This is a genomic window from Bacillus thuringiensis (assembly GCF_022095615.2).
GTDB lineage: Bacteria > Bacillota > Bacilli > Bacillales > Bacillaceae_G > Bacillus_A > Bacillus_A cereus_AG.
Map to the genome: position 1 here is coordinate 825730 of NZ_CP155559.1, position 230686 is coordinate 1056415.

Consider the following 230686-nt stretch of genomic DNA (forward strand, 5'->3'; position numbering starts at 1 on the left):
TTCCGTTAATTGCTGATAATAAATATTTATTATATTTCCTTGGATTAGTAGTGGCATATACGTTTGGATTTATCTTTACGTACTTCTTCGGATTCAAAGAAGAAATGGCAGAAAACATATAGAGAAAGGGATTCCTTTCTCTTTTTCTATTCATAGAAAGGGAGATTCGTATGATAGGAGTTTCAATTTATCTTTCAAAAGAACGAGTGAAAAAGCAAGAAGAGTGGCTAAAAGTAGCGAAAGAAAACAGATTTTTATCTATTTTTACATCATTGCATATTCCAGAGGATGACCCTGGTACGTATAAAGAATTAATACAAATACTTGGGAAGCAAGCTCTCAAATATGAAATGGAGTTAATGGTCGATGTTTCTCCAAAATCGTTACAACATTTAGGACTGACGTACGAAAATGTGGAGGAGTTAGTAGAGTGGGGCATTACTGGCTTACGAATGGACTATGGCATCATGCCGAAAGAAATCGCGCGCGTATCTCATAAAATGAAAGTAGCTTTAAATGCGAGTACGATTACAGAATCATTTTGGAAAGAGTTAATCACTGAAAAGATACAGGTAGAGAATGTAGAAGCATGGCATAATTTTTATCCGCGTCCAGAAACAGGACTAGCAAAGTCCTTTTTACAAAAACAAAATGAATACTTACATGAGTGCGGAATAAAAACGATGGCATTTATTCCGGGAGATGGGGAAAAACGTGGTCCGTTATATGAAGGCTTACCAACCTTAGAAAGGCACCGTAATATACGCCCGCTTGAAGCGTACTTAGAACTTGTACAAGATTGTGGTGTCGATAAGGTGTTAATCGGGGATATAAGTGGAAGTGTAGAAAGTGTACAAGAGATAGCGAGTGCGAGTAGAGGGGTTATTCCTCTACGCTACAAATCGTTTATAAATGATAAAAAAGCATTAAAAGTGGTGGAGCAAGTTCATACAAATAGGCTAGATCCAGCTCGTGATGTCATTCGCTCTGTAGAATCACGAGAAGAAAATAAAGTCGTGTTACAGCCGATGTCTACCATTTCAAGAAAGAAAGGCAGCATTACAATTGATAATGAATTGTACGGTAGATATGCTGGGGAGATGCAGGTTGTTGCACGGGAGTTGCCTCAAGATGAGAAAGTGAATGTTGTTGGAATGGTTGTAGAAGAGGACTTGTCTTTATTGCCGTATGTTGGTGCTGGAAAAATGTTTCAACTTTTTTGTGCAATAGAGTAAAAGCTTGAATTAGCGCTATTTTGTGAGAAAACATTATCCGTAAAAGGGATAATGTTTTTTGTTTTCTGTAAAAAAGTATTTGACGAATGAAATGAAATACCGTATTGTTTTGACTTGTAAATAAAAGTTCACCATAACAAAACAAAAAGGAGAGTTCAAAATGAACCAATATATTGGGAATTTAATTATTCGCATCGTGTTAGGAGTGACATTCTTTGCGCACGGTTTAGCGAAGTTTCAATCAGGTATCGATAACGTAGCAGGATGGTTTACAAGCATTGGCTTACCAGGTGGTCTTGCATACGGCGTAGCAACTGTAGAATTAGTTGGTGGTATATTATTAATTATCGGTTTAGGCGTACGATATGTAGGATTGTTATTTGCACTTATTTTAGCTGGAGCTATCGTAAAGGTAAATGGAGCAGCAGGTTTATTAGGAGATGGAAAGAATCCAGGTTATGAATTAGATCTTGCATTATTATCAATGGGTGCGTATTTATTTGTTGTAAAAGCAGAAGGATATGTAGATCGTTTTTTAAAAGAGAAAGTAATGAAAACGAAGTAAACTTATTTATAAACTGTTGACTTGAAGAATGATTGTAACTATAATGATTACAACTGGTAGATTAAGAATAAAACAATTTAAATATTTTTTTACACAAGATGTAACTATCGGTGTTACATCTTGTGTAAAAAATAAATAAAACGGGAGGAATTAATATGTCTAAATCAAATTTAGAAATTATTCGAAGTACATATGAAGGATCAGCTTCTTCGAATGCAAAACATTTAGTAGAAGCCCTCTCTGAAAAAGTAGAATGGACAGAGGCAGCAGGATTCCCGTACGGGGGAACTTATATAGGTGTAGAAGCAATAATGGAAAATGTATTTAGTCGTTTAGAATCAGAATGGGATGATTATAAAGCGAGCGTAAATATGTACCATGAAGTAAACGGAAAAGATGTAATTATTGCTGAAGGTATGTATTCAGGAGTTTATAAAGAAACGGGAAAATCATTTGAAGCAGAATTTGTTCATGTATGGCAACTTGAGAACGGAAAAATTGTGAAGTTTAAGCAATATGTAGATAGTCATCTTGTTAGAGAAGCGACGAAGAGCTAGTGCTTTTTAAATGGATCGTAGGTATATGCATTACAATTATCGTAATTATCTCGTCTATAGTTGGCGGAAAGAAATTGCTGGCATATGTAGAAAAAGAAAATAAAAATATTCAAATTGAGCGAGTGGCAAACGAAAAAGAGAAGAAAGTTGCAGAAGAAGCTCCACAAGTTAGCGAAGGTGAAATTATTTCTACTATGCATCAAATGGTGCACCAAAAGGTAAAATCCTCTGAAAAATGGGGGTTTATAGAAATGACGAAAAAGGAAATTTCTAATGTGAAAAGGGATATTGAAAATAGTACAGGTTTTCAATATAAAATGAAGTTATTTTCTATTATAAATAGATGGGAAAAAGGAGATTTTTCTCAAACTGTTGAGGAGCATAACTTCTTATGGAGCCTTCAAGGTGGAGATACTGGCAAGGCAACAGAACGTTTATCACCAGAAGAGGAAAAGCAGTATATAAGAGAAATGAAGAATAAATAAAAACATCGCCACTCGGATGACGATGTTTTTTCATTAAGAATGTTTGCGCATTAAAGCTCTAGTTGGCTGAACAGTAACAGTTTTGAAATGAGAAAATAAATAACATCCTGTTACAACGATCATTGTACCTAAAATTTGTATCCATGTTAGTTCTTCACCGAGGAAAAGGAAGGCTAAAATAGCTGTGAAAATTGGATTGAAGTTTAGAAAAATGCCAGATGTAGTTGCTCCTAATTTTTGTACGCCAACATTCCAAAATACCATACAAAGAACTGTGGAAATAAGCCCAGTATATAAAAGTGATGTTATAAACGAAGTGTTTATATTCGTAACAGTAAAGCTACCTATGTTAAATGGCAGTAATAAAATAACGCCGAAAATACCAGAGTATAACGTCGCCATAAGTGGCGTAGTTGTTTTTGTTGCCCATTTACTACAAACAGAATACATTCCCCAAATACAAACAGCTGCCATCATCCATAAGTCACCGCTATTAAAATGTAGTGAAAATAAAAGGGCAAAGTTACCTTTTAATAGAACAAGAATAACCCCAAAGAATGAAAGAATCATTGATAGAATTTGAAGTGTATTTACTTTTTCTTTTAGAAATAACACTGAAAATAGTGCAATTGAAATCGCATTTAATGTAGAAATAAGCCCTACATTTGTTGCAGATGTTTTTTCTAGTGCTAAAAATTGAAAAATGTTAAACAGAGCAACCCCTGAGATCCCCATTAGTAGTAACGGAAGTATTGCGGCACGAGGTGGAATGATTTTCTTTTCTTTAAACCATACCATTGGTAATAAACAAACGATCGCAATCATCCATCTTAAACTTGTAAGTGTCATTGGAGACGCATGATCAACGAGCGATTTTCCAACGACGAAATTTCCTCCCCATAATAAGCTCGTTAGTAATAGTAAAAAGACATAAAAATAAGGCATATTAAAATCCCCTTTGTTGTAATCAATGTGAATTGTAAATAATTTTAGCATTTTTCTTTATTGTGTAATATATTCTTTTGTATAATGGATAAAAGTTGATAAAATGTTTTGTTATGAATAACATTCAAGGAACAATATTCAGTTTTATATAAGTTGTAAGGTGTTTTTTCGAATAATCATCGGTAATAAAAAGGGGGAATTTTGATGGAGTCGTCGGTTATTAAAGTGTTAGATGATTTAGACGTACAAATTTTAGATATATTGCAGAAGGAATCACAAGTAAGTAATGCAGAGCTTGCAAGACGCGTTAATTTATCACCAGCTGCGATGCATGCGAGAATAAAAAGATTAGATGGAGAAGGGTTCATTGATAAGCAAGTAGCCATTTTAAATCAAGAAAAGCTTGGTTTTGATTTATTATGTTTTATTTTTATGAGTACAAATATTCATCAATCGGATAAACTTGAAGTGTTGGAAAAAGAATTAGAATCGATGCCGGAAGTGTTAGAATGCCACTGTTTAACAGGAGAGTATGATTATTTATTAAAGGTTGCAAATCGTGATCGTAAAGAGCTAGAGCAGTTTATTAGAAAGCTGAATAAGCTTGGTATTACAAGGATACAGACGAGTTTAGCACTTCGAGAAATTAAATATTCGACGGTGTTACCGATACGAAATGAAGAACCGAGCATCGATTAGATTGCTTGGTTTTTGTTTGTGTAAAGTGATTGACGGGAAGAAAGGAGAGATGTATTATTATATAAAATTATGTATTAAAATTCATTTTTGTTTATAAATATTAATATGAGGGACAAGGGGATAAATTATGAAAATCTGTAATGCGGTTACAAGTGATGTGAAAGAAATTTATAGTCTCATTGAAGCTTATGCAAAAGAGGGAGTAGTTTTACCGCGTTCGCTTTTATCTCTCTATCAATATTTACAATGTTTATATGTTATGAAAGAAGGGGAAGAAATCGTTGGAGTTGCTGGCTTACATGTGTTAGGGGAGGACCTTGCAGAAGTCCGATCATTAGTCGTTTCGCATACATATGCAGGGAAAGGAATCGGACGTATGTTGGTGAATCATGTAATAAATGAGGCAGTGAAAATAAAAGTGAGTAGAGTCATTTCTTTAACATATGAAACGGAATTTTTTCAAAAGTGCGGGTTTGTTTTTGTGAATAGAGAGGCGTTACCAGAGAAAGTATGGATTGATTGTAGACATTGTCCAAAGGTTGATTATTGTGATGAGGTGGCGATGGTTCGGTATGTTGGGTGAATGTTTCAGAGAGAAAAAAGGCCCACTATTATTTACATAATAGTGGGCATCTATATTTTAGGAGAAATTAAGAACTTGAATTCGTTTTTCTTACTGCAAAATTAAAAATGGGGTTTTTAAGCTCATAGTTATAAGTAGAACCATCGACAAGCCCTACAACTTTATCGCTATCGTACAGATCAAGCATAAATTGTGCCATTTGTTTTGCGGTGTGGAATTTCGGTACAACATTATCGTATTGGAATTCATCAATATCAAATGAACGTTTTGCAAATTCTGTTTCAGTTGCAGCAGGAGCTAAAACTTTTGCTTGCAGTTTCGCGCCTTGTTCTTTCAGTTCGTGAGATAAACCTTCTGTAAATGCACTTACATAGAATTTCGTAGCGCAATACGTAACAGCATCAGCAACAATTGTGTATCCACCGCCTGATGAAACGTTAATAAGTTGTGTGCCATCAACCATTGAATAATCTCGAACGAAAAGAGAAGAGAGTATCGTTAGTGCTTCTATATTTACATGTAACATCGTCTCTATTTTATTTAAATTTTGTTCAGCAATTGAGGCGAAATTACCAAAACCTGCGTTGTTAATCCACGTTTCAATCTGGAAACTTTGTAGACTTTCATAAAGTTTATAAACATTTTCCGTGACGGATAAATCAGTTTTTCGAATGACAACATCCAATTCCGGACATACTTCGTTAATTTTCAATTTTAATTCTTCTAATTCTGCTTGTCTTCGAGCTACAAGTATTAAGTTTTTTCCGCGAGATGCAAAGGCTAAAGCTGATTCATAGCCAATTCCAGAACTAGCGCCAGTAATAACAGTATATTTCATATAAAATCCCCCTAAGTTCAAATTCATTTATGGTTAGATTGTATTTGTTAGAGTATACTCTAAGTCAAATGTTTTTTATAAATTTGATAAGAGCGCAAAATATATGAGGGTAAATGGTATGCGGAGGGGGTTTTTAGTATGTACACAATTAGCGAGGTAGCTAAATTATTAGGAGTGAGCACACATACATTACGTTATTATGAAAAGGAGAATATCTTAATTGCAAATCGCGATGCAAATGGGAATAGATTGTATGAAGAGTCGCATATAAAGTGGTTGCAGTTTGTTATGAAATTAAAACAAACACAAATGCCGATAGCGAAAATAAGAGAATACGCTAGATTATATTTAGAAGGGGAGCATACAGCCGAAGCTCGTTTACAGCTCCTAGAAGACCATAGGAAATCTATTCAGATTCAAAGAGAAAACTTAGAAGTTACAGAGAAGATGCTTGAGCATAAAATTAGTGCATATAAAGGATTATTGGAAAATAAATAGATTAAAAAATCATCCGTTCCTTGTTATGTGATCAAAAATGGATTTGATCTATGAGTATTTCATCATAGTGTGCCGGTAAATAAAAAAGAGCAGCTAGCAAATGCTAACTGCTCTATTAAAGGGATCTCTCCAAGGGGGAGTGGAGAAAATATTATGTTACTAGCAGTATTAACAGATTATTAGGAAATATACAAACTGGAGGAAAGAAATTTTAAATAATCTTTCGGCATTGACAGTTCTTAAAATATTCATGTACAATATTTATGAATGACATTCAGTCATTTTATATAAAAGGGTGTAGTGAGTTTAGCGACTGAACAAATACAATGGTAAATGAGGATGATAGTTGTTTATATATAGTAGTGGTGAAAGACATATTTTTTTAAAACAAAATGACTGATAGTCAGTCATAAGAGGTGAGAGGTATGAAAAATAGAGCTTGGTTATATGTCATATTAACATGTATCTTTGAAATTTTTTGGGTGTTTGGTTTTAATACGGCCGATACTTGGTGGCATTGGATTATTATTTTAGGAGTTATCGCTGTTGATTTTCACTTTCTTTCTAAAGCGTGTGAACATCTTGCGACAGGAACTGTATATGCCATCTTTGCCGGAGCTGGTACGGTAGGTACTTTCTTAATGGATGTATTCCTTTTCGGCGGAAGTTTCAGTGTAGGGAAGTTATTCTTTATCGTGATGGTTGTAGCTGGCGTTATCGGTTTAAAGCTAGCTGATAATAAAGAAGAAACTGTGGAAGGAGCTGCTTAAAGATGGGTTGGTTTTTCGTATTTTGTGCTGCAATTAGTGAAATAGTCGGTGTGATCGGTCTGAAAATGTATAGTAAAGATAAAACGTTAGCAAATGGTGCGCTTTATATAGGCGGGTTTGCTACATCCTTTGCATTCTTGTATACATCTTTCTTATTTTTACAAGTAAGTGTCGCCTATGCGGTTTGGATTGGTATTGGAACAGCAGGTGCCGTTTTATTAAATATGTTCCTGTTTGGTGAATCGAAAAGTAAGGCACGTTTGATCAGTGTGGCTCTTATTGTATGTGGTGTGACAGGATTAAAGGCTCTTTCGTAAAGATACACTGTATCTCCTAACAAGTCGTTAGGAGATTTTTATTGTAAAAAGTGCATGATAATTGACAGTACAGCTAATTATTTTATAAAATGAGTGACAGTCATTCAATACGCGTGTGAAAGGATTTAGATGATGAATAAAAAAGAGAAAATTGTCTATGCAGCTATTGAAGTGTTTCAGGAAAAGGGCGTTGAAAAAACGAAGATTTCTGATATCGTGAAATTGGCTGGCATTGCACAAGGAACTTTCTATTTATATTTTCCTTCTAAGTTATCTGTTATGCCTGCAATAGCAGAAGTGATGGTTGAAAAGATGATACTTGCAGTGAAAGAAAAAGTGCAAAATGATGCGCCTTTCTCAAGTAAGGTTACGCAAGTGATAGATGCGGTGTTTAACTTCATAGCTGAATATCGTGAAATACAAGCTTTAATGTATGCAGGTCTTGCATCTACAGAACATATAAAGGAATGGGAAGCTGTGTATGAGCCTCTTTATATGTGGCTAAGTGAATTTTTAAATGAGGCGAAAGAAGCTGGTGAAATTCGTGATTCGGTTCATGCAGAGCGAACAGCGAAGTTATTTATCGCCCTTGTTGAATCAGCAGCGGAACAAGTTTATTTATATGATCATAAAGATGATGAGCAAGTCGAGCTACAAAAGGCAGAAGTACTAGATTTTTTAACACATGCACTACATATAAAGAAATAGTAAGATGAACCTGTCTGAAAAGGTAGGTTCATTTTTGAGGAAAACTGAATGATAGTCATTCACCTAATACTTATGTATGTGTGGAAGGATAGAGTGAAATTCTAATGAGTGGGGCAGCTCTACTCATGATTAGCCCGCAAATAGCAGGATAAAGAAAAAGCTTCTTGGGCATTATTTTTTTGAGGAACTTACGGGAAGAGGTGTTAAAAAGTGAAGAAACCGATAAAAGAACAAAAGATGGTATTGGTCATTCTTTTGAGTAATATATTTATCGCTTTTTTAGGGATTGGATTAATCATTCCGGTTATGCCGTCCTTTATGAATGATATGGGTTTAACAGGGAAGACGATGGGTTATCTCGTTGCAGTGTTTGCAATGGCTCAGCTTATTGCTTCACCTATTACAGGCCGGTGGGTTGACCTGTATGGTAGGAAGAAAATGATAATCATTGGATTATTTATTTTTGGTGTTTCAGAGCTTCTTTTTGGATTAGGGACAGATGTATGGATGCTCTATGCAGCGAGGGTGTTAGGCGGAATTAGTGCTGCGTTTATTATGCCAGGTGTTACGGCATATGTTGCTGATATTACATCTATGCAGGAACGTCCAAAGGCGATGGGATACTTGTCCGCGGCAATTAGTACCGGATTTATTATAGGACCTGGAATTGGCGGATTTATTGCAGAATACGGTATACGTGTGCCGTTTTTTGTTGCAGCAGTAATTGCCTTTATAGCATGTGTGATTTCGATCTTTATTTTAAAAGAACCGTTAACGAAAGAAGAGCTTGCGGAGATTTCTTCTAATACGAAAGAATCAAGTTTTATTGGAGATTTAAAGAAATCATTACATCCAATGTATGCAATCGCATTTATTATTGTATTTGTACTTGCATTCGGTTTATCGGCGTATGAAACTGTGTTTAGTCTGTTTTCTGATCATAAGTTTGGATTCACACCGAAAGATATTGCGGCAATTATTACAATTAGTTCAATCTTTGGGGTAGTTGTGCAAGTATTTATGTTTGGAAAATTAGTTGACATGTTTGGTGAAAAAGTATTAATTCAAATATGTTTAATTGTAGGTGCAGTATTAGCGTTCGTTTCAACTGTAGTCTTTAATTATTGGATTGTACTTCTCGTTACTTGCTTTATTTTCCTTGCATTTGATTTACTTCGTCCAGCTTTAACGACGTTTTTATCAAAAGCAGCTGGAAAAGAGCAAGGATTCGTTGCTGGTATGAACTCAACGTATACGAGTTTAGGAAATATAGCAGGACCAGCGATGGGCGGAATATTATTTGATATGAATATTCATTATCCATATGCATTTTCAGGAGTTGTTTTAATAGTTGGTCTCGGTATTACATTTATGTGGAGAGAGAAACAGCTAGCTGAAAGTTTTGCGAAGTAATAAAACCCCTTACGACGGTAAGGGGTTTTTGTTTTATAAGCTTAATCCAAACCGTTTTAATTCAATGAAAATCCCCTCTAATTGCTTTCCTTTATCCGTTAATGTGTACTCTACACGAGGCGGAACTTCCGGATATACTTTTCTCGTTATAATGCCTTGAGCCTCTAATTCTTTTAGTCGAAGCGATAATGTTTTCGGGCTAATCCCGTCCATTGATTTTTGTAAGTCACTAAAGCGTAATGTTCCTTCGATAAGAAGGTCACGGATGATTAAAAATGTCCATTTTGTACGAATTACATCAAGCGTTTTAGCGATAGGACAAGGTATGCCAGGTAACCCTTTCGTTAATTCAACTGGATTTATATTGTTCATGGAACTAGCCTCCATAAATTTTTTTTGAATGAATTTGCTTTATAGTATCACAAAACTATACTTTTGGTAACTATATGAAAAAAATATCACTACTTCCATAAAGGAAGTTAGTGCATATACAATAGCAATACGAAATACAAAGGGTTTAGATGAGGAGGAGGTGAATTTCATGGGGATAAAAAAGTTGTTTGGATTACTTAGTTTGTTTGTTGTTTGTATTGTACTTGTAGCATGCAGCGTGGAAGAAAAAACGGAAGTCCAGTTATTAAAAGAAATGCCAAAGCCAAAAGCAATGACAATTGACCCCTCACTAAGTAAGAGAGAAGCGACCGAAATGGTTCATGCAGCGCAGCGTTTTTATGCATTTTGGGATACAGGTAGGGAGGAACTTATTCCGCAGACTGTTACTGAAAATTTTTTCGATCATACATTGCCGAAAGGGCGACCACAAGGCATGGAAGGATTAAAGTTTGCGGCGCAAAACTTTCATAAAGTTGTTCCTAACATACATTGCGAGATTGAAGATTTATTAGTCGTCGGTGATAGAGTAACAGCTCGTCTTTCTTTTACAGGCACTCATAAGGATAAGAAAATCAGTTTTTTTGCAATTGATATTTTACATGTGAAAGACGGAAAGATAACGGAGGATTGGCATTTAGAAGATAATCTTACGCTGAAACAGCAACTTGGGTTAATAGCCGAGGAATAAAATAAGGGAGAGAAAAGCGATGAAAAATATATTCATTATAAATGGACATGAAAAATACGGTACAAAGGAAGGCAGATTAAATAAAACGCTAGTTGATTATATGGTAACGGTATTAAACGAGAATCATCATGTGAAAACGACAACGATTCAAGATGGCTATAGTATTAAGGAAGAACAGGAGAAATTTTTATGGGCTGATGTGATAATTTATCAAACACCAATTTACTGGTTTAGTGTTCCGGGTTTATTTAAAACGTATATGGATGAAGTATATGAATACGGTTTGTTCTTTAAAGGAGCTGATGAATATGGAACAGGTGGTTTATTAAAAGAGAAAGCGTATATGTTTTCTACAACTTGGAATGCACCTGAGAAAGCATTTGGGGATAAGACGAAGTTCTTTGAGGGAGAAAGTTTAGAGTCAGCGCTTAGTCATTTACATCGTGTACAGAAGTTTCTTGGCATGAGTCCGTTAAAGAGCTTTGCTTGTTATGATGTGGTGAAACATCCGAATATTGAGCAATATGTATTGAACTTGAAAGATCACTTAGATGGAGTAATTAAATAATAGTATGTGAAGAAGGTACTACTAAGGATGTAGTACCTTCTCTTTCATGAAATACGTTGAAAATCTTTACTTATACAGGACTGTTTTAGCTTTTTTGATTTGATTAAATGTTTAATATCAGAGATGTTATCGTATGAAAGTTGAGTATGATAATAGTTAATGTACTCAAGTAATGCAAAAATATAAATAAATAGAGTGAATGATAGTCCGCCTAAAGGTAAGTGGGGATACCAAATTACAAAACCAATAGTAAACGTAATAAATCCGGTGATAATCAATGCTATATTTATCTTTTTAAGTATTTTTAAATATTGAATCATCCTAATAGGTGTAGCAGATGTTTTTTCTTTTTTTAGTCGTTTCCACTTTACGTACCAGTAAATTGTTCCTTGTAATAAGATAAACTCTAAAAGAAGAAATGAGACCCAAAAAGAATATAGGGAATATAAATGTAACGTAGGATAAGCATAGTTAAGTAAGTAACTTGTGAAAATAAAAGTAATGACTGAAAATAACTCACCTGTGTATAGATAGGAAAGTCTTTTTTCTAGGGTCCGTTTCATGGTTCCTCTCCTTTTACCCCGCTATTTGCGGGCAGTAAGACCCACACCCAAAAATTCAGCGGTAGGTGGGGGGCGGGCTGTCCGTAAAAGCCCGATTGGTGAAGGCTAATAATCAGTGGGGATGAACAAAACCCCCACTGATTAAAGTTTCACTTTATAAAAACTCACATTTTAATACGTGGATGGCTGTATCCATAACTTCGCAAAATTTGCCCAGCCGAATGAATCAATTGTTACGTTTTTTAAAGAAGACGGATATGTTTTTCTTTTTAAAACGTGATAGTTAAATAAAATGATGTGTTCTGCTTGTAAAAATTCTTCGATCTCATACATAAGCTTATAGCGCTTCTCTTTATTTTCTTCTAATAAAAAGGTATCAAGTAAACAGTTAATTTGGTTTTCATAGTGCGGGGCCATAAACCGATTTACGAAGCAACTTTTATTTTTAAATACATTTAAGAATGCGAGTTCATGATCGGCAGCAAACACTTCTCCCATAAAAATAATATCGGCATGTTTATCGATAGAGCGATCCATATAATCTGAAACGAGAAATGGGTGAAGTTCTACGTGTATTCTTAATTGTTCGCAACGTTCTTTTAGGAAATGTGCGTCATTTGCACTATCTTTAAATGCGAAAAAATAAATATGTATTGTGTCTCCATTATAGGTGCTCTTTTTTAAATACTCTTTCGCTTTTTCTAAAGAGTAGGACCTTTTAGGAACTTGGCGGCTTCTTTCAGGGAAAAAGCTTGATGCGGCAATTGTTCGTCTACCCTCTATGTTACGAAGTATCATTTCAACATCATATATTTCTCTCCAAGCCTTTCGAAAGTAAATGTCGTGGTGGGGACCAGGTTTTGTAAAGTTAAAGCCGGCATAAATGCAGCCTATTTCTTCTATTTGTATATCATGTCTTTCATTCTCTTCTTCATTTGGTAGTTCATAATCAGCATCTATTTGCACATGATCAGGAATACCCCAAAATTCAATACGGTCTAATAACGCGCGTTCTTTAAAATAATAGGTGAACGCTTCGAGTACGATATTGTCTTCAGAGTAATGAGCAAGTTTGAAAGGTCCAGTACCTATATAATGATGATCTTGAATACTAGCATCACGCGGCAAAATTGCTAGTTGCATGGAACTTACGTAATGTAAGAAAAAAAAGTTGGGTTTTGCTAAATGAAATCGAATTTGCAGTGGCGATGGTGTTTCAATTTGGGTAATTTCTTCTGTTAACCATTCGAAAGGAGAATGCACTTGCTTTAATCGTTCAAATGAAAATTGTACATCTTTAGAAGTTAAAACTGTTTCGTTATGAAAATTGTACATCTTTAGAAGTTAAAACTGTTTCGTTATGAAAATGTATATCCTTTCGTAAATAAAAGGTCCACGTAAGCCCGTCTTCACTTAATTCCCACGTATGTGCAATGTGAGGCTCCATCTTTTCAGTAACATCGTTATAAACGACTAACGTGTCAAAAATTTGACTCGTAAGATGGCTCTCCGTAGTTACAGCTACAAAAGCCGGATCTAATGGGAATATCTTTCTCGATATAGGAATCTTTAATATGTCGTACATATCATTTGAAGGTTCGTATCCAAAATGATGATGTAGTTTATTTTCTATCTTTTTTTGAAGTGCAAGAGGTAGGGGTTCTTTTAAAAGAAGAAAGATATCCTTTAATTTTTCTTGCGCTAACAGTTCATCTGTGTAGGATTGAATCGCTTCTAGGAAACTATGTGCAAATAGAATTTCCGTTTTATTCCCGCGGCCTCTCCCTGGAGTCCAGCGAATTAATTGTTCCTCGCTCATTTTCTTTAATAAAATTTTTACGTTTTTCGTACTGCAATATAAAACATCCGCTAATTCTTGTAAGCTATTTCGGATATGTTGTTGATCTTGTGCATGTAGTCTTAGTCTAATGTAATAGTCCATAATTTTCATATATACACTTCCTCCTATCATAAAAGGGGAAACTCTTTAGAATATTCTAACCTTTTTCTTCCTCTTTTTCAAAGTAAAATAAGTAAGCATAAGGAGGGGGAAACAATGGGGTTTTGGAGTATGCATCGAAATATAAAAATTAGAATTATAACTTCGTTTTTAACACGTGCTGTGTCCACGATGATTTTTCCATTTATGGCGATTTATTTTTCAATAAAGTTAGGTAGTGCGATGGCTGGTGCTTTACTACTCATTAATGTCATAGCTTCATTAGTAATTGGCTTATACGGTGGATATGTCGGAGATCGGCTCGGTCGTAAAAAAGTAATGATTATCGGTCAAAGTATACAAGTCATTTCCATTGCTTGTATGGGAGTTGCGAATTCGGATTATGTAGATTCACCGTGGCTAACATTTGTGTTTATGTTAGTTAATAGTTTAGGGTCTGGACTTATGAATCCTGCGACAGAGGCGATGTTAATCGATGTGAGTACATCTGAGAATCGAAAGTTGATGTACAGCATTAACTACTGGGCAATTAATTTATCAATTGCAATTGGAGCGATATTTGGTGGATTACTATTTGAAAACTATAGATTGCAATTGTTTATCGGATTAACAGTTATTGCAGTTATTACTTTATATGTGATGGCTGTATATATGGAAGAAGTGTATGTAGCGAGAAAAACGGTAGAGAAGAAACATGTATTAAAAGATATGGCAGATAGTTATAAAGTCGTGATGAAAGATAGAGCGTTTTTAATTTTTTGTGCAGCAAGTATATGTACATTATCTTTAGAGTTTCAAATTAATAATTATTTAGGGGTACGTTTGCAAAAGGAATTTGAAACGGTACACTTTTTATTCGGGAATGGTTTTACATTTGATTTAACAGGCATTCGCATGCTGAGCTGGATTTCAGCAGAGAATACAATTTTAGTTGTATTATGTTCGGCCCTTCTTATTAAAATGCTGAAAAGCTTCAATGATTTGAAAATCTTATATGTAGGTTTATTCATTTATACGATTGGCTTTACAATACTCGGAACGAGCAATAGCTTATGGATCTTATTAATCGCAGGGCTTTTCCAAACGGTAGGTGAGATGATGTATGTGCCAGTACGTCAATCTATTATGGCAGATATGGTGCCAAATGAGGCAAGAGGTTCATACATGGCGATTAATGGAATGGTCTTTCAAGTGGCAAAAATGAACGGGGCATTAGGTGTTATGCTAGGCTCGTTTATTGCATCTTGGGGTATGAGTGCTCTGTACTTTATCGTTGGTATGAGCAGTATTTTATTATTTATGAAGGCGATTGGGAGAGAGAAGTATGAGGACGAGAGGGAGGTTTCTCAGATTGGATAAAACTATATGAAAAGCGAACCAGTTATACTGGGACTCGCTTTTTATATAATTTTTAGAACGGATCAACTTCAGCTAAATTTGGAGTAGTGCTAGGCTGTAGCAAAAGATTTTTTAACGTTCCTACTTCAGAAAGAGCGACTAATATGTAGCCACTAATCAGTACAATAAGTCCAATGACGCGTAACGTTTGTAAGCTCACTTCATTATTATTCGTTTCCGTTGGATTTGGGGGCGTTGAAGGTGGATTTTTATTCATAAATAAGGCTCCCATCTTTTGTATTTATATATGTGCGAAATCATTATTTAACTTATGGATAGGAATTGTATAGTCATTTTCACTATATGAGAACTGCCTATGAAGAGTGAATAGAAATTTTAGGACAAAAAAGAGGCTGTGATGTGCAGCCTCTTTTTTCGTTAAAATGAAGAAATCCGTTTCTTCGTTTTTGGTACAATAATAAATTTGATCCAAAGTAACCCGATACCCATAATGATAAGGCTATGTAAAAATTGTACTGTAGCAATGAGGATAAAAATTGAAAATATAATGAGTTGAATGCTTAGCAATATAAAGATTAAGCGAAGAAATTGATTCATTCGTTTTTCAGTATCAATTGGATATAATGCTACGATAATATTTCCCGAAAAATATTTCCACAGGGAACGGAGCTGCATAGAAATCATATATAGGACGATGTAAGCGATAGCACCTTTTACGTATATGTTTGGTATCAAATATAAGGCGAAGGCACCAATCAACCCTAAGCGAATATATATACCGAAATAATCATTCCCACGTAAAAATGCCAGTGTATGTAAATAGAAGAAAGTTGCTCGTTTTTTATGTAATAAAGGTTCAATCCAATTTGTAAGCCATTTTCTTTTATTTACTTGCTTATTCAGTTGCGGAACATCGGTGAAAATGCTAGCAAATTGATAAAAACGAACGTCCATTTTTTCTTCTTGTTCGATTATGTAATCCCACGGTATTCGTTTTGTAGGCTGTTTTTTCGTATATAGAAGCAGGAAAGCAAGCAGTAAGAGTAATCCGGCCAATATGAGAACATTTGCTGAGTAAAACAGCATGTAAATGATTAGGGCGTTACAGGTAATACGAATAATGAACCATATATTTTTTTCATGACTATCACGCCACATCCAATGTATGTACATGTTCCAAGCTTTCGTAATCATTAAAACGATAAAGATTGTACATAAGAAAGGTACCGTTACTTGTAATGATTGCATTGCAAGTGGAACGAGAATCAGGAACGTAAATAATAATGGGAAAAGCTGAATGATGTAATTATATAGAAGAGATTTTTTAAAATAAGATGTTAGTTTCTCTTCTAATGCAAGCAAATAGACAGCATCAGGTTTTTGAATAAATGTACGGATTGGGCATCTCGTTATAATGAATGTCAGTACAATGGTGATGAGTAGTAAAGATATTCCTTTAGAAGGAGATGTTTTTAGAAACTGAGCATAGTAGTATGCGCCAACGCATGAAATAAAGATAAAGCTATATAGTAAACCGTTAATCATACGTGCAAAGTATGTAATGATATTTTGCATATGTTGTTGGAATCGACTGCTCCATAGCGATTCAATTGACATGTTTTTCACCTCTTTGTTCTATTATATATGTTTTACAAAAGAAAAAACGAGCAAATTGCGTTATGCAACTTGCTCGTTTTTCTTTTCGTTATTTTTTTTCTGATCACGATTCATTAATGGATAGAAAGCAAATCCGATTACGAATAAACCAATTCCGAGAAGGAACGTTTTTATATCGGATGCGCCGGTTTTAATAACCCATAGTGCGTAGCAAAGTGCGATCACTGCGACTATACCATCTGTAATTCTTGCCCGCATTTCATTTTTATATGTTTCACCAGTTGCAACTAGTTTTAACTGGAAGATTGGTGAAACGAGATATGGAATGAGGTAGGCCAGTGTTGATACGGTAATAACGAATGTATAAGCTTCCGCAATTGTTCCTGATAGTGTTGAGAATAAGAACACTTGCGACATAATGTTTGTTAGTCGTAATGAATAAATTGGGCTTCCTTTTTTATTTGTTTTCGTAAAGAAGGAAGGGAAGAAACCTTCTTTTGCTGCTTGGTATGGTACTTCCGAGCTTAATAAAATCCAGCCTAAGATAGAACCGAATAGGGAAGTAAGAGCAAGTAATGCCATCAGTTTCCCGCCGCCATGACCCATTGCAGCGTTTAATGCGTCTGCTAATGGACGTTCAGAAGCTTGTAATTTATCAACGTGAAGTACACCCATTGTTAAAATTGTAATTCCTAAGTAAATCGCAACTGTAATAAGTAATCCCGCAACTGTTGCGCGTTTTACTGTTTTGGGAGAGGTAGCACGGTTTGATAAAAGTACTGCCGATTCAATACCGATAAATGCCCAAAGCGTTGTAAGAGCAGCTAAGTTTACTTGGGAAAGAAGGCCGTGTGATACACCTGATTTATCGATCATCGGTGTGTACCATTGTCCAAACTTAGAAGCTTCGAATGCAAATAACGTAACGACGATGAATAAAAGGAATCCAGTTACTTTCGTTGTTGTTGCTAAGAAGTTTAGCTTTCCAGCTCCGCTTACACCGTTTGTTAATATAATATGAGTTCCCCAAAGTAAGATGGAACAAATCGTAAATGTAATTAGTTTTCCGACTTCTATGTCAAAAGAACCGATTGAAAATAGTAGTCGTGTATCTTTCATAATTGGGAAGAAGAGTGATAAATATCCCGCGAAAGATGTAATGATGGCAACGTTACTTGCCCAGTTTGCAACCCAATATCCCCATACCATACTGAAACCAGCCATTTTTTTCTTTTTTGGTGATGAGAATAAAGCATATGCATGACTTTGTGGTCCTGTCGTTAAATCAGGACGACGAATTGCTAAATTACCGAAAACAAGAGCTAGCATTAAAACACCAAACCCTGTTGTTAACCAAGCTAAAGTGACACCGAGAGGGCTTGCTGTTTGTGCCAACGTACTTGGCACCATGAAAATCCCAGCGCCAACCATATTACCGACAACGAAAGCTGTTAGTACCCAAAAGCCCCATTTTTTTTGTTGCATAGAAAATACCTCCAAAGTTAGTATAACCAAGTCAAGCGAGGAGATATGTATGTCTTCTTAGTAGAGAAGAGAAGTCCCAAACAAAACAAAAAAAGCACGTAATTTGCCGCTACATGCTTTCTATCTTATAAGAAACCCACGACATACCTCTCGATAGCTCTCCACAAACGAAACGTTTGTGACAGTTCTGCACTTATTAAATGCAGACCCAGCAAGTGTGCATGGTGGACACGACTTACTTCGGCAACCATTCCTTTCTCATTTCTTCATCAATGCCACTACATCTCCTGAAATGATACTCTTAATGATTGCAACCTCTACCTCACCGAGATACGAATGAGGATTTAAATATTAAATTAACGTATTTAAGAGTAACAAATGAATTTTTATACGTCAATGGATATAGTAATAATCAGATTATAGAGAAGAGTTTGTCATTAGGAATGAATAATTATTTGATATAAAAAGAAGCTGATCCAAAATTAGATCAGCTTCTACATATAAGATTAAACTAAGTTTAATACAGTTACTTTTTCACGTGTCATAGACTCAAGGCTCTTACGAATACCTTGTGTGCCCATACCTGAACCTTTTACACCGATGAATGGGAAGTGGTCAGGGCCGCGCTCTGTGCGTCCATTAATTTGAACAGAACCAGTTTCGATTTTGTTAGCAATTGCAAATGCTTTGTTAATGTCTTTTGTGAAGACACTTGCTTGTAAGCCGAACTCTGATTTGTTAGCAATTTCAATTGCTTGCTCATCTGAAGAAACACGGATGATTGGAAGGATTGGGCCGAATGGCTCTTCCCAAGCAACTTTCATTTCTTCTGTTACGTGGTCGATTAATGTTGGGTAAATTAAGTTACGCTCACGTTTGTTACCGATAACAATTGTTGCACCTTTTTCAACAGCGTCATCAACTAAGCCTTGAACGAAGTCAGCAGACTTGTCGTCGATTAATGGAACGATTGTGCTGTCTTGTTCTGGAGATCCAACTGATAGCTCAGCTACTTGCGCTTTTAATAAGCTAACAAGTTCGTCCGCTACGTTTTCGTGTACCAGTACACGTTTAATAGCTGTACAACGTTGACCAGAGTAAGAGAATGCACCGCTTACGATATGGTTTGCAGCATCTTGTAAGTCAGCATCTTCACGAACGATACCAGGGTCTTTACCACCAAGTTCTAATACAAGTGGAATCATTGCAGCTTTTTTCGCTAAATGTTTACCTGTGTTTGTACCACCTGTGAACGATACCATATTGATGCCAGCATGCTCTACTAAGTAGTCACCAATTACAGAACCGCGTCCGGTTGCTACGTTTACAAGACCTTTTGGAAGGCCAGCTTTATGAAGTGCTTCAACCATTTTAATACCGCTAATTGCACCTTGAGTTGCTGGTTTGAAAATAACCGCGTTACCCATAATTAATGCTGGTGCAAGTTTTGCAGCAGATAAGTTTACTGGGTAGTTAAATGGTGCGATTGCTAATACAACACCAAGTGGTGCGCGTTGGATAATCGCAAGTTTAGATTTCGTTCCGCCAGGGAAGCTATCGCCCATCATGCTTTCTCCGTGCATATGTAAAGCTTCTTCAATTGTGTAACGAATGAAATCAGCTGTACGAACAACTTCTTTCTTCGCATCTTTATATCCTTTACCGACTTCTTTCATAATGATATCGGCAATTTCATCTTGCATATTTACGAGCTCATCAGCCCATTTATATAAGTATTTTGCGCGATCTTGTAGAGAAGCTTCTGCCCATGATTTTTGAGCTTCTTTTGCAGATGCAATTGCTTCATCTACTTCTCCGCGAGTAATTGCTTGTACTTGTCCAATTACTTCGTGTAAGTATGGAGATGGAATTTCAATTGTTTCTCCTGAAGAGCTTTCTCTCCATTCTCCGTTTAAATAAAATTTGTACGTATTGCTAGTTGTCATGATTAGTCCTCCTAAAATAGCAACTTGTAAGAGTGAGTATAAGGTGATTGTAGGGGGTTTGATAACATTTTTCAAATGAAATGTTTGTGAAAACGATTTCTTATTCTTTTTTTATTTTGTATGCCCTTTCTTACAGAACATTCTCTTATTTCAAAATGATGTAGCGTATATTTTTATTCGGTGGGTAAAAAAATAATTGACAGAATACTCAATATAGTTGTAAGATTATAAATGGAAAATAAATGAAGGGGGTGTGCGTAATGATTGTAATCGTAAATGTAATGGGCTTAGCTCTGTTAAATGGCAGAAAACATTCATATCATTACGCAACCCGTACGGATATATAGGGCATCTTTGTCTTATAAAAAGCGTACGTTGCGTATATCGTAACGTACGCTTTTATGCATTTCTGTGCATATCGTCAAGCGGCGGTATGCTTTTTTTTGTTTTCCATGTTACTATATAAAATTTTGGAAGGTGGAAAAATGTGATGAGATTGTATGGATTACGAAATGTAAATGTGATGGGTCTGGATAGCGGATAAAGAATGAGAGATAAGCGAGAACGAGAAGGGAGAGGTTACATTGTTATCAGTATTACTAAAGTTAAAATGGTTTTTTAAAGAGCATTGGAAGAGATATAGTATCGCCATTGGAGCTCTTTTAATTGTAAATATAGTTGAAGTCATTCCCCCGAAAGTGCTAGGGGTTACGATTGATAACATAAAAACAGGAACGTTAACGAATGAAGCGATTATGCAATTTATTCTTATTTTAGTAGGGGTTACGGTAATAGGATATGGTCTTACTTTCGTTTGGCAACATCAATTATTTGGTGGTGCATTCGTACTGGAGAAGACGATGCGCTCTAAATTTATGGGGCATTTACTTAAAATGACACCGACGTTTTATCATAAAAATCGTACTGGTGATTTAATGGCGAGAGCGACAAATGATTTAAAAGCAATCGCTATGACAGCTGGTTTCGGTATATTAACGCTCGTGGATTCGAGTTTATATATGCTTACGATTGTCTTTATGATGGGATTTACAATTAGTTGGGAGCTTACATTTGCGGCACTTATACCGCTTCCGATTATGGCGTATGCGATGAATATATATGGAAAGAAATTGCATGAAAGATTTACAGTTGCGCAAGATGCATTTGGTGATATGAACGATAAGGTACTAGAATCGATCGCCGGTGTGCGTGTTATTCGTGCATACGTACAAGAAAATGCAGATCAAGAAAGATTTCATCATTTAGGAGATGATGTCTACGAAAAAAATATGAAGGTAGCTAGAATTGATGCATTATTCCAGCCAACTGTGAAAATGCTTGTTGGTCTTAGTTATTTAATTGGTTTAGTGTATGGCGCGTATCTTGTATTTCAATCAAAGGTGACACTTGGTGAACTTGTTTCATTTAACGTGTATTTAGGGATGATGATTTGGCCGATGTTTGCAATTGGCGAATTAATTAATGTTATGCAAAGAGGAAATGCGTCACTCGACCGTGTGAATGAAACGTTAGCGTATGAACCGGATGTAAAGGATCCGAAAAATTCAAAGTTTGTACAAGAGCCGGATTATATTCAGTTTGATGACGTTACCTTTTCATATCCTTCATCAACTGAAACAAATTTAAAAAAGGTTTCATTTACATTAAAACAAGGGGAAACGCTTGGGGTTGTTGGAAAAACAGGAAGCGGAAAAACGACGCTCGTACGTCAGCTTCTTCGTCAATATCCGCTTGGAGATGGGGATATTGCAGTCTCTGATGTTACGTTAGATAACATAACGAATGAAAATGTACTCGGGTGGATTGGGTATGTACCTCAGGAACATATTTTGTTCTCAAAAACAGCGAGGGAAAATATTTTATTTGGAAACCGAGAAGCGACGGAAGAAGAACTCGAGAAAGCGATTGAAATCGCGGCGTTTACAAAGGATTTAGAGTTTTTACCAGAAGGGTTAGAAACGCTCGTTGGAGAGAAAGGTGTTTCTTTATCAGGAGGGCAAAAACAAAGGATTTCAATTGCACGAGCTGTTATTCAAAACCCAGAAATTTTAATTTTGGATGATTCTTTATCAGCTGTTGATGCTCGTACGGAAGCAGCGATCATTGACAATATAAGAACAGAAAGAAGCGGAAAGACGACGATTATTACGACGCACCGTTTATCTGCCGTACAACATGCGGATTGGATTCTCGTTATGGATGAAGGTGAAGTAATGGAAGAGGGTACGCATGATCAGCTTATTAAAAGCGGAGGCTGGTATGCTGAGCAGTTTGAAAGACAACAAGGGGAAAGTGAAAGTGCGGATAGTGGGGTGAAAATATGAGCGTATCAAAACGATTGTTCCAATATGCGATGAAAGTAAAAGGGACGATTTTTGCAGCGATGCTAATGTTATTTATTTTCGTCATCGCAGAGCTTGCTGGTCCTTTCGTCGCGAAAACGATGATTGACGATCATATCGTTGGAATAGAGAAACCTTGGTATGAAACAGAAAAGAGTGAAGAGGCTGTTTCGTATAATGGTACCTTTTATAAGCGAAGTGATCGCTTTGAACAAGGTGAGAAAAAAGGAAAAGAAGTACGCGTGATACAAGTCGGTTTTCAATATTACTTTGTGCCGAATAAAGTGAATGCTGAAGGCTCACGTACTGTAAAAGGTGATATGATTACCGTTCAAAATGGTAAGGCGGTGCAAGTGTATAAAGCGAAAGCATTAACGAAAGAAGAAGTGTTTGCTTTTTATAAACCAGAAATAAACCGTCTATTATTACTTGGCGGTGGCTATTTCGCTTTATTAGTAGTCGTTTCATTATTTGCATACGGAAAGCAATTTTTCTTACAGAAGGCAGCGAACAAAATTATTCAAATTATGAGGGAAGATGTCTTTTCTCATATTCAAACGTTGCCGATTCGGTATTTCGATCATTTACCAGCAGGGAAAATTGTATCGCGTGTCACGAATGATACGGAAGCCATTCGTGATTTATACGTAACGGTACTTGCGACATTCGTCTCTAGTATCATTTATATTATCGGGATATTCGCTGCGCTATTTTTACTCGATGTAAAATTGGCGACGTTATGTTTACTTATTATCCCGATTTTAATCGTTTGGGCAATTCTTTATAGAAAGTATGCGTCTGTATACAATCATAAAATGCGTTCACGTTTATCTGATATTAATGGAACAGTGAATGAATCCATTCAAGGGATGCCAATTATTCAAGCGTTTCGTCAAGAGCGTGAAACGAAAAAAGAGTTTGAAGAATTAAATGGCGATTATTTTAAGTATCAAAATAAAATTTTGAATTTAAATGCAGCAACTTCTCATAACTTAGTTTCTGTATTAAGGAATATCGCTTTCACAGGTGTGATTTGGTATTTCGGTGGTGCTTCATTAAGTGCTACAGGCGTCATTTCTCTAGGGATACTGTATGCGTTCGTTGATTATTTAACACGATTGTTCTCACCGATTACAAATATGGTAAATCAGCTTGCTAATTTAGAACAATCGCGTGTTGCATCAGAGCGTGTTTTTGAATTGCTAGAGGAAAAAGGGGAAGCGGTAGAAGAAGAACGTATGCCTCGCTTACAAGGAAATGTGAAGTTTGATAATGTATCGTTTTCTTATAATGGAAAAGATGAAGTGTTAAAAAATATTTCTTTTGAAGCAAAGCAAGGCGAGACAGTAGCGCTTGTCGGTCATACGGGATCAGGAAAAAGCTCCATTATGAATGTACTCTTTCAGTTTTATGAGTTTGAAAAAGGAAAGCTTACGATTGACGGTCACGACGTAAAAGAGATGCCGAAACAAGCAACGCGTGAACATATGGGAATCGTACTGCAAGATCCGTTTTTATTTAGCGGGACAGTGGCATCTAATGTTAGCTTAGAGAACGAAAAAATTTCAAAAGATCGCATCGTAAAAGCATTGCGTGATGTTGGTGCGGAACGGTTTGCGAACAATATAAATGAAGAAATTACAGAAAAGGGAAGTACGCTTTCCACTGGAGAACGTCAGCTTATTTCGTTTGCTAGGGCACTCGCTTTTGATCCAGCCATTTTAATTTTAGATGAAGCAACGTCTAGTATTGATACAGAGACAGAAGCGATGATTCAACAAGCGCTAGAAGTTGTGAAAAAAGGAAGAACGACATTTATTATCGCTCACCGACTTTCAACAATTAAAAGCGCAGATCAAATTATTGTGCTTGATAGAGGAACGATTTTAGAAAAAGGCTCTCATGATGAACTAATGAAAAAGCGCGGGCGTTATTACGATATGTACAAAACGCAAATGGAAGGAAACCAGAGTGCTTAAGAAGAGGAAGAACTTGCGAAAATCGCAAGTTCTTTTTTTATTGGTGAACATATCGATTCTTCAATAAATCGTGACAGTTAAATAAGAAGTATTGTTTTACCTTTTTCTTTATAAATGCTATATTAAAAAATGTTACTTATTTTTTGTATGTAGCGTTATTTTCCCCTTTTGTTTGATTATGAAGAAAAAGGATAAACTAAATAAGAACATTTTCATTGAAAAATTGTTCAAGATTGCATACAATCAATATAGTTTTTAAATTCCTATCAGAATACTTGGAGGATTACCATCATGAAAAAATTATTTTCAGTACTTGCAGTAACTACATTAGCGATCGGGATTGTAGCGGGCTGTGGTAAAGAAGAGAAAAAAGATACAGCTAATCAAGATGCGTTACAAAAGATAAAACAAAGTGGTGAACTTGTAATTGGAACAGAAGGTACATATCCACCGTTCACATTCCACGATTCAAGCAATAAATTAACTGGATTTGATGTTGAATTAGCAGAAGAAGTTTCAAAACGTTTAGGAGTAAAACCTGTATTTAAAGAAACACAATGGGATAGCTTACTTGCTGGTCTAGATGCAAAACGTTTCGATATGGTTGCAAACGAAGTTGGTATTCGTGAAGATCGTCAAAAGAAATATGACTTCTCTAGCCCATACGTATCATCTTCAGCGGTATTAGTTATTGCGAAAGATAAAGATAAACCGGCTACATTTGCTGATGTAAAAGGATTAAAAGCAGCACAATCTTTAACAAGTAACTATGCAGATATTGCTAAGAAAAATGGCGCAGAAATCACGAATGTAGAAGGCTTTAGCCAAGCTGCAGAATTATTAAACACTGGTCGTGTTGATTTCACAATTAATGATAAATTATCAGTGTTGAACTACTTAGAAACGAAAAAAGATGCAAAAATTAAAATTGTAGATACAGAAAAAGAAGCGTCACAAAGTGGATTCTTATTCCGTAAAGGTAGCGACAAGCTAGTACAAGAAGTAAATAAAGCGTTAGAAGATATGAAAAAAGATGGTACGTACGATAAAATAGCGAAAAAATGGTTCGGTGAAAATGTATCTAAGTAGTGCGTTGATTTCAGATCGATTGTCTACTTGGATAGATATTATGCAGTCTTCCTTCATGCCTATGCTGAAGGAAGCTGTGTTTACGACAATTCCATTAACGCTTATTACATTTATTATCGGGATTATACTTGCGACGTTAACGGCGCTCGCGCGTATTTCAGGTAGTCGTATTTTACAATGGATTGCTCGTATCTATGTATCTATCATTCGCGGAACGCCACTTCTTGTACAATTATTTATTATTTTCTATGGTCTTCCAACTCTTAATATTGAAGTTGAGCCGTATACAGCAGCAGTTATTGGATTTTCGTTAAATGTTGGTGCGTATGCATCTGAAATTATTCGTGCTTCTATCCTTTCAATCCCGAAAGGACAGTGGGAAGCAGCTTACACAATTGGGATGACATACCCGCAAGCATTAAAACGTGTTATTTTACCACAAGCAACGCGTGTATCTATCCCGCCGCTTTCGAATACATTTATTAGTTTAGTGAAGGATACTTCATTAGCATCGTTAATTTTAGTAACAGAAATGTTCCGAAAAGCGCAGGAAATTGCGGCAATGAACTATGAGTTTTTAATTGTTTATTTCGAAGCAGGTCTAATTTATTGGGCAATTTGCTTCTTATTATCTATTGTGCAACAAATATTAGAAAAACGTTCAGAACGTTACACTCTAAAATAACCCTTTCATAAAAGGAGTTTTTGTTTTTATGATTTCAATTCAACATTTACAAAAAAGTTTCGGAGACAATACCGTACTAAAACATATAGATCTATCCGTTGAGAAGGGGGAGGTTGTTGTTATTATCGGCCCATCTGGATCTGGTAAAACGACATTCCTGCGTTGTCTCAACGTGCTAGAAACGCCAAACGCTGGTAATATTCGCATCGGTAATAAAGAGCTCGACTTCTCTCAAAAAGTATCGAAGAAAGATATTGTCAATCTTCGTACGCAAACAGGTATGGTATTCCAGCACCATAATCTATTTCCGCATTTAACAGCACTTCAAAATGTAATGGAAGGGCTCGTTACAGTGAAAAAGATGGGGAAAGAAGAAGCGAAGAAAAAAGCAAACTATTTCCTTGAAAAAGTTGGTCTTGCGGATAAAGTAGACTTATATCCGTTCCAATTATCAGGCGGACAACAACAGCGCGTTGGAATTGCTCGCGCGCTTGCGATGGAGCCGGAAGTGTTACTATTTGATGAGCCAACGTCAGCACTTGATCCTGAACTCGTTCAAGAAGTTCTGAAAGTCATGAAAGAACTTGCTAAAGAAGGCATGACGATGGTTATTGTCACGCACGAAATGCGTTTTGCGCATCAAATTGCGAACCGCGTTATTTTCATGGATGGCGGTGTCGTTGTCGAACAAGGTACACCAGAAGATGTATTTACAAATCCAAAAGAAGAACGCACGAAAAAGTTTTTACAAATGTTGCAGTAAATGAAGGAAGGTCTCAGGGTATATACCCTGAGACCTTTTTGCCATATATATTTATTTTTGGAATCCGCCAAGGCTTTGTTCAGCCATTGCAACTAGACGTTTTGTAATTTCTCCACCAACTGAACCGTTAGCGCGAGCCGTAGAATCTGCTCCTAATTGTACACCAAATTCTTGAGCGATTTCGTACTTCATTTGATCGATTGCAGCTGTTGCTCCTGGTACTACTAATTGATTGTAAGAACTTTGGTTTGCCATAGGAATATATCCTCCTTAGAGTTATAAAAATTTTTTTGGTTGGACTAGCTGGATTTGAACCAGATTATCGCCCCGTTTGGCGCTAATCCATCGGTAATTAAGTTTGTACTCATAGTATGGATGTTACCTAGAAAGATATACGAAATAATAATTTGTAAATTTTGTAAAAAAGTCTTAGTGGTTTCGTAAATTATGAAATAAGAGTAATCGTTGTATTTTTTAGAAAGAAGGCTAAACTAAGAGCGATATGAAATATGTTTTTCTTTTTGTATCCCGCTATTGTGGGGCAAATCATTAACTGCTTATTTATGACTTACTAAAATTAAATCGGTAGCAACTTTATAGTTCTATTCTAAGTAGGGGTGGGACAGGACGCTCCTATGCACGGCTAGATGCTCTCTTCAATCTATCTGCTTGTAAATGATAACGTATGGAGGAATCGTGATGGGAATTTGCCCGCTTTGCAACGCATTAGAATCACAAACATATTCTTGTCAAAATTGCCAAGGTATACTCCAAGATTATGGGAAAACTGTAGATTACATAGACGATTATAGTGCGTATATGGATCAAGAATTATTGAGTGCAGTAGATGGTTTAACACATAGTAATTCACAAGAGTACTGCAATCATGTTTTTTATTGCGGGATGTGTAATGTGGAAACAGAAGTTGTAGTAAAACTTGTGTAAATAGAAAACTTCCACCTTATGAATGAGGTGGAAGTTTTTGTTTTCGTATTTGCGAGTGAATCATAGGAGACGGGATATGTTCGGTGTTTGATGGAGCTCCGGATTTTATTTGAGACATTTTTTCTTTTGCATCGCGCAAAGAATGTTCAGTTAAGTAGATGGCATATTCGTAAAATAATTGGCGCGTCAGTTCACTTTGTTCTTTTAACTTTTCATCTTGGAATACAGTTCGCCCAGGTTTAGAGTTTGCTTCAAAGAGCCACGGGTTTTCCCCTGTGTCTAAACCGATATCAAAACCAATCTCTCCGATATTTCCGGTTACTTGTTCATCGAGCGCGTAACTGATTTGTAAGGCTGTATGTTTTAATTTATTTTCAATCTGAACTTGTTTCGTTGAATCTGGAAAAAGTTCTTGCAGTAATTTTGTATCGCCACCGCTATTTACATGCGTTGTTAAGCTACCTTTCCCAGCAATTTTTGCAACGATTGCACTGACCATCCACTGGCCGAAATGATTTTTATTTGTATGAATGCGAAAATCAACAGGTTGCCCATCGAAGCGAAGTAAGGAAATACCTTGTTGTACGATAAACTTTTTTAAATCATGTCCTTTTAACACATGGTTCAGAAGCGTTTCTAATGATTGATACTTTCTTAGTTTATTTTCTTCATTTTCGCGATAACGACAGTAGTAGCAATTCTCTGTTTGAGAGTAAAATATTTGATGAATGTTTCTCCCAAAGCTACCGTGTATCGGTTTCATGTAAACAGATTTATACGTGCCAAGAAATCGTTCTACTTGTTCGAAATGTTGAAATGCTTCCGTGTTTGGTAATAAGGGAATAATGGATTCATCTTTCATAAGAAGTTGATGTACTTCCCATTTATTGAAAAATCCTGGATTAAACCATGGAATAGCATAGTCATGCTCTAATTTTCTTTTTGCTCTTACGATTGGTTTATAATTTTCGGCTTTACGATTTGGTAATCGATCGTAAATGACATTCGGTAACGGGACTTTTTTCTTAATCCATTGCCCTTCTTGAAAGAAATACCCTTCAATTGTTTCATCTTCCCAGTCTATATGTTGCACACCAAAAACGAATACAAATGGTCGCAAGGCGAATGGCGGCGTTAGTAACTCGCCAAGAGAAGTTGATCGGTTTCCTAAAGGGTTAGAAGAGTCATCGTTAAAACCAGTTGTGAAAATCCCGATTAATGGTCCGAAAATAATGGTTTCATTTTGCGTGAATGCATGGATAGTAGTGGAATGAGGAAGCAAAAGCTTCTCTGCAATTTGTTGTCCGATAATGATTTCGCGAGTAAAGGAATAATGAATTTTCACCTCTTCACTTGCAACATGGCGTACGCCGAAGGAAAGGGATGTAATGGGTGGTGTAATGGAAAAAATATAAGGTAAAGTAATACTATTTGGATGCTCATCTGAAATATTTAATGTATATATATGCTCTTTCAAAATGGGTTTACCCCCTTTCATTATGGTGTGAAGCGACTAAACTTTAGTGGTCCGTGATATATTTTTTCGGCTAATGCATCACTATGACGAATGTAATGTTCGTATGGGGGAATCGTGTTGACATACATAAGCCAAATTGCCCCTTTTTGATCCATAATGGTGGAAAGCTCTAGCTCGAATAACGAAGAATAAGATTGATCTAATGTTTGAAACACTTCATTTATAATGTCGTATAAAGCGTCCTGTAATAATTGTACACCGGTACTAGATAATACGTATTTAACTTTTGAAAATGAATGCAGCGAGGAATCATCCGTTGCCGAAAGTAAAAGTTGATTCGGAAATGAGCTTTTTTGTATAAATTGGCCAATAGCATTCCACTGTTGTTCTTTATTCTTTTGCAAAATGGTTCGAATATGGAGTGGGTATGTTAATTGATTTGGTGGCTGCAGCATGGTATGGGTGATGTAACGTGCTGATCGTATATTACGTTTGTACCAAGATATAAATTCATCTGTCCGCTTGATTGGAGTAGAAGTGTGATAGTCGTCATTTATTGTATCGACATGAAACGTTTTGTTTTTGTAAGCGACCCGGTACAGACTTTCATTGGAATGTGTGTTAGTAGGACGTATAATAATATCTTTTGTTTTTAATAACAGTTTAAAAATATTTTGTATCGTTGCTATTTCAAATTTTGGTATATAAGGAGATAATTTTTTATTCGTGAGAAATACATCATGTAGTTCGCTTAAGTCAATGAGTGTGTTATTTAAAAAGGTAGTGGTAGGACGGTTGTGTAATGATTGAATAATTGATTTTGCTTTTTCAAAGTCTGTTTCCTCGTTAAAAGAAGAACGATCGTATATATAAGAAGGAATAGGGAATGTTTGCTCTTTCCATTTTCCTGTATCAGTATCATAAATCAGACCAGAAATAAGATCTGTTTTAGGATCAATACCAAATGGCGTAAACTGGGCAACGACATTATGATAAAGCCGAGCGCGTTTAGCGATTTCGGTGTAATACATTTGCTCATAATGAGGGTGAGAAGTTAAAATACCGAGAACCAACGAAATCACTCCTTTACTAACAAAATGTTGGCACAATAGGCGAAGCTATATATTGCAAATACGTTTTTATACCATTATACTTTTGTCCGTATGATGATATGCTATAGTTTTGGAGAAGCGAAAGGTTGATTGTAATGAATATATGGTTAAGTATGTTAACGACGACAGGGCTCGGAGCAATTATCGGAGGATTCACAAATCATTTAGCGATAAAAATGTTATTTCGTCCTCATCGCCCTATTTATATTGGAAAGTTTCAAGTTCCATTTACACCAGGGTTAATTCCGAAACGCCGCGATGAGCTTGCTGTTCAATTAGGGAAAATGGTTGTAGAGCATTTGTTAACGCCAGAAGGAATCGGAAAGAAGCTAACAAATGAAGAGTTTCAAAAAAGCTTAATTCACTGGGCACAAGTAGAAGTGGATAAAGTAATTACGAATGAACAATCGTTACGACAAATGTTAGAAAAATGGAATGTAGCGCATGTAGAAAAAGAAGCAATCGAGAAAATCGAGCGTGTGATTATAGAAAAAATAGAGGCATTTTTAGCGGAGTACTATACATATACATGGGAACAGGCTTTACCTCATTCTGTTCATGAAAAAATCGAGAATGCGATCCCAAATGTCTCAGCGTTTATTTTAGATCGAGGAATCAGTTTTTTTGAAAGTGAAGAAGGGAAAGCTCGTCTTTCAAAAATGATTGATGATTTCTTTGCTTCTCGCGGGACGTTATTAAACTTAGTCGGAATGTTTTTAGGGAATGTAAGTGTAGTGGATCGTGTGCAGCCAGAAGTCATTAAGTTTTTAGGGCAAGATGGCACAAAGCAGCTTTTAACCGATGTACTACTAAAAGAGTGGGAAAAGTTAAAAGGAAGAGATGTAAAAGAAGTAGAAACGTTTGTAGAAAAAGAAATGATTGTAAACTCCATATTGTCTGCAGTTAAAGTTGAGGAAACAGTGAATAAGTTTTTAAACCAATCTGTGCAGCAAGTATGTGAACCGATTCGAGAAACAATTATGGGAAAAGTAGTCCCAAGCGCAGTAACGAAAGGCTTGAAGTGGGGAACAGAAAACGTAGAAAGTATACTAAATAATCTCCACTTGGCGGAAATTGTCCAGCAAGAAGTATCCACATTTTCAACAGAGAGACTAGAAGATTTAGTTCTATCCATTACAAAAAATGAACTAAAAATGATTACGTATTTAGGTGCCTTATTAGGCGGAATGATTGGAATCGTGCAAGGGTTATTACTGTTGTTTCTTAAATAATAAGATACGTACATACAAATAAAAGTGAAATTTCTTCACATCTCTTGCATAGTTTGATATGGTAAGAAGAGGTGCGTATGTAAATGCACGTAAAAGGCAGTGCGAGAGAAAAGCGCTAGCCTTCTAAAGGAGGAAAAATAAAATGACAAAAAACATTCATGATGTAGCATATGAATTACAAAAAGCAATCGCTGAAAACGAAGATTTCAAAACGTTAAAAGAGAGCTACGCAGCAGTTCAGGCTGATACAGCTTCAAAGAACTTATTCGATGAGTTCCGTACAATGCAACTTGGCCTACAACAAAAAATGATGCAAGGTCAAGAGATCACTGAAGAAGATAACCAACAAGCACAAGAAGTTGTAGTTCGCATTCAACAAGATGCTAAAATCACAAAGTTAATGGAAACTGAACAACGCCTAAACATCGTTATCACTGACGTTAACAAAATTATCATGAAGCCACTTGAAGATTTATATAACGCGCAACAACAAGCGTAATAGTAGAAGACGCCCCTGTATAGGGGCATCTTTTTTGTTTGTTATTTGTGGAAATACTCCGTCTTAATATTCTTTTCCTTCAAAAACTTTTCAATTTCTTTTTGCTTTCTCCCGTTAACTTTCTCAAGGCGCTTTGTAAAAGAAAAATCAGTTTTGAATAAGTTACCATCTTGAGCGAGTTTGTCTATTTCCTGATCTAGTTCTACTGAAAGTGCGGTAGACGCGGAAATATAATCATGAATTTCCTTTGAAGGCTGTTTGTAATCATCAGGGAGTGTATTGTTGCTAATAAAATCATGGAAGTTCGCATCGTTTTGTTGTGCTAAATCTACTAGTTTTTTTAATTTCTCTCGATCAGATTCAGTGACACTCTCGTCAGACATGGCTGACGAAAGTGGAACGATGTTTTCGTATAACTCTCCGCTATAATCTAAATAATTTTTTATATTTTGTTTCATTTCGTCTTCGTTAATAGTTTCATTCTTTTTTGAGGAAGTGAATATAGTTTCTGGAATTTTAATCGTCACATCTTTAATAGATTGCACATCGTTTTCTTCCTTAGGTTGTGCATTGTTTGAACAAGCTGGTAGAAATAAAAGAGTAAGCAGCATGAGTGAATATAAAGTATATTTCTTCATTTTAATCTCCTTTTACATTCATTAGTGTCTTTGTAAAATAGCTATATTCCATTTCAAATACTTTACTAAAAGTGCGTATAGATGTTTGACCATTTGATAACATATGACGGATATGAGTAAACCGCCGCAAAAAGCGATGAAAACATTATAAACATCGGAATAACTAATTTGATGAAATCCTTTAAAAAATCCTAATCCTGTTAATAAAATAGGTGAAATGATTAATAATGGAGTGGCAATGATCAGCGCTAGAAGAATCGGTAATAAAAAGAGTAGTACGAAAAAGGCGATAATGATAAAGGCAAAGTTTAAAACACTTAAGCTCATAACAGAAAATAGTGCGGTTATCATATTTTTAAAGCTTCGTTTCTTGTCCGCGTTTTGTATTGCATATGAAACATTAAGTTCTTTAGCAATAGTTTTAGGGTTTCCTAGCTTTCTAGAAATTTCTTCTTCACATTTCCCATCTTGTTTACCACTGATAAAATGAGTTTCGTACTCTGAAATAATATCTTTTTTTTCTACATTAGGCATATTCCGCAGGGAAGAACTAAGTTGTTCCAAAAATTCACTTTTGTTCATAATAATCACTTTCCTTTATACAATGATGAATTACAGCTGAGAATTCTCTCTTTTTTGAAAGGGAGATATACGAATTGTAAACGTCATTCCAATTAATAGGTATTCCAATATTTACAAATATATCATTTAGTAGTGTTCTTTGCAAGGTACTGTTATTTTTTTAATAATGTGATGAGATGGGGATTTTTTCAGCTTTTTTTGAGGAGATATAAAAATATTATTTTAGGATAAATAAAGGGTTGTAAGCGTATTCCTTAATGACTGTCAAAAAACTGTCGAATTCATATTGTTGGAAAAATAATGCATTTGTAATATAATGATAAACAATACTTCACCACGTTAATTAACTAGGTGAAATTAAAAATCTTTATTACACACATTATGAAATAAAGGGATGATTAGTTTGAGTACAGGTGTAAAAGCAAACGACGTGAAGACAAAAACAAAAGGAGCAGATCTTGTTGTTGATTGTTTAATTAAACAAGGTGTTACACATGTTTTCGGTATTCCAGGAGCGAAGATTGACTCTGTATTTGATGTACTGCAAGAAAGAGGACCAGAGTTAATTGTTTGTCGTCATGAACAAAACGCAGCATTTATGGCAGCTGCGATTGGTAGATTAACAGGGAAACCGGGTGTGTGTCTTGTAACTTCAGGACCAGGAACATCGAATTTAGCGACAGGTCTTGTTACTGCGAATGCGGAGAGTGATCCCGTTGTTGCTTTAGCTGGTGCAGTTCCGCGTACTGATAGATTAAAACGTACGCATCAATCTATGGATAATGCTGCACTATTCGAACCAATCACAAAATATAGCGTAGAAGTAGAGCATCCGGATAATGTACCAGAAGCACTATCAAATGCATTCCGAAGTGCGACTTCTACAAATCCAGGCGCTACTTTAGTAAGTCTTCCGCAAGACGTTATGACTGCGGAAACGAATGTAGAGTCTATCGGTGCGCTTTCTAAGCCACAGCTTGGAATCGCTCCCACACATGATGTTACATATGTAGTAGAAAAAATAAAATCAGCAAAATTACCAGTTATTTTACTCGGTATGAGAGCGAGCACAAATGAAGTGACGAAAGCCGTTCGTAAATTAATTGCAGATACAGAACTTCCTGTCGTTGAAACATATCAAGCAGCTGGTGCAATTTCGCGGGAGTTAGAAGATCATTTCTTCGGCCGTGTTGGATTATTCCGTAACCAACCAGGTGATATTTTACTAGAAGAAGCAGACCTTGTTATTTCTATCGGTTATGATCCAATCGAGTATGATCCGAAATTTTGGAATAAACTTGGTGATAGAACGATTATTCATCTTGACGACCATCAAGCGGATATCGACCATGACTATCAACCAGAGCGTGAATTAATTGGCGATATTGCCTTAACTGTAAATAGCATCGCAGAAAAATTACCGAAACTTGTATTAAGTACGAAATCAGAAGCAGTGTTAGAACGATTACGCGCGAAATTATCAGAACAAGCAGAAGTTCCAAACCGTGCTTCTGAAGGTGTTACGCATCCGCTTCAAGTGATTCGCACACTTCGTTCTTTAATTAGTGACGATACAACTGTTACGTGTGACATCGGTTCCCATTCTATTTGGATGGCGAGATGTTTCCGTTCTTATGAACCACGTAGACTATTATTTAGTAACGGTATGCAAACGTTAGGGGTTGCACTACCTTGGGCAATTGCCGCTACTTTAGTTGAGCCGGGAAAAAAAGTTGTTTCCGTGTCAGGTGATGGTGGTTTCTTATTCTCTTCGATGGAGTTAGAAACAGCAGTACGTTTAAATTCTCCGATCGTACATCTTGTATGGAGAGACGGTACGTATGATATGGTTGCGTTCCAACAAATGATGAAATACGGTAGAACATCAGCTACAGAGTTTGGCGATGTTGATCTTGTGAAATATGCAGAAAGTTTCGGTGCGACAGGTCTTCGTGTGAACACGCCAGATGAATTAGAGGGAGTATTAAAAGAAGCACTAGCAGCAGACGGCCCTGTCATTATTGATATTCCAATTGATTACCGTGATAACATTAAATTAAGCGAAAAATTATTACCAAACCAATTAAACTAATGGAGGCATGGTTGAGATGACTGTTGCGCAATTACTTGATATTGATGCAAAAAGAACGAAAACGAATAACGAAGTATATCAAACATCTACAATGCTTGCGCTATTAGATGGTATATATGATGGTGTGATTAGCTTTGAGGAACTAAAAGAACGTGGTGATTTCGGCATCGGCACATTTGATCAACTAGATGGTGAAATGATCGCATTTGATAATGAATTTTATCATTTACGTTCAGACGGTTCAGCAGAAAAAGTAGAACCAGAAGAAACAACGCCATTTGCGACTGTAACGTTTTTCGAAAAAGAAATGAGTTATACAGTAGAGCATCCAATGAATCGTGAAGAAGTGGAAGCTTTATTACATGAATTAATGCCGAGTAAAAACTTATTTTACGGTATTCGAATGGATGGTACGTTCCGTGAAGTAAGAACGAGAACTGTTCCAAGACAAAAAAAACCGTATACACCGCTCGTTGAAGTGACGAAATCACAGCCAATCTTCTCATTTGAAAATACAGAAGGTACGCTAGCTGGATTTTGGACACCAGATTATGCGCAAGGTATTGGTGTAGCTGGTTTCCACTTACATTATATTGATGATGAAAGAAGTGGAGGTGGACATGTTTTCGACTATGTTGTTGAAAACTGTACGATTCAAATTTGTCAAAAAGCTCATATGCATTTAGCACTTCCAGAAACAGCTGACTTTATGGCGGCTGCATTATCTAGAGAAAACTTAGAGGATAATATTGCGACTGCGGAAGGCGCGGAGTAAAAAGGGAAGCCGATTCGGCTTCCCTTTTATTTTGGATTACTCCCGATATGCGGAACAATGCTCATCAGAAATGAAATAGTTTTCTTTACCAGTTAAGGCTGATACTTCTACTAATTGATGCCCAAGTCCATCCCATACCGTAACAGTATATAAGGAGGACCATTCAATATTCCCACGAGCCAGTCGGAAAGAATAATAGTCGTTATCAGTTGATATTAAAACTTTGTTATAAATAACTTTTTTCGTTTTTCTGTTTTGCAGAATAAGAACAAAATCTAATTTATCTTCTTCTTTTGGAAGTTGTAGTATTTTCGCTACAAACATTCCATTAGGGTTTTTCTTCGTTTTATATACTTTTTCTGATTCTATTTTTAGTTCAGGTTTACCCCTCATAGTCTCTCCCTTTACATATGCTTATTTCTTTGAAACGAACGGATTCCCCTCATAATAAAAACGCCACGGATAATGTACAGCTTCTTCTGCATAGTCGATGTTAATACGAGGTCCTGCTGTTATTTTATATTGTGATGATATGTGTTCTTCTTCTGGGACGAGTTCAATATGCAATGTGTCACTTTGTAAGGATACGCCTCGTTCTTCTAACGTAATTCCGAGGGCACGGCATAGTTTGCCAGGGCCATTCGTTAAATTTTTATACTGCGCTTTTGTAATGTCGGTTTTGTTGTAGCGCGCAAGTTTGATTTCTTCAATCCCGTCTACTGGCTCAAGGGCTCGAATGAGAACGCCTTGCGGGGTGCCAACTGGCGCTGTAATGACGTTAAAACAATGATACATACCGTAAATTAAATATACGTAAGCATGACCCGGTGCGCCAAACATGACTTCTGTGCGACCTGTTCGCCTCCCGCCGTAACTATGTGCGGCCTTATCATCGGGACCCTTATATGCTTCTACTTCTACAATGATTCCGCTTCGTTTTATTCCATCTACAGTATGTACAAGTTTTTGTCCGAGTAATTTCTTTGCGACTTCTAACGTATCGCCTTCATAAAAGGAAGGAGGTGCTTGCATTGTACTATCTCCTTTACTGAGTGTATATGTATATAGTAAACCAAATTTTCAGTAGTAATTCTAACTCGTTCTATTTGCTACATTTATTTCATAAATTATGGATAGAGTACAACAGCGAAGAGGGGGAGTGCGACATGATTTATCGCTTACTAGCTCTTAATATAGATGGGACACTACTATACAACAACGGAAAAATTGCAAAAGGATTAAGAGAAACAATTGAATTTGTGAAAAGAAAAGATGTATACGTTACATTATTTACGAGCCGTAATTTTCAGTCTGCTCATAAAGTAGCAAAGGCGTTAAAATTAGATTCTATATTAGTGACACACGGTGGTGCTTTCGTTTCAGCAACATTAGATAAGCCTTACGTTCAAAGAAGATTATCGGAAGAGAAGACGTTTAACATTGTGCAAGTGTTAGAGCACTTTGATTGTAACGTACGCATTTCTCATGAACGGTTTTCAATTGGAAATCGTGAGAGAAATACACCAAACTTAATTGCGCGTACTGTATTATCAAGCGCAGATCCGTTATTTTATCCAGTTCAGTTTGTAGACTCTTTAGGTGATGCGCTTCGTGATCATCCAGTAGCGGCGCCAAAAATTGATGTGATTTTCCAAAGTAAAGGTGAAAAAGAACGAGGGTTAAATACATTACGAAAAGCATTCCAAGATATAGAGTATGTTGAGTGTGATTCAAAACGAATAGAAATTTTGCCGCAAAATGTATCAAAATTACGTGGATTACAATTGCTTGGAGAGCATTTAAATATTTCGCTAAACGAAATGGTTGCGATTGGAGATAGCATGGAAGATTTAGAGGTAATTGAAAATGTGGGGCTTGGTGTAGCGATGGGGAACTCGCCTGTAGAATTAAAGCAAGCAGCAGACTGGATTACACGTTCAAATAGTGAGAACGGCGTAGAGTATATGATTAAAGAACATTTCCGTAAGCAATTCCCGCTTCCGTTTTTGAAGAATCATAAAAATGAACCGAAACGATAAAAGAAAAACGTAGCTTTTGGCTACGTTTTTCTTTGTTTAAGCTTCAATAACTTTAAGCATTCGGTTTAAAAATGCGGCTGCTTCAGCGCGTGTTGCTGTGCCTTTTGGTACGAATTGATTTCGTTCGTTTCCTTTTACTATTCCGTATGCATAAACGTTTTGTAACGCTTTTTGATCGTATGCTAAGTGTTGGTCAGTGAATGGTAATTTCACTTCTTTTCTATAAATCCAGTTATATTCTAATGCACGGTCAATCATAATAACGGCTTCATCACGTGTTATTGTAGCGTTGGGATCAAATTTATTATTCCCACGACCATTAATGATACCTGCGCTAGCGGCACTGTTAATTCCATCTACTAAAGATGGATGTGCTTCGTTTAAGTCTGTAAATTTAGCGTTTCCAGCAGGTAATTTTAAAGAACGTGACATTAAACTTGCAAACTCAGCTCGTGTTACAAGACGATTTGGCCAATAAGAACCATTTCCATCACCAAACATGATTTTTTTAGCTGCTAACTGACGAATGTCTTGTTCATACCATCCACCTGTAATGTCGTCTTTTTTATTAGGGATTTCTGACGGCGGTAAAGTATCTTTACGATGTTCATTATAGTAAGTGTTTGTGCCCTTTAAGAAAGCATCCCATTGTCCGCGTTGAATCATAAATGCAGGGCAGTTTTTTCCGCTCCAAAATTGATGTTTTTGAACGTGATTGAGGGAGATATTTAATTCGTTCATTAAATAAGCAGCTAATTTTCGGGCATTTTCTACCGCTTTCGTATAGTTTCCATCACTATTCACAGCAATTTCAATTCCGATAGATTCATAGTTTCCAGTCTTATTTCCAGTATGCCATCCAACTTCATTTAATGGAAGATGTTGATAAATTTCTTTATCATCGACAGTAAAATGCCAAGATGCTGAACGATCAGTCTTTCCACGTGCTTGTCTATCTAAGTACTTTGCATGATTTAAAGCATTAGCCCCTTTGCTCGTATTAGCAGTTTCGTGAATTGTAATGTATTTTGGTTTCATTGCGTAGCCAGGACGAATATTTTCATTCCCTTTTGGAACGATCATTTTTTAAAATGTAACACCATAAACGTTATTTGTAGGCAAATTAGATGGTGTTTTGAAGAAAGAGGCGCTTTTCTTTTCGATAGAATCTGTTTTTTCAAATAATGATGCTTTCGTACCTTCAAATGTAGCTGAAGGAGCATAAATCCATTTCTCAGTTCCATTCATTTGAATTTTAAACCAATTCCCCGCTTGTTCAGTAGGAGTTACTGTTTGCGGTTGTAAATTTGTTTCTTCTTTAAACGATTGGAATGGGAATGAATAGACTGATGTTTCTTCTGTTACAATTAGTTTTTGATTCGAGAGTTTATGAATCTCTTGTACTTCTAAACTATGATCTTCCTTATTAACCCAGCCAGAACCAAATGTAGTTTGTATATAATATGCATTCTCTTTTTTCTTCGTTGCTTTTACTACTGGTTCAGCAATTTCAATATTTGATTTGGTCTTTAAGTCGTTTGAATCGTATAGTGGAAGTTTTGTTGATAAATGGAGAAGATATTCACCCGAGATTTCAAGGTCGTTTTCTTCGTCATGTCTATGCTGTTTTGCATGTTCTTCAATGCTTTTTAACGCTTGTTCATCAATAGACAATTTCGCAGTTTTCTCTATATTTTCTGCGAATGAATGGGTAGGTGCTATAAATGTTTGTAATGCCAAAGATATTGCTAAAATGTTGTAAAACTTTTTTTTCATAGTTGTTTTAACACGTTAGATGTTGTATGCCGTGTTAATATTCCCCCTTATACATGTTTATTATCAAGTTCTAATACTGGATTATGCGTAGATTTTATTCCTCCTTATACATTTTTTATAATCAAGTTCTAATACTTGATTATACGTAGATTTTATTCCTCCTTATACATTTTTTATAATCAAGTTCTAATACTTGATTATACGTAGATTTTAACAGGTGTAAACTCAGATGTCTATACATATAGATGAATATACATAATGAATATTAGGTTTTTAAGAATAATGGAAAAATATAAGAAGATAAGAAGATAAGAAGATAAGGTAAAACCTTCTGTATTGACCTGCAAACGCCCTTCAAGTAAACTAAAGAGAGTTTGCAAATGAAAAGGTGATAATGTTGTTAATTTCAATTAAAACGTTACAAGATGATCGTTTTTTACGTCCGCTACAAAATATTGGCGGCTTATTTTTTGAAGATAGTACGATTGGATTTGAACAAGAGGAAGCAAATCTTATCGTTGATATACACATTGAAGAGAATGTGAAAGCATCAGCTCATTTAACAGATGTTGCTACTGGAAATGTGTATGAAGAAACATTCGCAAAAGATTTATCTGCTTTCACAGATGAAAAAGAGCGTATGAAGCAAGTGAAACACGTTGTTTCTTATGTATATCTTTCTGTTCTTCAGCAGTTAACTGGACTTGAACAAAGCTGGGGCATTTTAACAGGAGTACGTCCGACGAAACTTCTTCATAAAATGCTTCAAAGTGGTATGTCAAAAGAAGAAGCACACCAAGAACTTCGTGAAAGCTATTTAATTCATGAAGAGAAAATTGAACTTCTTCAGCGTATTGTGGATTGCCAATTAGCGGTAGTTCCGGATTTATACCGTTTGAAAGAAGAAGTAAGTATTTATATCGGTATTCCATTCTGCCCAACAAAATGTGCATATTGTACATTCCCAGCGTATGCAATTAACGGACGCCAAGGCTCTGTTGATTCATTCTTAGGTGGTTTACATTATGAAGTTCGTGAAATTGGTAAGTTTTTAAAAGAAAAAGGTGTAACAGTTACGACGATTTATTACGGCGGCGGTACACCGACAAGTATTACAGCAGAAGAGATGGATATGCTGTATGAAGAAATGTATGAAGCGTTCCCAGATGTGAAAAATGTGCGTGAAGTAACAGTTGAGGCAGGTCGCCCCGATACAATTACGCCAGCTAAGCTAGAAGTGTTAAATAAATGGAATATTGACCGTATTAGTATTAATCCGCAGTCATACCATCAAGAGACATTAAAAGCAATTGGGCGTCATCATACTGTAGAAGAAACAATTGAGAAGTATCACTTAGCTCGTGAAATGGGAATGAACAATATTAATATGGACTTAATTATTGGTCTTCCTGGTGAAGGGCTAGATATCTTCAAGCACACGTTAGATGAAACAGAAAAGTTAATGCCAGAATCATTAACAGTTCATACGTTATCATTTAAACGTGCTTCTGAAATGACGCAAAACAAACGTAAATATAAAGTAGCAGGTCGCGAAGAAATTACAGCGATGATGCATGAAGCAGAAGAGTGGACGCAAAAGCATAATTACGTACCATATTACCTATATCGTCAAAAGAATATTTTAGGTAACTTAGAGAACGTTGGTTATGCAATGCCGACGCAAGAAAGTATTTATAACATTGTTATTATGGAAGAAGTTCAATCGATTATCGGACTTGGCTGTGGTGCATCAAGTAAATTTGTTCATCCGAAGACAGGTGCAATTACGCACTTCGCAAATCCGAAAGATCCAAAATCATATAACGATGGCTTCGTAAAATATACAGAAGATAAACTGAAAATTTTAGAAGAGCTATTTGTATAAGAAGAAAGAGGTTGTTCCGATTTGGAATAGCCTCTTTTTTATTCCGCTATTTGTGGGAGTTGTGCTGCCCGTAAATGCCTGATCGGTGAGGGCTGATTAAAGTTGCGCTTTATCATATCAGTTTTTGTCGGTAAGTCGATATATTCGATAAATCGCCAATATAATTTCACTTACCGATAAGCGGCACTGTTTGTAAAACTATGTCGATAATAATCAGAAAAATTAGTCAAATCATTAGAGGACAATGTCTACTTATGGACGAAATGATAGATTTATGAAAGAGAAAAGGGGGAAATTGTTGGCATGTACATGACGATAGGGAGAATATTTGATTTAGCGGTTGGTAAGTATCCGAATAAAGAGGCGTTAGTAGAGCCGGAAAAAAATATTCGCTGGACATATAAACAGTGGGATGAGCAAATAAATAAAACGGCGCAAGCTCTGTTGAAAGAAGGGGTAAGAAAGGGAGATACTGTATCTGTTTACTTATATAATTGCCGTGAATTTGTAAACGTTTACTTAGCCTGTGCGAAAATTGGGGCAATCTTTAACCCGATTAACTTCCGTTTAAAAGCAAAAGAATTATCGTATATCCTTCAAGATGCGGCCTCGAAAGTAGTAGTCTTTGAAAAAGCGGTTGAATCAACTGTTGCTATCATTGAACGAGATTTCCCAAATTCGTCTTTTTGGTATGTAGAAGACGACACACCTTCCTATGCTAGTTCTTACCATGAAAAAGTAAATGAAGCATCAGCTGAAAAAGTAGATATTGAAGTCGATGAAATGGATTATTGTTCTATGTTATATACGAGCGGTACGACTGGTCATCCGAAAGGCGTACTACATCGTCATCGTGAAATGACTGAGCATAGTATGATTTGTACGTATTTCCTTAAATATAATAGAGATAGTGCGGGGCTTGTCGTTGCACCTTTATATCATTGCGGTGAGTTAAACGCCGGAATTATACCGCGCATTCAAGTTGGCGGAAAGAATGTTATTTTACATCATTTTGATACAGAAACAGTATTACATACGATTCAAGAAGAGAAGATTACGACATTTTTTGCGGCACCAACGATGTGGAATATGTTGTTGCAAAAAGATTTAGCACAGTATGATTTAACGTCGATGAGAATTGGTATATACGGCGGAGCTGCAATGGCACCGGCATTAGTGAAGGAATGTAAAGAACGTCTTTATATTGATCTTGTTCAAATATACGGAATGACAGAAATGGGACCAGTCGTTGCGTTTCTCGTAGAAGAGGATCAAATTACGAAAGCTGGTTCAGCGGGAACACCATGTTTTAGTCATGAAATCCGTATTGTAAAACCAAGCGAAGACGCACCAGCAGAGCCAGATGATGTATTACCTCCTTATGAAGTTGGGGAGATTATTTTGCGCGGCCCGACTATGATGGCTGGTTATCATAACCGAGAAGAAGCAAATGCAAAATCGATGTATAAAGGATGGTATCACTCTGGTGATTTAGGCTACTTTGATAAGGACGGTTATTTATTCGTTGCCGATCGCGTGGATGATATGGTGATTAGTGGCGGCGTTAATATTTATCCACGTGAAATTGAAGATTTCCTTCATAGTCATCCCGGTATATTAGATGTTGCCGTGCTTGGTGAGCCAGATGAATTATGGGGAGAACGTGTTGTGGCAGTCGTTGTAAAGAAAGATGAAACGATTACAGAAGAAGATTTGGAAATATACTGTAAAGAAAGTGATGAATTAGCAGATTATAAACGTCCGCGTCATTATTTATTTGTGGATGAACTGCCTCGTAATGCGAGTGGAAAATTACAAAAATTTGTCCTGAGAGAGTCATTGAAAGGCGCAAAACAATAGGGAGTAGAGCAGTCGTCTATACAGATAAAGCTATCTTTTTTAATAAGAAAAGATAGCTTTATTTTTTTTGAAACGATTGAAAAAACGGTATAGTTCTTCTATTGAAATCCTCTTTTATTATTATATAAAAATATTTTTTGTAGCATTACAATTTGATTATAAATGTATGTATTCCACTTTAGATAAGGATTTTATAAAGTTTTCAGGTGAATTTTATGGATGTTTAAATAATAATTTTAGTGTAAGTGGAAGAAAGGTATTGGAGGAGAATATTTAAAGGATAAAGATAGTCAGTCATCAGATGAACGTATGAATAAAGTGGTCATTCAGTTTATTAGGTTACTACTACAATAGTAACAAATTAACGAATGAATGAACAGTCTTGTAATGCACTTTTATAAGGACTAATATTTATTGTTGGCTGCCCAAAAGACAAGTAAAGATAGTTTGATGCTGCAAATAATCTTTATTTTAGAGTGTGGTTTAGGGTAGAAAAATGAAGTAACCAAAGATGGAGGATTTATGAGTACATATTTAAAAAGAATATCTGTAATTTGTTTTATGTTTACTGTTCTTATTGGACAAGTTTTTACGCCTATTATAGGACATGCTCAAGAATTAAACACAACAGGATTTGTTGATAGTTTTGCATTTGAAAAGACAACATTAAATTATGGGGAAAAGACTAGCATTCATGTAAACTTTAGTGAAAAGCCTGGAAAGAAGATGAAGTCTGGGGATACATTAACGTTAGCACTACCTCCAGAATTAAAGGGCTATAGTGGAACTATCGCATTAAAAGATGAATCAGGGCGCGTTTTTGGTACGTGCCAGATTAATACAAATAATGTAGTTTGTACATTTAATGATACAGTAGAACAGCTCCAAAATATTCGAGGGAACTTTAATTTCACTGTTCAAGGTACGAATGTTGAAGCCGGAAAGACGAAAGATGTACAAACGAATTTAGGGACAGATTTAGAAAAACAAATGGTAAGTATTACGCATCCAAAAGGAGAGGGTACAGAACCCGGGATCTTTTTCTATAAATCTGGTGATATTCAGCCAGACAAAAGTAATGAAGTGCGTTGGTTTTTAAATATAAATTTAAAGAAACAATATTTACATGACAATATCGTTTTAAAAGATACGTTACAAGAAGGACAAACGCTAAATAAAGATAGTTTTACTATTACTATCAATAATAAAGAGTATTTGTCTCTTAAACAATTTCAAGACCGAGGTTATGGATACATTAAGCTAACTAGTGATAACTCATTTGAAGTTGTAATGTATAGACATATGGCGAACGCTACGTCGTTTACCATTTTCTATACATCAACGATTACTGATAGCGGGAAAAAGTTAAAACATCTACAGAATGACTACAAGCTTGATTATCAAATTTTATATGAGAAACCTATTTCTGAATCTAATAGTGTAAAGGTTGAAAATATATCATTTGGCGGCGGGGCTGAAGGGGTTTTACCTGCGAAAGGAACGTTGCAGATTGTTAAACATATTGAAGGAGACGAGAATAAGTTTATCCCAGGTGTTTCTTTTAAATTATTTGCAGAGTCAGGTCAGCAAATTGGTGATTCCTATACAACAAATCAAGACGGAATAGTTGAAGCACCAAACCTTGCTCCAGGTAATTATTACGTACAAGAAATTTCTGCTCCGAACTATGTAGAGTTTGATTCACAAGCGAAAATTCCTTTTACAATTAAGACGGATGCTACAAACGGCATAAAGCTTATGGTTCCAAATAAGTTAAAAACTACATCAGTTACGGGAACGAAAACGTGGGAAGGCGATAAAGTAAATGATCGCCCAAAAACGATTAAAGTAGATTTACTGCAAAATGGTAAAGTCATTGCAACGAAAGAAGTTAAGGCAGCAAATGATTGGAAATATGAGTTTGGAAAGTTACCAGCAGTTGATAATGCCGGAAAAGCTTATACGTATGAAGTGAAAGAACAACCAGTATCAGGATATCAATCGAAAGTTAAAGGATATGATATTACAAATATAAAGATACATGAAGCACCAGAAGTCGAAGGACAAGGTAAAGAAGAAGCAATAGAAGAAATGGAAGCTCCAACTAACCCGGAAGCACCAAATGTAACAGAAGAGCCGAAAGAGCTAGAGAAACCAGAAGTTACGGAGAAACCGGAAATTCATGTAAAACCAGAAGAAGAACAAGTTGAAGAAGGAACAATAGAAGAAATAAAAGAAGAAAAGCCGGAAGAACCGAAAGTAACAGAAGAGCCGAAAGAGCTAGAGAAACCAGAAGTTACGGAGAAGCCGGAAATTCATGTAAAACCAGAAGAAGAACAAGTTGAAGAAGGAACAATAGAAGAAATAAAAGAAGAAAAGCCGGAAGAACCGAAAGTAACAGAAGAGCCGAAAGAGCTAGAGAAACCAGAAGTTACGGAGAAGCCGGAAATTCATGTAAAACCAGAAGAAGAAAAAATTGAAGAAGAAACAATAGAAGAAATAAAAGAAGAAAAGCCGGAAGAACCGAAAGTAACAGAAGAGCCGAAAGAGCTAGAGAAGCCAGAAGTTACGGAGAAGCCGGAAATTCATGTAAAACCAGGAGAAGAAAAAGTTGAAGAAGAAACAATAGAAGAAATAAAAGAAGAAAAACCGGAAGAACCGAAAGTAACAGAAGAGCCGAAAGAGTTAGAGAAGCCAGAAGTTACGGAGAAACCGGAAATTCATGTAAAACCAGAAGAAGAAAAAGTTGAAGAAGAAACAATAGAAGAAATAAAAGAAGAAAAACCGGAAGAACCGAAAGTAACAGAAGAGCCGAAAGAGTTAGAGAAGCCAGAAGTTACGGAGAAACCGGAAATTCATGTAAAACCAGAAGAAGAAAAAATTGAAGAAGAAACAACAGAAGAAATAAAAGAAGAAAAACCGGAAACACCAAATGTGACAGAAGAAAAACTAGAAATACCGAACAAACTAGAGGCTCAAGATAAAGTAGAAGTACAAAACAAATCAGAAGTACCATCTAGTAAAGAAAGTAATAAGCAATCAAAATTACTTCCTCAAACAGGTGGAGCAGCAACTGAATCTATTTCTATCCTTGCAGGTATGTTCGCATTAATTTTGGGAGCGATGATGTTTAGACGCCAAAAAAATTAATGAATGTGAGAGCATTCATTTCTTATGTTTTTAGTTTGGGAACAGATGTATAGAAAAAAGCGGAGACGATAAGTCTCCGCTTTTTTTATATTATTTACGTGAAAATCCTTCTTCATCAAGGTATTCCGCAGCTTCTGGATAAGAGTTGAATGTACCGTCTAAGTTTACACCAGCGTACACGTTCCACATATCATCCTCTTGAATAAGAGTTAGGATGTGGCCATCTTCGTTCTTCCATTCTTCTTCTGCAGCAGGTTCCATTGGTGTAACAATTTCTTCTGGCTCCTGTGATAGACGTTCAATTACTTTTTCAATTAATGAACGCAGTTCTTCTTCTGAAAACTCACGGATGTTAATCATGCCTTTATCATCTGTTTTATAACCTTTAATGAAGTTTGCATATACAAAGCCGTTTCCATTTGGATGTAAGTGATAAACAACGTTCTTTTTATCTAAACGACTTTCTTCAAAGTGAAAGTTCACGCGTTTTAATGATACGTTTTTTCTTTCTAATTCAGGGAAAGATTCAATAATCGATAATTTTTCTTCAAAAGTTAGCATAGTGCCTCCAAATATATAATAAAAGATTTAATTTATCTATTATAGCATAGTTATAATAGTTTCCAAAGACGCGGTAGGCACTTGCAATTGAATGCGTTTACGTCACGATACTGTAAAAAGTGGACTAACGAATATATTCTTTTAGGTGTACAATGGAACGTGGACTTAATATGAAGGTGGTTATTTATATGTTTCAAAAAATAGCAAAGGAATGTTTAGCTGGTTTTACTGTTGCGATTGTTGCGTTGCCACTTGCCATTGCATTTGGTATTGCTGCAACGGGAACGTCTGAGGGAGCACTAGTCGGATTGTATGGTGCGATTTTTGCAGGTTTATTTGCGGCGTTATTTGGTGGTACACCGGGTCAGGTAACGGGGCCAACTGGACCGATTACGGTTATTGCGACAGGGGTTATTGCGACGTACGGGTTAGAGGCGAGTTTTATAGCCTTTATGATGGCGGGAGTGTTTCAAATTTTATTCGGTGTATGTAAGCTTGGCTCTTACGTGCGATATATTCCGTATCCTGTCGTTTCAGGATTTATGAACGGAATCGCATTAATTATTATTTTAGGTGAAATAAAGCATGTGCAAAATAGTTTTCTACTCGTAGTATTAACGATTATTGTAATGATTGTTTCTGGAAAATGGATTAAGGCTATTCCATCTAGTTTAGTTGCATTAGTCGGTGTGACTGCTTTGCTTCCTTTATTTTCTTCTGCATTAGAAGGACTTACAGTGAAGTTACCGATTATCGGCAACCTATCATTAAATAAGGTGATTGAGAAGATTGGAACGATTCCAGAAGCGATGCCGACGCTTCATATTCCATCTTTAAGTGGAACAGGCATCGCAGAACTTATTTTACCAGCGCTTAGTATTGCTTTATTAGGATCGATTGACTCGTTGTTAACATCGGTCGTAATGGATAATGTGACGGGTACACGCCATAAAAGTAATAAAGAACTGGTCGGACAAGGTATCGGTAATATGGTGAGCGGATTGTTTGGCGGATTAGCAGGGGCAGGAGCGACTGTAAGGTCTATCGTTAATATAAGAAGCGGTGGTAAAACGGCGCTTTCAGCATGTATGCATAGTGTTATATTATTTATTTTCATTATGGGACTTGGATCGGTCGTACAATACATTCCACTTGCTGTATTATCAGGTATTTTAATTTTAACTGGTATCGGTATGTTTGATTGGGAAAGCATGAAGAAAATGCATGTAGCACCAAAAGGTGATGTCATTGTTATGCTCGTAACGATGGTTGTCACAGTGAAGTTTGATTTAATGATTGCTGTCGCGTTCGGTATTATTCTTTCGTTCATTATATACATGGTGAAATGTAAAGAACGTAAAGCTTCTATTGTAAAAGAAAAGGAAGCGACGTATACGATTCAGGGACCGCTCTCTTTCCTATCAGTAGACCGTATTTTTACTACTTTACAAGATGTGAAGTCACCGATTGTTTTACGTATGAAAGATGCGCACTATATGGATGTATCGGGAGCTATGGCGTTATTGAATTTCATTGAGCAGTCGGATAGGTCAGGAGTGAGTGTGACGCTAGAACAAGTGCCTACTCATATTGAAAAAACGTTAATAACGATGGCGAGTCATGAACAGAAAGATAAATTACAGTTTGTAGAAGCTGATGTTATGTAAGCAAATGCCCTCGTATGAGGGTATTTTTTTATATGTTTAATATCTGTATATCGTGATATTTTGCGATTATTGACATTTATTAATCTTAGCAGTATAGTAACATCTTAGATTAGCAATGTGCTATTATAAGAAGGTATATGAATTTTGAGATTCCTTTATATTCAGAAGGAAGAGCTTTAAGCTGGAGGGAATATTTGATGTACAAACAGTTACCACATGGAGTGAAGATCGGGATTACGCGATCAATTGTTGTTTCTTTTGAGAAGTATATGAAAGAAATTGAATGGAATGAAGAAAAATTTGATATGCAGCAATTTGTTGAACAGTGGAAACAATACTTATACACAAAATCAACTTGGATCAATAAAGTAGATGATCAGTTGAAAGGACGTCCAGATTTCCATCAAGCATTAGCAGTGAAAGTGAATGAAAAAATTAACGAGCTTATTAATGAAGAGCCGAGCGAAGAGCAAGTAGAGCAATTAAAGAGAAATAAAGTGCAACACGCAGATGAAATGTGCAAATTAGAAGCTGAATATCATATTGAACGTTTATTAGTAACGAAGTAAATTTTACATAAAGAATAAGCCTGTCCAAGGAGGTGTGATGACCATCTTTTTGAACAGGCTTTTTGTATGAAAAAGAATAAGAGAGGCTGCTTTGGAAGCAGCCTCTCTTATTAGTCTTGTGGTACAAACGCTTTCCAAGAAGATAAATCCATATCTTCTTTTAATATAGATGAAGCAGGGAAGACAAATGACCACGGTTTTGTAGTGTTCGCTTTAATCTCAAGATCCGGTAATGTGAAAGCACCTTTCACAACAACTGCACCTGTGGCATCTTCAATATGAAGAGGCAGTTGCTCTAGTTGAATGTTGTCTTTGCAACCGTTACGAATAAGAAGCGTTGTATGTAAATCACCGTTTTCTTTTCTTGCAGCTTGTAGACCTAGGAAGTTAATTTCACCATCCTTTGGAGGTGTTAAATTGTCTAAGAAATTACGTAAAGCTTCTTTGCTTGCTTCAGGTAACTGAGCTTCCCAAGATGGGTCTAAATCTAATGCATGTTTACTTTCAAGTTCAAATGCTAATTCCCAATCTGTTTGCGATAATGCAGCATCTGTAATTGTTTCTTGCTCAAATGTAAAGATGAATGGCATATTTACATTTGCAGGAATATCTCCTAATGCAGAAAGGTTAAATGTTTTGCGGGCACATAGTTTCTTCTCTTTATTTAGAAGGATTAATGTAACCTCTTCGAAAGAAATTGGTTTCGGAACAGTGCTACGAATAAATACAGCCACGTCATAACCATTATCACGTTTTTCAATCTCAATTCCAGATAAAGAAATTTGATATTCTTGTAAACGTGTTAGTTCTTTATGTAAAAATTGATAAATATATTTTTGTTCTTGTGCTACTGCACCCCAGCTTGGGTGGAAGTAAAGTGATGGTTTTACAGTTTTATTTTCAGTATTTGTTTCTTCTTGTCCGAATAATTGATTACTAGAGACAGTCGTATCTTTTCCGCTTTTCTTAGCTCTTTTTAGAAATGATAACATAATCTTTCACCTCGTTATTGTACGTTTTCAGGAACACCTAAATGTCTTGCAACATAGTGGCACATTTCTTTTTCGAAATTACCATATGTGTATAAAAAGATATCTAAACCTTCTTTTTGATAAAGACGAGTAGGGTCTTCTTGTTGATATTGTCTTAGCCCGATGCCTTCTTTTAAGTGGGTCATCGCATCCAAGTGATTTACCCAGTTCTGATCTAGGAAATGAAGGGCAACATAGCGTAACGACTGCTGTAAATCAGTATGGCTATTTAGTTCATTTACGCGCTCTTTATAAAGAGATAATGTTTCTTTCAAAACGGATTGTAAATCTTCCGGTGAATGTACATTATTCGCTGATAGTGATGGCATATTTGTTACTGGTAAAATTTCGTTTATATTTTCTGTTAAACGAGCGAAATCCCATTCTTCCGGAAGCATACCTTCTAAAAGATATTGCTTAGAAATGGCTTCTACAGTATGATCAATCATTGGAATAATAATTTCAATCATATTTGTATCTTCTTGTAACAAGTTATTACGTAATTTATAAATAACGTTACGTTGGTCATTTATTACATCATCTAACTTTAAATTGTACTCGCGCATTGAGAAATGGCTACCTTCACAAATTAATTGTGTACGGTTCACGAAATCATGGACTTTAGAAGTTAGAATAAGTCCTGTTTCATCTGTTTTCAGTGATTTATTTAATTTCTCGACTTCTTCTTGTGCGAAACGTTTTAGCATTTCATCTTCTAAAGAAAGGAAGAACTGAGAGCTACCTGGATCACCTTGACGACCAGCACGACCTTTTAGCTGATTGTCAACGCGTCTTGATTCATGGCGTTCTGTTCCAATTACATGTAATCCACCAATTTCATGGACACCCTCACCTAGTAAAATATCAGTACCTCGTCCGGCCATATTTGTCGCAATTGTAATTTGTCCTTTTTGTCCAGCTGTTGCGATTAAATCGGCCTCTTGTTCTGCACTTTTTGCATTTAATAATTGATATGTAATATGCGCTTCATCTAAGTAACGAGCAACGGTTTCTGATTGTAAAATAGACATTGTCCCAATTAAAATCGGGCGTCCTTGTTTATTGTGTTTCAGAACATCCTCACGTACGGCTTTATATTTAGCATCGGCTGTTACGTACACGACGTCATTTTTGTCTTCACGAATGATAGGACGGTTTGTCGGAATCGGCATAACTTCCATGTTATATACACGGTTAAATTCTTTTTCTTCCGTTTTTGCTGTACCTGTCATACCAGATAATGCTGGATACATACGGAAGAAGTTTTGAATTGTAATAGATGCCTGTGTTTGGTTTTCTTCTGTGATTGCTAAACCTTCTTTCGCTTCAAGAGCTTGGTGTAAACCATCACTTAAAGAGCGACCATCCATAACGCGGCCTGTGAAAATATCTACAAGTAGAATTTTTTCATCATGTACAATATAATCAACATCACATTGGAAAGCGACATGAGCTCGTAATGCTTGAATCATATAATGATATAAAGTTTGATGTTCTAAATCATATAGGTTATCGATATCAAATAAATCTTCTGTTTTTGTAATACCGTCTTCTGTAAAACTAGCAGATTTTGTTTCTGCATCGTACGTGTAATGAAGAGTATCCTGGAATGACTTAATAACTTTTGCGCATAAATAGTGTAAATCAGAGCTACTTGATTTCTTACCAGCGATAATAAGAGGCGTCTTCGCTTCATCAATTAAAACGCTATCAATCTCATCGATAATAGCAAAATGATAGGGGCGTTGTACCTGCTCATTTTTGGAAGCGGCCATATTATCACGTAGATAGTCAAAGCCAAATTCTGTTCCAATACCATATGTAATATCAGCTTCGTAAGCAAGTTTCTTTTCGGCAGGATCGATTTGAGGAATATTCAATCCAACCTTTAAACCTAGAAATTCATGAACTTGGCCAATTAATTCTTTATCTCGTTTTGCTAAATAGTCGTTTACAGTAATAACGTGAACACCTTTTCCTTCAAGAGCACGTACGTATGTTGGAAGAGAAGAAACTAATGTTTTTCCTTCGCCAGTTGGCATCTCTGCAATATTACCTTCTAATAGTACAAGGCCACCAATTAACTGCACATCGTAGTGACGTAATCCAAGTACACGCTTTGCTGCTTCACGTACAACAGCGAACGCCTCTGCTTTTATACCATCCACTGTTTTTCCATCGTTTAGCATGTTTTTAAATGTGATAGTTTTATGACGTAAGTCTTCATCAGATAAATCAGATAGTTTTTCTTCTAGATTATTAATTTCTTGAACAAGTTGTTCATATTTTTTTAGTTTTCTCTTTTGAGAATCTCCTAACAGCTTTTTTACCGAATTCAGCATGTTGTAAACACTCCTCTTACTGACAATAGCTACATTATAGCACATGTTTATCCGGAATAAGTAGAAGTAGTAAATTGAAGAAAAAACTGGATAAAAATAAGGTGTTATTACATATGATATATTTAAAAGCCATAAAGAAAGAGAGTATTCAATGTATAATAAATTTGGTATGATAGCTAAATGAGATAAAGTGAAATTTTTCAAAAAAGAGAAGAATATAGTTATCTCATTTTATGATGTAATATGTATGGAAATTATATATTGAAAGAAAAGAGCTAGAAGATGAATAATAAGTTTGTGAAAGGCGCTGCGATTTTAACGATTACAACGTTTCTATCGAAAGTGTTGGGAAGTTTTTTTCAAATCCCATTACAAAATATAGCAGGGGATGAAGTGCTTGGGATTTTTCGCCTTGTTTTTCCTGTATATATGATAGCTTTAACTTTATCAGTAGCAGGAGTACCGCTAGCTATATCACAGTTAATCGCTGAACTTCATGAGAAGAATGATAAAGATGGGATTGCCAAACTATTTACGTCAGCATCTATTATTGGAGTAATATTTGGGGTGCTTGGATTTTCGGTTATTATGATTGGATCAAGTATGTTTGCAAATATGCTTGGTGGACAAGATACGAGACTCCCATTAATTGTCACTTCGTTTGCTTTATTAATCGCACCATATATGGCGGTATATCGAGGGTATTTCCAAGGTTTTGGAGACATGATTCCTACCGGGGTGTCACAAGTAATTGAGCAATTCATTCGTGTTTTCTTTATGTTAGCAATTGCATTCTTATTCGTATCTTGGAATAAAGATAGTGATGTTGTAACAGGCGGCGCAATGATTGGTTCTTGCCTTGGAGTAATTACGTCACTTATCTATTTGAGATTGAAGTATGTAAAAAGTATATATCGTTATAAAAGTAATACATATTCACTACAAGATTTTAAAGATAATGCTAAAAAAATACTTCGGGTCTCGATTCCAATTGCGATTGGAGCATTATCGATGCCGTTGTTAAATTTAGTTGATTCTGTAACGATTCCACATATGCTACATGAATCAACTACAACGATTCAAGAGCAATTTGGTATATATAGTCGTGGTTTTGCGTTTACACAATTAATTGTCGTATTTGCAAGCGCGATGGTATTTCCGTTAATCCCATTGTTAACTGCTGCATTAACAAAGAAAGATATAGGGTTAGCAAAACGAACAATTGAACGAACAAATGAGCTTGCTCATGTTTTAACAACGCCGATAACAATCTGGCTCATGGCACTTACAGTCCCGTTAAATGTCGGATTGTTTACAGATGCTAAAGGGAGCGGCATGTTAGCTATTTTAATTGGTAGTTCGTATTTCACATCACTTATGGTATTATCAATAGGAATTTTGCAAGGAATTAATCGTTCTAAGCAAGCGGCGTGGATAGTTGTTGGAGCGAGTTTTGTAAAAGTCATATTAAATATAGTACTCGTAAGTCAATTTGGCATAACTGGTGCGGCTTATAGTACACTTATCATATATATCATGATTTGTATCGTAAATTATATATACATTCGAAGAGAATTGGCTTATTCGATTCGCATGGGGAGATTTTTTGCTGTAATTGGAGTATCTAGTATAGTAGGTATAGGACTATATTTCACATCTACTGTAATAAATGTGGTAGATTCTAGACTGATTGCAGTAATATATAGTGGTTTAGCATTTTGTTTGGCTTTGTTCATATATGGCATATGCGCATTAAAGTTGAACTGGATATCCAAAAAGAAAATTCCATTTTTGCGTAAGTAAATTTGTCTATAAATGAGTATGGCTATTTATCTGTTTGTGAAAGAAATCAATTTGAAGTTATCCAACTTTTCTTATTAAAGAGTTGATAGCAATTTGTTGAATGACAAAAAGTTGATTGCGAAATGTTGGAGGAGATTAAGAGTGCGGTTAGTTTTATCAGGATATTATGGTTTTTATAATGTTGGGGACGAAGCAATTTTGCAATCAATTATTAAAGCGTTACATGAAGAGGATCCTACTCTTGAGCTTGTTGTACTTTCGAATGACCCCGACTATACAAGAAAAATGTACGGTGTAGAGGCAGTAAATCGCTGGGATATAAGAGCAATTTATAAGGAAATAAAGAAAAGTAATGGTTTAATTAGCGGAGGGGGAAGTCTCCTTCAAGATAAAACGAGTATTAAAAGCATTTTGTACTATACAGGTATTATGCGGATTGCTCGTTTTTTGAAGAAGCCGTATTATATTTATGCGCAAGGAATTGGTCCAATTACGAAAAGACAAAATCGTTTATTAGTGAAATGGCAAGTATCAAAAGCGGCATATATATCCGTTCGTGATGAAGATTCATTTTTGTATTTAAAAGAAATGGGCATTAAGAAAGATATCGAACTAGTTCCAGATCCAGTATTGGCATGTCAACCAGAAGGAATGAAGTCGGAGTGGCTGAAACAACATTCGATTCAAGGGAAAGTAATTGCAGTTAGTGTGAGGTATTGGGACGCGAAAGAAGATTATATGAAGAAGCTAGCAGATACGCTGAAAAAATTTAAGCGTGAAGGATATCATATTTTATTCGTACCAATGCATGGACCATTTGATCAAAATGCATCACGCGACATTATTAACTTAATGGGAGAAGAAGCTCACATGCTTCCTTATAAGTTGGATATCCATGAGAAAATTTCAATTTTGTCGGAATGTTCGCTTCTAATAGGGATGAGACTTCATGCGCTCATACTATCTGCGGTTGCTAATATTCCTATGGTCGGTATTTCATATGATCCAAAGATCGATTCATTTTTACAACAAGTAAATCAGCCGATTATCGGAAACGTAGATGGTGACTGGACGGCTGAAACTTTGTATAATGTGGCAACGAAGCAACTAGAACAAAAAGAATATGTACAAGCAACATTGGAACAAAGAGTAGAAGAATTGCGAGAACAAATTTCAACAGCGTCTCGCTACATCATAAGTGACTTGAATTCAAAAGAGTTTGAAAAAAGAGGGATGTAATCTTAATTTAAGAGGACATCCTCTTTTTTATTTTTTGAAAAAAAGAAAATGTCAAAAGAAAATAAATATTTGTAGAAAAATGTCGAATTACATAAGTGGTTTTAAATGTATGCCCATAAAAAAAGAAGTTTGAGAGATAAGATGTATGTTTAATAATCCTAACATTAATATATATAATATGTTAGGATTTGGCGTTTTATCTGGTAATTATAAGAAAATAGGTATGGTAATTTCGAAAAATCGGATGTTAAGAAAAATGTCGAATTATATAAAAATAAGCTGTCGATTAATGTCGTAATATCTTTATAGTTAAATATTGAAATTGGAAACGTTTTTCTGCTATAGTTGTAAATGGTTATAAAAAAATTATTTGAAATGTAGTTCTGACGTGTTTTTCCTTATGTTTAAAATATTCTGATTTTATAATCTGGATTTTTAAAATAAAAGTCGAAAAAAACGATCGTTCAGAAATGCGAAAATTCACTTTTTTGTCGAATATCAGATTTTTGATTGGATAAAAATGGTGTATAATTTCTTTGTGATTCTATACAAAGAATACGTTAACCACATTTATATCTACTAGTTTCAAAAATAAATAGAATATCTATTTAAAAACTTATGGAACTAGTATTACATTCCTAAGGAGGAAATATATAAAATGGCAAAGACTAACTCTTACAAAAAAGTAATCGCTGGTACAATGACAGCAGCAATGGTAGCAGGTGTTGTTTCTCCAGTAGCAGCAGCAGGTAAATCATTCCCGGACGTTCCAGAAAAATTCTGGGGAGAAGAGTCTATTAACTACTTAGTAGAAAAAGGCGCAGTTAAAGGTAACGACAAAGGAATGTTCGAGCCTGAAAAAGAAATCACTCGTGCAGAAGCAGCAACAATGATGGCTCAAATCTTAAACTTACCAATCGATAAAGATGCTAAACCATCATTCGGTGATTCTCAAGGCCAATGGTATACTCCATTCATCGCAGCTGTAGAAAAAGCTGGCGTTGTTAAAGGTAAAGGCGAAGGCAAATTCGATCCAACTGGAAAAATCGACCGCGTTTCTATGGCATCTCTTCTTGTAGAAGCTTACAAATTAGATACTAAAGTAAACGTTCCTCTAGAAACTAAATTCGATGATTTAAAAGATAGCTGGGGTAAAGATAAAGCTAACATCCTAGTTAAATTAGGAATCTCTGTTGGTACTGGCGACAAATGGGAGCCAAATAAATCTGTAACTAAAGCAGAAGCAGCTCAATTTATTGCTATGACTGACAAGCAGTTCGGACAAAAAGAAGAAGCTAAAGTTGAGTCTATTAAAGCAATCAATGCTAAAGAAATCGAAGTTAAACTTGGCGCTACAGTGAAAGAAGAAGATGTGAAGAACGCAAAATTCACTCTTTCTCAAGGAACTAATGCAACAGCAGTTACTGCAAAAATCGGCGAAGATAAAAAATCTGTAATCTTAACATTAGATGGAGATGCGAAACTTAAAAATAAAGAAGCTTATGTTCTAACTGTTGAAGGCTTAAAAGCTACTGATGGAAAAGAAATTCCAAAAGCATTAGAAGTTATCTTCTTTAACGATGAAGTAGCTCCAACTGTATCTACAGTATCTACTCCAGACGGAAAACTTAAAGTTGTGTTCAGCGAGAAATTAGATGCAGCAAAAGGTGCAACTGTTGTAGTTAATGGTCAAAAAGTTGAGGGTAAAGTTGAAAACAATACTTTCACTTCTACTAATGCTCTAAATCTTGAGAATGGTAAAGAATTCTCAATCATCGTAACTGGTGCTACAGATTTATCTAATAACGCTATGGAAATGTACGAAGGTAAAGCTACTTATAAAGTAGAGAAAGATACTACAGCTCCAGAAGTTAAAGATGTAAAAGTTAAAGAAATTACTGCTGAAGGAAAAGCAACATTAGAAGTTACTTTCTCAGAAGAACTTGCTGAGAATGGTCAAGGAACAGTTGTAGTTAAAAAAGGTAAAGAAGAATTAAAATCTGCAATTGCTCGTGATGCTCAAGATAAAACAAAGGCAGTTATTGAAGTAACAGGTGCTCTTAAAACAAACGAAACTGCTGCAGATCTTACAGTTGAATTTGTTGGCTACAAAGATTTAGCTAACAACGTAGGTTCTAAAGTATCTAAAGCAGTAAAAGTTTCAAAAGACGTTGTAGCTCCTAACTTCGTAAAAGTTGAAGCTGATCAAGATAAAGCAGCGACATTCACTTTTGACAAAGAAGTAACTGCACAAGATGGAAAACTTCGTGTAATTAACTTAGATACAAGTAAAGATGTAACTGCTGATGTAAAAGTTGCACCAACTAAAGATAATAAAAAAGGTATTACATTAACATTCCCAGCAAAAGGTAACTACAAAGTAGCTGCTGCAAAAGGTCTTGTAAAAGATGCAGCTGGTAATGAGTCTGTAGCATTTACTAAAGAAGTAAAAGTTGTAGAAAAAGAAACTGAAAAAGAAACAGATAAAGTAGCTCCAGTAGTAAAAGCTGTAGCTTATGATAAAGCTACAAATAAAATTACAGTAAACTTTGAGAAAGAAGTAAAAGGTGGTCAGGTTGCTGAATCAGCTTCTAATGTAAATAATTACACATTAGCTGGTGCTAAATTACCAGAAGGTACTTTAATTGTATTAGACGGTACAAATGCAATTATTGAATTACCATCTACATTTACTTTCGAAAAATCAGAAACAGTTAAATTTACAGTAGCTAATGTTGCAAACAAAGATGGAGTAAAAATGGGTACAGCAAACCTATTATTAGAAGTTAAAGATACAAAAGCTCCTGAATTCAAATCAGCTAAAATTACAAAAGTTGATGCTAAAGAAATCACTTTAACATTCTCTGAAGCTGTAAACGTTGATACAACTGACTTCACAGTTGATTTAAACGGTGTAGAATTAACTGTAGCAAAAGCTAACGAAAATGCAGAAGCTGCTAAAGACGTAGTTCTTAAAGTAACAGCTCCAACAGATGTTAACTTAGCAACTGGTACAGTAACAGTAAAAGCTAAAGAATTAGAAAATAATGCTAAATATGAGTTCAAAACTGCTGACAAAGCAGGAAATGCACTTGTTGCTTTCAAATCAGTAACAGCAACTCGCTAATTGAAGTTTCTTTCAATAGAAAGAGTCCACATCATGTGGGCTCTTTTTTTATGGTTAATTTTTATATAAAACGATCTCAAAAAAATAGATCATATTTTACAGATTAGTAGTTAGCTTTATTGAGAAATAAATCGAAAACGTTTTCAAAAATAGAGGAATACCACATTGATATGTAAATTATTTGTAAATTCACACCTTTTTTTGTTAAAAAAACATAAGAATATAGGTGTAATTTGTCGAATTCAAGAATTTACGGTCGAATGTAGTCTGAAAATTGTATTTATTGTAAAAAATATTTAAGTGATAAAGTGGAAATATATGCTATAATTCCAATTGTGTATTCGATATGAAAAATATGCGAAGCGCAGTGAGAGTGGTTTGTAGGAAAAACAGTTTATTCATTTCTATATTTGAGTATTATTAATATCAGAATAATACGATTAAAAGACTGAATTATCAGAATGTGTCGAATCTTCTTTTGAGAAAGTTCTTGATAACGAATAGTTTTGTATAGTATGATGAACTTGTTTCAAAAAATGGTATTTAACCCTTATATTTACATCTAACGGTTTGTATCATTTTATTATGTGAACTACTTTTCATTATAGTATTTTTGTTTGTGTTTTTATTGTTTTATGGCGTTTCTAACTAGCTAGTTTTCAAATTTAATATGATATGAAACTAGTAGCATATTCCTGAAGGAGGAAATTTATAAAATGGCAAAGACTAACTCTTACAAAAAAGTAATCGCAGGTACGATGACAGCAGCAATGGTAGCAGGAATTGTAGCTCCAGTAGCAGCGGCAGGTAAAACGTTCCCAGACGTGGAAAATCACTGGTCTAAAGACTCAGTTTACTACTTAGTAGAAAAAGGTGCAATTGCAGGTAAGCCAGACGGTACATATGCTCCAGATGAGACAATCGATCGTTCTTCTGCAGCTGTTATTTTCACTAAAATTTTAAATTTACCAGTTGATGACAATGCGCAACCTTCTTTCAAAGATGCTAAAAATACATGGGCTGCTAAATATATCGCAGCAGTTGAAAAAGCTGGTATCGTTAAAGGTGACGGTAAAGATAATTTCTATCCTGAAGGAAAGATTGACCGTGCTTCTTTCGCGTCTATGCTAGTAGGTGCTTATAACTTAAAAGAAAAAGTAGATGGCACATTAGTTACAAACTTTGATGATTTAAGAGGACATTGGGGTGAAGAGAAAGCTAACATCCTAATCAACCTTGGAATCTCTGTAGGTACTGGTGGTAAATGGGAGCCAAATAAATCTGTATCTCGTGCAGAAGCAGCTCAATTTATCGCATTAACAGATAAAAAATATGCAAAACCAGAGAACAGTGATGCGAAAGTAACAAACGTTGCTGCTACTGAGCCAACACAATTAACGTTAACTGGTACAGGATTAAACAAGCTTACAGCTGAAGATGTTACGCTTGAAGGAAATAAAGCAATTGCACTTGAAGCTAGTAAAGATGGGAAATCTGCAGTTGTAACGTTAAGTGGAAAAATTGCTCCAAATAAAGAGCTTCCTGTTAAAGTAAAAGGCAATACATTTATTGTAAAGTATGTATACGAAGTGAAAAAATTACGCGTAGAACAACTTACATTCGATGACGATCGTGCAGATCAAGCAGTTGTCTTCAAATTAAATGAAGAAAAAGGCAACGCTGATATCGAGTATTTAGATATCGCTGGTCATGATGTGAAATTTGTTGCGAATAAATTAGATGGCACTCCAGCAAACATCTTTGAAGGTGGCACTTCAGAGTCAAAAACTGGTAAGCTAGCAGTTGGTATCGATGAAGGTAAATACAAAGTGGAAGTACAAGTTACGAAACGTGGCGGCATCACAGTTTCTAACACTGGTATTATCGAAGTGAAAAACCTTGATGCAGAAGCAACTGCAATTAAAGATGTTGTATTTGCAGTAGATACAGATAAAGCTGGTGTAAATTACGCTAAAGCTTTAAGTGGAACAGACTTCACATTAAACAGCAAAACTTTAGTTGCTGGTGAAAAAGCTGGTATCCATAAAGTTGTTGCTCAAATTAATAAAGAAAACAAAGTTGTTGATCCTAGCGCGATTAGCTTAAAATCATCTAACCCAGGTGTTATCTCTGTTAAAAACGGTGAAATTAAAGCGGAAGCAGCTGGTTCTGCAACACTTACAGTTAAAGTTGGCGATGTAACAAAAACATTTGATTTCGTTGTAAAAACGGATACTCGTAAGCTTACAACTGTAAAAGCTAACCCAGATCAATTAAAAGTTGTAGATGGTAGATCTTTACCAGTAACATTCGTAACGACTGACCAATACGGCGATCCATTTGGTGCGAATACTGGTGCGATTAAAGAAGTATTCCCACAAACGGGTGTTGTAAAAGTATTAGATGTTACTACAACAAATGAAGGTTCTATCGGTACATCTTCTATTCAAGTTAAAGGTGAGAACGTTGGAGCTGGTACAATCCACTTCCAAAATCCAAATGCAAGTGGTGAAGGTTATGGATCACTTCATGTTGAAGTTACGAAGAGCAACGTCGGTCATGAAGCTCCACGCTTAGAGCTTGTTTCTAAAGCTGGTCAAAAAGGTGAAGCTGCTGACACTACACTTGGTGCTGGAAATAAAGTAGCATACCAATTATCTAATTACACTACTGAAGGTGTATATGCTGATGCAGCTGACTTAGCAGGATATGAGTTTAGAGTAGGTAATGATAAAATCGCTTCTGCTAAAATTGAAGGAAAAACATTAAAAGTAACAGGTAAAACAGCAGGTGTTACAGATGTTATCTTAACGAAAGATGGCGCTACAGCTGGACACGCAACTATTACTGTTACACAAGAAAACATCCAAATTACATCTGTTAAATTTAAAGATGTTGAGGTTGAACAATTCGAAAACCGTAAAGTTGATATCGACAGAGTGCTAGACGTTGTGAAGAGTGATAAAGATGATGTTCTAAACGGCATCAAATTAAATATCTCAACAGAACATAAAGTACGTATCGTTGATGCTGAAGGTCCAGATCAAGGTAAAGTTTACTTAGATCGTAACGACAATGCTACATTCGATGGTAATGATGTTGCGCTTGGTTATGTAACAGCTGTTAAATCAAATGATACAGTATCTGAAGAAAAAAATGATTTATTCAAATTCTTAACTGATGAAGTTAAAGATGAAAACGGCAATGTTGTTAAGAAAAACGACGTCTTCAAAGGTGTAACAACTGCATTTGGAGATAAAGGTACAGTAATCTTTAAAGTTGTGAAGGACAGATTTGCACCAACTACTGAGTATGGTACGAAAGCTGTAACAATCAACGTTATTAAAGAAAAAATCTAATGATTAGATTTGCAATCCTCATGTCATTGTGACATGAGGATTGTTTTTGGTTTTGAAAAAAATAGGTCTCTTTAGAGGATTCTAAAGAGACCTATTTTTAATAGTTATTTCTTAAACTTAAACATATCCCCACTCAAGTTCGAATCACTATACACGAACAATACCATGTTAATGTTGTTGTCTTTCATGTATTGATATACATCTTTTTCGTGATAGTGACGCAGGTCAAGGATAGATGTATGTTTAAAGTTTTGTGCTAAGTGTGGCACGATTGCGTTTGCGAATGAGTCTTTTAGGACTAAGGCACGTACTTCATTTGGTGCATTGTTATTTTCAAAGACGATTTCTGGATAGTCGTCCGTATAATAACCTGCGTATGATGTTGTATCTTTTTGTTTTTCTATGCCGTATATGTCATCTAAGTTTTGGTGAACAGTACCTGTCACATCTTTTGCGGTTACACTTGTGAAATTGAAACCGTCTTTCGGTGTGTAGTAGCACAATTTTTCACCCGTTGCATCGATGAGTTGGTATAGTTGGTTGTTGAAGCTACCGACTAAATGCTTATTTTGCGCACATGTACGAGTATAGTCTTCTTTTTTTATTTCTTTTCCTTTATATATAGAAGATTGTTGCCCGATTGTGTTCATTATATATTGGTAGCCTAAGAAGGCACCGTCCATATTCCAATGATGATCTGTTTTGAAATACATGTCCTGTATTTCTTCGTTCGTATAGTTCTGTTTAAAGTGCTCCATCAGTTTTATTGGCTTTACGTCAGCTGGAAGTTTTTTTAGGAAGTAATTTAAATTGTCCTGTGCATATGTGTAAATATGAGAAGGTAATTTAAATGATAAAGCATTCGTTTTTGACGGTGGTAAAGCAAAGTAAAACTCAACGTTTTGTTCTTTTGAAAACTGAGATAAGTCGTTTATAGCGGGCATGGATTGATCAATTTCATTATATTTTTTCGTCCACGCTGGATTTTTCAAGAGCCATTTATCATCAGTCAAAATAATGTCGTTAATGAGAGATTTGCCCATATTAATTTGGGCGATTGTATAGCTTTTAATAAATTCATCTCGTCCGATTAGTTGATCATTTGTGTATGTTTCAAAATCTTTAAAGAAGCTACCAGTTAGGAGAGCTTCTTTCGTCAGTGCTGGTTTTTGAGCGAGCGGCCGATTTTCAACTGGTGAAATGGCTCGGTCTGTTTTGAGTACCGATAGTATGCCAAATGAAAAGATAATGGTGAGAAAACCGATTAATAGGATGAGGTTTCCCAATTTTTTCATAATAACTTTTCCTTCCTACATAAAGTGAAACTTTAATCAGTGGGGACATCCTCCACTGGTTATCAGCCTTAACCAATCGGGCTTTTACTGCCCGGCAAATAGCGGGATAAGTTAAAACCTGAAATAAATAAATGGATTATATGTTGAGTTAATCAAGTACATAACCGAAATCATAAATAATGTTAGTAGTAATATAGGCCGTACAATTTGCATCGTGAACATATACGTTTTTGGCGCAAGTTCTAGTATGTTTTTTATTCGTTTTAAAATCGGCGTCGCTGCGATACAGGCAATGAGAAATACGATAATGTATTCATGTACGTATAACATTGTGTTGTCATCGATGAAAGATTGTCCTCCTATGCCGAACATCGCTTTTAAATATTGGAACGAGTAAGCGAAGTTGTCAGCTCGGAAGAAGACCCAACCAATCATAACGATTAGTAATACGTATGCATGTTGCAGCGGTTTCCATAGTTTGTTTAATATTTTTTCGAATCCAGCTTTTTCAATTGAAATAATAAAGCCGTAATATAAGCCCCAGGCGATAAATGTCCAACTTGCCCCGTGCCATAAACCAGTTAATCCCCATACGATGAAGAGGTTACGATAATTCGCTAGTTTTGAAACGCGATTTCCGCCGAGCGGGATATATATGTAATCGCGGAACCAAGAACCAAGTGTAATATGCCATCTTCTCCAAAACTCTGAAATCGATTTAGAGATGTACGGATAGTTGAAGTTTTTCGGGAAATCAAATCCGAACATTTTTCCAATTCCGATTGCCATATCAGAGTACCCTGAGAAATCGAAATAAATTTGCAGGGTGTAGGCAATAATACCGATCCATGCCGTTCCAACACTTATTTCAGATGGTGGTAAGGCAAATATTTTATCGGCTACAAATCCGACTTGGTTGGCGATTAATATTTTTTTTGCTAGTCCGAGAACGAAGATTTGAATACCTTCTATGAATCGTTCAAAAGAATGAATGCGCGTTTTAATTTGCTCAGCGACGATATTGTAACGAACAATTGGTCCGGCAATAAGCTGAGGGAAAATAGATATATATAGCGCTAAGTTAAGTGGATTTTTTTGAACATCCCCATCTTTACGGTATATATCGATGACATAGGACATCGCTTGGAATGTATAAAATGAAATTCCAATTGGTAGTGGAATAGGTTCCACATGAATAGATAAGTGCAATACGTTGTTTAAAATGTCTGTGAAAAATGAAATATATTTAAAATAAGATAGTAATAAAATATTTCCTACCACAGCCATAATTAAAAATGTGACTTTCATATTTTTTCGTTTATCATAATGATGCACGAGTAGGCCAAAGCAGTAGTTTAATACGATGGAAAAGAGCATTAAAAGAACGAAACGTGGTTCGCCCCATGCATAGAAAATTAAACTAAATGCAAGTAATACGAAATTACGTAGCTCGGCACGCACTATAAAATAGAAAAATAATACGAGAGGTAAAAAGATAAATAAGAAAATCGAACTACTAAATACCAAAGGACTCTCCTCACTTTTTCGAAATACATTTCGTGCAAAAAAACCGACATATCTATTATATATTCTTTTATATAATGATGCCTTTAATATTTTATCATGTTAATAATTCGATGAAAATAATTATTCTATATAATAGAAGGAAAGCGGTATGGAATCCTTTTGACACTCGCTATCTGGATAAGATAAGATGAATAAGGTGTGATTTGTTTAGAAGGGAAGAGATGGTGTGTTATTTAACTCGTTTGAGTTTATTTTTTTATTTTTACCGATAGCATTTCTTTTATATTTTCTATTAAATAAATTTGGACAAACTACTTTAGCGAAAGCTTGGCTTGTGGCAGCATCTTTATTTTTCTATAGTTATTGGAATATAAAATATTTGCCGCTTATGTTAATATCGCTCCTTGTGAACTACTTTATCGGAATGAGGCTCGTGAAGTATAAGAGTAAACTTCTTTTAACAGTAGGCTTAATATTTAATATAGGAATGCTTAGTTATTTTAAGTACTATGATTTCTTTTTACAAAATGTAAATTCGTTATTTGGAACTCATTTTACATTATTATCATTAACGTTACCGCTTGCGATTAGTTTCTATACATTCCAAAAGATTGCGTTTTTAGTAGATACGTATCGTGGGGAAACGGAGGCATGTCATTTTCTTGATTACGCTCTGTTTGTAACATTTTTTCCGCAACTTATTGCAGGACCAATTGTGCACCATGCGCAAATTATGCCTCAGTTTGCTGATCGTAGTAAAAAGCGTTGGCAATCAAATTATATCGTTCTCGGTATTTTTGTATTTGCCATCGGTATTTTCAAAAAAGTAGGGATTGCGGATGTTTTATCTCCCGTTGTACGGGAAGGGTTTGATGTACAGCAGTCGTTAACATTTGTTGAAGCGTGGCTTTCCTCATTAGCGTTTACATTCCAGCTATACTTTGATTTCAGTGGATATAGTGATATGGCAATTGGGATTGCGTTAATGTTTAATATTAAATTGCCTCAAAACTTTAATTCCCCTTATAAAGCGGTGAGTATACAAGATTTTTGGCATCGCTGGCATATGACATTAAGCCAGTTTTTAACGAAATATGTGTACATTTCTCTCGGAGGAAATAGAAAAGGAATTACGCGTACATACGTCAATATTATGATTGTTTTCTTAATAAGTGGACTTTGGCATGGAGCAGGTTGGACGTTTATTTTCTGGGGATTTCTGCACGGATTAGCTTCTGTCATTCATCGTTTGTGGAATAAAGCAGGAGGTCGCATGCCGGCCTGGGCAGGATGGCTCGTGACGTTTTTCTTCATTAATATAACGTGGGTATTCTTTAGAGCAACATCGATGCATGATGCGGTGAAAGTGTTAAAAGGAATGTTTGGATTTAATGGATTCGAACTAGCAAATAGCGTGTTCCCGGTGTTTATTATGGAGAAACTACAATTTTTAACAGAGTACGGTGTTTCATTTACTGAAGCATATCATGTTTCATTATTAAATACGGAAATAGTAGCGTACATTTTCGGGGCATTATGTATTAGTTTCTTCTTAAAAAATTCAATTCAGTTAAAAGACTCATTCCGTCCGACAGTATGGACGGCGTTATTTACTGCAATATTACTTGTGTATAGTGTGTTGCATTTAACGAGTATTAGTGAGTTTTTATACTTTAATTTCTAGGTGGAGAATATGAAAAACAAACAGTGGCTTATTTTCGTTTTTGTATGTGTTTTTGTTCCACTTGCAGGTGTTGGAATATTTAATGGCTATGCAGATTCACTTTGGTTATTCTCGCATAAAAATAAGTGGAATGATGTTCAGTTTGGGTTTAATGAGAGACAACAAAAAACGAATTATATAACATATCGTCCGTTTACTTATGATGGCGTTATACTTGGAAGTAGTAGAACAACGTTTATCAATGAAAATGATTTTACCGGATTAAACGCATTTAATTATGCGGTAAGTAGTACAGATCCACGTGAATATGATGCGTACATTGAATATGCAAAAGAACGAAAAGGTAGTGAACTATCTTCTATTGTGATTGGTTTAGATTTCCTTGGAACGAACAAAAATAGAGAAATCGGTTTTGATAAACCAGAAGTGTATATTAATGAAGCGCAAAGCTTACTATATCCAATTAAATCGTATGTGAGTATGGATGGGATTACATACTCCCGAAATACAATTCAAAACTCTATTCATCACAATAAGACTATCGATGTATATAATCGTGATAATGTAAAATCGATGCGTGAGTATACGAAAGAAGAGCGCGACGCACAAATCGCTGCGCAAGTAGATAAATTTAGTAGAGAGATTTACGGCGGGAATTATGAGTATCAAAATATGAAGGGAATATTAGGTACTGTAAAATCCCATAATCCGAATGCAAAGTTTTATATTTTCACAACGCCTGTTTCAGAGCCGTTGTTCCGTACGATGATTCAATCAGGACGATGGGAAGATTATAAGAGATGGCTCCATGATGCTGTCGATGTATTTGGAGAAGTACATCATTTCATGTATTTAAATTCAGTAACAAAGAACTTAGATAACTATATGGATGGACATCATTTCAGACCGGAAATCGGGAAGATGATTGCACATAAAGTTGTAAATGAAGAAGATAGTACTGTGCCGAAAGATTTCGGTATTGTTATTACGAAAGATAATATTGATGAGGTGCTGGAGGAAATTCGGGCGTCTTTTCAATAGAAAAAATAGTTTTGTAAAAAAGACTGAATCATAATGTGATTCGGTCTTTTTTTACAGGAAACATAAATATGGATGTAGAAATATTAGTTTGGATAAAGGGAGAGGCAAAATTAAGGGGGAGAAGAATGAGTAAATTCGGATTGTATGGTAAGTTTATTGTGGAAGAAAGTAACCGGGAAGAATTAACGGGTATTTTGCTAGAGGCTGCGGAATCAATGAACTCACTTCATAGTTGTGAAGTGTATATTGTAAGTACTTCAGATGACGAGCCGAATGCTGTATATGTTTTTGAAGTATGGAGTAATGAAGAAGCGCATAAAGCATCTTTAATGTTAGAGTCTACACAAAATTTAATTAAGAGAGCAAAACCAATGATTACTGGAGCAGAAAGAATGAGCACTTTGAATGCTAGAGGCGGTAAAGGGTTGGAATAGAAAAGAAGCAGCATCCATCTGGATGCTGCTTCTTTTATTCTATTTCTAAATCAACAATTAAGTAAGCGAGTATAACAACGAAGAAAATGCTAACGGCTGGTGCTGTTAATACGTGTCCAGACATAAAGCCGATTCCAAGCGATAAGACGAGTGTGCTAGCTAGTAGCATATGTTTTACGCTAAATAGTTTCTTAAAGTTTGTGATGATGCGAATGAATATTTTTATACCGAAATAAAGAAGCGGCAGTAAGTACATAAGGAAACCGACAATTCCGAATGCGAAGAATAGGTCGTGGAAATCCATTTCGACTAACTTCATTTTCGTTGTATAGTTACCAGCGTACCCCATTCCAAATAGTTTTTGAGATAGTGGTGCTTCTTTATAGTATTGTTTATATACTTTTAAAAATTTGTCGCGATCACTGTAAATTAAACTTTTCATTTCAGAGTCTGTTAGTTCGCCTTGCTTATGTTCTTCTTCTTTAATTACTTTTCCTTCTTTTCGGTCTTTTTCTTCTTGTACTGATTTTTTGTATTCATATATTTGTAAATGGATGCTCATGTTTTTGGCGATAGGAGTTTGCGGTGTAAGTACGAGTAACCCTCCTAATACGACAGCAGCAACAACTGTATTTACAAGATATGTGAATCCTTTTCCTTCTTTTTTACGATGTATCATATATTCAATGAATAAGAAGAAAAGAGCGATACCAAGTGTAATAACGATGGCACCATAGCCAACTTTCGTTCCAATCATAATGCTTGCATACATCGCAAGTACAGTTGGAATCCAGTAATACGCTTTTGAGAAAGAAGTTGTTTTATGAACCGAGTATAAGACAACGATTGGGAACATAATTGCGAAAATGGAACTTAAATCATTTCCAGCAAAGAACCATCCTCTTGAACCGATCTTTGAGTTCGGATAGCTTGGAAAATCTGTACCAGTTGCCATAGCCGCGATGATTGAAATACTTAAAATTAATGTTGCATATAAGAAATACGTAATGATTTTATGAAACGCATATTCGTTATTTTTTAATTCTTTTATTGCGATAATATATCCAAACAGTAGTACAATTGGATATACACTTTTCAAAATAAATTTCACTTCTTCTCCAAATGAAACTGGAGATTTGACCATTAAATTATTCACAAGGCCGATTGCGAGCACGATGCCAAATAGACATAAATAAAGAATATACTTTTTCGCGCCTTGTTGTTTATGGTGAAGAAGTAGATAACCTAATGCAAGAAGCATAAAGGCGAAACGGACTACGATTCCGACTGTTGCGCTCATGTGTAATACATAGATTGAAAAAGACGTTAATAAATCTAAGATTGGTTGAAACACAATGAATAGCAGCAGGAAATGCGGGAAGGAGCTATCCGTCTGTTTTAACTTAGTAACCATATGTTCCTCCATTTCTTCATTCCTTTATTTCAGAGCCTCTATATAAATAGGAAGGAGAATGAATTTCTATATTTAATTTTTATATCAGACTTAAGGATACACTATTTCATTGTAATGGTAAATAGATGAGGAGAGGCGATAAACCGACTTTAATTCCTATATTTTTTAACGAAATTGTATGTTTTATACAAGGTTATATACAAATTACGAGATTATTAGACAGAAAATTAAGAAAAAAGAAGGGTTTTTCAACTCCTTTCTATAATTATATAAGTATAATCTTTATGTAGAAAAGAGGGGTATATATAATGGAAGTAACAAGTAAAACAGAATCTGTCGTTGTGAAGTATGAAGGGCGCGTTGCAACGGTTATGGTCAATCGCCCAGAGGTGTTAAATGCATTAGATGAGCCAACATTAAAAGAGTTATTACAAAAATTGAAAGAAGTAGCGGAGAGTTCTGCACACATTGTTGTGTTATGCGGAAACGGCCGTGGTTTTTCTGCGGGTGGAGATATTAAATCGATGCTTTCGAGTAATGATGAAAGCAAGTTTGATGGTATTATGAATACCATTTCTGAAGTCGTTGTCACTTTATATACGATGCCGAAGCTCGTTATTAGCGCTATTCATGGACCAACTGCTGGTCTTGGATTAAGTATTGCGTTAACAGCTGACTATGTGATGGCGGATATTTCATCCGTTATTGCGATGAACTTTATTGGAATCGCTTTAATTCCAGATGGAGGCGGCCATTTCTTCCTTCAAAAGCGTGTCGGTGAAAATATGACGAAGCAAATTATTTGGGAAGGAAAGAAATTATCAGCAACAGAAGCGCTTGATATCGGCTTAATTGATGAAGTAATCGGCGAGGATTTCCAAACGGCTGTGAAGCAAAAAATTAGTGAATGGTCACAAAAGCCGATTAAAGCGATGATTCAAACGAAGCAAATTTTATGTGAAGTAAATCGCTCTAATTTAGAACAAACGCTGCAACTTGAAAAGCGTGGTCAATATGCGATGAGACAAACAGCGGATCATAAAGAGGGCATTGCTGCGTTTTTAGAAAAACGCTTGCCAGCATTTAAAGGAGAATAAAGTGAAATATTAATTAATGGTAGTTTTACTGCCGGTTAATTTAAGGTAAAGGGGAGAAAGTGCTAACACATTTTAGTATAATTGTGTTAGCACTTTTTTTTAGGAGTAATATATGAAGAAAATTATCGGTGTTATCGGCATAATTGTCATAGCATATTATGCATTGCATAGTACACCATCTATGGCGGTGCGAACTGCGTTGTTTTTTGAAGGACATCCAAGCGTTGCGTTTTCTGGCGGGGTGACGAAAGAAAAAGATGTGAAAAAAGAAGCAATTCCAGCTGAGTACCAAACTTTATATGGTAAGGAAGAAGAATTAGAGCACTATTTCTTTCCGCACGTAAGAGCACATGGATCAGGGATTGATATGCTTAGCGCGTGCGTGAAGAAAAAATGGTTTTTCTATACAGCGGAGCTCGGATGTTATTAAACATAGGAGGATGAATGATGTCAGCATATAACAAGTTAGTAAGAGATCGTGTTCCAGAGAAGATTTTGATGTCTGGAAAAACATATACAGCACAAAATTTAACAGGACAAGCATACATACAAGCTTTAGCGAAAATTGGAACAGAAGAAATTCGTGAATTTGCTTCTATGAAAGAGCGTGAACATGCGCTTGATTCTCTTGCGGATGCACTGGAAGTAATTATCTCATTAGCGCGTGCAGAAGGTGCAACAATTGAAGATGTAGAACGTCTACGAAAGCAAAGAGAAATAGAGCGCGGTGGGTTTGAAAGAGGCATTTATTTATTAGATGTTTCAGAAGAATAGTTTCGTAGGGAAAGCATAGCGTTAGTGAGTAACGCTATGCTTTTTTGTTGCAATTAAACTAATAATGAAGAAGATAACTGTTAATAGCCAGCCAATTGTAATAGAAGTAGTAGTGTGAACTGCATAAGAAACTTGTAAACAAAATAATGATGCTAAAAACCAGATGAATGCAGTATGTATATATTTTTTTGATATATTCATAGTTTATATCTCCTTTTGTATACTAAAAAGAATTTTACCGCAATTTAGAAAATTAAGCTATATGAGTAGAGGATTTATAGTAAATTCGGTATACTAAATAATAGAGAAAATGAGGAGGGAACGACAATGGCACATCATGCGAAAGAAACGATGGAATTGATTAAGGAGCTTGTCTCTATTCCAAGTCCATCTGGAAATACAGAGAAAATCATTCGTTTTATTGAAAACTATGTAAGTGAGTGGAACGTAGAAACGAAGCGTAACAATAAAGGCGCTCTTATTTTAACGGTAAAAGGGAAAAATGATGCACAGCACCGTTTATTAACGGCACACGTTGATACGTTAGGTGCGATGGTGAAAGAAATTAAATCTGACGGTCGTCTGAGTCTTTCTATGATTGGTGGATTTCGCTGGAACTCTGTAGAAGGGGAATATTGCGAAATTGAAACATCAAGCGGTAAGACGTATACAGGAACGATTTTAATGCATCAAACATCTGTGCATGTATATAAAGATGCAGGTGAAGCGAAACGCGACGAGAAAAATATTGAGGTTCGTATTGATGAGCGTGTATTTTCAGCTGATGAAGTGCGCGAATTAGGAATTGAAGTAGGAGACTTCGTTTCATTCGATCCGCGCGTTCAAATTACAGAGAGTGGATACATAAAATCACGTCATTTAGATGACAAAGTAAGTGTTGCGATTCTATTAAAATTAATTAAAAGATTACAAGACGAAAACGTAACATTACCATATACAACTCATTTCTTAATTTCTAACAATGAAGAGATTGGATACGGTGGTAACTCTAATATTCCAGAAGAAACGGTTGAATATTTAGCAGTTGATATGGGGGCGTTAGGTGATGGACAAGCATCTGACGAATATACAGTATCTATTTGTGCAAAAGACTCTAGTGGTCCGTATCATTATGCACTGCGTAAACATTTAGTAGAGCTTGCGAAAACGAACAATATTGAATATAAAGTAGATATTTATCCGTACTATGGATCGGATGCATCGGCTGCGATTCACGCTGGATTTGATGTGAAACATGCATTAATTGGAGCGGGTATTGATTCTTCTCATGCGTTTGAGCGTACACATGAAAGTTCGATTGCACATACAGAAGCACTTGTTTATTCATATGTATTATCAGAGATGATTGCGGAATAAGAAAAGAAATAGGCTGCCAGAGGTAGCCTATTTTTGTTTGCAGAGAAATCGATTTTATTCAACAAAAAGTAAATTAATTGTATTTTATTTTACAATATTAAGAAAGTAGGTTTACTACATAATTCGAGTATTATAAAATGATAGAGGCGCACTAATTTTTTTTGTTCGGGTTTGTTATGATTTGTATATTAAGATTACGCGTTATTAAAAGGTGATTATCGAGAGGAGTATTATTTTTTATGAAGTATCGTGCAGTCGCGGCAGGTATTTTAGCCGCAAGTTTATTATCGTCTCCAGTAAGTAGTTTCGCAGCAGCGAAGAAGTTTTCGGATGTTCCTACATGGGCGCAAGAATCAGTTGATTATTTAGTAGGGAAAAAAGCGCTTGATGGAAAGCCAGATGGAACGTTTTCTCCATCTGAAGCAGTAGATAGAGGATCAGCTGCAAAAATCTTAGCAGTCGTTCTTGGTTTACCAATCGATCCAAAAGCAAAACCATCTTTTAAAGATGCACAAAGCCATTGGGCAGCACCGTACATTGCTGCAGTGGAAAAAGCAGGTGCAATTAGTGGAGATGGTACTGGTAATTTCAATCCATTCGGTAAAATTAACCGTGCATCTATGGCATCTATGTTAGTACAAGCATACTCATTAGATAAAAAAATTATTGGAGAACTTCCAACACAGTTTAAAGATTTGGAACCTCATTGGGGTAAGAAACAAGCTAATATTTTAGTAGCTTTAGAGATTTCTAAGGGTACAGGAAATGGCTGGAATCCTGAAGGAACTGTAACTCGTGCAGAAGCAGCTCAGTTCATTGCAATGGCTGATAAAGATAAAACAAATACATCAAAAAAAATGTATATGAATAGAAACTTTATTACATATCATCAACCATCATTATCATCTGGTATTACTGACGTTCAGCATAAGCCACAAATGGTTGAAGTGAAAGAGCAAAGAGCAGACGGCTGGTTGAAAATTGTAACAAGTAAAGGTGAGAAGTGGACACCTTTAACAGAAAAAACAGAAACGATTAACCAAGACTTTACTGCATATGAAACAGCTTCACATAGTTCTAAAGTGCTAGGTACATATAATGCACAAACAGTAACGATTATGGAAGAGAGTGGCAGCTGGATTCGTATCCGCGTAGGCGCTGGCTTCCAGTGGGTTGATAAAAATCAATTAAACCCAGTAAAACAAGAGAACTTCCTAGAAGGTAAAGCGATTATTATTGATCCAGGTCACGGTGGAATTGACTCGGGTAATCCTGGTTATTATGAGAAAGAAAGTGAAACTGTATTAGATGTATCATTACGATTACAGAAAATATTTGAGAAAAAGACACCATTTACTGTGATGTTCACTCGTACAGATAATACACGCCCAGGAACAAGTGGTCCTGATTCATTAAAGAAACGTGTAGAATTTGCACAGGAACATAATGGAGATATTTTTGTAAGTATTCATGGTAACGGTACGGAAGATAAAAAAGGGCATGGTACAGAAACATTCTATTATGCAGCAGCACCGACAAGATCAACGAATCCATATGTAGATGAAAGTCGTTTATTAGCACAAAAAATTCAAGACCGTCTTGTGAAAGCACTGGGAACAACAGACCGTGGTGTGAAAAAAGGTGATCTATATGTGATTAGAGAAAATACAATGCCAGCTGTATTAACAGAATTAGCATTTGTAGATAATAAAAGTGATGCAGATAAAATCGCTACACCAAAGCAGAGACAAGATGCAGCAGAAGCGATTTATCAAGGTATTTTAGATTATTACGAAGCAAAGGGTAATAACGTATCTTCTTTCCGTTAATAAATAAAAAGAGATTGCCAATAGGCAGTCTCTTTTATTTATTAACGTTTCTCTTTATTTCCGGCATGTGATATCATTTAATTTTATACGAAAAAGTATTGTAGCAATTGTAATCATAACAATTTTAAACGATAGAGGATGATCATAGATTGAATAATTATAGTAAAACACCTGCATGTATATATACGTATGCATTTCGCGAGGAGGAGCGTGCTTTATGTTACCTGGAAATGCGCTCGTTCTTTGGAATGGAATCTCACGTTAATATTTTGAAAAGTGATGTCAAAATTGAACCGAGTAGAAGTGCGTTTATAAAAGAGCGCGTTGAGGTTATGTATGAAGGAGACGACTTAGAAAGTATTCTAAAACAAGTGGAACAAATTGATTTGGCGGGGGCGTCGTTTAAAGTTATCTTCGTTAAAATCAATGATCTTGGCAAAGAAAATAAAATTGAATATGGAGAGCGACGTCTCATTGAACGTGACCTCGGTATGCATATTGAAGGAGAAGCGGATGTTCGTAATCCAGAGCGTGTATTCGGGATTGTTCCTCTTGGAGGACGCTGGTACTTTGGACACTATGTAGAAAGTGAACCAGTTTGGTATCATCACATAAAAAAACCGCATAGTTATTCGACATCTCTTAGCACACGTGTTGCGAGATCAGTTGCAAATATTGCGGTGCCTAATCCAGAAGGAGTACGAGCAATTGACCCGTGCTGCGGCATTGGAACAGTAGTAGTAGAAGCACTTTCTATGGGGATTAACATTGTTGGTAGAGATATAAATCCACTTGTAGTTCTTGGAACGAGAAAAAATATCGCACACTTCGGGTTCGAAGGGACAGTAACAATAGGTCCGATTGAGGAAATTACTGAGAACTACGACGTTGCCATTATTGATATGCCATACGACTTATTTACGCATGCAACACCAGAAGACCAGTTCTCGATTCTTTCAAGTGCGCGCCGCATCGCTAAAAAGGTAGTCGTTGTCACGATGGAAACGATGGACGACATGATCCATGAAGCAGGATTTGAAATTACAGATCGCTGTATTACAAGAAAAGGATCATTTACTAGACAAATTCTTGTTTGTGAATAAGAAAGGAAGGTCACCCGTTTGGGTGACCTTTTTTGTTTGTATTGATGTGTGATTGGTTGGTGGAATGGAGGAGTGATTTGGCGGGAATTGTTGAATCGTTGATAAATGCCGAGAAGCACTCGATAACAGATTACTCTTTTTTTGTCTTCTCTTGTTCTGCAGTTAGTAAATTACGTAAGACGTGTCCGCGGTAACTTTCTAGTTTGCGTCCTTCATGATAGCGCACACCTAATTTTTTCAGTTCGGCTACGTACCAACCTTTTGTTCCGTAGTACATGAGATCACTTCCTTTTGCTTTTGAACAGTATATGTTGGGGGTGGAAGTAACTTTCCATTGAAAATAATAAGCCTGGTTGTATCGAGGTGTTCCATAAAATAGCTTCCGGACAGTGTATAAAAAAATAGACAGCAGTGTATGCTTTTTTACACAATGTATACAAATTTATACCCTATGCGTTGGCATGATATTTGCAAGAAAAAGAGTATCAACATATAGGGGAGAGATAGAAATGAAGGTTAGTAAAGTGTATACGACAATTGATGCTCACGTAGCTGGGGAACCGCTTCGAATTATTACAGGCGGTGTGCCAGAAATAAAGGGAGAAACGCAGTTAGAAAGACGCGCATACTGTATGGAACATTTGGATCATCTTCGCGAAATTCTTATGTATGAACCGAGAGGACATCACGGCATGTACGGTTGTATCATTACACCACCTGCAAGTGCTCACGCTGATTTTGGTGTATTATTTATGCACAATGAAGGCTGGAGTACGATGTGTGGTCATGGTATTATCGCCGTTATTACAGTCGGAATTGAAACAGGTATGTTTGAAGTGACAGGTGAGAAACAAAAGTTCATTATTGATAGCCCTGCTGGGGAAGTAGTCGCGTATGCAAAATATAACGGGAGCGAAGTAGAGTCCGTATCATTTGAAAATGTTCCTTCATTTGTATACAAAAAAGACGTTCCTATTAAAATAGATAACTATGAGTTTCAAGTAGATATCGCGTTTGGCGGAGCATTTTATGCGGTAGTAGATTGTAAGGAATTTGGCTTGAAAGTTGATTTCAAGGACTTACCTGCTATTCAAACGTGGGGCGGTAAAATTAAACACTATATTGAGAGCCAAATGGAAGTAAAGCACCCACTGGAAGAAGATTTAAAAGGAATATACGGCGTTATTTTCTCAGATGAACCGAAAGAAAAAGACGCAACGTTACGAAATGTAACAATTTTCGCTGATGGGCAAGTAGATCGTTCCCCTTGTGGCACAGGAACTTCCGCAAGAATCGCAACTCTTTTTGAAAAAGATGCTTTACACAAGGGAGAAATTTTCGTCCATGAATGTATTACTGACGGAAAATTCGAAGGAGAAGTATTGTCGATAACAGCGGTAGATACATACGAAGCTGTCGTTTCGAAAGTAACAGGGCATGCATTTATTACAGGATTTCATCAGTTCGTTGTAGACCCGAGAGATGATTTAAATCGAGGATTTTTGTTAGGATAGAAGGAGGAGGTGGAAAGATATGCTAGTCATAAGCGCGAACGAACAAAGAAACTTAGTAAATATGAATGAAGTCATTGCATACGCGGCGCTTGCTTTACAAGAATTTTCCGCAGAAAGAACAATCACGCCAATACGAGGTTCTTTGCCATTTGCTAATGAGAAAAATACGGCATTAATTATGCCTTCCGTAGCGGAAGGACTTGAGGAAATTGGTTTAAAAGTAGTAACAGTAGTCCCGCAGAATAAAAAGATAGGAAAGAAAACGATAAACGGGATTGTAATGCTATCTGACTTTCAAACGGGAGAACCGCTCGCACTTTTAGAAGGATCCTATTTAACAATGATTCGAACAGGTGCCTTATCAGGAGTAGCGACAAAACATTTAGCTCGTCATGATGCAAAAACTTTATGCATCATCGGGACAGGCGAACAGGCGAAGGGAATTGCCGAAGCTGTATTTGCGGTAAGAGATATTGAAAAGGTCATTTTATACAATCGAACAGAAGAAAAAGCGTATGCATTTGCGCAATACATACAAGAGAGATTCAATACACCTGCTTACGTTCACACAAATGCAAATGAAGCAATAAGCGAAGCAGACATCATCGTCACAACTACAAACGCATCCACACCAGTCTTCTCAGAAAAACTACAAAAAGGCGTCCATATAAACGCCGTCGGCTCATTCAGGCCAAGCATGCAAGAACTACCATCCCACGCCATCGCGGGCGCTAACAAAGTAGTAGTCGAATCAAAAGAAGCAGCACTAGAAGAAACAGGTGACCTTCAAGTTCCAATAAAAGAAGGTCTATTTGAAGCAAGCAACATCCATGCCGAACTTGGTCAAATTATAAGCGGCGAAAAAGCCGGCCGTGAAAACGACGAAGAGATTACTATTTTCAAATCAGTTGGTTTGGCGGTAGTGGATATTATCGTTGCGAAGTATTTGTATGAGAGAGCGGTGGAGCACGGAGTTGGGGAGAGGATTGAGTTTTGAGAGAGACTGCCTTTTGGTGGTATCAAATCATGAATTCAATTGGCGTATGAAAAAAGTTGCACCTCTAACAAATAGAGGTGCAACTTTTTTTCCATTCTCGCCATTCTTCTGTTATATCTTCTTCGGATTCTAAGCCAGCTATTCGTGCAGCTGCATCGATAAATTCATAGAGATCTTCTCTTTCCATTGTTTCGATAAAATGGTCATGTTCGATATTTAGTTCATTTAATTTAATAACGACCTCTTTAACAAATTGCATTACTTCGACTTCGGTTGGATCCTCACCTAATTGCTCTAAATTGTTAATGTAAGTGTCAAGAACCTTATTTGTTGCACTTATATTTTCTTCAGTGAAAAATTCCCCATCTTCATCATACTCAACCCATGAGGTTGTTGGTTTGTTTTTTTTCAATTCATCAAATGTCATGATAACCTCCTGAAAATATTTTTTATCTTCAATTTCATTCTACATTTTCGATCATATATAACAATCATTTTAGAGGGATTTCTTTTAGGTTGCTAGGCTTAAACTGATTTTGAGAGGCCACCTCTTTCAAGGTGACCTCTCGTACTGCATTATTTTGAAACCTTGGTTAGCTATTCAATCTTTGAAGTATTTACTGTTTTTAAATCAATGAGTAAGGTGCAAAATTCAAAGTATATGGTGGCACTATTTGTACTTCGTCCTGTAATCTTTTCTCATCGAATAAACCTAGAGCTATCACTCATGCCTTCAGTTGAACACCCTGATGACTGAGCCAAGATAAATTATGGATGAAGTGCCCGTGCCATCGCATCAAAATAATTCTGACTGGCACGCTGACTTACTACGGATTCAGGCACAAATACGTCAAAGCAATGGAAGCAGCCGGGGTAGAGGTGAAATTCAACGTCTACTCCTGCTTGTGCAAGTCGTGTTACATATTCAATGGTTTCATCTCGAAATAAATCGAGTTGACCTACACATGTATAAGTTGGCGGTAGCCCGGCTAAGTTTTCTGCTCTCGAAGGTACGGCATAGGGAGATAGCTCGTTGGAATCTTTCTCCTTGCCCAAGTACATACTCCAAGCCGTCAAATTGTTTGCTCTATTCCATGTTGCGTGGTCTTCTGTAATCTCATAGCTTGATGGTGTTATGTTGCGGTTGTCAAGCATCGGATACAGCGGCATCTGGAATATAATAGATGGACCTCCTTTATCCCGAGCCATTAACGCAAGCGCTGCGGTTAGTCCACCGCCTCCACTTGCACCGGCGATCGCAACTCGATTCACATCAATGCCCAGCGAGTCTGCCTCATTTGTCATCCAAACCAATCCTGCATAACAATCTTCGATAGCCGCTGGATAAGGATGTTCGGGAGCAAGTCGATAATCGACAGACACAACAACGCATTTAGCATTCTGAACAAAGCGTTCACACAAAACATCGTCCATATCGGGGTGTCCCATTACGTATCCGCCACCGTGAATCCACAGCATAGCTGGAAGTTTATCAAGATTGTTCTCAACGGGTTCGTAAATTTTAACTAACATCTCGCCAGCAGCGCCAGGAATCATTCGCTTGGTCATGTGTACAAGCTCTGATTTTTCCAAATGTGGATTCGACAAGAGACTTCGACTCGCCTCTAAATCCCCCTCTAATTGAAAGCCTGGAAATTGGGAGAAAGCCTGTTTTAATTCTGGTAATACTCGACTGTCAATTTTCATGTAAATTCCTCCAATTAAATAATGAGACTTGATGCAATCCTTATGGAATAATTAACGGAATAGATGTGTCTCCTGTTCTCCTTCAGCTTCCCATTTGGCAATTTCCTCTCTTACACGAGGGGCAACTTCTGTTCCAAGCAATTCTATGGCACGCATGACTTGATCATGTGGCATGGTACTTAATGGTACATACATCATAAAGCGTGTAATCCCTACATGCTTACGAAGATGGATGATTTTTTCGGCGACTGTATCTGGATCACCAACATACAATGCCCCTTCAAAACTTCGTGCAGCATCAAAGCTGGAACGATCATAATAAGGCCACCCCCGCTCTTTACCAAGTTTATTCATGCCTGCCTGAGTGGATGGGAAAAATGTATCTGCTGCCAATTCCGTATTCTCTCCAACAAATCCAATCGAATGAGATCCCACCTGAAGTTTTGATACATCATGACCAGCGTGAGCTGCCGCTTTCTTATATAGCTGTACAATTCGTGCAAAGTGCATGGGGCTACCACCAATAATCGCCAGCATAAGTGGTAATCCCAGAAAACCGGCACGGATAGCAGACTCTTGATTTCCACCGCTACCAACCCATATCGGTAAAGGATTTTGAACAGGTCTTGGATACACACCTAAATTATTGATTGCTGGTCGATGTCCGCCTTCCCAAGTCACTTTTTCGGACTGACGTATTTTGAGAAGTAGGTCCAAATGTTCTTCAAACAGTTCTTCATAGTCCTTCATGTTATAGCCAAACAATGGAAAAGATTCGATAAAGGAACCACGACCCGCCATAATCTCCGCGCGTCCATTTGAAATGCCATCCAGTGTAGAGAAATCCTGAAAAACGCGCACAGGATCAGCTGAAGAAAGTACAGTTACTGCACTCGCTAGCCGTATCTTTTTCGTTTGTGGTGCCGCCGCTGATAGAACCATCGCTGGAGAGGATGCTGCATAATCCTTCCTATGGTGCTCACCAACACCAAACACATCAAGTCCTACTTGATCAGCAAGAACGATTTCTTCAACAACTTCACGCAATCGCTGTGCGTGACTTATCACTTCACCACTATGTACATCTGGTTTCGTTTCTACAAAAGACGTAATCCCTATTTCCATTTGTCATCTCTCCTAGTTCAATTAGATTTTAAGTCAAAAAAATTAATCATTTCCTTTATAGTAGTAACGTGTTTCTCATATTGGCTAACACACGTTTATTTCATGAAATTTTACCTCGTCTGGTCATAGCCCAAAAAAGAAGAGCGAAAGCACTGACAGAGGCTCCGAGTAAGGAAACCCCTCCCCAGCCAAAGTGTGCGTATATTTGAGTCGAAGCAATTGAACCACCAGCACTGCCGATAGAATAAAACACCATATATCCAGCAGTAAGTCGACTCCGTGCTTCTGTATGCAATGGAAGGATCATGGTTTGATTCGTGACATGTATTGCCTGTACGGCCAAATCAAGTAGAACTATCCCTATCACTAATGCGATTAATGACTGCTCTATATAACTGATGAACAACCATGAAATCAATAATAGAGCTAAAGCAATACCTGTCGTTCGTTGTCCGTAACCTTGATCGGCCCATTTCCCTGCCCGTGCCGCAGCTAAGGCTCCAGCCACACCTACAAGACCGAATGCGCCAATTGCACTATGAGATAGAGCAATTGGCGGTGTACTAAGTGGCAGTACTAGTGAGGTCCACAAAATGCTGAAATCAGCAAAAATCAGCATGGCTAGAACGGAGCGAACACGTAACGTTCGTTCTTGAATAAATAAAGTAAGCACCGATCTAATCAACTCAGGGTAGGATAGCGATTTTACCTCGCGCTTAACATTGGGCAACATCTTTATAAACATAAAAACCATCAAAAGCATGAGCGCAGCAGAAAATAGATATACAGAACGCCATCCCGCAACATCTGTTAATATACCAGCAAAAGTGCGTGCGAGAAGTATGCCAATAACTATTCCACTTGTTACAATTCCAACGACACGTCCTCTTTCTGTAGGGGAAGCGATGGTCGCTGCAAACGCCACGAGAGTCTGTGTCACAACTGCAAGCAGACCCACCAAAGCCATACCTGCGAAAAGTACCATGCTGGAGGAAGCAGTACCAACTATAACCAGAGCTGTTGTAGATAATAGCATCTGACCGACAATTAGACGTCGCTGGTTTAGCAAATCTCCAAGCGGTACGAGTAGCAGTAAGCCCACTCCGTAAAAAATTTGTGTAACGGTAATAACAACACCAATAATGGAATGGTTAATACTAAACTCATTAGATAGTTGATCAAGCAACGGCTGTGCAAAGTAAATATTGGCAACAGACATTCCACAGGCAGTCGCAAACAATAATGCCAAAGCGTGAGACATGGATGGCTGTTGATTCAAATTAGGTTTTGTTATGGAAGATTTATGACTTATCTTAGTGTAGAGTGGATCATCTTCTATATCTGTCTCTGTTTTAAACATACCTTAACCTCCAATCACATTAGATTTTTAATCATAACATACCGTTCGGTACAATATAATTACTGGTAAATATAACTTAGTCTCATTCGTGATGTCAACGATTTTTGCACTAAAATTTATGTTTCATTAAATGAATGGAGCTTAATTTGACATAAATAATGGCTAATTATATAATAATTACATACTGTTTGGTAATGAAAAAACAATTGTAATTACCTACACACCTATCTTAAAACAATTAATAAAATCAAAGTTTGAGAAGGAGAATTCTTAATGGCACGAACTCGTGAATTTGATGAGGATCAAGTTTTAGATGCAGCAATGCAGCTATTTTGGGAGAAGGGATATGAGGCTACCTCATTAAGTGATCTTACTTCTAGAATGGGCATTCAACGCCCTAGTATTTATTCGGCTTTTGGAGATAAGAAAGAATTGTTTGAAGCCGCACTTCGTAGATATACAATGTCTCGGGCATCTGATATACGAAATAGGCTTCAAAGTCACTCCTCTGTAAAAGAGTCATTTTCTATTTTCTTTGCGGATGTCGTCAATGAAGAATACGCGGGTGATCTTAGTAAAGGTTGTTTTTGTATCAATACAATGGTTGAATTAGCACCTCATGATGAGAGATTTGAAATTTTGACCAGAGAACATCAAATGTACCTCGCTGTCATTTTTCAGGAGACGATCGAACGAGGGATCCAATCAGGTGAGCTGGAAGTCAACACAGATGCAAAGTCTTTGGCACAGGCACTGATTGTAGCGTTAATCGGTCTAACGGTTATGATGAAATCTCGCCCCCAACGTTCATTTGTCGACAATGTAATAGCAGCGACGCTCACATTACTTAAGTGACATGATTGTATATGAAAGTACGAAAACTATACCTTTATAGGGGTAGCGTCACATCGCCATCAAACTAAAATTTTATAGTACCCCCAGAACGAAATTTTGTGCTAACTTGAAACAAAAAAACTCATTTTTTCGTTTCGGGGTAATTCTGAATTCTTAAGTTGATGGGTATGGGGTAGTACCCCTAAAATGTGAACTCACAATATTAATTTGTATCTAGTCTTAAAAATGAATAACTTTAACATCGATAAGGATTTTGAGATAAGTCATACGAGATATTTGTAAGCCTTAGTTGAAGTGTAAAATTAATTAAATATCTATCAATAGAATAAATTATATTGATAGATATTTAATATTGTAAATCTGCTGTTATATAAATTGAGGATATCAAAGGGAATTGTTGAGAAATCAATATTTAAGGGGAAATGAATGTAAACTAATAATAAAAAGTTTGCTTTCATATTAGAAAAGGTTAGTCCCTCACTCCACTCCAGCTAAAAACCTCACACCCAAAAACAAAGGGGAACTCAATTGTTCAAACTCATATAAAGTTTCAATCTTGTCTAAGCATCCATTAGGATATACAATGGATCATCTATTTTTCTTTACATAATCTCCAGATACAGTCCATATCAACTATAGATTCTTGTCTTATGCTAAATGTAATCAAAAAGCAAGTAGATAAAGATAATGACTAAAACATTAACTCTAGATACTTTTTTGATGAATATTACAAATAAACAGGAGGTAATGAAAGATGTTTAAAACATTATTAGCAGGAGCACTTTTAAGTACAGGATTAGTAGCGGGAGGTGCAGATGATGCGAAAATGGACAATTTAAAGTCAAATGAAAATAGTTCAAATCAAGTAATTACACAGAGTGCAGATGGAACAACGTCTTTCTCACAAAACTTTGATTTACCTAAAGATGCAGTGCCAGCAACTCCTAAAGGAAACGCAAAAACTGTTGAAAGAACAGAGGGGACAGGTTCTCAAGAAGGAAAAATGGTACCAACAAAAGAAGGTACAGATTCTCAACCTGGATTTGAAATGGGAGCCCCTGAAAAACCAGAGCATGCAAAAACTGTTGAAAGAACAGAGGGCACGGATTCTCAAGAAGGAAAAATGGTACCAGCAAAAGAAGGAAATTAAATAATATATAGTTATAACGAGGAGCATCCAAAAAGTGGTGCTCTTTTTATATTATAGGGATTAACCAGTTTTACTGAATATAGAACTGTAGGAGGAATTGAGACTAAAACATGGGGGCCTATCTCTTCAAATCATGGTGTTTAGGGCAATAGTTTTGGTGGTAACGTTACAATACAAACAATTTATTAGAGATTTTCTAAATTTACATACACTCTAGATAGACTACATATCAACTTCAGATACTTATTTTATGATACAAGTAATCAAACAAAAGGAGGGCGATACAAAATGATTAAAACAGTATTAACAGGGCACTCTTTTATGTACAGGAGATTATTAGCAGGTGGAGCAAATGTTGAAGATATACAGACAGATAAGCATATTCCATATGAACAAGATGAATTGCAGCAAACTCTAGAAAAGTACGATTCGAAGAAGTTTGAGTTATAAAAAGAAAATAAATTAACAAGAGAAAAGTATTTTCATTTGGATATAGGGCTTGAATCAAACTTTTATACTAAAATATATACGGCAAAAAGGAGGGAGTACATTGCACAAAATTATTTACGGAATATTAATTTTAATTTATACTTTATATTCATTTTTTGTAAGTGACGGAAGTGAAGTAAGGTTTATTATGCTGTTAACTATAGTACTTATCTTTTCTGTGGTTTTAGAAAAAGGAAATGCAAACAAAACGACTGATTAAGGGTCGTTTTGTTTGCATTTTTTTAATTGGCTATTATAGTCCAGATGCTTTAGGGGGAGCACCAAATTTCGTTTTTGAGACACTATTAAATTTTTAGTTGATGAAAATACGGCACAACCCCTACTAGAGAAAACACCCACCAAAATAGAAAACTTTTAACCTATTATCCTTTATTCCGTAGCTTTTAAGGTATTTAACACGACTTTGGTTGCGTCTGCAATAAGTTTATCATCGTATTTAGCATCTTCTTTATCATGATTAGAAAGTATAGCAAGAACAATCGGCTTTTTATTTGGTGGCCAAATAATTGCGATATCATTTCTTGTTCCGTAAGATCCCGCGCCTGTTTTATCAGCTACTTCCCATCCTTTTGGTACGCCCGCACGAATCAATTTATCTCCAGTTGTATTTCGCTTCATCCAATCTACTAATAGTTCACGTTTTTCTATTGGAAGTGCAGTTCCTAATGTAAATGATTGAAGTGTCTTAGCTATTGCTTCTGGTGTACTGGTATCATGTGTTTCTCCTGGATGCACTTCATTTAATTCAGGTTCAAATCGTTCTGAAGTAGTAACAGTATCTCCCATTTCTTTCAAGATTTTTTCAAATTCAGAGGGACCTCCTAACTGTTTAAGAATCAAATTATGTGCTGTGCTGTCACTATATCGAACAGAAGCATCTGCAAGTTCTTTTAACGTCATTCCTGTATCAATATGCTTTTCAGTAATTGGATTATAATTAGAAAGATCTTCATGAGTATACGTAATCCTTTGATCAAGAGCTTCTAATGAGTTCTTGCGTAAAAGAGCGCCCACAGCTAATGATTTAGATGTAGATGCAAATGCAAAACGATCATCTGAATGATAAGCAACAGTTTGATTTGTACCTGTGTCCAGTGCATAAATACCAAGCTTAGCATCATATTCTTTTTCAAGTTTAGCGAAAGATTGATTTCCTGTATTTTCTTGTTTAATTTGATTAGCTTGATTCGTTTGTTTAGGTGGTTCAGATTGAGTGTTACTATTGGAACAGCCTATAAGTGATACACATGAAAGTAATACTACAGGTACAATCTTTTTGTAATGTAAAATGTTACAGAACTTGTTTAAAACGAACATAAATTTTCAACCTCTTTCAGGAATATATGGATTTTGTCTAGGTATTCTAAATACCGATGTAATTAAAGATGACATAAGGTAACAATACTACTGCAGCTAAATTTTCACAGGTTAAATGACATCCAAAACGTTTATCCCGCTATTTGCCGGGCAGTAAGACCCCTACTGATTAAATTTTCACTTTATATGATTGATAAGTCACAGTTCGCGTTATTTCTTTTTTGTTTCCACTTGTAATGGTTCACCTGTGAAAGTATTACAATACATGTTTTTTACTTTTGGGAATAATAAGTCCTTTCATTTTTTTATAATACATAAAAATAGATGTCAAACGGGATATGTTGTATCCAATCTGGACAGCTCATATTAGAAATACACTTATTAGACACTCTAAGTAATAAATTTGTTCCACTTTAAGAGGAGGAAGAATTTGGGGTTTGTAAAATAACAATGGAATTACGTGTTTTTTCGTCATACAAAAACCTCTACATATAAGTAGAGGTTTTTAAATTATATATTAATGAATTATGCTTTCTTAGATAAAGTAAATCGAGTTCAGATAAACGAAGAAGATAGAATACGTAATTTTAACTAGATTTATTATTAACTAAACTATCTCTACCACCAAGCTCCGCCTCAATCTGCGAAGTCTTCGATGACTCATCCATACGCCAATACGTAATAAAGCTTATTGCGATACATCCAGCTACGTAGAAGTAGAATAGTGATTCCATTCCGATACTCTTTAGCCATAATGCGATGAACTCTGCAGTTCCGCCGAATATCGCAACGGTTAGGGCATATGGTAAACCTACGCCTAGTGCGCGAATTTCAGTGGGGAAGAGTTCTGCTTTTACAATTGCGTTAATGGAAGTGTAACCAGTAACGATAATGAGGCCGACCATCATGAGTAAAAATGCTACCATTGGTTCTGTCGTTTTTTCCATGAAGAAGAAGATCGGCGCTGTTAGTAAAGTTCCGAGAATACCGAAAGCCATTAATAGTGGGCGGCGTCCAATTTTATCGGATAGTAGCCCAGCAATCGGTTGAAGTACTACGAAAATAAGAAGTGCGACAAAGTTAATCCAACTTACAACTTCTTTCGGAAGACCGACTGTGTTTACCATGAACTTTTGTAAATATGTTGTGTACGTATAAAATGCAACAGTGCCTCCTAGTGTTAGGCCGACTACTGTTAATACTGCTTTCGGGTGTTTCATAAGAGCGCGAACGGTTCCTGCGCTTTCGCGGTTTTTCGATTCCATATTTGAGAACTGCTCCGATTCATCCATTGTACGTCGAAGCCATAATACAGCTACTGCTCCCATCGCACCAATAATGAATGGAATACGCCATCCCCAAGCTTTCATATCTGGTTCGCTTAGTAATTGCTGAAGAACAATTTGAACGCCTAACGCAACCATTTGTCCAGCAACGAGCGTTACATATTGGAAGCTTGAATAAAAACCACGGCGACCACTACTAGCCATTTCAGATAAATACGTTGCGGAAGTTCCGTACTCTCCGCCAAGTGATAATCCTTGGAGTAAACGGGCAAGAACTAAAATAATTGGTGCCATAATACCGATGCTTTCGTAACTAGGTGTACAGGCGATAATTAAAGAACCACCGGCCATAACCGTAATCGAAAGTGTTAATGCTGCCCGGCGTCCGTGCCGATCTGCATAGCGTCCCATTAATAAACTCCCGATAGGGCGCATTAAAAATCCAACTGCGAAAATAGCTGCTGTGTTCAGTAACTGACTCGTTGGATCTCCTTTAGGAAAGAACTCTGCTGAAAAGTAAACAGCGAAAGCAGAGTAAACGTACCAGTCGTACCATTCAATTAAATTGCCGACAGAACCTTTGAAAATATTGCCGGCGACTCGGTTAGATTTTGCTTGAGCCATACTAATTCCTCCTCTTGCTTATAAATAAAATGATAATTATGAAAGCGTGTTCAACATAGTTGAATTGTACTGTTCTTGGATTGAAATCTCAATATTACGACAATTTTATTCTTTTTGTACTTTATGTACATGGAGAGCTTTAATAGTTGCTTCATTATTAGTTTTGTCATAATAATAGGAAAAGGAGATTGATAGTTTAGAATATTTTATCAAAGGATATGAGGCATGAAGAAATCACGCAAAGTGTCATTACAAACGAAAATAGTAAGCTTAATTATCGCGTTAATTTTATTTGTCGTTCTCCTATTAGCGGGGATATTTGTTTACATTCAGTCCGTTGATACGAAGCGACAAGTGGAGCAGTTAGCACTGCAAACAGCGAAGTCGCTTTCTTTTATGCCTGCTATAAAAGATGCTTTTCAAAATAACGAGCATAAAAGTACCATTCAATCCATTGCGGAACAAGTTCGTGAGCAAGCTGGTGCAGATTACGTCATTATAGAAGATCGCTATGGGGTTATGTATTCTCATTCTAATTCGGAATTGATTGGTACAAAGAGTAACAATCCATATAACTATGAAGCACTCACTTTTGGTGGCTATTATGCGCTTGAAGGAAATGGTGCAAGTGGTCCGGCTTTAATGGCGAAGGCACCTATTATTGTTCATAACGGAGACTACGATCAAGTCGTAGGCGTTGTGACAGTGGAGTTTCTAATAAAAGGCATTGAATCTAACATATTGAGCAGAACGAAAGAAATTATCCTCTTTTCCTTAGCGGTGTTACTAGTTGGAATCATTGGTGGCATCCTTTTAGCACGTAGTATCAGAAAAGATACACTCGGTTTAGAGCCGAATGAAATCGCAGCGCTATACAGGGAACGAAGCGCGATACTACTATCTATAAAAGAAGGGATTATCGCCATTGATCAAAATGGCTTTATTACGATGATGAATACGTCGGCAGAAGAGGTGCTACATGTAAATGATGATTATATGCAGCAGCACATCTCAAAAGTTTTGCCTGATTTTAATATGGAGAGAGTGCTAGAAAACGATCAAGAAATCGCGTTTCAAGATAAAGTGTTTATTTTAAACATGACACCGATACTCGAAAATAATAATACGGTAGGCGTTGTATGTAGTTTTAGAGATAAAACAGAACTGCAAAACCTTGTGAACACAATATCTGAGGTAAGAAAGTATTCGGAGGACTTACGTGCTCAAACGCATGAATTTACAAATAAGCTTTTCGTCTTATCAGGATTACTTCAGTTAGGACATTACAAAGAAGCGATTGAATTTATCCAGCAAGAATCTAATATTCATCAAAGCCAAAACCATATTTTATTCCATCAAATTCACGATGCGAAAGTACAAGCTATTTTATTAGGAAAAATCGGAACAGCGTCTGAGAAGAAAATTGATTTTCATATTGAAGGAGATAGTGCGCTTCATCCGTTACCAGACCATATACAAGTTTCACACCTTATTACGATACTTGGAAACATAATCGACAATGCGTTTGATGCGGTGAGTGGGCAAGAGGAGAAGAATGTTTCCTTCTTTGTTACGGATATTGGACACGATATTGTGTTTGAAGTGATAGATAGTGGGATAGGAATACCGGCAGAAAAAATAACGACCATTTTTCAAAAAGGATTTTCAACGAAAGGAAACAATCGTGGTTACGGACTAGCAAACGTGAAAGAAATGGTAGATGTACTAGAAGGAACAATTGAAATTCAAAACGAGAAAAATGGGGGAGCTATTTTTACAATTTACCTTCCGAAAATATTGAGAGAAAGTACATGACAAACAGGGGGATGGGCATATGTTGAAGGTTGCAATTGCAGAAGATGATTTCCGCGTCGCGCAAATTCAAGAAGAGTTTTTATCAAAAATAAAGGACGTAAAAGTGATCGGAAAAGCATTGAACGCGAAAGAAACGATGGAACTACTACAAAAGGAAGAAATCGATTTACTTCTATTAGATAACTACTTACCGGACGGAATCGGTACAGACTTATTGCCGAAAATTCATGCAGACTTTCCAGACGTTGACGTCATTATGGTTACAGCGGCAAATGAAAATCACATGTTAGAAAAAGCAATTCGAAACGGCGTAAGCAACTACCTTATAAAACCGGTCACGTTAGAAAAATTCGTTCGCACAATTGAAGATTATAAAAGAAAGAAGCAATTATTACATAGTAACAATGAAGTGAATCAAGCACTAATCGATAACTTCTTCGGTACTTCGCAAACACAAGACATAAAAAACTTACCGACAGGTGTCGATCCGTTAACACTGCAAAAAGTGAAAGGCATTATAAAAGGATTCGAAGAGGGAATTACAATAGAAGAAATGGGAGAACAAATGGGGGCCTCCAGAACAACCGCAAGAAGATATTTAGAATACTTAGTAGCGACAAATGAATGCACAGTAGAGTACACATACGGCATTATCGGACGACCAGAACGAAAATATCGAATAGGACGAGGACTATGAAAAAACGATTATTACTATGTATATGGATCATGACAGGAGTAATAGCTGGTTGTTCCTCGGAAAAATCCCATACGAATAAAGTGAACATCGACAAAGTAGAAATCGTTGCGCCAAACGTTCAAGGAGCAGGATGGGACTTAACAGCACGAGCGATGCAAAAAACGCTCACAGAAGAAAAAATCTTCACAAAACCAATCACTGTCACAAACAAAGTAGGCGGCAGCGGTGATGTTGGATGGAAATATACGAAACAAAAAGGCGGTCACGTACTTGCGATTAACTCAAGCTTACTTATAACGAACAACCTACTAGGCCATAGTAAACTAACATATAAAGACTTCACACCACTCGCAACATTAGCATCAGACTGGGAAGTCGTTGTCGTATCAAAAGACTCTAGCGTAGAAAACGCAAAACAACTCATGGAACAACTAAAACAAGACAAGAAAAACTTCAAAATCGGCGTTGCCCCCGGCCTAGGAAACGACGATCACCTATCCTTCGTACAAGTAAGCAAAGCATTCGGCCTAAACCCAGCCGAACTGGAATTCTTTGTCTACGAAAACAAAGAAAAAATCATCAACGCCCTAACGAATAAACAAATAGGCGCCGCAACCATGACCCTATCCGAAGCCGAAAAACAATACAAAGCCGGCAAAATAAAAATACTAGCCGTATCTGCACCAAAACGACTAGACCGACTCCCAGAAATCCCAACGTGGAAAGAACAAGGAATCAACGTCATATTCCAGCACTGGAAAGGAATTATGGGCCCGAAAGATATGACGGAGGAAGAGGTTGCTTATTGGGATGGTGTAATTAAGAGGATGGTTGAGAGTGATAGTTGGAAGGGGATTTTGAGGGAGCGGGGTTGGAATTCTTATTATAAGGATAGTGGGGAGACGAAGGTATTTTTGGAGGAGAGTAGTGGGTGGTATGGGGGAATGGTTGGTGGAGATAGAGGAGATAAGTAATTTTAGTGCTTTGTACTTATAAAACATCGATATCACTCTTAGTATATACATTTATATAAAAAATTCCTTTTATAAAAATAATACGTTATTATAATTTTATAAGTTAAGATAGAAAGGGAAATAAAATGGATGTTAATAATGTAGAGTTACCAGAATCACTAAAAGAAGTACTTTGGGACGGGTGGATACTCCTTGGTGTCATATTTGTTATATGTACCTTGCTAGTAATTATTAGATCTTATATACCAGATGATATGCTACCTATCATTAAAGGTGCTATAGCATTAGTTATTTTAGGCGGGATATTTTATATAGCTTATTAGGGTAATTATTACGTTTATGAGTGAAAAGGAGTTAAGATGGCTAAGCGAAAGAAAAAGCAAGATGAATCAATATTGGGATCTTTACTAGTTATTACGTTTTTCGGAGTGTTGTGGAAACCGGAATTTTTAGTACCGATAGTAATGCTATCAGCGGCAATTATATTATTATATATGTATGTGAATGTAAAAAAGCTAAGAGAACTTCGGCAATCAGGAATTTATGATATTGATAAAATGAGCGGACACCAGTTTGAAAAATATTTAGGAAGTCTATTTCCGGCTTTGGGTTATAAAACAGAGATTACTAAAGCATCTAACGATTTTGGTGCAGATTTAATTTTGAGAAAAGATGATAAAAGAATTATTGTACAGGCAAAACGCTATAAGAATAACGTTGGAATTAAATCTGTTCAGGAGATTGTTGGTGCAAAAGAATTTTATAAAGCTGATGAAACATGGGTTGTTACAAATAGTGAATTTACAGCCGCAGCATACAAACTCGCTAAAGTGAATCGAGTTGTATTAATTAATCGAGAGAAACTTATTAAGTTAATTAGTCAGGGCAAACGAGAAAAGAGAAATTAGTGATACAAAAGGTCAGGTATAGATTTATGGAAAAGGCACTATGAAATGTGTCTTTTTGTTTTGGGTATAGAAAAATAATCCAGAAAACTTATATTTTAGTATATAATTTAAAATGAGAATGGCGTGTAATAATATTTTTAATGGTAAAAGAGAACTTTTGATCATTTTTTATTATTATAACTTATTTATTTGTATATATTTATATTTAATTTATATAAATATAAAACACGCATAATATGAAAAAAGAGGGGATTCTTGTGGGTTTACATATTATACCGAATGATTTGCCGAGCTTGACTCCAGGTGAGAGAAAAGTACTGGAAAAGGTTCGGTCTTTATATAAAGATGTGCAAAGAGAAGCGTATTTATATATTCAGCCAAGAATTAGACATTTAGAACCTGATTTTATTTTAATTGATTCACAAAGAGGTGTAACCATCTTTGAAGTGAAGGATTGGGAACTTTCTTACATTAGAAGAGCGGATAGAAGAAAAATAGATTTAGCAGATGGGAAACAGGTAGATAATCCGTTTTGTAAAGCTAACTTATACCATACAGCAGCACAGAGATTATTTAGTTTGCAAGATGTTTTAAAAAATGAACGGAACGAATTAAAGTTTAAATTACATACTAATGTTATATTTCCGTATCTTCATTCTAATAAGATTGAAGAGAGTGGATTAGATCAAGTATTTAATCAGCCACCAGCGCAGTGTATTTCATCTGACATGTTAAGTACAGTAAATATAAATCAATTATTTAAAAATGAATTTAGTTTCGTAGAAGAAGATGAAATTATTGCAATAAGAACACTATTATTTCCGGAAATTAAGGTTAGTTGTAGCGATAATCAAATCAGTACAAAAGAATTAATTACAGCACTAGATGCAGAGCAAGAGCGTTTCGCGAAGCGTGTACCGTACGGTCACTATATGGTAACTGGAGTTCCGGGTAGTGGGAAAACGGTTTTATTGCTAGCTCGTGCAATTCATCTAGTACGTGAACATCCAGAATGGAAAATAAAAATATTAACGTATAATAGGTCGTTAAAAACAAAAATTGAAAACAAATTGAATTCTTTAGCAGCTGATCTTGCCTTTATGAATGTGCGCTTGGAGAATATAGATGTTAGCACTTTTCATAAATTTGCGCTAGATACAGCAAGTATATGTGTACCCCAAAAAAATACAGTGAAGTGGTGGAATGAAGAATTGCCGGAAGTAGCTATACAGAGAGCTCAATCATCATATGATGCTGTTTTAGTGGACGAATACCAAGACTTTCTAGATGATTGGATTCGATTATGTGTGAAGTCTTGTAAAGAACATACGTATGTTAATAATCAAAAGGAAACTGTTACTGGGATAAATTTATTTTTAGCAGGAGATAGACTACAGAGCATTTATAATAACTCAGATCATAGTTGGAAGAGCTTAGGTATTGATATGCGCGGGAGAAGTTCTTTATTAAAGAAATCTTATCGTGCTGGTAGTCAACATATAGATTTAGCCCTTAATTTCTTGAAACAAGAAAAGAAATTGGAAGAGGAAGTAAATAAATTTTATTGTCCAATGAGTGAACTATCTTTTGAGAACGAAATGAAAGATGGAGTTAGTTTTATTGAAGGATCATATGAAGATATTAGTAATAAAGTTTACGAGCTTATTAAGCGCGAGGGCTATAAGCCAGAAGATATATTGATTTTATGCAGAGAGCGAAAAGATTGTGAGAGTATACAGGAAAAACTAAATCATGAAATACGTCAAAAAGTAAAAGTTACAAAAAATATTACTGAAGGACATTTAATTATAACAACATATCATTCATCAAAAGGTCTTGAGGCACCAATTGTATTTTTAGTTGATGTAGATAAGTTTGAGAGAATGCAGCTTGAACAAAATGATATTAAACTCCGCAAGTTACTATATGTAGGCATGACAAGATCATCTGAGCATTTATACATTCATGCTGGAAGTTATGATAAACCTTCCTTTGGACAAGTATTAAGGAACGAAATATCTTGAGGGTATCCTTGAAAATCTAAAGAGGAGTATAATTGAACTGAATGATAAAACATTAAAGGTGTAGGACGGGGGAATTATGATGATACATACTTTAGTAAGGGGACAAAAGATAGACGTCACAAAGAATCATCCGGGGATTAGAGGAGTACTGGTAGATTTAACTTGGGATGCCCCGATGAATATGGATGTAGATGCATCAGCTTTTTTAGTAGGGTTTAATGGGAAAATTACTAAAGAAGAAGATTTCGTTTTCTATGGACAACCTTATTCTAGTTGTCGATCTGTTCAATTGGACCAAAATGAAACAAATGGAAATAAACAAAGATTTTCGATAGATTTTACTCATATAAAAGATGACGTACAAAAGATTGTATTTTCGATTACAATTCATAATGCCGAAGAGAAGAAACAGGCGCTACGAGATGTTTCACATATTCAATTAAAAATAAGCAACGCACAATCAGGATTAGAAATTATTCATTTTCCTATCACACATCCATTTACAGATGAGAGTGCCATTATTGTTGGAGAGCTGTATCGACATGGGGGAGGATGGAAGTTCAATCCTATTGGAGCTGGCTATTTTGGTGGGTTAGCTGCATTGTGTAAAAATTTTGGGATAGAAATCGCAGAGGATGAAAAACAAACTGCTCCTCCTGTAGAGAAGAAAATAGTTCCTACTTCACCTCCAGTACAAAAAATTATTAATGTAGTTAAGGTTGAATTGAAGAAAAAACAATCTATAAATATACAAAAATCTAAAATGGTAACAGCTACTTTAGAGTGGGAAACAAATAAAGACCTAGACTTATATTGTTTTTACGTGACAACTAATGGAGAGATAGGAAAGGTTTATTATAAAAATCTAGGTTCATCTAAAGTGGCACCGTATATTGTGTTGGACGGTGATTCACAAGAGCCAGGAAAAGAAACAATCCGTATTTACCGACCAGAAGCTTTAAAATATATTTTATTTGCTGCGTATAGTGCTGTCGGAAATGGAATAGGTAGTTTCTATTCTATGAAAGCTAAAGCTGTTGTCGATAATCATATGGGAAGCGTTGTAACAGCACCATTATTAGAAATAAATGACCATGCTTATTGGGTGTGCATTGCTCATATTGATTTCACCAATTTAAATGAGATGAAAATTTCACATGTAGAAAGTTACTCAAAAGACCATTCAGAGGCTTCACCACTGCTGTACGAGAATGGGAAGTTCCGAATGGATGTTGGGCCGATTGAATTTAAAAATGAAGAGGATTATCAGAAGTATTATAAATAATAAAGTAGAAAATCATACATCGTATTGTATGATTTTTCTTTTAGACATAGTTTGGTAAAATAGTAGTAATTGTAATTTATTGTAACGGTGGGGATGAAAATGTTAGAGCAACTCATAATTGAATTGGCTAAATCAATGAAGCAGGCTAAAGATATAAATGGTGATAAAAATTATTTAATTATAAATAAGGATGATGAAGGATTAGACGTTGAAATGAAAATTTCACGTGGACAATATGAAGAAGAAGCGTCTTATTTTAAAGTGAGCTTTGAACTTCTTAAAAACACTTGGGAAAAGTTTATCGCTATGCGTACGGTAAAAAGTGAGAATTTCGGACAAGCAGGTGAATGTAATGTTTTCTTGTTAGCTCTCTTTTCACAGCTGCCATTTGTGAATGTAATGGAATCAGGAGCTATTACATTTAAAGAATTCCAAACCGATAACCTACCAAGCGAAAAATACGATAAAGTCATGCTCTTTTTAGAAGAGATAATGAATGGTACATATAATCCAAGTAAGTTACGTGAACAAACGGATGAAAATTTATATAGAGTGAAATCTAATGCGCGCCAAGATTTAAGATTGTTGGGCTTTTTGACTGAATCTCATGAAATGAATCAGCTGCTATTAAGCGAATATGTTCAATCGGAAGATAAGAAAAACTACATGGCACAGCTAGTTTTAAAACAAGAATATTTCCGTCATGCTTTATTTGTTCTTGGATTGTTAGAGAAGTATTCAAAGGATGAAAAGAAAGAAGCTCTAGTTGATTTTGGAATGACGATTGTCCGAAATTCATTAGGGGATAATTTGATGGTCGAATCGGTAGCGAAGAGGCGAACAAATAACTTACTAGATTGGCTTGAACAAGTAGGACTAATTAATGATGAATGGATTCCTGTTGAACCATATGTAAAAGATGATGGAGAAAAGGGCGGTAGTATGGACAGTAATTTACGTGAAAAGTTTTTAACGGTTATGAATGAGTATTTACAGGCGAGAACAGAAAGATTTGCAGGTCATAAAATGGGAGCGGTTGTTAGGCATGAAATGCCAACGGAAATAACGAGATTACCATTTATTAATCATAATCAATATGTTGTCACAGGATCAGTTGGACAAGGGAATTGGGCTGCTGTTCCGTGGCTTGCGATTATGAATAAAGACATTACGACATCTACTCAAAGAGGTTATTATATCGTTTACTTATTTAGTGAAGATATGGAGCGATTATATTTAACGCTGGCGCAAGGTGTAACGGAAACAACTAAAGAAGAAATGCAAAAAATTAAAGAAGAGATTCGAGAGCAAATACATATGTCCCAAAAGGTGAAGAAAGATGACGAGATCTTCCTAGGTACAAGCCAAAAAGCAAAAGGATATGCGAATTCAACAGCGTCTTATATTGCGTACGATGCTAATAAAATGCCAAGTGAAAAAGAGTTAGTAGAGGATCTAGAAGAAATGCTTCGCTATTATGAGGGATTCATAGCTTATAAAGAGAAAGGAACGAAATATGAAATGATCTATGAGAGGAAAGAAGTGTATTTAGATCAGCAATCAATTATTGATCATGTGTCTTCTTATATTCAAAGTAAAGGTTTCTTTTATGAGAAAAAGGATCTTATTAATTTCTTCCTTTCATTAAAGACGAAGCCATTTGTGATTTTGTCAGGTATTTCCGGTACAGGGAAAACGAAAATTGTACAGTGGTTTGCGGAGAGTTTAGGGGCTACAGAAGAGAATGGACAATTTACGCTTATTCCGGTTCGACCTGATTGGAGTGATAGCTCTGATTTACTCGGTTATGTGAATCTTCAAGGGGAATTTCAAGAAAGACCGTTAATTAAGGTGCTTGAAGCCGCGGATGCAAATCCAAATAGACCTTATTTTGTAGTATTGGATGAGATGAACTTAGCTCGAGTGGAATACTATTTTAGTGATTTTTTAAGTGTAATTGAGAGCCGTAAATGGAAAGATGGGAAAATTGTTACGTCACCAGTACTTCCAGAATCAATTACGAATAAGCATATTACAATTCCATCAAATGTATATATTATCGGAACTGTAAATATGGATGAAACGACACATCCGTTAAGTAAGAAAGTATTAGATCGCGCGAATACAATTGAATTTAATACCGTTAACTTAGATTATTTTAATTTCTTAATGGACGTAGAAGAGAAGGAAGCTGAAATTGCTTCAAATCGCTCTTTAGAAACCGAATATCTTCATTTAAAAGAGTGCTTTAAAGAAAACGAAGATCTTGTGAGAAACATATCAACTATTTTAATAGAAATAAATAAAACACTTGAACCAGTTGGAGCTCAAGTTGGATATCGTATACGAGACGAAATTTGCTTTTATATGGCATATAACGAACAAGGGAAGTTACTATCGTTTGATGAGGCGCTTGATTATCAAATATATCAAAAGATTTTACCGCGTCTTGCAGGGAGCGATGGAAGAACAGAAGAGGTATTAAAGCAGTTGTATGTATTATGTACAAGTGAAGAATATGATAGTGGCAATAATGACGCTTCGTATGCTAAGTATCCTCGTTCAGCTAACAAGTTGTCTCATATGTTAAGGAGGTTCGAGTATGATGGTTTCACCTCTTTCTGGATCTAATAATGAGATAGAGCTAGTTAAGATTGAAACAGAGGAGCTATCATTGACGATTAAGGGAAATCCTTATCATGAAAAATACGAGAGTTTAAAAGAATATCACGCTATGAACGCCGATGAGATGATGTATTTTCATGTAGATGGGAAGGCAGAATCTGTTTCTGTATTTGATGCGAGATTGCAGAGGTTAGAAGAATGGAACGAACACCCGCCAATCTTTTTTGAAAATAGAAGTTATCAGCTTGTTGTTGTTCCGAAAAATAACAGGCAGCTCTCTTTTTATCATGAACATCCGGGTTTTCGAAAGCAAGTTAGTTCTATTCAAATGGGGTCACTTCATGTGTTGATGGGGAATCTTTCGTTTCCAAATGAAGTAGGAAATACAACGTTTGAAATTAAAGATGATCAAGCTACTTTATTAACTGTTACATTTGAAGTTTTCCCGGCAAAACTTGATTATAAGGATGATTACAGAGCCTTATTAGATGAAGTAAATGATGAAATTTATAATTTAGCGTTTCATTTATTGAAAAGAACTTACTTAGGAGCGTCTGCAATTTACGCTACAAATCCATCGAAGAGTGAATTTTATCGTATTTTAAATGATTCCTTTGAGCGATTTATGAAGTCGATCTCTCATATTAAAAGACAACCGCATCATACGCTTATGACTAGGCATCAACTTGTACGAGGAGAAAAAATTCGTAAATTGGATTCTGTCGGAATGAACTATTTGCGAAAGCGACCACACTTGCTGCAAGGAGAAAACAGTATACCGACTAAAGGGATTACAGCTTATAAGGAAGTGTCTTATGATACGCTGGAAAATCGATTTGTTAAATGGATGATTCAAAGAATCGTACATAAAATAGATGATCTACTTAAGGCGCTAGAGTCAAAATCTAGATATACACGTGGTGTAACGGATGAAGATTTGCTAGAGCGTGTAAAAAATATGAAGTATCGAATGAAAAATGAATTGAACGATCCATTTTGGAGAGGAATCGGAAAATTAGATCGATCAGTTTTTTCACTCGTTATCCAAATGGCAGCAGGCTATAGAGATGCGTATCAAATCTTCTTAATGCTATCGCGAGGCTTAACATTACGAGGACAAATTTTCAAAATGTCAGTAAAAGATGTGGCTAGATTATACGAATACTGGACGTATTTAAAACTCGGACAAATTCTATCTAAAAAATATATACCGCTCCATCAAGACGTTATTCAAGTTAAACAAGATGGTTTATACGTAACGCTTGATGAAAGTAAAACTGCAAAAAGAACGTTCAAGCATCCAGTCACTGATGAAGTAATAGAACTTTATTTCCAGAAAAGAAACGGTAGACTACCAACAGTTACACAAAAACCAGATACGATGCTCGCTATTGAGAAAAAGGGAAAGAACTATCAATATCAATACATTTTTGATGCAAAATACCGAATTGATTTTGCTGAAAAAGCTCATTACAAAAGGAAGTATGGCACTCCTGGTCCAATGGAAGAAGACATTAATACAATGCATCGTTACAGAGACGCACTAGTAGTAGAACAAGAAGGACCATTTGAGCGAACAGCTTACGGAGCGTACGTACTATTCCCGTGGAACCAAGAGGAAGAATACGAGAACCATCCATTTTATAAAAGTATCGAAAAAGTAAATATCGGTGGCTTTCCATTCTTACCAAACGTAACAAGACTAGTCGAACAATTTCTAGATCATCTCATTGAAAAAAGCCCAGAAGAAATTATAAGAGAAGGTATCCTTCCAAGAGGAACAAAAGAAGAATGGCACTCTTCACTAGAAGAAAAAGTATTAGTGGGCAGCGTGAAAACTGAAAATCACTATGAAACGTATAGAAAGAATGGCTTATATCAGTTACCAGCCATACAGCTAAAATCAGGATGGCAAGAAGCAAAGTACATAGCATTATATGCACCGAAAAAATGGCACGGAGAAAAAGGTGGCATTCAATACGTAGCCAAAATCAAACACATTCAAATGCCACAAAACGATGAGTATGTACATTTCGAACTAGAGCCATGGAAAAAACTAGACCACCTCATTCGTCCAGTAGGATATGGTATTCAAACATACACCATAACAACTATGTCGTTATTAAAAGAAGTACAAGAACTCCCAGAACTCTTCATGAAGTCAAAAGAAGAACGAACTCTTTGGAAAACACTGCGTCGTTTTACGAAACAAGTTAAGGTGGAACTGGATCATAACAACTTAGATGAGGCATCTTCTATTAAGAGTTATTATGTGCAGGATGTTCAGATTTGGGTTGATTATGAGAATGGGGTTGTTATGGTTGGGAGAGATGGGCGTGTTAAGGAAGTTCCTTTGGAGTTCGTTGTTGGTAGGGGATCGGTGTTGTTTAGGGAAGTTTTAGAAGTATTGAATGTTGGGGAATAGAGTTTAGATACAAAGGGGATTAACTCATGAATAAGAGGCTAAGTTCATTTTTGCATGGGACAAATGAGTTTAGGTAAAGTGGAGAAATTTTTAAATATAATAGATAAATATTAGTTGGATAAAGTGCATTGTTAGTTATGGGAAGAAGAGTATATGAGGTATATGCTCTTCTTTTTATTTGTAAATAAAGTGGATGTAAATTTAAAATGATGACCTCCACCCTGTCAAGATAAAGGTCTAAATTCATCTATATTATTAAAATTTTCTATATATTCCCTTGCACCTCCCCCAACGTCACCCCCTAACCTAAAGAAGACAAATCAAAAAGGGGGGACCAAACCACTCATGAAAACCACCACAAAAGAAAACAGAAACACCATCATCATGCTACTACTCTCAGCTGCAATAGGAATCTTTTCATCACTACTCATGTACATCACACTGGCACGTAAAAATAAGGTGTACAAATACCATTGCCGAAAGGCGTTCAATTTTTCTTCTATTTAATATTAGTTCGCGTATTAGTGATGTTTTGTTTTGGATCGTATTTGTTTTTGAGGTAGTTCAAGTGATTTTTGTTGCGTGGAAAGTAATACGCGACGAGCCATATCGTTATTTCATTCGAATTCCGTTATTTAAAGAAGATAAGTACACGGTGGAAGGAGAATAGGTGATGAAACAAGAAGTGGAGGTAAGGGGAAAGCGAACTTTTATCATGATTGCAGTATTTTTTATTGCAATTTATATCGTTTTACGAAAAAGAAAGTATGAGCATTTTTATGATGGTATTAGCGAGTATGAAAATCGTTATAGAGGAAATGTTCCTTTTGTATTACTTGTTGTAGGATTGTTTCAATATTGTAGGCAGAATGAGATGAGTTTTTCTCATATGCTTCAGTATGCGAAAAAGAAGTTAGCGGAGTAGGTGATGATATGGCGTGGATGATTAGTGAGTTTGCAAGTGTTGGGGATGTTACGGTGCGGACGCTTCGTTATTATGACAAGATTAATTTATTAAAGCCAAGCGATTATACTGAGGGTGGGCATCGGTTATATACGAAAGATGATTTGTATGTGCTGCAGCAAATTCAATCATTTAAGCATCTCGGTTTTTCGCTTGGGGAAATTCAAACTATTATATTGCAGCGTAATATTGAGGTGGAAGATTTTTTAAGACAAATGGATTTTCAAAGAGAATTGCTTTTGGCAGAGCAAGAAAGAATTGCGAAGGTGCTTTCGCATATGGATGAGATGACGAAGAAGTTTCAAAAGGAAGAACGAGTGGATGTCGCTTTGTTTTCTTCATTTCTGTAAACTTTTATATGGGAGAAAGAAAATAAGGAATGGTTAGAGGAACACTTTTCAAAAGAGAGTGTCCAAATTTTTTATAATAATAAGGAACTAAAAGAAAAGTTTGATTGGCGATTTATGGATGTGATAGGGAAGTTGAAAAAGTATAAGGAAGAAGAGAAGGATCCGAGTCATCATGACGTTCAAGTTACCTTGAAGGAATTTTTCAATGTAATAGAAGAGGTAACGAACTATCTTGATACACCTCAAAGTGATATAGAGGATATAATCCAAAAATCAACCCTCCCGTTATCCGAATTCCCAACCCTCTTCACAACCGAAGAAGAAAACTATATAAAAGAAGCAATTCAGCAGTTTAACACCTAGTTAAACTGCTTTTCCATTATAATAGAAGAAAAACCCAACGGAGGAAAATCCCATGCCAACCTACAACAAACTAATCAGAAACAAAATTCCACAAATAATAAAAGCCAACGGAAAAACACCCACAACAAGAATCCTACCTGAAGAAGAATACATAAAAGAAATCTGCAAAAAAACAGAAGAAGAATTAACCGAATATCTAGAAGCAGACACAAAAGAACATAAACTAGAAGAATTATCCGACCTCCTGGAACTAATAAACGCCCTAGCCGAATACGAAGGCACAACACTAGAAGAAATAGATAAAATACGTAAAAAGAAAGCAGCCGAGCGGGGTGGCTTCCAAAATAGAATCTTCTTAAAAGATGTTAAGTGATAGATTTAACTGGCTGTAAAAGCCGGATTGATTCAAGTTCCATTTTATTATTTAGAGGTTCTTTTATTTTGTATGGAAATGTCTTTCGTTTCATTTCTTTGGTGAATGATAAGTGGAATTAATTGTAATAAAATTAAGTCAGGAGAGAATTTATATTGTATAATATATATAGATTGATAATAAAGGTGAGGGGTTAAGTATGAATAAAAATTATAAGAAGTTAGCTGGAGTTGCGGCAACTGCTGTAATGGCAGTTACGATGGTAACAGGCGGAGTACAGGCACAAACAGTAGATATTGTGCAGGTAAGTGAGGTTGCAAATGCACAAGGGATTAAGCTGTATAACGTACCTATTACTTTTGATAAGACAGAATATACAATGAAAAAGGGTACAACTGGTGTTGTAAATAATTTATTAGATTTACTTGGTGTGAAGGCACAGGTACAGACTCCAGAGGGGCTTCGAAGTCTAGAATATTATGTAGATTATGAGTTTAGTTCTGTGGATGTAGATAAAGTAGGGGACTACCGTGTTACGTTTGTCTTGGATAGAAAAGATGATGATGGGAAAGCAAGGTTTGTAGGTAAGGGAGAGGCTGTTATCCATGTTGTAGATAATAGAGTTCCTGCTTTTACGTTTAAGAATGGAGAGATGGTTGCACATGTAGGTGATACGTTCAATCCTTCCAATTACGTTATAGCTACAGATGTTGAAGATGGAGATATTACGAGTCGGGTTAAGGTATTTGACTCTAAAACGGGTAAGTTACTGGGGGATTTAAATCAAGAAGGGACATACAAAGTACAATTTACGGTTAAAGACAGTGATGGAAATCTGACTGTGGAAGAGAGAACGTTAAAGGTGCTACCGAAGAAGGAAGATGGAAAACAATCCGTATTTAAAGATGTCCCGAAAAATCATTGGTCTGAAGACGCAATTAACGATTTAGAAAAAAAAGGTTTGGTTAACGGATATGGTGATGGAAGATTTGGATTTGGAGACAATGTAACGCGAGGTCAAGTGGCTTCATTAATTAGTCGTTATCTGAATTTAGGGGACGTACAGGGTAGTTCAATGTTTACAGATACAAAAGGTGATATGTTCGAGAAGGATATTGAAAAAGTAGGTCGTATGGGAATCATGGTAGGTGACGGTACTGGGGAATTTAGACCGAAAGATACTTTAACACGTTATGAAATGGCAGCTGTAATGAAGAAGGCGTTTAACTTAGAGACACAAAGTAATGAAAACTATGTAGATGTACCAAAAGATCATTGGGCATATGACTACACACGCATTTTATATGGAAACAAAATTTCGATAGGTGTAGGTAATGGTAAGTTCGCAGGAGATGCAGTTGTAAAACGTGAACAGTATGTACAATTCCTATATAACCAAATGATAAGAAAAGCTTAAGTTACATATTAGGAGAGAAGCGGGAGTATAGATGCTCCCGTTTTTTTATTAGGCCATGTAAAGAATATTAATTCATAAATAAGAAAATGAGTATGTTTATAAAAACGAATGATGCTAACCCCTCCTAAGCCCCTTACAAGCCCCTACCAAGTAATAAATCACTAAGAAAAAACATAACAAAACAAAAACACCAACAAACACCGTAGTAGGAGTCGAAAAAAATTTTGAAATAACACGCCAAAAACCCAGCCCTCCTTCCTATATATAGTACAAAGAGGAAATTTTCATTTTTGAATGAGAATGGGAGGAATTTGGATGGCGGTGTATCGTACTGTGCAGGTGAATTTTTGGCAGGATGATTTTGTTTTGGATTTGACGCCGGAGGAGCGGTATTTTTATGTGTATTTGTTAACTTGTTCGAAGACGACGCAGTGTGGGATTTTTCCTTTTCCGAAGCGGTTAGCTGAAATGGAGACGGGTTATAATCGGGAGACTGTTGATAAGCTTGTGCAGCGCTTCATTGATTATGGAAAGATTCTTTATGATGCGGATACGCGGGAGTTATTCGTTTTAAATTGGCTTCGTTATAATCCTGTGACGAATACGAATGTGGAGAAGTGTGTGCTTCGTGAGCTTAAGGGTGTGAAGAATAAGGAGTTTGTACATATGTTTCTTCAGAAGTGTGTAGAGGAGGAGCTGAATGTTCCGATGCTTTTAGCGCATTTCGGTATGCCGAGTGATTTGGCTGTGGATGATGTTGAGCCAGTTTGTGAGGAGACAGAGGAAGAGACGGGGAGTCGCGTGTTTTCTTTTTATGAGCAGCATTTCGGTAGTTTGTCTCCTCATACTGTGGAGGAACTGAGTGCGTGGATGGAAGATTTGTCAGAGGAGCTTGTGCTGAAGGCTCTTCAAATTGCGTTTGAGAATAATAAGCGGACGGTTGCTTATGTGAAGGGGATTTTGAGAGGGTGGCACGGGAAAGGATTTACGAAAGTATGTGAGGTTGAGGCGGATACGGCTAAGTTTCGGAAGAAGGAGTCGTCTGTTAGTACGGGGGAGACGGAGGAGTTTTTGGCGAGGTGTGAGGAGTGGGAGAAGAATGCGCCATCTGAGGAAGAGTTGCAGCGCTTTTTAGCGGAGCGCGGGTGGCGGCCATGAGTATTCAAAATGTAGAGGCGGAAAAGACGGTGTTAGGTTCTCTACTAATTGATGGAGAGCTTATTAAGGAGTGCCGTTTGACGGAGCAGTATTTTTCCCTATCAGTGCACAAGTCTATATTTCGGTTAATGCGAAAAATGGAAGAAGAGGGGCAACCGATTGATCTTGTGACGTTCATTTCTAGGGTAGATCCGAAGTTTTTAGAGGGGATCGGGGGAATGGAGTATTTTATAGGGTTAATGGATGGTGTGCCTACAACTGCCAACTTCTCTTATTATGAGGGGCTTGTTCGAGGTGCCTGGAAAATGTATCAGGCGGGTGTTCTCGGGCACAAGATGGGAGAGCGTCTTATTGCTGAGAAGAATGAGAAAATTATTGGTGAGACGATTACGGCACTTTGTGAGTTAGAGGAAAAGGACTGTGTATGTGAGTTTGATTTGAAGGATGCGCTAGTTGATTTATATGAAGATCTTCATCAAGATGCGAAAGAGATTACTGGTATTGAGACTGGTTATACATCGCTAAATAAAATGACGTGCGGATTGCAGGAAGGTGATTTTGTTGTTCTTGGTGCGCGTCCTTCTATGGGAAAGACTGCGTTTGCGCTAAATGTTGGACTGCGTGCGGCGAAGTCTGGAGCGGCGGTAGGATTGTTTTCATTAGAGATGAGTAGTAAGCAATTGCTGAAAAGAATGGCGTCTTGCGTAGGTGAAGTGTCAGGAGGTAGGTTGAAAAATCCGAAGCATCGTTTTGCGATAGAGGACTGGGAAAAGGTGAGTAAGGCGTTTGCGGAAATTGGGGAATTACCATTTGAGATTTACGATAACGCAGGCATTTCGGTGCAAGATATTTGGATGCAAACTCGTAAGTTAAAGAGGAAGCACGGTGATAAGAAGCTTTTAGTTATTGTAGATTACTTGCAGCTTATTACGGGCGATTCGAAGCATAAGGGCAATCGATTTCAAGAGATTAGTGAGATTTCGCGTAAGCTTAAGTTATTAGCACGTGAATTAAATGTTTGTGTAGTAGCGTTGTCACAATTATCTCGTTCTGTAGAGTCACGTCAAGATAAGCGTCCTCTTTTATCTGACCTAAGAGAGACAGGACAAATTGAGCAAGATGCGGATGTCATTATGCTTATGTATCGTGAAGATTATTACGATAAGGAAACGAAGCAGAAAGAGATGACGGAAATTCATGTGGCAAAGCATCGGAATGGGCCTGTTGGTAGTTTTAAGCTGAGGTTTTTGAAGGAGTTTGGGCAGTTTGTGGAGGGGAAATAGTGAAAAGGATCGAGTATCGCTTTGCAAATAAAATAAAGCATAAGTGTTCCATTTCATTAACTTATGCTTTATTTTTTGATTCTTTCAATATGTTTCTTATTTCCCCATAAAGAAAGATCTTCTCTCTGCAGTAATCCATTGCTGCAAATCATCTTGGCTACGTCGGACAAGTCGATTTACTAACACATCATGCCATACATAATCCTCTAATAGGTATATATGAACGGGGTCATCTGTATAAAAAGCAATATTACGCTCTTCAAGTGATGGTCCATAAATCATCTCTGTAGAGTCTATCGATAAAATAAACCAATGTTCTGTAGACAAGGTTTCTGTATAAGGTGTTATGCGATGGGCTTCTAGATTTTTAATTGGATTTTCAACATGTAGGGTAATACCTTGTACTGTAACTTTATCAGCTACCGCAGATAGTTCCTCTTTTAATGCTTCATACATCTCATCCCACATTGAAATGACAATACGTTGTTCTGCTTTTTTTATTAATGCCTGACAATAGCTAATGATTGTTTTATTGTCTTTTAAAGTAATCACTCGATTATCCGTTTTTTCCTCGGAAGTTTCTAGTTTTTTTAATGAATCACTGATTCCTTCATAAGTAGACTGCCATTCTGATTGAGCCTTCTGTAAAAAGACTTCAACCGGTAGAGGTGAATAGCGAGTGGTGTCATTTATTTCTTCCTTCATGACAATTCCTTTTTCTACAAGGTTACCCAAAATCTCATAAATTCGCGCTCTTGGGACACCCGAATCCTTACTCACTTGGTAGGCTGTGACAGGCCCTTGTTTAACAAGAGATACATAAGATTTAGCTTCATATTCATTAAAACCCATTTTTTTAAGCTGTTGCACTATGTAGTCCACTTTTTTCGTCCTCCGATGTTTGCTTTTATCCCGCTTTAACGGGCAGTAAGACCCCCACCTCAAAATTCAGCGGAAGCAAAGAAGTTAGGTGGGGGATCAACTGCCCGTAAAAGCCCGATTGGTTCAACTAATAATCAGCGGGGGATGAACAAAACCCCCCACTGATTAAAGTTTCACTTTATATTTCAACGTTACAATAACTGTTTACATTTAGCAAATTATTAGTTACTATTCTGATAGTGACTAAAGGGGAGGTTAATAATATGGATTTTTATTTAGACCCATCCGTATTAATTATTTTGATTGCTTTTGGATTTTTAGCTGCATTTATCGATTCAGTTGTAGGTGGTGGTGGACTCATTGCTTTACCAGCTTTATTATTTACAGGACTGAATCCAGCAAGTGCAGTAGCTACGAACAAACTAGCGTCGACAATGGGGTGTGCAACTAGTAATATTGTGTTTTATCGTTCTGGTAATCTTGATTTGAAATCGGCGTTTAAATTAGTTCCACTCACTTTCATAGGTTCCATAATAGGGGCATGGACCGTTCATTTAATGAACCCAGAACTACTGAAGCCATTGATGCTGATCATGCTTGGTGCGGTGGCTATTTATACGATATTCAAAAAGGATTGGGGTAGTATTTCCACTCATAAGAAATTGTCTGGTCGACACGTCATTATTTTTACTTTTTTTGTTTTTACTATTGGTTTTTATGATGGATTTCTAGGTCCTGGAACAGGCTCATTTTTAATGTTTTCTCTTTTATTTATCGGGTATGATTTTTTAAAAGCAGCAGGTAATGCGAAGCTTCTTAATTTAGGAAGTAATGTTGGTGCATTGTTGATGTTTATGTATGTAGGGCAAGTAAACTATGCGTATGGTTTTATAATGGGGATTGCTCAAATTGCTGGAGGGATTGTCGGCTCCAAATTTGCTATAAAAAAAGGAAGCGGGTATGTTCGTGCTCTTTTCATTACAGTAACTTGTTTATTGTTAGCGAAAAATCTGTATGACTATGTGCAGTAAGTAATGTAGAAAAGGTTAACTATGCAGGCTACATAAATATAATAATTCCTTGTAACATTTTTTAGATGCTACCTGATTCGAAGATAGCATCTAAAAAATTAAGGTAAGAAGGTGAAAATAATACAAACGAATATTTTCGGGGTATGTTTATGTACGTTAGCACAATAACTATTCCATATTTTTTTTATAATTAGGCCGCAACAACCCCTTAAAATCCACCTCAGCAATCAACACACTTACTAATATAAGCGTCGCTCCTAAGTATCCTTTCCCGGTAAGTGTTTCACCTGTGAAAACGAAAGCGAAGCCTGCGGAAAAAACAGGTTCTAATGAAAAAATAAGTCCGGTATGAGTAGGCGTCGTGTATTGCTGGGCGATAACTTGCACGATGAAAGCGACTGCAGTGCAAAATATGCTTAAGGCTAAGATGATGAGCCATGAGTTGGTTGTGCTAGGCAGTTTTGGCGTTTCGATAATGAATGAAAAAATAAGACTAAATAGGCCGACGAAACCGAGTTGTATGACTCCAAGTGCAATGGAGTTCACATGTTTTGTTACGCTTCCAGTGATGATGACGTGGATTGCATAAAATAAGGCTGACAGTATGCAAAATATATCACCGTTACCGATCTTGAATTCGCTCGTTAATGTTAATAAGCCGATTCCTATTATCGTTAAAAAGATTCCTACTATAACTTTCTTTTCTGGAATGTGTTTTAAAAATATAGCTGATAGTATCGGAATGAAAATGACTGTGAGACATAGTAAGAAGCCAGCATTTGAAACACTCGTATACTTTGTGCCGAAAGTCGCAAAAATGTAAACGATAAATAAGACAGAAGCGAGTATAAATGCATATTTTACAGTTTTAAAATCGACTTTGAATAAATGTTTGTAAAATATTAAACTTGATAAAAGAAAGGCGATAATAAATCGTAATGCGATTAAGTTGTATTCTTCTATGCCTTCAAGTCCAACCTTTGTAAGTAAGATGGATGCACCCCAAAAGAATGTAACTAGTAGTAGCCCTAAATCCGCTTTTAATTGTAGTTTCATTTCTATTCCCTCGTTATGTATAAATTTTATAATCCCATACCCCTATCCCCATTTTTTTATTTTAATATTAATTCTGAATATTTGTAACTTAAATTTATCGACGTTTTATTCCATCATAAAGAGGCTGTTTCATAATCCGGTTCAATCGGTTTATAAAACAGCCTCTTTTCATTTAAAAGTTCCGATCTAACAACAAGCCAAGCTGTTCTGCGACAACTTCCGGCGGGTCAGGAAGTCCCTTCATAAAGTATGTCTCCACGACTCCTACGATAGCGTAGCCGAAGAATGTGATGATCATGTCTTCACTAAATCCTTTGTTTATGCCTTCTTTAACCTCTATGTCGTCTTTTATTTGTTCGATGATGTAATCGAAGAAGTGTTTACGAAAAGCGGAAGCTCCTTTTCCAGCTAACATCGTTGAAAAGAAGAAGTAGTGCTGTTCCATGTTTTCGAACCAAGCGATGCAAGCTTCTCTAAAGCTTAAATCGTGGAGAGGAGCGCACAGTGTTTTTAGCGCTTCGATACGTTCTACAACGAGTTTATCGAGTAAATCATATTTATCGAGGTAATGAAGGTAGAACGTTCTATTTCCGATGTCCGCTGTGGTGCAAATGTCCTTTACTGTAATTTTATCAAATCCTTTTTCGGCCATTAGTTCAATAAAAGCGTTTTTGATGGCTTCTTTTGATTTAATAATCCTTCGATCGACTTTTTCCATTGTGTCACCAAACTTTCTTTATAGTTAATACACAATTTTTATGGATGTGTGTATTAATGCGTGAATTCACTAAAATTGACGTTTGAAAACATCTCTTTTTCATTTTATATTATACACACGGGAGAGATAATACATCAACGTGCATTAATTCTTCCGAGTATCATTTCTTAATGAAAGAGGGGGATGCAGTCACATTTCGTGCTCTAAGTAACTTTCTTCAAAAGAACAAATAACAAAATAATGACAATTTTATATATGAAAAACAAAGAGAAAGAGGTCAATTATGAATCCGAAATATAATAACTTATTTGAAGCATTTACATTTAAATCTGGCGTTACCCTGAAAAATAAAGTCGTGATGGCACCGATGACAACTTGGGCTGGCAATGATGATTATACGATTTCAGATGAAGAAGTAACGTATTACAAAAAGAGAGTGAACGGAGTAGGGCTTGTTATTACGGGATGTACGCATGTGCAGGCGAATGGTATCGGTTTTACAAATGAGTTTGCAGGGTATGATGACACGTTTATCCCGAGTTTACGCAAATTAGCGGATGCGGCTAAGAGCGGTGGAGCACCGGCTATCCTTCAAATTTTCCATGCAGGAAACAAAGCATTACCTGATTTCACGCCAGACGGGGATGTAGTAAGTGCAAGTGCTTTAGAAACAGAAGCATCTCCGTTTGCGCCTTCTGTATTACCAAGGGAGATTTCGCATAATGAAATTTTAGAAGTAATTCGCGACTTCGGAGAAACGACGAGAAGAGCGATTGAAGCTGGATTTGATGGCGTTGAAATTCACGGCGCACACGGATTTTTACTACAAAACTTCGTCTCACCTTTCTTTAATAGACGTGAAGATGAGTGGGGCGGTTCTTTAGAGAATCGATTACGTTTCCCGTTAGCGGTCGTTCGTGAAATTCAGTCAGTTATTAAAAAGCATGCAACTAAGCCGTTCGCACTTGGTTACAGATTCTCACCTGATGAACCACAAGAAGGTGCTTTAAGAATGAAAGATACGTACGAGTTAATGAATCGTCTTATTGAATTAGATGTTGATTATGTTCACGCTTCGTTAGCGAGTGCGCTTACTGCAAAACCAGTGGATAGTCAGGATGAGAAAACGTACCTGGAGTTAATAGCCGAGCATGTAAACGGCAGAATTCCGTTAATGGCAGCTGGTTCTATGATAACGCCAGATGATGTTTCGTTAACGTTAGAAAAAGGAGTTACACTTGCGGCGATTGGTCACGGGTTAATTATGAATCCAGATTGGGTAGAGAAAGTGCAAGGTGGAAAAGAAGATGAAATAAAAACTGCTATTAAGAAATCAACAGTAAGTGAACTGGGGCTTCCAGAAAAGCTGTGGAATGTCATTCAAGCTTCAGGACCTTGGTTTACGATTGAAGATTAATTATGAAGATACATCAATAAAAAAGAAGATGAAATGGAGAGGTTAATATGAAAAAGCAAGTAACGTTTAAAAAGTATAATTTGAACATGGCTGGTAATCTGCATGTACCAAACGAAATGGATGATAGCAAGAAATACCCAGTTCTTATCGTTTTACATCCGGCTGGTGGAGTGAAAGAACAAACAGCAGGTCTTTACGCTCAGAAGTTAGCGGATGAAGGATATGTCGCGTTAGCATTTGATGCTGCTTATCAAGGCGAAAGTGAAGGGCTACCTCGTTACCTGGATGATCCAACATCTAGAGTAGAAGATGTGCGCGCAGCTGTAGATTATGTAACGACACTTTCTTTCGTTGATCCAGAGCGAATTGGTGTAGTTGGTATTTGCGCTGGCGGTGGTTATGCGATACGTACAGCACAAACGGAACGTCGTATTAAAGCTGTTGTAGGAATTAGCGCAGCAGATATGGGAAGAACGTTCCGTGAAGGCTGGAATGGAGAGGCTCCGATATCGACTGCAATTGAGATGCTTGATGCAGTCGCAAAACAACGTACGGCTGAAGTAAATGGTGCGGGACCGATGTATCTTTCTTACGTACCGCATGAAATTGATGAAAATACGGATTCAGAAACAGCAGAAGGATATGAATATTACAGAACAGCTAGAGCGCAGCATCCGAATTCAGTAAATAAACTGTTGTTTTCAAGCTTTGATAAAATTTTAGCGTTTACGGCAATCGATGAAAAAATGAGCTCTTTATTAACGCAGCCACTTCTATTAGTTGCAGGAAGTAAAGCAGGAACACTTTGGCAAAGTAAAGAAGCGTATGAATTAGCAAACGAACCGAAAGAATTAGTTATTCTGGAAGGTGGATCTCACTTTGATCTATACGATATTCCTGAGTATGTGGATCAAGCGGTAGTGAAGGCAACGGAGTTTCTTCGTAAACATTTGTAATTTGATTTTATAAGGCAGTAGAAGCATTTTCTACTGCCTTATAAAAAATAGGAAAGGGAATTTTGACTATGACGAACGTATTAATCCTTGGAGCGAACGGACAAATTGCGTGTAATGCGATTGAGTTATTTTTAAATGAAACGGATGCAAGGTTAACGTTATATTTACGAAATGCAGATCGAGTACAGCAATATGAGTCTGATCGTGTACGGATAATGGAAGGCGATGTTCTAAATCGTGAAACGTTAAACGAAGCGATGGTAAATCAAGATGTTGTGTATGCAAATTTAGCTGGTGATGATTTAGAAGAGCAGGCGAAAACGGTTGTGCGTGCGATGGACGAAACTGGAGTGAAACGTCTTATCTTCATTAGCTCACTTGGCATTTATGATGAAGTTCCAGGAGAGTTTGGGGAGTGGAATAACCGTACGATTGGTCAATATTTAGGGCCGTACCGAAAATCTGTTGATGTAATTGAAGCTTCCAACCTTCATTACACCGTGTTGCGACCAGCGTGGTTAACGGATTATGATGAAGTTGAATATGAAATTACGGAAAAAGGTGAGCCGTATAAAGGAACGGAAGTATCACGTAAAAGTGTCGCGGCGTTCGTTGTTAAATTGGCACAATCACCTGATTTACATGTTGGCGGAAACTTAGGTGTAAACAAACCGAATACAGATGGGGATAAACCAGCTTTTCTTTAACATATAAAGGAGGATGCAAATGAAAGTTATAATATTTGGAGCGACAGGTATGGTCGGTCAGAGCGTATTACGAGAAAGTTTATTAAATGATGAAGTAAAAGAAGTCGTAACGATCGGTAGAAAACGTACGAATGCGATGCATGAAAAACTAAACGAAATTGAGCTTACAACTGTGGCTGACCTATCGCCTGTTGAAGAGAAAATAACCGGATTTGATGCATGCTTCTTTTGTTTAGGTGTTTCTTCTCAAGGGATGAAGGAAGAGGCGTATACAAAAGTTACGTATGATTTAACTTTATCCGTCGCACACACATTAGCGGAGTTAAATCCAAACATGACGTTCATTTACGTATCTGGTAGCGGCACAGATAGTACAGAATCAGGACGTACGATGTGGGCGAGAGTGAAGGGAAGAACGGAAAATGAGCTATTACGTTTACCATTCAAAGCTGCGTATATGTTTAGACCAGGATTCATTATCCCGGCAAATGGTGTGAAATCAAAAACGAAATTATATCAATTGATGTACGATGTGATGAAGCCTTTTAATCCACTATTGAAGAGATTTGGCAGTGTAATAACTTCAGAACAATTAGGAAGAGCGATGGTGCGAGTTGGGAAAGATGGATATTCTCATTCGATTATTGAAAGTTCGGATTTGAAGAAAATTGGTATGTAGTATGTACAAAAAAACGCCTATTTCCTATGGGCGTTTTTTTAATGTTGAAGTTATTCCTCTTCAAACTGAAAAATATCTCGATTAATGAGTTGATGGAAGTGTCTATCCATTTCTGCTGCAGGAACTTTTCTTTCGTTTTGAAACCACCACGCACTTAATGAGGTGATTACTCCTGAATAAAATTCCGTTATTAAATCATTTGGCATCGTATGATTTTTACAAAGGCGATTTAGCGCTTCTGTTTCTTGTTTTCTTGTTTCGTGGCTTAAATAATACATGCGGCTATTGAATTGTTCATCGGACATTTGCGCTTCAAATATTTTACAGATTTCTTCATGGTGCAGGAATTGTTCCATCACTTGAAATGGTTTACTTATTCGATCTAAGAGCGGTATTTCAGCAATCATTTCGCCATAACGTTTAAATCCAAATGCTAATAAAGCATCTTTATCTTCAAAATGTTTATAAAAGGTTGTTCGGTGTACCATCGCGCGATCACATATTTGGTTAATGGTGATGGCACTATATTTTTGTTTTGGTTGCGTCATTAATTCAAATAAGGAATTCCATAGTAATTTATGTGTACGTCTAATACGTAAATCAAGTTGCTTTTCATTATCGTTCATCTACACTTCTCCTTTTTTGTAGATTAAATATACAATGGCTGAAAATTGATTCTCCCTTTTTTATCTACATATGTATATTATATTACATGTGTTCAGGTTTCTATAAAGCTTTTGGAGAAAAAACAGGAGGAGAATCAATACATGAATATAACAACTAAGAGCCCTGCAAATGGCAAAGTTGATACTTCTAATATGAAGCATACCCCCATTTTAATGGCGTTACTTTTAGGGGCAATGGTTGCATTATTAAACGAAACGTTACTTGGTAATGCGTTAACTGTATTAATGAAAGAATTTGACGTGACAGCTTCAACAATCCAATGGCTTTCTACAGCTTACATGTTAGTGGTTGGTGTTTTAGTACCGATTACAGCGCTACTTCAGCAATGGATCACAACGAGACAAATGTTTTTGATTGCAATGGTAACCTTTTTAGTCGGTACATTAATTGCTGGATTCGCACCGACATTTGCCGTTTTATTAGTCGGGCGTATTGTCCAAGCAGTAGCGACTGGATTAATTTCACCGTTATTAATGAATACGATTTTAATCATTTGTCCACCTGAAAAACGTGGTGCTACGATGGGATTAATCGCACTCGTTATGATGTCAGCTCCGGCAATTGGTCCTACATTATCTGGAGTAATCGTTGATTCATTGAATTGGCGCTGGTTATTTTACTTTGTCGTTCCAATCGTAATCATTTCCATTGCAATTGGAATGAAATACATTCAAAATGTTTCAGAGTTAACAAAGCCGAAAGTAGATTATCCATCTATTCTTTTATCAACATTAGGATTCGGCGGGATTGTGTATAGCTTTAGCGCATCAGGTGACTTAGGATGGTCTGATCCGAAAGTGTACGGCACTTTAATTGTTGGGCTTGTATCACTATGTATTTTTATCGTGCGACAATTAAAAATCGATAATCCAATTTTAGAACTACGTGCATTTAAAGTTCCGATGTTTACATTATCAGTTGGATTAATCGTCATTGTAATGATGTCGTTATTTTCAACGATGACGTTAGTACCGATGTTTCTGCAAACCGTTTTACTCGTTACAGCCTTTAAATCAGGACTAATCATGCTTCCGGGAAGTGTTATTAGTGCCGTAATGGGGCCAGTTGCAGGCAAACTATTTGATAAATTTAGTCCGAAAGTTATTATCATTCCTGGTATTGTGTTAGTGGGGATTGCGATGTTCTTATTTAAAGGCATTACGCCTGACACATCAATGGTACAAATTATTGTCATGCATAGCGTATTAATGGTTGGACTCATGTTTGTCATGACAGCACAAACATACGGTTTAAATCAATTAACACCAGATTTATATCCGCACGGAACAGCACTGTTTAGTACGTTGCAACAAGTAGCTGGCGCAATTGGTACAGCTATCTTTATTTCAAAAATGTCTTCAGGAACAACTCAGTATATGGAAAGCTCCGCAAATCCAATGGATCCAGTAGAGAAATTAAATGGTTTAACATCAGGATTCCAAGGTGCGTTTACATTGGGGTTAGTCTTTATCATTGTTGCATTTATCGTATCGTTGTTTTTAAAAGAAGAGAAAGAGGGAGTAAAAGCAGCGAGGGTTTTACAGAACGAGAATTAAGGTTTATATAAAAAAGACATCTTTAATAGATAAAGATGTCTTTTTACATGTCTTTTGTAACATCATACTTTAGCAACTGCCCCTGATCATAAAACCTCTCAAAAATAAGCCCCATTACATAAAAGAACACCAAACCGAAACAAATATGAATGAGTGTAAAAGTAGCTCCAAATGAAGAAAATTCATACACGAGAATTGGCAATTTCGCAGTTGTCCAAACGCCTAAGAAAAATACGATGTACCGAATACTTGCGCCTTTCTTTAGGAGTAGTGCTGCAATTGGAAAGGCAACGTAGAGAGGACCAGCTGCAATGCCTCCTAATAATAAAGAAAGTAGGATTCCATATATGCCGGAATTTTCGCCCATATATTTCATGAGCGTTTCTTTTTTCACCCATTGATCAAGTAATCCTACAAATACTAGGACAGGAGGAAGGAGAAACAACATATCTAAAATGCTATTCCCTGTTAGTTGTAATGCATTCCATCCTAAAGATTGATTTATAAAAGTTAATACAAAGAGCCCCAGTAGTAATATGAAAAAGAAGCGATATCTTTTTAGTTTCTTCATATCATCACCACCCAAATAATATAGGAGAATAGGAGAGACATGAGTAATGCAGATGCATTACGTGCGTAAGCAAAGCTTCGCCCAAATATCTTTTGTTCCATCGGTAATGTTGTAATCCCTACTGACATGAATGTAGACATAAGTGCGGCAACTTGAGGGAGGCCTGCACCGTGTTGTATTAATGTATGACCAAGAGGAAACACGACAAAGCTTGGGATGATTGCTACAGAGCCAAGGATTGCAGAATAAACAATACCTAACAATCCAGACTGTTCTCCAAGGACAGAAGAGATGAAAGACGGCGTTAATATAGAAAGCGATAAGCCGACGAAAAGCATAATAGATAGCATGGCGGGTAGAAGATTGCGAAACATTTTCCATGACTTACATAGAGCCTCTTTCGTTTTTGTGCGGTCCTTCATAAAAGAAATCCCTGTAAGGGTGATGGCTAAAGTGTAAAGGATCACGCCGTTAATCATGATTGGATTCCTTTAAGTCTTTATATTTATCTAAGAAAAAGGATAAGTTCTTCATTTTTTCTTCAATATCCATTTGAAAATCTGCCAATTGTTCCTTTCCAGCAGGCGTAATTTTGTACATCTTTCTCGGTTTGTCTTGATGATCTGTGCTTACATAAGATTCAATTGCACCTTCGTTTTCTAATTTTTTTAGTGTGCGATATAAAATGGCACTATCGATTGGATTGACGGGAAGTTCTTCTTCGCACTTTTGCAATAATTGTCCGCCATAGTTATCTCCCTCTGCTAAAAATAGCAAAAGAAATGCCCCCGTATGTCTTCCTGTATGTTTCATGGATATCCCTCCTAGAATGAATTAGAGTATATACTGTTAATGACAGTATACTGTTGTTAACAGTATATGGTGCATGAAGTGCTATGTCAATTTTAAAAAGTTTGATTTTTGATAGTGGTTTTTAGCATTTGTAAACTATCGATATGTATAGGGGGTTGTACATCCAAAAACACACAAAAAAAAGACACTCTCAAGAGTGCCTCTTATTAGCAGCCGAATCCGCCGCCCCAACAACTAGCTCCTACGATGATTAATAAGATAAAGAGTACAACCAGTAAAGCGAATCCGCCGCCGAAACCGCAGCCTCCACCACAACTACCGCCATATCCCATATTAACTCCTCCTTCCATAAAGACCATTTAATAATGGATTTAATTCACTTTATGTTTTTACAGATAAACTTGAGCAGGTCCTTTTGAAAAATAAAAGATACTTAGATTTTATAAGAATTGACGACCTTATTTTGTCACGGGTATTATGCTGATGACATATTGTATTTTATTCTGTGTATTGGGGGAAGGAGGATCTTTATGGCCAATTCTGAAATGATTTTACGATTACTTACGGATTTAAAGATTGAACAGCAAGCTTTAAAAGAGCAGTTGGAAAAAATACAAATAGCTGTGACTACTCTTGAAGAAAAATCAGCGATTGTGGAAGAGAAACCAACGACTATTGAAGAAAAACCAGCTGTTGCTGCTGCAAAGCAAAGAGCTCATTCTGGACACCCAACATCTTTTCGTGCTTGGAGAGCATCTGCTCAAAAGAATTCATAAAAATATAAGAAAAGAAGACATCGATTACGATGTCTTCTTTTGCTTGTACAATCCAAATGCGATAAGAAGGTATATATCCATATTGCTTTAAAAATAAGAAGAAAATAACGATTGTCGACTCCTGTTTTAGTATAGCACTTTATAGTGAGGGATTTTATGTAATATTGCATATATACGGATTATATAATTTCAATGGGAGGGTTCATTTCTCATATTTTTTTAGTTTACAAAGAAAAGACACCCATATAAGAGTGTCTTTTCCGATAGTTTGTTTAGTCTTAGCAGAAGCAAGAAGCTCCAACGATGATTAATAAGATGAATAACACAACTAATAATGCAAATCCTCCAGCAAAACCGCAGCCTCCGCCGCAACTACCACCAAATCCCATAATAGTTCCTCCTTTAATAAGAGGGGAAAACAAAGGGTCACTCGTGTTTTTTAACGGATTCCATTTACTTTATGTTTTAACGTATAAACGTGAGCAGGTCCTTTTGAAAATTAAAAAAAGACACCTTAAGGTGCCTTTATGTAATTAATATTCGCTGGCATAAAACTCTTTTATTAGCTTTATTTCATTTGTATCTGGGTTGAATTTGAATATTTTAATTTTATTCGATTCGTCTTTATAGGCAAATGTATTATCACCAACTTGGGTCATATTGCTAATGTTTAAGCTAGAATCACTATCATGATCAGTAATTTCTACAGTTTTCTCACGATCCCAAAATGCAATGACAATAATCAAGATGATAAGGCATATACGTATGTTACGTAGTTCTCTTGTTACAGGGTTCTCCATGTGATAGTCTCCTTTGTTGTTTAATAGATTTTGTTTATAAAAGAGATACTTCTTATGAAAATAAATAAAAAAGACACTTTCAAGTGTCTTTTTTATTTGAGTTATGCGCATTACTTAATAAGACGCTAGTTCCTCAGTCCGGATGAGTAACTATGTAGGGTGATTAAATTATAACATTTTAACCAGTAATGGGTCTATATGGAATTTTTTTATTTGCGTTTAATTATTCGGAATAATAAATGTGGTGAAGTATATATATTTCCTATAGTAATTGTAAAATATAATTATATGCATAACTAGTCTTGTAATGAATTTTTCCTGTGTTTAACATTGAAGTAGAAAAGAAAAGTACAAAGAAGGAGCTGTAGCATATGGGCGCTTGGGGAACTGGACTATTTGATGATGACACGACTTGTGATGTGAAAGATCAATTTATTGAGTATATAGAAGAAGGCAGCAGCGCGGAAGAAGCAACTAAGCTCATTTTAGAGGAGTATGTAGATGAGTTTGATATAGAAGAAGAGCTAGAAGTAATGTCTTTAGTATACATTGGTCTTGCGGCAATACAATTGGAGAAGGGGTGTCTTCAAGAGGGAGTTCGGAACAATACGATTGCATTAATTGAGCGTGGGGCTGATCTTGAGCTTTGGGAAGAAGCCGACACGGAAGATTATGAAGAGAGAAAGAGAGTTTTAGATGAATTTAAGCAACAGCTGATAAACTGTTAGTAGTTTACAACATAAAAAGTAGATATTGCCTGATATATAAGTTGAGGTAAGGGGAATGCTTTTACTTGTATAAAGAAGTAATTGAGACGAATGGTGAGAGTTTGTAGGGATAAGCGTTGGCCTTTTAGTTAGTATGTACTGCACTTGGATCTTAGGAAGGCGTATTGAAAAGTTCGGAAATAGCATCGTAAAAAAAGAAAAAGCATCAATGCTTGGCAGGATGAATCGGTTTGCAGCCGCCATACTAGGCGCGATTATTATGTATGAAATTGAACACCGTGAGTACATGTGGACATTTGCAGCTGGAATTATGGGTGGGTATTTCTTAATTATTATTAATTTAGGTTATTACAGTATGAGGGATGCGAAGGAATAAAGTGCTGTGTAGATCACTAATTTGGATGTGAAAACTTTCCGTTATAGAGAGCTTTTTATTACAAAGAAACGACACCCATATAAGAGTGTCGTTTCCGATAGTTTTTTAGCAGAAGCAAGAAGCTCCAACAATGATCAATAAAATAAACAATACAACTAGTAAAGCAAAGCCGCCGCCACAACCACTACTACAACTACCACCAAATCCCATAATAGTTCCTCCTTTAATAAGAGGGGAAAACAAGGGGTCACTCATGTATTTTAATGGATTCGACTTACTTTATGTTTTTTACACAATAATTGAGCAGGTCCTTTTGAAAATAAAGAAAAGACACCCTAAGGTGCCTTTCTCCGACTTGAACCATCTTAATTTTAATAATATTGGACTCCCGTCCGAATATTATTTTACCATGTTAAGTTGTTTTTGGAAATATTTCATATCGGTAATTGCAATACACGTTTTAGTTTTTGAATTATGTATCTGTCTAAACGTTGAAATTAATAAAGGAACGATATACTTGAGGGTTTTTATGAGTGATTACAGTCATACCATTAAAAAGAACCCCATAAATGATAAACCATTCCACTAACAAAAAACACTAATCCTAAAAATAAAACAATTAAAGCAAGTACTCCATTTTGATTATGTTCCATAAAATTAGCTCCTTTTAGAATTATTTTTATATATAAAAAAGCCTTTAGTCGTAATTATGGCTAAAGGCTTTGAGCATTATACTTTTTAGTTAATAAAATCGTATAAGAAGAATTTATAATGTTTTTTATCCCGCTTTAATGGGCAGTAAGACCCCCACCTCAAAATTCAGCGAAAGCAAAGAATTTAGGTGGGGGTCGGGCTGCCCATAAAAGTCCGATTGGTTCAACTAATAATCAGTGGGGGATGAAGAAAACCCCCACTGATTAAAGTTTCACTTTATCGAATTTGGAACTGACAATGTACTAGCTTGATAATGAAGCCTGGCTATTAGAATTGAAAAATTTTAGTTTTATTATAATTAATAGAAATGAGAGTAGTGTGAATATAAATCCGCTCCAAATAAGCTGGTGAATACCTAAGTTTGAAATGAACCAGCCTCCAATAGTGGTTCCTAAAGTAATTCCGAGATTTGAGAACGAAACGAATAGACTGTTACCAAATTCAGGTGCTTCTTTAGCTTCACTTATTAACCATGTTTGACCAACAATTAATCCACCAGCATGTACGATTCCCCAAATAAATACGATGAAAATCATTGGAACAAGGTAGGAACCTAAATAATAAACCAATATGTAAACAATAGAATATAGGATAGGGAATGATATTACAGTGTTGATTATGCTTTTTTGCAGAAGACCACCAAATAAATGATTACCTAAAATCATAACTATACCAAATATGAATAGCATGATACTGATGAGAGATCCATTCATGGAAGTTACTTTTGCAAGGTACTCAGCGAAGTAGCTGTATACGGAAAACATGGCTGCAAAAAGGAATGTGACGGTTAAAATATTTAACCATAATCCTGGTTTGCCGAGTATACGAATTTGTTTGCCGAAAGACATTTTTTCTTTAACAGGCATAGAAGGAAGTAGGAGTAGTATTCCAATGAATGCAAGAGTGTTAACGAATGCTCCGAATAAGAAAGCCATTTCGAGTGAAAATTGATCTGCAAAGTAAGAGGTTAGTGGTACACCTAAAGCAAATCCAACAGTAATTCCCATGAAAACTTTTGTAACTGCTTGACCGCTCTTTTCTGGAGGGACAAGTTTAGCAGCTGTTACAAGAGCGATTGAAAAGAAGAGTGGATGAAGCGCAGCCGGTAAAATACGAAAAATAAGCATGATTTCAAATTGTGTTGTATAAGCGTAGATTAAATTTGAAATAACAAATATGAAAATTGCTGTTAATAAAATTATTTTGCGATTAATACTAGAGACGAGCAGAATTAAAAACGGACCAGAAATAGCAACAACTAGTGCAAATATACTTACTAAAAATCCAGCTTGTGTAGTTGAAATTCCGAATTTTTCAGTGATTTGTGGTAATACGCCGACAATACCCATCTCGGTAGTAATAATTCCGAATACACCTATTGCAAGTGTCAGAATAAATAAAGGATTTATTTTTTTCATTTATAAAACTCTCCATTCGTATCAGTATTTTGAAAGTAAATTCATTAACAAAGAAGCATTATTATAAGCATGATTGGATGCCAATATTATCAGGAGTATGTAATTTCAAATACAATAACAGATATCTAAATAACTAGATATGATATGTTAAAAAAAATTCTCCTTTCGATGTTTCTTGCTTTTATAGGCAGTGCAATTTTATAAAAGAGTCATTGGATACCTGTAAAAAAGCAGAATGTGTGAAAGCTAATAATCAATTAGTATGCTAATTGATTATTAGCTTTCATTTTACAATTTGTTTTGGACGTATTCCGAAAACTCTCGTATTGTTTTTTCGTTTCGACGATAGTAGGTCCATTTTCCAATTCGGTCAGACTCTAGTAAGCCTGCTTTTTTCATAGTTAATAAATAACTAGAAATAACCGATTGAGCTAAGCCAGTTTTAAGCTGGATATCTCCTACACATACTCCAACTTGAAAATTAAGGTCTTGTTCTAGATAAGGTTTTTCATCGAAATGGTTTTCTGGATTTTTCAACCATGATAAAATTTGACATCTTGTTTCATTTGACAATGCTTTATAAATTAATAAAGGTTCCATAAGGATATTATATCTACTTTTATAGATTTGTAAATGGGTTTTAGTGATTTTAAGGGAAGAAGGTATAGTTGATCCCTTTGAATAGGAATAAGGTGCTCTTGATCTGTACCCTTTGTAAAGGACATTCTAAAAAAAGTTAGGTAACCTAAAAAAGATGAATTCTGTATGCATACAGGATTCATCTTCTTTACATTCTATTGATAGCAAGAGTGATTATAGTACGTCATATATTTCTTAATTTCATGTTTTAACTGAACAAACGATTCACATGATTTTATATATGTTTCATCGGTTAAAGTACTACGAGGATTACGTACAAAAATGATAATATTGTTACGTTTAAGCATGTTGTTGCCTAGCTATCAATGGCGGATTCCTAAGAAGAGTAATAATAAAACCTAACTGAAGATTTAAGAAAAATTTTATATTTACCCCACTTTTTATTTTAAAAGTTTCTCCTATCCTATAAACAACAAAGTCATAGATGACAATGTAAAGTTAGGGGATTCCACATGCATACAGAAGTTTGGATGAGTTATTTGTATACTTATTTTTTTACTATTATTTTTTGTATTGTGTTTCAAATTGGCTTTTATTTTAAAGCGAAAAAAACTATATCTATTCGGCATTTTCTATGGGTATATGTTTTTCTGTTCTACCTTTCGCTCGTGTATAAGGTGACACAAATCGCGACTGTATGGGATATAAGTAGATATGAAACGTGGATTCGCGTCAGTCAAATTAACTTGACTCTATTTGATACGGCAGGTAGTACGACGTATCTTTTGAACATTGTACTGTTTATGCCGTTCGGTTTTTTATTACCGACTATTTGGCCACAGTTTAGAAAAATGAAAAACACCGTATGTGCGGGATTCCTTTTCTCATTGGCAATTGAGTTAAATCAATTACTAAATAATAGAATTACAGATATTGATGATTTATTTACGAACACCCTCGGGGCGATGGTTGGGTATGTATTATATAAAATATTATATACAGCATTATTTAAAATGATATTAAAAAGAGAGGAAAAAAAGCTGGATACGAACGCCTCTTTAGTTATAAAATACGAGGCTGTTTTTTGTTTAGTTTTTTCATTTGTAGGTGCGATGTTCATTTATTATCCTGGAGATCTGTAAGCTTCCAATAAGATGGTTGCGATCTCGTTTATAAAATGATTCTAGTATTTCTTCCAATCAGCACAAGATTCTCTCTACACGTTATTAAGCTATTCAGCAGACTGTAAGATTATCAGTAATCGCACTGGTGAGATTGAAATAAAGGCTGACAGTTTTTATCCAAGCTTTTCATTCATGTATGATGCGCAAGAATTATTTATTATTGGTGGGGAAGAGGAATGGGCAGATATCCATTATATAAAAGGATTTTTCCATCTTGCGCAGATTACAGATGAGCTAACTATTGATTTAAGAATATGAGAGATGAGAAGGAATAGATGAGTAACCCCTCAAGTATAGAACGATATACTTGAGGGGTTTTTATTATATAAAAAAGTTTGATCATTTTATACCTGCGTATCTTTCTCGCTTGCGCCCAATTGTTGAATAATGAAATATGAAAAATTCTTTATAAATGGAACATCAGTTATTGATGTTTGATAATTCTCTTTCAACTATCATTCTTTCATAAACAAAGCGTTTAAATATGCTACACTCTCCTGTAAAAAAGCTTGATGCTCTTCAATACCTCTTCTTTTACACCAACCAATTGCATTAAACGCATCGGTAAAGCGATAAAACGGTAAAACTTCTTGTAAATCAATAAGTGGACGAATGGACTCATAGCCTTTTTTATACGCATCCCATGTTCCGGGAGATTTCATGAGAATATCACTATTAATTTTTGTAAAGTCTATTTCGGTTGCACCAATTCGGGCACTTTCAAAATCAATGATGCCGACTACTTGATTTTCATGAACTAAAATATTACCTGGTCGAAAATCCATATGTATAAAACTAGGCCCATCTGGAGCTGGAAGTAATTTCACTTGACGGTCAAAATGCTTCAATGATTGTTCGTATAAACAAGGATCAATCACTTCTTTTACATCTTCTGCAAAGGAATAAAATTGTCGCTCAATAAACTCAGACCATTTCCCATATACATTGGAAACGGAACTTTTGAAATCCTGCTCATTTGGAATGATTGCATGCAGCATTGCGTGGTGTACTCCGATATCATAAGCTAAAGCTGTATCCACCTTCTCTGTAATCGGCACACCGTTGATTTCGGATAATAATAAAGCACCAGTGACATCTTCATTACCTTCCCAATAGTCTAACATTTCTGGTACAGGAAGCTCATTGCGTAATCGTTTAAGTACAGTATACTCACGTTCAAGTTTTACTTTTGAATAAGGAATTTTTATATATACTGTACGATGATCAATTAGCTTGATTTTATATACAGTCGAACTAAAAGACTCAGGAACGTTCTCGACTGCTAACACGTTCAACTTAAATGTATCTATTACTTGTTGCAACATATCCATTAGAAAAACCCCATTTCTGTACCGTTTATCTTTTTTAGTACCTCTAACAATACATACATACATATATATATATATATATATGTATGTATGTATTGGAAATATTAATCTATTACATGTCCCTTTTTCGGGGTTCACTTCATTTCGCTAGAAGGCTTTTTTATTTTTTCCTAGAATGAACAGTAATGTATAATCTAATTCCTTCATGTAATAAGGAGGCAGTAAAATTTGAACAGGAAAATTTGGTTTGTATTTACTTTTTTTGCTCTTTTAGTAGCTGGCTATGTTGTTGTCCAATATTTTATTATGAATGGATTTCAAACAGGGCTTGTAAAAGCGAAGCTTATGTTTGGATCTAAATTAAGTGAGTTCTGGTATGTGATGCTATTTATACATATTACAACTAGTATTGTAGCATTAGTAATTGGTCCTTTTACATTATCCACTAGATTTAGAGAAAGGAATATCAACCGTCATCGAATAGTTGGGAGAATCTATCTGGTTGGTATATTATTAGGAGGCGTTTCTGGACTATATCTATCCTTTTATGCCACGGGAGGATTGGTAGCGAAGCTAGGTTTCGGTTTGTTATCCGTATTTGGGCTAACATCAGCATATCAAGCGTTACATAGAGTTAAGAATAAAAAAATTAAAGAACATCGGAATTGGATGATTAGAAATTATTCTTTAACCTTTGGAGCAGTTACATTAAGAATTTGGTTACTGTTGTTTATCGTTCTATTTGGAATAGAGCGGTTTGAACTTAGTTATGCTATTATTGCTTGGTTAGCGTGGGTACCCAATTTAATTGTTGCAGAATTATTTATAAGAAAAAGACTTAATAAAGGAACATACGAAGGAAATGAGGATTTACATTTTTGATATAAAATTGCTGTAATATTGAGGGCATAAATTTTTTATAGCTGAATTACGTACAAAAATAGGATGGACAATTGAAGCCATCCTATTTGTATTACCAACTAGCAGTTTCAGTATTTTCCTTCAACCACTTCACCCAATCCAAATCCTCTACTTTAAGCAAACTAAGCGAAACACCTTTCATATCTAAAGAAGTTAGCAGCGTACCGACCTTTACGAATGCAACTTGCAATCCTTCCAGTTCACATAAACGGCGAATATCGTTTGTGAAAATGTATTGTTCCATTAATGGTGTTGCACCGAGTCCATTAATGAGAATAGCGAAGTTGTCACCTTTTCTCCATCGGTAAATGCTTTTAAGTTTGTTCATTAGTTCGATTGCTAATATTTCAGAAGAGGATAGTGCTTCTTTACGATAACCTTGTTCACCGTGGATACCGACGCCGTAAAAGACTTCATCTTCGTTTAATGAAAAGGAAGCTTTTCCTTTTACAGGATCGTTTGCAGGTGAAAGGGCGACTCCTAATGTGTGTAAGTTTTTGATGACAGATTGTCCAAGCATTGTTAATTCTTCTAAAGAGTAACCTGCAAGAGCGGCCGCACCAAGTATTTTTTGAACAAAAACAGTGCCAGCGACGCCGCGTCTTCTTTTATTAAAAGAAGCATCATCTTCAATTGAAACGTCGTCATTTACGATGATGTGGTCAATTTTTCTTCCTTCTTCTTTTGCGATTTGTTCTGCCGCTAAAAAGTTTGCTACGTCATCTTTAAAGTTTTTGATGATGAATAAAATACTTTTATCTTTTGGCATGAGGCGAGCTGCTGCAATAATTTGTTCCACTGTAGGCGGAGTGAAAATACTGCCGTTTACTGCCGCTGTAAGCATTCCTTTTCCTACATAGCCAATATCAGCAGGTTCATGTCCGCTACCACCGCCGCTTATGATGAGAACGTTTTGCTTCAGTTTTTCGATATCCTTTACATAAATGATGTTATTTGTTTCGTCGTAATTTACTTTGTCGTTATGTTCAAAATAAAAGCCATGCAGCATATCTTGAACGATATTTTGTACATCATTCATAATCTTTTTCATTGCTTTTGCCACCCTTTAATTACTTTGCTGATTGCTCCAGTAATAGTAGTAATTGATTGTTTATCATATTTTTCATGAGAGAAGACATAATGGAAGGATCTACTTCGCATTTGCTTTCAATCCAATCTTTAATCGTGCCAACGAAGCCGTGACTATAAAAGGAGGCAATCGTATTTTTTGTCTCATCAGAAAGGCTGAATCCACAGCTTACAGATAATTCATCAATAATTTTCATATATAAGTTTTTCGTATGCTCAAATAAATAGTGATTAAACGAGTTTTGTTCAATGACTTTAAAAGCATTTCGGTAAAATTTTTGATTTTCATAAAAGTAATCAAATAATAAATCGAAAATGTTTTCCCACGTTTCATAGTCAAGAAAGTCGATAATGTTTTCTTTCGTTTCTTCTCTATAAATCCAGCTTAATAGTTCAAATTTATCTTTAAAGTGATAATAAAAAGTTTGCCTACGCATTTGACAGTGTAACATAATATCGCTCACTGATATTTTATGAAACGACTCTGTTTCCATTAAATATTTCAATGAATTTGCGATTATCTTTTTAGAAATTATAGAAGAGGTCATCTGAATCATCCCTAGAATGTTAGTAATATGAAAATCCTATCTATAAATGAGAGCGGTGTCTTTAGACAGATTGTCCATTTTGTCCGTTTACTATAAAACGCTTTCATTTTACTATGAGTAGTAAGAAGAAGATTTCAAATATATCACAATATATTAAAGGAATTGAGGGAGAATCACAATGAAAAAGATTATAAACAAACCAGAAACATTAGTAATGGAAATGTGCAACGGAATGGTTATGGCTCATCCAGAGCTTGAGCTTTTGAAAAAATATAAAGTCATTAAGAAGAAAGAAATGAACGAAAACAAAGTAACGTTAATTAGCGGCGGCGGTAGTGGTCATGAGCCAGCACATGCAGGATTAGTCGGAAAAGGAATGTTAGATGCGGCAGTGTGCGGAGATGTGTTTGCGTCACCTTCGCAAATTCAGGTATACCAAGCAATTAAAGAGACAGCTAGTAAAAAAGGTACGTTATTAATTATTAAAAATTATAGCGGCGATATTATGAATTTCAAAAACGGTGCGCATTTAGCGACGGAAGATGGAATTGAAGTCGACTACGTAAAAGTGGACGATGATATTGCGGTAGAAGATAGTCTGTACACAGTAGGACGCCGCGGCGTTGCAGGCGTTATTTTAGTCCATAAAATTGCCGGTGCAGCAGCGGAAGCGGGTATGGAGTTAGGTGCAGTAAAAGCTATCGCAGAAAAAGCAGCGGCTAACGTGCGCACAATCGGTTTAGCACTAACTTCTTGTACAGTTCCAGCGAGCGGATCACCTACTTTCACACTTGCGGAAGATGAAATGGAATACGGCGTAGGTATTCACGGTGAACCAGGAATTAAGCGTGAGAAAACGATGTCAGCAGATGAATTAGCGAACCGTATGACAAATGATTTAATGAAAGATTTAGGAGTAAAAGACGGCGAAGAAATTGCACTTCTAGTCAATGGCTTTGGCGGAACTCCACTACAAGAACTTTACCTATTTAATAACGCAGTTACGAGAGAATTAGCTGCTAGAAACATTAAAATTAATAGAGTATTTGTCGGTAATTATATGACGAGTATCGATATGGCTGGTATGTCTTTAACAGTGATGAAATTAGATGATGAGCTAAAAACATTACTATCTAAAGAGTGTAATACACCTGCGTTTAAAGTAGATGGACCAGTTGAGAGTGTAGAGTATGTGAATGTACTTGAAGATGTAGAAGAGAAAGAAGTTTCCTTCGAAATAGAAACAGCGGAAGAGCACGCTGTTATTAAAAATAATGTCATTACATTAAACAACATGATTTATCTCGTTGATAAAATGAGCGATATTATTATTAAAAATGAGGTACCGTTCTGTGAGTTAGACACGCATGCTGGTGATGGAGACTTCGGAATGAGTGTGGCAAAAGGATTTAAGCAATTAAAACGTGAGTGGCATTCGATTGTAGAACAAGAAAACGTAACGATCGGATCATTCCTTGACAGTTGTTCGATGATTATTATGGAACATTGCGGCGGCGCATCTGGTCCAATTTGGGGCGGTGCATTCCGCGCAGCTAGTAAAGCAGCAGGCGAAAAACGTGAACTAACAGTGAAAGAATTCGCTGAAATGCTGCAAGCAGCACTGCAAGGCATACAATCTATCGGTGAAAGATCATTTGGTAGAGGAGCAGTAGTTGGTGATAAAACACTTGTTGACGCACTTGCTCCATGTGTAGACTCTTGGTTAGCTAGCGCTTCAAATGAAGAAGACGTGAAAACTGCCTTTGAAAAAGGAGCAGAAGCAGCCGTTAAAGGCGCAGAGTATACGAAAGAAATCGTAGCTCGCATGGGCCGCGCCGGTACAGTTGGTGAAAGAAGTTTAGGATATCCAGATGCAGGTGCACATGCGCTTGGGGTTATCTTTACGGAGATTTCGGGTAGTTTGAAATAGGAATTAAAAGATCCCCTCTGCCTTAAGGTGGAGGGGATTTTTATTTATAATCATCATTCTTCCAGTGGAAAAAATTATTTATTAGCCAATCTAGAAGCTGCTTCTTCAACTTCTTTATATGCGTTTTGTAATACGTCAGTTGGATCTAGTACTGCTGTTCCTTGTGCACGAACGATTTGATAATCTTCAATGCCAAGGAAATTAAACATTGCTTTTAAATATTTATGAGAGTATTCCACTTCTGTATACCAATCATCATTTGTATAGATCCCTCCACTTGCTTGTATAACAAGCATTCTTCTTCCATCTTTAAGTAGCCCTACTGATCCAGTTTCAGTATATTTAAATGTTTCACGTGCAATCATGATATTGTCCATGTAATCTTTTAACTTTGATGGAATATTAAAGTTGTGCAAAGGTAATACGATCACATACGTATTTGCACTTTTAAATTGTTGTAAAATTTCGGACATACGCTCTGTTACTTTTTGTTCTTCATCAGTTAACTTCTGTCCATTTCCTTGTTTTTCCCATGCGCTTAAAACAATTTTATCTATCATTGGTACTACATCATCGTATAAATGAATTTGTTCAATCGTTTCATTATTAGGAATGAATTCTTTATAAGATTCTAAAAAGTGGTTAAAAACCTTAATGCTGACTGATGATGTATCATCCACTTTTGGATGTGCGTTTATGATAAGTGTTTTGTTCATTTGTATTTCCCCTTTTTAAAAGTTTTTACGTTTTTAATTGTCGACTAAGTTAATCGTCGATTAGTATTGTCTTCAATATAAACTCTGAAATTATTTTTGTCAAATGAAATACATACTATTCGAAAAGAGCCTTTTTTTATTTGACTAAACTTCTAAATGGTCCTAAGATACAATTTGATAACCCTTAAAATAAAAAGCAGGTGATTTGTATATGCAATATAGTGTTGGGGTTGAATATGCCTTGCATTGCCTAGTTTATTTAATTAATACTCCTTCTAAGGAAAGTGTTGGAATAAAAGATTTGGCAGAGTTTCAAGGACTTTCGGAAACATTCCTTTCAAAAGTTTTCGGTAAATTATCTAAAGCTGACATTGTGAGTTCTGTCCCGGGTGTAAAGGGAGGATACAGGTTAGCTAAATCTCCAGAAGATATTTCTTTTTGGGATGTAATAGAAGCTGTCGAAGGCCCAAAACCTATTTTTCAATGTAAAAATATTGTACAAAATGGTCTACTATATCGAGATGAAGCTTGTAATTCTTGTGAACCTAGCAATTCTTCTTGTACAATTAACTTAGTAATGCTTGAAGCAGAAGAACACATGCGTGAGTTTCTCCGTAAAAAGACTCTTGCATGGTTAGATAAAGAACTTGATATTGTTTTACCTGAAAAGACAAGGGTAGATACTCGTGAATACTTCAACCAAAAAAACTCTAACTAAATCGACATGACGAATTAGTTAGAGTTTTTTTGGTTTTTAACATTAATACTATTATGTGGTACTTCATCACAAATTACTTTTCTACATTTAAGTCATAAAGTTTCAAATTAAGAATTACTATCTTTAAGGCAAGTAGAAAGAACCATAACCTTACCATACCGGCAATTTATGGTTCGTATCACATGTTACTATGTATAAAGACTCGAGGACGTAAAAGAAAAAACAAGTCGTTTAAAAAAATTTGGGCTATGAGTAAAACACTACTGTCAAGAATTGTTTTGGATATACTTTATTCTTTGAATTTATCTGGTTTTTCAACTCTAAATGATTGCACCTCACCGCACTCTAAAAAAATGTGGTTAATAGTTTGGAACGCCTCCCGCCTGAAAAGAATCTACTAGATTCATCTTCACAAACATATGCATGATAAGCAGATCCAACTCTTCCTTCTTTAAATGTAGTAGAACCACAATTCTCGCATCGTTTATTTTTCATGTTACTAACACCTCTTTTGCTGTGTTTTTAAGATAGAAGTAAAGCAACTTGGTTATACATGATATTTTCGACATGATACAACATACCCCTTTATATATTCGTAAGTAAAACAAGATAATACCCTTATGAAGCTCTATAAAAATATGATTTCTTATATATCATTTAATACTTATAGGAAAAATGAGTATTAAATGATTGATTTTTATTATTCTGATGATTATAATAAATGAAAATCAAACAATTCTTATATTGAGAAGTGGAGGGACGGGCCCTATGAAACTTCGGCAACCTCGTATGAGACGAAAGGTGCCAAATCCTGCAGGTGAAGAAACACCTGAAAGATAAGAGCGGTTCACTTAGTCAAGAAGGCTACTCTTATTTCGATAAGAGTAGCCTTTTTTATGGCTAAAAGGTAAAGGGGGAATAGGTAGTGGAGTATGGTTTTTGGTTACCGATTTTTGGGGGATGGCTTCGAAATGTAGATAATGAATCTATGCCGCCTACGTTTGAGTATGCAAAACAAACAGCGCAAGCGGCAGAACAATTAGGTTTTTCAACAACACTTATTGCGGAATTAAACTTAAATGATATAAAAGGTGTTTCAGCACCAAGTTTAGAAGCGTGGACAACTGCGGCAGCACTTGCAGCAGTAACGGATAAATTAGAGATTATGACAGCTGTCAGACCTGGCTTCCACAATCCAGCAGTTACAGCGAAAATGGCAGCGAATATCGATCAATTAAGTAATGGCCGTTTTACATTGAATGTAGTTTCAGCATGGTGGGAAGAAGAAGCGAGGCAGTATGGCGGAGTATTTACCGCACATGATGAAAGATATGATCGCACAGAGGAATTTGTAACAATTTTGAAGGAACTTTGGAAAGAAGAAGTGTTTTCTTATAAAGGGAACTTTTATGAGCTTCATCATACACATTTAAGTCCAAAGCCTGTGCAGAAACAGGGCATTAAGATTTATGCAGGTGGTGAAAGTGAGAGAGGAAAAGAGGTCATTGTAAATCACGCGGATGCATATGTAATGCACGGGGGAACAGTGGAAGAGGTATCTGTGAAAATAGAAGATATGAAGAATCGTAGAAAGAAAGTCACAGAGGAGCCATTGCAGTCATTTGGGCTTGCGGCTTACGTCATTTGTCGTGATACAGAAGAAGAGGCATTAGAAGAATGGAGACGCATAACGGATGTGAAAGACGATGCTTTAGGTTACGCGGGTTACCAAGACTTTATTAGTAAATCGCATTTAGAACAGCAAGTGAAATTGAATGATTATTCCGTATCCAATCGCGGGTTACGTCCTAATCTAATCGGAACACCAGAACAAATTGCAGAAAGGATACTCGCTTTTGAAAAAGTGGGTGTTACGTTATTACTTTTACAATTTTCGCCACAGCTTGAAGAGATGAAACGATTTTCTGAAAAAGTGATGCCATTAGTTGAAGCAAAAAGAAAGGAATTGATTACAAATGAGTAAAATTTACATATTACATGAGAATAAAGAATGGACGGATCATTTGGTGAGAAGGTTAGAAGAACTAGAGTTACCTTATGAGGAATGGCATTTAGATGAAGGAACACTTTCGTTAGAAAAAGAACCTCCTCAAGGTGTTTTTTATAGCCGCATGAGTGCTTCTTCACATACGAGAGGTCATCGATATGCACCTGAGTTGACGGAAGGAGTCCTTGCTTGGCTAGAAGGACACGGACGAACGGTATTTAATGGATCTCGAGCATTACGCCTTGAAGTAAGTAAATTGAATCAATATGCAGCATTAAGAAATTTTGGCATACAAGTGCCGAAAACAATTGGTGCTGTTGGCCGTGATTATATAGTAAAAGCAGCAAAGGAGTTAGGGGAAGTACCGTTCATTACAAAGCATAACCGTGCAGGTAAAGGCCTTGGTGTTCAACTGTTTCATTCCATTGATGCTTTAGAACAATATTTGGATGGTCCGGCGTTTGAAGAACCGATTGATGGAATTACTTTAATCCAGCAATATATTGAAGCGCCCGAACCATATATTACACGTTGTGAGTTTGTAGGCGGCCAGTTTGTATATGCGGTTAAAGTAGATACGTCAGAAGGATTTGAGCTTTGTCCAGCAGATGCGTGTTCGATTCAAGATGCTTTTTGCCCAGTAGGAGAAGAGAGTAAGAAAGAGTCGTCAACAAAATTTGAAATTATATCAGACTTCCAAGAGCCAATCATTGAACAATACAAAGAGTTTTTGAAAGAAAATAAAATTACCGTTGCTGGTATTGAATTTATTCGTAGTGCGGATGGAAAAATTTATACGTATGATATTAATACAAATACAAACTATAATTCTGGCGCAGAGTCTGTGGCGAATCAATTTGGTATGCTTGAACTTGCTACATTCCTTGGAAGAGAATTAGAAAAACAAGTAGAGTCAGTTAAATAATAGGTAAGGTTCTAGTGAAAATATTTGTTAAAGTAATCGTGGTCGTATGGCCGAGTTTAGGGGAGTACTACTTACAAGCTCTTATGGTTTTTGCACTAGAACGAAAAACAGCCCAAGTTTCAATGAGGAACTTGGGCTATTTGTGTGTTATATATTCGTAAGTAAAACAAAATAATATCAATATGAGTTTTTACAGATTTTAAAAGAAGTATCCACTTTAGTTGAGTATTCATATCTATTCAGATTGTAAATTTGGTGACGTGTTATTTTGTTCTATAAAGTCAAAAAAAGTAGGTGCAGTAATGTCTTGTAGGACAGGGATTTTTTCTAAAATTTTTATTTTTATTTCTTGTTCTATATTTTCTCTTTCCTGAAAGGGGGTATTTTGTATACATTTATTTATCTTAGGGGAAAACATCTCTATTATTTCTTCAAATTCAATAGTTGTACAATCATTCATTATTAATTCTCTCCTTTTCTATTTGCATGGATTGTTTCAATTTTTTAATTGCACTTTTATGATTATAAGAAATGGTTTGTTCAGATTCTCCTAATATCTTGGCGATTTCCTTATTTGTGTATTCTTCTAAATAAAATAAGTTTAGAATTTTTATTTGTTTCTTTGATAGCTTGCAAAAACTTTTGATTAACAATTCATCACTTAAGTGACTTTGTAAATTATCTTCATTTTGTATGAATTTATCATATGTATTATCTTCATTTTCTAAAGTTATAATATCATATTTAGAAATCATGTCCCCGTCCTTCGTTGCGACCGTGGAGTCTAGATTCAAGACATTCCTTTGTTTATTGAGAGTTATTTTTTTCTGAAGGTCTATTGAATAGTAATGTATTAATTTACTAACATAATCTATTACTTTTATTTTTTTAAAATGTGATTTAAAAGTTTGATCTAAAATCTGTTTATTTTCAGGTGTTGGATTAGTAATTGCTTCTTCAAAGAGATTGTAATTATATTTACTTTGCAAAAAGCTACGGACAATCGGTTGTTCCATTTTTTTTTTGTGTTTATTAATAAAGTCCTGAATTATTTTATTATTCATAAATACCCTCCTCGCTATTTAAAAAGAGAAACAAACACCTGGAAAATAAAAAAATAACGAAAAATCCCTACAAAAAATCGAACATAAGTTCTCTTTATGTATTATCTCATTATTTTATTTGGTAGAAAAGGGGTATTTTGTATATCCCTTATTTTCAGTAATTTCATCTTATAAATTTGTCGAAGAGAAAAAGGTTAGAGAAATACAAATATATAAAGGTCTAGATGCAAGATGAACAATAGAAAGAAAATATAAAAGATAAAATGAGGTTTTTGATTTTTCTCTAAAGATTAACTCTTTAATTAAGGAATAGAGATAAGGAGGGATAAATTTGACTAAACAAATCATTTTATATGGTCATAATGGTTGTATTTTTTGTGTTAGAGCTAAAAGGTGGTTGGAGGAAAATGGTTTTGAATATATTAATAAGGACGTAACAAATGAGGAAGTACGAACAGAGTTCGAAATATACAATGCGGTGGGTATTCCTTTATTTATCATTAAAGATAATGGTAAACAGACTGAAGAAAAGGTAGTTGGTTTTAAGGAAAGTAAACTCCGAGCCATTTTGAACAAATAAGAATGTATGTTATGAGTGTAGATTTTTAAAATAGTATTAGGCAAAAAGATGATTGTGATTTTAAATATCAATCATCTTTTTTATGTCCGTGAAGCTATATAGAATGTTTTTTATTTCATGCTTTTTTAGTTTAGGTGATGTGATTTCTCTTTGTAAACTACAATGCTTTTTTGAAAGGGAAATGACGTAAAAATTACTAGGACATCTAGGGCTACTTTATTTGCTTCTTGTGCACTCGATTTTCTCTTACATATGTTTTCTTCTTGATCAGACAATGCTGTAGTTTCAGTGTACCTAGCATACTTATATTTTAAAATTGCACAGAAAAGTTAGGGCTTTCATATCTCAAAGAAGGAAGCAAACAAACGCAATTAATTTAGAAAGGTGGTACGAGTAATATGGATCCTACTCATTTAGAACCATGGTTTTCTGCAATTGGTAATTTTGGCTTTCCAGTTGCGTTAGCCGTTTATTTGTTAATTAGATTTGAGAAAAAACTGGAAAGATTAACAGATGTCATTGAAACATTAAAAGATGTAATTCGAATGAAATAATTTATTTTCATTTCAACTTTGAATTTCTCATTAATTACTTCTCTTATAGTAAGTGTATAGTTTTTAAAGCAGGAGGGATATACGTGAACGAAATTGAGAATGAACTGAAAAGGTATAACGAATTAAAAAGAGATTTAATGACTGTTGTGAAATGTATAGATTGTTGTAAGGAAGAGGATGTCTGTTTTTATCAAGATTTAGCTATGGTATATACAACTAAGTTACATAGTTTCCTTGATTTCATTGAAAAACAACATGAAGTTAGCATCTTTTGTATGCAAAAAAGAACTAAGTTTATAAAAATTTGAAGATGAAATTTTGATTTTCGTATCCAAGAGTTCTCTTTTAGGTAATGAAAGAGAACATATGGCGACATAGCCAAGTGGTAAGGCAAAGGTCTGCAAAACCTCTATCCTCGGTTCGAATCCGAGTGTCGCTTCTTTAAAACTGAATTTTCTTTCTCTTTTCAAGAGAAGAAAAATTAAAGATAAAATTTTGATTTTTATATTAAAGATTTCTCTTTTAGATAATGAAAGAGAACATATGGCGACATAGCCAAGTGGTAAGGCATGGGTCTGCAAAACCTTTATCCTCGGTTCGAATCCGAGTGTCGCCTCCAAATATTATTTATAGGGGGAAAAGATGATGGAAGAAAAAAACACAATTAATTTCAAGGAAGTAGAAGGGAGAGAGCTTGAAAAGTTAAAAGAGAAGGCGTTGTCTAATCAAAGTGTACAAGCTTTAGTTTCATATTCTTTAGATAATTACTTTTCTCAAAAAAAGGGTCAGCAATTAAAAGAACTTCTTACTGAAGCACAAGGCTCTAAATACAAAAGAGGTGAAACTCCTATTAAAGTATTAAGTTTAATGTTTGAAGAAATTAATACGAATATTTCTTTTTCAATCGAAGGAACAGAACTGAAAGTCACTGGAAATATTTTTGTTGATGGCCTATCACATTCCTTACAGGCTGTAGAGGAAAAAGTATATCCTATTTTATCTCTTAAAGCCCAGGAAAATGGCTATGAAGTAGACTGGCATGAAAATCCACTATACGATTCGGAAGAATTAAAAAATATTAAATTTATTGATACAGCACAAGAAGCAGAAAGTGCTTCTATCCAGGTTTCTAAATGCTCAGTATGTTCAGGAGTATGTAATTTTGTTCAAGGTATGTCTTGTGGTTTAACTGGTACAATGGCATGTAGTGTTGCTTGTGCTGCTATTGGAGGTCCAGCATGTATACTTATTTGCGGAGCAATTTGGGGAGTAAAATGTTTCTCTGATAATTACTTGATCTGTGGACCTACATGTAAAAGTTTAGGATACTGCTAAAATAACATACTCCCTCCTCAAGTTTGGTGTTACAATTACTATTATAAAGGAGGGAGAATATGTTTACCTATAAAAGATACTTTTTTATAATGTTTCTTGTGTTCTTTATAAGCCTTTTTATTAGTATAAGTTTAAATTACAGTATATTCCTTAAATTTTTAATATTCTTATTAATGTACAGTTTTTTATATACTATTTTGTTATTCACCCCGATGAAATTAAGTGGAAAACTGCTAGTATTTAATGGGTATGTTAATTGGATAAAGCGTGGAGGGAAAATTTAATATTGTATTTTCACTTCAATGATGTGGGATTTATTCACTATTTTAAATTGTATACCCTCAATTATGGACTTTCAAAAAGTCTATAATTGAGGGTTTTATTATATTGTTATTACACTTTTAAGAAAAGTATCAACTTAATTACGGTGAAAAATGAAATTATGTTTAATAAATATGCAAAAGTTACACACATGCTGAAGTAGGTAGAAAAGTATTAAATAGGATTATATCTTTTGGAGGAATATTTATAATCGCTGAGAACAGTATCTTTCTTTATAATAAAAAGTTTAGAATGGGGTTGTTTTGGTTGGTTAATGAGAGATTAGTTGTATCTACTAATACAAATGATGTAGTTCCTACTGGGGTAAATATGATTAAGGCTCCAATGATGTGGGAGAAAGCTAATTATGGAAAAGGGGTAGTCATTGCTATTTTAGATACGGGATGCCAAATTGATCATCCTGACCTAGCTGAAAATATTATTGGTGGAAGGAATTTTACATCTGATTACGAAAGTGATATCGCTAATTTTGCAGACAATAATTCACACGGCACTCATATTGCTGGAATCATTGCTGCAGCGAAAAATGGAAAAGGGGTAGTTGGAGTAGCTCCTAAAGCAAGTTTGCTTATTTTAAAAGTTGTTAATGGTGATGGACAAACAAAATATCAATCAATTATTGATGCGATTTATTATGCTATTAATTGGCGTGGAGAAAATGGTGAAAGAGTAAGAGTAATAATGATGTCTTTAGGAGGAAGAAAGGATGAGGTGAACTTATACAATGCGGTTAAAACAGCTATAAGCCAACAAATCTTAATAGTCTGTGCAGCGGGAAATTATGGAGATGGGAATTTTGACACCACAGAAAAGCTATATCCAGGCATATACAATGAGGTTGTTCAAGTTGGAGCGGTAAATTCTAAGAAAAAGCTTGAATATTTTTCTAATACCAATAATCAAATTGACTTGGTTGCTCCAGGCCGAGATATTTTATCAACTACTCCAAGAAATGGATATAAAACTCTTTCAGGTACATCTATGGCCGCACCTCATGTTGCTGGAGCAGCTGCTTTAATAATTAATATTATAGAAAAAGAATTTAAAAGAACTATGACCGAGGCTGAAATCTATGCGCAAATAATTAAACGTACAGTTTCTTTGGGGCTGGAGGCTAGTGCTGAAGGTAATGGGTTATTAGATCTATCAAAATAAAAATATAATAATGTGTACAGTCATTTTTGGAAAAAGAAAACTAGGATTACTAGTTTTCTTTTTCCAACTCCAGATAATCAAAAAAACCTAGTGGCTCTTTAGTGGCTGCTTCTTTTGCCTTTTTAATTTCATCCTCGATATTCTTAATATATTCATCATTTTTCTCGTTTTTTTCCATTTTTATGCTATGGTTATTTTTCACTTTGTTCATTTTTGTCCCCCTTTTAAAATTATGTTGTAGTTAAAAGGTATTAAATTAAAATATAATTATTTTTATTTTTCCTACTCTACCAATGTGAGAGTAGAGGAGAATTTGTGGAGTATAATAATGAGGAATTAAAGTATGTGAGCTATAAAAAGAGTAAAGAAAATAGCTTGAAGAAAAGAAACTAAGTTTTAGTTTGAGTATAAGAGATAGTTATTTTTTTTGAAAGTCAGATATAAATCAACATAGATTAAAGTTTAAGTATGAATACTATTTATAATCAATAAAAAGTTCAAAATCTGGAACCTGCTGAAGCTTTGGTATTACACAGTATTAATAAAAAATAAACTTATTATGCGTTATATAGAATATTCAATTTTGGGTTATAGAAATCCTTTGCAGATAAATCTTTCTCGGATTTGGAATGCTAAATAGCGATTTATTTTAATTATATTCAATTGGTTATTTTGTGAGTATCGGGACTAGTTGTGATGTTTGAGGTAACCTATATTAATATAGAGATGTAGTTGTTATTGCTTTTCTCATTTAGTTCATTATAACAAAATTTTTATTTTTGTTATAATGATTTATAGTATAAAAATGAGTAATTTATGATGATAAGGGTTTTGAGGCAATCCGTATTTGTAAAGGGAATCTATATTAACTACTTTAGAATTTGGTAAGAATCCATATGAAAAGTATTCATTCATATTTTAAACAACGCCCAAGTTTCAATGAGGAACTTGGGCTGTTTGTATGTTGTATTTCTTTTTTATTTATATATCCGCAAGTAAAACAACATAATATTAATACGGAAAAATATAATAATATGAGTTTTTGCATATTTCGAAACTTAGTATATCCTTCAAAAAGTTTTAATTGTATAATATATTTTGTCATATTCTTTTAGATTTTTCGACAAAATATAAAAATAGAGAACGTATTGGGAGAAGGAATTATGTACACAAAACTATTAAAATCAATTACATCATTAACACTTATAGGTGGTGCTTTACTATATACAAATGGCAGTGATGTGAGAGCTGCTGAGGCGGGTATTTTTTCTGATGTGCCTACATCGCATTGGTCGTATCCGGCGATTAAAGATTTAGCGAGTAAAAATATTATTTCTGGTTATGGAAATGGGAAGTTTGGTTTCGGTGATGTTGCGACGAGAGAGCAAGTTGCAGCTTTAATTTACCGTGTGTTAGTACCGAATAAGCAAGGTGGTACGTTCAGTAATGAAGGTGCTCGTTATGTATTGAAAGATGGATCTACTTTAAACAATCCGTATCGAGATATTCGCTCAGGATCTACATTGTTTCCAGAAGAGGTTTTAACGTTAACGAAGTTAGGGATTTTTAAAGGTGATGAAAACGGTGGATTTAGACCGAAAGATTCTGTTAGCCGTGCAGAAATGGCGCAAATTATTAAAAATGCTTTTCAAGTTTCAGCTAAGCAAAAGCATACATTTAATGATGTTCCGAATGGTTTTTGGGCAGAAGGTGCGATTAGTGCGGTGCAGTCAAACGGGATTGCATCTGGTACAGGCGACGGGAAATTTGAACCCGCTAAAACGGTAACGCGTGAACAGTATGCACAGTTTTTATATAATGCTTTGCAATATAAAAAGCCTGCGGTTGCAGTGCAAGATACAGGAGATGCGGCATTATTAGCAGCATTCAAAGATGAAGTGCAAAAGCGTATTAATACGTACGAAACGAATATTACACTTCCATATAAAACGAAAAATGGTAATCCAGAAGAAGTAATGAATACACTTTTCGATGCATATAAAGAAGTTGCAAGTAAAAATGAGTATACAAATTATAATAGATCGAATGTTTCATATGGCATTTCTGGATCGCCTGGAAATTATACGTTTACGTTAAAGATTACATATCGTGAAACGAAAGAACAAACGGAATATGTAATGAAGCAAGCAAAGGCAATTGTTTCTTCTATTACGCAAGTTGGAATGGATGATCACGAAAAAGTGAAGGCAATTCATGATTATGTCGTAAAGCATATTTCTTACGATACGTCTTATAAAGCTTACACAGCATATGAAGCACTCGTAAATCGTTCTGCGGTTTGCCAAGGTTACGCACTATTAACCTATCAATTATTAAAAGAAGCTGGAATTGAGAATCATTTTGTAGTAGGAACTGGAGACGGTCAGCCTCATGCTTGGAATTTAGTGAAAATCGAAAACAAATGGTATCACCTTGATACAACATTCGATGATCCGGTGCCAGATGAACAAGGCCGCGTAACGTATTCTTATTTCAACTTATCTGATGAGCAAATCGCAAGAAATCATGAGTGGAATAGAAGTGATTATCCGCAAGCTACAACAAATTATTATGATACACTGAAGAATAAAATCGCAGGAGGCAACTCTAAAACAGCTGCATACCAACAGATTCTAAAAGATACAAAGCTAAATTATTTAGGAAATGAATATATCGCAAATAACTATAATGAATTAAAAAATAAAATGCAGAAAAGTTATAGCGCAAATTCAAAACAGATTGAAATCCTTTATAAGCAATCAATGGATGGCGCATTGCAAGATGTGAAAAAAGTAATTGGAGAAATTGGTTATCCGCAAGGAGCGAATCGTGTTTCTTATAAAGCTGAGCCGTATAATGCGAAAGAAGGATATTCTTTAGTGACGATTACGTTTATGTAGTGATAATGAGAAAAAGCATCTGTTTCAGATGCTTTTTTCAAATTGTTGAAAAAGAGATACAACAAATTATATAATTTGTTGTAAACTGCAAAACAATTATTGAGAAGAGTTATTATAAAACATATACTTAAGTGATTATAAGGGAACATAATACGGAGGACTAATATGACAAAGAATAAAAATGAGTTATCAGTAGAACAACAAGAAGAATTATTAAAAGTATTAAAAGCTCGTTTTGAGAAGAATATGAACCGCCATGAAGATCTTGAATGGCCTAAAGTTGAAGAGAAGTTGGTTGCTAATCCTGAAAAATTGTGGTCACTTAATGAAATGGAAGTAACTGGTGGTGAGCCAGATGTTATTAATTATGACGAAGAGAAGGATGAGTATACTTTCTGTGATTGTTCAAAGGAGAGTCCTAAAGGCCGCAGAAGTCTTTGTTATGATCGTGAAGCGCTAGAAGCAAGAAAAAAACATCAACCAGAAAATACGGTTATTGATGTAGCAAATGCTATGGGAATTGAATTATTAACTGAAGAGCAATATCGAGAGTTACAACAACTTGGGAATTTCGATATGAAATCATCAAGTTGGGTACAAACACCTTCAGATATTAGAGAGCTTGGTGGTGCACTTTTCTGTGATTATCGCTTCGGACATGTTTTTGTGTACCACAATGGAGCAGATTCCTACTATGCTGCCAGAGGTTTTCGTGGTTCTTTAAGGGTTTAAGTTTTATGTGAATAAGAAAAGGGCCTGCATTCAAAGGCTATTAAAAAATATTCTTAGTTTAAAAAGTGAAAACGTCCTCGATGAAATCGAAGAAGCTTTCACTTTTTTTCATGTAGTTACCTTGAAGGAATCGTTACTTTGAATATAGCTTTTTGGTTTGAGAGGTTCATCTGGATTCATTATTGTTACTGGAGGTTCTGGATCCCCTGCTGCCATTACTTGATGTGGCGATAATGATGCGGAAAATAGAATAATAGAAAAGATACATACACTTTTAGGGGCAAAAAATGTAATCATAATTTCCTGCTACTCAAAATATAGACACATGTACATTCTTTTGCACTAAGAATATTTTTATCTATTGTTCTTTTGTCAATCGCTGCATGGACTACAAAAAGACCTCATACAGACAACCAGCACAAGTAAATTATTGTATTTCTCAATAAACAAAAATAACTTAACATGGTAAAATAATAGTTGGATGGGAGTCCAATACATATTATTAAAATTAAGATGGTTCAAGTCGGAGGAAGGCACCTTAGGGTGTCTTTTCTTTTTTTCAAAAAAGAAAATTGTACTTTTAAACGCAGTTTACATACAAAATAACCGATTCCTTATATGTTAAGAAACCGGTTATGTATTTCCTTGCTTTTTTAGGGGGGCTTTTTCTTGTAATGGTCTTAAATGATTGATTTAAGGTTATACACTAAAATTATAAATAAAAGATAGAGTAAAAATTATATAAGAAATAAATGTAACAAAAACAAGAAAACATATAAACTGAGAATTAGATACATATTGCTCTATTCTTTTTTTTATGTTAATTCGTATTCTTTTGCAAATGTGAAGTATCAATTGGGATCTGAGCTTTCCAAGATCCAATTACTTTTCCAATTCTAGTTATATTTACGTCTAAAGTAAGGGGCTGTTTAAAAACGTCTTTTTCTTCAGTCGTTATAACAAATGTAGAAACACCTTCGGGTCTATCATTATCACGAATGCCTATTTCATCTAATTTTTTACCTGCTGCTATAAGTTCAAAAGGAAGACGATCATCTGAATCCTGGATAAATGATAGTCTTCCATCATCTTTAATTTCAGGGTTTTCCTCTTGTTGCCCATTAATTTTACCATCACTTTGGAGATCTAATCCTGATGTATCAAATTCAAATGGTACTAAACTTCCGTCAGCTTTTTCCATTCTATAATGAACTGATATACGTGAATCTGCGATAAATAATTCTTTGAGATGTACAGTAATACCTTGATCTGTAATTTTTTCATCAATAGGAATATATTTCCCATTCTTCATCATATCTTGTACGACACCATTTTCATCTCTTATTCCTTCATTTACAACTTTATCATTTGTAATTGCATCAGAAAAATATGACGCAACATTTGTAGCCGCCACTTGTACTTGTGGAATCATTGCTGCTGTGAAAAGTGCTGCTCCAGCTACTGCTGTATAAATGAAACGTTTTGATTTTTTACTCATGTTTGTAAACATCCCCTTCTTTTGTTGTTTTTTGTGATTTATATTAGAAACATTGTCTAACTTGGAACGATTTTCAAATGTTTTCCATGCTTGTTCTACATCAATTTTGATTTCTTGTGGTGAATTTGCAGATTCTTCATCTAGCATTACGTTTTCCCATTGATTTAATTTATTGATTTCTACTAATAAATCTTGGCATGCTTCACATGTATCTAAGTGCTTTGTGAATTCCTTTCTTATATCATGAGAAAGTTCTCCATCAATATATGTTTGAATAAACCCGATATCATAACATTTCATTTGTTATGCCTCCTCCATTTGTTTATAAATTTTGCGGAATTTCATTTTGGCTCGGACCAATAATGTTCCAATAGAAGATATTTCAATTTGAAGTACTTCTGCAATTTCTTTATATTGAAAACCAGAGAATTTCATGAGTAAAAGGGTTCGTTCTCGATCATTCATTTTATTTAGTATCGTTTGGACCTTTGTAATTTCTTCTTTTCTTATCCAATCATCGTCTAATGATGAAACATTCTGTACTTCATGGTATTGTATTTCTTTATCAATCTTCGCTTGCTGCCTCTTTTCAGATCGAAAATGGTTATAAGCTATATAAGTAGAAGATTTAATCAGCCATCCCGGTATGTTTTCAATTACTTTCCAATCGCTACGATATAATTGTAAAAATACTTCTTGTGCTAACTCTTCAGCGATAGATTGATCTTTAACAATCCATATAATCTGTTTCACAGCATAAGCATAGTACTGCTTAAATAAATCTTCAAAGGTCATATCAGAAGCATGACTTTCTTCATTTTCCATAGTTAACATATTAGTTTAAACCTCACTTTCAATTTGATACCTGTATTATAGAGAAACCGGAAAAACGGATTTTGTGACAGTTTTTCTAGTTATTTTTTATTATGTACTAAAAAAAGCATTCATCTGATTAAAAGATAAATGCAAAAAAGGAAATGAAAGCATAAAACTATAACTCTTGCAGTAGTTGTCTATTAGTGTATAAGAAAACAGTTAGTTTGTTGCCAAATTGTATCTAAACGTACAATTTTCTTTTTTCTGAATCAGAATCTTGCCTTAAAGAAGATAAATTTTCAATGGATGATTACCATGAATATATAGATAAAGTTCATCAATATATTTATAGAAAGGAGGAATTCAAATGAAGAGAGATGATAAGATTGGTCACTAAGAGAAAAGCTGTTGTAATAACAACTTTATCTTAGGGGAATGTAGCTCATTTTTTGTTTTGGTATATTTTACTTCTTCTATTTTTATGAATATGTATAATTACATAAAATTTCAGAGAAAAAGAGAGTATACTTTCATATTGTGTAATAAAGATAAAGCCCGCCTACGGAAATAGGCGGGCTTTTTGAACATATAAAGAAAAGACAACTTTTAAGGTGCCTTCCTTCGATTCAAAACATTGTACGTTTCATAATACGTGTGGACTCTCATCCGAATATTATTTTACTAGGTTAAGTTTTTGTGATAATAACCTTTTTTAATTGGAATGAACCAGAGTAGTGCATCACTTTATTTTTAAGCATCTTTCTCAACAAATGTGAATATTTTCATTATCCTTTTCACTACAAAGGGTAGCAATTTAGAAGCTAAAAATGCAAGCACGAAAGCAATTCCCCATGTTTTCATCCACGATTTGAGAAATAAAGTTGTATACCCAACATTCATTGAGACCATGACGAAAGAGATAATACTAGATATACCTAAAATCATAAAGAGATTAAAAATTATTGGTTCAAATTTTTTATTGATTTTCAAAATTAACACCTATTTTCTATATATGCTTTGCTGCCCGATTTCACCAACATCTAATCTTACAGTTTGAAATCTAGGTTGTCCAGTTTGTTTTACTTTGCTGCAATAGTAATTATTGAGACGTTTACTAGTTTTGCTGGAATAGGATCTCATGATATTGCTATCCACACCTAAATGAAAATTTTAAGTTTTTTATAGCATCGAATTTCATTTTGGGCAAATGTAATACCGCATCTTTAAAGTATTAATTACACTTGAACTTCTGTACATTGCGGAAGGATTTTTTTATGAAGAAAAGACACTCATATAAAAGTGTCTTTTCCGATAGTTTTTTAGCAGAAGCAAGAAGCTCCAACGATGATTAATAAAATAAACAATACAACTAATAAAGCAAATCCTCCGGCGAAGCCACAGCCGCCACAACTACCACCAAAGCCCATAACAGTTCCTCCTTTAAATAGGAGGGGGAAAACAAAGGATCACTCATGTGTTTTAACGGATTCCATTTACTTTATGTATTTATGGATGAATGGAGCAGGTCCTTTTCAAAATAGATTTATTCTTAGAAGGAGTTCAACGGCAAAACAGGAGAATCTATATTATTCTTTAAGAGCGAATAAATGAAAAATAAACTATCTAAAAATATAGATAGAAATCCGCTTTTATACCTTTCACTAAAATAATAATAGCATTATATATTATAAGGAATACTTGTCCTTAATTGTAAATGAAAGGGGGGAATTGATATGAGTTATGGCTATGGTCATCCTCCTAAAAGATGTTGTGAACATCACAATGAAACTTTATCAACGGGTATATTACGTAGACATTCCGCTACGTTATTTCTTACTGTGGATGCTATGAATGTTGATCCCGATGATACTCGTAGAGTAACTGTTGAAATGTTTGATTGGTCATCTGGTTCTCCGGTATTGTTACCATTAATAGACCCTTCAACACAAACATTGCCACCTAATCGATATGTTACTTTTCGTTCAGCAGCTCTTCCTCCAGCACTTTTTGCTTATGAAGTAAGAATCATTCGTCCGAAAGATAGAGATGTTGTTACGAATGTTTTTGGTCTTAGTGCAATCGTATTTAACCCACAAGAAGGAAATAATGTTTTACAACATGATTTAGCAAAATTAGACCTTAAATAGATTTTATAAAAGTCTATTTATTGGGCATCATGAAACAAAAGAGTCGGATTACATCCGACTCTTTTGTTTGACATCAATTATATTAGAAATTTAAAAGAAATCTTTCATCATTTTAACATCTTCAATATTCACCATCACACCTTCAACTTTATCTTTCTTCTCATCTTTAGCAATCGTAATTTGCTTCTTATTATCAACCCACACAAGAAACTCATCTTTTGAGTCATCTTTATATGTAACGGTTATAGTAGAATGCACAGATTCTTTCTTTTTTTGATCTAATGTGATTGGTTTAGAGGTACCTTTTTGAACTGCTGAAACGATAGATTTTATCATGTCTTCGTTATCTGTTTGGGATTTGGAAGTAGTATTATTGGTTGTTTTGAGTATTTCAATGTATTTTGTGTATGTTCTTGCTTAGTTTGTGAAGGTTTATCTGTAGCCGAGGTGCTTGTACAACCAATTAAAGTGAAAGATAGAGCGGTTAGAGCGCATATAGATATGATTTTCCCCATAATATCCCTACTTGGTTTAATTATAACTATTTTCTGTAAATTTAGGTAGTTATTGCAAGGAGAAGGTGTTTTAAAGGGGTAAATTATGTTATTCATTCTCTATTAAAATCAAAATTCAAATAACTTTTTTCATATTTTATGTTTAACATTTCGAAAATGGGTGTACTACATATAATATAACAAATAATTCATTTTAAAGGAGGAAGTTAAAGATGGAAACGAAGTATAGTAAACCTTTTGTATATGAATTTATTACGGAGAAAGAGGTCATGAATGCAGCGAATGATCTAGTGAAGAAAGGAATAGACCAAAAAGATATTTACGTATTAACACACGAGAAAGAGAGGACAGATAGAATCGCAGACAATGCAGACGTGAATACAATTGGTATAAAAGAGGAAGGACTTGGGACAAGTATTATTAATGTCTTTCAAAAAACGGGAGATCAGTTAAGAAATAAGATGCAGGAGTTAGGGCTTAATGAGGAAGAAGCGAACTTCTATGAAGAAAAGCTGGATGAAGGGAAAATCTTGTTATTCGTTAAGGATTTAGAAAGAGTCGGTGAATGGTTACAAGAAAGAAGATGCACGTATTCTATTTAAATTTGTATCCTATAAATCTATTACGAAAAGGAGATTGGAAATATGAGTGAGAGCGGGCTAAAAGAACAAATTACGGGTAAAGTTGAAAAGAAAAAGGGACAAGTGAAAGAAGGAATTGGTGAAATTACAGAAGATAGAGAGTTGAAAAATGAAGGGAAGTGGGAGAAGACGAAGGGAACTATAAAAGAAAAAGTCGGAAAAGTGAAACAAAAGATAAGTGATGGATTGGATAATAAAGAATAATACATGTTTATCAAGCTTTGGTTAAACACCAAAGCTTGATAAATCCATTATAAAAATATATAGGGGGTCTAATTGTGGGACTTATTATTACGTGTATTGTAGGTGGACTTATTGGTGCGTTAGCTGGAATGATTACGGGAAAAGACTTTCCTTTAGGTATAGTTGGTAATGTGATTGCTGGTTTAATCGGATCTTGGGTTGGTAGTGCATTATTTGGACATTGGGGTCCTGAATGGGGAGGCATTTTTGTTCTTCCAGCGTTATTAGGTGCAATCGTCTTTATTTTAATCGTTACATTCTTCTCTAGAATGCTACGGAAAGCGTAAGTATGATAATGAATAGTAATCTTAAGCTTATTATATATAGCTATAAAGTTAATAAACTGATAAATATACATAAAAAAGCATCCAATTAAAATAATATGGATGTTTTTTTAATGTAATCTACATAGAAATGAGTGAAGGATGAAGAACCCCCACTCATTGAAATTACAATTTCTATTATGTATTAAACCATCGTTACTTTTTCACAATTATTTATTCTTACGACCTGCCTCGGTTCTATATGAGATAAGTCCTCGCTATTACCTATATCAACTACAATTGTATTCGTTAGTATGTTAATAATGGAACCAACTAACGTTGTAGCATGATCGTGTCGATAAGAAAATTGAACAAAATCTCCCTTGTTAAAGTTGTGCTCTTCCATAGATAGATCCCCCTAAAAATAATGTTTATACATTATACATACACAAATTTATAAGGTTTAAACATTTGGTAGTATTTTTTTAGTGTTAAGCTGAGAAAGGTGTAGAAAATTTATTTATAATGAAAATGAAAAAATATGTTTAAAACTAATTTTTATGGGTAATTAAATAGTAATAGTTTGAGATAAGGGGGCGGAAATGATGAATTTGGCAATAAATATTTTGCAAAATGATTTAGGTTATACAGTACAACTTAATGGTGAGATTGATGCGTATACGGCATCAGATTTAAAAAATAAGATTATGCCTATTGCAAGCGAGAAAGAGGTTTATATCGTAGTAGATTTTAACAAGGTAGATTATATGGATAGTACCGGTTTAGGTGTTTTTATAGCACTATTAAAAGCAGTTAAGAAAAATGATGGAAAGCTAGAGTTTATCGGTGTATCTAAAAGATTAAAAAGATTATTTGATATTACAGGGTTAACAGAAATATTAAACTTGAATTCCGATTTTGAAAAAGTAGAAAGAAGGTGACTAGGGATGATGGAGAAATTTGAAAAGATAGAAATGAAAATTCCTGCAAAGGCAGAATATGTGGCTATTATTCGTTTAACAATGGCTGGTGTTGCGAATCGAATGGGCTTTGCTTATGACGATATAGAAGATATGAAAATTGCTATTAGTGAAGCATGTACAAACATTGTACAACATGCATACAAAGAAGACGTTGGAGAAATTGCAATTGTCTTCGGTCTATATGAAGATCGATTAGAAATTATGGTTGCGGATAATGGGGTTAGCTTTGATTTTAGCAGCTTAAAAAGGAAAGTTGGTCCGTATGATATTAATAAACCAGTAGAGAACTTGCCGGAAAATGGTTTAGGTTTATATTTAATCAATACGTTAATGGATGATATACAAATTATGCATGATGAGGGCATGACAGTTTTAATGACAAAATATATACAAAGAGAGCAGGTGGAGAATGATGGAAATCCAATCTCAACCTACAACTCTTACTAAAGAAGACGTTATTAAACTAATTGCAGAATTTCAACAAAACCAATGTGATGAAGCGCAAGAAAGGTTAGTTGAGCATTATAAAAATCTCGTATATTCCATTGCATATCGCTATTCAAAAGGCGGGCCAATGCATGAGGATATTATACAAGTAGGAATGTTAGGGCTCTTAGGCGCAATAAGAAGGTATGATTATTCGATAGGGAATGCTTTTGAGCCGTTTGCAATACCTACGATAGTAGGAGAAATAAAGAAGTATTTACGTGATAAAACTTGGGGCATTCACGTTCCAAGGCGGATTAAAGATTTGGGCGGGAAAATCAAACTTGCGATAGAGGAACTAACAGATCACCTACAGCGTTCACCGAAGATAATAGAAATCGCAAATCATTTAGGACTATCCGAAGAGGAAGTGCTAGAAATTATGGATGCTAAAAATAATTATCGAGTATCTTCCTTAGATGATGTAGTTGAAAATTCATCTGATGGAAGTTCGGTAGCGAGAATTGAATCTGTAGGTGAAGTAGAGCAAGGATATGAACAGACAGAAAGGCGTCTCATTTTAGCGGATATTTTTAACGTATTAAATGAGACAGAAAAGAGTGTTATTCATTATATATTTGGAGAAAATTTAAATCAAAAAGATACAGGGGAACGGTTAGGTATTTCACAAATGCACGTTTCTCGTATTAAAAGACAAGCGATAAGTAAGTTGAAACAAGCAGCATTTTTAGATACATAAAAATTAAAAAATTATGTTTAAAACATGAGAAAAGGGGTAGTTATTAAGTATAGGAGGAGATATGAAAATGTCACACGATGTGAAAGAACTAATCGAAGGATTGAATGAAGATTTAGCAGGAGAATACTCGGCAATTATTATGTATAACCATAATGCAGCTACGGTTTCTGGTATATATAGACAAGTATTAAAGCCTTTCTTTGAATCTGAAATTAGTGATGAACAAGGACATGCCCTATATTTAGCGGAGAAAATTAAAACGCTAGGTGGTACACCTACTACGATCCCTTTACCAGTGAAACAAGTAGAAGATGTTCGAGAAATGTTAGAATACGCTAGACAATCAGAATATGAAACAATTAAGCGTTATGAAACGAGAAAAGAACAGGCAGCGAAATTAAATATGACAGAGTTAGTTGTAAAGTTAGAAGATATGATTGCAGATGAAACAAATCATATGGAAGAATTAGATCGTCTTTTAAATGATAAAGCAATGGTGTTAAATTAAAAGTAGAAATTTATAGAGTGAAAGAACAAATTCCTATTTCTAGGGGTTTGTTCTTTTGTTGTATAAATATGTTTGAGTAAGAAATTTTCATTTTGTAATTGAGTATGTAATACTAGAAAAATAGAAAATGATAGTAGATTTACATTTTAAATAAGAAAAGGGGAAATAACTTGTGTCCATTTTAATTGTTGATGATAATCCGGTTAACATATTTGTAATTGAGAAGATTTTAAAACAAGCCGGATATCATGATCTTGTATCGCTCAATTCTGCACAAGAGCTCTTCGAATACATACAGTTTGGAAAGGATTCTTCCAGGCATAATGAAATTGATTTAATACTATTAGATATTATGATGCCTGAAATTGATGGACTTGAAGTTTGTAGGCGATTACAAAAAGAGGAGAAGTTTAAAGATATCCCTATTATTTTTGTTACAGCTTTAGAGGATGCAAATAAATTGGCCGAAGCTCTTGATATGGGGGCAATGGATTATATTACGAAACCTATAAATAAAGTTGAATTATTAGCACGTATGCGTGTAGCGTTACGCTTGAAATCAGAATTAAATTGGCATAAAGAACAAGAAGAAAACCTTCGGAATGAATTAGATTTAGCTACGCAAGTACAAAGAAACTTATTAAGTAGCCCATTAAGAGAAGATCATATAAAAATTGAAGCAAGTTACTTACCTTCATTTAAACTAGCTGGAGATATGTATTATTGGTATAAAATCGATGAAAATCGCTACGGTATTATATTATTAGATGTGATGGGACATGGTGTATCTGCTTCATTAGTTTGTATGTTTATTTCGTCTGTATTACGTGAAACAATTAAATGTTTAATTGATCCAGAACTCGTTATTAAAGAATTAAATAAATATATGACCCTTTTACATAATGAAAATGATAATATTCCCTATTATTTTACGGCGATATACTTAGTTGTTAATACAGAAGATAGAACAGTTGAATATGTAAATGCAGGGCATCCTTCTGGATATGTTTTAGTTGATGAAACAAATGTAGTTGAACTAGATCGCGGGAGTTGTGCGGTAGGATTTTTTGATGAAATAAAAGTTAAAAAGACAGTTATACCTTTTGAGAAGAACGCTCAAATATTATTGTTTACAGATGGTGTTCTTGAAGTAATTGCAAATGATGAATTTGAGTCTGAAGAGAAATTACGTGCTTTTACAGAAAGAAAATGGGGAGATTTAGAAGAAGAGATAGAGGGATTTTATAAGGAAGAACAGAAGAAAGCGCAATCAGATGATATGTGTCTAATTATGATACAAACGAATGCGAAATAAAAAGCGTATGAAATCCAAACAGAGGATTTCATACGCTTTTTATTGTATTTTTTGATAGATTTGTTCACTAGCATTAAATTGGGTATAATGCGGCATTATATTTGAAAAACGAAGAGTTTCTTTATTTCCTAAACATAGAAATCCATTGTGACTTAAGCTTTCATAAAATAGTTGCTGCACTTGATTTTGAAGTTTACTTGTAAAGTAAATTAAAACGTTACGACAAAGTATAATATGAAACTCGTTAAAAGATTGATCGGTTACTAAATTATGCTGTGCAAAAATAATGTTTTGTAACAGTGAAGGATTAAAATAAGCGAAACGATTATCTGTTGAATAATAGTTAGAAAATGCTTGTGTACCGCCAGCTTGTAAATAGTTTTTCGTATAAGTTTGCATTTTATTTAACGGAAGGATGCCTTGTTTTGCTTTTTCTAACACATTTGTATTCATATCTGTTGCGTAAATAACAGCTTTTTCACTTAATCCTTCTTCGTGAAGTAAGATGGACATTGATAATACTTCTTCACCAGTTGCGCATCCAGCATGCCAAATTCTAATTTCAGGTTGCTTTTTCAATTCAGGAATAACATGCTCTCTTAGCGCTTTAAAAAAAGCAGGGTTACGGAACATCTCAGTTACATTAATGGAGAAATCATTTAATAACTGTTCTAAAACCCCTTCCTCATGAATTACTTTTTCAATTAATTTTGAAATGGTAGGGATATTAGAGAGCTGCATTCGATTACAAATCCTTCTATAAATAGAAGTGCGAGCATATTGGCGAAAATCGAAGCCAGATAGTTTAAATACCGCTTCCAATAGTAATTCAATTTCTAAGTTCGTGCGCTTATCCATATCTACAGATGGATCAAAATTATAATACTTATTTTCCACTTAAACTAAACCTCACTTATTTTATTAACCATACACTCATTACTGAATAGAGTTGATGTAAATTTAATGGTTTACTTATATAATCTGAAGCGCCAGCAGATAAACATTTTTCTTTATCATTTGGCATTGCTTTAGCAGTTAATGCGATAATAGGTATTTCATGTAACCCTAAGTTCATTCGGATATGTTCCATCGTTTCATAACCGTCCATATTCGGCATCATAATATCCATTAAAATAAGGTCAATATTTGTATTGCTTTTTAGTATTTCTAAACACTCTATGCCGTTTTGTGCAGTAATAATGTTGGCATGTTGTTTTTCTAATGCATTTTGTAATGCAAATATATTTCGATGATCATCATCGACAATTAAAATGGTTTTCTCTTGGAAGACGTTATTTGTTTCGGTAGTAACGATAGTTTCTTCAACAACTTCAGCAGGAATAACGTCTTCTATCGTTGCTGCGACTTCTAAATTGGATAACGGTATATCATGTAATCCATTTGGAAGGTTAGGAATATATACCGTGAAAGTACTGCCTTCTCCTACATTACTCTCTAACGTAATCCAACCACCTAATAATCTAGCAAACTCTTTACAAATAGATAACCCTAAACCTGTACCACCGTATTTTCGAATCGTTGCGCCATCTGCCTGTTGAAAGGCTTCGAAAATGAGTTGATGCTGTTCTTTTGCAATACCAATACCAGTATCTTTTACTGAAATTGTAATCCAATCTTTACTTATAGACTGCATATCATGACTTAAATTGGTTGTTTCTATTGAATCGAAATGTAAAGAAACGGATCCTTTTTCTGTGAATTTAAATGCATTGGATAATAAGTTTTTAATAATTTGTTCAATCCGTTTTGCATCTGTATAAAACAAATCTGGAATCGTATCACTGTCTTCAATAGTAAATTCGACATTTTTTTTTGCAGCTATATGTAAAAAGTTTTGATGCATATTGGCTGCCATGTCACTTATGTTCGTTGCTTCAAAGATGATGTCTAGTTTGCCTGCTTCTACTTTAGATAAATCTAGTATGTCATTAATTAAAGTAAGTAAGTCTTTCCCTGATGAATGAATGACAGTTGCTAGTTCAATTTCATCATCGGATAAATGATTGTCATGATTTTCTCTTAACATTTCAGATAATAGTAAAATACTATTTAACGGTGTGCGTAATTCATGTGACATATTTGCTAGGAACTCAGATTTGTATTTTGAACTACGTAACAACTCGCTTGCTTTTTCTTCTAATTCTGATTTAGTAATTTGTAAGTCAGCTGTCTTTTGTTCAGCTTCTTCTGTTCTAGACTCTAATTGTTCGTTCGTTGTTCGTAATTCTTCTGCTTGCATTTGTAGTTCTTCCGCTTGCGTTTGCAACTCTTCTGATTGAACTTGTAACTCTTCTGTCATTGCTTGTGATTCATGTAAAAGAGTTTGAATTCGCATACGTCCCATAATGCTATGGATTGTTAAACCTAGATTATCAACGGTTTGTTGAATTAAATCTTGATGTAAATCTGAAATCTCAGTTACACTTACTAACTCTATTACTGCGATCACTTCATCCTCAAATAAGATAGGGATGACTAGTAGATTTTTAGGACGTATTTCTAATACTCCGCTAGTGACATAACGAAACTCTTCAGGTATGTCTCGAAGAATAAAGCTTTGTTTTTCTAAAGCGCATTGCCCAATTAAACCTTCACCCATTTTAATGGATTGTTTTCCAATATCAGCACCTTGATCGGCGAAAGAAGCTTTTTTCACATAGTAGACAGTTTCTTCAACTTCTTCACGTACATAGAATGCACCGCAAGAGATTTGCGTTTTTTGTATCATTCCACTAAGAATTTTGTTACCTAACATCTCAATAGAAGGTACACCTTGATACATTAAAATTAATTCTGCAAGCTCGGTTTGTAACCACTCTCTTTTCGATATTTCGTCTAGTAGATGGTTCGTTGTATGAGCAAGATCTTTTATTTCATCATGTGTATTTACATGAATTCTTTCCGTAATTTTTTCTTTAGAAGAAATGGATGTAATAGCTTGAATAACATTTTTAATCGTTTTTGTAATGGAATTCGAAATATAGAGTGAAACGATAATAGAAATAAAAGAAAGTAAGAATAATAAACTGTATAACCAAATCTCTAATTTATTATTTTCAATATCTAATTGTGCAGCTCTTTTTTTCGTTAGTTGCTCCTCAGTGCTGCGGAAGTTAGTTACCTGCGATTGTAATGATTGAATTTGAGTCGTATCGATTGCTTGAACGTTATTATTATTGCTATTCGTAATGAGTGGATGAATCTCTTTATTAATCCAACTAGTAATGCTTTCATTAATCTGCTTTAATTTTTCTTGCTGAGAGGGGTTATCCTCTAATAGAGCAAAAAGATCATGATAATGTTTTTCGTAATCCTTTTCCGCAGCGTTAAGGGATTGAACATAATTTGCATTATTAGAAGTGATAAATCCTTTCGCTTTATTTTCAATTGTTAGCAATTCTTTCTCCACCTGATTCGTTAAGTTAAGAACTTTAAAATCGTGATCAATAATAAAATTACGAGATTTTTGTAAGTTGGAAATCTCATTGTTTAACATAATGAAAGAAACAAGTAAGAACAAAATGATAACTAAATAACCAGCCATAATTTTGTAACGAATACTAAATTTTGCTTTCGAGTTCATTAAAAATTCCTACCTTCAAGGTTATTAAAACTTTTCTATTTTAAAGAATGAAAAACGTAATATATATTATATCAGTTTTCATAAGGCCAAACTAGAAATCCCCCTATTGTATTAGGGGGTTCTTTTTTAATAGAGGAAATCATTTTGAAATATAAAAAGATATATGAAAAGTAACAATCGAGGGAATAGGGGGATAACAAAACTTCTAAGAAGGAAAGAGTGTTCTTAAAGCTTTTTTTGCATCTATTCCTTCAAAGATAAATAATACAAGCTCTCTCTTTTTTACAGTGAGGAAAAAGGATATTAATGTGCTTAAGTTTTTAATAGAAGTAAGTGTCCCGTGTTTACTTATAAATACATTCGTTTGAAATGTTGTCATTAAAGCATAAAAATGATGAATCTGCGTTATTGTAGGTGTTTCATTATAAGAAATAGTAGTAGAGTGAATGGCATTCATCGAAATATTCCTTTCCATATAGTAAGCATAACAATATAAACATACCCGTTTTAAAAAATATTAAACCTATAAAATTTTAAAAATATAATTATAGTTTTTTACGTTTAGAAAGGGCTGGGAAGGGTATACATATACTACAAAGAGATTGGCTGAAGAGGAATGATAAGATTTCTAGTCTATAAAAATATATTTTTACTTTAAATAAAAAGGAGCCTGGTATACATGAATGAAATGATGATTGATATTACATTTGATTTAATTTACTTGTTAAGTAGTTCACTTGTAGTGCTTTTACTATTCGCTTTTTTCGTAAATGGTTATGTTAATAAGAAGATTAGTGTATACAGAAATGAAGAAAAATAAAGATACATCATATAAAATTTTAGGAGGTTAATAGTTATGAATGTAGACAGAAAAATAGTAGGTGTTTTTAGAACAATTGATGATGCGGCACTCGTTATTAATGAATTAAATGATAAAGGATACTCAGCAGATAACATTTCAGCTATTGCGAAGGATCAAAAGGAAATTGAACATCTGGAAGAAAAATCAGGTGAAAAAGTGAATAGTGAAACTGCGCATAAAGCGGATATCTTTTCAGCAACAGGGCTTGTAGCAGGAGGAGTAGCAGGTGGACTCGGTGGTTTATTAACAGGTCTTGGTGTACTTGCCATATCTGGAATGGGTCCAATCGTAGCAGCAGGACCTATCGCAGCAGCTATTGGAGGAGCCGGTATTGGCGGAGGAGCTGGAAGTTTAATAGGAGCATTTATCGGCTTAGGAATCCCTGAAGACCATGCTAAGAAATATGAAGAGTATATTTACGATGGAAATATATTAATTTTAGTAGATGCAAAATTAGATGATAAGTTAGAAATATATAAGATATTTGATAAGCATAATGCTTATAACTCTGATTTCTTTAAATAAAATGATGAAAAATGTAAAAAAAGTGAATATCGTTTTTTGATCTTACAATTTTGGCGCGACCGAGGAGTCGTATGACTATAAGAGAGGAAGGGCTTATAGTAAAAGGTCAAGTTCTATTCTGTTATGTAAAAGGAAAGAGGTGTCTATTCGTGATTGTAAAAATATTAAAGGATAGTAGTAATAGTTTCCTTTGTACAGTTCAAAATAAAAATGGGGATCAGTATGTGAAGAAATGGTTTCGTAAACATGAAAACAATGAAGAATTAGGACGACCAACTTTCAAAGAAGTAGAAAAGGACTGGAAAGAAAATAAATAATCGTTTATGTATCCTAATGTTAAAGCGCTTTATTAAAATGAAACATAGTGCGCGGTTTATTCTTACAAAACTGTCACATTCCTGTAAGGTAATTCAATAGATTAGTTGTTTGTTCCATGTCATAATAAAAACATAAGAAAGCTAATTAAAACTACAACTTATTAGGAGAGTGTCAGTCATGATTGTAACAACAACGTCTGGAATTCAAGGTAAAGAAATTATTGAGTATATCGATATTGTAAATGGTGAAGCTATTATGGGTGCAAACATTGTCCGCGATTTATTCGCTTCAGTTCGTGATGTTGTCGGTGGCCGTGCTGGTGCTTATGAAAGTAAGCTAAAAGACGCTCGTGATATTGCGATGGACGAAATGAAAGAACTTGCAAAACAAAAAGGTGCGAACGCTATCGTTGGTATTGATGTAGATTACGAGGTTGTTCGTGATGGAATGTTAATGGTTGCTGTAAGTGGTACAGCTGTACGTATATAAGTAAATAAAAAACAGGCTCACCCCTCGAAGCTTATGCTTTGAGGGGGTTTTTTGTCTTCGCTTATTCCATGCTCGTGTCTGTTTCTCGATTATGAATAATTGTTTCCTGTCTTACTATAAATTTCATAGGAAAAATAACCAAATAAATAGCCGATTCCAGCTCCTAAACCAATTGTAAGCAGTGAATAGTTCGGGAAAAACATATCGACTATTATACCGATTAAACACCCTAAAAGCATTCCCATTGGTATGAGACTATCTAATAAAATTTGAGCGTTTTTTGATTTTTTCTTACCTAAGGTGCCGTTGTTATATTTATGTTTAAGCCTTTCAATCACATATACTACAATTCCCCCGACTATTACAACAGGCGCAATTGCCGTAAGTAACCACATATTAGAGTCTCCTTTCGCCTTTTAACCTAATTATACCAGATACTTACAATTAGAAAATTCTAAACGTACTATCTAGTCTGTTTAAAGGGCCAATCCAAAAGACTCCTTCAATTGTATTTAATAACTCGTCAAAAACACTTTCCCTTTCGTTTTCTCAGCAGACTGCACAACATCAACCACTGTTTTCACATCTGCTAAATCATATGTAGAATGGACTTTCATAAAACGTAATTGCTTATTTTCAACTAAGCGAATTAAGTGACGAAATGTTTCTTGCCATTTGTGTGGTGACACGTCTTTATTCCAATGACGTAAATGAAATATGTTCGCGTGCACCTTTGCTTTCGTGACAATCTCTGCCCAGTTTACTTGTACACCTGATAGAAGACCGATTGTTAAAAAGTGCCCGTTTGGACGTAAGGAAAAAGCTAATTCATTTCCATCTGATCCTCCGATAGAATCAATCGCAGCATCTGCACCAATCCCATTTGTTAACTCCATAACTGTTTCGTGAAGCGGGGCAGTGGAAGTATCAATTACATATGCAGCACCAAGGCGTAGTAACTCTTCTGTATGCTTATTATTTCGTGTAACGGCAATTAATCGGAAGTTTAAAATTTGTGATAACTGCGCAAATAGAAGACCAATAGCGGATCCGCAAGCATTCACTAATAAAACATCATTACGTTGTAAGTTTAACGTTTCTGTACATGTAACCCACGCAGTAAGAGGATTAATATACATTTGTGCCGCTGTAAAATCATCAATAGAATCAGGAATAGGGACTACAAAATCAGCTGACGTCTTCACATATTCTTGCCAAGTACCTTCTCCGCGTAACGGTAAAACACGTTTACCGATAAGGTCTCTAGAAACGCCCGAACCTACATCTTCTACAATACCAACACCTTCATAACCAGGTATGTTAGGTAAAGGAATTCTATGAGCGTACGCTCCGGTAATGGGAATTAAGTCAGATGGATTAATCGGCCTAACTAACATACGAACGAGAACTTCATTATCTTTTAATGGTTCTATATTTTTATATTCAACTTGTAATACATCTTTTGGGTTGCCAAACTTGTGAAATTGAATGTGTTTTCCGTGCAAGATGAATGTGCCCCCTTAGTTTGATTGGGTTTATTATAGCATTTTTGGTTTGAGGAGATATTTTATTGGAGATAGATTAAGAAATGAAATAGGGAGGGCGATATGAAGTGACGGAGTATATAGTATATATTGAATCATTTCGTAAAAGGGGAGGATGAGATTATGGTGAACAAAAAGGAAAATGGTGAAGTGGTAGTTATTGATATAGTGCAAATAAAATCAGGTTTTACAGTGACAGAAGATGAAAAATCTTTAATTACTAAGAGACCAAAAGACGCGCAGGAATTACGTAAGATGATTGGCACGCGTACTGCTGGTGGGAGACGATTAGTAGCGTTATATGAAGAGGATAAATAATATGTGAAATATTTTCTATAAAATGAATTTTATAAGATAATTTTAAAAGGATTATTGTATTCATTAAAATCTATTGTTAGTTTCTAGTTAAGATATTTTCACTTGTTTTTTAATAAAACGTCTTTGAATTTTTTTGTGAAAATCATTTAATGAATTACTTAAGAAGTTTATTAAGCAAGAACAAGTTTTATTCTATTACATAGTTAAGGCTTTAAAAGTTTGTGATGGAGGAATTCTAAATGGAGCTATTTAAAGGGAAAGTTGTTTGTCCAAGGTGTGATGGAAATGGTCTCATTTATAAAGCAGAAATTAAAGATATAAATAAAGTTGTATATGTTTGTGATGAATGTGACGCAACGTGGTTTCAGAATGATAGATTTGAAATGGATAATTTTGTGGACTATGAGACGTTTCTTGAGAAGAATTCATTGTCTTATATGGAGGCGAATGTTATTCATTTAGGCTATGATTGGTACAAGGGATAGTAAATTTTTCAAAAGCAAGAAGCCACTTGAAAAGTGGCTTCTTCTATTTTTTATTAAGCCGAAGCCTTCTTCATTCTCTCAAGTAAACTAGATAACACATGCGTACGATATGATTCTAGTTTTTTACCTTCGTAAGTACGAATACCTAATTTTTTAAGTTCTTTTACATACCAACCTTTGCTTCCGAAATACATGTGATCGCTCCCCTTCAACTTTGTTTTTACCCCGCATTAACGGGCAGTAAGACTCCCACCTTGAAATTTGGCTATGAAGCAAAGCAGTTAGGTGGGAGATCAACTGCCCGTAAATGCCCGATTGGTTCAACTAATAATCATTTGGGATGAAAAGATTCCCCAATGATTAAAGTTTCACTTTATCTGTTCTGATTGTACTTGGAGGTACAGGTAATATAATGAAGGAAATGAATTTCGCGCGAAAATGGTTAACTTTGTTGCAAAAGACATATATACTAAGGGTAGTATATAACGAGGTGGGCAAGACGTGATTATAGAGAAGCACGAAATTCAAATTGACCAAATTACGAGCGGTAAAGTGAATATCTTTACTTTCTATAGAAATAGAAAGCAAGTTGATGATCATTTTTTACGATTACAAGAACCATCGCTTACAGCAAACTACTTCTTCCATTTTCATTTTGATGCAGAGAGCTTGCATCTACTGCAGGAAGAGTTTCCAAGCGTATACCCGTACAATGGTAGTGAAACGATTCACGACTGGACGGAAAAGATGAAAGCAGAATTGCAACATCAGATCCAAACAGGAAAATGGAATAAGCGCGTACGTATCGGTAATCGCATTCTGGATGTGGCGTTTACGTGGTGTGACGAAGATATAGTAGAGTGAAAAAGAAGCGGATGACGCTTCTTTTTTTAGCGCTGGAATAAAACGAGCTTACCTGCAGAAGATGTGCAGCGATGTGTTTTTTCGTGCAATCCTTTTTCTTGTAAAATAGATTCACCTTTTGCTTTCGCTTCTTTTTCAGTTGCCGCCTCGAATGATTCATCTAATGCTCTTGAACCATCTTTTTCAAAGACTGTTAGAACGTATACTCCCATGAAAATTCCCTCCAATAATAAAAATCAGAATCTTATAACTATTTTGGCATAAATCACTAGAATATGCAAAGAAATATATGACATTGCGTGTTACAATAAAGTGAAACTTTAATCATCGGGGGGTTATTCATTCCCGATGATTATTAGTTTTCAGCAATTTTAATTTTGATAAAATGAAACTTTTGAAACATAGAAAGGATCGTTATTTGTGAAACAAGTAAAGTTTATACATGCGGCTGATTTGCATTTGGATAGTCCGTTTAAAGGGATGGAGATGAATGTTGCGCAGTCTGTTTGGGAAAGAATGAAGCAAAGTACGTTTGAATCATTTGAGCGTATTGTTGATAAAGCGATTCAAGAGCGCGTTGATTTCGTATTACTAGCCGGGGATTTGTATGATGCGGAGACGAGAAGTTTGCGTGCGCAAGTGTTTGTGCGCGAGCAAATGAAGAGACTTTCGCAGTACGATATCCCTGTTTTTATTATTCACGGTAACCACGATCATTTAGGGGGAAGCTGGGCAGCGATTGAGTTTCCGGAAAATGTTCATGTGTTTACAGAGCCTTATGTAGAAGAGAAATCATTTTATAAAAATGGTGAGTTGTTAGCTTCTATTTACGGGTTTAGTTATTTGCAGCAAGCGGTAACGGATAATATGACAGCGCAGTATACGAAAATGAGTGATGCGCCTTTTCATATTGGCATGCTTCACGGAAGTGTGGAAGGAGATGCAGAGCATAATCGCTATGCACCGTTTCAAATTCGTGAGTTGAAAGAAAAGCAGTTTGATTATTGGGCTCTTGGCCATATACATAAACGTGAAATTTTATCAGAAGAGCCGTGCATTATTTATCCAGGGAACATACAAGGACGTCATCGTAAGGAAACAGGGGAAAAGGGTGCGTACCTGATTGAACTTACGAAACAAGGGTCGCAATGTTCATTTTTCCATACGGCTGATGTTGTATGGGATGAGATTGAAGTGAATATTGATGGACTTGAAACTGTTGATGAAATTATGACGAGCATATCTACTGCGATGAATGAGTGCCGAAGAGGAGAGGAAGGTACACTACTAACTGTCGTATTTACAGGACAAGGCTCACTTTCTCCTTATTTACGTGATGAAAAACGTGTAGAAGAGATTTTTCATATTTTAGCAGCTGGAGAAGAGCGAAAAGATTTTGTATATGCGATGAAGTGGAAAAATGAGACGGTTTCTTTTGCAGAAATTGAACGTTTGAAAGAAGAAAATCATTTCGTCGGTAGTGTGCTAAAGGAGTTAGAAGCTTTCACCAATATGGACGGCGTGTTGCGCACGATTTGGACATCCCCTGTAGCACGTAATAGTATTGAATCTTTTACAGAGGAAGAGAAGAAAGAGATACAAAAGGAAGCAGAAAATATTATTTTAGAGCAATTATTCCAGCAAGAGAGGGATAAAAAATGAGAATTGAAAAACTCCATATTTATGGGTACGGAAAATTAGAAAATGTGGAAATGGATCTGTCAATGCTGACGGTGTTGTACGGTGAGAATGAAGCGGGGAAATCGACAATTCGCTCATTTATGAAAAGTATTTTATTCGGTTTTCCGACGAGAGGACAGCGTCGATATGAGCCGAAAGAAGGCGGCAAGTATGGCGGTGCGATGACTGTACAAACAGAGAAGTACGGCCGTTTGAAAATTGAACGATTGCCAAAGACGGCAGCTGGTGAGGTAACCGTTTATTTTGAAGATGGGAAAACGGGCGGCGAAGAAATTTTACACGATATATTAAGCGGAATGAATGAAAGTTTATTTGAATCGGTCTTTTCTTTTGATATGCATGGCCTGCAAAATATTCATCAGCTTGGCGAATCGGATATCGGAAATTATTTATTTTCAGCAAGTGCAGTCGGAAGTGATGCGTTATTGCAGTTAGATAAAAAGTTAGAAAAAGAAATGGATCAGCGCTTTAAGCCGAGTGGTCGTAAGCCAGAAATTAACGTGTCACTGCAAGAGATGAAGAAGCTTGAAGAGAAGATGAAAGAGTGGCAAGGGAAAATTGGCACGTATGAAAAACAAGTGGAGCAGTTAAAAGAAAGTGAAGAGAAGCTAGCTACTGTTCGCGTGGAAAAAGAGAGTGCAGAGAAACGAAAGCAAGATTATGAAATATTAGCAGCGCTTGAACCGCTCGTTATTGAAAAGCGTGCGTATGAGAAAGTGTTAGAAAACGAAAATGAGCAGTTTCCTGTAAACGGGACGGCGCGTTATGAAGCGATTAAGGCGAAGATGGAGCCGCTTCAGTTACAAGTTGATTCGCTCCATAAAAAAATAGAGACAGTGCAATCGGAAATGGAATCGATTCAAATAGATGAAGAGTTTTTACGAAAAGAAAGTTACGTAGAAGAACTTCGTATGCAGCATATGTCTTATGAAAATGCACGCCAAGAAATGCGTGATATGACAGGAAGTATTGCGAATATAAAAGAAGAACTGATAGAGCTAGAGAAACAAATTGGTGCTACTTTTGAAAAAGAGACAGTTCTGTCGTTTGATATGAGTCTGGCAACGAAAGAGCTGATTACACAAACAGTACAAAAGGCGCGCGAATTAGAAACGCAAAAAGTACAGCTGGATGATCGCTTTAAAGTAGCGCAGGAGCAATTGGAAGAACAAGAAGAAAATATAAGACAGATTAAGCAACAAATGTTAGCGGATGAAGAGCGAAGTGCGTTAGCTGAGAAAGAAAAGTCGTTCCAAGATGCGGCGTTTATCGGTATGGGCGCAGAGAGAATGAAGCGCAAGTATGAGGAAAAAGCAGGAGCGGCTATGCAAAAGAAAAAGCAGTGGCAAAGAGTTTGTCTTCTGTTACTTCTTATTAACACAGTCGTTTTATTTACAAGCTTATTTATAGATAACCGCCTGCTCTTATTTATTAGTGTCATTATTTTTGTAGGGATCGTTCTTGCCCTTGTTTTATATAAAGATCCGTCCCATGGATTACAAGAAGAGCTTCTTACTCTTCAGCAAAGTGCTGGCGGGAGACAAAGTGAAGAAGCGATGTCTGTGCGCTATGAGTTAGAAAAAGATGAAGAGATTCGTAAGCTATTTGAGCGCGAGTCGTACAAGTTGCAGCAAATGGAGCGAGCGTATGATAAAGTCGTTTCATCGTATGAGGAATGGGAGAGAGAAACGTTCCGCATTAGCGAACAAGTAGATGCATATAAAACGCGCTATATGTTCCCAGAATTTTATACGTATGCGCACATATTGCCGGCATTTGAGCGCACGGAAAAAATGCAGCAATTATATCGTGAATTAGAAAAACAAGGCACGAGAAAATCTTCATTATATGAAATGATTTCGCAATTTGAACATAAACTAGAAACTGTTATTGGTAGTGCGGAGTATAGTAAGCTACACGAGGCGCAAAGTCATATGCAAAATGAAAAAGAGAAGCGCCAAACTTGTAAGCAGCTCAAAGAGAAGCTAGCGGAATGGCAAGAAGAATATGAGTTTATGCAAGAGCAACTGAAACAACTGTTAGTAGAACGAGATAGTTTATGGCATATTGCAGAGGCTACAGATGAAGAGATGTTTTTAGAAGCAGGTAAACTGGCAGAAAAACGTGAAGATGCGGATAAGCAAGTGGGGCGTTTATTACCACAAATTGATCTGTTAGAACAGCGTTTAACGAGTTTATCATTAGCTGAACATTATGAAGCTGACGATTATGATGAAAAATTAAAGCAAGAAATGACAGTCGCGCAAAATTGTCTTACGAAAGAGAAAGAACTGACAGAGCGCATTGCAAAGCATCGTATGGAAATTGCGAATTTAGAAGAAGGAAGTACGTACGGTGATTTACTACACGAATGGGAAATGAAAAAAGCACAAGTGCGTGAACAAGTGAAGAAGTGGGCTGCGTATGCGGCCGCAAAGACAGTATTAACGAAAACGAAGCAATATTATCACGAAGTACATCTTCCTCGTATTTTACAAAAATCAGAAGAGTATTTCGTCTATTTAACAGGCGGACGATATAGTAAAATCTTTTCACCGTCAGAGGCAGAGCCGTTCATTGTCGAGCGTAACGACGGTATGCGTTTTTACAGTCATGAGCTGAGTCAAGCGACAGCGGAGCAGTTATATTTATCGCTGAGATTTGCATTAGCGAAAACATTTGAGCATGATTATCCGTTCATTATTGACGATAGTTTCGTGCATTTTGATGCGGTAAGGACAAATCGTACGATTGAACTTATAAAGGAAATTGCGAAAGATAGGCAAGTCATCTTCTTTACATGTCATGCGCATTTACTAACGTATTTTACAGAAAAACAGATTATAAAATTAGTGCGTAAGCGTAAAGAAAATGAGTTGTAGTGTGCTATACTAAAAGTAACTGATATGGTGGAGGAATTCGAATGAAAAAGAAAATTGCAGAATATGAAGTTGGTGAACAAGTCGATGTTTTCTTGTTAATTAAAACAGCGACAAAAGGTCTAGCAAGCAATGGAAAGCCGTTTTTAACAGTAATCTTACAAGATCCAAGTGGAGATATTGAAGCGAAGCTATGGGACGTATCACCAGAAGTTGAGAAACAATATGTAGCGGAAACAATCGTTAAAGTAGCTGGTGACATTCTAAACTACAAAGGACGTATTCAATTACGCGTGAAACAAATCCGAGTTGCGAATGAAAATGAAGTAACGGACATCTCAGATTTCGTAGAAAAAGCACCAGTGAAAAAAGAAGATATGGTTGAAAAAATTACGCAATACATATTTGAAATGAGAAACCCAAACATTCAACGTCTAACAAGACATTTATTAAATAAGCATCAAAATGAATTTTTAGAATATCCAGCAGCGACGAAAAATCATCACGAGTTCGTATCTGGACTAGCTTATCACGTCGTATCGATGCTTGATTTAGCGAAAGCTATTGCGGCTTTATACCCATCGTTAGATAAAGACTTACTATATGCAGGTGTTATTTTACATGACCTTGGTAAAGTAATCGAATTATCTGGTCCAATTTCTACGACGTACACGTTAGAAGGAAATTTACTAGGCCACATTTCTATTATGGTGAACGAAATTGGTAAAGCAGCAGACGAGCTGCAAATCGATGCAGAAGAAGTATTAATTCTTCAACACATCGTCCTTTCTCACCATGGAAAAGCAGAGTGGGGTAGTCCAAAACCACCATTAGTAAAAGAAGCAGAAATTCTGCACTACATCGATAACTTAGATGCAAAAATGAACATGATGGACCGTGCATTAGGACGCACAAAACCAGGCGAATACACAGAGCGTGTTTTTGCACTTGATAATCGTTCGTTCTATAAGCCGACGTTCCATAATTAATAGTGTGAATAAAGTGGCCTCATTAAGTGTTAATACGCTTAGTGAGGCTGTTTTTTATTGAAAATGAAATAAAATAGTTAAGAAGTACGCATGGGTGTAACGAAGAACTAATAAAACATATCTTGCCACTAGAATGGGAGCATATCAACTTTTTAGTTGAGTAACGCCAGCATTTCAGAAAAAATATGTTAAGCAAAAAATACAATAAGCTGTCCATATGGGCAGCTTATTTACATAATTCTTGTTCTCGGAAGTAAAGTTTTAAAAGTAATTTATCCATAGTGATATTAAAATTACTACTAACAGGGGTAGCACCATATCGCTATCAACCTAATAAAACAAAATACCTCCTAAAATGAAAAAAGGGCTGACTTCTCACAATAACTAACTATAGAAAAAGAAAATTTTCATTTCTTGACAGTTATTAATTAATAAAACCGGTTGCTGAATTTATCCTTTGATGGAAAAGTCATATCCCTTTAAAGGTTGTTGAGTAGAATAATGAGTAATAACTCCAGTTATTAAAGAAATTAACCCCCAAATTAATGCAAGGTAATGTACTTGGGAACTTGGTAGAGTATAAATAAAAAGGCACCCAAGTGAAACTCCCAATATAACAAGTATGAAATATAAATAATCTAAATGAACCCAGCAAAGAATAAGAAAATGAGCGGCATTTATAATACATATTACAGGAAGTAACATATCCACATTCAGTTCTTTAATGAGAAGCAATACTGGAATACAAACAACTACGACACCGGAGGAAAATGTAACCAATGATGAATACTGATTAGGTTTTGCAGACATTTTCATCACCTTAAATAAAGATACTCCAATTATAGGAATAAGCAATCCGCCCCATATATAAAACTCTACTACTGCTACTTTAGGTAATGCATAAGTTAATATAAATGCTAATAACCAAAAAACAGCACCTGCAATTAACATAAATCCTCCGCCTCGGTATTCTTTGATAAAATCATAGCGATCCTGACTAATCTCAACATTTTTAGGTACAAAAGGTATTCTCACAGTTTCCCTCCTCAATTAAATTTCCCCACTATTAAATGTCCTGTTTGCGGCGTCATTTCAAGTGATTTTGCAATGTCTTTTCATTTAAAATTCTAGAAAGTATTTAAGACTTCCTTCCTTGTTTTTTGGTGTGAGTGCTGGCTAGAGGTTTAGTGCACTACTTCTTGGAAGTTGATCTTGTAGCGCTCTTTTTCGTAATTTACTATGTTTTCCAAAGAAAATAGCGAAAGGCAAGGCGATGAATACATTTACAAAATGACAAAACTGTAAGAATACACGAATGTTTGTAAGAAAGTTCGATGTTTTCGTTTTTCTTTTTTTATTATAGTAAAAAAAGAAGAACGAAATATTCTCTTATGTAGGAAAGGAAGATAATAATGATTGATCTATTAAATAAATGGATGTTAGAAAGTACAGGCAATTTCAATATCGTTGTAGGACTTACAGCACTTCTATTTTTAGGTTCAGTAATTGCACTTATTATTATTTACAAAAAAATTGGTAAACCAGATGAAAGAACAAATGCTATTTATTTAAAAATTACTTCTCGTATGTTTACTACTCAAATTCTAATGAATGCCATATTTATTTCTTTAGTTGGTAAAGATATTGAGAATTTCCGTCAAATCTTTATATTATTTGAAGCTTTTGTATTCTTTATTGGAGCTATTTATTCGTTTAAATTATATAGACAGGAATACAAATAATTCACTTATAAGAAACAATAAAAAACAGTAGTATATAAAATCACTACTGTTTTTTATTGTTCATTTTCAAATGTAAACTTTTCATTTTTAGTTAACTGTATATTCTATACATATGAGGTTAACATAACGTCTCATTATCGGTAGCAAGGACAAGGAGGAACCCTGCTCTCACAGGAGAACCTCCTTTTTTACGCTCTATGGATCTATGCAATTTTTTATACATTCCTATCCTGGCGCGGTTTTGGGGTTCTTGTTTGTTACTGGATTAGCCGAAAAACTGTATAAAATCTTGCATGCTCTTAGCGTGTTTTTTTCAAAAATGCTGGCGATATCCCACATCCATCAACTTATGAATTTTATAATGTCCTCAAACCAAGAATTTCGCGAGTTTTTAGTCCAAGAATGTTAGTTATTTAATCTTAAAAGAACAGCTTTTTCTAAATGAAGGGTAGGATTAACAAAACTGATACTTTCCGGTTTATGGAAAAATGAAAATAGACTTAGCGTAGTAAATCCACATTTTTATGACGCTATCCCATATAGAAATTCATTATTCTTCAGTTCAAAATGTTATCCAATAAAAAAATATCTCGAATTTGAGATAAATCACTTGCTTTTTAATCACTTGAGTTGTAAAGTGATAGTAACGAAAGCGATTGAGTCATATGAAAAACATATACTCAGTTGCTTTCGGTATACAAAACAAAGTAATTTATAAATGGATTCAGTGCAGCTTATTCAGTAAAAACTACGATTAAGCTATAAAAACATAATGAGCATAAATTGAAAAGTTAATAACCATATTATTTGTTGGAAATATTATTTTTTAGTTATCACTTGATTAGTAAAATGAAACGGAGGAATTATCAATGTATGAAATTAAAGGGCATCATCACATTTCAATGGTTACAAAAAACGGAAGTGAGAATAACCATTTTTATAAAAACGTACTTGGTTTACGCCGTGTGAAAATGACGGTAAATCAAGATGATCCGTCTATGTATCACTTATTTTACGGAGATAAAACAGGAAGTCCAGGTACGGAATTATCATTTTTTGAAATGCCTTTAGTAGGAAAAACATACCGTGGTACGAATGCAATTACGCGAATTGGATTACTCGTTCCTTCAGAGGATAGTTTACATTATTGGAAAGAACGATTTGAGAAATTTGATGTGAAACATAGTGAAGTGACAACATATGCAAATCGTCCTGCTTTGCAATTTGAGGATGCTGAAGGTCTTCGCCTCGTGCTACTCGTTTCAAACGGAGAAAAAGTGGAGCACTGGGAAACGTGGGAGAAATCCGAAGTTCCGGCTGAACATCAAATTCAAGGAATGGGTTCAGTGGAAATGACAGTTCGTAGACTTGATAAACTGGCGAGTACACTTACAGACATATTTGGTTATACAGAGATTAGCCGAAATGACGAAGAAGCGATTTTCCAATCTATTAAAGGAGAAGCCTTCGGAGAAATCGTTGTGAAATATTTAGATGGTCCTACTGAAAAGCCGGGCCGCGGTAGCATTCACCATTTAGCAATTCGTGTGAAAAATGATGCAGAGCTTGCTTATTGGGAAGAACGAGTAATACAAAAAGGTTTCCATTCTTCAGGCATTATCGATCGTTTCTATTTTAAAAGCTTATACTTCCGTGAATCAAACGGAATCCTATTTGAAATTGCGACAGATGGACCAGGATTTACAGTGGATGGAGATGTGGAACATTTAGGAGAAAGACTTGATTTGCCGCCGTTCTTAGAGGAAAAGCGAGCAGAGATTGAAGCGAAATTAGCACCTATTGAAGAGAAATAATAGAAGAGAAAATATAAATTTAAAAACCAATGGAGGAATATAAAATGAACCAATTAAAAGGAATTCACCACGTTACAGCAATTACAAGTAGTGCAGAAAAGAACTATGAGTTTTTCACCCACGTTTTAGGAATGCGTTTAGTTAAAAAAACAGTAAACCAAGATGATATTCAAACGTACCATTTATTCTTTGCAGATGATAAAGGTAGTGCAGGAACAGATATGACATTCTTTGACTTCCCAGGTGTTCCAAAAGGGGTACACGGTACAAATGAAATTTCAAAAACTTCATTCCGCGTTCCAACTGATGCAGCACTAGCGTATTGGGTGAACCGTTTTGACCGTCTTGAAGTGGAGCATACAGGAATTAAAGAGCAATTTGGTAAGAAAACCCTTTCGTTCGTTGACTTTGATGATCAACACTATCAATTAATCTCAGATGAATTAGATAACGGGATAGAATCAGGTACACCGTGGCAAAACGGTCCAGTTCCATTAGAATATGCAATTACTGGCTTAGGACCTGTATTTATCCGCATTGCAAACTTTAGCTTCTTTAAAGAAGTGTTAGAAAAAGTTCTATTGTTTAAAGAGGTTGCGCAAGAAGGAGAATTCTATTTATTTGAAGTAAACGAAGGTGGAAACGGGGCATCAGTCATTGTAGAACATAATACGGTTCTTCCAGAAGCGCAACAAGGCTTTGGTACAGTGCACCATGCTGCATTCCGCGTAGAAGATCGCGCTGTATTAGAAGAGTGGATTGAGAGAATCGGTAGCGTGGGCCTTCCGTCATCTGGATATGTAAATCGCCACTTCTTCGAGTCATTATACGCAAGAGTTGCACCGCAAATTTTATTTGAATTTGCTACAGATGGCCCAGGGTTTATGGGGGATGAGCCATATGAAACACTTGGAGAAAAATTATCGTTACCTCCGTTCCTAGAGCCAAAACGTGAAGAAATCGAAAAATTAGTTCGTCCAATTGATACAGTGAGAAGCACGAGAGAATTTATTAAAGAGTAAAAGTAGAGATAATAAGTAGGAGAGCAAGTAGTTTTAGCGGATCGCTAGAACTGCTTGCTTTTTTATTTGGGCTATAAAATTTTCTGAAAAATGTTTCTCAAGTTTTTTAAATAGAAATATTTGGTATAATTCATTTAAATTATAAATTTTCTGACAATTATTTTTCAATATATAGAAAAGAGGTGATAATATACAATTTTGATAATTGTATAAACATCCTAATTTTGTAAGTTTAAGAAAAGGAGATGCGGGTGTATGGGAGTAGATGTAGTAACAGGGGAGCAAATGAAACATTCTTTAGATGATTGGTATCGTGTAATGTTGCAGCAAAACATAGAGAAAGCCACGGAAATGAAAGAGGAGATTGATAGTAAGATTAGTGGGCTGGATGTGGATCAGGATGTATTGCTTTATCATGCGTTGTTGAATTTTAGGTATCGAGTTTTGAGTGATTGGGTTTCCATTAAAGAAGGTAACTTTAATCAAGTAGAATCTTTTGAAGTTCCGCAAGAAGGTTTGCTAGCTTATTATTATCATTTGTTTAAAGCGCTTTATTTTAGAATGGTTGAAAATTATGAGGAAGCTAGTAAAGAATTTGAACAGGCAGAAAAATTATTAGAATACATTCAAAATCCTTGTGAAAAAGCAGAATTTAATTATCGTTTAGGTGAATTTTACTATCATACATACCAGGAAGTGAAAGGTATTCACCATATTCAAAAAGCGAAAGAGGAATTTGTAAATCATCCTGGGTACCAAATTAATGTTGCATTATGTGAAAATATATATGGTTTATGTTGCGTGGAATTAAAGCAATTTGAATTAGCTGAAGAAAGTTTTAATATTGCTTTAGATGTATTCCAAAGATTAAATCATAAAAAGTACGTTCTGATGATTAGAAACAATTTAGGCTGGTTATATGGTACTCAAAATCTATCTGATTTAGCCATTCGTCATGCTTCTGAAGTTGCTGAGAAATTACCTAAACATTATAAAGCGATTTTTACAGTGGCTGAAGAGTATTGTAAATTGGGTAAAATTGAGTTAGCACAAAAATATATTGCGATGGGAATTGAAATATGTAACGAATTAAAAAATAAAGAATTTCAATATCGTTTTATGATATTGGAAGAATTGAATAAGGGTTCTAATGCAAATGAAATGGAGAAAATTGTATTAGAAAGCATTGCATATTTTGAAAGTAAAAATCTGTTAGAATGTATAAAAGAATACAGTGAAAAATTAGCAATGCAATTTTATGAAGAAGGTAATCATATCAAAGCAAGTAAATATTTTTATATAAATAATAAAGCGAATAAAAAATATTTAGAAAAGGGAGCTTTGAAATAATGAAAAAACTTAGCAAATTAATAACGGGATTAGCACTTTTGGGGACTTTAGCGATAGGATTAAACAGCTCTACTGAATCTAATCAATACGCGAGTCGAGGAGATACTGGAGGAGCACCAGCAAGACCAGACTACGTTAGTATTGGCGACGGTGGCGGTATTAGCAAACAAGACTCACACGCTGACCATTTTTAAATTAAATAATAAAGTGAAGGGACCTCACAACGAGGTCCCTTTTCTTTTTACGACCAAAAAGAATTGACTTACTTTAAATATGTAACTATAATAGTTACAAAATAACCATCACTAATAGCAGTGAGTAATATTTTTTTAATATAATTGTAACTGTTTTGGTTACAATTAAAATTAATAATAAAACAACCAAAAAATGTAAAAACTTTAAATAGCAACAAGAGAAAGGAGACGGGAATGTTGAAACGGTTTAAGTTTTATTTGATTAGCGGTATTGTACTCGTTTTGTTAATTGTTTGTAACTTCGTTGATAAGCCGATTGCGAAGGTTGGAGAAGTGAAAGATACTGTTATGTTGAAGCTGAATACGAAAGAGAGTATGGCGCAAATTGATGGGCAGACGATTTATTTTAAGCAAATTGGTGAGGGGAAACCGCCTTTACTTATGCTTCACGGGTTTGGTGGTTCTGCAGATGGGTTTAGTGATATTTATCCGGAACTTGCGCGAGATCATACGATTATTGCGGTTGATATTTTAGGATTTGGACGTTCTTCTAAGCCGGTTGATTTTCAATATTCGTTTCCTGCGCAAGTGAATTTATATTATAAATTAATGAAGAAACTCGGATACGATCAATTCGCAGTACTTGGTCATTCAATGGGCGGAGAGATGTCCCTTAATTTAGCGTACTTATATCCGGATGCAGTAACGCATCTCATTTTAGCGGATTCTACAGGGATAGAGTCTTTTCAGCAAAAAGATAGTTATGAAGTGCCGCCATTATCGACAGACTTACAAACTGTAACAGAAATTACGGATTATAATAAAAATGAAGTGAAAAATAGTCGCGACGATAAAGAGCATTATGATCAGCTCACGAAAATGAGAGAGCGCCGCATTGCGATGGAAGCTGATAAAATTAAGGTACCGACTTTAATTATATGGGGACGACACGATAAGAGCGTTTCTTGGAAAAATGGTGAACTGTATCATCAGTTATTTGCAAATAGTACGTTCCATATCATTGAAAAAGGATACCACGCACCGTTTCGCCAGGAGCCAATAGAGTTTATGGAATATGTACAAGCGTTCTTTGCGAAGAATCCACAATGAAATTTTAAGCATAAATCCACTTCTTTCCTCATACAGTGAAACTAATAAGGCTTGTCTAAGGAAAGGAATGAAGTTGATTGGAAACTTTACCATGGTGGGTGTATCTTGTAATCGTCGGGATTGTATTAAGTGGCTACATGGTTTTATATACTTCGAAAAAAGAGCAAGAGATGGATAATGAGTTTATCGAAAAAGAAGGCGAAGTGTATATGAAGCGTTTAGAAGAAGAGCGCGAGAAACGGAATCAGGATAGTGATAAAGATTCGGTATTGCTTTAATAGAAAAAGTTTGAAGAAGAGAAATGTATTTTATTTCTCTTCTTTTTTATTGCGTGAAATATTTATATAGGAGAAAAGTGCATGTTTCGTTTATTAGCTGTCATTTTAAAATGGAAGACTTGCTAAATGAAAGGGTAATTGTTTTTTGCTAGAGGGCACCAAATATTATAATTATTAAATATATTATTTTAATGTTATTGAGGAGGAGAACTAAGATGAATACAAAAAAAATTCAAACCTATGTATCGTTGTCAACAAAAGACTGGAGTGCTGAAACATTTGTCAGAACTCTAGAAGAGATTGTAGCTTCGGCAAAAGAATATGAAAATGATTATATTGAAATCCATCAAGTTTTAGAAATGGTAGTAACAGAAGTTGAAGTTGAGTATGTAATTATTCTAAATCATACAAGAAACTTAGATGATTTGGGAAAATACCTTAAATCATAATTTCTAAATACGGTTTATAAAAAAGGATGCCGTTCTACTTGAATAGAACGGCATCCTTTTTTGTATCAATAATAACTGTAACCATCCAAAGCCCAATTCATACACTATGATGGGGGCTTTTTACTTACTAATCGGATGAAAGAGGAGTGTAGTGATGAAAAAACGTACTGTTAATGAATCGGGAGGGAATGTGCCGCAACCGATCCGGAGTGATGGAGCAGGTGCGATTGATTCAGGGCCACGTAATGTTATGAGGGATATTCAAAATCCGAATATGTTCGTTCCACCTATAACGGATGCGGGGCTAGTTCCTAATTTGAAATTTTCGTTCTCGGACACTTCTATGATTTTGAAGCAAGGCGGGTGGTCTCGGGAGATTACTGTGAGGGAACTTCCGGTTTCGACGACGATTGCTGGGGTGAATATGAGTTTAACGGAAGGAGGAGTGCGTGAACTTCATTGGCATAAAGAGGCGGAATGGGCGTATATGCTTTTAGGACGGGCACGCATAACGGCTGTTGATCAAAACGGACGGAATTTTATTGCTGATGTTGGCCCGGGTGATCTTTGGTATTTTCCACCTGGTATTCCACATTCTATTCAAGGGTTGGAACATTGCGAATTTCTACTCGTTTTCGATGATGGTCATTTTTCTGATCTATCTACTTTAGCTATTTCTGACTGGTTCGCGCATACGCCAAAAGAAGTATTGTCGGCTAACTTTGGCGTGCCAGAGAGTGCTTTTCATTCTATCCCTTCAGATCAAGTTTATATTTATCAAGGAGAGGTACCTGGTTCACTTGAGAATCAGGAAGTGCAGTCGCCAGAAGGTAAAGTTCCTTTAACGTTTAAACATGAACTATTAAAACAAAATCCGATTAAGACTCCTGGTGGTAGCGTCCGAATAGTAGACTCTACAAATTTTCCTATTTCAAAAACAATCGCAGCAGCACTTGTTGAGGTTGAGCCTGGAGGAATGAGAGAACTCCATTGGCATCCGAACAATGATGAGTGGCAATATTATCTTACCGGGCAAGCAAGAATGACTGTGTTTCTAGGAAATGGTACCGCTCGTACATTTGATTATAGAGCTGGTGATGTCGGATATGTGCCGTTTGCGACGGGGCATTATATTCAAAATACAGGTGACGAAACATTATGGTTTTTAGAGATGTTCAAAAGCAATCGTTTTGAAGATGTATCGTTAAATCAATGGATGGCATTGACTCCTAAAGAAATAGTAGAAAGTAATATACATGTTGGGCCGCAAGTAATGGATTCCCTGCGTAAAGAGAAATGGCCTGTTGTGAAATATCCGGGGTTTTCATATGGCCCGAAAAACGATGGGTAAAAATGAATATGTACGTTATTCTTTCTGGAGACTGATAAGAAGGGATGGCGTATTTTTTATGCCTAATTTAGTCTTTACTAGTATCCGTTCTTTGTATTATTGTTCGGGAAATTATTATACAAGAAAAGTATATGAAATATACATACTACATAGCGCCATTTTAAGCTGTAACGCACAAGTTGCACAATCTACGCAACAACAACTCGCTTTACTCTTCATCAGTTATTTGCCCATACTAGACGTAGAGAGGTGATAAACACAGTATGATTTTTAGTGAACGCTTAAAACAAGAACGAGAAAAACGAAATTGGTCGCAAAATGATTTGGCTGAAAAAATTCATGTGAGTAGGCAATCTGTTTCGAAATGGGAGACGGGAAAGAACTATCCGAGCATTGAAATTATTATTCATTTAAGCGATCTGTTCGGTATTACGATTGATGAACTACTAAGGAGTGATGAAGAGTTGACGCAAAAAGTAATTGAAGATAGTAAACAATTAGCACATCCAAAATGGAAGGTGTTTTTTGATAGTCTCTTTATGATGGGTGTGTTTTTGTTTCTTACAAAAATCGTTGTATGGACGTTAAATAAATTTGCAGGAGCAAGCATTACAATTATAGCGGATGCACCATACGTAATGAATTTTTTACCTCTCATATTAATGGTTATAGGTGGTATGGGATCTGATAAGTTGAAGAAAATATATAAATAGAGGAAAGATTTGAAAGAAATCCCCTACACTAGCTGTTCTTTCTACTCAAATTGTGTACTATAAAGGATAGGATGACATAAAGAAGGGGACATTTAGAATGGAATTTCATGAACAGAAGATTTTGCCGGCAGTGAGGCAAATTAAAGATTTGGAGAAGCTATTACATAGTTCGTATGAGTATATCGTTATTTTAGATATTCATGTTGGTCAATTGAAGAGCGTCGTGTCACTTGCGAAGCAATATTGTAAGAAGGTATTTTTACATGTGGATTTAATTCATGGCTTGCAAAGTGATGGGCATGCGACGGAGTATTTATGCCAAGAGTTTAGACCGTACGGGTTACTTTCGACAAAGGCCGGCGTCATTATGAAGGCGAAGCAAAAGGGCGTTGTAGCAATTCAGCGTATCTTTTTAATCGATTCTAGCGCAATGGAGAAGAGTTGCAATCTTTTGGAAAAGACGAAGCCGGATTATATTGAGGTGCTTCCAGGAGCAATGACGGACATTATCGCTGAAGTGAAGGAGCGTACTGGTGTCCCGATTTTGGCGGGTGGTTTCATTCGTACAGTTGATGATGTGGAGAAAGCGTTAAATGCTGGTGCGACAGCAATTACGACATCAAAAAAAGAACTATGGAAACATTACCAAAAAAAGTGACGAAAATGTGAAAAAATTCTGTTGACACCGCTTTCATGAAAGGTTAACATTATAGACAAGTTAATAAACGTGACGGAGAAAAGAAGAGATCCACATTTCATTGTTTCTATATAAATTTATATAGAAGCGTGCAAAGCTGTGGGTCTTTTTCTTTTGACAAAAACGAATGGCCATTCATTTTACCTCTATCACATTTGGAAGCGTTTAAATTGATTGTGGAGGGATACTATGTCAGCATTTTTAGGAGAGTTAGTAGGGACTGCGTTGTTAATCTTACTTGGTGGCGGCGTTTGCGCTGGTGTAAGTTTAAAGAAATCGTTTGCGAAGGATTCTGGTTGGATTGTTATTACAATGGGCTGGGGCTTAGCGGTTGCTATGGCAGCGTATGCGGTTGGATCAATTAGTGGGGCACATTTGAATCCGGCTTTAACGATAGGATTAGCATTTAAGGGAGCGTTCCCATGGAGTGACGTACCAGGTTATATCGCAGCACAAATGATTGGGGCAATTATCGGGGCAGTTCTTGTATATTTACATTACTTACCACACTGGAAAGAAACAGAAGATCCAGGAACAAAATTAGGTGTATTTGCAACAGGCCCAGCAATTCCGAACACATTTACAAACCTTTTAAGTGAAATGATTGGAACATTCGTTTTAGTATTTGGTATATTAGCAATTGGAGCAAATAAATTTGCAGATGGTTTAAATCCATTTATCGTAGGTTTCTTAATTGTAAGTATTGGTTTATCATTAGGTGGAACAACAGGATACGCGATTAACCCGGCTCGTGATTTAGGTCCGCGTATCGCACACTTCTTCCTTCCGATTGCAGGAAAAGGCGGTTCAAACTGGAAGTATGCATGGATTCCAGTAGTTGGTCCGATTTTAGGTGGATCACTTGCAGGATTATTCCATCAAGTTGTATTTGAAGGAAAACAAAATGCAGCACTTATTTATGTGATTATTGCAACTGTGATTGTACTAGCAATCTCTTATATGACAAGTAAAAAAAGTGAAAGCAATACAAATAGTAGAAAAGTAGCATAGGGGGAAACCGATATGAAAAAATATATTCTTTCTTTAGACCAAGGAACAACTAGCTCACGCGCAATTCTATTCAATAAAAAAGGTGAAATTGTTCATTCAGCTCAAAAAGAGTTTACACAACATTTTCCAAAGCCAGGCTGGGTAGAGCATAATGCACAAGAAATTTGGGGATCTATTTTAGCAGTTATCGCAACTTGCTTAAGCGAAGCGGATGTAAAACCGGAACAAATCGCTGGTATCGGTATTACGAACCAACGTGAAACAGCGGTTGTATGGGATAAAACGACTGGTAAACCAATTTATAACGCAATCGTATGGCAATCTCGTCAAACAATGGAGATTTGTGATGAGTTAAAAGAAAAAGGTTATAGCGAGATGGTTCGCGAAAAAACAGGTCTTTTAATTGACGCATACTTCTCTGGTACGAAAGTAAAATGGATTTTAGATAACGTTGAAGGTGCAAGAGAAAAAGCAGAAAACGGCGAGTTATTATTCGGAACAATTGATACGTGGCTTGTATGGAAATTGTCTGGTGGTAAAGCGCACGTAACAGATTACTCAAATGCATCACGTACATTAATGTTTAACATTCACGACTTACAGTGGGATGATGAGCTTCTAGATATGTTAACAGTACCAAAGAGCATGCTTCCAGAAGTACGTCCATCATCTGAAGTTTACGGAGAAACAATTGACTATCACTTCTTCGGTCAAAATGTACCGATTGCAGGTGTAGCTGGTGACCAACAAGCAGCATTATTTGGACAAGCTTGTTTCGGTGAAGGTATGGCGAAAAATACTTACGGAACTGGTTGCTTCATGTTAATGAACACAGGTGAAAAAGCAGTAGCTTCTGAGCATGGCCTATTAACAACAATTGCATGGGGAATAGATGGTAAAGTAAACTACGCATTAGAAGGAAGTATTTTCGTAGCAGGTTCTGCAATTCAGTGGTTACGTGACGGAATGCGCATGTTTAAAGATGCAAGTGAGAGTGAAGTGTATGCTTCTCGCGTTGCATCAACTGAAGGTGTATACGTTGTACCAGCATTCGTTGGATTAGGAACACCGTACTGGGATAGTGAAGTACGCGGCGCTATGTTTGGTGTAACACGCGGTACGACGAAAGAGCATTTCATTCGTGCAACGCTAGAATCTTTAGCTTACCAAACGAAAGATGTATTATGTGCAATGGAAGCAGATTCAGGTATTGAATTAAAAACATTACGTGTTGATGGCGGAGCGGTTAAAAATAACTTCTTAATGAAGTTCCAAAGTGATATTTTAGATGTTCCTGTAGAGCGTCCAGTGATCAATGAAACGACAGCTTTAGGTGCAGCGTACTTAGCTGGTCTTGCGGTTGGATATTGGAAAAACCAAGATGAAATTAAATCACAGTGGCATATGGACAAACGCTTTGAACCAACGATGGAAGCGGAAACAAGCGAAGAGCTATATGCTGGATGGAAAAAAGCAATTGAAGCAACAAAAGCTTTCAAATAATCATAAACAGTGTTATAATGGTGACAAGTTAATAATTCGGTAGGAGATTTGGAGAGACCACAACACGCTATAGAGGCGAAATCTATAGCGGAGTTCGTGGTCTCTTTTTTCGTTATCAAAGGGAGGAATTACCATGAAATTTTCAAGTAAACAACGTAAAGACGTATTAAACGGAGTAAATAAACAAGAGTTAGATGTGATCGTAATTGGTGGAGGTATTACTGGTTCTGGTATTGCATTAGATGGAGCAACACGCGGGTTATCAACAATTGTGTTTGAAATGCAGGACTTTGCAGCAGGTACATCAAGTCGTTCAACGAAGCTTGTACACGGTGGTCTACGTTATTTAAAACAACTTGAAGTGAAAATGGTAGCAGAGGTGGGGAAAGAGCGTGCGATCGTATATGAGAACGGTCCCCATGTAACAACACCAGAGTGGATGTTACTTCCATTCCATACAGGCGGTACGTTCGGATCGTTCAGTACATCAATTGGTCTTCGTGTATACGACTTCTTAGCAGGTGTAAAACGAAGCGAGCGCAGAAAAATGTTTAACCGTGAAGAAACGCTAAATAAAGAGCCTCTTGTGAAAAAAGAAGGATTAAAAGGCGGCGGTTACTACGTAGAATATCGTACAGACGATGCGCGTCTTACAATTGAAGTAATGAAAGAAGCAATTGAGCATGGTGCAAAAGCTGTTAACTACGCAAAAGTAGACAGTTTCTTATATAAAGATGGAAAAGTATGCGGTGTACGTGTAATCGATTTACTAGACGGAGAAGTATACGAAGTTTACGGTAAGAAAATTGTAAACGCAGCTGGTCCTTGGGTAGATACACTTCGTGAGAAAGATAACTCGAAAAAAGGAAAAGTACTTCAGTTATCAAAAGGTGTTCACTTAGTAATTGATCAAAAACGTTTCCCATTAGGGCAAGCGATTTACTTCGATACACCAGATAAACGTATGGTGTTCGCGATTCCTCGCGGTGGAAAAACATACGTAGGTACAACAGATACGTTCTATGATAAAGACGCAGCTGTACCGCACATGACAACAGAAGATCGCACATACATCATTAATGCGATTAACTACATGTTCCCAAGCGTGAAAATTACAGAAAAAGATGTGGAGTCAAGCTGGGCTGGTGTACGTCCGTTAATTTACGAAGAAGGTAAGAATGCATCTGAAATTTCTCGTAAAGATGAAATTTGGACTTCTGAATCTGGTTTAATTACAATCGCAGGTGGTAAATTAACAGGATACCGCAAAATGGCTGAAATGGTAGTAGACTATGTAACGAACTTACTACAAAAAGAAGGTCATAGTGCATATCCGAAGAGTGACACGAAACATATGCCAATCTCTGGTGGACATGTAAGTGGTTCACACGGATTCCCAGCATTCGTTGCGAAAAAAGCAGACGAGGGTACGAAATCTGGTTTAACGAAAGCACAAGCAGAAGAATTCGCGAAATTCTACGGTTCTAACGTAGACGTACTATTCGACTTAGCGAAAAAACATAAAGATGAAGCGAAAGAATACAACATGCCGCTAGACGTTCTAATCCCACTTGTATACGCAATGGATTACGAAATGACAGCAAAACCAGTTGACTTCTTCGTACGCCGCAGAGGCGCTGTATTCTTCAACATCCACTGGGTATACGAGTGGAAAGAAGCAGTAATCAACTACATGGCTACGAAACTAGGCTGGAGCAAAGAAGAGCAAATGAAATACACAGCTGAATTAGAAAAAGCATTAACAGACGCTGTTATTCCTGTCGATCAACAAGAACAGGCAGCTGCGTTAGCATAAAATAGAGAACCACCTGAAGGGGAGCCTTTAGGTGGTTTTTTTATGGGTTATTTTTCTAACTGTGTTGCATAACGACATATGTTGTTATACGATGTATATAAGGAGGTGGTATTGTTGGACAAAGAAATCTTGAAGGGAAGTATAGATATTTTATTGCTTTCTATCATTGCAAAACAAGATACGTATGGATATGAAATAGCACAAAGTTTAAAGGATGCAAGTGAAGATTTGTATAGTATGGGGCAGGGAACTTTGTATCCTGCTTTAAAGCGATTAGAAAAAAAGGAGTTTCTTGAATCTTATTGGAATCAATCTGAGAATGGGATGAAAAGGAAATTTTATACTATTACAAGTAAAGGGAAAAAAGAATTGCAGAAGAAAGTGAACTCTTGGGAGCGTGTAACATCATTAATTCAAGCTTGTCAGAAAGGAGTTATTTATGAGTGAATTTGATGAGTATATTAAGTCCATTTTAGCTTATTCAGAACTTAGTAATATTGAACAGGATGAGTTATTTCTAGAAATATATGATCACTTGAACAGCTTGAGAGAAGAATATATGGAACAAGGTATGAATGAAAAAGAAGCGGTGTATAAAGCGATTCAAAGTTTTGGAGAATCAAAAGTTATTGGTTTAGGGATTAATCAATCGGTATACGAAGTTCCTAGGCCATTAAAGGTATTATCGAAAATTTTATGTATTCCTTATATAATGATTTGTTTTATCGTTTTTTTAGGAACAGTTATTTCAACTTCTACATTTGACTCTATTCGTAGTTTGACAGGTGGAACTGTTTATCATCCGATTGAATTTTGGCAGCAATTTTTACATATATCTGATTTAGAAACGTTATTGCAGCTTTTTGGAATAACACTTTGGCAAGTTAAAGATTTTATTGCGCATCCAGGTCCTTGGGGGAACTCAACGTATTGGCTAACTGTTTTGCAACATATAATATTGGTAGTTCCATTTGGATTTTTCGTTCCAGTGTTGATCAGTAAAGTGACGAACTATAAGAAAGCTTGTAAGTGGTATGTTATGGCCTTTCTTGCTTGGGAGTTATTACATTTACTAACTTTATCTGATGTTTTTGATGTGTGGCGGATTGCTATAAATATGATTGGTGCATCGATAGGATATCTTTTATTTATAAGCATGATACAAACGGATAATAAATTTCGGGTTATGCGCAAGAAGATATTTGAAAATTAACTTGCTATCGTGTGGTTAAAATTATATAAATTTAGCTTGATGATAATAGAGTATCACTGAAAACATAGGTACTATATAGTGAGAGGATTTTTTTATATTTGTAATAGGTGATGTTCATTGTTTATTTATACTGTTATGAAACGGGTGCATAATCCGTCTTTATTGGTGCTATAAAGGATGACAGCGTCACAGCTGAACTAGAAAAAGTCTGGATTAACAAGAGCAGGCAGCTGCATTAGCATAAAATAGAGAAACACCTGAAGGAGAGCCCTTCAGGTGTTTTTTATCTTGACTAAAAATAAATAGAATGTGTTACAATGATGATAGAGTATATAGTATGAATTTTGCATAAAATAAAGAAGACAGAAGCCTGAGAAACTTCTGCCTTGTGTAACCTAACTTGCTATTGTGGTGGTAGTAGGTGCGGTTATAAGACAATTACATTAACGTTTTAGCCGAGAACCGCCCTTACCTTTTCCACGAAGCAGGGTGGTTCTCGCTTTTTTGTATACAGAAATTAGCCATGGACCGACGTATCTTCTACCGATGACAACGCCAGCTCCGGTTAGGATACCATACACTAATTTAATTACAAACATCGCGATCATTCTATCACCTCCCCCTTTTTTCAAAATGGAAGAGATGATTGCCACACCTACTAGCTATAGCTTATTAAGTTACATTTCAATTGTATTATGTTTTAAAATAGGGAACAAGACATATGGATGAAAAGCCCTAGTTTTAAATGGTTGGTTATTGTGTAAAGTGTGGTTTGTCATATACAACTTGTTTGTGAGCCTCCTACAAGTCAAGGTTTTCATTTGAGTTACGTTTCTTTTCTTTAATTTCATTAAGTTGTTCCATCAAGAATGTAGCATCAGATTTTGTTAATTCAACTTTCGGAATGCCATTTTCAAAAATGATTAAAAAGTAACTTATAATTCTCCTTACAATTTGTTCCACTTTGTTTCTTGTTAAATAAACAAACATAATTAACAAATAGGGATACTGATAACAGCGTTCAAATGAAATACACAGCAGAACTAGAAAAAGCAGCTGTGTTATGTATAGAACTTCAAATACTATACTTGTATTTTATAACCGGAAAACCTAATATTCAGCTTATCGAGAGAAGCTGAATACAAAAAATAAGATACCAATATGAGGTGTATCATGAAAAAATTAATTACTTACGACCCTGAAATCCAGATGGCATATCTGTATGTAATTCCATTTACTTCAGAAATTGAGATTGAATCGACTGAAGAATTGGAAGAAAATCCGAAATTGAATGTAGATATAGATCAATTTGATCGCATAGTGGGGATTGAGTTTTTTGGAGAAAATGCAAGTAAATTAAAAGGATTAACAAATAGGAGTAAAATATATAAAAAGAAAACTTTAAATGATAATAAATGCATATACTCATGTAGACTATCTCAGGATAATCATTTGCAAAAAGTAGTATTTCATCATGTTGTATTTTATTTTGCAGATAAGAAGTATGAAGAATTTATTGGTTTTGATATTATGAAGCCATCTTTGTATGGTTATGACATATTAGACTCTTTAAGTGAGTATTAGGCAGAAGGGGGACCCCGGGTTAAATGGGTTCTTTTTTTATTTAGCGGTTCTTGAAGGAGGATTTCAAAATTAAAGAGCGCCTTGGGAGAAAGACGCTCTGTAGGTGAATGTATTGTAACGACTATTCGGTTTATTATATGTATTTTGCTGAGAAAGTGTTTTATAAAAAAAGGTATTGCCGACCGTATTTTTTTATGAATTTATAAAACTTTTTCATCCAGTGCGTCGTCTAATATATGGGAAGGAGGAAATGGTGTGGATGAATTAACGATAGAAGCGTTTGAAATAGAAGATAAGGAACTCCTTATCGATGAAATAATGAACAAATATGGACAAGAAGTCTTACAGCTTGTGTATTCATATGTGAACAATAAAGAGGTTGCTGAGGATGTAACGCAAGATATATTTGTGAAATGTTATAAATCTCTTCATACATACAAAGGGAAGTCGAATGTGAAAACGTGGTTATGGAGAATTGCGATTAATCAATGTAAGGACTATATAAAAAGTTGGTATAACAAAAAGGTGATCGTGACAGAGGATGAATCTGCTTATATGGGGGGTCAAAATGATAGTGTCGAACAAACTGTCATTCAAAATGCGGAGGACCGTGAGCTCGCTTCTGCAGTAATGAATTTATCGATCAAATATCGAGAAGTGATTTATCTATTTTATTATGAAGAGTTATCAATTAAAGAGATTGCTATGGTAATAGAAGTGAAGGAAAACACGATAAAAACGAGACTAAAAAAAGCGAAGGAACTTTTGAAGAAAGGATTGGAGGAATAATCAAATGGAAGATCGATTAAAAGGCTTGCGAAAATCAATGGAGAACACAACTTTTAAACATTTGAGTTTTTCTGATCAGCACCAGAAGCGGGTGCGCGAAAAAATCAATCAATCGTCCGAAAAGGAAGAAGATATCCTTTTAGCAGTGTTGCAACTTCTTATGAATGAAAAAACTGGTTATGAATTGATGCAACTGTTGCGTGGGAGAGGGATTCAAAAATTCGAAGGTGATGAAGGGTCTCTATACACTGTATTACATCGTCTAGAGCAGAATCGCTTTATTCAATCTAGTTGGGATCACGAAGGAGCTAAATATTATCAATTAAATGATAAAGGAAATAAGATGCTGCGAAAGGCAGAGAAGAATGCTACGAAGGCACGATTTATATTAAAAGGATTAGTACAGGAGTGAGAAAAAATTGAACAAAAAAGGGGAGCGTTTTTTAAAAGAAGTTACGAACCATATTAAATCAAAAGAAGCGAAGGACTTAGTAGCAACTGAACTAAATTTTCACTTAAAACAGACGAAGAATATGTGGATAGAGAAAGGGTTAAGTGAGGAAGTTGCTGAAGATAAGGCTGTTGAACAAATGGGAAGTCCGATTAAACTGGGACAAGAACTTAACAAACTGCATAAGCCAAAGGTTGATTGGTTCTTACTTATTTTATTAGTGGCTGCGATGGGGCTAGGATTTTTGCCAATTATAGCTTTTGGACATGCTGACTTATTCATGAATAAGGTGATATTTATTATTCTCGGTGTTGCCACAGTTTTAGGGGTGATGCTAATTGATTATCGGAAGTTAGAGAGATTAGGGTGGCTGTTTTACACAATTGGGGTACTTATCTTGTTAATGATATACTGTTTTCCGAACGCTTCGATACTTGGAGAACCGATAATAAAAGTTGGTCCTATTGCAATTGATCGTTTAATGGCAGTACCGTTCTTTTTTCTAGCTTGGGCTTCTTTTTTCAATAACAATAGATTGAAAGTTAGGTATCTTGTAGTGTTGTATTTATTTTCTTTGTATTTATTCTTAATTGGCGCAGCTTTTTCAGTGATTTTTATTTATATCACGATGGTATTCGTTATGCTTTGGTGGAGTAAGTTAGGGAAGAAAAAGGCATTAATTATTACAATTGTACCAATCTGTTTATTGATTATAGGGGCCTATTTTTCCTGGCCCACAGTAAAAGGAGTTTATTTGGATAGATTTTTAGGGTATTTGAATCCAGAGCGTGATGCACAGGGCGCAGGATTTATGTATATACGTTTAAAAGAGATAATGTCGTCAGCAGGTTGGTTTGGTACATATGGAGATGTAAAGCTCATCCCTAATCCAGATACTGATTTTGTATTTGCAAGTTTGACTTATTATTATGGATATGTGCTTGCACTGGTCCTTGTCTTAATTCTTTCTCTTTTTGTAGCACGGTTAATGTTCATATCTTATACAATAAATGACCGGTATGGTAAATTGCTTCTCATTGGAGGAATGACTCTTTTCGTAGTTCAATTCCTTTATAACGTTGGTATGATTTTAGGTTTATTACCGATTACTGCTATATCATTACCTTTTATTAGTTATGGATTAACACCAACTGTATTTCATGCGCTTATAATGGGAATCGTACTAAGTGTATATCGACGTAAAGATATGCCGTTTAGAATGAGAAAAACACCTTGATACTTATTATAAGTTGTATATAAAAGAACTCATCATTATGATCAAGTACAAACGTAAATAGATAGTAGCAGAGGGTTATGATAACTAACCCTCTTTTTATGTTTAAATAAGTGAACTTGCTTTAATAGAAGTACATAATTCAGAACGAGAAATTGATTCAGCTAGATGTTGTAAATAGGAGCATTCTTCCTCATCTTTTTCGGGAGTGTTGGGATCCAATACAGGTGAAGAAAGAAGTACATCAATCGTAAGTATGCCTGCATCATGAGAGACGATGTTATAACCTGCAAATACAGGTCGTTTTAAGTCTTTTACTTTTTGAATCATCTCATGGAATTTCGTAACGCTTATATTGATTTGTGCGAATGGAAAGCATTTTTGGGTAGGACTTTCGATGGTCTTTCTAATTTTATAATCGTATACATAGTAGTACTTTTCTTGCTGCTCAAGTGCTTGCAACTCTTTCGTTAATAAGTGGTATTTGTCTGTAAGTCCAGTTGTGAGTCAACTAATAATGTGAAAGATCTTGGTGATGAGATTTCGAGAGGGCGGACGTTTAGGTCGGTAAAAGTAGGATTAGATTGTAAAATGGTATGTAATTTTTCGGTAGGAAACACACCGTCATAAATAGCAATAAAATAATGATTCATCTTTTCACTCCTTAACTTTTTCTAAACTGATATATTCTATTTTAAAGGTGTAAATCCTGCATAAAAAGAAACACCTTGAATCATCAAGGTGTTTTCGTTATAAGCTCAAAACTCTCCGAATCAGCCCCAAGTATAAAAGGACTAACTTCGCCAACGCTATAAAGTTGCAACTCATGCATTGCACGTGTGCAAGCAGTGTAGAATAATCTACGAACGCTCTCATCACTGTATGCATCTTTAGAAGCATCGTAAATAATAACAGCGTCAAATTCGATACCCTTCGCTAAGTAAGCAGGGATCACGACAATGCCTTGTTCGTACTCGGCCGAGTTACTTTTCACGAGTTTGATATTCTCGATATGACTAAGTGCTTCGTAGGCAGTGGCGCTTTCAGCTGCAGATTTACATATAATTGCGATCGTATTGTGCTGCTCTTTTTGTAGTTCAGCGACTTTGGCAGTAATACGGTCGTGCAGTTCGCTGAAATTAGACACTTTCGTCACTGTAGGTTTCTCGCCGTCACGTTCAAAGGCATGAATGTTATTGCCTTCCGGTACGAGAGCACGTGTAAATTCAATAATCGGTTTTGTTGAGCGATAGCTACGAGTTAAGTTAATGCCGTTCGTTTCATCTGGTCCGTATAAGCTAGTAAGTGTATTGAAATTCACTGCTTCACTCGCATGGGCAAATATCGCTTGGTTAAAGTCTCCGAGTACAGTCATTCTTGCAGCAGGGAAGAGACGTTTTAAAAACTCGAACTGAAACGGCGAATAATCTTGCGCTTCGTCTACGAGTACGTGTTTAATCGATCTATTCGTTTGGAAGCCTTCAATTAATTCTTTTAAAAGTAAGAATGGAGTCGCATCCTCATAATATAGCTTTCCTTCATCGAGCATGTTTACTGTTAATGAGCAAATATCATCCCATTCTTTCGGTTTTTCTCCAGTAACCAATGATGCATCTGTGAAGAGTTGTTTGTATATGCCTGTGAAATTGATGAAACGCAATGTTTGAACACCTTTACGAAGCGGTTTCAATTTTTTACGGACAATCATACGTCCGAGTACTTTCGTTTCTTTCTCAAAATCATGAAAGGAGTTGTCGTCAAACTCCCCTTTTTTCTGTAAATATTTATAAGCCTTTTGGTATTCATCTTTACTAAGTAATTCAATTTCTTCTTCTACCCAAGGCTTTTTCAGTTCTGCTTTTTCGAGTGCATCTATTTGTTTATTTAGCCAATCCGTTAACTTTTCAATTCGATTATGGAAACGGAGGGAGGAGTCGGTATTGTAAAATTGCTCTGCGATTTCTTTAGCAGAGGCAATCAGTTTTCCTCTAAATTTCATTCCTCTAAATAGCATGCCTGAAGATTCAAGAGATTGTCTGTACACTCTAATCATCTCGAAAAATTGAGTAGATGCTTTAAATCGAATGCTAGCATTTCTCGTTTTATAGGTAGGGCTATTCGCTTCAGTTAGCATATATTCTAATTGCTCATAAGGGTCTTCAACGTCAAATGACTTACTTAGTCTATGGTTTAAATATTCTTGGAATGTCACTTGCTGCATATTTTCTTCACCGAGTTCAGGTAGTACGTTAGATACGTAGCTGTTGAACATAGAGTTAGGGGAGAAGAGAATAATTTGATCCGCTTTTAGCCATTCGCGATATTTATATAGTAAGTAGGCGATTCGTTGCAGGGCAGCTGACGTTTTACCACTACCAGCAGCTCCTTGCACGATAAGGAGTCGGCCTTCATCGTGACGGATAATTTCATTTTGCTCGCGCTGAATCGTAGCGACGATGCTCTGCATATGTTTGTTCGTACCTTTTCCGAGCGCTTGTTGCAGAATTTCATCGCCAATGGTCAGGCTCGTATCGAACATAGAATCAATCTCGCCATTTTGAATAATGTATTGCAATTTTTTCTCCACATTACCGTGGATTACGCCTCCTGGTGTACTGTATTCAGCTGGCCCTGGTGGATAATCGTAGTACACACTCGAAATGGGTGCGCGCCAGTCATATATAAGAAAGTTTTCTCCGCTTGCATCAGTAAGTGTAGCTACGCCGATATAAATTTGCTCCGCAGCAGATTCTCCTTCTTCTTTGAAATCAATTCGCCCGAAGTAAGGTGCTTTATGCATGCGTCTTAATGCGGCAAGCCGATTAAAGGTGTGCTTATGGGTAATTTGTGTGACAGCTAGTGACTGAGCTTGTTGTCTTAAGTTGATAACTGTTTCAAGATAATCATCAAAAGTATCAGTATTTACTTTCACGTCATCCCAGAAATGTTTACGAATATTGATTACTTCTGCCCGGCGTCTGCCAGTTTCGTTTTCCAGTTTATCAATTTGCTGCGTAATCGTTTCGATTACGGTATCCAATCTTTTTTGCTCTTGATCAAGTTTTTTATTCATATACGTAAGCACTCCTTTAAAAGTGAAAAATAGAGGTTGACTGAAGATATGTTTTGGTGTACAATTAAGATACGGATAAATACGTTCTTTGTATTTTTGAAAACGTGTTTCTGTACTAATTTAACATAGTTTTTTCATTTAATCAATGATAATAAGATAAACCTTGGTTCCGTGTGTGATGGAATCAAGGTTTTTTATTGTAGATTATAGCTCGTTTCAGTTCGATTTCTAGCATCAATTAGTTAAAAGGGGAGAATAAAAAATCAATTTTGCGGTGGAATATATTCTTCGGTTTTTACATGAGAACCAGCAGCTTTCATTTATCCTGTTGCTCGCAAATAGCAGGATAAAAATTGCAAAATAAAAAAGCTCGGGCCTAAGCCCAAGCTTTTTTTCAATTCATTATTTCTTTTCGTCTTTCTTAGCGTCAGCTTTTTGCTCTTTGAAAAGATCTTTTAAATCTTTGTCGTCAACTTTTACGTCAGCTTTTTTGATTTCTTTCATCATAAGATCGTTCATGAATTCGCCGTCTTGTGCTTTCTTCTGAACGATTTCTTTTTTGATGTCATCTTTAGATTGTTCGAATGATTTTTCTGGTTCTTTAATGTCTGTTACTTTAATGATGTGGTAACCGAATTGTGATTTCACAGGCTCGCTTACTTCATCTTTTTTCAGTTTATAAGCAGCATCTTCGAATTCTTTAACCATTTTACCAGCGCCGAAGAATCCTAAGTCGCCACCTTTTTCTTTTGAACCAGTATCTTCAGAGTATTGTTTTGCTAACTCTTCGAAAGATTTACCTTGTCCAAGTTCTTCTTTAACTTTTTTCGCAGTCGCTTCATCTTTTACAAGAATGTGGCTTGCTTTAATTTCAGGCTTGTAGTTATCTTTTAATTCTTTATCAGTGATTGTTTTCTCGATAGCTTTTTCTTGCGCTAATTGAGCACGCACACCAGTTTTTAAAGTTTCTTCTTTAATACCTTGTTGTTTTAATAGTGTATCGAATTGATCACCGTATTGTTTTTTCATTTCATCGAACTTTTTGTCTACTTCTTTGTCTTCAACTTTGTAGTTTTTAATAAGTACTTTTTCCATAACCATGTTGTTTAGTACTTGTTTACCAGCTTGTGTCTTCATTTGATTGTAGAACTCGTCTTTTGTAATGTCACCAGCTTTAGATGTAACGATTTTGTCTGATGATGATCCTGTTCCACATGCTGATAATGCGATTACACTTGTTGCGGCTAAGGCAAGCATAGCTTTCTTCATTCGATAAACACTCCTACTATTATGTATTTTTAATTTATCCTACACCAATGAATTTTGGTTCATAAGAGCCCGATTAAGTCTCACTGATACTTTTGCTTTTTTCGTTGGTAAAGCGCGCTTAACAGGGCTTACCGAGACTGAGGATAAAGTTAAGATGCGTGTCATTTATTTCATAGTATAAGCAATATGTACAGAATTTAATATATCATATTTCGACTCGATTTCATATTGATAAAGAAAATTTAACCAGTATGTGTCAGATTTTGAAGGTGTTCCATATTGGGCGTATGTCGCATATACAGAAAAGAGGAGGGGATGGGGATGAATTCTCAACTTATTTTATTACTTGTACTGTTTATTTTATTGGTTATAGTAGGTATAATTTGCTTATAGAGGAAAAAAGTGAGGAAGGGGCTTCCTTCCTCACTTTCCATGAAATATAATTTCTATATAACTAGAAATTAATAAAATTGTTATACATACATTAATAACCCGAAAGACACCGGGTTGGCGGCTCGCAGCTATTTGTTTTCGTTCACACAGTGTATGTGTCATAAAATTCGTGTAAAATATAACAAGAAGTGCGAATGCGACAAAAACAACTGTTATAAGTGTCATGAGGCGAGACCTCCTTTTGGCTAAAATACATATACTTTATATATTGTATCATACGATATTTTGTTCGTGTTATAAAATTCAGAAATAGAAGACTTTGTGTTAGAAAGAGAGGGAGAAAATGGACGTTGTTAGAAGATTAGAACAAGCTGAATACTACGTAGACCTACTATTTAAAATGATTGATGAAGAAAAGTGTCCATTTTATTCTTTAATCATAAAGAAAAAAGCTCGCAAAAAAGATATTGAACGTATACTACATCTTTGTGAAATACTGAACGAGCAATATATAGTGGAGAAAGCAGAAGGGCTTCTTTTGTTCGATGCGCTGTTAGATCAATTTGAAAAAGCGCTTCCACATCAGCTCGAAGTACACGAAACTGCGGAAGCGCTAGCAAAACAAGGTTTATTTAAGCCGCTTATGAATGAATTCTTAAGCATGATTGCGAAAAAATAAATAGATTATTTCTTAACTAACTTCTGATCGGATTCTGTAAAGTTCTCTTCAATATCTTCTAATGATTTCTCAAAAATATCGATGAAGTCTTGTCCGTAAATGTTACGCAAGATAGCGATAAGTTCGATATTTTCTGGGAACTTCCCATAAAAATTACGAAGTGCAAGAGCCCCATTAAACACTGAATTATTTTCAGGATCATACTCCTCCATTAAGCGAAGTAGTAATTCTTCCCCTTTGTCTGTAATTTCAATGTACGTATTTCGTTTATCATCTTCTTTTTTCGAGAATACAAGATAGCCGCGTTCTTCCAGCTTTTTCGAGAAGTTAAATGCCGTTGATACGTGCATAACTCCAAACTTAGCAATCTCAGAAATAGAAGCCCCTTTTAAATGATAAGCGATTGTTAAAATATGATGTTCATTAATGTTTAAATCGTAAGGCTTAATCCACTGTTGCCAATCTTTCTCTACACATTTCCATAACGCTTTCGATAATTGAGCAATGCGTTGGCTGAAAATCATCGCTTCTTTTACCGAGTAATCTTTTTCTCCACTTTTCATTTACTCACCCACTTTAACATTCTTTTTCATTACTATCTATTATGCCAGTAAAATAAAAATTAATAAAGTCTTTTTGTGAGAATTGTGAAAATTTTTTAATAAAATGACATTCTATACAAATCATGCATAACTATGGAAGCGTTTTATGGGTCGTGAATACATGTGTTGTCCTTACATGTTAAGTGATAACATATATTGTAAATGCATAAAAACACGGCATATCTGTGTGATATGCCGTGTTAAGGTAAATTTATATAAAAAATATTTGTTATATGCAAAAAACTAAGCAGGAATTTGTTTACGCTTTTTCTGGAACAGCTTCTTGTAGTTTCTCAATTGATTTTTGAATGTCCAAAATCTCTTTCTCAATATGGCGCTTGTTTTGAGAAATATCTTGCTTCCAGTTAGAAAGCGTATCGTGCATATCGTCTTTTAATTCTTGAAACACTTCTTTACCTTCTGAAGCAGTTTCAACGATTTGCCGTTTTAATAATTTTGTATCAGCTGTAATATCAGCTAAAGTCTTTTTCATATCATTTCCTTTTTCTTTCAGCTTACCGCGCATAGCTTTACCAGAAGAAGGAGTAGAGAAAAGAACGGCTAATCCAGCAACTGCTCCGCCGCAAATGACACCTGTAATAAAGGATTTAGCTTTTGACATAAAAGGAAACCTCCTTATTTTTTGTTCGTATTCATGATGTGAAAAAATATGCATATCTTTAAGACAAGGGAAAGAAAAGTGCACAGTCCCCGGCATCTTGAGTGGAGAAACAAGCCGTGCAATATGTAATCACTTTAGGAAAGTGGCTTGTTATGTATTACTTCTTATTATAGTGTCATTATTTCACACTATTTGCAATTGTACTTGCGATGTTTTGTAAATTTTCCATTGTGTATTCATTTTGATGTGATTTCCAAACAGCACCGAAACCATCGTTTTCACCGTAGCGTGGAATTAAATGAAGGTGGAAGTGGAACACAGTTTGTCCAGCTTTTTCACCGTTATTGTTAAGTAGGTTAAAGCCAACTGGATTAAACTCTGCTTTAATCGCATTTGCGATTTTCGGAACGACAGAAAAAATGTGTGATGCGATTTCTGGCGTTAACGCAAAAATGTCTTGTTTGTGAACTTTTGGAATAACAAGAGTATGTCCTTTTGTTACTTGACTAATATCTAAAAATGCAAGCACATGTTCATCTTCGTATACTTTTGAGCAAGGGATTTGCCCGTCAATAATTTTACAAAAAATACAATTGTCCGCTGTATGGTTCATTGATCTCATCCTTTCAAGTAGCCTTAGCCGTATTTTACCATAATTATATAAGAGAACAAACACGAAAAACAGGAAGCTGACTCAGCTTCCTGTTTTCTGAAGAGGGATTGAAAAAGCATTATCGTAATTTACGTTTCGCAGACACCTCATTTATTTAAGAAATGCACGGTAAATCGGCTAAAGTTTCTGCCGTAGACACCCCATTTTCAAGTGAAATGAATTGCAATCTTTATAAAAGGAAATTGTTTATTTTTTAAAACAGTATATGCTCTTTCGGAGACACCCCGTTTCTAAAATGAAACAAATGATCTGGTTATGTGTAAATTTCTTTGTCCAACATGGACACCCCATTTCATGATGACTTCACTATGTTGTTCTACTCATCAATTGGTGGTTGCTTTTTCAATGTGTTCCTTCTTCACTAATTATGATGTCCGCTTTCGTAAAAATATATGCTAACAAATTTAAATTTTTTTTGAGGGCATCGATACTATGTAGTACAGCGCCATTTTTGGTAAGATGAATATAGAATGAATACTAATGAAGAAAGTGGTGTCGTATGAGCGAGTTATTGCGTGTAGAAAATGTTACAGGAGGATATACGAAACGACCTGTACTAAAAGATGTTTCGTTCTCTGTGGATAAAGGTGAACTTGTCGGCTTAATCGGTTTAAATGGGGCGGGTAAAAGTACGACGATTAAACATATTATCGGTTTAATGGAACCGAAAAAAGGAACTGTCACAATTAATGGGAAAACAATTCGTGATGATATGACAGCGTATCGTTCTAGTTTTTCGTTCATCCCAGAAACACCAGTATTATATGATGAGCTAACGCTAGAAGAGCATTTGAAGTTAACAGCGATGGCGTACGGTGTTGATGAAAAACAATATGAAGAACGTGTAGGACAACTATTACAAGAATTTCGCATGAAAAATCGTTTAAAATGGTTCCCATCTCATTTCTCAAAAGGGATGAAACAAAAAGTAATGATTATGAGTGCATTTTTAGTGGAACCATCTCTGTACATTGTGGACGAACCTTTCGTTGGGCTTGATCCGTTAGCGATTCAATCACTACTTCAAATGATGGATCAAATGAAAAAGAGTGGTGCAGGAATCTTAATGAGTACACATATTTTAGCGACGGCAGAGCGTTATTGTGACTCATTCATTATTCTGCATCAAGGCGAAGTAAGAGCGAAGGGAACATTATCTGAGCTGCAATCCGATTTTAATATGCCAGGTGCAACGCTAGATGATATTTATATTGCATTAACGAAGGAAGAAGATTATGAATAGCACAGCATTATGGAAAGAACGATTTCGTCACTTTCTACAAGAAGTTCGTACATATAGTAAATACGTATTTAATGATCATTTAAAATTTATTTTCGTATTCATCATCGGCGCAGGAGCGTATTATTACCAGCAATGGTTACAAACGTTAACACCTTTGTTTCCAACTGGGCTCGTTATGGCAGTGTTACTTGGACTCGTATTAACAGCCGGATCAATCCAAACATTATTAAAAGAAGCAGATCTCGTTTACTTACTGCCAGTTGAAGAAAAGTTAAAACCTTACTTTACAAAGGCATTTCTCTTTACGTTTATGATTCAGTTATACATAATCGCAATCGTAGCAGCAGCGCTTGCCCCGTTATACTTCCAGCAAATGAAGCAAACAGGAGCAGCTTACATATGGATTGTACTCGCGCTTGTCATTGTAAAAGCGTGGAATTTATTCGTCGCGTGGGAAAAATCATTTTTAACCGATCAAAATATACAAAGAGCTGATTGGTTCATTCGTTTTATTTTAAACGGCTTATTTGTGTACTTCCTTGTAGAACGTACTTCCGTTATGTTTATTGGCGGAATCATCCTTCTCATGGTATTATACCTCGCTATCATGCATCAAATGGTGAAGGGAAAGCCGCTAAACTGGGAGTATTTAATTTCTGAAGAGGGTAAGAAAATGATGCTGCTGTATCGCATCGCGAACATGTTCGTTGACGTACCAGCATTAAAAGAAAGAGTATCTCGCCGAAAATGGCTGGATTTCATTCTTTCAATAATCGGTGAAAAGCGTACATATCTATACTTATATACGAGAACATTTTTACGATCTGGTAACTATTTCGGCTTGTATGTGCGCCTGCTCGCTCTTGGCGGAGTTATTCTTTACTTTATTCCGTTTTTATACGGACGATTTATCGTAAGCTTTATCTTCCTATACTTAATCGGTTATCAGCTATTAACTTTATGGAAGCATCACCGCATGAAGATTTGGCTTGATTTGTATCCGGTCGGGGGAGAAGAGAAGAAGAAAGATTTTCTTGTCTTATTAAATGCGATCCTTATTATCGGCAGCGTTGTATTTACAGTTATATTCGCCCTTGCGACGAAAGATTTCATGATGACGGGAATTTTATTAGTCGTAAGCATAGTATTTAGTATCGGTTTCGTTTATCAATACGGGGCGAAACGTATTGAGCTTTTAAATTGAAGGGAATGAACCTATGATTACATATGAAGAGAAGGTTATAAAAGAATTGGAGCAGTGGAAAGCTACATTCATGAAAGATTCTTCTATGATGACACGGTTCTCTAAGAAAGTGCAGACGAAAGTACAACAGCTTATTCCGGCGAAAGTGCAAAAAGTATTAACAGAAACGATTCGGATGATGGTGCAAACGATTAGTGCCGGATCAAACTTTATAAAGCCGAAATTAAAAGAGACGAACTGGTCATTGCAAAGACGAGACGACGAAGTACGTAAAAAAATGGATGAGTACAAAAAAATAGCAGCGGCAGAAGGAGCAGGGACGGGAGCTGGCGGTATTCTCCTTGGTCTTGCTGACTTTCCGCTTCTACTCGGCATTAAAATAAAATTTTTATTTGATGCAGCAACGTTGTACGGGTTTGATACGAGTAATAAAGAAGAGCGCCTTTTTATTCTTCACGTTTTCCAACTTGCCTTTTCAAGTGACGACCACCGAAAAGAAATATGGAAAGCAATCGAAACGTGGGATACAGAAGAAGAAAATCATATGGACTGGGAAAAGTTCCAAACAGAGTACCGAGACTATATCGATTTAGCAAAAATGCTTCAGCTCGTACCAATAATCGGTGCCCCAGTTGGCGCATATGCGAACTATCAATTACTGCAAAGACTCGGAGAAGTGACGATGAATTGTTATCGTATGCGATTGCTGAATAGAGATTGATTTGTTTTATCAAAAAAGAAAGCCTCCTACATGTGTAATGTAGGAGGCTTTTCTATTTATTATTTTGGCTGTTTTCGTAGATGTTGTTGCTTTTGATTCAAAAACGAAGAGGGGCTTTCCCCCTCTTCGTTCCTATTTTCTCATCGAACTTCCTACGACCTTACCTGATGGTTCGTCCACGAGTCTATTTATATCGCCTAATAACTCTCGCTGTTTAGACGGAATGGTAACGAGTGTGGCTTCTTCCGACTTTGATATTTAGTGATTAAGATAGTTCTCAATCACTTTTTTTATATTTTTATTCATATTTTTTTAGTGGTTACCAATAATATACAACAAAGGAAGACTTGGTTATAAAGTCACTTGCGTTTACTTTACTGTATTTAGGGGTGCAAATATGAAAGTATCAATTTTTATCACTTGTGTGGCAGATGTTTTTTATCCAGAGGTCGGAAGAGATGTCGTCGAAATTCTTGAAGATTTAGGGTGTGAAGTTGATTTTCCTAAAAGTCAAACTTGCTGCGGACAACCTGCCTATAATAGTGGGTACGTGAAAGAAACGAAAACAGCGGCAAAACATATGATTGAAACCTTTGCTAGTTCAGAATATGTTGTGGCACCATCGGGTTCGTGCGCGATGATGGTTCACGAGTTTTCTACCTTATTTTTTGACAGTGAAGTGGAGTGGAAGAAAAAAGCGACTGAGCTTGCGAATAAAACGTATGAATTTACACAATTTCTCGTTGAAGTATTAGGGAAAGAAGACTTAGGTGCAGAGCTTCATAAAAAAGCCACGGTTCATACATCTTGTCATATGAGCCGATTAATGGGAATTAAAGAACCACCGCAAAAATTATTAAAATGTGTCAAGGGGCTGGAAGTGGTTTCGCTGCCGCACAATTATGATTGCTGCGGATTTGGAGGGACATTTTCAGTGAAGATGCCAGAAATCTCTGAACAAATGGTCGATGAAAAAGTAAAGCATATTATGGAAACCGGTGCGGACTTATTAATTGGGATGGATTGTAGCTGCTTAATGAATATAAAAGGACGTTTAACACGTAATGGTTATCCAATTGATGTAAAACATATTGCTCAAGTATTAAATGAGGACCGAAAATAAGAGGGGGATATACAGATGGGAATGAGAATTGGGAATGATCCCTTTCATAAGCGTACTGCAACTGGCATTGGTGATCAATTTATGCGACAGGCTGTTAGGAAAGCACAAGATGGTCTTAGGGGCAAGAAATTAAAAGCGACTGAGAGTCTTGGGAATTGGGAAGAATGGCGAGCTTTAGGAGAAGAAATTCGAAAGCATACATTAGAAAATCTTGATTATTATTTATATGAGCTAAGTGAAAATATTGAGAAAAACGGTGGTTTTGTTTATTTTGCAAAGACGGCAGAAGACGCAAGGGAATATGTAAAAGAAATTGTAAAAAAGAAAAATGCGAAAAAAATTGTGAAATCAAAATCGATGGTAACGGAAGAGATTAGTTTAAATGAGGCAATTGAAGAAGCTGGAGCGGAAGTGTTAGAAACAGATCTTGCTGAATTTATTCTACAAGTGAACGACCACGATCCGCCGTCACATATTGTTGTTCCGTGCCTTCACAAAGATAAAGAACACATTTGTGAAATATTCAAAACAAAGTTAAATTACACGGGCACCTCTGATCCTACGGAAATGGCGAGGTTTGTAAGAAGCTATTTACGTGATGATTTCTTTGCGGCGGATATAGGAGTGACTGGATGTAACTTTGCGGTTGCAGAGTCTGGGTCCATTTCCATCGTAGCAAACGAAGGAAATGCAAGACTTACTACGACACTTCCGAAAACGCTAATTACAGTTATGGGGATGGAGCGTATTGTTCCGACATGGGAAGAGCTTGATGTTTTAGTAACACTTCTATGCCGAAGTTCTGTAGGACAAAAGTTAACGAGTTATATTACAGGATTAACGGAGCCTGGCGGGACAGATGGGCCTGAAGAATTTCATTTAGTTATTGTGGATAATGGGCGTTCTGATATTGTAGGGACAGAATTCCAAAGTGTGCTGCAGTGTATTCGCTGTGCAGCATGTATTAATGTGTGTCCTGTATATAGGCATATTGGTGGACATGCATACGGCTCTATTTATCCAGGACCAATTGGAGCTGTGTTAACACCGCTTTTAGGGGGATATGATGAATATAAGGATTTACCTTATGCATCTAGCCTTTGTGGTGCTTGTACAGAAGCGTGTCCAGTGAAAATCCCGTTACACGACTTATTAATTAAACATCGCAGCCGCATTGTAGAAGAAAAACGATCACCTGTAGCTTGGAACGCAGCTATGAAAGGTTTCGAAAAAGTAGTGAAGAGCCCTAGCTTATTTTCTTTTGCTGCGAAGAGCGCTCCGTATGCATTAAAACCTCTTGCGAAAGGTGATAAAATCGAGCGTGGCATTGGGCCATTAAAAGCTTGGACGGATGCAAGAGATTTCCCAGTTCCGAAAAAACAACCGTTTCGAAAATGGTTTGAAAAACACGTAAAGGAGAACGATGATGGCCATCCAAAATCGTGAGGAATTTTTACTCCAATTATCAGAAAAGCTTGGTAGGAAACGTCCAGAGGCAGTGAAAAAACCAAACTGGTCTGTTTCTCCGCAGTGGAATGTTTTTAGCGGACTTTCGCAAGAAGAATTTGTATTACAGTTAATGGAGCACTGCGAAGTGATTCATACAGAAGTAAAGCGAACAACAAAGGAAAATCTTGTTGAAACATTGGGGTCTTTTATAACAGATTGGAATATCAAATCTGCTATGTATGCGAACGATGAGCGTTTTCATGAATACGGTCTTACTCCACTTTTCAAAAGTGAAGGTTCAACACATTTTCGTATGTGGGGATCGGATCATAAAGAAGAGGATATAGCATTTGCGAAAGCTGCTGACCTTGGCATTACGTTCAGTGATATGACTCTGGCAGAATCAGGAACCGTTGTACTATTTAATGACGGGTTAAAAGGAAGACACGTTAGCCTTCTTCCAGAGTCTTATATTGCAATCGTTCCTAAAAGTACGATCGTACCAAGATTAACTCAAGCCACAAAACTGATCCATGATCAAAATACATCAGGGAAAAAACTGCCCGCTTGTGTAAATTTCGTTTCTGGTCCATCAAATAGCGCAGATATTGAAATGAACCTTGTCGTAGGTGTACATGGGCCAATCCGAACAGCGTATATTATTGTGGATGATCAATAATGAAAATAGAAAGCACTGGCCGTTTATATAGCCAGTGCTTTTCTTACTGATGAAAGTTAAAAACCAAGTCCACTATAGCTGATTCCAGCTACAATTAATATGATAAAGAGCACGATGAGTACTATATAACCGCTACTAACGCCCTTACCATTTTGTCCAGCTTCACCGCCGCCAGTGCCACCACTGCCGCCTTTACCGCCAAGTGCCATATGTATATCCTCCTTATTGTTATATGTTGCTTTTACTTTATATGTTCTGTATTTACCAATAAATTCCTTGTGTAACGTTAACTAACTTGCAAATCATTTCGTTTCATTTTATAATTCACTTACCGACCGGTAAGTAAAAAAAGTGAGGTACAGTATGACAAAGAATTTACAAACATCGCAAAACATTGTAGAGGCATCATTTAAACTTATGGCAGAGCACGGCATTGAGAAGATGAGTCTTTCCATGATTGCGAAAGAGGTAGGTATTTCAAAACCGGCTATTTATTATCATTTTTCTTCTAAAGAAGCGTTAGTTGATTTTTTATTTGAAGAAATTTTTTCTGGGTATCATTTTGCAAGCTACTTCGATCAAGAGCAATATACGAAAGAAAACTTTGAAGAAAAGTTAATCGCAGATGGTTTACATATGCTCTCTGAGTATGAAGGACAAGAAGGAATATTACGCGTTATAAATGAATTTATCGTAACTGCATCGCGAAATGAAAAGTATCAGAAACGCTTATTTGAAATACAAGAAGATTTCTTAAATGGTTTCCACGATTTATTGAAGAAAGGCGCGCGACTTGACGTTGTGTCACAACATGCAACAGAAGAGAATGCTCATACGTTAGCGCTTGTGATTGATAATATGAGTAATTACATGCTCATGGGATTCCAGTTAAAGTATAAAGAAATTTGGATTCGAAATGTGAAAAACGTAATGAAGGAGGAATAAAAGTGAAAATGCAAAAAAACTGGTGGCTCGGTTTTCTTGGATTCATTGGGATTTATAAAATACCAGGTATGATTGAAGCTTTTCAAGCGGATGGAAGTTGGCTGAAGTTAATCGGTTTCATTTGGTTACTTTGGTTCGGATATTTTATCCCTGAGAAGAAAGATAATTAAATTACAATTTTCTGTAAAGTTATGTAAAATATAGTTTGAGAGTATTCATATATTAGATTACTAGATTTGGAGTGGTTACATGGATCCATTGAAAAATGAAATTCATCCTGACATGGTCAAGGTGTGGAAAATTCGTGCTGTCATTGAAGAAGGGATTGGTATCCTCGTTATTTTAGCTTACCTTTTCCTCATGATAAAGTTTGATTGGTGGGCGTGGATTTTGTATGTGATGATTGGGCTAACAGTTGCATTCGCACCATTTTCGTACTTCTTATTCCCGAAACTACGTCAACGTTATTACAGTTATCAATTAAATGAAGAAGAGCTTGAAATTCAGCACGGTCTTTTCGTCGTAAAGCGCGTATTAGTACCGATGATTCGTGTACAGCACGTGACGATTGAACAAGGGCCGATTATGAGAAAATATGGCTTAGCAGAATTACACATTTCAACAGCGGCAACTTCTCACAGCATCCCAGGCTTAACGATGTATGAAGCTGAAATGTTGAAAACGAAAATCGCAGAATTAGCGAAAGTGAGTGATGAGGATGTATAAGAGGCAGCATCCAATCACGATGTTATTAGAATTAAAAATAACAGATTTTATACCACTCATTATTTTCATGTTTAGTTTAAATGGAAAGTTCCCGTTTTGGTATTTAATTCCCGCTGGATTCGGTTTACTCACTGTCTTTTCAGCGTTTGAAAAATGGTATTACACAACATACTGGGTTGAAAATAACGTATTACATGTGAAACAAGGGCTCTTTGTGAAGAAGGAGAGCTACTTAAATAAAGAACGTGTGCAAACAATTAATACAAGTTCTAACGTGTTATATCAAATGCTTGGGTTAAAGAAAATTCAAATCGAAACAGCTGGCGGGGGCGACGATGCAGAAGTTAGCTTAGCTGGTATTACAGTAGAAGAAGCAACAGAGCTTATTGCATTGCTAAACGAGCCAACTCCAGAAGTGAAAGCAGAAGAAACGTTAGACGAAGCAGTAGAAAATACAGTAGAAAAAAAAATTGTTACAGAGGAAAAACAATCGACAGAATACAAGTTAACTTGGAAAGAGATTTTATTAGCATCTGTTACATCTGGCCAGTTTGGACTATTATTCTCATTAATCTTTTTCGTGTATCACCAAGTAGATGAGTACATTCCGAAATGGATAGAGAATGGCGTAAAGTCGTATGTAATGGAACATGATATATATGGATGGATTTTCATGGTAGCCATTTTGCTCGTACTTTCGTGGGTTATATCTACAATTGGTTACGCGTTAAAACATGGTAACTTCACAGTAAATCGAAGAAATGATGAGGTCCGTATTGCTCAAGGGTTACTTGAAAGAAAAGAACTTGTACTAAAGTTACACCGTATTCAAGGGATTACGATAAAAGAAGGCATTTTTCGTCAAATGTTCGGTTATTGTGCTGTGCAAGTAGAAGTCATTCAAAGTAAGGGACTGGGTGACGAGAAAGAAAAAGTTACACTACACCCAATCATTCGAAAAGATCGTGTACAACAGTTACTCGCGGATTTACAATTACCATATGAAATGAATGCAAACATTATTTCATTACCAAAAGCAGCATTACGCCGCTATCTTATTGATAGTTTTATATTCTTCGCAATGCTAGCGATCCCGCTTATTGGAATAAGTATATACTTTGAAAAGCACTTCATCATGTGGGCACTAATTCCGCTTGCGATCCTCATCTTTACACTTGGATACGCAACATTTAAAACAAATGGTTACAGTGTAGATGGAGAGCAAATTACACTTGTATATCGCAGCGTCGGAAAATATACAGGGCTTGTTAGAAGAAGACACGTTCAATCAATGGAAAAAACACAATCATATTTCCAGCGCCGTGCAAATCTATGTACGTATAAGTTCTCTAACGCATCATCGAATTATAAATTAGAGCATACGAGAGTAGAAGATGCGGAGAGAATGCAGGATTGGTATAAGAAGAGAATAAGTGAGAATTAAATAGAATGGCTCGTCTTTTGCGGAAGGCGGGCTATTTTTTTATGTAGTGAATAAAGAATTAACGCCGTCTGACAAGATAAAATAGTACAGATGATACAGTAATAGGAAGGCCGGTTTCCAGAAAAGCTTCTAAATAAAAGGATAGAAAATCTCTGTTGTTAAACCACATAAAGAAGAAATGATTGTAGGAAATACCTAACAATATAAATAAAGGAATACCAATTTTTAATTCGTGACTTCCTTTTATTTTTCTATAACAAAATTCACCTATTAAACAACCGATAAGAACAGGAATACTTCCAAGAATTGAAAGCATAATAATAGATACCCAAATCGGTCCCCATGAATCCGCATAATTTGGAACGCCTGTATACTGTAAAACGTTCACAATGATAGAAAAAACCAGTAAGCATATTAAATAACTAATAGAAAATTTTTTCAATGGAATCATCCTTATAAAATTTCACTTTATTTTTATGAAAATATAAATCTATTTAAATTATAGATTAGATATATAAGAATAATCAATGTTTATACATTTCGTGTTTATGGGTATATTTTCAATGAATATAAAAGTATAGATGTATAGTCAACTTTGTATATTTAATGTTATCATATTGAATGATATGGAAATTTTTAATAGAAGAAGCAACGAACAATTCAAAGGCGATGAAGCTTTTGTTGTATAAAGAAAATGTTTATTATTACTCAGCGATATTAAAAATAAGATACGTATTTATATAAATTTATTAGAAATGGGGTTTTAAAAAGGAATGAGTATAAGTATAACACAGCAAAAAATTTTAGCAGCTGCTTCTCAAATTGTCCAATGTAAAGGGGTTGCTAAATTAACTTTAGAAGCGGTAGCAAAAGAGGCGGGGATAAGTAAAGGTGGATTGTTGTATCACTATTCAACTAAAGAAGCTTTAATAGAGGGTATGATACTCAAAGGGACGGAGGAGTATCAAGACGCTATCTATAATAAAGCAGCGGAAGACTTAGAGAAGAAAGGAAAGTGGGTACGTTCTTTTGTAGAGAAAAGATTAAGTAATGAGGGAAGAGTAGAAGAGTTGGGTAGTAGTATGATGGCAGCATTAATGCTAAAACCTGAATTACTTGAACCGTTACAAAAATCATTTCAGCAACTGCAACATAAAATAGAAAATGATGAGATAGATTCGGTTTGTGCCACAATTATTAGATTAGCAGCAGATGGATTATGGTATTCGGAATATTTAGGGGTTGGAAGACTAAGCCCCGAATTAAGAGAAAAAGTGATTCAAGCTCTTATTAATAATTCATATAAATAATATATATAAACTATATAATTCACCATTGCTTATTTAATGTAGTGGTGAATTGTTTTTTTTATTAGAAAAATAAAACAATTATACAAAGTGTTGAATTATAACCGTCCAGACGGTATAGTAATATTTGGTTTAAGAGGAAAATGAAACAAAAAAAGAATAAAAGATATTTTTAGCACACTATTCGAAAGAATAGGCCGCAAAGCTTAGAGTCTACGGTAATACATATTGGTTACTAAGATCGTCTGGTTGCACATTTTTGATGCAACCGGACGGTCTTTTTTTGTTATATAAATATAAAAATTTAGGAGGGAACTATGCAAATGAAAAGTACTAAAAGGCATATTTCAATGGTTTCATTAGTTTTTCTAGTATTATTTTCAGTGCTAAATGTGTGGGCTCCAGTTATTCAAGCCGCTGTGATAAAAAATCCAGTGGATGAGATTAATATCTCCCGTACTGATGGTACAACGTCTGAACCATATCAAGCCTCAGATGGCATGAAAGTAGAAGTGAAGTGGTCAGCTAAAGAAAAAATAAAAAGTGGAGATCAATTCACAATTGATATGCCAAAAGAATTTAGAAAAGATCTTATGAATATGACTTTTCCTTTAAAAGATGCTGAAGGGAAAGTAGTTGGTACATGTGAGATGAAAAAGGGTGTATTGACATGTACTATGGGTGATTACGTAGAAGGAAAGAATAACATTAAAGGTTCTTTATTCGTAGAATTCTATTTTGGTCTAGAAGCATATGATGGTATTAAAAAAATTCCATTAGAATTTAACGTTGATGGTCAAATCGTAAATAAAGAAGTAAGTGTAAACAATACGACAGAGAGACCGAAGCCGCAGCCCAATACGGAGAATTTATTAAAATGGGGTTCTTATAATCAGGAAGACCCTTCAATTGCAGACTGGACGGTATATGTAAATGCAACTGGAACAGAAATGCAAGATCTTAAATTAACAGACACATTGGGACCTGGGCATGAATTAATTACAGATAGTTTAGTATTAGAAGAGGCTGTCTTTGAAGATGGATATGCAGCAACAAATATTAAGCCAGCAGATTTATCTAAAATTAAAATTAATGCAACGAAAACTGGATTTACAATTGGATTTCCGGACAGTTCAAAAGGTTATATTTTAAGATATAAAACAAAGATTACTAATCCCGCTGCAAAGCCTCATAAAAATACTGTGAAATTAGAAGGTAAAAATATTGTAACTGAAGAAAAAGTTGGAGAAGTATTCGTAAGTGGTGGGGGAGGAACCGGTTCAGGTGACGATAATCCACCTAGCATTGAAAAAAATATAGTTGATGAGAATGGTAAGCTTGTAGAGAATGAGCAGTTAACACAAATGGATCAAGCTATTCAATACCAAGTTGGTACACATATACCGAAAGATCCGCCTAATTATAGGTCAATGATAATTAGTGATGATTTAGAAGATGTTTTAGAAGTATTAGAGGCAAAAGTGTATGATCAAAATGGCCAAGATATTACTTCTAAAGGAACGTTAAATATAGATAAACAAAGAAGTGAAGTAACATTTACGTTTGGTGAGAACTTTGACTATAAGTCGTATGAAGACCAGATAATTAATCTCAGTATCAAGGCGAAAATTAAAAATAATGCAGACTTATCTTCTTACGTCGATAAGAAGATTCCTAATAAAGCGGAATTACGTTTTGATGATAAAACATTAACATCAAGAGAAGTAACTGTTACGCCGCCTGAAGCTCCAAAAGAAGGTACAGTATCGATTCATAAAATAGATGCTGAGGATCCGAACAAAGGGTTAAAAGGTGCCGAATTTGAGGTTCGAAATAGTGCAAATGAAGTTGTTGCAAAACTGAAAACGGACGAAAAAGGTTTTTCAGTACCTCAAACTTTAGCTCCTGGGACGTATAAAGTTTATGAAACAGTAGCGCCAGAAGGATATCAAAAATTAACAAGTCCAGTAGAGATTACACTTCAAGCTGGAGAAACAAAAACAATTGAAATTAAAAATACTATGCAAAAGGGTCAAATTGAAGTAAAGAAAATTGATTCGGAAAATGGTGAAAAACCATTAGCAAATGCAGAGTTTGATATAGTAAAAGACGGTGTAGTAATTGAACATATTGTTACAGATAAAGATGGTATGGCAATCTCTAAACCGTTAGCACCAGGAAAATATATTTTAAAAGAAACGAAGGCGCCTGAAGGATACCAATTAAAAGAAACAGAGTTCGAAGTAAATGTAACAGGGGACGGCATATTCCCAATACAAGTGGAAAATGCAATGGTAGACAAAGGTAATATCGAAATTACAAAAGTAGACAAAGAAAACGGGGCAGTATTAGCCGGCGTCGAATTTGAAGTCCAAGATGAGAAAGATGGAGTAGTAAGAAAAGTAGTAACAGATAAAGAAGGAAAAGCAAACGTTTCAGATCTATCAGTAGGAAAGTACAAATTAGTAGAGACGAAAAGCTTACCAGGTTACAAAAAGCTAACAGAACCAGTACCATTTGAAATTAAAAAAGGTATGACAAAAGTTTTATCAATAAAAGTAGAAAATGAGCAGTTAGACAAAGGCTCAGTAGAAATTACAAAAGTAGATAAAGATAGTAAAGCACCATTAAAAGATGTTGTATTTGAGGTACGTGATTCAAAAGGAAAAGTAGTAAAAAAAGTAACAACAGATAAAGAAGGGAAAGCGAAAGTTTCAGATCTATCAGTCGGAAAATACGAATTAGTAGAAACGGAAAGCTTACCAGGTTACAAAAAACTAACAGAACCAGTATCATTTGAAATTACAAAGGGTATGACGAAAGTCCTATCAGTGGAAGTAGAGAATGAACAGCTAGATAAAGGTTCAGTAGAAATTACAAAAGTAGATAAAGACAGCCAGAAAGTATTAAAAGGCGTAGTCTTTGAAGTGCAAGATGAAGCTGGAACAGTAGTGAAGGAATTAAAAACAGATAAAGATGGTAAAGCAAAAATCTCTGATCTATCAGTAGGAAAGTACAAATTAGTAGAGAAAGAAAGTTTACCAGGCTATAAGAAACTAACAGATTCAGTATTGTTTGAAATTAAAAAAGGCATGACCGAGATTTTATCATTAAAAATAGAAAATGAAATGGTAGATACGGGAAATGTAGAGATAACAAAGGTAGATAAAGATAATAAAGCACCGTTAGCGGGAGTAACATTCATCGTCCAAGATGAAAAGGGTAATGAAGTTAAAAAAGTAACGACAGATAAAGATGGAAAAGCAAATGTTTCAGATTTACCTGTAGGAAAGTATGAATTAGTAGAGGTAGAAAGTTTACCTGGTTATAAAAAGTTAGAAAAACCAGTATCATTTGAAATAAAAAAAGGCATGACCGAGGTTCTATCATTGAAAGTAGAAAATGAAATGGTGGATACAGGGAATGTAGAGATAACAAAAATAGATAAAGATAGTAAAGCACCGTTAAAAGATGTTGTATTTGAAGTACGTGATTCAAAAGGAAAAGTAGTTAAAAAAGTAACGACGGATAAAGAAGGAAAAGCAAACGTTTCAGATTTATCTATTGGGAAGTATGAGTTGGTGGAAGTAGAGACACCGGCAGGATATAAACCACTAGAAAAGCCAATTTCATTCGAAATTGAAAAGGGTAGAGTAACAGCACTACAATTAACTGTAGAAAATGAATTAGTGGATACAGGAAATGCAGAAATTACAAAAGTAGACAAAGAAAATAAAGGTGCTTTAGCTGATGCAGTCTTTGATATTCAAGATGAAGCAGGACAAGTAGTCGCTAAAATAACGACAGATAAAAAAGGACAAGCACAAGTTACTAATTTATCAGTTGGCACATACAAGTTAGTAGAAGTAAAAGCACCAAAGGGATATAAACAATTAGTAGATCCGATTACTTTCCAAATTGAAAAAGGCATGACAAAATCTCTTGCTTTAACAGTAGAAAATGAAATGTTAGACAAGGGTAACGTAGAAATTACAAAAGTAGATAAAGACAGTCAAAAAGCATTAGCAGGCGTAGTCTTCGAAGTACAAGATGAGCAAGGCAAAGTAGTAATCGAAATAACGACAGATAAAGAAGGAAAAGCAAAAATCTCAGACTTATCTGTAGGAAAGTACAAATTAGTAGAAAAAGAAAGCTTACCAGGTTACAAACAATTAACAGAACCAGTATCGTTTGAAATCAAAAAAGGTATGACGAAAGTTTTATCATTGAAAGTAGAGAACGAACTGTTAGATAAAGGTTCAGTAGAGATTACAAAAGTGGACAAAGAAAGTGGCGCGTTATTAGAAGGCGTAACATTCGAAGTGCAAGATGAAAAAGATAAAGTAGTAACAAAAGTAACGACAGATAAAGAAGGAAAAGCAAACGTTTCAGATCTATCAGTAGGGAAATATAAGCTAGTAGAGGTAGAAAGCTTACCAGGATATAAAAAACTAGCGAAACCAGTATCGTTTGAAATTAAAAAAGGTATGACAGAAGTTTTATCACTAAAAGTAGAGAACGAATTAGTAGATAAAGGCTCAGTAGAAATTACAAAAGTGGACAAAGAAAGTGGCGCGTTATTAGAAGGCGTAACATTCGAAGTGCAAGATGAAAAAGGCAAAGTAGTAACGAAAGTAAAAACAGATAAAGAAGGAAAAGCGAAAATTTCAGATCTATCTGTAGGAAGTTACAAACTAGTAGAAGTAGAGAATTTACCAGGCTACAAAAAATTAACAGAGCCAGTATCATTCGAAATTACAAAAGGTATGACGAAAGTCTTATCATTGAAAGTAGAGAATGAACAGTTAGACAAAGGCTCAGTAGAAATTACAAAAATGGCTGCTGAAAGTAAGAATGTATTATCAGGGGCAGTGTTTGAAGTTCATGACGAAAAGGGAAAAGTAGTAACGAAAGTAACAACAGATAAAGAAGGAAAAGCGAAAGTCTCAGACTTATCTGTAGGTAACTACACACTTGTAGAAGTAGAAGCACCAAAAGGTTATGAAAAATTAACTAATCCAATTCCATTTGAAATTACAAAAGGGATGATAAGCTCAGTTCAATTAGAAGTATTAAACAAACTGACCTCTTTAGCACCACCAGGCCCAGAGAAGCCAGAAACAACGGATCCAGAGAAACCAGAAACAACGGATCCAGAGAAGCCAGAAACAACGGATCCAGAGAAGCCAGAAACAACGGATCCAGAGAAACCAGAAACAACGGATCCAGAGAAACCTGGAACAACAGATCCAGAGAAGTCAGAAACAACGAATCCAGAGAAGTCCGAAACAACGAATCCAGAGAAGTCAGAAACAACGAATCCAGAGAAGTCAGAAACAACGAATCCAGAGAAACCTGGAACACCGAATCCAGAAAAACCTGGAGCACCAGATCCAGGAAAACCGGAAATGATGAATCCAGAAACACCTGAAAAAGAATTACCGAAGACAGGACAGAAAATGCCTGTGGAACCATACATGGGAGCACTTCTTATCATGATGAGTTTTGGATTGCTCGTATTAGGTAGAAAACAGCAGAGATAATAAAAGTGAAAAGGTATCCTCAAAGTATTTGAGGATACCTTTTTTGTTGTGAAAAAGAACTTTCTTAAGAGATTTCATATGTAAGGTTGAATTTTTAAGAAAAAGTTAAGGAACGAAAGTCACAATAGGCTTATCAAAAAATATACGAGGTGGAACAAAAATGGAACAAACGAAACAAAAGTTAATACAAATTTTACTTATAGTAAATTTGGGAATTAGTACGTGTGCAGCTATCGGAGTAGGTTATGTAGTTTATAAACAAAGTAAAAGTCCGGATTTTTCAGAGATGGGCTCAAGAGGGCAGGGTAAGATGTTCCCGGGTAATGGTAATGGTCATGGTCAATTCCAGCCGAATCAAGAACAATCGGGACAAACTCAAGAATAGGAAGGAGAATAGAGATTTGAAAAAGTGGATTATTATTTCAACCATTATTGTTGTAATAGGGGGAGCGAGCGCTTGGTTCTTTTTACATAAAACAGATAAAACACAAGGTGTTGTAGCCGCGTCTCAAACAACGACAGTACAACAAGGAAAACTGGAGGTAGCAGTTAGTGGTTCGGGTTCGGTTACAGCAAATACAGATCAAGATGTAACAGCGAAAGATACAATTCTTATTGTGGATACTATAAGTGTAGCGGCTGGAGATACAGTGAAAAAGGGTGATACACTTGTAACGTTTAAAAATGGTGCTGTCGTTACAGCTCCATATGACGGAGAAATTCAATCAGTTAGTGTGAAAAAAGGCGGCAAAGTGTCACAAGGAACAATTCTTCTCCGTATGAAAGATGCAAATGGATATACATCACCTGTAACGAGAGGTAACAATAGTGCAAGTTCGGATAAAGCAAGTGGCGGGAGTGGTTTGACAGCCGATAGTGTCAGTGTGAAGGAAGGTGATGTTGTAGAGGCAGGTGCAACACTTGTAACCTTTACAGATGGAAGTATTTTGCAAGCTCCAGTAACGGGGACAATTACAAGTCTTTCTGTTGCAAGCGGTGATTCTGTACAAGCTGCGGATCCAATTGCACACATAACAAATTATGACGCTTTGCAAACAACGATTAGTGTTGATGAATTAGATGTACCGAAAGTAAAAGAAGGTCAAGCAGTAAAAATAACAGCAAGTGCATTCGGCGATGAAACATTCAGCGGAAAGGTAACAAGTGTAGCCGAAAAAGGAACAGCAGACAAAGGCGTTTCTACATTTGACGTAACTGTACAAATTGAAGATCCGAAAAATATGAAAATAGGTATGTCAACAGAAGCAAGTATCTCAATAGAAAGTAAAGAAGGCGCATTATACGTTCCGGTAGAAGCGGTGCATACAAACGGAAATGAAAAATATGTATTAGTTCCTACATCTTCAGACGATGCAACGCAGTCAACAAAAAAAGTGACAGTAGAAACTGGTATTTCAAATGATACGCATGTAGAAATTACAAAAGGATTAGCAAAAGGAGATACGGTGCAAATACCGAGAGTTCAATCTAAAGGCAATTCTTCTCAAGGACCTATGATGATGCCTGGCGGAAACTCTCAAGGGGGATTTGGTGGTAACTTCCAAGGACGACCTGGCGGCGAATTTGGGGGAAGATCTAATGGCGGAGCTCCAGCTGGCGGCGGACAAGGAGGGCGTTAATGTTATGGTGGAGCCAATTATTCAAATAAAGAACATGAAGAAAGTGTACGAACTTGGCGGCGAAACTGTAATGGCTCTAAAGAGTGTTTCCCTCGATATTCAAAAGGGCGATTTTATCTCTATCATAGGACCATCAGGCTCTGGTAAATCAACATTTATGAACATGATTGGATGCTTAGATCGACCGGATTCAGGTGAATACTTGCTAGATAATGAAGAGATAGGAAAAATGAAAAGCTCTGAGCTGGCGACGATTCGAAATGAAAAAATAGGTTTCATTTTTCAAAACTTCAACCTGATAGCGAAACTGACAGCAGCTGAGAATGTCGAGCTTCCACTTATTTACCGAGGTATGAAAGCGGGAGAACGAAGAGAAACAGCATTAGAAGCATTACGAAAAGTAGGATTGGCAGATCGAGCGAATCATTTACCTTCTCAATTGTCGGGTGGGCAACAGCAACGTGTTGCCATAGCACGTGCGTTGGCTGGACATCCTCCTATTCTACTAGCAGATGAACCGACTGGAGCACTTGATAGTAAAACGAGTAAAGAAATATTAGGAATTATGAATGCATTAAATGAGCAAGGACATACCATTATTCTTATTACGCATGATTTAGATGTTGCAAAGAAAGCAAGCCGCGTCGTCCGAATTCACGATGGACAGCTCTATGAGAATGGAGGTGAATGGTTTGCAAACATTCAAAATGGCACTGAAAAGCATAAGAGCGAATAAAATTAGAGCATTCTTAACAATGCTGGGGATTATTATCGGCGTATCTTCTGTTATAGTCATGGTCGCGATAGGGCAAGGGTCGACCAAAGAGGTACAAGATCAAATTGGTAACCTGGGTACAAATGTATTAACGGTATCGATTACGGATTCAGATGCTACATTTAAAGAAAAAGACGCAAAACAAATTCAGGATATCGATGGTATTAAAGCTATTGCACCGACAGTATCAGGAAGAGTAACAGTGAAACATGAAAAAACGAATACACAAGTATCAATGATTGGAACAACTTCTTCGTACTTAGACGTCCGTGATTTAAAACTGCAATCAGGACGCTTCATTGCAGACTTAGATCAGGGAAATCATTCAAAAATCGCAGTACTTGGTGCAAGCACTGCACAAACATTATTCGGTTTAGGAGATCCGGTCGGTAAATCAGTAAAGGTAAACGGAACATCTTATAAAGTTGTTGGGGTTCTTGAATCAGTGGGAAGTTCATTAGGAACAAGCGGAGATAGTACGATTATTGTTCCTCTTAGCACTGGACAGCGTTTAGCTGCTACTACGAATGTTGGGACAACATATGTGAAGGTAGAAAATGAGGATATGATTCATTTCATATCGACCCGAATTGAAAGAACGATGAATTCAATCATAGGTGATACAGATAGTTATAGCGTATCAAGTCCAAAAGATTTAATGGAAACTGCATCATCTGTCAATGATACGATGACATTCATGCTAGGCGGAAGTGCAGCAATCTCTCTTATCGTAGGCGGGATTGGCATTATGAATATTATGCTCGTATCAGTTTCAGAACGTACGAAAGAAATAGGTATTAGAAAAGCAATTGGAGCAAAGCGTAAAAATATTCTGCTTCAATTTCTCATCGAAGCAGTCATATTGAGTTCGTTCGGTGGAATAATTGGAATAGGAATTGGGGTAATTAGTGCACAAATATTTACGATAGCCACAGGTACAACAATAGTGTACTCCATACCGGTTATGCTATTATCATTTGTTTTTTCTTTATTAGTTGGAGTGATATTCGGTGTATTCCCGGCGAATAAAGCGTCGAAGCTTGATCCAATTCAAGCATTACGATATGAATAGAGCCAAAAAAGCGATCGTGTCTTGCGGTCGTTTTTTTTGTTAATCTGCAAGTATTGTAGATACGGATAGTAGTACGCTAAAAAGATGTGAGATTTTTCTTTTTGGGGTACTTTTTATTTGTCACTTTGATGGAAATGAGGTGTTTTTTTATGAAAAAGGCTTATTACACAAAGGACTGGAACCTGATTGACTCCTTAAAATATAGAAAGTGGGGAAAATAATGTAAAAAAACTATTGTATGTTTAAAAACCTTGTGTTACATTTGTGTTACAAATAGGTTACAAAACATGACTTTTATTACGTTTTGTTTTCTGTTGTTTTTCGGTATGTTACGAGTTGAGATTCGTACCCAATGAACCGAGAATATATAAAAGTAAAAAAATAGCAAACTAAAATAGTTTTTCTATGTGTATAAGAGTGTGTGTAGTAAAGAGCCTGGTGAGAGCTTTACGCACATGATTAAAATTCCTTTCTGTCTTAAAAGAAGAAAACCAACTACCAACTATTTAGGAGTTTTAAGTAATGATAGTAAATGAAATGTACTTCCTTTCCCACACACAATGTAGTACATATTTACTTTCAGTCTAATTACTACACAGACTTTTATACATATGCTGTTATTGTTTTAGGGATATATAGGAGGAGAAAAAATGAAAAAGTTATTAATGGTAATTGGACTTACGTTTTTAATGTTAGCTGGATGTAGCAATGGGAATTTTGACAAAGCAATGGATGAAGGAAAGACCGCGTTAACGAATAAAGAATATAAAAATGCTTTATCATCATTTGAAAAAGCGCTAGATGAGAAAAAAGACGATTCAGATGCAAAGATGCTTGTAGAACAAACGAAAATAATGATTGAAGCAGTGAAGTTAAAAGAAGAAACAAAGGTAGAAGAATCAATCAAGTCATTTGAAAAAGTAGAGAACATGAAGGATGGGAATAATACACTTATAAAGCAGGCAAAGGAAGAACGAGCAGCATTACTAGCCATCGTAGAACAAAAAAAGAAGTATAGTGAGCAACTGACGAAAAGTGAAGAGTTATTAAGTAAGAAAAATTATGCAGAAGCGAAAGAGATAGTAAATAAGTTAGTTGCAGAAACAAAAGGTAACAAGAACCTTGAAGAATATAATAAAAAAGCTGTAGGATTAGTTACTAAAATGAATGAAGAAGAAAAAACTGCTAAGAGTGAAGCAGCGAAGGCACAAAAAACAAATGTAGTAACGAATCAAAAAGTAGCAACAGAAAAGACTCAAAAAACTGAGGCAGAAAAAAATCAAAAAGTAGCAACAGAAAAGAACGAAAAAACTGAGGCAGAAAAAAATCAAAAGGTAGTAACAGAAAAGAACGGAAAAACTGAGGCAGAAAAGAACCAAAAAGTAGAGACAGGAAAAAATCAAAATGCATTTACTTTTGAGAAAGCTAAAGCATATATTAAAAATGAATATAAAGAAGACTATGATTACACGCTAGAAAATACGCAAGTAGAGAATGGAAAGAAATATTATCAAATTAGAGTGCGTACGACATATAAAATAGAAGGCGCAGCTGGACCAGGATTTACTGGCGTATTCAAAGTATTTGAAGACGGTACAATTATTGAAATGCACTAAATCGATGAAAAAGGTATCCTCAAAGTATATGAGGGTACCTTTTTTCCATAAAAAAAAGCATCTAGCAAAAGTACTAGATGCAAATAAAAACACAAGGGAAGACAAAATTCTTCCCTTTTCCCGTAAGTAATTATATCAAAAAATTTATAAAAAACTAGCTTTATTTTTAATATAATTGATGTGTGAAGCTATGAAAGTATAAGATTACACTATTTTTGTAGTGTTTTGTTGAAAAAGGAGCTGTGTATATGATTAATTTTAAACCAGAAAATTTAAATCACTTATTAAAAATAATGCTCATTAGTGCGAATAAGTCGTATGATGCGATTAAAGATTATGAGTTTACGGGAGAAGCAGTAGTATTCCGTGTAGATTTCGAATATATTGACGTTTCTCTAATGATTGTAGATATGTTAGGAGGATCAGCTTCTAAATTTAACATTTTGCCATATGCCCGCCCGAATACGAATGAAATAGATTACATTCAGTTTCAAGTGTATTCGATTAATGAAGGGAATTTTAAAGAAGTAATGGATACGATGTAGAAAACTATAATTTTACAAAAATGTATATACCAACTAATATATAAGTAATAAATTCATATAATTGGAGTGATGAGATGCAGCCGTTAGAAAGGGAGATTCATTCTAATATGCTGAAAGTGTGGCGAATCCACGCTTTAATTGGGGCAGCAGTTATACTAGCAGTCGTAATTGCGTATTTCTTTTTTATGATTACTTTTAATTGGTGGGGATGGTTGTTTGGTTTGCTAGTAACAGGAGCTATTATATTTATCCCGCTTGATTATTTTGTGTTTCCAAATTTACGTCAACGTTATTATAGTTACAGATTAAATGAAGAAGAGATTGAGATTCAAAAGGGAATGTTCGTTGTAAAACGCGTACTTATTCCGATGATGCGTGTGCAGCATGTAACGATTGAACAAGGACCGATTATGAGAAAGTATAATTTAGCAGAATTACATATTTCAACAGCGGCAACTTCTCATAGTATTCCAGGCTTAACGAAGGAAGAAGCAGAACAGTTGAAAAGACAAATTGGAGAACTTGCGAAAGTGAGTGATCAGGATGTATAAAAGGCAACATCCGATCACGATTTTATTAGGTATTCGAATTGCGACTTTGTTGCCTTTTATTTTTCTTGTTTTATTTCGATCGGATGGTCAAGTAGAACCTTGGTATTTCTTTCATCTTGTTCTTTTGGCCATAGTATTTATTATGGCTATTTTCTCAGCTATAAAATGGTATTTTAAAGTGTACTGGGTCGAAAATAATATTGTACATATTAAACACGGTGTGTTCGTTAAGAAAGAAAGTTATTTAAATAAAGAACGTGTGCAAAATATTAGTACGTCTTCTAACATCATCTATCAGATGCTTGGACTGACAAAGTTAAATATCGAAGTAGCGGGCGGCGGTACTGAGCCGGAAGTGATGTTAGCTGGTATTAGAGAAGATGAAGCGAAGGAACTTATTGCTTTATTACATAAAGAAAGAAGTGTTGTGACTGAAGAGACGCCTGCGGCAGAAGAAAGTCAGACGGTATATCAGTTAACGACGAAAGAAATTTTAGTTGCATCCGTTACATCTGGTAGATTCGGATTAGTATTTTCTGGATTACTTCTTATTTACACAGAGTTTAATCAATTTCTACCAGAATGGCTTATCAGTAGAGTGGAAGCGTATGTGATGGATAACGGTGTATATGAATTAATCGTTATGGCGGCGATTTTAATGGCAGTCTCGTGGGTCATTTCTACAGTCGGCTATGCGTTAAAATATGCGAACTTTAAAATAGAGCGAAATAGAAATGAAATTCGCATCGTGCAGGGATTATTTGATAAGAAAGAGTTTGTGTTAAAATTACACCGCATTCAAGCAATTACAGTGAAAGAAGGCATTCTCCGTCAACCTTTCGGATATTGCTCTGTCGAAGTGGAAGTTATTCAAAGTATAGAAGCGGCTGGAAATGAAGTAATGCTACATCCCTTTATGAAAAAGAAAGATGTCCAGCAGTTACTTACGTATTTGCAGTTGCCATATGAAATGGAAAAGGAAATCGTTCATTTACCGAAATCGGCATTACGCCGTTACGTAATAATGGGCTGGATTACAAGTGCTGTGCTCGCTGTGCCGATTACCGGTGCGAGTATATATTTTAAACAACATATCGCATTGTTCACTTTAATACCATTATTTATTATATTTACGTTACTTGCATACGCTCGGTATACAAGTAGTGGTTATATGATACGAGACAATCAGCTAGTCACGGTATACCGAGGTCTTGCGAAATATACAGGGATCATGCGCAGAAGGCATGTGCAAGCAGTAGGATATAATCAATCGTATTTTCAAAAGAAAGACGAGCTATGTACAGCTGTTGTATCAGTGGCGGGGCAAGGTTATGAAGTGAAGCATATGCGTAAAGAAGATGCACTTCGTATATATAATTGGTATAAAGAAAAAGGAAACACCGGTGTGTAATGGTGTTTCCTTTTTTGTGTCGTGATTTGTCGGTAAGTCGATATATTAGGAAAATCGCCGATATAATTTCACATACCGCGGTCTCCAAACTCTGAACTCCAAAAACTAAACTAACACATCAAAAGTAGTTACAAATGACGGACGAGAGAAAATACTTTTCTGCTGTTCCGCATGTGGATGCGCCTGAGCCTGAGCTTGTCCTTCTGCTTGTGCAGGGCGTTTTTTATGAGCGTTTTCGAATGAACGTGATTCTGTCCAGTCTTTAAAGTTTTGCTCCGTTTCCCACATCGTTAAGATAACATATGTATCGTTACTTAATGGGCGTAGAACGCGAATTGCTTGGAATCCTGGTTCGTTTTCGATAAGGCCAGCGCGGTTTTTAAAGCGGTTTTCAAATACTGGGCGACCTTCATCTGTTACAGAAATGTTATTACAAACGATGTAGCCAGGTTGTCCTTTAAATTCGCCAACAGCGTCTAGTACGTCATACTGAAGTGATCCTTCTACAGATTCTTCTGTATTTTCTTTATAAAACATATCTTTTTCATTATTTTTTGCAGTGAAATGTGCTTGTTCTAGAGGTGTTTCGTATGAAATAATAGCCTTCATTTTAATGCCCCCTTAATCGTTTGTTTCTATTATATCAACTCTCGTAAAAAACTTCGAAGATTATATACATAAAGATACTTCTTTTTCAAATAATAAATGTACCATCATTTGGAAAGAAGGCCGGTGTATGAAGAAAGTAAAGTGGACTTTATTAGGTGGGTTAGCAACGCTTGTATTAGCGATTGTATTTTATAAACTTATTGTGTTAGCTGGTGGCTATATGACAGATGAAAAGCAACTCGTTTTTCATTCTTCATCACGTATCGTTGACCAGAAAGGGAAAGAAATTACGAAATTATACGTAGAAAATAGAGATCTCGTACCAATCGAGCAAATTCCAAAATACGTGCAGCAGTCGTTTATTGCGGTGGAAGATTCTCGTTTTTATGAGCATCAAGGAATTGATTACCCGTCCATATTCCGTGCTCTTTATAAAGATACGTTAGCTGGAGAGAAGGTAGAAGGCGGTAGTACGATTACGCAGCAACTAGCGAAAAACGTCTTTTTAACTCGTGAAAAAACAGTTACGCGGAAATTGAAGGAAGTCGCAATTTCGCTTCAATTAGAGCAAAAATATACGAAGCAACAAATTCTTGAAATGTATATGAATCATATTTATTTTGGGCATGGGGCTTACGGTATTCAAGCAGCAGCAAAGTTGTATTTTAATAAAAATGTAGAGGATTTAACAGTAGAAGAAGGAGCAATGCTTGCAGGCCTTCCGAAGTCGCCAAACGGATATTCACCTTATTTCTCTCCAGAGAAGAGTAAGGAGCGCCGCGATCTCGTATTGTCACTTATGCATAAACAAGGCTATTTGACTGCCGAAGAAAGTGTACGTTATCAAGGAAAGACAATTGCTCTTTACAAAAACTTAGACGAGAATGAACTCGCATATATGCCGTATATTGATATGGTTATAGATGAAGCAGCTCGTTTATATGGATTGTCTCATCAAGAAGTACTTCGCGGAGGATATACGTTTGTTGTTCCGATGGATGAAAAGATTCAAAAGGTAGCGTATAACCAGTTTCAAGATGCACGGAATTTCCCTGGGAAAGAAGAGGGGGCGCAAGGTGCTTTTTTATTAATGGATAATCGTACAGGCGGAATTAAAGCGGCGATTGGCGGAAGAAAGTACGTCCCGAGAGGTTTCAATCGTGTTTTTGCAAAAAGACAGCCGGGCTCTGTGCTAAAGCCACTTATCGTCTATGCGCCAGCACTCGAAACGAAAAAGTATAATCCGTATTCGTTATTGACGAATGAAAGACATTCTTTTGAAGGGTATGAACCCCGAAATTATAACCATGCGTATTCGAAAGAAATGACGATGTACGATGCGATTTTAGAGTCAGCAAATGTACCGGCAGTTTCTTTATTAAATGAGTTAGGGGTAGAAGAAGGAAAGCAATATTTAGAGAAAGGAAATGTTCATATTACCGATGCTGGTTTAAGTACAGCACTTGGCGGGCTGAAAAATGGTGTTTCAACATTTGAACTTGTGAAAATGTATCGTGCATTTTTAGCAAATGGTGATATTATTGAGCCGCACGTTATTGATAAAGTGTTAAATAGACACGGCGCAGTCATTGGAGAATCTCCAAAAGTAGAAACGAAAATTTTCTCGAAACAAACGGCATGGTATATGACGAAAATGCTTGAAGGAGTTGTGAAGGAAGGGACAGCGAAAGCTGGTGTATATAACGGGGCGTTAGCTGGAAAAACAGGTACAACTTCCTTACCAAATGATGATATTGGAGCTAGAGATATGTGGTTCGTTGGCTATACGCCAAATTTAGTAGGCGCTGTTTGGATTGGTTATGATCGTACGGATAAAGAGCATCAGTTACAAGGAGAAAGTGCGTCAGCAACGAAATTGTTTAAGAAAATTTTAACGAAGGCAAATGTAGAACAGAAAGAACAGTTTATGAAACCAGAAGGTGTGGAAACAATCGGTGCTCCGATTCGTCTTCGCAAAATTGAAGATGTGAAAATGAAATTAGCGTTTAGCCCTTTCGGTTTATTTAAAGCGAAATTAAGCTGGACACCACTTCCAGATGAAAGAATTATGTATCGAATTTATCGAGTGGAAAACGGAATTCATACGCAGGTAGGCACTGTAAATGGTGCCGGGGAATATGAAGAAAAGTTCGTTAACATCTTTTCAAAACCGAGTTTTTACGTTGTGCCATATAACACACAAACGAACCGTGAGGGAGAAAAGTCAAAAGTAGCTAAACCATAGTTTTTCTCTGTGTTATAATAAGAATGTTGTGAAAATAGTAAGCGTTTTTAAGAATGTTTGTGTCAATTTAATGAACAACGCACATAATATTATGCATTTTGTTTTTACAAGCTGTATAGTAAAAAAAGATAAATATCGGAATAGAACGTATTTAGAGCAAAAGCATTGGCAAGGAAGGGAGCAAGGGTCTTGGTAAGAACTATAAATGAGACATTTTTAAAAGCATGTAGGGGGGAACGTACTGATTATGTACCAGCATGGTATATGCGTCAAGCAGGTCGTTCGCAGCCGGAATATAGAAAGATAAAAGAAAAATATTCTTTATTTGAAATTACACATAATCCAGAGTTATGTGCTTACGTTACAAAACTGCCAGTTGATCAATATAACGTAGACGCAGCAATTCTTTATAAAGATATTATGTCACCACTACCTGCGATTGGTGTGGATGTAGAAATTAAATCGGGTATTGGTCCAGTTATTGATAATCCAATCCGTTCTTTACAAGACGTAGAAAAACTAGGGGAAATCAATCCAGAAGATGACGTGCCGTACATATTAGATACGATTCGTTTATTAACGACAGAAATGTTAGACGTACCGTTAATCGGTTTTTCAGGAGCTCCATTTACATTAGCGAGCTATATGATTGAAGGCGGTCCATCTCGTAACTACCATAATACGAAAGCGTTCATGTATGCAGAGCCGAAAGCTTGGTTCGCTTTAATGGATAAGTTAGCAGATATGGTTATTACATATTTAAAAGCGCAAATTAACGCAGGAGCAAAAGCAGTTCAAATTTTCGATTCTTGGGTTGGAACGGTAAATGTAGCAGATTACCGTGTATTTATTAAACCAGCAATGGAGCGTATTTTTGCAGAAGTTCGTAAGATGGGTGTTCCAATGATTATGCACGGCGTAGGAGCTGCACACTTAGTAAATGAATGGCACGACTTACCGCTTGATGTAGTCGGCTTAGATTGGCGCTTACCGATTGAAGAGGCACGTGCACGCGGCGTTCATAAGGCGGTACAAGGTAATATGGACCCGTCATTCTTACTTGCGCCATGGTCTGTTATTGAAGAACATGTAAAAGGTATTTTAGATCAAGGGATGAAACAGCCAGGTTATATCTTTAACTTAGGACACGGTGTATTCCCGGAAGTAAATCCAGATACATTAAAACGTTTAACTACATTTATTCATGAATACTCTAAAGGGCAGTTAGCGAAGTAAAGGAGAATTGCTGTATGAAAAAGAAAATTGGTTTGCTTGTAATGGCATACGGAACGCCATATAAAGAAGAAGATATTGAACGTTACTATACACATATTCGCAGAGGAAGAAAGCCAAGTCCTGAAATGCTAGAAGATTTAACAGAGCGTTACCGTGCAATTGGTGGTATTTCTCCTTTAGCTACTATTACATTAGAGCAAGCTGAAAAGTTAGAACAGCGTTTAAATGAAGTACAAGATGAAGTAGAGTACCATATGTATCTTGGTTTAAAACATATCGAACCGTTCATTGAAGATGCAGTGAAAGATATGCATAACGACGGTATACAAGATGCAATCGCACTTGTTCTTGCGCCGCACTATTCTACATTTAGCGTGAAATCGTATGTAGGACGAGCACAAGAAGAAGCTGAGAAACTTGGAAACTTAACAATTCATGGCATTGATAGCTGGTATAAAGAACCGAAATTCATTCAGTACTGGGTTGATGCAGTGAAAGGTATATATAACGGTATGTCAGAAGCAGAGCGTGAAAAAGCAGTATTAATCGTATCTGCACATAGCTTACCAGAAAAAATTATCGCACTTGGCGATCCATATCCAGATCAATTAAATGAAACAGCTGACTATATTGCAAGAGGTGCTGAAGTAGCAAACTATGCAGTAGGTTGGCAAAGTGCAGGAAACACACCAGATCCTTGGATTGGTCCAGATGTACAAGATTTAACGAGAGAACTAAATGAAAAGTACGGTTATACTTCATTCGTATACGCACCAGTTGGATTTGTTGCGGAACATTTAGAAGTTTTATATGACAATGACTTTGAGTGTAAAGTTGTGACAGATGAAATTGGCGCAAAATATTATCGTCCAGAAATGCCAAATGCATCGGACGCATTTATTGATTGCTTAACAGATGTTGTAGTAAAGAAAAAAGAATCTGTATTGTAAAAAGAAAGGGGGAGCATGCTTGAGGAAAAAAGTTGTAATCATCGGCGGTGGCATTACAGGATTAACAACAATGTATAACTTGCAAAAAGAAATTCATGACAAGAACTTGCCGATCGATACATTACTGATAGAAGCATCGGGTAAACTTGGCGGGAAAATTCAAACCGTTCGAAAAGATGGATTTACAATTGAACGCGGGCCGGATTCTTTCTTAGCACGAAAAGAAAGTGCAGCTAGATTAGCGCGAGAATTAGGTCTTGGCAATGAAATTGTAAATAATAAGGCCGGTCAATCATTTATCCTCGTAAACAATCGGTTACATAAAATGCCGAGCGGATCGATGATGGGAATTCCAACGCAAATTACGCCGTTTCTATTTTCCGGGTTGCTCTCCCCAATTGGTAAACTAAGAGCTGGCTTTGATCTGTTAATGCCGAGATCAAAGCCAGTATCTGACCAATCACTCGGGCAGTTTTTCAGACATCGCCTCGGCAACGAAGTGGTTGAAAATTTAATCGAACCATTACTATCGGGTATTTATGCAGGGGATATTGATGAAATGAGCTTAATGTCAACATTCCCACAGATGTATCAAATCGAGCAGAAACATCGCAGTATTTCACTCGGTATGCGTACACTTGCACCGAAAGAAGAGAAAACTGAACCGAAAAAAGGAATCTTCCAAACAGTGAAAAACGGTTTAGAATCTATCGTAGAATCTCTCGAAATGAAGATGCATGAAGGTACGATAATAAAGGGTACTCGCATTGAAAAAATTGCAAAACTTGGTGATGGTTATACGATTACTCTTAGTAACGGAAAAGAAATAGAAGCGGACGCGGTCGTAGTGGCAACATCACATAAAGTATTGCCATCTATGTTTGCGCAGTACAAGCAGTTTCGTTTCTTCCGCAATATTCCGTCCACATCAGTAGCGAATGTGGCAATGGCTTTCCAAGAATCAGCCATTCAGCGCGATATTGATGGTACAGGATTTGTCGTATCTCGAAATAACGATTACACAATTACAGCATGTACGTGGACACATAAAAAGTGGCCACATACAACGCCAGAAGGAAAAACGCTTCTTCGTTGTTACGTTGGACGACCTGGTGATGAAGCAGTTGTAGAACAAACAGAAGAGGAACTCGTTCAGCTCGTACTAGAAGACTTACGAAAGACGATGGATATTACAGAGGATCCAGAATTTACAGTCGTAAGCCGCTGGAAAGAAGCAATGCCCCAATATACAGTAGGCCATAACGAGCGAATGAAGAAACTCACAACATTTATGGAAAAAGAGTTGCCAGGTATATACTTGGCAGGTAGTTCTTACGCTGGTTCTGGTCTTCCGGACTGTATTGATCAAGGTGAGAAAGCCGCAAAGCGTGTATTATCTCATTTGGAGAAAGTAATGGATACTGAATTAATCGCACAATAAAGTGAAACGCCTTCAATCATATTGAAGGCGTTTTGTTACTTATTCGCCAACAAACATATATAAGTTATTTGGCTTTATAACGGCATCCCCTGCATAAATAATCCACTCTGTTAAGTTATCAAAATCTAAATGATAACTATTTCCTTCACTCATACCTTTTATAAAATATGGTTCGTTAATGAGTATTCCTTGAATGAAATCTTCCGTAATGTTTTGCATTTCAAACCACATATGTTCACTTTTTCCTTCTTCATAAGAGACACCAAACTTACCGAGGAAACGAAAATCTTCATTTGATTGTTCAATGTGAAAAATGTTGCTGAAATACCCGAAAGTATTCTTCGCATTGTAAGCCATACGATCGGTTTCACTATTTGTTTTATAGAACATGAGACCTGTAGCTTCCTCGTATTCTTTGAAAAAACTTTCAATATATTCTTCTGAAGTATTTAATTTGAATAAGAGAACGGATGGAGATTGATGGTATTCATCTCGGTCATCCATTCCGCCTAAGAATATATTTTGTGCATCTATTGGTTGTAGTTTCACTTCTTCATCCTCGATTGAAGATAATTGATCCATCCTCTTTTTATGCCCAATATAAGATAATCCTTTCTCCCAAGGAACAGCTACTGTATGTATAGAGCCTTGCTGACTATGCGCGATAACGATAGGCTCATTCATAGGGACTTGTCCGTTCTCAACGGCATTATTAGCAAATGTTTGAAAAAGATCGCCAATGCCGTAATAGGAAGAAATGCGATTTGGAATAATTAATTCTATCTCTGTCACACCTGCTCTTAAAAGCCCATGTGTATGAAACCAATATTGCGTAGGCTCACCGTCTTTACCGTCTTCATAAACAGAATGAATAACGTATAAATCAGGAATGTCAGGTAACAATTCATTTTCAACGTGATATTCAATATAGCTTCTAGAGATCACTTTCATTGCTGCACTTGAATCGATTACAAATAATAAATCTGGAGCGAGGTTCCATAAAAACTGTAACTGCTGGAAAAAGCAGTCCAGCACATCGCCTGCAAATAGCGTACGAGTGAAAATTTCGGTGCCATAAGCAGCATCTTCAAAAGTACGATCTAAGATTGTAGAATCTTGTCTATTGTACATTTTATATTCTTCTGGGGCATTTGCCTCATCAATATGCAGTTCATACGGTATGATTGTTTCATCCATATGTAATTCCACAATAAGGCTTGTCTCATCACTGTAAACAACTTTTAATTCATCAACTTTAGTAGAGATAGTCTCTAACCGCTGTTTTAACTGTTCAATTGTAATTCTAGTTGGTATAACAGCAATCATATCTGAAAAATGACGTTCTAATGTTCCATTCATAGCTGCGCGGTATGTTTCTGTTTGCACTTCCATCCAATCACTCCTATTCAAATGAATCCATTTTACATGCCAATGAAATTTCGATATTTTCTGTTTTCTCTCTAACATTATAGAGCGCATTCGTAGAAGGTGTAAAATTATTATTTTGTATTATAGTTTGAAAACGAGTAAATTAGATTAATTTTTTGTAAAACTTGTCGAAATAGCATTCTATATAACGAATCATTTGTTATGATAGACATGCTGAGAAAATATGAAATAGGGAGAGGAAAATGGCTGTGAAGAAATTGTTAAGTGTCTTTTTATCATTCATACTATTGCTTTCATTTACTGGAACTTTAGTACAAGCAGAAGAAGCGACTTCTATGTCAGTAGAAAAAGCAATTCAAGTATTTAAGCAGCAAGGGAAAACGAAGGGGACAGTGGAAGGATATATCGTTGGATATACGCAAAGTCCTTCTAAATACACGAAAGATCCGGCTAAGTTTGATGATACAAACGTAGCAATTGCGGATTCGCCAAATGAAACGAATCCAGACAAAATTATGCCTGTTCAGTTGCCAAAAGGCGATGTGAGAGCAGCAGTAAATGTGAAAGATCATCCTGAAAATGTCGGGAAGAAAGTTAGTTTAACAGGGACGCTTGAATTATATTTTAGTAGCCCAGGTTTAAAATCGGTAACAGCTCATAAGTTTCAAGGGGAAGGACAAAACCGTGTTAGCGATGTAGTAGCTTCGCCAGGTGGCGGAGAAGTTGCGAAGGGAACAGCGGTAACATTAACAACGAATACAGAAGGAGCAACAATCTACTATACGTTAGATGGCTCTAACCCTACAAATAAGAGTGTTCGTTATAACGGACAAATTATAGTGAATGAAAATAGTGTAATTAAAGCAATTGCAGAGAAAGAAGGGCTTACTTCTTCAGCGATTTCAACATTTTCATTTATTATCGTAAACAATGAACCAGTTCGTATTCATGATATTCAAGGAAAATCACATGTTTCTCCCTATAAAGGAAAGAAAGTATACAATGTGGAAGGTGTTGTAACAGCGCTTGATAAAAATGGTTTCTATATAGAAGATAATCAGCCAGATAATGATCCAGCTACTTCAGAAGGTATTTATGTATACAAAAAAGATGCGAATGTAGCAGTAGGAGATCTTATTCAAGTTGATGGAGAAGTAGAAGAATATGTTGGGCCTGGATATGCGGAAAGGTTTGACACAGACTTAACGACGACTGAAATTAAAGCGAGCCGCGTTGCTGTAATCGCAAAAGATCAAGTTTTACCAGCACCGATTGTACTTGGAGAAAACGGTGTAAAAATTCCTGATCAAATTATCGATAATGATGCATTCGGTTTATTTGATCCAAATGAAGATGCAATCGACTTCTATGAAAGTATAGAAGGCATGCGCGTTACGATGCCAACACCAAAAATTATTGCGCCTCAGAAAAACGGGAATTTATATGTAACAGTAGAAAATGGCGGTGATAAAGTCGTAACGAAATATGGCACACCTGTATTAGATGAAAATCAATTAAACCCAGAGCGTCTTTCTGTAAAAGTACCTCGTGATTATGTAGCAAAAGTAGGAGATACTTTCACGGGAGATATAACAGGGGTAGTCGGATATGATTACGGTGCGTTCCGTATTGCGCCAATAACGGAATTACCAGCTGTAGTAGACGGTGGATTTAAGCAAGTAGGGGCGAATATTCAGCCTCGTCTTGATAAGTTAACAGTTGCTACATATAACATTGAAAATTTCTCGGCGAATAAAAAAGAAACAACAGATGAAAAAGTAAAAGCGTTAGCGTATTCTATTAAATACAATTTAAAAATGCCAGATATTATCGGTGTAGAGGAAATGCAAGATAATAACGGATCGATTAATGACGGTACAACAGATGCTTCATTAAGCGCAAAACGTATCATTGATGCAGTACTAGAAATTCGCGGGCCTAAGTATGAGTATGTAGAAATTGCTCCGAACAATAATCTAGACGGAGGAGCACCAGGAGCGAATATTCGCGTCGGTTTCTTCTACAACCCATCACGTGTGAAATTAGCAGCAGTACCGAAGTTACTTGATAAAAATGTCGTTCGTATTGGAGACGAAAACCCACTATTTGAAAGTACACGTAAACCGCTTGCGGCAGAATTTACGTTCCAAGGACAAAACGTTGTTGTCGTTGCAAATCACTTAAACTCAAAAATAGGGGATGCAACGCCATTTGGAAAAGTGCAGCCGCTCGTATTAAAGAGTGAAGAAAAACGAATTCAATTAGCGCAAGAAGTAAATCAATTCGTACAAGGAATTCAGAAAAAGAACACGAATGCACCAGTTGTTGTGTTAGGAGATATGAACGATTTTGAGTTTGCTAAACCACTAAAAGCACTAGAAGGAACAAACTTAAAGAATATGTTAAACACAGTGCCAAAAGAGAACCGCTACACGTACATTCATGAAGGAAATGCACAAGTGCTAGATCAT

General features: G+C 35.8%; 223 protein-coding genes, 2 tRNA genes, 10 pseudogenes and 3 riboswitches (2 of these 238 running past the window's edge). Of the genes and pseudogenes, 156 read left to right on the top strand and 79 right to left on the bottom strand.

What is annotated here, in order from left to right; genetic code table 11:
• From KZZ19_RS04250 to KZZ19_RS04270, 5 genes are all read left to right on the top strand, one after another.
• A protein-coding gene (locus KZZ19_RS04250; RefSeq protein ID WP_088095274.1) for a PTS transporter subunit EIIC crosses the window boundary here: on the top strand, positions 1-122 show its end. The gene continues 1243 nt to the left of window position 1, outside the view; only the last 122 of its 1365 coding nucleotides appear in the window; its start codon lies beyond the left edge, outside the window; the stop codon is at positions 120-122.
• 48 nt (positions 123-170) lie between these two features.
• Positions 171-1235, top strand: coding sequence for a DUF871 domain-containing protein (locus KZZ19_RS04255; RefSeq protein WP_237982137.1), 1065 nt, complete (start codon positions 171-173; stop codon positions 1233-1235).
• 160 nt (positions 1236-1395) lie between these two features.
• Complete coding sequence (locus tag KZZ19_RS04260) at positions 1396-1800, top strand: DoxX family protein (RefSeq protein WP_001077751.1); 405 nt, start codon at positions 1396-1398, stop codon at positions 1798-1800.
• A gap of 155 nt (positions 1801-1955) precedes the next feature.
• The gene (locus KZZ19_RS04265) at positions 1956-2357 is read left to right on the top strand and encodes a nuclear transport factor 2 family protein (RefSeq protein ID WP_237982136.1); all 402 of its coding nucleotides are present in this window, start codon (positions 1956-1958) and stop codon (positions 2355-2357) included.
• Positions 2357-2842 carry a PRK06770 family protein gene (locus tag KZZ19_RS04270; RefSeq protein ID WP_237982135.1) on the top strand — a complete coding sequence of 162 codons (486 nt, stop codon included), beginning with the start codon at positions 2357-2359 and terminating at the stop codon, positions 2840-2842. The genes KZZ19_RS04265 and KZZ19_RS04270 overlap by 1 nt, the downstream gene beginning before the upstream one ends.
• Positions 2843-2875: 33 nt before the next feature.
• Here KZZ19_RS04270 and KZZ19_RS04275 read toward each other — a convergent pair whose 3' ends face one another.
• Positions 2876-3787 carry a DMT family transporter gene (locus KZZ19_RS04275; RefSeq protein WP_237982134.1) on the bottom strand — a complete coding sequence of 304 codons (912 nt, stop codon included), beginning with the start codon at positions 3785-3787 and terminating at the stop codon, positions 2876-2878.
• A 204-nt stretch (positions 3788-3991) separates the two neighbouring features.
• Between KZZ19_RS04275 and KZZ19_RS04280 the strand changes: the two genes are divergently transcribed.
• Both KZZ19_RS04280 and KZZ19_RS04285 read left to right on the top strand, forming a co-directional pair.
• A complete protein-coding gene (locus KZZ19_RS04280; RefSeq protein WP_088232423.1) occupies positions 3992-4486 on the top strand; it encodes an Lrp/AsnC family transcriptional regulator in 495 nt (164 codons plus the stop codon).
• A gap of 127 nt (positions 4487-4613) precedes the next feature.
• Positions 4614-5069, top strand: coding sequence for an N-acetyltransferase (locus tag KZZ19_RS04285; protein WP_237982133.1), 456 nt, complete (start codon positions 4614-4616; stop codon positions 5067-5069).
• 67 nt (positions 5070-5136) lie between these two features.
• On the opposite strand, the gene KZZ19_RS04290 is transcribed toward KZZ19_RS04285, so the two are convergent.
• Positions 5137-5907 (bottom strand): SDR family NAD(P)-dependent oxidoreductase, encoded by a 771-nt coding sequence (locus tag KZZ19_RS04290; RefSeq protein WP_237982132.1) that lies wholly within the window; start codon positions 5905-5907, stop codon positions 5137-5139.
• 138 nt (positions 5908-6045) lie between these two features.
• Between KZZ19_RS04290 and KZZ19_RS04295 the strand changes: the two genes are divergently transcribed.
• From KZZ19_RS04295 to KZZ19_RS04315, 5 genes are all read left to right on the top strand, one after another.
• Positions 6046-6405, top strand: coding sequence for a MerR family transcriptional regulator (locus tag KZZ19_RS04295; protein ID WP_237982131.1), 360 nt, complete (start codon positions 6046-6048; stop codon positions 6403-6405).
• A gap of 425 nt (positions 6406-6830) precedes the next feature.
• Positions 6831-7175 carry a DMT family transporter gene (locus tag KZZ19_RS04300; protein WP_000796014.1) on the top strand — a complete coding sequence of 115 codons (345 nt, stop codon included), beginning with the start codon at positions 6831-6833 and terminating at the stop codon, positions 7173-7175.
• Between the two features lie 2 nt (positions 7176-7177).
• The gene (locus tag KZZ19_RS04305) at positions 7178-7492 is read left to right on the top strand and encodes a DMT family transporter (RefSeq protein WP_088095282.1); all 315 of its coding nucleotides are present in this window, start codon (positions 7178-7180) and stop codon (positions 7490-7492) included.
• Positions 7493-7621: 129 nt separating this feature from the next.
• The gene (locus KZZ19_RS04310) at positions 7622-8200 is read left to right on the top strand and encodes a TetR family transcriptional regulator (RefSeq protein ID WP_060629685.1); all 579 of its coding nucleotides are present in this window, start codon (positions 7622-7624) and stop codon (positions 8198-8200) included.
• A 210-nt stretch (positions 8201-8410) separates the two neighbouring features.
• A complete protein-coding gene (locus tag KZZ19_RS04315; RefSeq protein WP_088095283.1) occupies positions 8411-9613 on the top strand; it encodes an MFS transporter in 1203 nt (400 codons plus the stop codon).
• Positions 9614-9646: 33 nt separating this feature from the next.
• Here KZZ19_RS04315 and KZZ19_RS04320 read toward each other — a convergent pair whose 3' ends face one another.
• Positions 9647-9985: a winged helix-turn-helix transcriptional regulator gene (locus KZZ19_RS04320; protein ID WP_074602672.1), complete on the bottom strand. Its 339-nt coding sequence runs from the start codon at positions 9983-9985 to the stop codon at positions 9647-9649.
• A gap of 169 nt (positions 9986-10154) precedes the next feature.
• Here KZZ19_RS04320 and KZZ19_RS04325 point away from each other — a divergent pair, with 169 nt between their 5' ends.
• Positions 10155-10694, top strand: a complete 540-nt coding sequence (locus tag KZZ19_RS04325; RefSeq protein ID WP_237982130.1) for an ester cyclase — start codon at positions 10155-10157, stop codon at positions 10692-10694.
• Between the two features lie 19 nt (positions 10695-10713).
• Positions 10714-11262, top strand: a complete 549-nt coding sequence (locus KZZ19_RS04330; protein WP_237982129.1) for an NAD(P)H-dependent oxidoreductase — start codon at positions 10714-10716, stop codon at positions 11260-11262.
• 44 nt (positions 11263-11306) lie between these two features.
• Here the strand turns inward: KZZ19_RS04330 and KZZ19_RS04335 are convergent, their stop codons facing one another.
• Together KZZ19_RS04335 and KZZ19_RS04340 are read right to left on the bottom strand one after the other, a co-directional pair.
• A complete protein-coding gene (locus tag KZZ19_RS04335; protein ID WP_237982128.1) occupies positions 11307-11825 on the bottom strand; it encodes a general stress protein in 519 nt (172 codons plus the stop codon).
• A gap of 171 nt (positions 11826-11996) precedes the next feature.
• Positions 11997-13776, bottom strand: a pseudogene (locus KZZ19_RS04340) (ABC transporter substrate-binding protein).
• A 105-nt stretch (positions 13777-13881) separates the two neighbouring features.
• Between KZZ19_RS04340 and KZZ19_RS04345 the strand changes: the two are divergent.
• Complete coding sequence (locus tag KZZ19_RS04345; protein WP_237982127.1) at positions 13882-15144, top strand: MDR family MFS transporter; 1263 nt, start codon at positions 13882-13884, stop codon at positions 15142-15144.
• Positions 15145-15196: 52 nt separating this feature from the next.
• Here KZZ19_RS04345 and KZZ19_RS04350 read toward each other — a convergent pair whose 3' ends face one another.
• From KZZ19_RS04350 to gapN, 4 genes are all read right to left on the bottom strand, one after another.
• The gene (locus KZZ19_RS04350) at positions 15197-15400 is read right to left on the bottom strand and encodes a hypothetical protein (protein ID WP_237982126.1); all 204 of its coding nucleotides are present in this window, start codon (positions 15398-15400) and stop codon (positions 15197-15199) included.
• Positions 15401-15561: 161 nt separating this feature from the next.
• Positions 15562-16761, bottom strand: a complete 1200-nt coding sequence (locus tag KZZ19_RS04355; protein WP_237982125.1) for an ABC transporter permease — start codon at positions 16759-16761, stop codon at positions 15562-15564.
• A gap of 60 nt (positions 16762-16821) precedes the next feature.
• Positions 16822-18246, bottom strand: a complete 1425-nt coding sequence (locus KZZ19_RS04360) for an amino acid permease (RefSeq protein WP_088095289.1) — start codon at positions 18244-18246, stop codon at positions 16822-16824.
• Positions 18247-18392: 146 nt separating this feature from the next.
• Positions 18393-18574, bottom strand: a riboswitch (Lysine riboswitch).
• Between the two features lie 178 nt (positions 18575-18752).
• Positions 18753-20192 carry an NADP-dependent glyceraldehyde-3-phosphate dehydrogenase gene (gene gapN, locus KZZ19_RS04365; RefSeq protein ID WP_128855695.1) on the bottom strand — a complete coding sequence of 480 codons (1440 nt, stop codon included), beginning with the start codon at positions 20190-20192 and terminating at the stop codon, positions 18753-18755.
• A 584-nt stretch (positions 20193-20776) separates the two neighbouring features.
• Here gapN and KZZ19_RS04370 point away from each other — a divergent pair.
• From KZZ19_RS04370 to KZZ19_RS04390, 5 genes are all read left to right on the top strand, one after another.
• On the top strand, positions 20777-22537 hold the full coding sequence (locus tag KZZ19_RS04370; RefSeq protein ID WP_237982124.1) for an ABC transporter ATP-binding protein: 1761 nt from the start codon (positions 20777-20779) through the stop codon (positions 22535-22537).
• Complete coding sequence (locus KZZ19_RS04375) at positions 22534-24534, top strand: ABC transporter ATP-binding protein (RefSeq protein WP_237982123.1); 2001 nt, start codon at positions 22534-22536, stop codon at positions 24532-24534. The genes KZZ19_RS04370 and KZZ19_RS04375 overlap by 4 nt, the downstream gene beginning before the upstream one ends.
• Before the next feature lie 291 nt (positions 24535-24825).
• The gene (locus tag KZZ19_RS04380) at positions 24826-25623 is read left to right on the top strand and encodes an amino acid ABC transporter substrate-binding protein (protein ID WP_016089167.1); all 798 of its coding nucleotides are present in this window, start codon (positions 24826-24828) and stop codon (positions 25621-25623) included.
• On the top strand, positions 25610-26308 hold the full coding sequence (locus tag KZZ19_RS04385) for an amino acid ABC transporter permease (RefSeq protein ID WP_088095292.1): 699 nt from the start codon (positions 25610-25612) through the stop codon (positions 26306-26308). Before KZZ19_RS04380 ends, KZZ19_RS04385 begins: the two co-directional genes overlap by 14 nt.
• Before the next feature lie 28 nt (positions 26309-26336).
• A complete protein-coding gene (locus KZZ19_RS04390; protein ID WP_000623593.1) occupies positions 26337-27071 on the top strand; it encodes an amino acid ABC transporter ATP-binding protein in 735 nt (244 codons plus the stop codon).
• A gap of 51 nt (positions 27072-27122) precedes the next feature.
• Here the strand turns inward: KZZ19_RS04390 and sasP are convergent, their stop codons facing one another.
• Positions 27123-27326 (bottom strand): small acid-soluble spore protein, SasP family, encoded by a 204-nt coding sequence (gene sasP, locus KZZ19_RS04395; RefSeq protein WP_000013349.1) that lies wholly within the window; start codon positions 27324-27326, stop codon positions 27123-27125.
• A 444-nt stretch (positions 27327-27770) separates the two neighbouring features.
• On the opposite strand from sasP, the gene KZZ19_RS04400 reads away from it, so the two are divergent.
• Positions 27771-28016 carry a hypothetical protein gene (locus tag KZZ19_RS04400; RefSeq protein ID WP_000510463.1) on the top strand — a complete coding sequence of 82 codons (246 nt, stop codon included), beginning with the start codon at positions 27771-27773 and terminating at the stop codon, positions 28014-28016.
• A 16-nt stretch (positions 28017-28032) separates the two neighbouring features.
• Here the strand turns inward: KZZ19_RS04400 and KZZ19_RS04405 are convergent, their stop codons facing one another.
• Positions 28033-29493: a YheC/YheD family protein gene (locus tag KZZ19_RS04405; protein WP_237982122.1), complete on the bottom strand. Its 1461-nt coding sequence runs from the start codon at positions 29491-29493 to the stop codon at positions 28033-28035.
• Between the two features lie 20 nt (positions 29494-29513).
• Entirely contained in the window at positions 29514-30566 is a 1053-nt protein-coding gene (locus KZZ19_RS04410; RefSeq protein WP_237982121.1) for a YheC/YheD family protein, read from the bottom strand.
• 134 nt (positions 30567-30700) lie between these two features.
• Between KZZ19_RS04410 and KZZ19_RS04415 the strand changes: the two genes are divergently transcribed.
• Positions 30701-31837 (top strand): DUF445 domain-containing protein, encoded by a 1137-nt coding sequence (locus KZZ19_RS04415; protein WP_237982120.1) that lies wholly within the window; start codon positions 30701-30703, stop codon positions 31835-31837.
• Positions 31838-31979: 142 nt separating this feature from the next.
• Complete coding sequence (locus tag KZZ19_RS04420) at positions 31980-32336, top strand: YlbF/YmcA family competence regulator (RefSeq protein ID WP_088095297.1); 357 nt, start codon at positions 31980-31982, stop codon at positions 32334-32336.
• 41 nt (positions 32337-32377) lie between these two features.
• On the opposite strand, the gene KZZ19_RS04425 is transcribed toward KZZ19_RS04420, so the two are convergent.
• Positions 32378-32974, bottom strand: a complete 597-nt coding sequence (locus KZZ19_RS04425; protein ID WP_237982119.1) for an NDxxF motif lipoprotein — start codon at positions 32972-32974, stop codon at positions 32378-32380.
• 21 nt (positions 32975-32995) lie between these two features.
• Positions 32996-33556: a DUF1700 domain-containing protein gene (locus tag KZZ19_RS04430; RefSeq protein ID WP_237982118.1), complete on the bottom strand. Its 561-nt coding sequence runs from the start codon at positions 33554-33556 to the stop codon at positions 32996-32998.
• A gap of 403 nt (positions 33557-33959) precedes the next feature.
• Here KZZ19_RS04430 and alsS point away from each other — a divergent pair, with 403 nt between their 5' ends.
• The gene (gene alsS / locus KZZ19_RS04435) at positions 33960-35648 is read left to right on the top strand and encodes an acetolactate synthase AlsS (RefSeq protein ID WP_237982117.1); all 1689 of its coding nucleotides are present in this window, start codon (positions 33960-33962) and stop codon (positions 35646-35648) included.
• A gap of 16 nt (positions 35649-35664) precedes the next feature.
• Positions 35665-36423, top strand: coding sequence for an alpha-acetolactate decarboxylase (alsD, locus tag KZZ19_RS04440; protein WP_237982116.1), 759 nt, complete (start codon positions 35665-35667; stop codon positions 36421-36423).
• 36 nt (positions 36424-36459) lie between these two features.
• Here alsD and KZZ19_RS04445 read toward each other — a convergent pair whose 3' ends face one another.
• Complete coding sequence (locus tag KZZ19_RS04445; protein WP_237982115.1) at positions 36460-36816, bottom strand: hypothetical protein; 357 nt, start codon at positions 36814-36816, stop codon at positions 36460-36462.
• Between the two features lie 21 nt (positions 36817-36837).
• Complete coding sequence (locus KZZ19_RS04450; RefSeq protein WP_237982114.1) at positions 36838-37455, bottom strand: DNA-3-methyladenine glycosylase; 618 nt, start codon at positions 37453-37455, stop codon at positions 36838-36840.
• A 134-nt stretch (positions 37456-37589) separates the two neighbouring features.
• Between KZZ19_RS04450 and KZZ19_RS04455 the strand changes: the two genes are divergently transcribed.
• A complete protein-coding gene (locus tag KZZ19_RS04455) occupies positions 37590-38462 on the top strand; it encodes a Cof-type HAD-IIB family hydrolase (RefSeq protein ID WP_088095312.1) in 873 nt (290 codons plus the stop codon).
• Between the two features lie 36 nt (positions 38463-38498).
• Here KZZ19_RS04455 and KZZ19_RS04460 read toward each other — a convergent pair.
• Positions 38499-40238, bottom strand: a pseudogene (locus KZZ19_RS04460) (S-layer homology domain-containing protein).
• A gap of 394 nt (positions 40239-40632) precedes the next feature.
• Here KZZ19_RS04460 and KZZ19_RS04465 point away from each other — a divergent pair.
• From KZZ19_RS04465 to KZZ19_RS04475, 3 genes are all read left to right on the top strand, one after another.
• Complete coding sequence (locus KZZ19_RS04465) at positions 40633-42123, top strand: coproporphyrinogen III oxidase (RefSeq protein WP_237982113.1); 1491 nt, start codon at positions 40633-40635, stop codon at positions 42121-42123.
• 303 nt (positions 42124-42426) lie between these two features.
• A complete protein-coding gene (locus KZZ19_RS04470; protein ID WP_237982112.1) occupies positions 42427-43983 on the top strand; it encodes a fatty acid--CoA ligase in 1557 nt (518 codons plus the stop codon).
• Between the two features lie 522 nt (positions 43984-44505).
• Positions 44506-47133 carry a Cna B-type domain-containing protein gene (locus tag KZZ19_RS04475; RefSeq protein ID WP_348638027.1) on the top strand — a complete coding sequence of 876 codons (2628 nt, stop codon included), beginning with the start codon at positions 44506-44508 and terminating at the stop codon, positions 47131-47133.
• A gap of 90 nt (positions 47134-47223) precedes the next feature.
• Here KZZ19_RS04475 and KZZ19_RS04480 read toward each other — a convergent pair whose 3' ends face one another.
• Positions 47224-47694: a hypothetical protein gene (locus KZZ19_RS04480; protein WP_000955002.1), complete on the bottom strand. Its 471-nt coding sequence runs from the start codon at positions 47692-47694 to the stop codon at positions 47224-47226.
• 188 nt (positions 47695-47882) lie between these two features.
• On the opposite strand from KZZ19_RS04480, the gene KZZ19_RS04485 reads away from it, so the two are divergent.
• Both KZZ19_RS04485 and KZZ19_RS04490 read left to right on the top strand, forming a co-directional pair.
• Positions 47883-49361 (top strand): SulP family inorganic anion transporter, encoded by a 1479-nt coding sequence (locus KZZ19_RS04485; RefSeq protein ID WP_237979621.1) that lies wholly within the window; start codon positions 47883-47885, stop codon positions 49359-49361.
• 197 nt (positions 49362-49558) lie between these two features.
• Positions 49559-49930, top strand: coding sequence for a hypothetical protein (locus tag KZZ19_RS04490; RefSeq protein ID WP_237979622.1), 372 nt, complete (start codon positions 49559-49561; stop codon positions 49928-49930).
• A gap of 110 nt (positions 49931-50040) precedes the next feature.
• Here the strand turns inward: KZZ19_RS04490 and KZZ19_RS04495 are convergent, their stop codons facing one another.
• Entirely contained in the window at positions 50041-50922 is an 882-nt protein-coding gene (locus KZZ19_RS04495) for an accessory Sec system S-layer assembly protein (protein ID WP_237979623.1), read from the bottom strand.
• Positions 50923-50936: 14 nt separating this feature from the next.
• On the bottom strand, positions 50937-53303 hold the full coding sequence (secA2, locus tag KZZ19_RS04500; protein WP_237979624.1) for an accessory Sec system translocase SecA2: 2367 nt from the start codon (positions 53301-53303) through the stop codon (positions 50937-50939).
• A gap of 282 nt (positions 53304-53585) precedes the next feature.
• On the opposite strand from secA2, the gene KZZ19_RS04505 reads away from it, so the two are divergent.
• From KZZ19_RS04505 to KZZ19_RS04520, 4 genes are all read left to right on the top strand, one after another.
• Positions 53586-55106, top strand: coding sequence for a putative polysaccharide biosynthesis protein (locus tag KZZ19_RS04505; RefSeq protein ID WP_237979625.1), 1521 nt, complete (start codon positions 53586-53588; stop codon positions 55104-55106).
• A gap of 141 nt (positions 55107-55247) precedes the next feature.
• Positions 55248-56345 carry a polysaccharide pyruvyl transferase CsaB gene (csaB, locus tag KZZ19_RS04510; RefSeq protein WP_237979626.1) on the top strand — a complete coding sequence of 366 codons (1098 nt, stop codon included), beginning with the start codon at positions 55248-55250 and terminating at the stop codon, positions 56343-56345.
• Positions 56346-57003: 658 nt separating this feature from the next.
• Positions 57004-59472: an S-layer homology domain-containing protein gene (locus KZZ19_RS04515; RefSeq protein WP_237979627.1), complete on the top strand. Its 2469-nt coding sequence runs from the start codon at positions 57004-57006 to the stop codon at positions 59470-59472.
• Positions 59473-60188: 716 nt separating this feature from the next.
• On the top strand, positions 60189-62831 hold the full coding sequence (locus KZZ19_RS04520) for an S-layer homology domain-containing protein (RefSeq protein ID WP_237979628.1): 2643 nt from the start codon (positions 60189-60191) through the stop codon (positions 62829-62831).
• Positions 62832-62935: 104 nt separating this feature from the next.
• Here KZZ19_RS04520 and patB1 read toward each other — a convergent pair whose 3' ends face one another.
• Both patB1 and KZZ19_RS04530 read right to left on the bottom strand, forming a co-directional pair.
• Positions 62936-64126 (bottom strand): secondary cell wall polysaccharide O-acetyltransferase PatB1, encoded by a 1191-nt coding sequence (gene patB1 / locus KZZ19_RS04525; protein ID WP_237979629.1) that lies wholly within the window; start codon positions 64124-64126, stop codon positions 62936-62938.
• 111 nt (positions 64127-64237) lie between these two features.
• The gene (locus KZZ19_RS04530) at positions 64238-65653 is read right to left on the bottom strand and encodes an MBOAT family O-acyltransferase (protein ID WP_237979630.1); all 1416 of its coding nucleotides are present in this window, start codon (positions 65651-65653) and stop codon (positions 64238-64240) included.
• A gap of 226 nt (positions 65654-65879) precedes the next feature.
• On the opposite strand from KZZ19_RS04530, the gene KZZ19_RS04535 reads away from it, so the two are divergent.
• The 3 genes from KZZ19_RS04535 to KZZ19_RS04545 all read left to right on the top strand — a co-directional run bounded on the left by KZZ19_RS04535 (position 65880) and on the right by KZZ19_RS04545 (position 68812).
• On the top strand, positions 65880-67337 hold the full coding sequence (locus KZZ19_RS04535; RefSeq protein ID WP_237979632.1) for an MBOAT family O-acyltransferase: 1458 nt from the start codon (positions 65880-65882) through the stop codon (positions 67335-67337).
• Positions 67338-67346: 9 nt separating this feature from the next.
• Positions 67347-68378, top strand: coding sequence for a hypothetical protein (locus tag KZZ19_RS04540; RefSeq protein WP_237979634.1), 1032 nt, complete (start codon positions 67347-67349; stop codon positions 68376-68378).
• 125 nt (positions 68379-68503) lie between these two features.
• Entirely contained in the window at positions 68504-68812 is a 309-nt protein-coding gene (locus tag KZZ19_RS04545) for a putative quinol monooxygenase (RefSeq protein WP_237979636.1), read from the top strand.
• Positions 68813-68846: 34 nt separating this feature from the next.
• On the opposite strand, the gene KZZ19_RS04550 is transcribed toward KZZ19_RS04545, so the two are convergent.
• Positions 68847-70226, bottom strand: a complete 1380-nt coding sequence (locus KZZ19_RS04550) for an O-antigen ligase family protein (protein ID WP_237979637.1) — start codon at positions 70224-70226, stop codon at positions 68847-68849.
• A 308-nt stretch (positions 70227-70534) separates the two neighbouring features.
• On the opposite strand from KZZ19_RS04550, the gene KZZ19_RS04555 reads away from it, so the two are divergent.
• The 3 genes from KZZ19_RS04555 (at position 70535) to KZZ19_RS04565 (ending at position 72097) form a co-directional block, all read left to right on the top strand.
• Positions 70535-71323, top strand: coding sequence for an enoyl-CoA hydratase (locus KZZ19_RS04555; RefSeq protein WP_073518885.1), 789 nt, complete (start codon positions 70535-70537; stop codon positions 71321-71323).
• A gap of 112 nt (positions 71324-71435) precedes the next feature.
• Positions 71436-71753 (top strand): hypothetical protein, encoded by a 318-nt coding sequence (locus KZZ19_RS04560; RefSeq protein WP_237979638.1) that lies wholly within the window; start codon positions 71436-71438, stop codon positions 71751-71753.
• 17 nt (positions 71754-71770) lie between these two features.
• Positions 71771-72097 carry a nucleoside triphosphate pyrophosphohydrolase gene (locus KZZ19_RS04565; RefSeq protein ID WP_237979639.1) on the top strand — a complete coding sequence of 109 codons (327 nt, stop codon included), beginning with the start codon at positions 71771-71773 and terminating at the stop codon, positions 72095-72097.
• 21 nt (positions 72098-72118) lie between these two features.
• Here KZZ19_RS04565 and KZZ19_RS04570 read toward each other — a convergent pair whose 3' ends face one another.
• Positions 72119-72298 carry a hypothetical protein gene (locus KZZ19_RS04570; RefSeq protein ID WP_237979640.1) on the bottom strand — a complete coding sequence of 60 codons (180 nt, stop codon included), beginning with the start codon at positions 72296-72298 and terminating at the stop codon, positions 72119-72121.
• Between the two features lie 126 nt (positions 72299-72424).
• On the opposite strand from KZZ19_RS04570, the gene KZZ19_RS04575 reads away from it, so the two are divergent.
• The 3 genes from KZZ19_RS04575 (at position 72425) to KZZ19_RS04585 (ending at position 76406) form a co-directional block, all read left to right on the top strand.
• Positions 72425-73474, top strand: a complete 1050-nt coding sequence (locus KZZ19_RS04575) for a M42 family metallopeptidase (protein WP_237979641.1) — start codon at positions 72425-72427, stop codon at positions 73472-73474.
• A gap of 239 nt (positions 73475-73713) precedes the next feature.
• On the top strand, positions 73714-75303 hold the full coding sequence (locus KZZ19_RS04580; protein ID WP_237979642.1) for an N-acetylmuramoyl-L-alanine amidase: 1590 nt from the start codon (positions 73714-73716) through the stop codon (positions 75301-75303).
• A 149-nt stretch (positions 75304-75452) separates the two neighbouring features.
• Positions 75453-76406, top strand: a complete 954-nt coding sequence (locus KZZ19_RS04585) for a TRM11 family SAM-dependent methyltransferase (RefSeq protein WP_237979643.1) — start codon at positions 75453-75455, stop codon at positions 76404-76406.
• Between the two features lie 130 nt (positions 76407-76536).
• Here KZZ19_RS04585 and KZZ19_RS04590 read toward each other — a convergent pair.
• Positions 76537-76778 (bottom strand): annotated as a pseudogene (locus tag KZZ19_RS04590) (YflJ family protein).
• An 89-nt stretch (positions 76779-76867) separates the two neighbouring features.
• Here KZZ19_RS04590 and KZZ19_RS04595 point away from each other — a divergent pair.
• Positions 76868-77920: a proline racemase family protein gene (locus KZZ19_RS04595; RefSeq protein WP_237979644.1), complete on the top strand. Its 1053-nt coding sequence runs from the start codon at positions 76868-76870 to the stop codon at positions 77918-77920.
• A gap of 19 nt (positions 77921-77939) precedes the next feature.
• Positions 77940-78917, top strand: coding sequence for an ornithine cyclodeaminase family protein (locus tag KZZ19_RS04600; protein WP_237979645.1), 978 nt, complete (start codon positions 77940-77942; stop codon positions 78915-78917).
• 64 nt (positions 78918-78981) lie between these two features.
• Here the strand turns inward: KZZ19_RS04600 and KZZ19_RS04605 are convergent, their stop codons facing one another.
• The 4 genes from KZZ19_RS04605 to KZZ19_RS04620 form a co-directional block, all read right to left on the bottom strand.
• Positions 78982-79344, bottom strand: coding sequence for a hypothetical protein (locus tag KZZ19_RS04605; protein WP_237979646.1), 363 nt, complete (start codon positions 79342-79344; stop codon positions 78982-78984).
• 341 nt (positions 79345-79685) lie between these two features.
• Complete coding sequence (locus KZZ19_RS04610) at positions 79686-80624, bottom strand: alpha/beta hydrolase (RefSeq protein WP_237979648.1); 939 nt, start codon at positions 80622-80624, stop codon at positions 79686-79688.
• Between the two features lie 51 nt (positions 80625-80675).
• Positions 80676-81749 (bottom strand): LLM class flavin-dependent oxidoreductase, encoded by a 1074-nt coding sequence (locus tag KZZ19_RS04615; RefSeq protein ID WP_016089100.1) that lies wholly within the window; start codon positions 81747-81749, stop codon positions 80676-80678.
• Between the two features lie 100 nt (positions 81750-81849).
• The gene (locus KZZ19_RS04620) at positions 81850-83109 is read right to left on the bottom strand and encodes an MFS transporter (protein ID WP_237979649.1); all 1260 of its coding nucleotides are present in this window, start codon (positions 83107-83109) and stop codon (positions 81850-81852) included.
• A gap of 273 nt (positions 83110-83382) precedes the next feature.
• Here KZZ19_RS04620 and KZZ19_RS04625 point away from each other — a divergent pair, with 273 nt between their 5' ends.
• The 4 genes from KZZ19_RS04625 to KZZ19_RS04640 all read left to right on the top strand — a co-directional run bounded on the left by KZZ19_RS04625 (position 83383) and on the right by KZZ19_RS04640 (position 85823).
• Complete coding sequence (locus tag KZZ19_RS04625) at positions 83383-83964, top strand: TetR/AcrR family transcriptional regulator (protein WP_016089098.1); 582 nt, start codon at positions 83383-83385, stop codon at positions 83962-83964.
• A 754-nt stretch (positions 83965-84718) separates the two neighbouring features.
• The gene (locus tag KZZ19_RS04630) at positions 84719-85114 is read left to right on the top strand and encodes a hypothetical protein (protein ID WP_000477315.1); all 396 of its coding nucleotides are present in this window, start codon (positions 84719-84721) and stop codon (positions 85112-85114) included.
• A gap of 288 nt (positions 85115-85402) precedes the next feature.
• On the top strand, positions 85403-85564 hold the full coding sequence (locus KZZ19_RS04635) for a hypothetical protein (protein ID WP_016513667.1): 162 nt from the start codon (positions 85403-85405) through the stop codon (positions 85562-85564).
• Positions 85565-85664: 100 nt separating this feature from the next.
• Positions 85665-85823, top strand: coding sequence for a hypothetical protein (locus KZZ19_RS04640; RefSeq protein WP_000548946.1), 159 nt, complete (start codon positions 85665-85667; stop codon positions 85821-85823).
• Positions 85824-85993: 170 nt separating this feature from the next.
• Here the strand turns inward: KZZ19_RS04640 and blaIII are convergent, their stop codons facing one another.
• Together blaIII and KZZ19_RS04650 are read right to left on the bottom strand one after the other, a co-directional pair.
• Positions 85994-86941: a class A beta-lactamase BlaIII gene (gene blaIII / locus KZZ19_RS04645; protein ID WP_237979650.1), complete on the bottom strand. Its 948-nt coding sequence runs from the start codon at positions 86939-86941 to the stop codon at positions 85994-85996.
• 587 nt (positions 86942-87528) lie between these two features.
• Complete coding sequence (locus tag KZZ19_RS04650) at positions 87529-88851, bottom strand: MFS transporter (RefSeq protein WP_237979651.1); 1323 nt, start codon at positions 88849-88851, stop codon at positions 87529-87531.
• 225 nt (positions 88852-89076) lie between these two features.
• Between KZZ19_RS04650 and KZZ19_RS04655 the strand changes: the two genes are divergently transcribed.
• The 15 genes and pseudogenes from KZZ19_RS04655 to dnaB all read left to right on the top strand — a co-directional run bounded on the left by KZZ19_RS04655 (position 89077) and on the right by dnaB (position 107512).
• Positions 89077-90666 (top strand): ATP-binding protein, encoded by a 1590-nt coding sequence (locus tag KZZ19_RS04655; protein WP_237979652.1) that lies wholly within the window; start codon positions 89077-89079, stop codon positions 90664-90666.
• A gap of 19 nt (positions 90667-90685) precedes the next feature.
• Positions 90686-91363, top strand: a complete 678-nt coding sequence (locus KZZ19_RS04660; RefSeq protein WP_201066153.1) for a response regulator — start codon at positions 90686-90688, stop codon at positions 91361-91363.
• Complete coding sequence (locus tag KZZ19_RS04665; RefSeq protein WP_237979653.1) at positions 91360-92337, top strand: tripartite tricarboxylate transporter substrate binding protein; 978 nt, start codon at positions 91360-91362, stop codon at positions 92335-92337. Before KZZ19_RS04660 ends, KZZ19_RS04665 begins: the two co-directional genes overlap by 4 nt.
• Before the next feature lie 359 nt (positions 92338-92696).
• On the top strand, positions 92697-93245 hold the full coding sequence (locus KZZ19_RS04670) for a restriction endonuclease (protein ID WP_237979654.1): 549 nt from the start codon (positions 92697-92699) through the stop codon (positions 93243-93245).
• A gap of 257 nt (positions 93246-93502) precedes the next feature.
• Positions 93503-95269 carry a UvrD-helicase domain-containing protein gene (locus KZZ19_RS04675; protein WP_237979655.1) on the top strand — a complete coding sequence of 589 codons (1767 nt, stop codon included), beginning with the start codon at positions 93503-93505 and terminating at the stop codon, positions 95267-95269.
• A 79-nt stretch (positions 95270-95348) separates the two neighbouring features.
• Positions 95349-96554 (top strand): TerD family protein, encoded by a 1206-nt coding sequence (locus KZZ19_RS04680; RefSeq protein ID WP_237979656.1) that lies wholly within the window; start codon positions 95349-95351, stop codon positions 96552-96554.
• Between the two features lie 99 nt (positions 96555-96653).
• The gene (locus KZZ19_RS04685) at positions 96654-99185 is read left to right on the top strand and encodes an MrcB family domain-containing protein (protein WP_237979657.1); all 2532 of its coding nucleotides are present in this window, start codon (positions 96654-96656) and stop codon (positions 99183-99185) included.
• Complete coding sequence (locus KZZ19_RS04690; protein WP_237979976.1) at positions 99160-101604, top strand: restriction endonuclease-like protein; 2445 nt, start codon at positions 99160-99162, stop codon at positions 101602-101604. The genes KZZ19_RS04685 and KZZ19_RS04690 overlap by 26 nt, the downstream gene beginning before the upstream one ends.
• A gap of 345 nt (positions 101605-101949) precedes the next feature.
• Positions 101950-102274, top strand: a pseudogene (locus KZZ19_RS04695) (DUF4870 domain-containing protein).
• Positions 102275-102277: 3 nt separating this feature from the next.
• Entirely contained in the window at positions 102278-102529 is a 252-nt protein-coding gene (locus tag KZZ19_RS04700; protein ID WP_237979658.1) for a hypothetical protein, read from the top strand.
• A gap of 8 nt (positions 102530-102537) precedes the next feature.
• Positions 102538-103281: pseudogene (locus KZZ19_RS04705) on the top strand (MerR family transcriptional regulator).
• A gap of 52 nt (positions 103282-103333) precedes the next feature.
• On the top strand, positions 103334-103654 hold the full coding sequence (locus KZZ19_RS04710; RefSeq protein ID WP_237979659.1) for a nucleoside triphosphate pyrophosphohydrolase: 321 nt from the start codon (positions 103334-103336) through the stop codon (positions 103652-103654).
• Positions 103655-103853: 199 nt separating this feature from the next.
• Positions 103854-105071: an S-layer homology domain-containing protein gene (locus KZZ19_RS04715; RefSeq protein ID WP_237979660.1), complete on the top strand. Its 1218-nt coding sequence runs from the start codon at positions 103854-103856 to the stop codon at positions 105069-105071.
• Positions 105072-105386: 315 nt separating this feature from the next.
• Positions 105387-106229, top strand: coding sequence for a DnaD domain-containing protein (locus tag KZZ19_RS04720; RefSeq protein WP_237979661.1), 843 nt, complete (start codon positions 105387-105389; stop codon positions 106227-106229).
• Positions 106226-107512, top strand: coding sequence for a replicative DNA helicase (gene dnaB, locus KZZ19_RS04725; RefSeq protein ID WP_237979662.1), 1287 nt, complete (start codon positions 106226-106228; stop codon positions 107510-107512). Before KZZ19_RS04720 ends, dnaB begins: the two co-directional genes overlap by 4 nt.
• A 96-nt stretch (positions 107513-107608) precedes the next feature.
• Here the strand turns inward: dnaB and KZZ19_RS04730 are convergent, their stop codons facing one another.
• A complete protein-coding gene (locus KZZ19_RS04730; protein WP_237979663.1) occupies positions 107609-108394 on the bottom strand; it encodes a TrmB family transcriptional regulator in 786 nt (261 codons plus the stop codon).
• Between the two features lie 263 nt (positions 108395-108657).
• Here KZZ19_RS04730 and KZZ19_RS04735 point away from each other — a divergent pair, with 263 nt between their 5' ends.
• Complete coding sequence (locus KZZ19_RS04735; protein WP_237979664.1) at positions 108658-109425, top strand: TSUP family transporter; 768 nt, start codon at positions 108658-108660, stop codon at positions 109423-109425.
• A gap of 168 nt (positions 109426-109593) precedes the next feature.
• On the opposite strand, the gene KZZ19_RS04740 is transcribed toward KZZ19_RS04735, so the two are convergent.
• Together KZZ19_RS04740 and KZZ19_RS04745 are read right to left on the bottom strand one after the other, a co-directional pair.
• On the bottom strand, positions 109594-110481 hold the full coding sequence (locus KZZ19_RS04740; RefSeq protein ID WP_237979665.1) for a DMT family transporter: 888 nt from the start codon (positions 110479-110481) through the stop codon (positions 109594-109596).
• Between the two features lie 172 nt (positions 110482-110653).
• Entirely contained in the window at positions 110654-111199 is a 546-nt protein-coding gene (locus tag KZZ19_RS04745; protein ID WP_237979666.1) for a TetR/AcrR family transcriptional regulator, read from the bottom strand.
• A 283-nt stretch (positions 111200-111482) separates the two neighbouring features.
• Here KZZ19_RS04745 and KZZ19_RS04750 point away from each other — a divergent pair, with 283 nt between their 5' ends.
• The 4 genes from KZZ19_RS04750 to KZZ19_RS04765 all read left to right on the top strand — a co-directional run bounded on the left by KZZ19_RS04750 (position 111483) and on the right by KZZ19_RS04765 (position 114958).
• The gene (locus KZZ19_RS04750) at positions 111483-112616 is read left to right on the top strand and encodes an NADH-dependent flavin oxidoreductase (protein WP_237979667.1); all 1134 of its coding nucleotides are present in this window, start codon (positions 111483-111485) and stop codon (positions 112614-112616) included.
• Positions 112617-112663: 47 nt separating this feature from the next.
• Complete coding sequence (locus tag KZZ19_RS04755; protein ID WP_237979669.1) at positions 112664-113572, top strand: alpha/beta hydrolase; 909 nt, start codon at positions 112664-112666, stop codon at positions 113570-113572.
• A 68-nt stretch (positions 113573-113640) separates the two neighbouring features.
• A complete protein-coding gene (locus KZZ19_RS04760; protein ID WP_237979672.1) occupies positions 113641-114279 on the top strand; it encodes an SDR family oxidoreductase in 639 nt (212 codons plus the stop codon).
• Positions 114280-114298: 19 nt separating this feature from the next.
• Positions 114299-114958 (top strand): NAD-dependent epimerase/dehydratase family protein, encoded by a 660-nt coding sequence (locus tag KZZ19_RS04765; protein ID WP_237979674.1) that lies wholly within the window; start codon positions 114299-114301, stop codon positions 114956-114958.
• Positions 114959-115008: 50 nt separating this feature from the next.
• On the opposite strand, the gene KZZ19_RS04770 is transcribed toward KZZ19_RS04765, so the two are convergent.
• Positions 115009-115584: a TetR/AcrR family transcriptional regulator gene (locus KZZ19_RS04770; RefSeq protein WP_237979675.1), complete on the bottom strand. Its 576-nt coding sequence runs from the start codon at positions 115582-115584 to the stop codon at positions 115009-115011.
• Positions 115585-115725: 141 nt separating this feature from the next.
• Here KZZ19_RS04770 and KZZ19_RS04775 point away from each other — a divergent pair, with 141 nt between their 5' ends.
• Positions 115726-117201 carry an MDR family MFS transporter gene (locus KZZ19_RS04775; protein WP_237979677.1) on the top strand — a complete coding sequence of 492 codons (1476 nt, stop codon included), beginning with the start codon at positions 115726-115728 and terminating at the stop codon, positions 117199-117201.
• A 43-nt stretch (positions 117202-117244) separates the two neighbouring features.
• Here KZZ19_RS04775 and KZZ19_RS04780 read toward each other — a convergent pair whose 3' ends face one another.
• From KZZ19_RS04780 to KZZ19_RS04795, 4 genes are all read right to left on the bottom strand, one after another.
• Positions 117245-117772 carry a permease gene (locus KZZ19_RS04780; RefSeq protein WP_237979678.1) on the bottom strand — a complete coding sequence of 176 codons (528 nt, stop codon included), beginning with the start codon at positions 117770-117772 and terminating at the stop codon, positions 117245-117247.
• A complete protein-coding gene (locus KZZ19_RS04785; protein ID WP_237979679.1) occupies positions 117769-118251 on the bottom strand; it encodes a hypothetical protein in 483 nt (160 codons plus the stop codon). Before KZZ19_RS04785 ends, KZZ19_RS04780 begins: the two co-directional genes overlap by 4 nt.
• Entirely contained in the window at positions 118244-118585 is a 342-nt protein-coding gene (locus KZZ19_RS04790; RefSeq protein ID WP_237979680.1) for a PadR family transcriptional regulator, read from the bottom strand. Before KZZ19_RS04790 ends, KZZ19_RS04785 begins: the two co-directional genes overlap by 8 nt.
• A gap of 206 nt (positions 118586-118791) precedes the next feature.
• A complete protein-coding gene (locus KZZ19_RS04795) occupies positions 118792-118917 on the bottom strand; it encodes a YjcZ family sporulation protein (RefSeq protein ID WP_000540377.1) in 126 nt (41 codons plus the stop codon).
• 198 nt (positions 118918-119115) lie between these two features.
• Here KZZ19_RS04795 and KZZ19_RS04800 point away from each other — a divergent pair, with 198 nt between their 5' ends.
• Positions 119116-119361 (top strand): hypothetical protein, encoded by a 246-nt coding sequence (locus KZZ19_RS04800; RefSeq protein ID WP_237979681.1) that lies wholly within the window; start codon positions 119116-119118, stop codon positions 119359-119361.
• A gap of 278 nt (positions 119362-119639) precedes the next feature.
• Here KZZ19_RS04800 and KZZ19_RS04805 read toward each other — a convergent pair whose 3' ends face one another.
• Positions 119640-119750 carry a YjcZ family sporulation protein gene (locus KZZ19_RS04805; protein ID WP_000505681.1) on the bottom strand — a complete coding sequence of 37 codons (111 nt, stop codon included), beginning with the start codon at positions 119748-119750 and terminating at the stop codon, positions 119640-119642.
• Positions 119751-119894: 144 nt separating this feature from the next.
• Positions 119895-120161, bottom strand: a complete 267-nt coding sequence (locus tag KZZ19_RS04810; RefSeq protein WP_237979682.1) for a YmzC family protein — start codon at positions 120159-120161, stop codon at positions 119895-119897.
• Positions 120162-120532: 371 nt separating this feature from the next.
• On the opposite strand from KZZ19_RS04810, the gene KZZ19_RS04815 reads away from it, so the two are divergent.
• Both KZZ19_RS04815 and KZZ19_RS04820 read left to right on the top strand, forming a co-directional pair.
• On the top strand, positions 120533-120889 hold the full coding sequence (locus KZZ19_RS04815) for a MarR family transcriptional regulator (protein ID WP_237979683.1): 357 nt from the start codon (positions 120533-120535) through the stop codon (positions 120887-120889).
• A gap of 109 nt (positions 120890-120998) precedes the next feature.
• On the top strand, positions 120999-121265 hold the full coding sequence (locus KZZ19_RS04820; RefSeq protein WP_237979977.1) for an ATP synthase subunit I: 267 nt from the start codon (positions 120999-121001) through the stop codon (positions 121263-121265).
• Between the two features lie 105 nt (positions 121266-121370).
• On the opposite strand, the gene KZZ19_RS04825 is transcribed toward KZZ19_RS04820, so the two are convergent.
• From KZZ19_RS04825 to KZZ19_RS04835, 3 genes are all read right to left on the bottom strand, one after another.
• Positions 121371-121475, bottom strand: coding sequence for a YjcZ family sporulation protein (locus KZZ19_RS04825; protein ID WP_000505689.1), 105 nt, complete (start codon positions 121473-121475; stop codon positions 121371-121373).
• A gap of 746 nt (positions 121476-122221) precedes the next feature.
• Positions 122222-123397 carry an MFS transporter gene (locus KZZ19_RS04830; protein WP_237979684.1) on the bottom strand — a complete coding sequence of 392 codons (1176 nt, stop codon included), beginning with the start codon at positions 123395-123397 and terminating at the stop codon, positions 122222-122224.
• Positions 123398-123685: 288 nt separating this feature from the next.
• Entirely contained in the window at positions 123686-123997 is a 312-nt protein-coding gene (locus tag KZZ19_RS04835; RefSeq protein WP_064473110.1) for an ArsR/SmtB family transcription factor, read from the bottom strand.
• A 512-nt stretch (positions 123998-124509) separates the two neighbouring features.
• Here KZZ19_RS04835 and KZZ19_RS04845 point away from each other — a divergent pair.
• Together KZZ19_RS04845 and KZZ19_RS04850 are read left to right on the top strand one after the other, a co-directional pair.
• Positions 124510-125139, top strand: coding sequence for a VanZ family protein (locus tag KZZ19_RS04845; protein WP_237979685.1), 630 nt, complete (start codon positions 124510-124512; stop codon positions 125137-125139).
• A 45-nt stretch (positions 125140-125184) separates the two neighbouring features.
• Positions 125185-125439, top strand: a pseudogene (locus KZZ19_RS04850) (hypothetical protein); the annotation flags it as partial.
• 197 nt (positions 125440-125636) lie between these two features.
• Here KZZ19_RS04850 and KZZ19_RS04855 read toward each other — a convergent pair.
• Complete coding sequence (locus tag KZZ19_RS04855; protein ID WP_237979686.1) at positions 125637-126512, bottom strand: phosphotransferase family protein; 876 nt, start codon at positions 126510-126512, stop codon at positions 125637-125639.
• Between the two features lie 225 nt (positions 126513-126737).
• Here KZZ19_RS04855 and KZZ19_RS04860 point away from each other — a divergent pair, with 225 nt between their 5' ends.
• Positions 126738-127391, top strand: a complete 654-nt coding sequence (locus tag KZZ19_RS04860) for a DUF2306 domain-containing protein (protein ID WP_237979688.1) — start codon at positions 126738-126740, stop codon at positions 127389-127391.
• A gap of 91 nt (positions 127392-127482) precedes the next feature.
• Here the strand turns inward: KZZ19_RS04860 and dhaQ are convergent, their stop codons facing one another.
• Together dhaQ and dhaS are read right to left on the bottom strand one after the other, a co-directional pair.
• On the bottom strand, positions 127483-128481 hold the full coding sequence (gene dhaQ / locus KZZ19_RS04865; protein ID WP_237979690.1) for a DhaKLM operon coactivator DhaQ: 999 nt from the start codon (positions 128479-128481) through the stop codon (positions 127483-127485).
• A gap of 19 nt (positions 128482-128500) precedes the next feature.
• The gene (gene dhaS / locus KZZ19_RS04870) at positions 128501-129067 is read right to left on the bottom strand and encodes a dihydroxyacetone kinase transcriptional activator DhaS (RefSeq protein ID WP_000204220.1); all 567 of its coding nucleotides are present in this window, start codon (positions 129065-129067) and stop codon (positions 128501-128503) included.
• Positions 129068-129245: 178 nt separating this feature from the next.
• On the opposite strand from dhaS, the gene dhaK reads away from it, so the two are divergent.
• Complete coding sequence (dhaK, locus tag KZZ19_RS04875) at positions 129246-130997, top strand: dihydroxyacetone kinase subunit DhaK (protein ID WP_237979692.1); 1752 nt, start codon at positions 129246-129248, stop codon at positions 130995-130997.
• A 74-nt stretch (positions 130998-131071) separates the two neighbouring features.
• On the opposite strand, the gene KZZ19_RS04880 is transcribed toward dhaK, so the two are convergent.
• Positions 131072-131713 carry an FMN-dependent NADH-azoreductase gene (locus tag KZZ19_RS04880; protein WP_237979694.1) on the bottom strand — a complete coding sequence of 214 codons (642 nt, stop codon included), beginning with the start codon at positions 131711-131713 and terminating at the stop codon, positions 131072-131074.
• Positions 131714-131924: 211 nt separating this feature from the next.
• On the opposite strand from KZZ19_RS04880, the gene KZZ19_RS04885 reads away from it, so the two are divergent.
• Positions 131925-132431, top strand: a complete 507-nt coding sequence (locus KZZ19_RS04885) for an RrF2 family transcriptional regulator (protein WP_237979695.1) — start codon at positions 131925-131927, stop codon at positions 132429-132431.
• Positions 132432-132720: 289 nt separating this feature from the next.
• On the opposite strand, the pseudogene KZZ19_RS04890 reads toward KZZ19_RS04885, so the two are convergent.
• Positions 132721-132926, bottom strand: a pseudogene (locus tag KZZ19_RS04890) (hypothetical protein).
• 241 nt (positions 132927-133167) lie between these two features.
• A riboswitch (SAM riboswitch) is annotated at positions 133168-133274 on the top strand.
• 82 nt (positions 133275-133356) lie between these two features.
• On the opposite strand from KZZ19_RS04890, the gene KZZ19_RS04895 reads away from it, so the two are divergent.
• Positions 133357-134415 carry an LLM class flavin-dependent oxidoreductase gene (locus KZZ19_RS04895; RefSeq protein ID WP_098343240.1) on the top strand — a complete coding sequence of 353 codons (1059 nt, stop codon included), beginning with the start codon at positions 133357-133359 and terminating at the stop codon, positions 134413-134415.
• Positions 134408-135364, top strand: a complete 957-nt coding sequence (locus KZZ19_RS04900) for an ATP-grasp domain-containing protein (protein WP_237979696.1) — start codon at positions 134408-134410, stop codon at positions 135362-135364. The genes KZZ19_RS04895 and KZZ19_RS04900 overlap by 8 nt, the downstream gene beginning before the upstream one ends.
• A gap of 235 nt (positions 135365-135599) precedes the next feature.
• Here KZZ19_RS04900 and KZZ19_RS04905 read toward each other — a convergent pair whose 3' ends face one another.
• Positions 135600-135824: a hypothetical protein gene (locus KZZ19_RS04905; protein ID WP_237979697.1), complete on the bottom strand. Its 225-nt coding sequence runs from the start codon at positions 135822-135824 to the stop codon at positions 135600-135602.
• Positions 135817-136428, bottom strand: a complete 612-nt coding sequence (locus KZZ19_RS04910) for a sigma-70 family RNA polymerase sigma factor (RefSeq protein ID WP_237979698.1) — start codon at positions 136426-136428, stop codon at positions 135817-135819. Before KZZ19_RS04910 ends, KZZ19_RS04905 begins: the two co-directional genes overlap by 8 nt.
• 331 nt (positions 136429-136759) lie before the next feature.
• Between KZZ19_RS04910 and KZZ19_RS04915 the strand changes: the two genes are divergently transcribed.
• From KZZ19_RS04915 to KZZ19_RS04945, 7 genes are all read left to right on the top strand, one after another.
• Positions 136760-137008, top strand: a complete 249-nt coding sequence (locus KZZ19_RS04915; RefSeq protein ID WP_237979699.1) for a glutaredoxin family protein — start codon at positions 136760-136762, stop codon at positions 137006-137008.
• Positions 137009-137406: 398 nt separating this feature from the next.
• Positions 137407-137562, top strand: a complete 156-nt coding sequence (locus KZZ19_RS04920; protein WP_016716676.1) for a YvrJ family protein — start codon at positions 137407-137409, stop codon at positions 137560-137562.
• Positions 137563-137645: 83 nt separating this feature from the next.
• On the top strand, positions 137646-137870 hold the full coding sequence (locus KZZ19_RS04925; protein WP_061182682.1) for a hypothetical protein: 225 nt from the start codon (positions 137646-137648) through the stop codon (positions 137868-137870).
• A gap of 60 nt (positions 137871-137930) precedes the next feature.
• A tRNA-Cys gene (locus KZZ19_RS04930) sits at positions 137931-138001 on the top strand.
• Positions 138002-138107: 106 nt separating this feature from the next.
• Positions 138108-138181 (top strand) — tRNA-Cys (locus tag KZZ19_RS04935).
• Positions 138182-138207: 26 nt separating this feature from the next.
• Entirely contained in the window at positions 138208-138897 is a 690-nt protein-coding gene (locus KZZ19_RS04940) for a hypothetical protein (RefSeq protein WP_237979700.1), read from the top strand.
• A gap of 588 nt (positions 138898-139485) precedes the next feature.
• Entirely contained in the window at positions 139486-140394 is a 909-nt protein-coding gene (locus KZZ19_RS04945) for a S8 family peptidase (protein WP_237979701.1), read from the top strand.
• A gap of 49 nt (positions 140395-140443) precedes the next feature.
• Here KZZ19_RS04945 and KZZ19_RS04950 read toward each other — a convergent pair whose 3' ends face one another.
• Entirely contained in the window at positions 140444-140605 is a 162-nt protein-coding gene (locus tag KZZ19_RS04950) for a hypothetical protein (protein WP_237979702.1), read from the bottom strand.
• Between the two features lie 952 nt (positions 140606-141557).
• On the opposite strand from KZZ19_RS04950, the gene KZZ19_RS04955 reads away from it, so the two are divergent.
• Positions 141558-143294: an S-layer homology domain-containing protein gene (locus tag KZZ19_RS04955; RefSeq protein WP_237979703.1), complete on the top strand. Its 1737-nt coding sequence runs from the start codon at positions 141558-141560 to the stop codon at positions 143292-143294.
• A gap of 165 nt (positions 143295-143459) precedes the next feature.
• On the top strand, positions 143460-144026 hold the full coding sequence (locus KZZ19_RS04960) for a DUF4256 domain-containing protein (protein WP_237979705.1): 567 nt from the start codon (positions 143460-143462) through the stop codon (positions 144024-144026).
• Between the two features lie 820 nt (positions 144027-144846).
• On the opposite strand, the gene KZZ19_RS04965 is transcribed toward KZZ19_RS04960, so the two are convergent.
• From KZZ19_RS04965 to KZZ19_RS04980, 4 genes are all read right to left on the bottom strand, one after another.
• Positions 144847-145824: a DUF4179 domain-containing protein gene (locus tag KZZ19_RS04965; RefSeq protein WP_237979707.1), complete on the bottom strand. Its 978-nt coding sequence runs from the start codon at positions 145822-145824 to the stop codon at positions 144847-144849.
• A gap of 3 nt (positions 145825-145827) precedes the next feature.
• Positions 145828-146358: an RNA polymerase sigma factor SigX gene (locus KZZ19_RS04970; protein ID WP_098344294.1), complete on the bottom strand. Its 531-nt coding sequence runs from the start codon at positions 146356-146358 to the stop codon at positions 145828-145830.
• Between the two features lie 732 nt (positions 146359-147090).
• Entirely contained in the window at positions 147091-147330 is a 240-nt protein-coding gene (locus tag KZZ19_RS04975; RefSeq protein ID WP_237979709.1) for a DUF2798 domain-containing protein, read from the bottom strand.
• 329 nt (positions 147331-147659) lie between these two features.
• Positions 147660-147767 (bottom strand): YjcZ family sporulation protein, encoded by a 108-nt coding sequence (locus KZZ19_RS04980; protein ID WP_000505671.1) that lies wholly within the window; start codon positions 147765-147767, stop codon positions 147660-147662.
• Positions 147768-148073: 306 nt separating this feature from the next.
• Between KZZ19_RS04980 and KZZ19_RS04985 the strand changes: the two genes are divergently transcribed.
• On the top strand, positions 148074-148487 hold the full coding sequence (locus tag KZZ19_RS04985; RefSeq protein ID WP_226545606.1) for a hypothetical protein: 414 nt from the start codon (positions 148074-148076) through the stop codon (positions 148485-148487).
• A gap of 90 nt (positions 148488-148577) precedes the next feature.
• On the opposite strand, the pseudogene KZZ19_RS04990 reads toward KZZ19_RS04985, so the two are convergent.
• Positions 148578-149002, bottom strand: a pseudogene (locus tag KZZ19_RS04990) (hypothetical protein).
• 212 nt (positions 149003-149214) lie between these two features.
• Here KZZ19_RS04990 and KZZ19_RS04995 point away from each other — a divergent pair.
• The 3 genes from KZZ19_RS04995 (at position 149215) to KZZ19_RS05005 (ending at position 150173) form a co-directional block, all read left to right on the top strand.
• Complete coding sequence (locus KZZ19_RS04995) at positions 149215-149604, top strand: general stress protein (RefSeq protein WP_000448809.1); 390 nt, start codon at positions 149215-149217, stop codon at positions 149602-149604.
• Between the two features lie 42 nt (positions 149605-149646).
• The gene (locus KZZ19_RS05000) at positions 149647-149847 is read left to right on the top strand and encodes a CsbD family protein (protein WP_029442042.1); all 201 of its coding nucleotides are present in this window, start codon (positions 149647-149649) and stop codon (positions 149845-149847) included.
• A 74-nt stretch (positions 149848-149921) separates the two neighbouring features.
• Complete coding sequence (locus tag KZZ19_RS05005; protein WP_000522903.1) at positions 149922-150173, top strand: GlsB/YeaQ/YmgE family stress response membrane protein; 252 nt, start codon at positions 149922-149924, stop codon at positions 150171-150173.
• 181 nt (positions 150174-150354) lie between these two features.
• On the opposite strand, the gene KZZ19_RS05010 is transcribed toward KZZ19_RS05005, so the two are convergent.
• Positions 150355-150555: a methyltransferase gene (locus KZZ19_RS05010; protein ID WP_237979710.1), complete on the bottom strand. Its 201-nt coding sequence runs from the start codon at positions 150553-150555 to the stop codon at positions 150355-150357.
• 196 nt (positions 150556-150751) lie between these two features.
• Here KZZ19_RS05010 and rsbV point away from each other — a divergent pair, with 196 nt between their 5' ends.
• From rsbV to KZZ19_RS05035, 5 genes are all read left to right on the top strand, one after another.
• Positions 150752-151090 (top strand): anti sigma b factor antagonist RsbV, encoded by a 339-nt coding sequence (rsbV, locus tag KZZ19_RS05015; protein WP_237979711.1) that lies wholly within the window; start codon positions 150752-150754, stop codon positions 151088-151090.
• Positions 151091-151096: 6 nt separating this feature from the next.
• A complete protein-coding gene (gene rsbW, locus KZZ19_RS05020; RefSeq protein WP_237979712.1) occupies positions 151097-151579 on the top strand; it encodes an anti-sigma B factor RsbW in 483 nt (160 codons plus the stop codon).
• The gene (gene sigB, locus KZZ19_RS05025) at positions 151542-152318 is read left to right on the top strand and encodes an RNA polymerase sigma factor SigB (protein WP_237979713.1); all 777 of its coding nucleotides are present in this window, start codon (positions 151542-151544) and stop codon (positions 152316-152318) included. Before rsbW ends, sigB begins: the two co-directional genes overlap by 38 nt.
• A gap of 67 nt (positions 152319-152385) precedes the next feature.
• Positions 152386-152826: a ferritin-like domain-containing protein gene (locus KZZ19_RS05030; RefSeq protein WP_000017756.1), complete on the top strand. Its 441-nt coding sequence runs from the start codon at positions 152386-152388 to the stop codon at positions 152824-152826.
• A gap of 172 nt (positions 152827-152998) precedes the next feature.
• Positions 152999-154141: a SpoIIE family protein phosphatase gene (locus KZZ19_RS05035; protein WP_237979714.1), complete on the top strand. Its 1143-nt coding sequence runs from the start codon at positions 152999-153001 to the stop codon at positions 154139-154141.
• A gap of 39 nt (positions 154142-154180) precedes the next feature.
• On the opposite strand, the gene KZZ19_RS05040 is transcribed toward KZZ19_RS05035, so the two are convergent.
• From KZZ19_RS05040 to KZZ19_RS05050, 3 genes are all read right to left on the bottom strand, one after another.
• Entirely contained in the window at positions 154181-155038 is an 858-nt protein-coding gene (locus KZZ19_RS05040; protein WP_237979715.1) for a CheR family methyltransferase, read from the bottom strand.
• Between the two features lie 16 nt (positions 155039-155054).
• The gene (locus KZZ19_RS05045) at positions 155055-157745 is read right to left on the bottom strand and encodes an ATP-binding protein (RefSeq protein ID WP_237979716.1); all 2691 of its coding nucleotides are present in this window, start codon (positions 157743-157745) and stop codon (positions 155055-155057) included.
• Positions 157746-157950: 205 nt separating this feature from the next.
• The gene (locus tag KZZ19_RS05050; RefSeq protein ID WP_226545610.1) at positions 157951-158202 is read right to left on the bottom strand and encodes a hypothetical protein; all 252 of its coding nucleotides are present in this window, start codon (positions 158200-158202) and stop codon (positions 157951-157953) included.
• A 222-nt stretch (positions 158203-158424) separates the two neighbouring features.
• Between KZZ19_RS05050 and KZZ19_RS05055 the strand changes: the two genes are divergently transcribed.
• The 4 genes from KZZ19_RS05055 (at position 158425) to KZZ19_RS05070 (ending at position 159939) form a co-directional block, all read left to right on the top strand.
• On the top strand, positions 158425-158565 hold the full coding sequence (locus KZZ19_RS05055) for a hypothetical protein (RefSeq protein WP_001004567.1): 141 nt from the start codon (positions 158425-158427) through the stop codon (positions 158563-158565).
• A 36-nt stretch (positions 158566-158601) separates the two neighbouring features.
• Entirely contained in the window at positions 158602-159132 is a 531-nt protein-coding gene (locus tag KZZ19_RS05060) for a general stress protein (RefSeq protein WP_226545611.1), read from the top strand.
• A gap of 149 nt (positions 159133-159281) precedes the next feature.
• Complete coding sequence (locus KZZ19_RS05065; RefSeq protein WP_237979717.1) at positions 159282-159449, top strand: DUF4028 family protein; 168 nt, start codon at positions 159282-159284, stop codon at positions 159447-159449.
• Between the two features lie 178 nt (positions 159450-159627).
• A complete protein-coding gene (locus KZZ19_RS05070) occupies positions 159628-159939 on the top strand; it encodes a heavy metal-binding domain-containing protein (RefSeq protein WP_000637505.1) in 312 nt (103 codons plus the stop codon).
• A gap of 89 nt (positions 159940-160028) precedes the next feature.
• Here KZZ19_RS05070 and KZZ19_RS05075 read toward each other — a convergent pair whose 3' ends face one another.
• A complete protein-coding gene (locus KZZ19_RS05075) occupies positions 160029-160334 on the bottom strand; it encodes a hypothetical protein (RefSeq protein ID WP_237979718.1) in 306 nt (101 codons plus the stop codon).
• Between the two features lie 117 nt (positions 160335-160451).
• Positions 160452-161444 carry a zinc-dependent alcohol dehydrogenase family protein gene (locus KZZ19_RS05080; protein WP_237979719.1) on the bottom strand — a complete coding sequence of 331 codons (993 nt, stop codon included), beginning with the start codon at positions 161442-161444 and terminating at the stop codon, positions 160452-160454.
• A gap of 162 nt (positions 161445-161606) precedes the next feature.
• On the opposite strand from KZZ19_RS05080, the gene KZZ19_RS05085 reads away from it, so the two are divergent.
• Together KZZ19_RS05085 and KZZ19_RS05090 are read left to right on the top strand one after the other, a co-directional pair.
• Positions 161607-161801, top strand: a complete 195-nt coding sequence (locus tag KZZ19_RS05085) for a hypothetical protein (RefSeq protein WP_237979721.1) — start codon at positions 161607-161609, stop codon at positions 161799-161801.
• A gap of 239 nt (positions 161802-162040) precedes the next feature.
• Positions 162041-162286 carry a 3'-5' exonuclease gene (locus KZZ19_RS05090; protein ID WP_237979722.1) on the top strand — a complete coding sequence of 82 codons (246 nt, stop codon included), beginning with the start codon at positions 162041-162043 and terminating at the stop codon, positions 162284-162286.
• A gap of 53 nt (positions 162287-162339) precedes the next feature.
• Here KZZ19_RS05090 and KZZ19_RS05095 read toward each other — a convergent pair whose 3' ends face one another.
• Positions 162340-162480 (bottom strand): YflJ family protein, encoded by a 141-nt coding sequence (locus KZZ19_RS05095; protein ID WP_000273536.1) that lies wholly within the window; start codon positions 162478-162480, stop codon positions 162340-162342.
• Between the two features lie 307 nt (positions 162481-162787).
• Between KZZ19_RS05095 and KZZ19_RS05100 the strand changes: the two genes are divergently transcribed.
• Entirely contained in the window at positions 162788-163150 is a 363-nt protein-coding gene (locus KZZ19_RS05100) for a hypothetical protein (protein WP_046953956.1), read from the top strand.
• Positions 163151-163176: 26 nt separating this feature from the next.
• Here KZZ19_RS05100 and KZZ19_RS05105 read toward each other — a convergent pair whose 3' ends face one another.
• Positions 163177-163362: a YhzD family protein gene (locus KZZ19_RS05105; protein WP_237979723.1), complete on the bottom strand. Its 186-nt coding sequence runs from the start codon at positions 163360-163362 to the stop codon at positions 163177-163179.
• Positions 163363-163570: 208 nt separating this feature from the next.
• Between KZZ19_RS05105 and KZZ19_RS05110 the strand changes: the two genes are divergently transcribed.
• Genes KZZ19_RS05110 through yhaM form a run of 3 tightly spaced genes read left to right on the top strand, consistent with a single transcriptional unit; the run spans position 163571 to position 168719 of the window.
• Positions 163571-164812, top strand: coding sequence for a metallophosphoesterase family protein (locus KZZ19_RS05110; protein WP_237979724.1), 1242 nt, complete (start codon positions 163571-163573; stop codon positions 164810-164812).
• Positions 164809-167733: an ATP-binding protein gene (locus KZZ19_RS05115; protein ID WP_237979725.1), complete on the top strand. Its 2925-nt coding sequence runs from the start codon at positions 164809-164811 to the stop codon at positions 167731-167733. Before KZZ19_RS05110 ends, KZZ19_RS05115 begins: the two co-directional genes overlap by 4 nt.
• Positions 167734-167774: 41 nt before the next feature.
• Positions 167775-168719, top strand: coding sequence for a 3'-5' exoribonuclease YhaM (gene yhaM / locus KZZ19_RS05120; RefSeq protein ID WP_000726645.1), 945 nt, complete (start codon positions 167775-167777; stop codon positions 168717-168719).
• A gap of 450 nt (positions 168720-169169) precedes the next feature.
• Here yhaM and KZZ19_RS05125 read toward each other — a convergent pair whose 3' ends face one another.
• Both KZZ19_RS05125 and KZZ19_RS31155 read right to left on the bottom strand, forming a co-directional pair.
• Entirely contained in the window at positions 169170-169754 is a 585-nt protein-coding gene (locus KZZ19_RS05125; protein ID WP_237979726.1) for a DUF7010 family protein, read from the bottom strand.
• A 144-nt stretch (positions 169755-169898) separates the two neighbouring features.
• Positions 169899-169991 (bottom strand): annotated as a pseudogene (locus KZZ19_RS31155) (transposase); the annotation flags it as partial.
• Positions 169992-170131: 140 nt separating this feature from the next.
• Between KZZ19_RS31155 and KZZ19_RS05130 the strand changes: the two are divergent.
• The 16 genes from KZZ19_RS05130 (at position 170132) to KZZ19_RS05205 (ending at position 184982) form a co-directional block, all read left to right on the top strand.
• Positions 170132-170461 carry a hypothetical protein gene (locus KZZ19_RS05130; protein WP_016083241.1) on the top strand — a complete coding sequence of 110 codons (330 nt, stop codon included), beginning with the start codon at positions 170132-170134 and terminating at the stop codon, positions 170459-170461.
• A gap of 869 nt (positions 170462-171330) precedes the next feature.
• Complete coding sequence (locus tag KZZ19_RS05135) at positions 171331-172275, top strand: ring-cleaving dioxygenase (protein WP_237979727.1); 945 nt, start codon at positions 171331-171333, stop codon at positions 172273-172275.
• Positions 172276-172319: 44 nt separating this feature from the next.
• Entirely contained in the window at positions 172320-173297 is a 978-nt protein-coding gene (locus tag KZZ19_RS05140) for a ring-cleaving dioxygenase (protein WP_237979728.1), read from the top strand.
• 255 nt (positions 173298-173552) lie between these two features.
• Positions 173553-174647, top strand: a complete 1095-nt coding sequence (locus KZZ19_RS05145; RefSeq protein WP_237979729.1) for a tetratricopeptide repeat protein — start codon at positions 173553-173555, stop codon at positions 174645-174647.
• Positions 174647-174841 carry a Phr family secreted Rap phosphatase inhibitor gene (locus KZZ19_RS05150; RefSeq protein WP_098671145.1) on the top strand — a complete coding sequence of 65 codons (195 nt, stop codon included), beginning with the start codon at positions 174647-174649 and terminating at the stop codon, positions 174839-174841. The genes KZZ19_RS05145 and KZZ19_RS05150 overlap by 1 nt, the downstream gene beginning before the upstream one ends.
• Before the next feature lie 237 nt (positions 174842-175078).
• Entirely contained in the window at positions 175079-175951 is an 873-nt protein-coding gene (locus tag KZZ19_RS05155) for an alpha/beta fold hydrolase (RefSeq protein ID WP_237979978.1), read from the top strand.
• Positions 175952-176028: 77 nt separating this feature from the next.
• Positions 176029-176229 (top strand): sporulation YhaL family protein, encoded by a 201-nt coding sequence (locus tag KZZ19_RS05160; protein ID WP_000449229.1) that lies wholly within the window; start codon positions 176029-176031, stop codon positions 176227-176229.
• A gap of 215 nt (positions 176230-176444) precedes the next feature.
• Entirely contained in the window at positions 176445-176678 is a 234-nt protein-coding gene (locus tag KZZ19_RS05165; RefSeq protein ID WP_237979730.1) for a hypothetical protein, read from the top strand.
• A 154-nt stretch (positions 176679-176832) separates the two neighbouring features.
• A complete protein-coding gene (locus tag KZZ19_RS05170; protein ID WP_237979731.1) occupies positions 176833-178029 on the top strand; it encodes an oxalate decarboxylase family bicupin in 1197 nt (398 codons plus the stop codon).
• Between the two features lie 263 nt (positions 178030-178292).
• Positions 178293-178742, top strand: a complete 450-nt coding sequence (locus KZZ19_RS05175; protein ID WP_237979733.1) for a helix-turn-helix domain-containing protein — start codon at positions 178293-178295, stop codon at positions 178740-178742.
• A gap of 97 nt (positions 178743-178839) precedes the next feature.
• Positions 178840-179400, top strand: a complete 561-nt coding sequence (gene glpP / locus KZZ19_RS05180) for a glycerol uptake operon antiterminator GlpP (protein WP_076535888.1) — start codon at positions 178840-178842, stop codon at positions 179398-179400.
• Between the two features lie 228 nt (positions 179401-179628).
• A complete protein-coding gene (glpF, locus tag KZZ19_RS05185; RefSeq protein ID WP_001272205.1) occupies positions 179629-180450 on the top strand; it encodes a glycerol uptake facilitator protein GlpF in 822 nt (273 codons plus the stop codon).
• Positions 180451-180462: 12 nt separating this feature from the next.
• On the top strand, positions 180463-181953 hold the full coding sequence (gene glpK / locus KZZ19_RS05190; protein ID WP_237979734.1) for a glycerol kinase GlpK: 1491 nt from the start codon (positions 180463-180465) through the stop codon (positions 181951-181953).
• Between the two features lie 133 nt (positions 181954-182086).
• A complete protein-coding gene (glpD, locus tag KZZ19_RS05195) occupies positions 182087-183769 on the top strand; it encodes an aerobic glycerol-3-phosphate dehydrogenase (RefSeq protein ID WP_063222410.1) in 1683 nt (560 codons plus the stop codon).
• Between the two features lie 114 nt (positions 183770-183883).
• Positions 183884-184216: a PadR family transcriptional regulator gene (locus tag KZZ19_RS05200; RefSeq protein WP_237979735.1), complete on the top strand. Its 333-nt coding sequence runs from the start codon at positions 183884-183886 to the stop codon at positions 184214-184216.
• Positions 184209-184982, top strand: coding sequence for a VanZ family protein (locus KZZ19_RS05205; protein ID WP_226545621.1), 774 nt, complete (start codon positions 184209-184211; stop codon positions 184980-184982). Before KZZ19_RS05200 ends, KZZ19_RS05205 begins: the two co-directional genes overlap by 8 nt.
• 443 nt (positions 184983-185425) lie before the next feature.
• Here the strand turns inward: KZZ19_RS05205 and KZZ19_RS05210 are convergent, their stop codons facing one another.
• The gene (locus KZZ19_RS05210) at positions 185426-185590 is read right to left on the bottom strand and encodes a hypothetical protein (RefSeq protein ID WP_000561154.1); all 165 of its coding nucleotides are present in this window, start codon (positions 185588-185590) and stop codon (positions 185426-185428) included.
• A 565-nt stretch (positions 185591-186155) separates the two neighbouring features.
• On the opposite strand from KZZ19_RS05210, the gene KZZ19_RS05215 reads away from it, so the two are divergent.
• The 4 genes from KZZ19_RS05215 (at position 186156) to KZZ19_RS05230 (ending at position 189043) form a co-directional block, all read left to right on the top strand.
• Positions 186156-186566, top strand: a complete 411-nt coding sequence (locus KZZ19_RS05215; RefSeq protein ID WP_237979736.1) for a DUF2283 domain-containing protein — start codon at positions 186156-186158, stop codon at positions 186564-186566.
• A gap of 255 nt (positions 186567-186821) precedes the next feature.
• Entirely contained in the window at positions 186822-187355 is a 534-nt protein-coding gene (locus KZZ19_RS05220) for a sigma-70 family RNA polymerase sigma factor (RefSeq protein WP_237979737.1), read from the top strand.
• A gap of 4 nt (positions 187356-187359) precedes the next feature.
• The gene (locus tag KZZ19_RS05225; protein ID WP_000390162.1) at positions 187360-187767 is read left to right on the top strand and encodes a PadR family transcriptional regulator; all 408 of its coding nucleotides are present in this window, start codon (positions 187360-187362) and stop codon (positions 187765-187767) included.
• Between the two features lie 7 nt (positions 187768-187774).
• The gene (locus KZZ19_RS05230) at positions 187775-189043 is read left to right on the top strand and encodes an FtsW/RodA/SpoVE family cell cycle protein (RefSeq protein ID WP_237979738.1); all 1269 of its coding nucleotides are present in this window, start codon (positions 187775-187777) and stop codon (positions 189041-189043) included.
• A 102-nt stretch (positions 189044-189145) separates the two neighbouring features.
• On the opposite strand, the pseudogene KZZ19_RS05235 reads toward KZZ19_RS05230, so the two are convergent.
• The 3 genes and pseudogenes from KZZ19_RS05235 to prsA form a co-directional block, all read right to left on the bottom strand.
• Positions 189146-189693: pseudogene (locus tag KZZ19_RS05235) on the bottom strand (hypothetical protein).
• A gap of 83 nt (positions 189694-189776) precedes the next feature.
• Positions 189777-192113 carry an RNA polymerase recycling motor HelD gene (gene helD / locus KZZ19_RS05240; RefSeq protein ID WP_237979739.1) on the bottom strand — a complete coding sequence of 779 codons (2337 nt, stop codon included), beginning with the start codon at positions 192111-192113 and terminating at the stop codon, positions 189777-189779.
• Positions 192114-192515: 402 nt separating this feature from the next.
• Positions 192516-193382, bottom strand: a complete 867-nt coding sequence (gene prsA / locus KZZ19_RS05245; protein ID WP_088095420.1) for a peptidylprolyl isomerase PrsA — start codon at positions 193380-193382, stop codon at positions 192516-192518.
• Positions 193383-193661: 279 nt separating this feature from the next.
• Here prsA and KZZ19_RS05250 point away from each other — a divergent pair, with 279 nt between their 5' ends.
• A complete protein-coding gene (locus KZZ19_RS05250) occupies positions 193662-193775 on the top strand; it encodes a YjcZ family sporulation protein (protein WP_306447429.1) in 114 nt (37 codons plus the stop codon).
• A gap of 30 nt (positions 193776-193805) precedes the next feature.
• On the opposite strand, the gene KZZ19_RS05255 is transcribed toward KZZ19_RS05250, so the two are convergent.
• A complete protein-coding gene (locus KZZ19_RS05255; protein WP_000172690.1) occupies positions 193806-194000 on the bottom strand; it encodes a hypothetical protein in 195 nt (64 codons plus the stop codon).
• A gap of 118 nt (positions 194001-194118) precedes the next feature.
• Between KZZ19_RS05255 and KZZ19_RS05260 the strand changes: the two genes are divergently transcribed.
• Positions 194119-194454 (top strand): DUF1878 family protein, encoded by a 336-nt coding sequence (locus KZZ19_RS05260; RefSeq protein ID WP_237979740.1) that lies wholly within the window; start codon positions 194119-194121, stop codon positions 194452-194454.
• Positions 194455-194459: 5 nt separating this feature from the next.
• Here KZZ19_RS05260 and KZZ19_RS05265 read toward each other — a convergent pair whose 3' ends face one another.
• The 3 genes from KZZ19_RS05265 to KZZ19_RS05275 form a co-directional block, all read right to left on the bottom strand.
• Positions 194460-195017: an HTH-type transcriptional regulator Hpr gene (locus tag KZZ19_RS05265; RefSeq protein ID WP_000834924.1), complete on the bottom strand. Its 558-nt coding sequence runs from the start codon at positions 195015-195017 to the stop codon at positions 194460-194462.
• Positions 195018-195315: 298 nt separating this feature from the next.
• Positions 195316-195678 (bottom strand): YtxH domain-containing protein, encoded by a 363-nt coding sequence (locus KZZ19_RS05270; RefSeq protein WP_088095421.1) that lies wholly within the window; start codon positions 195676-195678, stop codon positions 195316-195318.
• 178 nt (positions 195679-195856) lie between these two features.
• Positions 195857-196291 carry an HIT family protein gene (locus KZZ19_RS05275; RefSeq protein ID WP_001016840.1) on the bottom strand — a complete coding sequence of 145 codons (435 nt, stop codon included), beginning with the start codon at positions 196289-196291 and terminating at the stop codon, positions 195857-195859.
• A gap of 559 nt (positions 196292-196850) precedes the next feature.
• Between KZZ19_RS05275 and ecsA the strand changes: the two genes are divergently transcribed.
• The 6 genes from ecsA (at position 196851) to KZZ19_RS05305 (ending at position 202770) form a co-directional block, all read left to right on the top strand.
• Positions 196851-197594: an ABC transporter ATP-binding protein EcsA gene (gene ecsA, locus KZZ19_RS05280; protein ID WP_237979742.1), complete on the top strand. Its 744-nt coding sequence runs from the start codon at positions 196851-196853 to the stop codon at positions 197592-197594.
• Positions 197587-198798 (top strand): ABC transporter permease EcsB, encoded by a 1212-nt coding sequence (gene ecsB, locus KZZ19_RS05285; protein WP_237979743.1) that lies wholly within the window; start codon positions 197587-197589, stop codon positions 198796-198798. Before ecsA ends, ecsB begins: the two co-directional genes overlap by 8 nt.
• Positions 198799-198811: 13 nt before the next feature.
• Positions 198812-199519, top strand: coding sequence for an ecs operon protein EcsC (gene ecsC / locus KZZ19_RS05290; RefSeq protein ID WP_078400424.1), 708 nt, complete (start codon positions 198812-198814; stop codon positions 199517-199519).
• A gap of 397 nt (positions 199520-199916) precedes the next feature.
• Complete coding sequence (locus KZZ19_RS05295) at positions 199917-200642, top strand: (Fe-S)-binding protein (protein WP_237979744.1); 726 nt, start codon at positions 199917-199919, stop codon at positions 200640-200642.
• 15 nt (positions 200643-200657) lie between these two features.
• Positions 200658-202088: a LutB/LldF family L-lactate oxidation iron-sulfur protein gene (locus tag KZZ19_RS05300; protein WP_237979745.1), complete on the top strand. Its 1431-nt coding sequence runs from the start codon at positions 200658-200660 to the stop codon at positions 202086-202088.
• Complete coding sequence (locus KZZ19_RS05305; RefSeq protein ID WP_237979746.1) at positions 202069-202770, top strand: LutC/YkgG family protein; 702 nt, start codon at positions 202069-202071, stop codon at positions 202768-202770. Before KZZ19_RS05300 ends, KZZ19_RS05305 begins: the two co-directional genes overlap by 20 nt.
• Before the next feature lie 56 nt (positions 202771-202826).
• Here the strand turns inward: KZZ19_RS05305 and KZZ19_RS05310 are convergent, their stop codons facing one another.
• Positions 202827-202979 carry a sporulation protein YjcZ gene (locus tag KZZ19_RS05310; RefSeq protein WP_237979747.1) on the bottom strand — a complete coding sequence of 51 codons (153 nt, stop codon included), beginning with the start codon at positions 202977-202979 and terminating at the stop codon, positions 202827-202829.
• A gap of 154 nt (positions 202980-203133) precedes the next feature.
• Between KZZ19_RS05310 and KZZ19_RS05315 the strand changes: the two genes are divergently transcribed.
• The 4 genes from KZZ19_RS05315 (at position 203134) to KZZ19_RS05330 (ending at position 205885) form a co-directional block, all read left to right on the top strand.
• Complete coding sequence (locus KZZ19_RS05315; RefSeq protein ID WP_088095428.1) at positions 203134-203715, top strand: TetR/AcrR family transcriptional regulator; 582 nt, start codon at positions 203134-203136, stop codon at positions 203713-203715.
• A gap of 2 nt (positions 203716-203717) precedes the next feature.
• The gene (locus tag KZZ19_RS05320) at positions 203718-203885 is read left to right on the top strand and encodes a hypothetical protein (protein WP_063222392.1); all 168 of its coding nucleotides are present in this window, start codon (positions 203718-203720) and stop codon (positions 203883-203885) included.
• A gap of 79 nt (positions 203886-203964) precedes the next feature.
• Positions 203965-204441, top strand: coding sequence for a PH domain-containing protein (locus tag KZZ19_RS05325; protein ID WP_088095429.1), 477 nt, complete (start codon positions 203965-203967; stop codon positions 204439-204441).
• The gene (locus KZZ19_RS05330) at positions 204434-205885 is read left to right on the top strand and encodes a PH domain-containing protein (protein WP_237979748.1); all 1452 of its coding nucleotides are present in this window, start codon (positions 204434-204436) and stop codon (positions 205883-205885) included. The genes KZZ19_RS05325 and KZZ19_RS05330 overlap by 8 nt, the downstream gene beginning before the upstream one ends.
• Positions 205886-205943: 58 nt before the next feature.
• Here KZZ19_RS05330 and KZZ19_RS05335 read toward each other — a convergent pair whose 3' ends face one another.
• Positions 205944-206327, bottom strand: coding sequence for a hypothetical protein (locus KZZ19_RS05335; protein ID WP_237979749.1), 384 nt, complete (start codon positions 206325-206327; stop codon positions 205944-205946).
• Between the two features lie 331 nt (positions 206328-206658).
• On the opposite strand from KZZ19_RS05335, the gene KZZ19_RS05340 reads away from it, so the two are divergent.
• The 10 genes from KZZ19_RS05340 to KZZ19_RS05385 all read left to right on the top strand — a co-directional run bounded on the left by KZZ19_RS05340 (position 206659) and on the right by KZZ19_RS05385 (position 220345).
• Positions 206659-207195 carry a TetR/AcrR family transcriptional regulator gene (locus KZZ19_RS05340; RefSeq protein WP_237979750.1) on the top strand — a complete coding sequence of 179 codons (537 nt, stop codon included), beginning with the start codon at positions 206659-206661 and terminating at the stop codon, positions 207193-207195.
• Positions 207196-207356: 161 nt separating this feature from the next.
• Positions 207357-207449: riboswitch (cyclic di-GMP riboswitch) on the top strand.
• Between the two features lie 60 nt (positions 207450-207509).
• Positions 207510-212735: a SpaA isopeptide-forming pilin-related protein gene (locus KZZ19_RS05345; RefSeq protein ID WP_348638028.1), complete on the top strand. Its 5226-nt coding sequence runs from the start codon at positions 207510-207512 to the stop codon at positions 212733-212735.
• A gap of 160 nt (positions 212736-212895) precedes the next feature.
• A complete protein-coding gene (locus KZZ19_RS05350; RefSeq protein ID WP_237979752.1) occupies positions 212896-213120 on the top strand; it encodes a hypothetical protein in 225 nt (74 codons plus the stop codon).
• Positions 213121-213136: 16 nt separating this feature from the next.
• Positions 213137-214375 (top strand): efflux RND transporter periplasmic adaptor subunit, encoded by a 1239-nt coding sequence (locus tag KZZ19_RS05355; protein ID WP_237979754.1) that lies wholly within the window; start codon positions 213137-213139, stop codon positions 214373-214375.
• 4 nt (positions 214376-214379) lie between these two features.
• Positions 214380-215111, top strand: a complete 732-nt coding sequence (locus tag KZZ19_RS05360; RefSeq protein WP_265413007.1) for an ABC transporter ATP-binding protein — start codon at positions 214380-214382, stop codon at positions 215109-215111.
• On the top strand, positions 215068-216222 hold the full coding sequence (locus KZZ19_RS05365) for an ABC transporter permease (RefSeq protein ID WP_400790793.1): 1155 nt from the start codon (positions 215068-215070) through the stop codon (positions 216220-216222). The genes KZZ19_RS05360 and KZZ19_RS05365 overlap by 44 nt, the downstream gene beginning before the upstream one ends.
• Before the next feature lie 650 nt (positions 216223-216872).
• The gene (locus tag KZZ19_RS05370) at positions 216873-217838 is read left to right on the top strand and encodes a hypothetical protein (protein ID WP_237979756.1); all 966 of its coding nucleotides are present in this window, start codon (positions 216873-216875) and stop codon (positions 217836-217838) included.
• A 248-nt stretch (positions 217839-218086) separates the two neighbouring features.
• Positions 218087-218383 (top strand): protoporphyrinogen oxidase, encoded by a 297-nt coding sequence (locus KZZ19_RS05375; RefSeq protein ID WP_237979757.1) that lies wholly within the window; start codon positions 218087-218089, stop codon positions 218381-218383.
• Between the two features lie 74 nt (positions 218384-218457).
• Complete coding sequence (locus tag KZZ19_RS05380; RefSeq protein ID WP_226545637.1) at positions 218458-218934, top strand: PH domain-containing protein; 477 nt, start codon at positions 218458-218460, stop codon at positions 218932-218934.
• Positions 218927-220345: a PH domain-containing protein gene (locus KZZ19_RS05385; RefSeq protein ID WP_237979758.1), complete on the top strand. Its 1419-nt coding sequence runs from the start codon at positions 218927-218929 to the stop codon at positions 220343-220345. The genes KZZ19_RS05380 and KZZ19_RS05385 overlap by 8 nt, the downstream gene beginning before the upstream one ends.
• A gap of 105 nt (positions 220346-220450) precedes the next feature.
• On the opposite strand, the gene hmoB is transcribed toward KZZ19_RS05385, so the two are convergent.
• A complete protein-coding gene (gene hmoB / locus KZZ19_RS05390) occupies positions 220451-220954 on the bottom strand; it encodes a heme-degrading monooxygenase HmoB (RefSeq protein WP_002150035.1) in 504 nt (167 codons plus the stop codon).
• A gap of 127 nt (positions 220955-221081) precedes the next feature.
• Between hmoB and KZZ19_RS05395 the strand changes: the two genes are divergently transcribed.
• From KZZ19_RS05395 to hemY, 4 genes are all read left to right on the top strand, one after another.
• Positions 221082-223199, top strand: a complete 2118-nt coding sequence (locus tag KZZ19_RS05395) for a transglycosylase domain-containing protein (RefSeq protein ID WP_088095438.1) — start codon at positions 221082-221084, stop codon at positions 223197-223199.
• A gap of 189 nt (positions 223200-223388) precedes the next feature.
• On the top strand, positions 223389-224435 hold the full coding sequence (gene hemE / locus KZZ19_RS05400) for a uroporphyrinogen decarboxylase (RefSeq protein WP_000252605.1): 1047 nt from the start codon (positions 223389-223391) through the stop codon (positions 224433-224435).
• A 14-nt stretch (positions 224436-224449) separates the two neighbouring features.
• On the top strand, positions 224450-225385 hold the full coding sequence (hemH, locus tag KZZ19_RS05405; RefSeq protein ID WP_237979759.1) for a ferrochelatase: 936 nt from the start codon (positions 224450-224452) through the stop codon (positions 225383-225385).
• A 19-nt stretch (positions 225386-225404) separates the two neighbouring features.
• The gene (hemY, locus tag KZZ19_RS05410) at positions 225405-226826 is read left to right on the top strand and encodes a protoporphyrinogen oxidase (RefSeq protein ID WP_237979760.1); all 1422 of its coding nucleotides are present in this window, start codon (positions 225405-225407) and stop codon (positions 226824-226826) included.
• Between the two features lie 39 nt (positions 226827-226865).
• Here hemY and KZZ19_RS05415 read toward each other — a convergent pair whose 3' ends face one another.
• Positions 226866-228218 carry a DUF4026 domain-containing protein gene (locus KZZ19_RS05415; RefSeq protein ID WP_237979761.1) on the bottom strand — a complete coding sequence of 451 codons (1353 nt, stop codon included), beginning with the start codon at positions 228216-228218 and terminating at the stop codon, positions 226866-226868.
• A gap of 239 nt (positions 228219-228457) precedes the next feature.
• Between KZZ19_RS05415 and KZZ19_RS05420 the strand changes: the two genes are divergently transcribed.
• On the top strand, positions 228458-230686 hold the 5' portion of the coding sequence (locus KZZ19_RS05420) for a DUF6359 domain-containing protein (RefSeq protein WP_237979762.1). 138 nt of this gene lie beyond the right edge of the window; 2229 of the gene's 2367 nt are visible here — the first part of the coding sequence; its start codon is at positions 228458-228460; the stop codon falls past the right edge of the window.

What these genes read in the sequence shown, in the direction of transcription:
- KZZ19_RS04255 (WP_237982137.1), top strand. Translation starts at nt 171, where the DNA reads ATGATAGGAGTTTCAATTTATCTTTCAAAAGAACGAGTGAAAAAGCAA.
- KZZ19_RS04260 (WP_001077751.1), top strand. Translation starts at nt 1,396, where the DNA reads ATGAACCAATATATTGGGAATTTAATTATTCGCATCGTGTTAGGAGTG.
- KZZ19_RS04265 (WP_237982136.1), top strand. Translation starts at nt 1,956, where the DNA reads ATGTCTAAATCAAATTTAGAAATTATTCGAAGTACATATGAAGGATCA.
- KZZ19_RS04275 (WP_237982134.1), bottom strand. Translation starts at nt 3,787, where the DNA reads ATGCCTTATTTTTATGTCTTTTTACTATTACTAACGAGCTTATTATGG.
- KZZ19_RS04280 (WP_088232423.1), top strand. Translation starts at nt 3,992, where the DNA reads ATGGAGTCGTCGGTTATTAAAGTGTTAGATGATTTAGACGTACAAATT.
- KZZ19_RS04285 (WP_237982133.1), top strand. Translation starts at nt 4,614, where the DNA reads ATGAAAATCTGTAATGCGGTTACAAGTGATGTGAAAGAAATTTATAGT.
- KZZ19_RS04290 (WP_237982132.1), bottom strand. Translation starts at nt 5,907, where the DNA reads ATGAAATATACTGTTATTACTGGCGCTAGTTCTGGAATTGGCTATGAA.
- KZZ19_RS04295 (WP_237982131.1), top strand. Translation starts at nt 6,046, where the DNA reads ATGTACACAATTAGCGAGGTAGCTAAATTATTAGGAGTGAGCACACAT.
- KZZ19_RS04300 (WP_000796014.1), top strand. Translation starts at nt 6,831, where the DNA reads ATGAAAAATAGAGCTTGGTTATATGTCATATTAACATGTATCTTTGAA.
- KZZ19_RS04305 (WP_088095282.1), top strand. Translation starts at nt 7,178, where the DNA reads ATGGGTTGGTTTTTCGTATTTTGTGCTGCAATTAGTGAAATAGTCGGT.
- KZZ19_RS04310 (WP_060629685.1), top strand. Translation starts at nt 7,622, where the DNA reads ATGATGAATAAAAAAGAGAAAATTGTCTATGCAGCTATTGAAGTGTTT.
- KZZ19_RS04320 (WP_074602672.1), bottom strand. Translation starts at nt 9,985, where the DNA reads ATGAACAATATAAATCCAGTTGAATTAACGAAAGGGTTACCTGGCATA.
- KZZ19_RS04325 (WP_237982130.1), top strand. Translation starts at nt 10,155, where the DNA reads ATGGGGATAAAAAAGTTGTTTGGATTACTTAGTTTGTTTGTTGTTTGT.
- KZZ19_RS04330 (WP_237982129.1), top strand. Translation starts at nt 10,714, where the DNA reads ATGAAAAATATATTCATTATAAATGGACATGAAAAATACGGTACAAAG.
- KZZ19_RS04335 (WP_237982128.1), bottom strand. Translation starts at nt 11,825, where the DNA reads ATGAAACGGACCCTAGAAAAAAGACTTTCCTATCTATACACAGGTGAG.
- KZZ19_RS04345 (WP_237982127.1), top strand. Translation starts at nt 13,882, where the DNA reads ATGGGGTTTTGGAGTATGCATCGAAATATAAAAATTAGAATTATAACT.
- KZZ19_RS04350 (WP_237982126.1), bottom strand. Translation starts at nt 15,400, where the DNA reads ATGAATAAAAATCCACCTTCAACGCCCCCAAATCCAACGGAAACGAAT.
- KZZ19_RS04355 (WP_237982125.1), bottom strand. Translation starts at nt 16,761, where the DNA reads ATGTCAATTGAATCGCTATGGAGCAGTCGATTCCAACAACATATGCAA.
- KZZ19_RS04360 (WP_088095289.1), bottom strand. Translation starts at nt 18,246, where the DNA reads ATGCAACAAAAAAAATGGGGCTTTTGGGTACTAACAGCTTTCGTTGTC.
- gapN (WP_128855695.1), bottom strand. Translation starts at nt 20,192, where the DNA reads ATGACAACTAGCAATACGTACAAATTTTATTTAAACGGAGAATGGAGA.
- KZZ19_RS04375 (WP_237982123.1), top strand. Translation starts at nt 22,534, where the DNA reads ATGAGCGTATCAAAACGATTGTTCCAATATGCGATGAAAGTAAAAGGG.
- KZZ19_RS04380 (WP_016089167.1), top strand. Translation starts at nt 24,826, where the DNA reads ATGAAAAAATTATTTTCAGTACTTGCAGTAACTACATTAGCGATCGGG.
- KZZ19_RS04385 (WP_088095292.1), top strand. Translation starts at nt 25,610, where the DNA reads ATGTATCTAAGTAGTGCGTTGATTTCAGATCGATTGTCTACTTGGATA.
- KZZ19_RS04390 (WP_000623593.1), top strand. Translation starts at nt 26,337, where the DNA reads ATGATTTCAATTCAACATTTACAAAAAAGTTTCGGAGACAATACCGTA.
- sasP (WP_000013349.1), bottom strand. Translation starts at nt 27,326, where the DNA reads ATGGCAAACCAAAGTTCTTACAATCAATTAGTAGTACCAGGAGCAACA.
- KZZ19_RS04400 (WP_000510463.1), top strand. Translation starts at nt 27,771, where the DNA reads ATGGGAATTTGCCCGCTTTGCAACGCATTAGAATCACAAACATATTCT.
- KZZ19_RS04415 (WP_237982120.1), top strand. Translation starts at nt 30,701, where the DNA reads ATGAATATATGGTTAAGTATGTTAACGACGACAGGGCTCGGAGCAATT.
- KZZ19_RS04420 (WP_088095297.1), top strand. Translation starts at nt 31,980, where the DNA reads ATGACAAAAAACATTCATGATGTAGCATATGAATTACAAAAAGCAATC.
- KZZ19_RS04425 (WP_237982119.1), bottom strand. Translation starts at nt 32,974, where the DNA reads ATGAAGAAATATACTTTATATTCACTCATGCTGCTTACTCTTTTATTT.
- KZZ19_RS04430 (WP_237982118.1), bottom strand. Translation starts at nt 33,556, where the DNA reads ATGAACAAAAGTGAATTTTTGGAACAACTTAGTTCTTCCCTGCGGAAT.
- alsD (WP_237982116.1), top strand. Translation starts at nt 35,665, where the DNA reads ATGACTGTTGCGCAATTACTTGATATTGATGCAAAAAGAACGAAAACG.
- KZZ19_RS04445 (WP_237982115.1), bottom strand. Translation starts at nt 36,816, where the DNA reads ATGAGGGGTAAACCTGAACTAAAAATAGAATCAGAAAAAGTATATAAA.
- KZZ19_RS04450 (WP_237982114.1), bottom strand. Translation starts at nt 37,455, where the DNA reads ATGCAAGCACCTCCTTCCTTTTATGAAGGCGATACGTTAGAAGTCGCA.
- KZZ19_RS04455 (WP_088095312.1), top strand. Translation starts at nt 37,590, where the DNA reads ATGATTTATCGCTTACTAGCTCTTAATATAGATGGGACACTACTATAC.
- KZZ19_RS04465 (WP_237982113.1), top strand. Translation starts at nt 40,633, where the DNA reads ATGTTGTTAATTTCAATTAAAACGTTACAAGATGATCGTTTTTTACGT.
- KZZ19_RS04470 (WP_237982112.1), top strand. Translation starts at nt 42,427, where the DNA reads ATGTACATGACGATAGGGAGAATATTTGATTTAGCGGTTGGTAAGTAT.
- KZZ19_RS04475 (WP_348638027.1), top strand. Translation starts at nt 44,506, where the DNA reads ATGAGTACATATTTAAAAAGAATATCTGTAATTTGTTTTATGTTTACT.
- KZZ19_RS04480 (WP_000955002.1), bottom strand. Translation starts at nt 47,694, where the DNA reads ATGCTAACTTTTGAAGAAAAATTATCGATTATTGAATCTTTCCCTGAA.
- KZZ19_RS04485 (WP_237979621.1), top strand. Translation starts at nt 47,883, where the DNA reads ATGTTTCAAAAAATAGCAAAGGAATGTTTAGCTGGTTTTACTGTTGCG.
- KZZ19_RS04490 (WP_237979622.1), top strand. Translation starts at nt 49,559, where the DNA reads ATGTACAAACAGTTACCACATGGAGTGAAGATCGGGATTACGCGATCA.
- KZZ19_RS04495 (WP_237979623.1), bottom strand. Translation starts at nt 50,922, where the DNA reads ATGTTATCATTTCTAAAAAGAGCTAAGAAAAGCGGAAAAGATACGACT.
- secA2 (WP_237979624.1), bottom strand. Translation starts at nt 53,303, where the DNA reads ATGCTGAATTCGGTAAAAAAGCTGTTAGGAGATTCTCAAAAGAGAAAA.
- KZZ19_RS04505 (WP_237979625.1), top strand. Translation starts at nt 53,586, where the DNA reads ATGAATAATAAGTTTGTGAAAGGCGCTGCGATTTTAACGATTACAACG.
- KZZ19_RS04515 (WP_237979627.1), top strand. Translation starts at nt 57,004, where the DNA reads ATGGCAAAGACTAACTCTTACAAAAAAGTAATCGCTGGTACAATGACA.
- KZZ19_RS04520 (WP_237979628.1), top strand. Translation starts at nt 60,189, where the DNA reads ATGGCAAAGACTAACTCTTACAAAAAAGTAATCGCAGGTACGATGACA.
- patB1 (WP_237979629.1), bottom strand. Translation starts at nt 64,126, where the DNA reads ATGAAAAAATTGGGAAACCTCATCCTATTAATCGGTTTTCTCACCATT.
- KZZ19_RS04540 (WP_237979634.1), top strand. Translation starts at nt 67,347, where the DNA reads ATGAAAAACAAACAGTGGCTTATTTTCGTTTTTGTATGTGTTTTTGTT.
- KZZ19_RS04545 (WP_237979636.1), top strand. Translation starts at nt 68,504, where the DNA reads ATGAGTAAATTCGGATTGTATGGTAAGTTTATTGTGGAAGAAAGTAAC.
- KZZ19_RS04550 (WP_237979637.1), bottom strand. Translation starts at nt 70,226, where the DNA reads ATGGTTACTAAGTTAAAACAGACGGATAGCTCCTTCCCGCATTTCCTG.
- KZZ19_RS04555 (WP_073518885.1), top strand. Translation starts at nt 70,535, where the DNA reads ATGGAAGTAACAAGTAAAACAGAATCTGTCGTTGTGAAGTATGAAGGG.
- KZZ19_RS04560 (WP_237979638.1), top strand. Translation starts at nt 71,436, where the DNA reads ATGAAGAAAATTATCGGTGTTATCGGCATAATTGTCATAGCATATTAT.
- KZZ19_RS04565 (WP_237979639.1), top strand. Translation starts at nt 71,771, where the DNA reads ATGTCAGCATATAACAAGTTAGTAAGAGATCGTGTTCCAGAGAAGATT.
- KZZ19_RS04570 (WP_237979640.1), bottom strand. Translation starts at nt 72,298, where the DNA reads ATGAATATATCAAAAAAATATATACATACTGCATTCATCTGGTTTTTA.
- KZZ19_RS04575 (WP_237979641.1), top strand. Translation starts at nt 72,425, where the DNA reads ATGGCACATCATGCGAAAGAAACGATGGAATTGATTAAGGAGCTTGTC.
- KZZ19_RS04580 (WP_237979642.1), top strand. Translation starts at nt 73,714, where the DNA reads ATGAAGTATCGTGCAGTCGCGGCAGGTATTTTAGCCGCAAGTTTATTA.
- KZZ19_RS04595 (WP_237979644.1), top strand. Translation starts at nt 76,868, where the DNA reads ATGATATTTGCAAGAAAAAGAGTATCAACATATAGGGGAGAGATAGAA.
- KZZ19_RS04600 (WP_237979645.1), top strand. Translation starts at nt 77,940, where the DNA reads ATGCTAGTCATAAGCGCGAACGAACAAAGAAACTTAGTAAATATGAAT.
- KZZ19_RS04605 (WP_237979646.1), bottom strand. Translation starts at nt 79,344, where the DNA reads ATGACATTTGATGAATTGAAAAAAAACAAACCAACAACCTCATGGGTT.
- KZZ19_RS04610 (WP_237979648.1), bottom strand. Translation starts at nt 80,624, where the DNA reads ATGAAAATTGACAGTCGAGTATTACCAGAATTAAAACAGGCTTTCTCC.
- KZZ19_RS04615 (WP_016089100.1), bottom strand. Translation starts at nt 81,749, where the DNA reads ATGGAAATAGGGATTACGTCTTTTGTAGAAACGAAACCAGATGTACAT.
- KZZ19_RS04620 (WP_237979649.1), bottom strand. Translation starts at nt 83,109, where the DNA reads ATGTTTAAAACAGAGACAGATATAGAAGATGATCCACTCTACACTAAG.
- KZZ19_RS04625 (WP_016089098.1), top strand. Translation starts at nt 83,383, where the DNA reads ATGGCACGAACTCGTGAATTTGATGAGGATCAAGTTTTAGATGCAGCA.
- KZZ19_RS04630 (WP_000477315.1), top strand. Translation starts at nt 84,719, where the DNA reads ATGTTTAAAACATTATTAGCAGGAGCACTTTTAAGTACAGGATTAGTA.
- KZZ19_RS04635 (WP_016513667.1), top strand. Translation starts at nt 85,403, where the DNA reads ATGATTAAAACAGTATTAACAGGGCACTCTTTTATGTACAGGAGATTA.
- blaIII (WP_237979650.1), bottom strand. Translation starts at nt 86,941, where the DNA reads ATGTTCGTTTTAAACAAGTTCTGTAACATTTTACATTACAAAAAGATT.
- KZZ19_RS04650 (WP_237979651.1), bottom strand. Translation starts at nt 88,851, where the DNA reads ATGGCTCAAGCAAAATCTAACCGAGTCGCCGGCAATATTTTCAAAGGT.
- KZZ19_RS04655 (WP_237979652.1), top strand. Translation starts at nt 89,077, where the DNA reads ATGAAGAAATCACGCAAAGTGTCATTACAAACGAAAATAGTAAGCTTA.
- KZZ19_RS04660 (WP_201066153.1), top strand. Translation starts at nt 90,686, where the DNA reads ATGTTGAAGGTTGCAATTGCAGAAGATGATTTCCGCGTCGCGCAAATT.
- KZZ19_RS04665 (WP_237979653.1), top strand. Translation starts at nt 91,360, where the DNA reads ATGAAAAAACGATTATTACTATGTATATGGATCATGACAGGAGTAATA.
- KZZ19_RS04670 (WP_237979654.1), top strand. Translation starts at nt 92,697, where the DNA reads ATGGCTAAGCGAAAGAAAAAGCAAGATGAATCAATATTGGGATCTTTA.
- KZZ19_RS04680 (WP_237979656.1), top strand. Translation starts at nt 95,349, where the DNA reads ATGATACATACTTTAGTAAGGGGACAAAAGATAGACGTCACAAAGAAT.
- KZZ19_RS04685 (WP_237979657.1), top strand. Translation starts at nt 96,654, where the DNA reads ATGTTAGAGCAACTCATAATTGAATTGGCTAAATCAATGAAGCAGGCT.
- KZZ19_RS04690 (WP_237979976.1), top strand. Translation starts at nt 99,160, where the DNA reads ATGGTTTCACCTCTTTCTGGATCTAATAATGAGATAGAGCTAGTTAAG.
- KZZ19_RS04700 (WP_237979658.1), top strand. Translation starts at nt 102,278, where the DNA reads ATGAAACAAGAAGTGGAGGTAAGGGGAAAGCGAACTTTTATCATGATT.
- KZZ19_RS04710 (WP_237979659.1), top strand. Translation starts at nt 103,334, where the DNA reads ATGCCAACCTACAACAAACTAATCAGAAACAAAATTCCACAAATAATA.
- KZZ19_RS04715 (WP_237979660.1), top strand. Translation starts at nt 103,854, where the DNA reads ATGAATAAAAATTATAAGAAGTTAGCTGGAGTTGCGGCAACTGCTGTA.
- KZZ19_RS04720 (WP_237979661.1), top strand. Translation starts at nt 105,387, where the DNA reads ATGGCGGTGTATCGTACTGTGCAGGTGAATTTTTGGCAGGATGATTTT.
- dnaB (WP_237979662.1), top strand. Translation starts at nt 106,226, where the DNA reads ATGAGTATTCAAAATGTAGAGGCGGAAAAGACGGTGTTAGGTTCTCTA.
- KZZ19_RS04735 (WP_237979664.1), top strand. Translation starts at nt 108,658, where the DNA reads ATGGATTTTTATTTAGACCCATCCGTATTAATTATTTTGATTGCTTTT.
- KZZ19_RS04740 (WP_237979665.1), bottom strand. Translation starts at nt 110,481, where the DNA reads ATGAAACTACAATTAAAAGCGGATTTAGGGCTACTACTAGTTACATTC.
- KZZ19_RS04745 (WP_237979666.1), bottom strand. Translation starts at nt 111,199, where the DNA reads ATGGAAAAAGTCGATCGAAGGATTATTAAATCAAAAGAAGCCATCAAA.
- KZZ19_RS04750 (WP_237979667.1), top strand. Translation starts at nt 111,483, where the DNA reads ATGAATCCGAAATATAATAACTTATTTGAAGCATTTACATTTAAATCT.
- KZZ19_RS04755 (WP_237979669.1), top strand. Translation starts at nt 112,664, where the DNA reads ATGAAAAAGCAAGTAACGTTTAAAAAGTATAATTTGAACATGGCTGGT.
- KZZ19_RS04760 (WP_237979672.1), top strand. Translation starts at nt 113,641, where the DNA reads ATGACGAACGTATTAATCCTTGGAGCGAACGGACAAATTGCGTGTAAT.
- KZZ19_RS04765 (WP_237979674.1), top strand. Translation starts at nt 114,299, where the DNA reads ATGAAAGTTATAATATTTGGAGCGACAGGTATGGTCGGTCAGAGCGTA.
- KZZ19_RS04770 (WP_237979675.1), bottom strand. Translation starts at nt 115,584, where the DNA reads ATGAACGATAATGAAAAGCAACTTGATTTACGTATTAGACGTACACAT.
- KZZ19_RS04775 (WP_237979677.1), top strand. Translation starts at nt 115,726, where the DNA reads ATGAATATAACAACTAAGAGCCCTGCAAATGGCAAAGTTGATACTTCT.
- KZZ19_RS04780 (WP_237979678.1), bottom strand. Translation starts at nt 117,772, where the DNA reads ATGAAGAAACTAAAAAGATATCGCTTCTTTTTCATATTACTACTGGGG.
- KZZ19_RS04785 (WP_237979679.1), bottom strand. Translation starts at nt 118,251, where the DNA reads ATGATTAACGGCGTGATCCTTTACACTTTAGCCATCACCCTTACAGGG.
- KZZ19_RS04790 (WP_237979680.1), bottom strand. Translation starts at nt 118,585, where the DNA reads ATGAAACATACAGGAAGACATACGGGGGCATTTCTTTTGCTATTTTTA.
- KZZ19_RS04795 (WP_000540377.1), bottom strand. Translation starts at nt 118,917, where the DNA reads ATGGGATATGGCGGTAGTTGTGGTGGAGGCTGCGGTTTCGGCGGCGGA.
- KZZ19_RS04800 (WP_237979681.1), top strand. Translation starts at nt 119,116, where the DNA reads ATGGCCAATTCTGAAATGATTTTACGATTACTTACGGATTTAAAGATT.
- KZZ19_RS04805 (WP_000505681.1), bottom strand. Translation starts at nt 119,750, where the DNA reads ATGGGATTTGGTGGTAGTTGCGGCGGAGGCTGCGGTTTTGCTGGAGGA.
- KZZ19_RS04810 (WP_237979682.1), bottom strand. Translation starts at nt 120,161, where the DNA reads ATGGAGAACCCTGTAACAAGAGAACTACGTAACATACGTATATGCCTT.
- KZZ19_RS04815 (WP_237979683.1), top strand. Translation starts at nt 120,533, where the DNA reads ATGGGCGCTTGGGGAACTGGACTATTTGATGATGACACGACTTGTGAT.
- KZZ19_RS04825 (WP_000505689.1), bottom strand. Translation starts at nt 121,475, where the DNA reads ATGGGATTTGGTGGTAGTTGTAGTAGTGGTTGTGGCGGCGGCTTTGCT.
- KZZ19_RS04830 (WP_237979684.1), bottom strand. Translation starts at nt 123,397, where the DNA reads ATGAAAAAAATAAATCCTTTATTTATTCTGACACTTGCAATAGGTGTA.
- KZZ19_RS04835 (WP_064473110.1), bottom strand. Translation starts at nt 123,997, where the DNA reads ATGGAACCTTTATTAATTTATAAAGCATTGTCAAATGAAACAAGATGT.
- KZZ19_RS04845 (WP_237979685.1), top strand. Translation starts at nt 124,510, where the DNA reads ATGCATACAGAAGTTTGGATGAGTTATTTGTATACTTATTTTTTTACT.
- KZZ19_RS04855 (WP_237979686.1), bottom strand. Translation starts at nt 126,512, where the DNA reads ATGGATATGTTGCAACAAGTAATAGATACATTTAAGTTGAACGTGTTA.
- dhaQ (WP_237979690.1), bottom strand. Translation starts at nt 128,481, where the DNA reads ATGAAAAAGATTATGAATGATGTACAAAATATCGTTCAAGATATGCTG.
- dhaS (WP_000204220.1), bottom strand. Translation starts at nt 129,067, where the DNA reads ATGACCTCTTCTATAATTTCTAAAAAGATAATCGCAAATTCATTGAAA.
- dhaK (WP_237979692.1), top strand. Translation starts at nt 129,246, where the DNA reads ATGAAAAAGATTATAAACAAACCAGAAACATTAGTAATGGAAATGTGC.
- KZZ19_RS04880 (WP_237979694.1), bottom strand. Translation starts at nt 131,713, where the DNA reads ATGAACAAAACACTTATCATAAACGCACATCCAAAAGTGGATGATACA.
- KZZ19_RS04885 (WP_237979695.1), top strand. Translation starts at nt 131,925, where the DNA reads ATGCAATATAGTGTTGGGGTTGAATATGCCTTGCATTGCCTAGTTTAT.
- KZZ19_RS04900 (WP_237979696.1), top strand. Translation starts at nt 134,408, where the DNA reads ATGAGTAAAATTTACATATTACATGAGAATAAAGAATGGACGGATCAT.
- KZZ19_RS04905 (WP_237979697.1), bottom strand. Translation starts at nt 135,824, where the DNA reads ATGAATGATTGTACAACTATTGAATTTGAAGAAATAATAGAGATGTTT.
- KZZ19_RS04910 (WP_237979698.1), bottom strand. Translation starts at nt 136,428, where the DNA reads ATGAATAATAAAATAATTCAGGACTTTATTAATAAACACAAAAAAAAA.
- KZZ19_RS04920 (WP_016716676.1), top strand. Translation starts at nt 137,407, where the DNA reads ATGGATCCTACTCATTTAGAACCATGGTTTTCTGCAATTGGTAATTTT.
- KZZ19_RS04940 (WP_237979700.1), top strand. Translation starts at nt 138,208, where the DNA reads ATGGAAGAAAAAAACACAATTAATTTCAAGGAAGTAGAAGGGAGAGAG.
- KZZ19_RS04950 (WP_237979702.1), bottom strand. Translation starts at nt 140,605, where the DNA reads ATGAACAAAGTGAAAAATAACCATAGCATAAAAATGGAAAAAAACGAG.
- KZZ19_RS04955 (WP_237979703.1), top strand. Translation starts at nt 141,558, where the DNA reads ATGTACACAAAACTATTAAAATCAATTACATCATTAACACTTATAGGT.
- KZZ19_RS04960 (WP_237979705.1), top strand. Translation starts at nt 143,460, where the DNA reads ATGACAAAGAATAAAAATGAGTTATCAGTAGAACAACAAGAAGAATTA.
- KZZ19_RS04965 (WP_237979707.1), bottom strand. Translation starts at nt 145,824, where the DNA reads ATGAAATGTTATGATATCGGGTTTATTCAAACATATATTGATGGAGAA.
- KZZ19_RS04970 (WP_098344294.1), bottom strand. Translation starts at nt 146,358, where the DNA reads ATGTTAACTATGGAAAATGAAGAAAGTCATGCTTCTGATATGACCTTT.
- KZZ19_RS04980 (WP_000505671.1), bottom strand. Translation starts at nt 147,767, where the DNA reads ATGGGCTTTGGTGGTAGTTGTGGCGGCTGTGGCTTCGCCGGAGGATTT.
- KZZ19_RS04985 (WP_226545606.1), top strand. Translation starts at nt 148,074, where the DNA reads ATGAGTTATGGCTATGGTCATCCTCCTAAAAGATGTTGTGAACATCAC.
- KZZ19_RS04995 (WP_000448809.1), top strand. Translation starts at nt 149,215, where the DNA reads ATGGAAACGAAGTATAGTAAACCTTTTGTATATGAATTTATTACGGAG.
- KZZ19_RS05000 (WP_029442042.1), top strand. Translation starts at nt 149,647, where the DNA reads ATGAGTGAGAGCGGGCTAAAAGAACAAATTACGGGTAAAGTTGAAAAG.
- KZZ19_RS05010 (WP_237979710.1), bottom strand. Translation starts at nt 150,555, where the DNA reads ATGGAAGAGCACAACTTTAACAAGGGAGATTTTGTTCAATTTTCTTAT.
- rsbV (WP_237979711.1), top strand. Translation starts at nt 150,752, where the DNA reads ATGATGAATTTGGCAATAAATATTTTGCAAAATGATTTAGGTTATACA.
- rsbW (WP_237979712.1), top strand. Translation starts at nt 151,097, where the DNA reads ATGATGGAGAAATTTGAAAAGATAGAAATGAAAATTCCTGCAAAGGCA.
- sigB (WP_237979713.1), top strand. Translation starts at nt 151,542, where the DNA reads ATGATGGAAATCCAATCTCAACCTACAACTCTTACTAAAGAAGACGTT.
- KZZ19_RS05030 (WP_000017756.1), top strand. Translation starts at nt 152,386, where the DNA reads ATGTCACACGATGTGAAAGAACTAATCGAAGGATTGAATGAAGATTTA.
- KZZ19_RS05045 (WP_237979716.1), bottom strand. Translation starts at nt 157,745, where the DNA reads ATGAACTCGAAAGCAAAATTTAGTATTCGTTACAAAATTATGGCTGGT.
- KZZ19_RS05050 (WP_226545610.1), bottom strand. Translation starts at nt 158,202, where the DNA reads ATGAATGCCATTCACTCTACTACTATTTCTTATAATGAAACACCTACA.
- KZZ19_RS05055 (WP_001004567.1), top strand. Translation starts at nt 158,425, where the DNA reads ATGAATGAAATGATGATTGATATTACATTTGATTTAATTTACTTGTTA.
- KZZ19_RS05060 (WP_226545611.1), top strand. Translation starts at nt 158,602, where the DNA reads ATGAATGTAGACAGAAAAATAGTAGGTGTTTTTAGAACAATTGATGAT.
- KZZ19_RS05070 (WP_000637505.1), top strand. Translation starts at nt 159,628, where the DNA reads ATGATTGTAACAACAACGTCTGGAATTCAAGGTAAAGAAATTATTGAG.
- KZZ19_RS05075 (WP_237979718.1), bottom strand. Translation starts at nt 160,334, where the DNA reads ATGTGGTTACTTACGGCAATTGCGCCTGTTGTAATAGTCGGGGGAATT.
- KZZ19_RS05085 (WP_237979721.1), top strand. Translation starts at nt 161,607, where the DNA reads ATGGTGAACAAAAAGGAAAATGGTGAAGTGGTAGTTATTGATATAGTG.
- KZZ19_RS05090 (WP_237979722.1), top strand. Translation starts at nt 162,041, where the DNA reads ATGGAGCTATTTAAAGGGAAAGTTGTTTGTCCAAGGTGTGATGGAAAT.
- KZZ19_RS05095 (WP_000273536.1), bottom strand. Translation starts at nt 162,480, where the DNA reads ATGTATTTCGGAAGCAAAGGTTGGTATGTAAAAGAACTTAAAAAATTA.
- KZZ19_RS05105 (WP_237979723.1), bottom strand. Translation starts at nt 163,362, where the DNA reads ATGGGAGTATACGTTCTAACAGTCTTTGAAAAAGATGGTTCAAGAGCA.
- KZZ19_RS05115 (WP_237979725.1), top strand. Translation starts at nt 164,809, where the DNA reads ATGAGAATTGAAAAACTCCATATTTATGGGTACGGAAAATTAGAAAAT.
- yhaM (WP_000726645.1), top strand. Translation starts at nt 167,775, where the DNA reads ATGAAAAAGAAAATTGCAGAATATGAAGTTGGTGAACAAGTCGATGTT.
- KZZ19_RS05130 (WP_016083241.1), top strand. Translation starts at nt 170,132, where the DNA reads ATGATTGATCTATTAAATAAATGGATGTTAGAAAGTACAGGCAATTTC.
- KZZ19_RS05135 (WP_237979727.1), top strand. Translation starts at nt 171,331, where the DNA reads ATGTATGAAATTAAAGGGCATCATCACATTTCAATGGTTACAAAAAAC.
- KZZ19_RS05140 (WP_237979728.1), top strand. Translation starts at nt 172,320, where the DNA reads ATGAACCAATTAAAAGGAATTCACCACGTTACAGCAATTACAAGTAGT.
- KZZ19_RS05145 (WP_237979729.1), top strand. Translation starts at nt 173,553, where the DNA reads ATGGGAGTAGATGTAGTAACAGGGGAGCAAATGAAACATTCTTTAGAT.
- KZZ19_RS05150 (WP_098671145.1), top strand. Translation starts at nt 174,647, where the DNA reads ATGAAAAAACTTAGCAAATTAATAACGGGATTAGCACTTTTGGGGACT.
- KZZ19_RS05165 (WP_237979730.1), top strand. Translation starts at nt 176,445, where the DNA reads ATGAATACAAAAAAAATTCAAACCTATGTATCGTTGTCAACAAAAGAC.
- KZZ19_RS05170 (WP_237979731.1), top strand. Translation starts at nt 176,833, where the DNA reads ATGAAAAAACGTACTGTTAATGAATCGGGAGGGAATGTGCCGCAACCG.
- KZZ19_RS05175 (WP_237979733.1), top strand. Translation starts at nt 178,293, where the DNA reads ATGATTTTTAGTGAACGCTTAAAACAAGAACGAGAAAAACGAAATTGG.
- glpP (WP_076535888.1), top strand. Translation starts at nt 178,840, where the DNA reads ATGGAATTTCATGAACAGAAGATTTTGCCGGCAGTGAGGCAAATTAAA.
- glpF (WP_001272205.1), top strand. Translation starts at nt 179,629, where the DNA reads ATGTCAGCATTTTTAGGAGAGTTAGTAGGGACTGCGTTGTTAATCTTA.
- glpK (WP_237979734.1), top strand. Translation starts at nt 180,463, where the DNA reads ATGAAAAAATATATTCTTTCTTTAGACCAAGGAACAACTAGCTCACGC.
- glpD (WP_063222410.1), top strand. Translation starts at nt 182,087, where the DNA reads ATGAAATTTTCAAGTAAACAACGTAAAGACGTATTAAACGGAGTAAAT.
- KZZ19_RS05205 (WP_226545621.1), top strand. Translation starts at nt 184,209, where the DNA reads ATGAGTGAATTTGATGAGTATATTAAGTCCATTTTAGCTTATTCAGAA.
- KZZ19_RS05210 (WP_000561154.1), bottom strand. Translation starts at nt 185,590, where the DNA reads ATGATCGCGATGTTTGTAATTAAATTAGTGTATGGTATCCTAACCGGA.
- KZZ19_RS05215 (WP_237979736.1), top strand. Translation starts at nt 186,156, where the DNA reads ATGAAAAAATTAATTACTTACGACCCTGAAATCCAGATGGCATATCTG.
- KZZ19_RS05225 (WP_000390162.1), top strand. Translation starts at nt 187,360, where the DNA reads ATGGAAGATCGATTAAAAGGCTTGCGAAAATCAATGGAGAACACAACT.
- helD (WP_237979739.1), bottom strand. Translation starts at nt 192,113, where the DNA reads ATGAATAAAAAACTTGATCAAGAGCAAAAAAGATTGGATACCGTAATC.
- prsA (WP_088095420.1), bottom strand. Translation starts at nt 193,382, where the DNA reads ATGAAGAAAGCTATGCTTGCCTTAGCCGCAACAAGTGTAATCGCATTA.
- KZZ19_RS05255 (WP_000172690.1), bottom strand. Translation starts at nt 194,000, where the DNA reads ATGACACTTATAACAGTTGTTTTTGTCGCATTCGCACTTCTTGTTATA.
- KZZ19_RS05260 (WP_237979740.1), top strand. Translation starts at nt 194,119, where the DNA reads ATGGACGTTGTTAGAAGATTAGAACAAGCTGAATACTACGTAGACCTA.
- KZZ19_RS05265 (WP_000834924.1), bottom strand. Translation starts at nt 195,017, where the DNA reads ATGAAAAGTGGAGAAAAAGATTACTCGGTAAAAGAAGCGATGATTTTC.
- KZZ19_RS05270 (WP_088095421.1), bottom strand. Translation starts at nt 195,678, where the DNA reads ATGTCAAAAGCTAAATCCTTTATTACAGGTGTCATTTGCGGCGGAGCA.
- KZZ19_RS05275 (WP_001016840.1), bottom strand. Translation starts at nt 196,291, where the DNA reads ATGAACCATACAGCGGACAATTGTATTTTTTGTAAAATTATTGACGGG.
- ecsA (WP_237979742.1), top strand. Translation starts at nt 196,851, where the DNA reads ATGAGCGAGTTATTGCGTGTAGAAAATGTTACAGGAGGATATACGAAA.
- ecsB (WP_237979743.1), top strand. Translation starts at nt 197,587, where the DNA reads ATGAATAGCACAGCATTATGGAAAGAACGATTTCGTCACTTTCTACAA.
- ecsC (WP_078400424.1), top strand. Translation starts at nt 198,812, where the DNA reads ATGATTACATATGAAGAGAAGGTTATAAAAGAATTGGAGCAGTGGAAA.
- KZZ19_RS05295 (WP_237979744.1), top strand. Translation starts at nt 199,917, where the DNA reads ATGAAAGTATCAATTTTTATCACTTGTGTGGCAGATGTTTTTTATCCA.
- KZZ19_RS05300 (WP_237979745.1), top strand. Translation starts at nt 200,658, where the DNA reads ATGGGAATGAGAATTGGGAATGATCCCTTTCATAAGCGTACTGCAACT.
- KZZ19_RS05305 (WP_237979746.1), top strand. Translation starts at nt 202,069, where the DNA reads ATGGCCATCCAAAATCGTGAGGAATTTTTACTCCAATTATCAGAAAAG.
- KZZ19_RS05310 (WP_237979747.1), bottom strand. Translation starts at nt 202,979, where the DNA reads ATGGCACTTGGCGGTAAAGGCGGCAGTGGTGGCACTGGCGGCGGTGAA.
- KZZ19_RS05315 (WP_088095428.1), top strand. Translation starts at nt 203,134, where the DNA reads ATGACAAAGAATTTACAAACATCGCAAAACATTGTAGAGGCATCATTT.
- KZZ19_RS05325 (WP_088095429.1), top strand. Translation starts at nt 203,965, where the DNA reads ATGGATCCATTGAAAAATGAAATTCATCCTGACATGGTCAAGGTGTGG.
- KZZ19_RS05330 (WP_237979748.1), top strand. Translation starts at nt 204,434, where the DNA reads ATGTATAAGAGGCAGCATCCAATCACGATGTTATTAGAATTAAAAATA.
- KZZ19_RS05340 (WP_237979750.1), top strand. Translation starts at nt 206,659, where the DNA reads ATGAGTATAAGTATAACACAGCAAAAAATTTTAGCAGCTGCTTCTCAA.
- KZZ19_RS05345 (WP_348638028.1), top strand. Translation starts at nt 207,510, where the DNA reads ATGCAAATGAAAAGTACTAAAAGGCATATTTCAATGGTTTCATTAGTT.
- KZZ19_RS05350 (WP_237979752.1), top strand. Translation starts at nt 212,896, where the DNA reads ATGGAACAAACGAAACAAAAGTTAATACAAATTTTACTTATAGTAAAT.
- KZZ19_RS05360 (WP_265413007.1), top strand. Translation starts at nt 214,380, where the DNA reads ATGGTGGAGCCAATTATTCAAATAAAGAACATGAAGAAAGTGTACGAA.
- KZZ19_RS05370 (WP_237979756.1), top strand. Translation starts at nt 216,873, where the DNA reads ATGAAAAAGTTATTAATGGTAATTGGACTTACGTTTTTAATGTTAGCT.
- KZZ19_RS05375 (WP_237979757.1), top strand. Translation starts at nt 218,087, where the DNA reads ATGATTAATTTTAAACCAGAAAATTTAAATCACTTATTAAAAATAATG.
- KZZ19_RS05380 (WP_226545637.1), top strand. Translation starts at nt 218,458, where the DNA reads ATGCAGCCGTTAGAAAGGGAGATTCATTCTAATATGCTGAAAGTGTGG.
- KZZ19_RS05385 (WP_237979758.1), top strand. Translation starts at nt 218,927, where the DNA reads ATGTATAAAAGGCAACATCCGATCACGATTTTATTAGGTATTCGAATT.
- hmoB (WP_002150035.1), bottom strand. Translation starts at nt 220,954, where the DNA reads ATGAAGGCTATTATTTCATACGAAACACCTCTAGAACAAGCACATTTC.
- KZZ19_RS05395 (WP_088095438.1), top strand. Translation starts at nt 221,082, where the DNA reads ATGAAGAAAGTAAAGTGGACTTTATTAGGTGGGTTAGCAACGCTTGTA.
- hemH (WP_237979759.1), top strand. Translation starts at nt 224,450, where the DNA reads ATGAAAAAGAAAATTGGTTTGCTTGTAATGGCATACGGAACGCCATAT.
- KZZ19_RS05415 (WP_237979761.1), bottom strand. Translation starts at nt 228,218, where the DNA reads ATGGAAGTGCAAACAGAAACATACCGCGCAGCTATGAATGGAACATTA.